Genomic DNA, 230,686 nt, shown 5'->3' on the forward strand with positions numbered 1-230,686 from the left:
GTGCAATCAAACTTAATCCTGCCTAAGACTATTGTAAGGCAAAAAGAGAAGTGAAAAAAGTAGTGGAGTCAGTATCCTATTTTCATTATAGGCTGAGATAAGCTTTCATGATTCGTTGACAACTGAATAAAGCAGACAGATACGTTTGTGAGATAGCGAGCCACGGGGACTGTACGCCACGACCTTTTCAAAAGAAAGCGAGCGACCCACGCAGTGATCCGAGAGCGACTGTTGGAAAAGTCGTTTTGCCACGACCTATCCTCACAGAATAATGATACGTCCGCATGGTGCGGTTCTGCCCACAAGAATGGGAATAGTTGAGATACTAACGGAGCTTTCCAAAGCCGTCTGCCTGCTTGTAAAAAATGACACACAGTAAAGGGGGTGCATAGATTATGAACAATACTGATGTGCCTATCTGGGAAAAATATACGCTGACGATTGAAGAAGCGTCCAAATACTTCCGCATTGGCGAAAAGAAATTGCGTAAATTAGCCGAAGAAAATATTGACGCTGGCTGGGTTATCGTGAACGGTAACCGTATTCAGATTAAGCGAAAACAATTTGAAAAAATCATAGATACATTGGACGAAATCTAATGTCATTGAGCCGTAGATATGGTATAATAAATATAGCGTATCACGGCTCATTCCATGACGGAAAGGAGCTTTACACTATGTCTAATGTAAAACGAAAAGACGGTAAAAATCGCAATTTGCGTAATGGAGAGAGCCAGCGAAAAGACGGAAGATACGTTTATAAATATACCGATATATACGGAAAGCCACAATTTGTCTATTCTTGGAAACTTGTACCGACAGACAAGACACCTGCTGGAAAGCGTGATGATATATCGTTGAGGGAAAAAGAAGCACAGATAAAAAAAGACCTTAACGACGGTATCGACACAGTCGGCGGTAAAATGACAGTCTGCCAGCTCTACGACAAGAAGAACAGCCAAAGAAAGAACATCAAAAGGGCTACTGAAAAAGGACGACAGTATCTTATGAACGCTCTGAAAAACGACCCGTTGGGTATGAGGGCGATTGATACTGTGAAGCAATCGGACGCTAAAGAATGGGCTATCAGAATGAGTGAAAAAGGATATGCCTATAAAACGATTGATAACTATAAGCGTTCCTTGAAAGCGTCATTTTACATGGCGATACAAGACGACTGTATCAGAAAGAACCCGTTTGAATTTAAGCTAAGTGATGTTCTGGAAGATGATACGGAGCAGAAAGTTATCCTTACACCAGAGCAGGAAGAACGCCTGCTTGCCTTTATGGAAAAGGACAAGATTTACAGCAAGTATTATGATGAGGTTGTGCTTCTGCTGGAAACGGGACTTCGTATTTCTGAATTTTGCGGACTGACGACGCATATTGATATGCAGAACAGAATACTCAATATAGACCACCAGCTATTGAAAGATAGCGAAATAGGCTACTATATTGAAACACCAAAGACCAAAAACGGAAAACGGGAACTTCCATTGACAGAACGGGCTTATCAAGCAATCCAAAGAATACTAAAGAGCAGAGGAAAAGCACAACCGCTGATTGTAGGTGGTTACAGCAATTTCCTATTCTTAAACCGTGAGGGCTTGCCTAAAGTTGCAGGAAACTATGAGGGTATGGTGCGAGGATTGATTAAGAAATATAACAAGTATCACACGGATAAGTTACCGAACATCACACCACATTCATTCAGGCATACTTATTGTACGAATATGGCAAATAGAGGAATGAACCCAAACACCCTGCAATATCTCATGGGACACGCTAACATAACCATGACACTTGGCTATTACGCACACGGTACATTTCAATCTGCAAAAGCGGAACTGGAAAGACTGGCTTGTTAATATCGGAGCTTATATTTACTACTCATTTACTACTTTTGGTTGCATTTTCATGCTGGTAAATGCCAGCTTATGCAAGGTATCTTCCAAAAAGAAAATACCGATAAAGCCCTAAAATACGGGATATATCGGCATTTACCAACTTATGAAAAGATAATCAGAAATTTAGTAAGTTTTTAATGAGAAAAAAACAGAAAATTTTGAAGAAAAGCTGGTATTGGTGAAAGAAAAATTGGTCAAATATAAATTGAATTCCAGTGTCAGTTACCGTTTCCCTGATATTATAAATATTTATGAACAGGCGTATTTGACAACAGCGGCCATCAGACTGGGGACCAGAATCGACCGTGAAAAATATTTTTATCCCTATAGCAAATACAGAATTATTCATATAATGGACATTCTCGCAGAAAAGATCGATTTAAAACTTCTGTGCAATCCGGAAATCCTGCATCTGCACGAGAATGATAAAGATGGTATCCTGATGCAGAGTTTTTATGTATATATGAAAGAAAACATGAGTTTATCAAAAGCGGCGGAAATTCTAAATATACATAAAAGCACATTGGGTTACCGTCTGTTGAAAGTGGAGAGAATGGTGACGTTAAATCTGAATGACTCGGATGTACGGCAGTCAATTTTATTATCCTGTGAAATCCTGCAATATCTGAATACCTATAAATAATTAATTTCAAAAGAGCTTCATCCGGTGAGGGTGGAGCTCTTTCGTGTTCGCAAGCGGAAAAATCCGCTGAATTTTCATGTTTTCAGATGGATTACTTTTTAACAGCAGATTGATAAAATGTGCGTATATAAAAAACGGGAGGTAATTCATTATGGGACGTATGGAAAACAAAATCGCAGTGGTTACAGGAGCTACATCAGGAATCGGGGAAGCAGTTGCGCTTATGTATGCAAAGGAAGGGGCAGATATTGTAGCTGTCGGCCGTAATGAGAAAAAAGGACAGGAGGTTGTTGATAAGATCACAGCAATGGGGCGTGAAGCCATTTTTGTAAGGTGTGACCTGAGGAAAAAGGAAGATATCTGTGCGCTGAAAAAGGCCGCCATGGATAAGTTTCAGAGGGTAGATGTGTTGTTCAATGCAGCAGGTGTCTTAGTACATAAACCCTTTTTGGAGCAGAACGATGAAGATTTTAATCTGATCATGGAAACGAATTACAGAGCCTATGTGTGGATGATGCAGGCATTTATTCCTGAAATGGAAAAGGCAGGGAAGGGGTCTGTCATCAATGTGGCCTCAATTTCTTCCATATGGCCGGAACTGAATTCCTATTTTTACGGGGCAATGAAAGCAGCAGTGACAAATATTTCCAGAAATGTGGCAAAAGAGTATGCCAGAAAAGGTATCCGCATAAACTGCATTCTTCCGGGTCCGATCAACACAAATATGACGCCGGCTGATGTGAAAAACAACAAAGAGGTACAGCAGGAGATGATCAACACCGTATGTATGCTGGGACGTTTGGGAGTACCGGACGATATCGCGTACGCAGCCGTATATCTGGGGTCAGATGAGTCCTCCTTCGTGACTGCCACAGAGATGGTAGTGGACGGAGGTGTATGCATCAGCAACTAGTTTCAGGCATAAATCAAGAGCTTGGGAAAGGGAGAAAAAATGAGGAAGAAAAAAGGCTCCTATGGAAAAATCGTGGTTATTATTTTGTTTACAGCTTTAGTCCTGGGAAATTATTTCCAGTACCAGCTTTCACCTCTGGGACCGGTGCTTATGGAGGATATGGGACTTTCCTCCAGCCAATTTTCCAGTGTGTTTTCATCCCCGATGATTCCCGCAATTTTTCTGGGAATCATAGCAGGGATGCTTTCTGATAAATATGGTGTGAAGCGGGTAGCCGCCATAGGCCTGGCTGTGACCGCTTTGGGACTGTGTCTCAGGCCTTTTGCTGCAGGATATGCTTCCATGATGGGCACTATGATCTTGGGAGGTATCGGGGTTACATTTTTAAATGTCAATATGTCAAAAATCATCGGCGGCTGGTATCCTCCGGAAAAGGTGGGATCTATGGTGGGAATCGCCATGGTGGGCAGTACCCTGGGAATGACAGTGGGCACAGCCACTACGGCCATGATGCCTTCCTATACTTTTGCGTTTGCAGTTTCGGGAATTGCTGCTGTTGTGGTTTTTGTATTATGGATACTGTTTATGAAAGACGGTGAGAGCGGACAAAAGTCTCAGGAGTCACCCCTGGAAAGTCTGAAAGTAGTATTAAAAAGCAGGAATATCTGGCTGGTGGGACTTTGTCTAATGTGTGTGCTGGGATGTAACGTAGCTGTCAGCGCGTTTCTTCCCACAGCACTCCAAAGCAGGGGAATCAGTGCAGGAACATCCGGTATTATGGCGTCTGTCCTGACTGTGGGCAGTTTACTGGGAAGCCTTTTGGGACCTGCAGTCTGCGGCAGGATGCCGTCCATGAAAGGATTCCTCATTGGGCTGGGCGTGATTGCCGGAGTGTGTGCCGCTTTCGGTTGGATGGGGGCGCCGCCTCTTATTGTGGTATCTTTACTTTTGGCAGGCTTTTGTATTGGAACTTTGATACCGTTATACATGTCCTTTCCCATGCTGCTTCCGGAAATCGGGCCGCAATATGCAGGAAGTGCCGGCGGCGCGATCACAACCCTGGAGCTTTTAGGAGCGGTAATTATTCCTACATATATCATCACACCCATTGCGGGAGAAAATTTTTCCCTGATGTTCCTGCTTGCTGGTGGATGTATGATTCTGATGAGCATACTGGTGATTTTCCTGCCTGAACTTCAGAAAAATAAAAGTTCGGTCAATTCTTAAAAGAGAGAGAGGATGAAGATGAAAGAAAATCGTTTGGCGGAGCCATATGGGGAGCATGTTGTCCAATATTCTCCCGAATATTCTTTATGTGCCGGCTGTACATCCTGCGAAATCATATGCAGTCTGGTCCATGACGGTCTGGTAAGTCCTAGTTACAGCCGTATATCCCTGATCCGCGGAGGCACCAGGAATATGGTGTGCCATATTGCATCCTGTCAGCACTGTACAGACCATCCCTGCTATGATGCCTGTCCAAAAAAAGATGAGGCTATGTGCTTAGATGATAAGGGTATAGCCTATATAAGGGAGGAAAATTGTATTGGATGCGGAAAATGTATAAAAGCATGTCGTTTTGATCCTCCCAGGATTCATATGGCAAAGAACAGCAGCCGTAAGAAATGGAAGGCGAAAAAGTGTGACTTATGCCGTACCAGGCCGGAGGGACCTGCCTGTGTTCAGTATTGTCCGGTACGCTGCCTTGGTGTGAGTAAAGATACAGGCAGTGAAATCAGAAATCCAAAATAGGAGGAGAAGGAAAATGCCGAATTATACAGCAGATGATATCTTAAATAATCCTCTGAATATACACAGACTGGGAGGCTATGTGGGGAAAATCCTGCGCATCAACCTGACGGAGCAGAAGACGGAGATTATATCTACCTACGAATATGTTCCAAAGTATTTAGGGGGAAGAGCACTGTGTAATAAGATATTCTGGGATGAGGTGAAGCCGGGAACAAAAGCTTTTGACCCGGAAAATAAGCTGATCTACATGACAGGGGCAACTACAGGAACCGGTATCCCCACAGGGGGAAGGACAGAGATGACAGGGATAGCGGCCAACAACTATCCGGAACAATATTCTTTCAGCGGTATCGGGGGATGGTTTGGAGCTGAATTGAAATTCGCGGGATATGACGGATTTATCCTTGAGGGCAAGGCTCAGGAGCCGGTGTATATTGCCATAGATGACGATAAAGTGGAATTTCTTTCCGCAAGAAACCTGTGGGGGAAAAAAGTCCATGATTCCCAGAAATGGCTGGAGACAACCCACGGCAAAGAATTTAAGAGTATGGTGATAGGTCCTGCCGGTGAGAATCTGGTCCGCAACGCCTCCATTACCACAAGCAATGATAATGTCATGGCTAAAAGCGGTTTCGGTGCTGTGTGGGGATCCAAGAATCTGAAGGCTGTAACCTGTCATGGAACAGGGGTAGTAGCTGTTGCCAATGTGGAAAAGGTACTAAAACTGCGGATGCGTATGGGCAGTCCCTATATGCGTCCGTCACCGGTACTTCAAAAGGAGTCACAGGGACTGCCGGGTAATGAAGCGCCGGGAAAGTGGGTGAGAGGAAATGTTGCCTGTTCCCATGGATGTAACCAGCATTGTAACTGTCTGATGATGAACACGGATTCATTTTTCAGCGATGAAAAGATCAACCATATTGAAAAGTGTGTGAGTATTTTTGCCTATGGTTTTGAGACAGATGTGCCGAATACACCGGGAGCCAACTGGATGACAAAGGAAAATCATGTACTGCCCTGCAAGCTGCTGAGCCAGGAATTTCCGGAACCAGACCCTACAGATCCCTATTTTAAGGAAATCAATGAACCTATACTGCCGGATATACTGGGGTTCTGGAAACCCGATTTTGAAAAAGGAAATATGATAAATGAGTTGTGCAATGAATATGGAGTGGATAAATGGGATGTGATTGTATGGCTGCTTCCCTGGCTGTCTATGGGGAGCAGGGAAGGTGTCTTTGATGAGATTGATTTTGGAATGCCCATTGATGTGGAATCCAGGGAGTTTGTGGCATATCTAATGGATATGATCGTATACAGAAAGGGTTACTACGGAAATCTTTTGGCAGAGGGAATGGCCCGGGCGATCCGCAGGCTTGGCAAGGAGAAGTTTGGGGATACCATCTATCACGGCAGACGATCACAGATGCTCCCCGGCAATCCCCGGGTGGATCTGCCTATCAGTATGGAGACAGCATGGGGGCATAGTTTTCACTGGCAGGGCCGGGGATTTGAGGCCAGTATCACCAAAGAAACCTGGCTGGCAACCACCATTGAGCTGATGACATCCTCCAGGGATATGCAGACCATAGAGCATCATCATGATAAATATGAGAATCTGCTGGAAATCCGAAAAGACCCATACCACAGCCAGGCTCTTGTGGACAGCATCATCATGAATGAAAATAAGGGGGAGATCAAGGATGGAGTTACCTGCTGTGACTGGCAGAGTCCGGACTTGTGGTGGAACTCCATGGAAGCTGAGATGTATGAAGCGGCAACGGGATATCCCATGACAGAGGAAGAACTGAGGGATTCTGCAGTGCGTTCAAAGCTGCTGTTCCGTGCGATCCTGATTCGTAATTTTGGCCGTGACCGGGAAATGGAAGTAAATGCCGTATGGCCGGGAATCTGTATACCGGACTCCTGGGGGGAAACAGCAGACTGGGATGATTTCAACCATTTAGTAGACATGTATTACGATACCAGAGGATGGGATAGGAAGACTGCATGGCCATACAGAGATATCTGGGAGAAATATGGGCTGAAATACATTGCAGACGAGATGGAGATACTGGGAAAACTTCCGGTAAGGTAATTAACCTGCCATGAGTATTCCCTATAAAGAGAGAATCCGTGTAATGTTTGACGGGTTCTCTTTTGCATATTCTGATTATCACTTGCAAGATACCCTTATAATATCCCGGCAACTATATAGAGAAATACCTCACATGTCTTTTAATGAGAGACATTTCCCGCCAAAACATCTAAAATTACAGCGGTTTATACAAAAATGTCTTCCATAAAAAGACAAATGTACACTCGCACATCATGCATATAAAAATCTATACAGAAAAATTTGCAGGAAAAACAAAGCCAACTTGCAAATGATGAATATAAATATACATTCATCCTGAATAAAATATCATTTCTATACTTATATACAAATCAAAGCCAGATAAAACCGGTCTGCATAACCATAACAGCCCAGACCGGTCTGCGTATTTACTGCGTTCACCGCACGAAAAGGCAGTGCCGGCAGGCATCCGGCCCACGTCAAAGTGACTGTAACGGTTACGCATAATCATACAATAAATGCAGGATAAGAAATTAAAACTTGTAATTTTTCTCTATCTATAGTAAAATGGTTAGCACAGAGTTCTTTGTGTTTACCACGTCAAAGTGATGTCAAAATGACAGGACACAGGGAGCGCTGCGTGAATCAAAGGAGGGATTTTCTATGAAGAGAAAAGTAATTGCGGCTTTGCTCTGCACATCTATGGCAATCACCCTGATGGCAGGATGCGGAAGCAACAAGAAGACTGGCGCAGACAATGCCAGTGACACAACAAAAACAGAAACTGCCGGTGATGAAGGAAATGCGGATGCGGATGCAGAGACGGAAACCGGAACAACCGAGAAAAAAGCAAGCGGCGAGATGCTGACAAAATTTGCTGATGTTCCGGAAGATGTGGACAAGGAGCAGACACTGAGATATGCGCAGGGCGCCGACCCACGTGGTCTTGACCCGGCTATGATCGATGACGGTGAGTCCTCCAAACCAATCTGCCAGATGTATGAAGGCCTTCTGAAATACGGCGACAGCGATACAGAGGTAGAACCCTGCCTGGCTGAGTCATGGGAGATCAGTGAGGACGGCCTTACCTATACCTTCAAGTTAAGAGAAGGCGTAAAATTCCACGACGGAACAGATTTCAACGCGGAAGCAGTAAAATATAATGTTGACAGACAGACAGTCAATAAAACAGAGGACATGCTCTACGCTGACTTCGTATACGGTGATGTTGCAGAGTGCAACGTAGTGGATGAATATACCGTAGAGTTCAAACTCACCAAAAAATCCACACCGTTCTTAAACAACCTGGCTATGTCTCTGGGTGCACCGATGGTAAGCCCAACCGCATGTGACGCGGCAAACGGAAACTTAAATGAAGCTCCGTGCGGAACAGGCCCTTACAAATTCGTAAGATGGGATAAGAACGAAGCAGTTGTTATGGAAAGAAACGAAGACTACTGGGGTGACAAGGGAGTTGCAAAAGAGATCATCTTCTCAACCATTCCCGATAACTCCGCACGTGTAGTTGCCCTGACAAACGGGGAAGTAGATATCATCGACGGTATCGACGCTACTGTAGTTGACCAGATCACATCTGCAGGCTGTCTGTTATACCAGGCAGAAGGTATGAATATCAACTATATGGCATATAACACACAGAAAGTGACAGACCCTGATGTGAGAAAAGCATTATCTGAGGCAGTAAATATTCCGGAACTGGTTGATAGCCTTTACAAGGGATACGCTTCCCAGGCTACCAGCATTCTTCCCACCTTTATGCCGGGCTACAGCGCAGATGTAAAACAGACAGCATACAACCCGGATGACGCTAAGAAGATTCTGGAAGAAAAGGGCATCACGGAACTGAAGATGATGGCTTATACAAACCCGAGACCTTACAATACTGCAACAGGCCAGACATTGGCAGAGGCTCTGCAGGGATACTTTGACAAGGTAGGCGTAAAAGTTTCCATTGATTCCTATGACTGGACAACATACAAAGAGAAGCTGGGCGCAGGCGATTATGACATGTGCCTGTACGGCTGGATCGGTGACAATGGTGACCCGGATAACTTTATGTATCTGTTAGCTCATGAGGACCCGGAGATGAACGTTGCCCTGTACCGCAATGAGGAGTACAATACCATGCTTTCCGAAGCAGCCTCCATGGAAAACGGTGACGACAGAAATGCAGCATATGCCAAGATGGAACAGAAGATCGCAGACGAGAATATCTGGCTGCCGATTTCCCATCAGCAGAACCTGTCAGGCTATGTATCTAATGTACAGAACTTCATCGCACATCCGACAGGAAATGTTTTCTTGAGCAAGACATATAAGAACTAATCAGGTAAAACGGGATTGCATAAGGGCAGAGAAATCTGCCCTTATATGCGGTCTAAAAGCTTGTTTTACCGGGGAACAGTTCATCTCTGAAAGGGCTCTGCAGGATAAACCCCTTGAGAAATGAATTGTTCCGGAGGAATTCAGCAAAACAGCGGCGGGCGGAGACAAATTACCGAGCGCAGATTGAAACAAAAGAAAAAGAGAGGTCAAGACATGTTTAAGTACATAATTAAACGGCTTTTACAGCTCATACCCGTTCTCTTCGGTGTATCCCTGATTGTGTTCTTTCTTATGCGTGTATGCGCACCGGACCCGGCGCCTATCGTTCTGGGTCAGCACGCAACCAGGGAGAGCATGGAGGAATGGCGTGAAGCCAATGGGCTGAATGAACCTGTGGTCACACAGTATGTTGATTTTATCAAAGGAGCAGTCACCGGTGATCTGGGAACTTCCTATTATACAAAAGCACCTGTGACAAAAGAGATTGCCAGCCGTTTTCCGGCAACAGTGGAGCTGGCTATTATAGCGATCATCCTGGCAGCTATTTTCGGTATTATTATCGGCGTGGTGTCTTCTGTGAAGAAGAACTCCATATTTGATAACGGAGGTATGCTGCTGTCCCTGGTCGGTGTATCGGTGCCTATTTTCTGGCTCGGAATCATGCTGATCATCCTGTTTTCCGGCATCCTTCACTGGCTGCCTTCCAGCGGACGTATTGACCCGTCTCTGCGCCCGGACACAGTGACAGGTTTTATGATCATTGACAGTATCATCCAGGGAGATACGGTAGCTTTGAAGGACGCTGTCGTACATATGGTACTTCCGGCAGTGACCCTGAGTCTGTATTCCATGGCCATCATTGCCCGTATGACACGTTCCAGTATGCTGGAGACCCTGAACCAGGATTATATCCGTACAGCCAGGGCAAAAGGTATCAGCGAAGGCAAGGTGACAAGAAAACATGCGCTGAGAAATGCAATGCTTCCCGTCACCACCGTTATCGGTCTGCAGCTCGGCTCTCTTTTAGGAGGTGCTGTGCTGACAGAATCTGTGTACGCATGGCCGGGTATCGGCAACTACACAGTACAGTGTATTATGAAATCGGATTTCCCGGTGGTGCAGGGCGTGGTTCTGCTCATTGCAGTGATATTCGTGCTGATGAATCTTATTGTGGATGTGATCTATGCGTTTCTGGATCCGCGTATTAAGTTTGAGAAGAAGGAGGTGTAACCGTCATGCGGAAAAAACAACAGGTACAGACAACAGGGGAGGCACTGGAAAAACCGGAATCCCAAATCCGCGTGATGTGGGACACCCTGAAAAAGAACAAAGCAGCAGTGGCAGGCCTTGTAGTGATTCTGTTTTTCCTATTTTTAGCTGTTATGGGAGACTGGCTGGCTCCCTATGACCCGGAATACTCTGATATGGGGCACACATTTGTGGCACCCTGCAGGGATTACTATTTCGGAACAGACCAGCTTGGACGTGATATCTTTTCACGTGTGCTTTCGGGTACGAAGATTTCTCTTTTTGTAGGTGTGGCTGCTGTGGCTTATTCCCTGCTGATCGGGACCGTGCTTGGCTCAGTGGCAGGCTATTTCGGAGGGAAGGTGGACTCCTTTATCATGAGATGTATGGACATCATGCTCTCAATTCCATCCATTCTTCTGGCCATCACCTTGATGGCAGCCCTTGGCAAAGGACTTGACAAGGCCATCATTGCCATCGGTACGGTATCCATTCCGGAGTACGCACGTATTGTGCGAAGCTCCATTTTGTCTGTCAAGGAAAATGATTATGTGGCGGCAGCCAAGGTTGTGGGAAACTCTGACAGGAGGATCATTTTCCACCACATCCTTCCTAACGTGGTCAGCTCCATTGTGGTAAGGGCAACCCTGGGTATCTCCACTGCCATTCTGGATACGGCAGCTCTTGGATTTTTAGGTATGGGCGTGCAGCCTCCCATGGCAGAGTGGGGAGATATGCTGGGGCGTGCGAGAACTTATATATTCTCCGCTCCCTACACACTGATTTTCCCGGGTCTTGCCATTACCCTGGCAGTGCTGGCATTCAACCTGTTTGGTGACGGCCTGCGGGACGCGCTGGACCCGAAAGAACGAGTATAAGGAGGACCGTATCATGTTGTTGGAAGTAAAAGATCTGGAGACAGAATTTAAAGTAAAAAGAGGTACGGTCAAGGCGGTAAACGGTGTCAGCTTTGAAGTGGACAAGGGAGAGATCCTGGCAGTTGTGGGAGAGTCCGGTTCCGGAAAAAGTGTTACCTCCCTCTCCGTTATGGGCCTGATCCGTGATCCGGGCCGTGTGGCAGGGGGAGAGATCCTGTTTAACGGTGAGAACCTGTTAAAGAAGAGCACAAAGGAGATGCAGGCTGTCCGCGGGGACAAGATCTCCATGATCTTCCAGGAGCCAATGACCTCCTTAAACCCGGTGTACAGAGTAAAAGACCAGATCATGGAGACAATTCTGACCCACACCACCATGAACAAAAAGGAGGCTCTTAAAAGAGCCATTGAAATGCTGGATCTGGTAGGGATTCCTGCGCCGGAACAGCGCGTGAACGACTATCCCCATCAGATGTCAGGAGGTATGCGCCAGCGTGTCATGATCGCCATGGCACTGGCCTGTGACCCGGAGCTGCTGATCGCGGATGAGCCTACAACAGCCCTTGACGTGACCATCCAGGCACAGATCCTGGATCTGATCAACCGGCTGAGGGAAAAGCTGGGTATGGCAGTGCTGCTGATCACCCATGATCTGGGTGTTGTGGCTGAGACTGCAGACAAAGTAGTGGTTATGTACTGCGGCCGTGTAGTGGAGCAGGCAACTGTGGAGCAGCTTTTCACGAAACCTCTGCACCCCTATACACAGGGGCTTCTGGATTCCATCCCGAAAATGGATGAGGACAGAGAGCGGCTTTATATGATCAAAGGTATCGTACCGGATCCCATCCATCTGCCAAAGGGATGTTCCTTTGCAGACCGCTGTGACAAATGCATGGAAAAGTGTAGAGAGCATATGCCGAAGCTGTCCGTCACAGAGGATGGAAGAAAAGTAAGATGCTTCCTGGTAAGCGACGAAGTGGAGGGTGAGTAAGATGAGTGAAGAGAAGAAAGAAGTCCTTTTGGAGGTAAAACACCTGAAAAAGTATTTCGATGTGGAGACAAATTTCTTCGGAAAACCCACCGCTGTTTTAAAAGCTGTGGACGATGTATCATTTAAAATATATAAAGGTGAGGCCCTGGGCCTGGTAGGAGAGTCCGGCTGCGGCAAATCCACCATCGGCAAAATGCTGGTGGATCTGTACAAACCAACCGCCGGTGAGATCCTGTACGACGGAAAGGATATCTCCAAGCTCTCCACAAAGGAGAGGCGGAAATACTGTAAGGATATTCAGCTCATTTTCCAGGACCCCTATGCATCCTTAAATCCCCGTATGACAGTGGGGGATATTATCGGAGAGCCGATCCGCATCAACAAACTGATGCCGGATGACCAGGTGGAGGACAGGGTTACATATCTCATGAACTGTGTAGGCCTTGCAAACCACCAGAGAAACCGTTATCCCCATGAGTTCTCAGGCGGACAGAGGCAGAGGGTGGGCATTGCCCGTGCGCTGGCTGTACAGCCCAAGCTGATCGTCTGTGATGAGCCGGTATCCGCGCTGGACGTATCCATTCAGGCACAGGTACTGAACCTGCTGGATGACTTAAAGGAGGAGTTCGGCCTTACCTATCTGTTCATCGCCCACGGACTGAATGTGGTGAAACACATCAGCGACCGGGTTGGCGTTATGTACCTGGGCAAGCTGATGGAGGTGGCAGATAAGCGTGAGATCTATGATAACCCGCTGAACCCTTACACACAGGCACTGCTGTCAGCCATCCCCTCCACGGATATTACAAAGAAAAAAGAGAGGATCATCCTGACAGGAGATGTTCCCACACCCATAAATCCTCCGGCAGGCTGCCGCTTCTGTTCCCGCTGCTTTAAGAAGACAGAAGGGTGCGATACGGTGATCCCGGAATTAAAGGATAATGGAAACGGACATATGGTCGCCTGTCATCTCTATGACAAATAATAAAATCCTTCCTATAAATACAGAGACAGCCCCGGCGGATTCGCTGCCGGGGCTGTCTCTGTATTTTATAAGAAGGATTTTGTCAATCAGGCTTTTTTACCCTTTTTGGAAACTGCGGTCATTACGCCAAGTGCTGCTGCAGAGAGGAGCATGATCATGGTGTAGTCCTCGTTTCCTGTCTTCGGGGATTTTTTGGCAGCAGTGGTTGTCTTCTTTGTTTTGGCTGCTGTTGTTTTGGCCGGAGTTTTTTCTGCTTTTGCAACCTGTACCACAATACCGATTGGAGAAAGGCTTGTGAAGGTGGCTGTCACGGTTCCGTTGCCCACACTGTCCGGCTTAATATATTCAATTTCTCCGGTCAGGTTTCCGTCCGCATCTGTGAGATAATGAACCACGGTCACGGTATCACCTGGTTTTACACCGTCAACTTTAAAGGTCAGAGTAACTTTGCCGCTGTATTCTTCGCCGGCTGCAGTTGCAACGCCTACTTCATATAAGCCGACCAGCTTTCCGGGAGCTTTGCTTGTGTCGATCTGTTTCGATAACTCTTTTACCACATCTTCATCCACTTTGTTGTAATCCAGGGCGATGGTGACAAGAGAAGTGCCGTTTTCCCCCACAGCAGATACTTTGTCAGTTGCAGCCTTTTTGAGGAACTCTTCTTCCTCCGGTGTCAGGCCGTCATCATCAGGGTCTTCTTTTGATACATCCCCTCCGCTGGCAACAGGCGCGGCGTAAGCGGTCATGGCGGTTGCCATGGTCAGCACTGCTGCAGTCACTACAGCCAATAACTTTTTCATCTTCATCTTTTTAAATCTCCTTTCAAAGTAGAAATATTATATAAAGCCGTGCTGCTTTATATTCCCCCTGACGGCTGTGTCTCAGTAATCCTCGCTGGAAGTGAGCACTGCCTGTACAATAAAACGCCTGTCATTTTGTCCTCCGTTTTCGCATGTAGACAGGGTAATGATCTTATCCGCAGAAGTTACCTGTACATCTTTTCGCAGATGCTGTTTCGGCATGGTACCGCTCTTTATATTGTCCAGATAGGACTGGAATAAAGCGGTATCCCCGTTCATGCTGGGTTCCCCCAGAATATGGCTGTCATCAATCTGTCCGCAGTTAAAGACAGTATATGTAAGCAGTTTATAATCTTTTGTATAGATAAGAATCGTGGGATGCGTATAAAAATAAGCCTGATCTTCATACTGATGGAGAGAGCCGAACATGGACTGATCTCGCTGGTTATGTCCATAGAGAATGGTGTTGGAATCACTCATGTCCAGGCTGTTGATGCTCTCAATGAAAATGGCGCCGGGCTGTACCTGATTACCTGCCGGGTCGTGGTTGAGATAGTAGGTATCGTCTGACGGATGGCATAGGAGCGGATAGTCTATGACGGTATCGGGAATGGTGATCCAGGCAAAGATATCTTCATTCTGTTCTCTCAGCCCTTCAAAATCTATGGGGAAGGATTTCCTTTTCTTTTCTTTTTCAAGAGCTGCCTGCCTTGCGGCTTCCTCCTCCGCAGCTTTTTTAGCCCGCTGTGCTTCTTCCTCTTCCTGCCGTTTCATTTCCTCTTCTGCTTTTTTGTCCTCTTCCTCCTGCTGCTTTCGTGCCAGTTCCTGCAGCCGTTCATATTCCTTCTGCGCTTTTGCGTCCTGAACCTTTGTGTTCACAAAAGCACAGGTGCTGATCACAAATATAGCTGCGATCACCAGAAATAAAATACGGAACCATTTGCTGTTTCTGTTCATGCTTTCTGTGCCCCCATATATTTGTTGGTATTGCACTTATAAATATCATTATACCATGATATGAAAATAAGTAAAGGAAGAAATGGTTAAAATGACGAATAATCTTTCTTGTTTTCGCTTTTTTTGATATAATATATCTAAATGTTGTGGGAGGAAGACTATGAGCGAACTTTGCGAAAAAGGAAGAAAGGTTTACATCTGTCTGGTGGCGGGCGTGTTTCCGCTGTTCTTTACAGATTATTATTATAATATACAGAAGTCAAAAAGCTGTTTTTTTATTGCGGTTACCATTGCCGCGGCCGTTTTTTGGTGTGTGACAGCGTTTATGGGGCAAAGAGGAAACCGGAAGGCGGAGACGGCGGATATCTGCTTCTTGTCTCTGGGGGCAGCGGTGCTGGTATCCTCGGTCCTGTCTCCTTACGGGATGGCATCCTTTACGGGAAGCGGAGGGAGATGGGCGGGAGCCCTGCTGTATGTGTGTATGTGCCTGTGTTATCTGCTGGTATCAAGGAACTGCTGCGACCTATCCTTCTTTTCCCTTATATTCTATACCATCGGGGCAGTGACCGCAGCGGTAGGGATTCTGCACTTTGCGGGCGTGGATTTCTGGGGGTTTCTGGAACACGTTCCTGAGGGGCTTACAGGAGCCTATCTTTCCACCATTGGGTACAGCAACATTTTTTCCGGGTTCTGCGCACTGCTGGCGGTTTCCGCTATGGCGGGATTCTGCCTGGGCGGGGAGCGGGAGGTTCTGGCTGTCTGTTTTATAGGATTTCTGGGATTGTTCGCAGGAAACAGTGACGGGGGCTTTCTGGGAGTTTTCGCCGGATTCCTTTTCCTGCCCGCAGCCTTTTACAAAAGTAAGATATATCTGTACAGGATCACACAGACAGGGGCTGCCTTTTCTGCGGCCTGCTTTGCAGCCTGGCTTCTGGGGAAAAAGGCAGTCTGCAGCTATACGGCACTGCCCGGATACCTGGCATCCTGGCAGACAGCGGCAGCGGGACTGGTGTTATCTGCCTGTCTGTACGCGGCAGTGAGATGGGGCCTGAAAGAGGATTGGTGGAAACAGGCGGCAGCCGGAGTGCACCGTTATTATATGCTTTGCCTGGGCGGGGTGGCGGCGATAGGGGTACTTGCTTTCGGGCTGGTGAACGCAGGGGTGCTGCGGGGACCGGGTTTTCTTCGGGTCACGGACTTTTGGGGCAGTAATCGGGGATATATCTGGAAACGGACCTGGGAGCTTTTTTTGGAGGCGCCGCCTGTGCGGAAGCTGTTCGGATACGGACCTGATACACTGAAACTTCTCATGATGCAGACAAGCAGCGGAGAGATGGTAGAAAAGACGGGGCAGATTTACGACAGTGCTCACAATGATCTCCTGCATCTGCTCCTTACCACCGGAATCTTCGGGGCAGCCGCCTGGGCGGGGTGTTTTGCCGGTGTATGCCGCGCGGTGTGGAAAAACAGAAGAGAGGAGATATATCCCTGGCTGATTCCCTTTCTCTGTATGTTTCTCCAGGGGTTCATCGGAATCCTTCAGCCGGTGACCACACCTTTTTATTTTCTGCTGGCAGGCCTCTGCATGGGCCTGTCCCGGAAAGATGTCTGAATATTCAGGTTGCCGGGCATGCCGTGAACCGTAATATATTTGGAAGTTTATGCAACTTTAATAAATAGATTTGTTGACACACCTACTGGAAAGACATATAATTTTTACATTAGACTGACCGGTCAGTCGGTCGGCCGATCAAAAATACAGGAGGACTTCAAATGTTATCGCGTTTTAGTGTGAAAAAGCCCTATACCGTCATTGTGGCGGTGGTGCTGGTGATTCTTTTGGGCGTGGTGTCTGTGACGAAGATGAACACGGATCTGCTGCCCAGCATGAATCTGCCCTATGCAATTGTAATGACCACCTATGTGGGAGCCAGCCCCGAATCGGTGGAGGAGACTGTTACAAAGCCTATTGAACAGAGTATGGCAACAGTCAGCAATATCAAGAATGTAAGCTCTGTTTCCAGGGAAAATGTATCCATGGTGATCCTGGAGTTTGAGGAGACCACCAATATGGATTCCGTGTCACTGGAGATGCGGGAGAATCTGGATCAGATCAAAGGATACTGGGATGACTCGGTGAGCAATCCTATTATTATGAAGCTGAACCCGGATATGCTTCCGGTCCTGGTGGCAGCCGTGGATGTGGATGGCCTTACGGCTGCGGAGCTTACCGATTACATAGAAGATAATGTACAGCCCAATATCGAGAGCATAGATGGGGTTGCCAGGGTTTCCCAAAGCGGCGGCGTCACCGAGAGTGTTGAGGTGCGGATCAACCAGGAGAAGCTGGATGCCATGAACCGTAAGGTTCAGGATGCCATAAACGGCAAGTTCGCCGAGGAGGAGCAGAAGCTCAATGATGCCCAGGCAGAGCTGGATTCCGGAAAAAGTGAGCTGGAAAGCGGTCAGAGTGAACTGGAAAACGGCCAGAATGAAGCGGCCTCCCAGATTGGGGAGGGAAGCGGACAGCTCTCCCAGGCCCAGAGTGAACTGACAAAAAGTGCGGCTGAGGTGGATATGCAGCTTCAGAACCTGGAGAGCAAACAGACAGAGCTTGACAGTCAGTCCAAGCTGCTGCAGGCCACAGAGGAAGGCCTGAACCTGACTGTGGAAAAGCTGACAGAGGCAAAGAATAAACTCCTGGAGGCCCAGGAGGGGAGCCAGAAGCTGGAGGAAGGGATTGCGGCGATTCAGGGGCAGATAGAAGAGCTGGAAGAACAGCTGAGTGCTCTGACACCTGAAAAACCTGACAGTATGACAGATGAGGAATGGCAGCAGGCCATTGCCCAGCTCACAGCAGCCAAAGAGGAGATGGAGAACAAAAAGGCGGAGATGGAGCAGCAGCTTGCCGCTCTGAATGAGCAGCTTTCCAAGCTTGACCCTGTTGAGGTAGTGGATAAAGGGCTGGATGCCGCCAACAAAGGACTGCAGGAAATCGCAGGGGCAAAAGCCCAGCTTGCAGAGGGCCAGGCCCAGTTAAGCGCAGGGATACAAAAGCTGCAGGAGGCAAAGGCCCAGATCGAGGCAGGACAGTCCCAGATGAGCGCAGCTCAGATCCAGCTTGAGACCCAGAAGATCATGGCCTCCATTCAGCTCAGTTCCGCTTCTTCCAAGATCGCCATGGGAACGGCCCAGTTGGAGGCAGCCCAGTCCCAGCTTGACTCAGGCAGGGAACAGTTAGATGAGGCGAAGGAACAGGCGCAGGACAAAGCGGACTTAAATACGATCCTGACATCTGATATGGTTAAGGGTATCCTCACGGCAGAGAACTTTGCCATGCCTGCAGGCTACGTGACGGAGGACAACAAGGAGTATCTGGTCAGAGTAGGAGATAAGGTGCAGGATGTGGACAGTCTGGGGGATCTGGTCCTTCTGGATCTGAAGCTGGACGGACTTGCATCCATCCGTCTGTCTGATGTGGCTGATATCAGCGTTACCGATAACTCCGCAGACGTGTATGCCAAGATCAACGGCAACCCCGGCGTGATGCTCTCCATAGAGAAGCAGACCGGATATTCCACGGGGGATGTGGCAGATAAGATTCTGGAGCGTATGGATGAACTGGAAAAGGAAAACAACGGTCTGCATTTTACAACGCTGATGAATCAGGGTATTTATATTGATATGGTTGTTAATTCCGTTCTGCAGAATATGCTGTACGGCGGTATTCTGGCAATCCTGGTGCTGTTTTTATTCCTGCGGGATATTAAGCCTACTTTTGTCATTGCCTGCTCCATCCCCATCAGTGTGGTAGCAGCTCTGGTGCTCATGTATTTCTCAGGAGTTACGCTTAATATTATTTCCCTCTCAGGACTTGCCCTTGGTGTCGGTATGCTGGTGGATAACTCCATTGTTGTTATAGAAAATATATACCGCATGCGAAGCCTGGGAATACCTGCCAGAAAAGCTGCTGTGGAGGGCGCGAAGCAGGTGGCGGGAGCCATCGTCTCCTCAACTTTGACAACGGTGTGCGTATTTGCGCCTATTGTATTTACAGAGGGAATTACCCGTCAGCTCTTTGTGGATATGGGTCTGACCATCTTCTATTCCCTGGTGGCCAGCCTTGTCGTGGCGCTGACACTGGTGCCCATGATGTCCGCCGGACTTTTAAAGCGGGCGGAGGCAAAGCCGTCAAAGTTTCTGGATAAGGTACAGAACTTTTACGGTCGTATGATCCATAAGACACTGACGCACAAAGCCTGGGTGCTTTTGGGAGCCCTGGTTTTGTTTCTGGGAAGCATGTACCTGTCCGTGCGCAAGGGTACAGAATTTTTCCCGTCCATGGAGAGCACACAGGCAAGCATGACTGTGACCACGGATAAGGGAACGCCGCTGAAGGAGACTGCGGCGAAAGCAGATGAGGTCATTGAAAAAATTTCCGATATAGATGATATTGAGACCATCGGAGCCATGGCCGGAGGCTCCGCCATGTCTATGGGCGGAAGTTCCACCAATGAAGTTACCATGTACCTGGTGCTGAAGGAAGATAAGAAGCTGGACAACGGACAGCTTGAGAAAGAAATACTGAAAAGAACCAAGGATGTAGAGGGCTGTGAGGTGGTGGTTTCCACTTCCAATATGGATATGAGCGCCCTCGGCGGCAGCGGCATACAGATAGAGATCAAGGGAAAAGACCTGGAACAGCTCCAGGAGATTGCCACAGACCTGGCCGGCAAGATTGAAAAAGTGGAGGGCACCCAGAATGTCAGTGACGGCATGGAGGAGACAGACGCCCAGTACAAGGTGGTTGTGGATAAATCAAAAGCCATGCGGCACGGCCTGACTGTGGCGCAGGTGTTCCAGGAGATAAACAAGAAGATTGCTGAGGCCACAAGTGCCACCACTATCTCCACAGCAACCAAGGATTACGACGTATATGTCAGAAGCGAGAAGGATGAATCCCTCACAAGGGAACAGATCGCGGACATAACCATCCAGACTACCAATGCGGAAGGGGAGACAGAGGAGATAAAAGTGGGGGATATCGCCGACTTTGAGGATTCCGTAAGCCCCCAGGCGATCAACAGGGACGGACAGTCACGCTATATGTCCGTGACAGCGGAGATCGCGTCCGGTTATAACATCGGGCTTGTAAGCCAGGATGTACAGAAGATCCTTGACAAATACACCATACCGGAGGGGTACACAGTTGAAATGAAAGGTGAGGACGAGAGCATCAATGAGGCCATGGGGCAGCTCCTTCAGATGCTGGCGCTGGCGCTTGTGTTCATGTACCTGATCATGGTGGCACAGTTCCAGTCCCTGCTCTCCCCGTTCATTATCATGTTCACCATTCCACTGGCATTTACAGGCGGTTTCCTGGGCCTTCTTGTCAGCAACAAGCCGGTCAGCATTGTGGCAATGGTTGGATTTGTCATGCTGTCGGGCATCATTGTAAACAATGGTATCGTGCTTGTGGATTACATCAATCAGCTCCGCAAGGACGGCATGGAAAAGAGGGCGGCGATCGAGGAAGCCGGCCGTGCCCGTCTGCGTCCCATTGTAATGACAGCGCTCACCACCATCCTCGGCCTTGTCACTATGGCTATGGGCATGGGTATGGGTGCGGATATGGTGCAGCCCATGGCAATCGTCACAATCGGAGGTTTGATCTACGGTACACTGCTGACCCTGTTTGTGGTGCCGTGTATCTATGATATACTGAACCGCCGTCATTATAAAAAGGATGAGGAGAGATTAGTGGATGAAGGAGAAGCTCAGTGAGAAGGAACTGGCTCTTTTTCAGGCGGTCATTGACCTGATAGAGGAAGATGCGGACATTCACTCCATTAAAGTATCTGATATTACCAACCGGGCCGGGATCGGAAAAGGCACGGCGTATGAATACTTTTCCAGTAAGGAGGAGATGGTGGCAAAAGCCATCATCTGGTCCGGGGAGAAAATGTTTCAGAAAATTATGGAGATACTCCGAACGACCGGAAGCCTGAAGGGACAGATTATGGCAGTGCTGGATTTCATCGAGACAGAGATGAGTGAGAGCAGATGCAGCACACAGCTTATGCGTCTGCAGGGGCAGGAGTGCAGAATGAAGGAGAATCTGTACAGGGAATTTACAAAATTCGGCGGCCCTCAGTGCCAGGTGGAGAGTGTGCTCCGCATTCTCATGGAACAGGGAAAGCAGGAAGGGACCATCCCTGTAAAGATGCCGGAAACATTTGTGACCATGGTATTGATGGCCGGATTTATGAGTTATTTTGTATACCTGCTTGAGGGACTGGAGACAGAGGAGGTTCCGAGAGAGCAGACGAAAGAATTTTTACAGAGAAATATTCTGCTGGCTTTCAGCAGCAGCGAAGAACAGAAATAAGAGAGAGGGAATCCGGCGGTAAGCGGGATTCCCTCTCTCTTGGTATGAAATATTTTATTTTCTATATACAAATGCGGGCAGGCCGTCTGTACCTGTGGGTACCTCAACCGTTCCCTGAATGAGGGGAAGGGCATAAATGATGAAATCATCGCTTACGTCTGAACCATCCCCTGTGATCCATGCAAGGGGAACGGTTTTTTCCTTGTTGCAGATTTCATTTACATCCTCAAGTCCCAAGGTGATAGCGTAAGGCAGGTTGCATGTCCTTTTGTATGCCACCATTTTCCCTGTATATCCTTTGAGTGCAGCGCGGACGCCGAATTCACCGGCCATGACGGCCTCTTTTTGGTCTGCCTGGGACATCATGGAGGAGGAACAGCGCTGGCTTACATTCAGCTCTACGGAGCGAGCCTTGACACCCAGGCGGTTTCTCACCAGGTTCTCCAGGTATTTGCCGCATCCGGCCAGCATTTTATGGCCAAAGGTGTCGGTGCCTACATGGTTGTCGTATTCACAGATAAAGGTTCCCTTGTCATCATGGATGCCCTCAGAAACGCATACAATGACATTGGGCGTCTTTTCAAAGCATTCTTCCACTTTTTTGAGGAAGGCTTCCTGGTCAAAGGCTGTCTCCGGCAGGTAGATGAGCAGTGGATTGTCCCCTTTATATTTTCTTGCCAGGGCGGAAGCGGCTGTGAGCCAGCCGGCGTGGCGTCCCATGATCTCTATGATGGTCACTGATTTTTTCTCATAAACATTGGCGTCAATGACGATTTCCCGCACAGTGGAGGCCACATATCTGGCAGCGCTTCCAAACCCGGGGGTGTGGTCTGTGAGGACCAGGTCATTGTCCACAGTCTTCGGCTCTCCGATAAAACGGATCTCGCTGCCTGCGGAGGCGGCATAGCGGGAGAGCTTGCTCACAGTATCCATGGAGTCATTGCCTCCGATGTAGAAGACATAGCCTATCTGCAGCTCCTCAAACTTGGCAAACAGCTCAGGATAGACCGGGTCGGACAAATCTTCCGGCAGTTTATAACGGCAGGATCCCAGGTAAGCACCGGGGGTGGTTTTCAGCCCTTCCAGTGTGCCGCCGGGAAGTGCGTCCTCAAAGTCCAGGATATGGCCCTCCAAAAACCCCTCAATTCCGTTTACCATTCCATAGACACGTCCGATAAATTCTTTCTGGCGAAGTCCCTCCGATACCACACCGTACAGGCTGCTGTTAATGGCAGCAGTAGGGCCGCCGGACTGGCCGACGATCATATTTTTCATTTCCATAATTCTGTATTCTCTGTATAACTGCAGTATTTGTCACTGTCCAGCAGGTCTGAACAGTCATCAATATTCCGGCAATTATACCCTCCTTTCCTTACGAATCAGAAATTTTGCTACAAATATATCATACCACAGATATCCGGGGGTGAAAACAGAAATTTGCAGGCGTTGTCTAAATTTTTTCTTGCTATTTTGATAAAGCTGTGGTAAAGTATGGCATGTATGGAAGACAGATAAAGGTGAAGATTTCCATGCAAATATTTCCGGCAATTTAATTGCCTTATTGATTGAGTTAGAAGCTCAAATTTTATAAGTTGGTTACTTTATAACTAGTGCGTATACAAAACGTCAAACTTGTGAAACGGTCAATAAGAGTATTAAAAGTATAAATATTTGCTATATAGACTCTAAACCATATCTGTTTTTGTGAAAAAGAATAACAGCCATGTTCACCCGGGTAGGGGCTTATTTGAGACCCGGTGCAGACGGGGGGACGGTGGAGTTCTATAATAATGATGAACAGAAGCAAGCAAAGGACAATGTATACGGTCCTGCTTGCTTTTTTTGTGTATATACATACAGCACACCCGTGTGCAGGCAGGAATCGGAAAAGGAGGTCGAACATGTCAGAATTAAAGCAGGAACGGGCGCCTATCTATGAGGCGTTGGAACGTTTCAGAAAAATGCGGGTCGTGCCCTTTGATGTTCCGGGACATAAGCACGGAAAAGGAAACCCGGAACTTGTGGAGCTTCTGGGAGAAAAATGTGTGGGGATCGATGTTAATTCCATGAAGCCTCTTGATAATCTCTGCCATCCTGTCTCTGTGATCCGTGAGGCGGAGGAGCTGGCGGCGGAGGCTTTCGGCGCGGCCCACGCGTTTCTCATGGTGGGAGGTACCACCTCCTCTGTGCAGAGCATGGTTCTGTCCTGCTGCAAGCGGGGAGATAAGATCATCATGCCCAGAAATGTACACAGAAGCGCCATCAATGCTCTGGTCCTCTGCGGCGCGCAGCCGATATACGTGAATCCCGATGTGGACTGCAGGCTGGGAATCTCTCTGGGGATGCGCCTGGAGCAGGTGGAGGCGGCGATTCGGAACAATCCGGATGCAGTGGCAGTGTTTGTAAATAACCCCACGTATTACGGTGTCTGTTCCGACCTGCGTTCCATCGTAAAGCTGGCACATGAGCACGGTATGCTTGTGCTGGCAGATGAAGCCCACGGGACACACTTTTACTTCGGGGAGGGGCTTCCCGTGTCCGCCATGGCTGCCGGGGCTGATATTGCAGCAGTGAGTATGCACAAGTCAGGGGGGAGCCTGACGCAGAGCTCTTTTCTTTTGACAGGGCCGGGAGTCAGTGTGGGGCATGTACGGCAGATCATCAATCTGACCCAGACCACAAGCGGCTCCTACCTGCTGCTCTCAAGCCTGGACATTTCCAGGAGAAATCTGGCTCTTCGCGGGCGCCGGGAGTTTGAAAAGGTTATCGGTCTGGCGGAATACGCCCGGGAGGAGATCAACAATATCGGCGGCTATTATGCTTTTTCCGAAGAACTGGTAAACGGAAACAGTATCTTTGCCTTTGACCGCACCAAGCTCTCTGTGCATACGCTGGAGATTGGGCTGGCCGGGATTGAGGTCTATGACATTCTGCGGGATGAATATGACATCCAGATTGAGTTTGGCGACATCGGCAATATTCTGGCTTACCTGTCTATCGGGGACCGCAGACAGGAGGTGGAACGTTTGGTGAGCGCTCTTGCAGAGGTAAAGCGGCGGTATAAAAAGGACCGCGCAGGCATGCTGACCCAGGAGTATATAGACCCCAAAGTAGTGGCAACACCCCAGGAGGCCTTCTATGCGCCGAAAGAATCTCTGCCTTTGGAAGAGACGGCCGGAAGGATATGCAGTGAGTTTGTCATGTGTTACCCGCCGGGAATCCCGATCCTGGCCCCCGGGGAAGAGATCACAGAGGATATTTTAGACTATATCGTCTATGCAAAGGAAAAAGGTTGTTCCATGACAGGGCCTGAGGATGCGGGCATCCGGCGTCTCAATGTGCTGAAAGGAGGGGCTGTATGATGGAAATGTGGTTTTCGGATGTACATACACCCAATGTAAAATTATCCATCCGGGTGGATGAACAGCTCTTTTCCGCCAACAGTGAGCTTCAGCGTCTGGACGTGTTAAGCTCCAGGGAATTCGGGAAGATACTGGTGGTGGACGGGGATCTGGCTCTGACGGAAAAGGATGAATTCATATACCATGAAATGATAAGCCATGTACCCATGGCGGTCCATCCCGATGTGAAGCAGATCCTTGTCATCGGCGGCGGTGACGGCGGTGTTGTCCGGGAGCTGGTCAAATATGAGGATGTAGAGCAGATTGACGTGGTGGAGGCAGACCCGCTTCTGGTGGAAGTCTGCAGAAGGTATTTTCCGCAGATGGCCTGCAGTTTAAATGACAGGAGAGTGAATATCTATCATGAGGACGGACTGAAATTCATCCGCAGCCGTTCAGATGCCTATGATCTGATCATTATTGACTCCCCCAATCCTTTCGGGGCGGCAGAGGGGCTGTTCACAAAAGAGTTTTACGGGAACTGTTTTAACGCGCTTCATGAGGATGGGATCATGATCAACCAGCATGAGAGCCCCTTTTACGATGAGGAGGCTTTCTGGTGTCTCAGAATGCACAAGCGGATCGTGGAGTCCTTTCCGGTGAGCAGGGTTTACCAGGCCCATATTCCCTCCTACCCCTCGGGACACTGGCTGTTTGGTTTTGCTTCAAAGAAATATCATCCGGTGGACGACCTGGATGGGGTCAGATGGAAGCTTCTGGGGATACACACCAGATATTATCTGCCCAGGCTTCATGCGGGAGTCTTTGCCCTGCCGGCTTATGTGGAGGAGATGCTGAAAGATGTTGAGTAAAAATATTGTGAATTTTATCGGATGCGGCGGGGAATATGAGGAGTCGCGTATTGTCATATTCGGAGCGCCTTTTGACTCCACCACATCCTTCAGGCCGGGAACCCGGTTTGGAAGCCAGGCCATCCGGAATGAATCCTATGGCCTTGAGACATACAGTCCTTATCAGAAAAAAGACCTGACAGATTTTAAAATATTTGACAGCGGGGATCTGGAGCTTCCCATCGGGGATACCGCCCGGGTGCTTTACCAGATTGAGGACCGGGCAGGGGAGATTTTGAGAGACGGCAAGCTGCCCTTTATGATCGGCGGGGAACATTTGGTGACCCTGGGAAGTGTGCGGGCAGCAGCAAAGAAGTATCCTGACCTCTGTATCGTGCATTTTGACGCTCATGCGGATCTGCGGCAGGATTATCTGGGGGTAGAGCTCTCCCATGCCTGTGTGCTGAGGCGCTGCTGGGAATTGGTGGGGGATGACCGCATTTTTCAGTTCGGCATTCGTTCCGGTGACCGGGAAGAATTTCTGTGGGCAGAAAAAGGGCATGTAAACATGCATCCCTTTGATCTGAAGGGAATCTCCCAGGCAGTTGACAGAATTTCGGGAAAGCCGGTGTATTTTACGCTGGACCTGGATGTGCTGGACCCCTCCGTATTTCCGGGAACGGGTACTCCGGAGGCAGGAGGCGTAACCTTTTTGGAACTTCTGCAGGCAGTGCTTTTGGTGTGCGGAAAATGCCGGGTTATAGCATGTGACGTGAATGAGCTGTGTCCGCCTTTTGACCAGAGCGGTGTATCCACAGCTACGGCAGGAAAAATCGTGAGAGAGATGCTGCTTGCTCTGTAAATGCGCAGACATGATTGAACAGCTATCTCACGTTTACAAAAAAATAAATGACAGGAGGAAAAGAATATGGGAAAAGTAATGGTGATCGGCTGCGGCGGTGTGGCAGGCGTTGCGATCCGCAAATGCTGTGCAAACAGCCGGGTATTCGACGAGGTCTGTATTGCAAGCAGGACGCTGTCAAAATGCGATGCCCTGAAGGCGGAACTGGAGGGAAAGACAAAGACTAGGATCACAACCGCGCAGGTGGATGCAGGCAATGTGGCGGAGCTGACAGCTCTGATCGAGAGGGAAAAACCGCAGGTGGTTTTGAATCTGGCGCTTCCCTATCAGGACCTGACGATCATGGAGGCCTGTCTGGCCACCGGGACTCACTATGTGGATACTGCCAATTATGAACCGGAAGATACGGCGAAATTTGAATACAAATGGCAGTGGGCCTACCGGGAAAAGTTTGAGAAGGCCGGCATCACTGCGCTGCTGGGAAGCGGATTTGACCCGGGGGTCACGGGAGTATTCTCCGCTTATGCGCTGAAACATTATTTTGATGAGATCAACTATATTGATATTCTGGACTGTAACGGCGGGGACCATGGGTATCCTTTTGCCACCAATTTCAATCCGGAGATCAACATCCGCGAGGTTTCCGCCAAAGGCTCCTATTGGGAGGACGGGCACTGGGTGGAGACAGAACCCATGGAGATCAAGCGGGTATATAATTTCGCGGAAGTGGGGGAAAAGGATATGTATCTGCTCCACCATGAGGAACTGGAATCTCTTGCGCTGAATATTCCGGGGATCAAAAGGATACGTTTCTTCATGACTTTCGGGGAGAGTTATCTTACACATCTGAAATGTCTGGAAAATGTGGGAATGACATCCATTGAACCCATACTGTATGAGGGAAAGGAGATCGTGCCGCTGCAGTTTTTAAAAGCTGTGCTTCCTGACCCGGCTGCCCTGGGGCCCAGGACAAAGGGCAAGACTAATATCGGCTGTATATTTACAGGCAAAAAGAATGGAAAGGAACAGCATCTGTATATTTATAATGTGTGTGACCATCAGGAGTGTTATAAGGAGACCGGTTCCCAGGCAGTGTCCTACACCACCGGAGTGCCGGCCATGATCGGTGCCATGATGCTTATGACCGGTACCTGGAACAAGCCAGGTGTGCACAATATCGAGGAGTTTGATCCGGACCCGTTTATGGAGGCACTGAAGGAGTGGGGGCTGCCGTATCAGATAAATGAGACCCCCTGCCTGGTGGAGTAGGCCTATGAGACGGGAGGAACTGCCCACGCCGTGCTATTTGGTCTCCTTACCGGATCTGGAGAAAAACCTGCGCCTTTTAAAAGGAATCATGGACCGGACCGGGTGCAGGATACTGCTGGCACAGAAGGCGTTTTCCATGTACAGCCTCTATCCGCTGATCGGCAGTTATTTGAGCGGTACGGCTGCCAGCGGACTTTTCGAGGCAAGACTGGGGGCGAAGGAGATGGGAAAGGAAAACCACATCTATTCCCCAGCCTATAAGGAGGAGGAGTTTGAGGAGATCCTTTCTTACTGCGGGCATATTGTATTCAATTCTTTTGCGCAGATAGAAAAATACGGGAAACGGGTGCTGGACGCGGGAAAAAGTATGGGGATACGGATCAATCCCCAGTGTTCCACGCAGGAGGGACATGCCGTCTATGACCCCTGTGCACCCGGTTCCCGACTGGGTGTGACGAGGGAACGGTTTCGGCCGGAGCTTCTGGAAGGTGTGGAGGGAATACATTTCCACACACTCTGCGAGCAGGACGCAGATGATTTGAAAACAACACTGGATGCTGTGGAGGAGAAGTTCGGTGAGTATCTGTACCGGATGAAATGGGTAAATTTCGGCGGCGGACACCATATTACCAGACCGGGTTACAACATCGGGCTTTTGGAGGAATGTATCCGGCACATTCGGGAAAAATACCGGGTCACCATCTATCTGGAACCCGGTGAGGCGGTGGCATTAAACGCGGGGGTGCTTCTTACAAAGGTGTTGGATACCTTTTCCCAGGACGGCGGCATCGCCATTTTAGATGCCTCTGCTGCCTGCCATATGCCCGATGTACTGGAGATGCCCTACAGACCGCCTCTGGCCGGAAGCAGGGAGGCTGGGGAATACCCATACACGTATCGTCTGGCCGGGCCGACGTGTCTGGCCGGCGATGTGATAGGAACCTATTCCTTTGACCATCCCCTGTCAGTGGGGGAACGCCTGGAATTCGGCGATATGGCCATCTATACCATGGTGAAGAACAATACCTTTAACGGTATGTGTCTGCCCGCAATTGCTGTGGAGCGGGAACATGGGGAGTGCGAGGTGGTGAAGGCGTTTGGGTATGAGGATTTTAAGATGCGGTTGTAAATAATAGAGTAAATTATGATATAAAAGCCCTTTGCTGTGTGCTGAGAATGCATATGGCAAAGGGCTTTTTTGTTGTCAGGTTGTCATTCATATAAAAGTTTTGCTTTGATGGATTGATTGTGATTTCCAAAACCTGCACCGAAAATAGTAAATCCTCCGGGATTTCGGGTGTCCTCCGGATTAGAAAAACGCAGGGTGATGGGATGGCTGTAATCAATATGCAGGTCATCAATGGTGGTATCTGAGATTTTAGTACTTCCATCGATGAAGGTTCCGTTTTTATTGACAATGAGCATTTTGAGCAGCCCGTATTGATTGTTGCCGTCCGGATACCAGGAGGGATTAAAACGGCCGCGTTTTGAGCCATAATCTCCAGGACTTACCCAGTAACCAAGTGGGACATCATTGACTGAAAAATAAATATCTGAGGGATAGACATCCTGAAAGCCCGGTGCCTCAGACGAAATTTCAAAAGACAGCTGCAGTTCAACCAGACGTTCCCCCGCTTTTAAATCATTGGGAATATTGTATTCGATATATCCTGAGGAGAACCATAAAACAGAAGCCTCAAATCTCTGAGCAAAATAAAAATATCTGGGATCATCAAATTCACCAATCAGGCCGTTTACAGTGGCCAGACCGCAAGTTGGCTTTACCTGACAGGCAGTATAATGACCAATACGGATGTCCTGATGATAACAGTTCTCCTGGGTGATGGATGGCTGCAATTCAACAATCAGATTATTATGTTTGGGTTTGCAGATTTTCATGGAACCTCTTGTACCGGATACAGAATGGATTTCAATTAAATCTGCTTCCAGCAATTTGTTGATATGGGTTGAGATTGCACTGTTGGTAAGACTAAGCATCTGAGCAATTTCATTCAGATTTTTTCCTTCGTTTTCTGAAATGATATTCAGGATTTTCAGCCTGACTTCTGATGACAATGCTTTAAAGACAGGCAGAGCCTGTTCTGGGTTTTTAAAATACAGCATAAGGATTTCCTTTCATAGATACGCTTTCTATTACCAGATTATAACATTTAAAAAAAAACATGGCAACGTACAAAAAGACTAAATATTTGTTTGAAAATATATTTAATAATAAGAAATATATTTAATATAAATGTTAAATACATTAAAAAATGTTGAATAATGACTAATAAAAGCGTTGACATGTCAATAAAATAGTGATACTATACAATTAATCAATCAAAACATTAAATATTAAATTAAAAAGTTAAATTAAGGGAGGAAAGTCCATGAGCAGACTGGTCATCAATGGTTATCATCGGAAAAACCGCATTAATAAAAATATATACGGGCATTTTACAGAACATCTGGGGCGCTGCATTTATGAAGGGATTTATGTCGGTGAGAACTCCGGTATACCAAATGAAAAAGGAATGAGAAAAGACGTAGTGTCAGCTCTCAGAGAAATACGCGTTCCTGTTTTGCGCTGGCCGGGAGGGAATTTTGCAGACGAATATCACTGGATGGACGGAATTGGCACACGCAGTGAAAGGCGTAGGACCATAAATACACATTGGGGAGGTGATGTGGAAGATAATAGTTTTGGAACACACGAGTTTTTTGAGCTCTGCAGACAGATTGGCTGTGAACCCTATATAAACGTGAATTTGGGAAGCGGAAGAGTGGAAGAGATGCAGAAATGGATTGAATATATGACATTTGCAGGAGATTCTTCCCTTACTCATCTCAGAAAAAAAAATGGGCAGGAGAAGCCCTGGAAACTGAAATACCTGGGAATAGGAAATGAAAACTGGCTTTGCGGAGGAAACATGACTGCAGGTTATTATGCGGATGTTTATAATCAGTTTCAAACTTACGTCAGAAGCTATGGTGAGGAATCTGTTTACAAAATTGCCTGCGGACCGCTGGATGATGATTACGAATGGACAGATGTCCTGATGAAAAAGGCAGCGAATAATCTGGATGCGATTTCTCTGCATTACTATACATATCCGGGTGTAAACATAGAAGGACAGAAGGGAGAGTCCATAAAATTCGGTGAGAGTGAATGGTATCACACAATCTCACAGTCTTTGAAAATGGAAAATCTGATTCGTATACATACAGGAATTATGCGCAGGTATGACCCGAAGGGAAGAGTCGATTTCATCATAGACGAGTGGGGAAACTGGTATAATCCGGAACCCGGCACGAATCCGGGACATCTGTTTCAGCAGAATACAGTCCGTGATGCGGTGACTGCAGCTGCGAACCTTAATATTTTTAATCAATACAGTGACAGAATCTCCATGGCTAATATAGCACAAGCTGTTAATGTTCTGCAGTCTGTTCTTATCACGGAGAAAGATAAAGTTGTTAAAACACCTACTTATTATGTATATGATATGTTCAAATATCATCAAAACGCTATACTTTTGGGTAGCTATCTGGAAACAGAGGAGATTGGTCCGGAAGCTGACAGAATAGTGAATATGAATCATTCCGTATCTATCGGGGATGATGGGAAGTTAAATATTACAATTGTGAATTTTTCTGCAGATGCTTCTTATGATATAGAATGTGAAATTTTAGGTGGTAAGGCAGACGAGGCAGAAGCGTTTATTCTTCACGGGGCGATGAATGCGCACAATACTGTGCAGGCGTCTGACTGTGTGAAAAAAGTACAATTTTATGACTATAAAATGACGGAACGGGGAATAGATTTCGAAATTCCACCGAGAAGTGTTTTATTGATAAGGCTGTAGAAGGAGGGCAGCGGGAAGAAAACAGTAAATTCTAAGTATACGCTAAAGGAGGTATTTATTTATGAAGAGAAAAACAATTGCTTATGCCATTGGGGTAGTTTTGGCGTTTGGTCTGCTTGCAGGATGTGGGAATAACAGCAGCCAGAGTACAGAAAATGAAAAAAAGAGTGACACAAATACAGAGGAGGAGACCGCAGGAAATAAAGCCGCGACAGATTTTGAAATATGGCTGACCACGGAACTTCACTGTGATTTTTACGATGAAATGCAGGCACTATGGAATGAAGAAAATCCGGATAAACAGATAAAACTGACATATTCTGTACTGCCGTATGAGGATATGCACAATAAACTTCTCATTGCCCTGCAGGCAGGGACAGGTGCTCCTGATATGGCTGATATCGAACTCGGAAAATTTGCCAATTTTCTAAAGGGTGAACCGCAGCTGGTATCTTTAAATGATGCCATTGCACAGTATAAAGATAATGTGGTGCAGTCCAGGCTTGATATTTATACCAAAGATGACAACTGTTACGGTTTGGATTTTCATGTAGGTGCATCTATGACATACTACAATGCGGAAATTCTTGAGGAAGCCGGTGTGGATTATACACAGATTAAGACATGGGATGATTTCCATGAAGCCGGCAGGACAGTGCTTGAGAAAACAGGGAAACCTATGTGTACAGTAGATACCGGAAATGATCCGTTTTTTCTCATGCCATTTCTTGCTCAGCAGGGCGGCGGGCTTTTAAAAGAAGACGGTACCAATAATGTAAATTCTCCTGAGATGATAAAGACACTTACGTTCCTTCAGGAAATGCTGGATGACGGAACTGCTGTTGTCTCTCCGGGCGGCAGCCATCAATGTGAGGAGTATTGGGGCTTTATGAATGAGGGGGGCGCAGCTTCGGCTATGATGCCTATGTGGTATATGGGGCGTTTTACAGATTATATGCCTGATTTGAGCGGGAAAATTATAATCGCGCCTAATCCAGTATGGGAAGAGGGACAGGACCGGTCGGTTGGCCTTGGCGGTACCGGAACGGCAGTCACTGTACAATGTGAAAATCAGGAGCTCGCAGCAGAATTTCTTGCCTTTGCAAAACTTTCTGAGGAAGGAGCTGTAAGAGAATATACAATTTTAGGATTTGATCCCATGCGCAGTGATGTCTGGGATATGGATGAAGTGAAAAAAGCTGATACAAAATACACAAAGTATTTTAAGAATAATCCTTTTGAAGCATTACTGGAAGTAAAAGACGAAATTCCGGCCATAACAGTAGGGGAGAACTTCCCTGATGTAGTGAGTGCCATGAATACAAAAGTGATGTACAGGGCATTTGAAGAGAAAGAGGATCCGGCAGTTGTCTGCAGTGAAGAGGCTGCTTCATTAAAGTAAAAGGTTAACCGGAATAAACGGAATATATTCTGTCAAGGGTATATTCCGTGCCGGATTTCTGATAAAGGAAAAGGGGTTAATATGGTGAAAAGAATCAAACAGTTTGGTTATTCAAAAAAAGCAGCGCCATACTTGTTTATTCTGCCTTTTATGTTGTCTTTTCTGATATTTTTTCTGTACCCTGTTATTTCCATTGTACAGATGAGTTTCCAGTCGGTACTGCCTGGAATGGTGGAATATATCGGTATGGAGAATTATAAAAATCTGTTAAACCCAACATTTTTTAAGGCAGTAAAAAACAGTCTGGCGTATACACTGATTACACTTGCAATTTTAATACCTGTGCCAATGATTTTGGCTTGTATGATTAACAGCAGAAAAATGGTGGGAAAGACATTTTTTAAGTCTGCATTATTTGTGCCCACATTGACATCTGTTGTAGTGGCGGGCATTATTTTTCGGCTTCTGTTTGCCGAATCTGACGGCGCGCTGATGAATCAGATTATTGGTGTCTTCGGGAAAAGTCCGGTAAAATGGTTAAGAAATGGTACCACTGGTTTTATGGTTCTGATCTTTCTGGCATTCTGGAGATGGGTAGGGATAAATCTGCTGTATTTTCTTTCCGGTCTTCAGAGCATTCCGGAAGAAATTTATGAGTCTGCAGATCTGGATGGTGTAAATACATGGCAGAAGTTTAGATATATCACGGTGCCTATGTTGAGGCCAATAACAACGTATGTCCTGACCATTTCTATCTACGGCGGTCTTGCTATGTTCACAGAGAGTTATATGCTGTGGGCAGGGAACAGTTCACCGAATGATATGGGACTTACAATTGTGGGATATCTGTACAGAGCAGGATGGGAACAGAATAATATGGGATTCGGATCTTCCATTGGTGTATTTCTGCTGATCGTGACTTTGGCATTTAATGCAGTGCAGATGTATATTTCAAATAAAAAGGAGAGGGCATAAATGACTAAAAAGAAGATAAACGCAGGTATTATGCTGATTTTTTTGATTCTTTCCGTGATTGTGTTATTTCCCATACTTTGCCTGGTAATTGGAGCACTAAAGCCTTCATCAGAGATTATACGTTCCGGGTTGAATGCCAGGATAGATTTGGATATTATGGGCTTTTTTAATTTTAAGAGCCTGTTTACATCCGGAACAGAGTACTTTATCTGGTTTAAAAATAGTTTTCTGCTGACAATTGTGCAGACACTGTTGTCCTTATTTGTAAGTGCATCTGTGGCCTATGGATTTGCTATGTATGAATTTAAAATGAAAAAATTGTGGTTTTCCTGTATGCTTTTGATAATGATGATACCAATGGAGATTATTATGCTGCCTCTTTATAAAGAGATGATTACTTTTCAGCTCATTGATAGATTTACCGGTGTTCTTCTTCCTTTTATTGCAGCACCTATCCCCATTTTCTTTTTTTACCAGTTCTTAAAAGGTATATCAACAGCCTTTTTGGATGCGGCTCGGGTAGATGGCTGTACAGAGATTGGTATTTTTGTGAAGATCATTCTTCCGCTGATGGCTCCGGCATTTGCTTCCATGGGAATATACCAGGGTATGATCAGCTGGAATAATTTTCTGTGGCCTTTGATCGTATTGAAGAGTAACAGCAAAATGACTCTGCCTATCGGACTTTCAACATTGATGACTCCTTATGGAAATAATTATGATATTCTGCTTGCAGGGTCAGTTATGGCAATCATTCCCGTGTTGATACTTTTCCTGGCTTTTCAGAAATATTTTATAGCGGGTATGACTGCCGGAGGCGTTAAGGGATAACAGCAGGTGCTCAGTATTGGTAAATTTGCGTAAGAAAAGCTTGCCAGAAGGGGGAAATGTGTTATAATAATAACAAATCGTTCTTTCCTTATGAACAGGCCATTCGTCTGAGCAGGGATGGGAAAAGCGAGAATTTTCAATTAGTGGAGGTTATATTTATGTTAGTATCAGCAGCTGAAATGCTTAAAAAAGCAAAAGCAGGACACTATGCAGTAGGACAGTTCAATATCAATAACCTGGAGTGGACAAAAGCAGCTCTGTTAACAGCAGAAGAGTGCAAATCCCCGATCATCCTGGGTGTATCCGAGGGAGCCGGAAAATACATGACCGGTTTCAAGACCGTTGCGGAAATGACAAAGGCTATGATTGAAGAGCTGAACATCACTGTTCCGGTGGCTCTGCATTTGGATCACGGTACTTATGAAGGATGCTACAAATGTATCAAAGCCGGATTCTCATCCATCATGTTTGATGGTTCTCATTACCCCATCGAAGAGAACGTTGAGAAGACAAAAGAGTTAGCAGGTGTCTGCAAAGGCCTCGGCTTATCTCTGGAAGCTGAAGTTGGTTCCATCGGCGGCGAGGAAGACGGCGTTGTGGGAATGGGCGAGTGCGCAGACCCGAAGGAATGCAAGATGATCGCTGATCTGGGTGTGGACATGCTGGCAGCAGGTATTGGAAATATCCATGGAAAATACCCGGAAAACTGGGCTGGCCTTCGTTTTGACGTTCTGGATGACATCCAGAAACTGACAGGCGAGATGCCGTTAGTTCTGCACGGCGGTACAGGTATCCCGGCTGATATGATCAAAAAAGCCATCGACCTTGGCGTATCCAAGATCAACGTAAACACAGAGTGCCAGCTTACTTTCGCTGCTGCTACACGTGAGTACATCGAAGCAGGAAAAGATAACCAGGGCAAAGGCTATGACCCGCGTAAATTATTAAAACCGGGCTTTGACGCTATCTGTGCTACTATCAAAGAGAAAATGGAACTGTTTGGTTCTGTAGGAAAAGCTTTCGAGTAATTCCGCTGTAAAACATATGTATTTAAGGCTGTTTCGGGATGACCGGAGCAGCCTTTTTCTCTTCCCGCTCTTTCCGGCTGTTCATAGTTCGGACAGCACTCTCATATACTGCTATGAATATCTTTTTGGGCAGGTCCTGCATGTCAAACTTTCTGCACACGCTTCACGAATTTGTCTGGAGTCCGGGGATGCTGTTTTTCTTTCTGGCAACAGGCATACGATTTACCATAAAATCAAGATTTTTCCAGATCACCCATGCAAAGGAATGGTTTAGCACCACACTGGGTTCCCTGCTGAAAAAAGAAGAGGTGAGAAAAACAAAAGAGGAGCATTCCATCTCCCAGTTCCAGTCTTTCTGCACTGCGCTGGCGGCAACTTTGGGAACCGGAAATATCACGGGGGTGGCAACTGCGCTCATGGCCGGCGGACCCGGCGCTATATTTTGGATGTGGGTTTCCGCATTCTTTGGAATGATGACCAATTACGCGGAGAACTATCTGGGAATCCGTTACCGCTACAGGGATGAAAACGGCGGCTGGGTGGGGGGAGCCATGGTTTATATGGACAAAGGGCTTCACTGCAGATGGATGGCCGTTATTTTTTCACTCTGCTGCCTGGGCGCTTCTTTTGGCATGGGAAACATGGTACAGGGGAATTCCATGGCAAAAGGCCTGGAGGAGGCCTTTCATATACCGGCCTTTTTCACAGGTGTTGTGACTATGCTGGCAACCGCTTATGTGCTGAACGGAGGATTGAAGCGCGTGGCAGCACTCACAGAGAAACTGGTCCCGGTTATGGCGGCTGCTTACCTTTTGGGGGCGCTGGTGGTTTTGTGGGCCCATAAGGAGATGATACCGGATGCATTCGGTATCATATTCCGGGAGGCGTTCCGTGTGAAGGCAGCAGTGGGTGGTGCAGCGGGATACGGAATCAGCAGGGCGCTGCAGATGGGCGTTGCCCGCGGTATCTTTTCCAATGAGGCAGGTCTTGGTTCCTCGGTGATCGCCCATGCGCAGTCCGATGTCAAAGACCCGGAAACCCAGGGAATGTGGGGAATCGCGGAAATTTTCATAGACACGATTTTAGTCTGCACGGTCACAGCTCTTGTTATTTTGGTCAGCGGCGTCTATCAGCCGGAAATCTGTCTGCAGAACCTGGCCGCAGGCATTGAGAATATTGACGGCACCACACTTACGGGAATGGCATTTTCCACGGCCATACCTTTCGGAAAACAGTTTCTGGCCGCTGCCACCGTACTGTTTGCCTTTGCCACCATTGTGGGATGGTCCTGCTTCGGAGAACGGACCGCTGCTTATCTCTGTAAGGAAAAGGGCGCCGCAGCGTACCGGTTCTGTTATATTCTGCTGACCCTGCCGGGCTGCATGCTTTCCCCGGGTGTTATATGGGAACTGTCCGATACATTGAACGGTATGATGGCAATTCCGAATCTGCTGGCGCTGTTCTTTTTGGGACGGGAAGTGAAATACATAGCCGATAAAAAGAAAAAAGGTAAGAGAATATAGCCATAAACTTTCTTGCTGCTGCCAGGAGAAGATGATATACTAAAACAAAATCTATGGAGATACCGCATATGGCTGTATCAGAAAAAGAAACGGGTTGGTGAATTATGGCAAAAATAAGAGAGCTGGATATGGAGAATGTGGAGACGCTCTGTGACGTGGGAAAAGCTTTATCTTCCCCTGTGCGTGTGGAAATCCTGAAGCTTCTCTATTCTGACAATATGATCATAGGAGAGATCGCAAAGGCGCTGGACATTCCCCAGTCCAGTGCTGCCTTTCATCTGAAGCTTTTAGAGAAGGCGGATTTGATCCGTATGGAGGAACAGCCGGGCAGCAGGGGAACCATGAAGGTGTGCAGCAGAAAATTTGATTTTGTAAATATGTGTCTGCTCAGGCGGAACCTGGACGTCAATGAGATCGTCAGTGTGGAAATGCCCATCGGCAGTTATACGGGCTGCAAGGTCCATCCCACCTGCGGCCTGTACTCCCCGGAAGGCGTCATCGGTATGGAGGATACCGAGTACAGCTTTTATGATCCGGAGAAAATAAGAGCCGGACTTTTCTGGACATCTGCCGGCTATGTGGAATACAAATTCGCAAACGCAGTGCCAAAGAACCGTCATGCCAAGAGCCTGAGCCTGTCCATGGAAATCTGTTCCGAGGCTCCGGGATACAGGGAGGACTGGAAATCAGATATCACGGTATGGATAAACGGTGTGGACTGCGGAACCTGGACATGCCCAGGCGATTTCGGAAGCAGAAGAGGCAGACTGAATCCCGCCGTATGGCCGGACGGCTCTACCCAGTACGGAATGCTCATGACCTGGGAGATACTTGGAGACGGCTGTTTTATCAATGGAAACAAGGCAGCGGAAGCCACACTGGAGGACCTCTTCCTCATGGAGAAGCCATACATTGATGTACGGATAGGAAATAAGGAGGACGCCAGGTATATAGGCGGATTTAATCTGTTTGGAAAGTCTTTTGGAAACTATGAGCAGGATATTGTAATGAGTGTGGAGTATTAAATCAAATCTGTTGTACAGGCTGTCGGTGCCATATGGAGCAGAATCTTCCCGATCTGTGCAGCGCCAAGCGTATTGGCCGGCACGGAGGAAACAGTACCTCCTGCCTTATGAGCGATTGCCTGCTTACTGTTTGGGAAGAGCAGTGACTCAAAAGGAAAATCCGAATATGTAAAATTAAATATGGCAATTGCAAACCTGATGTGATATAATCAAAACAGAATTCCTCTGCTTATGCGGAGGTTGTTTATGAATCAAAACAGAAAACTGGCACAACTGATGTTCAAAGACAATTTTATGTTTGGTGCAGTTATGGTAAATGAAGAAATCTGCCGTGATTTTCTGGAGATGGCTGTGGGTTTTCCTATTGAAAAGGTAGAAATCAGCAGAGAGAAAAGCATGATTTATCATCCGGAATACCGGGGGATACGACTTGACATCATAGCCAAAGATGAGAACCGAACACATTACAATGTAGAAATGCAGGTGGCAAAAAAGTCTTTTTTGGAGAAAAGGGCCAGATACTATCACAGCCAGATGGACATGGAGCTGCTGCTTACAGGGGAGGATTATGAACGGCTTCCCGCAGCTTATGTGATCTTTATCTGTGATTTTGACCCCTTTGGCCTGAAGAAATACCGCTATACGCTTCAGAATGTCTGTGCAGAGACAAAGAGAACCGTTTCGGACGGGAGAGTTACCATATTTTTAAGCACCTGTGGGGAAAATGAGAAAGAAGTACCTGAAAATCTAGTTAAGTTTCTGAAATTTGTTAAGGCTGATCTGCCTGAGAGCACTCAGGATTACCGGGATGATTTTATAAAAAAAATCCAGGAGTCTATGATAAAAATCAAGAGCAGCCGGGAAATGGAGGAGAAATTCATGCTGCTGGAAGAGTTATTGAGAGATGAGCGCGCGGAAGGTAAAACGGAAGGCAAGTCTGAGTCAGTCCTGTTCTTACTGCAGGATCTGGGGCCTGTTTCCGATGAACTCAGAGATAAAATCCTGGGGGAGAGGAATCGGGACGTCCTTTTAAAGTATTTGAAGCTGGCGGCACATGTCGGCTCCGTTGCCGAATTTATGGATAAAATGGATAAAATTTGATCCGCTGCTTCTGAGACCTGATAACATAACCGAAATTCTGAGAGCGGATGCTGCTTAATCTGACAGCGGCATCCCTGTCTTACAAATCTATACCAGATCTGGTATATGAAAAATCCTATTGTAAATTATATTTTTAAATTATAAGCAGAGGAATTCTGTCTTTGGACCTTTTGGCTTACTGCGGGAGCCTGCAGTTTTGACATCACATGCCAAATAATTATGAGAACAAGAAGCACACCCACTCAGTTATGACAGAAATACTGAAAACAAACAGTAAAAAGATACTTAATAGAACAGTAATACTGTTGTATATAAATAGAAATACTGTTATAAATGGTCAAAAACACAAAAATTAGCAAAATAAAACTTGACATACTGACGGAATGACGGTATTATAGATGCATAAAGAACAATAAAACTGTTTTAAATGAGGCTCTTACAAAGAAATAACCAACAGTAATATTGTTTTTATGACCGGTCACAAAAGGATAAGAAACCAAATTTCAAGGAGGAAGAGAAAGTATGAAACGTAAAGCAATCGCATCGATCCTGGCACTTACATTAACTGCAGCAGCAGTCCTTTCCGGCTGTGGAAGCGAAAATTCAGAAAAAAGCGAGGGGGGGGGTAAAATCCTCTCAGGAAGAAGGAACCGAAGAGCAGGGTGAAGAGGCCTCAGCGGATGTAAACGACGATGGAACAGTCAACAATCCGGAAGCAGTTGCTGTAGACAAAAATAAATTGGTATTCTGGTCTCTGTTCAGCGGCGGCGACGGGGAATTCATGGATAAGATGATAAGCGAATACAATGAGGGTGGCCCGGAAAAGCAGGTACAGTCCATTATGCTGGTATGGGCAGATTACTATACAAAGCTGCAGACAGCAGTGGCAGCAGGCAAAGGCCCTGATATTGGTGTTTCCCATGCATCATCCCTTCCGGAACTGGTAGAACAGGGTGTGGTTGCCCCTCTGGACGATTATCTGGATGAACTGGGCGTGGACCTGAGCACCATGTATTCCGAGACATCCCTGGAATCTGTAACCTTTGACGGCTCTATTTACGCGGTTCCGCTGGATACCCATGCAGAGATCATGTATTTCAACAAAGATATCCTGGACCAGGCAGGCGTCGCGCTGAATGACAAGGGCCAGCTTGCTATTGCCAGTGAAGACGATTTCTACGCAGTTTGTGATAAGATCAAAGCGGTTATCCCGGAGGGAGGCTCAGTTATCTCTCTGACAAATAATGGTGATGACCCATATCGTGTATGGTGGGCGACTTACTTCCAGATGGGAGGAACCCCTCTTGTGAATGAAGACGGCAGTGAAGTCACCATGGATAAAGACATTGCGGTAAAGGCGGCGGAATTTGTAAAGAGCCTCTATGACAAGGGCTATGTGGCAGAAGGAATTGATGACCACCAGCAGTTTTTCCAGAGCGGAAAAGCCGGCATCTATATTGGTGGTACATGGGGAACCGGAGCCCTGGAGAAAACAGAAAACCTGAATTTCGGTGCCATGCCTTATCCGCAGATGTTTGACAAGAATGCATGCTGGGCAGACTCCCATACACTGATTCTTCCGACTAAGAAAGACAGAAGCGAGGAGGACAGCAAGGCAGCAGTGGAATTTATGGTAAGTGCTTCCGAAAAAGGCGGCCTTACATGGGCAGGCTCAGGTCAGATCCCTGCCAGCAATGCAGTCAGGGAAAGCCAGGAATATCTGGATATGCCCTACAGAAGCAGCTACATGGAAGCTCTGGAGACAGCAGTTCTTCCCTCAAAGGTTTCTACATTTAATGCTATGAAGTCAGGTATGATTGACAGTCTGAATACTCTGTGGTCAGGTGATACTGACGCAGAAGAGGCAGTCGGTATGCTTTACGACGAACTTGATACGAATCTTCCGTAAATAAGCAGGGCAGAGAAGGGGGAGCATAAGGCTCTCCTTTCCCTTGCAGACAGCAAAACTATCGTGAGCGGGAAGCTGTAAGGAGGAAATCAAGTGAGTAAAAAAAGAAAGCGAAAAAACCTGCTGGCAGGACTGGGATTCATACTGCCCTTTTTTATCCTGTATACAGTATTTACCATTTGGCCGGTGATTCAGGGTGTCTATGTCAGCCTTCATAAATGGTCTCTGATGGGAAAAGTAAAGTTCGTGGGACTTGACAATTACATAAAATTCCTGGGGGATAAAAAGTTTCTGGACGCCCTATGGCACACTACGTATTTCGTACTGATCACCACACCCCTTCTGGTGATTATGGCACTGATTCTAGCCTTGTTTGCCAACCGGCCGAACAAATTAAAGAAGGGCCTGCGTATCTGTTATTATCTTCCCAGTGTACTGTCTGTGTCTGTTGCGGCATTTATAGCAAAATATATGTTCACGCCGTACCGGGGATTTATCAACGGATTTCTGCATTTTATTAAGGTCCTTCCCCCGGACAGGGAGCTGCAGTGGCTCAACGAGAGCGGTCTTGCCTGGTCAGCCATCACAGCCATGACGATCTGGTGGACGGTTGGATTTTCCATGCTTCTGTATCTGTCTGCGCTTCAGGATATATCGCCCCAGATATATGAGGCCGCATCCATAGACGGCGCAACCAAGAGACAGCAGCTTTTCTCCATCGTACTGCCGCTTTTGAAGCCGACTACTTATCTGGTGGTTCTTCTGCAGGTCATTGCTTGTTTCAAAGTATTTGGACAGATTTATATGATCACAGTAGGCGGGCCGGCAGGATCTACAAGGCCGCTGATCCAGTACGTATATGAGACAGCCTTCAAGAAAAACAACATGGGGTATGCGGCAGCCATGTCCTATGTACTGTTTCTGATACTTGTAGTATTGACTATTGTGCAGAAGACGATTGAGAGAAAGGGGGCAGAGGCTGATGAATTCTAAGGCAAAGAAAAAACCGGGCAGTATTGTATTATCCATCATATCCGTGATCCTGGCGGCGATCTTTATGACGCCGATTCTGTGGTCTCTGGCAGTTTCCTTCCAGAAAGAGGGAAAGCAGATCAATAGTATACTGGACTGGTTCACACCACCGTATACATTCCAGAATTACCCGGATCTTATTCTGGGTTCGGATGTTACAAAATGGCTGTTCAACAGTGTATTTATCGCTGTGTTGACTACAGTTCTGACCGTGATCCTTTCTGCCATGGCTGCGTATGCTCTGGCAAAGATCAAATTTAAGGGGAGCAATGCGCTATATTTCTATTTTCTTCTGGGATTGATGGTGCCGGGGGAAGCAACCATTGTACCTCTTTTTATCACGGCAAACGGCCTGAATCTCATTGATTCCTACGCAGGCCTTGTATTGCCCACAATTGCGGGTTCCATGAATCTGATCATAATGGTGACCTTTTTTAAAGGACTGCCAAACGAGCTTCTGGAGGCAGTGCAGATTGACGGGGGAGGAGAGCTGACCGCATTCTTCAAAGTGGTGCTGCCCTTGTCAAAGGCGGTTATCTCAACTGTGTGTATTTTCGCCTTTATCGGAAGCTGGAACAATTATCTCTGGCCCCTGCTCTGTTCCATGAGCAGCAGTAAGTTCACCCTTCCCATAGGTATTCCGACCTTTGCGGGAACTTATACGGTGGACTATGTAAAACCAATGACAGCAAATATGATAGCAGCGGTGCCTGTTATTCTTATTTATATCCTGTTTGAGCGTCAGATCGTGGAAGGCATCACCATGTCCGGCGTCAAGGGATGACAGGAAAAGTAATTGACATTTACCTATAAGGAGGACAAACAGAAATGAAATGCTACAAAAAAGACTATCCGAGACCCCAGTTTGTGCGTGACAACTGGATGAATTTAAACGGGACATGGGATTTTGGATTCGATGACGAAAACCGCGGAGAAAAAGAGGCATGGTATGAGAAGTTTAAAGGAGAGAGACAGATTCAGGTTCCCTTTACCTACGAGACCAACTTGAGCGGTATCGGCGAGGAGGAGATCCATGAAAATGTCTGGTACAGACGCAGCTTTGCGGTAAATGGCGAAATGCTTTGCGGCAAAAGGCTTCTCCTGCATTTTGAAGGCAGTGATTTCCTGACAAAAGTGTGGGTAAACGGCAGTTTTGCGGGCAGTCACAGAGGCGGATATTCCCGCTTTTCCTTTGACGTGACAGACCTTGTGCGTGACGGGGAAAATGAGCTTGTAGTGAAGGTGGAGGATTCCACTGACATCCGCCAGCCAAGAGGAAAACAGCGCTGGATTAAAGAAAATTTTGCCTGCTGGTATGTGCAGACAACAGGCATCTGGAAAACCGTATGGATGGAATACGTGCCGGAGATCAGACTGGACCACGTAAAGATAACACCTGTACTCACAGACAATGCGGTGGAGCTGGAGTATGAAATAGCCGCCGCCGCGGAATGCTTTGGCGATGAGCTTTCGGTGGAAGCGGTAGTCAGTTTTGACGGAATGTTTGTGGCAAAAGGAACGGTTTTCATGGCTGCTTTCCACACAAAAACCGTGCTGGAAGTCTCCGGTTCAGGGGAGAATGCCTTTGTCTGGGGCGTAAGAACCTGGTCACCGGAGGAGCCTGATCTGTATGACATTACTTTCCGCGTTCGGTACAAAGGAGAGGTTTGTGATGAGGTGGGTTCTTATTTCGGCATGCGGGAAATCCGCATTGATGGACCCAACATTCTGCTGAACGGCAAACCACTGTATCAGAGACTCATTCTTGACCAGGGATACTGGAAGGATTCCCATCTGACCCCGCCAAGTGAGGAGGCGCTGATCGAAGATATCGACAAGATCCATGCGCTTGGTTACAACGGCCTGCGCAAACATCAGAAGATCGAGGATGAGCGTTTCCTGTACTGGTGTGATGTTAAAGGCATGTTGGTGTGGAGTGAGGCTGCCGCTGCCTATGGATTTTCAGATTATGCCGTGGAGCTGTTCACAAAGGAATGGATCGACATTGTGCGTCAGAATTACAACCATCCGTCCATCATCACCTGGACTCCGTTTAACGAATCCTGGGGAATCCAGAGGGTGGAAGTGGATAGAAAACAACAGCATTTTACAGAGGCAGTTTACCATCTCACAAAGAGCATGGACGGATACCGCCCGGTGGTAGTCAATGACGGTTGGGAGCATACAGTTTCCGATATCATTACGCTTCATGATTATGAAGAATGCGGCGATATTTTCTATGACCGGTATGCGGGACATAAAGAAGAGATTCTGAGTACAGAGATGTATCACAGCAGCAGCAAATCCGCAATGGCAAACGGATACGAATACAAAGGCCAGCCGGTCCTGATCAGTGAATACGGCGGAATTGCCTTCAACAATGACGACAGCGGCTGGGGATACGGCAATAAAGTGAACAGCAGGGAGGAGTTCATCCGGCGTTTTGATGAGATCACGACTGCTGTGAAGAAGATACCTTATATCTGCGGCTTCTGCTACACACAGGTGACAGATGTACAGCAGGAGATCAACGGTCTTATGGATATGGAAAGAAACTTCAAGATAGAACCGGAAATTATCAGGGAAATCAATGAAAGACATGTAGGATACTGGAGATCTTATATGTAAAAAAGAGCAGCTCTGCGGAAAATAAAACCGCGGAGCTGCTTTTTGCCTTATCCGGCAGGTAATTCTTTTACGGGCAGATTTTTCCGGTATTCCGGTACGGAATAGATCACAAGCAGGTCATTTTCCATAATGACTGTGTCCCCGTTCGGAACAACCGTTTCCTCCCCGCGCAGAATCATAATGACCAGTTCGCCGGGATAGGGAGAGAAGTCGGAAATCTTAATACCGATCCAGGGACTTTTTGCGGTTATCCGCATTTCCGTCAGCTCCAGATCTTCTTGTTCCTGATATCCGCGGGCGCTTAATACAGCCGTATCCCCGGGGAGAAAAATGGTTTCTCCGCTTGGGATCATGGTCTTGTCCCCTCGCAGAAGCATGAGAAAAAGAGTGTCCGGGGGAAGGGGAATGTCCTTCACAGCCGTATGGCTCCAGGAGTGTGTCTCTGTTATGCGGATGCGGATAAACTGCAGGTCAACTTCCTCAGAGTAATCACTGAAGGTCTTCATGACATCCGCCTCTGTGTCACTCATATTCAGTTTCTTCGCTGCCTGGGAGAGAAAACTTCCCTGGAATAAGATGGAGAGCAGTACAATACAAAATACAATATGATAGACATCAAAGCCGGTATAAGCCTCATCCACAGTGGCCATAATGGCAAAAACAATGGACGCTGCACCTCTGAGCCCTGCAAAGGAGACAAGGGCCTGCTGATTGAGACGGCATTTGAATGGCGTCAGTATGGCCAGGACCGCCAGAGGCCGTGCCGCCAGGGTCAAAAACAGGGCGATTGCCAGTGCCGGAAGGAAAATATGGGGAAGCTTTGAGGGCGTTGCCAGCAGACCAAGGAGAAAGAAGATGAGCATCTGCATAAGTCCTGTGATACCGTCGAAGAAGTTTACCAGTGATTTTTTGTTCCTGATCTTGGTATTGCCGAGAATGATTCCTACCATATAGGCACTTAAGTATCCGTTGCCGCCCGCCATGGAAGGCAGTGCATAGGAGAGCAGCGCTGCCGCGATGACAAAAGCCATATCAAATCCCGCAATATCAAAACGGATATGCCGCAGGATAAAACGGGCTGCAAAAGCAATGAGGCATCCAAAGAGAATACCGAAGAAGAGCTGCGCAAATATCATATAAAAGACAGAGCCTGCGCTTGCCGTACCGCTCATGGCAGAGAGAACCACTGCTGTCAGCATATAGGAACAGGGGTCATTGCTGCCGCTTTCCAGTTCCAGCATGGAGGCTGTGCCGTATTTGAGGCCCATATTTTTAGAACGGAGTATGGAGAAGACAGAGGCCGCGTCCGTGGAGCTGATGACAGAGCCTATGAGCATGCTGTCCAGAAAGCTGAATTTCAGAACAAAATAACAGAAGAAACCTGTGAGGGCGGCGGTGATCACAACTCCCAGAGTGGAGAGGAACACAGATTTGACGGCAACAGGTCTGGCCTCATTCCAGTTGGTGCCGAAACCGCCGTAGAACATAATGAAGATCAGTGCTGTGGAGCAGATATTTTCCGCCAGCGGATAATTGTCGAAAGAGATTTTTACGATACCGTCTGTTCCGAAAGCCATACCGAGAAGGATAAAGGCCAGCAGCATGGGTACACCGATCTTATCGGAAATCCGGTGCAGTACAATACAGAGCAGAATTACAGATGAAATTAATAATAAGTTCCATGTCATTTTTTTACCTCCTGGTGAGTGTCCGCAGTGGAAGCAGAGTTTTCAGAGTGGGCAGGCGTCAGGGAAGTGAAACCTGAGGTTATTGTAACATGAAAACAGGTTTTTGTAAAAAAGAGACACATGACCTTTTTTATTTCCTGTGATTTGTTATAATAAATCTATGAACCACGTAAATTACAGGAAAGGGATGAATATATGATAAATTATTCAGAGGTAGAGGGAAAACATTATCACACACAGGTTGGCAGAGGGGATGTGGGGCGTTATGTCATCATGCCGGGTGACCCAAAGCGCTGTGAAAAGATCGCGAAATATTTTGACCATCCCAGGCTGATCGCGGACAGCAGGGAGTATGTGACCTACACGGGTACCCTGGAGGGGGAAATGGTCAGTGTGACATCCACCGGCATCGGCGGCCCTTCTGCGTCCATCGCCATGGAGGAACTGGTCATGTCAGGCGCTGATACATTTATCCGGATAGGAACCTGCGGAGGCATGGATCTGGATGTAAAAAGCGGCGATATCGTCATTGCCAACGGAGCCATCCGCATGGAGGGGACCAGCAAGGAATACGCGCCCATTGAGTTCCCGGCAGTACCGGATTTTGGTGTGACCAATGCCCTTGTAAATGCAGCAGAAACGCTGAAGAAGCCTTACCATGTGGGAGTGGTGCAGTGTAAGGATTCCTTTTTCGGACAGCATTCCCCGGAGACGAAACCGGTGGGCTATGAACTGCTGAACAAATGGGATGCATGGCTGAAACTGGGCTGTAAAGCATCGGAGATGGAATCCGCAGCTATTTTCATTGTAGCCAGTTATCTGAAAGTCCGGGCAGGCAGCGTTTTTCTGGTGGTGGCTAACCAGGAGCGGGCGAAAAAGGATCTGCCGAATCCTGTCGTACACGATACGGAGGGCGCCATACAGGTGGCAGTGGAAGCAGTCCGGGAACTGATCCGAAAGGAAAAAAAGTGATCCGGAGCGGAAAATATGGCATAACAGAAAAGAGGTAGCAGATGGAAAGTAAAGAAAGATTCAGAAGAGTGTTTGTGATCGTTATAGATTCCCTGGGGGTGGGCGGTGCCGTGGATGCGGAGCAGTTTGGTGATGCAGGGGCAGATACTCTTGGGCACATTGCCTCGCATGTGAAGGGATTTTCTATTCCCAATATGCAGAAGCTGGGAATTGCCAATCTTCACCCGCTGGAGGGAATAGAACCTGTAAAACATCCTCTGGCATATTACACAAAACTCAATGAGACCAGCAGGGGAAAGGACACCATGACAGGCCACTGGGAGATGATGGGCCTGAAGACAGAAAAGCCTTTTATCACGTTCACTGAGACAGGATTTCCACCTGAACTGATCGCGGAGCTGGAAAGACGAACCGGGCATAAGGTGATCGGCAATAAGAGCGCCAGCGGCACAGAGATTCTGGATGAACTTGGTGAGGAGGAAATTGCCACCGGACATATGATCGTCTACACCTCCGCGGATTCTGTACTGCAGATCTGCGGCAATGAGGAGACTTTCGGCCTGGAGGAGCTGTACCGGTGCTGTGAGATCGCAAGGGAGCTTACCATGAAAGATGAGTGGAAGGTGGGAAGAGTCATTGCGAGGCCTTATGTGGGCAGAAAGAAGGGAGAGTTCAGACGGACCAGCAACCGCCATGACTACGCGGTCAAACCCTTTGGGAAAACCGTGCTGAATGCCCTGAAGGATGCGGGGCTGGATGTGATCTCCATTGGCAAGATCAATGATATCTTCGCCGGAGAAGGAATCACAAAAGCTCTGAAATCAAAGAGCTCTGTCCACGGCATGGAACAGACCATCCGGGAAGCAGAGGAGGATGATTTTCACGGGCTGTGTTTTGTGAATCTGGTAGATTTTGATGCCCTTTGGGGGCACAGAAGGGATCCGGAAGGATATGCCGGGGAGCTGGAACGTTTTGATGAAAAGCTGGGAGTTTTTCTGGACGCCATGAGGGAAGACGATATGCTCATCATCACGGCGGACCATGGAAATGACCCTACTTACCAGGGGACAGACCACACAAGAGAACAGGTGCCGTTTTTGCTGTATTCGCCGTCCATTCAGGAAGGAAAAGCGCTGCCCCAGGCGGATTCCTTTGCGGCAGTCGGCGCCTGTGTGGCGGAGAATTTCGGTATACCCATGCCAGAAGGAACGATTCGGATATCCCGGAATTATATGGAGGAATGCAGATGAATGCCATTGAGGAACTGAAAAAATATGACCTGCACTGCCACCTGGACGGCTCCCTATCGGAGGCAGTCATAAGAAAACTGGCATCCGGTGCCGGGGTGGACATTCCTGCAGGGGAAAAGCTTATGGATCTTCTTCAGGTACAGCCGGACTGCAAAAGCCTAAAGGAATATCTGGAAAAGTTCGACCTGCCCCTGTCCTGTCTGGCGGACCGGGATAGTTTCCGCATGGCTGTGTCCCAGCTTTTAGGAGATGGGGCAAAGGAGAATGTGGTATACATGGAGATTCGTTTTGCGCCGCTTCTGTCCGTGCGGGAGGGACTTACATGCAGGGAGATCATTGAAGGAGCTCTTGATGGTCTGCGGGAAGGCCGAAAAAAGTATGGTGTAGGCGGAAATCTGATCCTCTGCGGTATGCGTCATATGCCGGCGGAAAAAAATGTGGAGCTGGTAGAAACAGCCAGAGAGTATCTGGGCCGGGGCGTGGCTGCCGTTGATCTGGCCGGGGATGAAGCTGCATTTCCGGTAAAGACCCAGGCGGAAATGTTCCGGAAAGCAAAGAGACTGGGTATGCCCTTTACAATCCATGCAGGCGAGTGCGGCAGCGCGCAGAGCGTGTGGGACGCCATTGAACTGGGAGCTGACAGGATAGGCCATGGAATCGCGGTCAGGAAGGATAAGAATCTGAAGGCACTGTGTGCACAGCGGAGGATTCCTCTTGAAATGTGTCCCACCAGCAATCTGCAGACGAAAGCTGTGGACAGCCTGAAGGATTACCCGATCCTGGAGTTTATGGAAGCCGGGATTCCCGTTACGGTGAACACGGATAACAGGACCGTGAGCGGAACAACGATAACGAAGGAGCTGGAACTTTTAAAAGAGTATTTTCATATTACCTACAGCGATATGGAGCAATTGATGAAAAATGCGGCAGAGGCAGCCTTTGACTAAGTATATTTGACAAAACTAACACCGTTCGTATATAATATAGATTATACGAACGGTGTTAGTTTTTTGCCGCAATGGAAAATACCGCACGCGGCATATCAATTTTGTCCGGAAAAAGGAGACCGTCATGGGAAGAAGAGGATTGAATGCGGAAGTGATCATGGAGGCAGCCATAGAACTGGTGGAAGAGAAGGGATACCGGAATTTTTCCATGCGTGAGCTGGCAGCTCGTCTGGGCGTGCAGCCGGCCTCTCTCTATAATCATGTAAATGGCATTGAGGAGGTCAACACGGCAGTTGGCATGCACGGTATAACAGAATTGGAAAAAGCCCTGGAACAGGCATATACATATTCTGATTTTACAGAGGCGCTGGGTATCATGGCGGATGCTTACCGTAAATTCGCCATGGAAAGCCCGGAACTCTACCAGGCCATCATAGAGATGCGCACCTCCGAAAATGAGGAGCTGAAACATGCCATCCAGCGGATCATCCATCCTTTCCTGGTGCTCATCGGCAGGGAGGTAAAAGACCACGAAAAGACAGTGAACCTTCAGCGAACCATACGGAGTGCCCTTCACGGCTTTGTCTCTTTGGAACAGGAAGGGTATCTTACCTATGAAAATCCGGACAGCAGTACCAGTTTTCGGTATATGGTGGAAAGTCTGGCGGTACTTGTAATGAGAGAGGGGGAGAAAGAAAGATTATGACAGCATCGGAAATCACAGCGGAGGAGCGGGAACGAAAACAATATGAGAAGATGACGCAGACGCCGGTATCCAACCTGATCGTGCGTCTGGGCATTCCTACTATTATAAGTATGCTGATCACCAATATCTATAACACGGCAGATACATATTTTGTCAGCCGTTTAGGAACCAGCGCCAGCGGGGCGGTGGGAGTGGTGTTCAGCCTGATGGCCATTCTGCAGGCTTTTGGGTTTATGTTCGGACACGGGGCAGGCAGTATCATATCCAGAAAGCTTGGAAAAAGAGACCGGGAGAGCGCAAGCAGATTTGCATCCACCAGCTTTTTTCTGTCTATTCTGACGGGAACACTGATCGGCGCGGTGGGGATTACGTTTTTAACTCCGTTTATGCGGGCACTGGGAAGTACCCCGACAATCCTGCCGTTTGCCAAACAGTATGGACTTTTTATTCTGCTGGCAGGTCCTTTTATGACGGGGAGCTGTGTGCTGAACAATATTCTGCGATACGAGGGCATGGCTGCTTATGCCATGATAGGACTGACAACAGGCGGCATTCTGAATATGATAGGTGACCCGATCCTTATGTTCGGCCTGAATATGGGGGTATTGGGCGCCGGGCTTGCCACAGCCCTATCCCAGATGATCAGCTTTTTTATCCTTCTCTATATGTTTGTGGCGAAGAAGACCCAGAGCAGATTGTCCATACGGCTTATGACAAGGGATATCCACGAGGTGGGGCTGATCGTTGCGACAGGATTTCCAAGTCTGATCCGGCAGGGGCTGGGCAGTGTGTCCACCATGCTCCTCAATCATCAGGCAGCAGTGTATGGAGACGCGGCAGTGGCGGCTATGAGTATTGTGAACAGGATCTGCATGCTGGTATTCTCAGTAGGGCTGGGTCTGGGTCAGGGATTTCAGCCGGTGGCGGCATTTAATTACGGCGCCGGGAAATATTCCCGTGTAAAGAAGGGGTTCTGGTTTACGGCAGGCTCAGGGGAGGTCATGCTTGGAAGCTTTGCGATTATCTGCCTTTTCGTATCCTCCGGCATCATCGGGGTGTTCCGGGATGACCCGCAGGTAATCGCCATCGGTGTCTTTGCCCTTCGATGTCAGTGCATTGCTTTCTTCTTCCAGCCTCTTTCTGTCTGTACCAACATGATGCTGCAGAGTGTGGGCGAGAGTAAAAAAGCATCCCTTCTCTCTGCGCTCAGGAGCGGGATCTGCTTTATTCCCCTCATTCTCATACTGCCGGCAGTGATGGGGCTGAGAGGAGTCCAGATCGCGCAGGCAGTGGCGGATGTCCTGACCTTTGCTATCTCTCTTCCTCTGGTAGCGTCATTTCTGAAAAAACTGCCTGTGGATGAAGGTATGCCTGCTGTGCGGTTGGAAGAGTCAGATGTGAGTGCCTGACAGGAATACAATCCATAGTAAAAGCCCGCTTTTTCAGACTGAAAATCTGAAAAACGGGCTTTTGTATTTGCTCTTATTCCTGGATTCCAGGTATTTTAGGCAGTCTTGCAAAACTCTTTTCCAGCTCCGCATCCGTAGGAATATAATCTTTCATTGTTCCGTCCATATAGGACTGATACGCATACATATCGAAATATCCGGTTCCTGTCAGGCCGAAGAGAATCGTTTTGGCTTCCCCGGATTCTTTGCATTTCAGAGCCTCCTGTACGGCACCATAGATGGCATGTGCGGACTCAGGTGCAGGCAGGATGGTCTCCTGTTTCGCAAACATGGTGGCTGCCTCAAATACTTTTGTCTGTTCTACGGAAATGGCCTCCATATAGCCGTCATGATACAGCTTGGAGAGGATAGGGGACATGCCGTGGTAACGCAGACCGCCTGCATGGTTTGCGGAGGGGATGAAGTCACAGCCCAGAGTGTACATTCTGGCAAGCGGCGTCACCTTTCCGGTATCACAGAAATCGTAGGCGTATTTTCCGCGGGTAAGGGACGGACAGGAAGCCGGTTCCACTGCCACGATGCGCGGGTCAGCCTTTCCTGTGAGTTTATCCTGCATAAATGGTGAGATCAGGCCGCCCAGATTGGAGCCGCCGCCTGCGCATCCCACCACAACGTCCGGGTACTCATCCAGCAGTTCCATGGCTGTCTTGGACTCCAGGCCGATGATGGACTGGTGGAGCAGCACTTGGTTCAGCACAGAACCCAGCACGTATTTATAGCCGTCCGTGGAAACCGCTTTTTCCACAGCTTCGGAGATGGCACAGCCCAGGCTGCCTGAAGTGCCGGGATTTTCAGCCAGGATTTTACGGCCGATCTCTGTGGTCTCGCTGGGGCTTGGAACGATCTCCGCATCAAAGGTGTGGATCACGGACTTGCGGAATGGTTTCTGCTCGTAGGAGCATTTTACCATATAGACGATCAGAGGCAGATGGTAGAAGGAGCACGCTTCTGCCAGGGCGGTTCCCCACTGACCGGCGCCTGTCTCTGTTGTCAGGCCCTTTAATCCCTGTTCTTTTGCGTAATATGCCTGAGCTACAGCGGAGTTTAACTTGTGGCTTCCGGAGGTGTTATTGCCCTCGAATTTATAATAAATCTTAGCTGGTGTGTCCAGATATTTCTCCAGGTTGTAGGCTCGGATGAGAGGGGAGGGGCGGTACATTTTATAAAAGTCCTGGACCTCTTCCGGGATGTCAATGTAACGTGTCGTATTGTCCAGTTCCTGATGTGCCAGTTTTTCACAGAATACGGGATAGAGTTCCTCCTCGGTGATCGGTCTGCCTGTGCCCGGGTTTAAAAGAGGGTCGGGAAGGTCCTTCATGTCTGCCCTCAGGTTATACCACTGCTTAGGCATCTGCTCCTCGGTTAAATATACTCTGTGCGGAATTTTTTTCATAATTGTTTTCTCCTTTCTTATGGCGCGAATCCCGGAGATGAAGTTTGGGGTACAGCGGCAATAAAAAAAGCCCCTGTCTCTGCAATTTCTGCAGGGACAGAAGCTTGTTATACAGTCTTCTGCGGTACCACCCGGCTTGATGAATCAATCATCCACTCTGTTCATGTACTTTCATACACGGTTCCTTGATAACGGGTGAACATCCCGTCGGGCATTACTCAGAAAATTCCTTTCTTCCCGACCTCATAAGTCCATTCAACATCCGTTTTATTATCTTAATCCCACCACTTTAAGACTCTCTGCCGGCAGCATGACCTGCCGTTATCAATAAAACCTGGATATCTACTACTCTTATTCTACGGTTTCGCTGTTACATGATTTATTTTATGTTTATCACTATAGTTGGTGAAAGCGGATTTGTCAATAGGCAAAATCGAAAAATATCTCTTTTCGCCGGATGGGATGTCTGATAGAATAGACAGATACGAAAGGAAACTTTATTCGGAAAGAGGGATGGAAAATGAATTACAGACTGGATATACAGTATGACGGAACGCGCTATGAGGGCTGGCAGAGGCAGAAGACAACGGGCAATACCATTCAGGGGAAAATCGAAGAAGTCCTGTCCAGGATGCTGGATGCACCTGTTCAGATCGACGGCGCGGGAAGAACAGATGCAGGCGTACACGCAAAAGGCCAGGTGGCTAATGTGCATATGGATACAGAGAAAAACTGTGAGGAGATCTGCGCATACCTGAACCGCTATCTTCCGGAGGATATTGAAATTTATAAAGTTACCCAGGTGCAGGAGCGCTTCCACAGCCGCCTTCTGGCAAAGAAAAAAGTCTATCAGTACAGAATAGCAACAGGCCATCACAAAAATGTATTTGAGAGAAAATACCAGTGCCCCCTGCATGAGGAATTTGATGTGGATGCCATAAAAGCAGCGGCAGAGCTGCTGACAGGCACCCATGATTTTAAAAGCTTCTGCTCCAATAAGAAAATGAAAAAGTCCACAGTACGGACTATATACAGTATACGAGTGGAATCTTTGCCGAATGAACTGAGGATCACATACACCGGAGACGGATTTCTCTACAACATGGTGCGGATCCTTACAGGTACCCTGATCGAGGCAGGAAGAGGAACCAGAAAGCCGGAGGAAATGAAAGGGATTTTGTCAGCCTGTGACAGAGGTGCGGCCGGATTTACAGCGCCCGCCCAGGGGCTGACGCTTCTTGAGGTAGAGTATTGATGGTCACAAGGCGGCTTCTGGTATATTTTGGAAAAGGGAAAGTAAGGAAAACAAAGAGATTTTAGATTGCAAAAGACGAGTAAGGCATGTAAAATAAAATGTATGGCAATATTGTTTCGTCCCCGGTTTTATACGGGGTAACAGAGGGGGCCGGTTATGTATGGAAAAGTATTGAGGATAATCTACAGAATAGAGAATAACAGCATCATCTCCTCCGTCCGGAAGGGGTTTACGCTTCTGATTCCCGCCCTGCTGGTGGGGGCTTTTGCCCTGCTTTTCAGAAGTTTTCCGGTGCCTGCGTTTCAGACGTTTATTGAGAAATGGGCAGGGGGTGTCCTGCATCAGATACTGAGTTTTCTCTTTGATGCCACCGTTGGTTTTATGTCCATTTACCTTGTGATGAGTATCAGTTATTATTATGCAGCGACCATGAAAGACAGGGACCAGTTCCTTCAGGTCATGGCAATGGTGGTCTCTGCCATCTGCTTTGCCGTGTCCTTTGGCGCTGCCAGCGGCTCCATGGAATTAAGCGATCTGGGGCCGGTTGGAGTTTTTACGGCCATGTTTGCCGCCATTGCGGCGACCAGGATCTTTTATTTTTTCTGTGAAAAGCTGTCCCCGGCATTCCGGTTTCGTTCTGCCGGGTCAGATGTGGATTACCGCAATTCCCTTTCCGCTATTTATCCGCTTTTGTTCTGCACACTCCTTTTTGTGGCGCTGAACCTGCTGATCAAAACAGTGTTTAAGGCGGATAATCTGAATGACCTGATCACAAATTTTATTGTAAATCTGTTTCACAATGTAAATGACGGTCTGGGGGCGGGTGTACTTTATGTGCTGGTGCTGGACCTGCTGTGGGCCTTTGGGATTCACGGTGGCAATGCCCTGGAACAGGTATCCCAGACATATCTGGTGCCAAATGATACGGTCTCAGGAGCTGTCATATCAAAATCTTTTTTGGACAATTTCGCGCTGATGGGCGGATGTGGTACTTCCATCTGCCTTGTGATAGCGCTGCTGTTGTTTGCCGGAAGCAGGGATAACCGGCAGCTTGCCCGTTCCGCAGCCCCGGCAGTCTTTTTTAACATCAATGAAATTCTCGTGTACGGACTCCCGATCGTATTGAATCCGATCATGGTCATTCCGTTTATATTGACACCCCTGTGTTCCCTGCTGATCGCTTACGGGGCTGCAGTGAGCGGTTTCCTGCCTCTTTTGGGAGAGACTGTGACCTGGACCACACCGGTATTCTTCAGCGGATATCTGTCCTCCGGTTCCTGGCGGGGTGCGGCGGTGCAGGCGGTGATCGTGTTTGTCGGAACAGCCATCTATACGCCTTTTGTAAAAGTCTCCGAACAGGTGCGGAAGCTTCAGGCAGAAATGCTGCAGCAAGAGTTAACGGAGTATCTGAAGGAGCATCAGGAAGCCGGTGCGGCTGTAAGCCTTCTGGAACGCCGGGACAGTATGGGAATCCTGGCAAGAAATATGGCATCCCAGCTCCGCATTGATGTGGAGGAGAAGAATCTGACCATGGGATACCAGCCCCAGTATGACTGCCGAAACAGGATGGCAGGGGCAGAAGCGCTTCTGCGCTGGCGCTATATGGATGAGGCGGTTTACCCTCCTCTGGCTGTGGCGCTTGCACAGGAGGACGGTTTTTTTGACCGGCTGACGGAGTGTGTCATAGAGACTTCCATGAAGGCGTGCAGCAGACTTCTGAATCTTGGCGAACCTGTCACCATTTCAGCCAATATAACGGCAGAACAGCTTAACTCACCGCGGTTTGTGGAGAAGGTCATACGAATGGCAGAGACATACGGCGTGGCGGGACATTACTGTCTGGAGATCACAGAGGAATCTGCTGTGGACAAAATGGAGGAGATTCCCTATCACATCAGCAGGCTGAAGGCAGCAGGTATCCTGGCTGCTGTGGATGACTTCAGCATGGGCCGGACCAGCCTGAAATACCTGCAGCACAACAGTTTTTATGCCATCAAGCTGGACGGCGGTCTGGTCAGAGGCATAGTGGAGAACAAAAGAAATCAGGAAATCGTATCTTCCATCATCTCTCTCGGCAGGAACCTGGATTTTGTGGTGATGGCCGAATATGTGGAGACAGAGGAGATCCGCAGCCTTTTGGAAAGCATGGGGTGCTGTCTGTACCAGGGATATCTGTACAGCCCGGCAGTTCCTCTTGTCAGGCTGGAAGAACTGCTGCTGGAAAAGAAAGGATAAACAGTAATATGACAACAGAAGAAAAGCAGAAGAAAATGGAGACAGAAATTCAGCACGATATAGAAAAAATGTACCCAAAGAATCCGGAACATCTATACTGCCGGATGGGTCTGGAGTTTCATTCCTGCAGTGCGGCCGAGCGTTCCCTGACTCTGCGCTATCCGGTGCAGGAATGGGAGCTGAACCACATGTCCACCATGCACGGAGGGCTCATAGCTGCGGCTGTGGATACCACCAGCGGTGCGCTTACACGTAATTTGACCGGATGTGCAGTGACACCCACCATCAATCTGAATATCAATTATCTGCTTCCCGGAACCAGGGAAGACGCACTTCTGGTGACGGCAAAAGCAGACAGGATCGGAAAACATCTGGCCAATATACATACAGAATGCCGCTCTGAGAAGACAGGAAAACTTCTGGCATCAGCCATGGTAAATTTTATGCTCCAGAGAGACTGATAAAAAGCCATCACGGATATCCGTAAGAGGAGATTCGGGGTGGCTTTTTTGCGGAAAAAATAAGGATTTACAAAGAAATACAAAAAAATTTGTGATACCTCAAAAATTTTTAGAAAAACACTTGCTATTACTTCACGGTGATGATAAACTAGAGTTAATGAATATGGGAAATGCAGAATACTTATCAAGTATGGAATGCGCAAGGAGGTAAAACTATGTTAATGATTGGGAACGGAAGACTTGTGACAAGAGATGACCAGGCGCCTTTTTTTGAACACGGGGCAGTAGTTCTGGACGGCAATGTGGTGAAAAAGGCAGGGGAAGAAGCTGAGCTTAAAAAGGAATTTCCCGATGCTGAATATGTGGATGCAAAGGGCGGTGTGATCATGCCGGCATTTATCAATGCTCATGAGCATATTTACAGCGCGTTTGCCAGGGGCCTGTCCATTGACGGTTATGATCCCCACGGTTTTCTGGATATCCTGGACGGCATGTGGTGGACCATTGACCGCCATCTGACCTTGGAGGGGACAAAATACAGTGCTTATGCCACATATCTGGACAGTATTAAAAATGGTGTGACCACCGTATTTGACCATCATGCCAGTTTCTGTCGGATACCTGACAGTCTGTTTACCATCAGTGAGGCGGCAAAAGACCTGGGAATCCGCACCTGCCTCTGTTATGAGATCTCAGACAGGGACGGGATGGAAAAGGCCCGTGAATCCGTACTGGAAAATGAGAGGTTTGCACGCTATGCTCTGGCAGATGACAGCGATATGATCGCAGGCATGATGGGTATGCACGCATCCTTCACCATCTCCAATGAGACCATGGAGATGGCAGCAGCTCATAAGCCGGACGGGGTCGGTTATCACATCCATGTGGCAGAGGGAATCGAGGACCTGCATCACTGCCTGAAACACTACGGAAAGAGAATCGTGGACCGTCTGATGGACTGCGGCATTCTGGGAGAGAAGACACTTCTCGGGCACTGCATTTATATCAATGAGCATGAGATGGATCTCTTAAAAGAGACGGACACCATGGTCGTACATAACCCGGAATCCAACATGGGAAATGCCTGCGGATGCCCGCCAACCATGAAGATCGTGGAGAAGGGAATCCTGACCGGCCTTGGCACAGACGGCTATACCCATGATATGCTGGAGTCCTACAAGGTGGCAAATGTCCTTCACAAACATCACCTCTGCGACCCCAACGCAGCATGGGGAGAGGTTCCCAAAATGCTCTTTGAAGGCAATGCGCAAATCGCGGGACGCTATTTTAAGAAAGACCTTGGCGTGCTGAAAGAGGGCGCAGCAGCAGATGTGATCGTTATGGATTACGATCCGCTCACCCCTATGCACGCAGGAAATATCAACAGCCATGTACTGTTCGGCATGAGCGGAAGACAGGTAAATACCACAGTCTGCAACGGAAAGATCCTTATGAAAGACAGGGAAGTCTTAGTGGCGGATGAAGCGGAAGTAATGGCAAAATGCAGGGAAGAAGCGAAGAAATTAGCAGATTCTATTAATGGAAGATAAGGGATTTATGGGAGGTTTTTATTATGGGCGATAAGATGACATGTATGCCGTTTTCCCAGATCATGAACTGGGTTCTGGAAGAGAAAAAGGCGGGTAAAACAGTATTCGGAACACATAAAAAGTACGTGGCAGGAGAGGAAAAAGCGGAAATCTTCGGCAGGAATCTGGAGACTCCCATCGGTCCGGCAGCCGGCCCCCACACGCAGCTTGCGCAGAATATCATTGCAGCGTATTATACGGGAAGCCGTTTCTTTGAGCTGAAGACTGTGCAGATCATGGACGGGGCAGAGCTTTCCGCCTGTGTGAACAAACCCTGTATTCTGGCTGAGGATGAAGGCTATAACTGCGAATGGTCCACAGAGCTCACCGTACCGGATGCCATGAGCGAGTATATTAAGGCCTGGTTTGCCCTGCATGTAATGGCAAAAGAGTTCGGCCTGGGTGCCCAGGACGGGTTCCAGTTCAACATCAGTGTGGGCTATGACCTGGCAGGCATCAAATCCGAAAAGATCAACCATTTCATTGATACCATGATGCATGCAGGACAGGATGCCACATTTGCCGAGTGCAGGAACTGGCTGCTGGAAAACATAGAAAAATTTGAACATTACACGAAAGAGGACGTGGAGTCCATACCGGAGGATATCTGCAATTCCGCCACCATTTCCACCCTTCACGGATGTCCGCCTCATGAGATCGAGAGCATAGCCAACTATCTGCTCACGGAAAAACATATCAATACCTTTGTAAAATGTAATCCAACCCTTCTGGGATACGAATTTGCCAGAAAGACTATGGATGAGATGGGATATGACTATATGATGTTCGGGGACTTCCACTTTAAGGATGACCTGCAGTACGCGGATGCTGTGCCCATGTTCACAAGGCTTATGAAGCTGTCCGAAGATCTGGGACTGTCCTTTGGCGTGAAGATAACCAACACCTTCCCGGTGGATGTGACAAGAGAGGAGCTGCCAAGCGAGGAGATGTATATGTCCGGCAAGGCACTGTTCCCCCTGTCTATTTCCCTGGCTGCAAAGCTTGCGAAGGAATTTGACGGACGTCTGCGGATCGCTTATTCCGGCGGTGCGGATTACTACAATATATCCAGGATCGTAGGAGCCGGCATCTGGCCTGTGACAGTGGCTACCACCCTCTTAAAACCGGGCGGATACAACCGCAGTGCGCAGATGGCAAAACTGCTGGCAGAAGAAGGCCTGAAGCCGTTTGCGGGAATTGATGTGGAGGCAGTCACAAAGCTTGCCGAGGATGCAAAACGTGATGTGCACCATGTAAAACCCATTAAGCCCCTTCCAAACCGCAAGGTAAAAGACAGTGTTCCCCTTATGGACTGCTTTATGGCACCCTGCGAGGCGGGATGTCCCATCCATCAGGATGTGAGCAATTATATGGAACTGGCTTCTGCAGGTAAGTATGAGGAGGCTCTGGAGGTGATCCTCGACAAGAATCCGCTTCCTTTCATCACAGGAACTATCTGTGCCCACAACTGCATGAGCAAATGTACCAGGAACTTCTATGAGGAGCCGGTTCATATCAGAAATGTGAAGCTGGAGGCAGCCGAAAAAGCATACGATGCAGTGATGGAGAAGCTGGCTGTGCCCGAGAAGACAGACGGCAGAAAAGCGGCAGTCATCGGCGGCGGCCCCTCCGGTATGGCGGCAGCGTATTTCCTGGCAAGAGGTGGCGCGGATGTGACCATATTTGAAAAAGAAAAGGCTCTGGGCGGCGTGGTTGCACACGTGATTCCTGATTTCAGGATCACAAAAGAGGCCATAGAAAAAGACGCTGCCATCATCCGCAAAATGGGTGTGAAGGTGGAGCTTGGAAAAGAGATAACTTCTGTCAAAGAGTTGAAAGACCAGGGCTTTGACGCTGTATTTTTTGCGGCAGGAGCAGGAAAACCCGGAGTATTAAAACTGGAGAACAAAACACCGGTGGATGCCGCTGAATTCCTGAAAGAATTCAAGGCAAAAGACGGCAATGTGGACCTTGGAAAGCATGTGGTGGTCATCGGCGGAGGCAACACAGCCATGGACACAGCCAGAGCCGCAAAGCGCACCAAAGGCGTGGAGCATGTATATCTGGTATACAGAAGAACAAGACGCTATATGCCTGCAGACGCGGAGGAACTGACACTTGTGCAGGAGGAAGGCATTGAATTTCGTGAACTGCTGTCCCCTGTATCCGTGGAGGATGGAAAACTGCTGTGCAGGAAGATGAAGCTTGGCGCTATGGACGCTTCCGGAAGGGCCTCTGTGGAGGAGACCGGTGAGACGGAAACAGTACCTGCGGATACCGTCATAGCAGCCGTAGGAGAGCGTGTGGACACGGAGCTCTATCAGGCAAACGGACTTCCTCTTGACAACAGGGGAAAGGTTGTGGCTGACAGCAGGACACTGGAAGCCTCAAGCGGTGTCTACGTGATTGGCGACGGACTTGGCGGTCCTGCAACCGTAGTGGAGGGAATCCGGGATGCCCAGAAGGCAGCAGCGGCATTCCTTCAAAAAGCAGTTGTCTCTGAGCTTAAAAAGGACGGCTGTGAGGAATCCTGTTACAGCAAAAAGGGTATACTGGACAGTGAGAGGGAACCGGCAGAAGAAAGCGGCAGATGCCTGAACTGCGCGGCAGTCTGCGAAAACTGTACAGATGTATGTCCAAACAGGGCCAATGTGGCGGTGAAAGTGCCGGGAATGGCTATGCGCCAGATTGTCCATGTGGATTACATGTGTAACGAGTGCGGCAACTGTAAGACATTCTGTCCGTACGCAAGCGCTCCGTATAAGGATAAATTTACCCTGTTTGCCAATGAAGCGGATATGGAAGACAGTGAGAATAATGGTTTTACAGTTCTGGACAGGGAAGAGAAACGTGTAAAAGTACGCCTCTTCGGCGGACCGGTGGAAATTCTTCTGGATGATGAGAATCCCGCGGTTCCGGCTGGGCTTAGAAAAATCATGGATGCAGTCATAACCGATTACGGGTACATGATTCCGTAATACGGAAAATAAAGGTCCGGTTTCAGGCCGGTGCTGCGGTTTAGGCCGGGCACCGGCCTGAAAACACCTCGCGGGACAGTGACGTGTGAACAGTATCCCAACACTTGCCTTTCTAAATTTTTTAATAGAAAGCCTTTGAAAAATGCCATTTTTATGGTAGTATATTTCTTAGACAAAAAATTACCATAAATGATAGATGATGGAGGAACTGTAAGTGGAAAAGGAAACAGCAAAAGAAACCGTTTCTAAAAACTTTATTGAACAGATTATTGACAAGGATCTGGAGGAAGGAAAATACGAGGAGATCTGTACCCGTTTCCCGCCGGAACCCAACGGTTATCTGCATATCGGCCATGCAAAATCAATCCTGCTCAACTACGGCCTGGCACAGAAATACCATGGAAAGTTCAACATGCGTTTTGACGATACCAACCCCACAAAAGAAAAGGTGGAGTTTGTGGAATCCATCAAGGCGGATATCAAATGGCTGGGCGCAGACTGGGAGGACCGTCTGTATTTTGCCTCCGATTATTTTGAACAGATGTATGAGGCAGCGGTAAAGCTGATCAAAAAAGGAAAAGCGTTTGTCTGTGATCTGACTGCAGAGCAGATCCGTGAATACCGCGGAACCCTCACAGAGCCGGGAAAGGAAAGCCCATACAGAGACAGAAGTGTGGAGGAGAACCTGGACCTGTTTGAGCGAATGAAAAACGGGGAGTTTGAGGACGGAAGCAAAGTGCTCCGGGCTAAGATTGATATGGCTTCCCCGAACATCAATATGAGAGACCCGGTCATCTACCGTGTGGCCCACATGACACATCACAATACAGGCGACAAATGGTGCATTTATCCCATGTATGACTTTGCTCATCCCATTGAGGATGCCATTGAGGGCGTGACACATTCCATCTGTACCCTGGAATTTGAGGACCACCGCCCCCTGTATGACTGGGTGGTAAGGGAGCTTGAATATCCCCATCCGCCGAAACAGATTGAATTTGCAAAGCTGTACCTGACCAATGTGGTGACTGGCAAGCGTTATATTAAAAAACTGGTTGAGGACGGCATTGTGGACGGATGGGATGATCCCCGTCTGGTGTCCATTGCGGCGTTGAGAAGACGCGGATTTACCCCGGAATCCATCAAAATGTTTGTGGATCTCTGCGGAGTGTCAAAGGCAAACAGCTCTGTGGATTACGCGATGCTGGAGTACTGCATCCGCGAGGATTTGAAAATGAAAAAGCCCCGTATGATGGCAGTGTTGGACCCGCTGAAGCTGGTCATTGACAATTATCCGGAAGACCAGATCGAGTATCTGGACGTTGCCAACAACATGGAAAATCCTGAGCTTGGCAGCAGAAAAGTGCCTTTCGGAAGAGAACTGTATATTGAGCGTGAGGACTTCATGGAAGTGCCGCCGAAGAAATACAAACGTCTCTATCCGGACAATGAAGTGCGCCTGATGAACGCTTATTTTGTAAAATGCACCGGTTTTGAAAAAGACGAGAACGGCAATATCACAGTGGTACACTGTACCTATGACCCTGAGTCTAAGGGCGGAAATTCCCCGGACGGAAGAAAAGTTAAGGGAACCATTCACTGGGTAGCGCAGAAAACTGCAGTGAATGTGGAGTGCCGTCTCTATGAGAACATTGTGGATGAGGAGAAAGGTGTGTACAACAAAGAGGACGGAAGCCTGAATCTGAACCCCAATTCCCTGGTTGTGCTGAAAGACTGCTATGTGGAACCGGCACTTGCCCAGGCGGAGGCATATGACAGCTTCCAGTTTGTGAGAAACGGTTTCTTCTGCGCAGACTGCCACGATTCCAAACCGGGAGAACCGGTATTTAACAGGATCGTGTCTTTGAAGAGCTCCTTTAAATTATAGAAATTATGTCCGTCATATTTTCTATGGGCCATGAGTGTGAGAGAAAAGAATGAACGATTTGATCATTTCACTGGATACAAAGGCTGATGCGCCTTTGTACGAACAGATATGTGAATATTTTAAACAGGAAATCCAGGAAGGACGGCTGGCCGCAGGTGTGCGGCTGCCGTCCTCCCGTGCACTTGCGGGAAATTTGGCAGTGAGCAGGAGTACAGTGGATCTGGCCTATGACCAGCTTGTGTCGGAAGGATATATTGAAGCGGTTCCGTGCAAGGGGTACTATGTATGCGACATTGAAGGGCTTTATTACGGCACTGGCAGAAGACAGGAGCAGACGGACGCGGGAAGCGGTGCATCACAGGAAGGTGCGTTAGAAGGCAGACTGCACGAAACGAAAAGGCAGGCGGACCGGGAATCTTTTAAAGACAGGGATGGGTTTGTATATGATTTTGCTCTGAACGGAATCGCCCCCGGCAGCTTTCCTCACAATGCCTGGCGCAGATTGTCACGGCAGGTACTGACAGATGCGCAGGATTCACTCTTTGCGCTGGGCGATCCCTGCGGGGAACTGTCCCTTCGGGAAGCCATCGCAGAGTATCTTTACCGGGCGAGAGGTGTCCACTGCGAACCGGAGCAGATCCTTGTGGGGGCGGGGAACGATTATCTGCTGATGCTTCTGTGCACGATCCTTGGACGTGACAGAAGGATCGCCATGGAAAATCCTACATACAGAAGTGCCTGGCATGATTTTGGGCATATGGGATTTGAACGGTGTGTCGTAAATCAGGATGAACAGGGAATTGATGTGAAAGATCTGGAGCAAACCGGGGCGGACATGGTATATGTCATGCCCTCCCATCAGTTCCCCATGGGCACGGTCATGCCCCTGAAACGCCGCCTCTCTCTGCTCAAATGGGCAGGGAGGGGGGAGCGCTATATCATAGAGGATGACTATGACAGTGAGTTCCGTTATAAGGGAAAACCCATACCTGCTTTACAGGGATTTGACAAGGAGGAGCGTGTCATTTATCTTGGAACCTTCTCAAAATCCATAGCTCCCTCCATCCGAATCAGTTATATGGTACTTCCAAAAAAGCTTATGAGGCGGTATCTGAGCGGAGAAAATCCTTTCTCTGTCACCGTATCCAGGGCGGACCAGAAAATACTGGAGCGTTTTCTCAGAGAAGGCCATTATGAGCGGCATTTGAACAGAATGCGCAGCCTTTACAAAGGAAAACATGACCTGCTTCTGCGCTGGCTGAAGGACAGCATGGGAAATGTGTGCACGTATTTCGGCGAACACGCTGGCGTACATCTTCTGGTACAGTTAAAAAACGGCTTGTCTGAACAGGAGGCCGTGGAAAAAGCGGCCCGTTTGGGTGTCAGGGTCTACGGCCTGTCTGAATTTCTGGTCAGCGGGCAGACGCCGCCCATGCAGTCCACTGTCCTTCTGGGGTATGCCACCATGCCGGAGGAAGACCTGGAGGAGGGGATAAAAAGGCTTACAGCCGCCTGGAGCGGCACGGAAATTTGAATAGGGCAGTCATTCGGCGGGCAGCAGCCGGATGGCTGCCCTATTTTTGCCGGTGAACTTAACAGATAAATAATTCGTATATCTGTGTCCATGCAGATACATAAAGCTTCTTGTCTGACATTGCATAATAATGTCAGTTATGGTAAGATTATGATATTGACCAACATGAACAGGGTTGTTTTCGCCGAATCTGAGATGATTTCTTTTAGGAGAAAAATATGAAAAAAGACAAAGGGCTTTACGAGTTGATTTATGAGTATTATGAATCCCGTATTCTGTTCGGATATTATAAATACGGAGATTCCCTATCATCGGTTTCCGTGATTTGTTCTACATTTCAGGTGGGGCGGAATACAGTCCGGGCGGCGCTTGCCAAGCTGGAGGAAAAAGGTTATATCGTAACCGAGGAGCGCAGGGCCGCAGAGGTGGTATACAGAGGAACGAGTGAGGAGTTTGAAAAAAATGCCGCGGATTATTTTGTGCCCCGCAGGGATGGAATCCGGGATATTGCCCGGGCGGGAAAGATTTTATTTCTGCCTCTTTGGGAGGCCGGTCTGCGCAGACTGGACAGGAAAGCGGCAGAGGAGGAAAACAGCAGACATAACGCTGTCGTGTCCGGCGCCATACCCATACCGGTAAAGCTCTGTATTGATACCCTTCGTGTTTTTGACAATGCCCTCATGCTGAATCTTTACTGGCAGTGTCTGCGCTATGTGAATTTTCTTTACCCGCAGAACCGGTCAAATCCCAGAAACTGTGCGGAGGAAATATTAGCGGAACAAACAGCAGGCAGTCAGGATTCCCAATCCGGGTACCGGTATGTCAATGCTGAAGAAGAAGTACTGGATTTTATTGAACGTGCGCGTGAAAAGTATCATCTGGAAAATATCGGTCAGATTCCGTTTCATTGGGATATCTACCGCCAGCGCCCTCAGGTGAGGTATACGCTGGCTTCTGTTATTATCCGTGAGATTTTTTCCGGGCGTTATTCCATGGGCAGTTATCTGCCTTCACAGCCTAAGATGGCAGAACTGTATCATGTGTCACTGAGCACAGTGCGCCGCACATTGGTTTTGCTGGAATCCCTGGGAGTGACAAAGTCACATATGGGGATTGGCACAGAGGTATGCCTTGGAAATACGGATTTTAACTGGAATGCAGCGGAGATCCGGGAAAGTCTGCGTCTGCATGGCGAGAGCCTTCAGATCCTGGCCCTGACGGTCAGGGGTATCTTGCTGTTTACCCTGGAGTCATCGCCGCAGCAAAGAGGTGAAGAATTTCTGCGGGAACTGGGTAAGGTCAGGGGGACAAAGAGCAGCATTCTCTGTATGGATGTGTTACTGAGCTTTATCATCCGGGAGTGCCCGTCACCCATGATCCGGGAATGTTGCAGAAAATTAAGGGAACTGATCACATGGGGATATATTCTGTCTGCAGTGATGATGAAATCAGGTCAGCTTCCCCCAAGTCCTGAGGCAGTGCTGGAACTGTCGGAAAAATATCTGCGCGCCGGCCGTCTGTATGACTTTGCAGATGCGTGGCAGATTTTTATAGAAAGCAGAATGGAATTTTTCAACGCACATTTTGGAATTCCGGCCTGCCATAATTTGAGGTGAGGGTATGAAGAAATATAAGAAACGGTCTGTTGCGATCCTGATCAGTGTCATCCTTCTGCTTGCGTTTACTGTTGTCTTTATGCTCTCCTTTCTGGACCGTATCAATGCCAAGATGAACCAGGGATCCAATGAGACGCTGATGAATTCCACACGTATGATCCAAAGCAGTATCAACAGTGAATTGGACAATGATGAACAGCAGGTCATATCCAATGCCAATCTGTTTGCTTTAAGCGGTGGGGATGCGGCGTCTTTTGAGACACTTGCCAACTACGCGGAGTCTTCGGATTTCTACCGGTTTTATTATGTGGGGCTGGATGGAACCGGTATTGACAGCAGCGCGGAACCGGTGGATACTGCGTCTTTTACCTTTGAGGAAACAGCGCTGTCCCGGGGAAAATCCGGGTATTCGGATGCCTACGTGGGGAGCAGCGGACGACCTCAGATCACCTTCCAGGCCCCTGTCTGTGCGGGTGGCAGACAGGTGGGAGCTCTTTACGCTGACAAGACACTTTCCAAATACAATGACCCTGCCCTTTTTACTTTCAGCGGGGGATCCGGGTACGCTTATGTGGTGGATGGCGACAGCGGTTCCTGGGTGATTGAAAGCACAGGTTCAAAGACAGATGACATCTACGGTTTTCTGGCGCAGCACAACAACGGGGAAAAGATGCTGAGTACCCTGCAGGACCTTATGAGGAAGAAAGAGGCGGGAACCATCAGCCTGGAATTTCATGGGGAGAGCGGCATTTTATGCTTTCTGCCCATGAGGGATTCTTATAACTGGTATCTTATTTCCATCCTGCCCAAACGCGTTCTGCAGCAGGAGTCATCTGAAATCATCAAGATGGTGGCCGTCACATTTACAGAGCTGGCAGTGGCGCTGATCCTGATCACAGGACTGCTGCTCAGCCGCGAATCCATGAAGGGGCGTGAACAGGGAAGGATTTACCGGGAACGGCTTTTCCAGAACATTTCTTCCAACATAGATTTTGCTTTCCTTGTCTACAACCCTGCGGACAGAAGCGTGGAAATGGTTTCCGACAATGTCAGGATGCTGTTTGATGTGGAACCGGGGCAGGTCATGTCCAGGCCGGAAATCCTCTTTGACCACTGTGGGATGCCGGGGGATGACAGGGACCGCATTTCCTTCTTTAACGGCAGTCTGGTGAAGAAGATGCGAAAGGAGTATAAGACAGGCACAGACAATGAACTGCAGCGCTGGACAGAGGTGCATCTTCTTCCCGCGGATAACGGGCAGTACCTGGCTGTCCTGCATGATACCACAGGCGAGCACCATATGCGGGATGACCTTGCGGATGCCCTGCGGCAGGCACAGGAGAACAACCGGGCCAGAAACGCCTTCTTTTCCTCCATGTCACATGATATCCGTACGCCAATGAACGGCATCATCGGCATGACAGCCATTGCGCGGGCCAATCTGAATAACCCGGATAAGGTTAAAGACAGCCTGGAAAAAATATCCACGGCATCTGATCATCTGCTTGCCCTCATCAATGAGGTGCTGGATATGTCGCGTATCGAGAGCGGTAAATTCAGCCTGAAAAAGGAGCCTGTGAACCTGCCGGAGCTGATCTCCAATGTTCTGCTCCTCATTAAGCCGGAAATGACAAAAAAAGGCCACACCATGCATGTAAAATCGTCTGTCCTGGACTATGATACAGTGATCGGGGATGCTTTGCATATTCAGAAGATCCTTCTGAACCTCTTATCAAACGCTGTGAAATACACGCCGCAGGGCGGAGAGATCACGATCCGGCTCCAGGAAAAAAAGCGGGATGACCGGATGATCGATATTGTATTCCAGGTGGAAGACAACGGCATCGGAATGGAACCTGACTTTGTAAAACGTATCTTCAATCCTTTTGAGCGGGCAGAGGATAACCGTCTGAGCAAGGTGACAGGCACCGGCCTGGGAATGGCCATCACAAAAAACATTGTGGATGTGATGAGCGGTACGATCCATGTGGAAAGTACGCTCGGTGCAGGGTCAAAGTTTACGGTGGTTCTGCCCATGGTGCTTATGGAACCTGACAAACAGGAGACCGGCGTGCTGGCGGGACATACGGTGCTTGTGGTGGATGACAGCCCGGATACCTGCGAGGGCATTCAGCTCATGCTTGAGGAAGCCGGGGTGCATGTGGATTGGGCACTGAGCGGCGGGGAGGCTGTAAAAGCCGCCAACAGGGCCCGCCGGATGGGCCGGGATTACTTTGCGGTGATTTTGGACTGGAAGATGCCGGAGATGGACGGGGTGGAGACTGCCCGCCGTATCCGGGCGGATCTCGGCAGTGATATCCCGATCATTCTGTTGTCTGCCTACAATTGGGAGGAAGTGGAGCAGGAAGCCCTGGAAGCGGGAATCAATGGATTTTTGACAAAGCCTGTTTTCCGCTCTGAACTGGTGCAGAAGCTGCGTTATTATATCATGGGGTCTTCCGCAAAAGTACAGGAGATCATGGACAGTGAAAACCGCGGACGGTTTGAAGGCCTGCATGTTCTGATGGCTGAGGATAATGAACTGAACCGGGAAATTGTGGAGGAACTGCTGCGGGACAGCGGTATTTTGGTGGACAGCGTGGAGGACGGTCTGCAGGCTGTCAGGAAAGTGGAGCAGACCGGGCCGGGATATTATGATATGATCTTTATGGATATCCATATGCCTGTGATGGACGGCTTTACAGCCACGGGAGAGATCCGGGCGCTCCAGAAGAACAGTGCGGAACATATTCCCATTATAGCCATGACTGCCGATGCCTTTGAGGAGGATGTTTTAAAATGTAAAAATGCCGGAATGGATGCCCATATATCCAAACCGATCGATATAGCAAGGCTTTTTGAAGTCATCCGGATATATGCGGATAAGGAAAGCGGGGATGGAAAAAATGAAGAGAAGATATAGAAGGTTAACGGCAGCGGCACTTGCATGTATGCTTTTATGCAGCGGCTGTTCCGGAGAGAAGGAAGAGCCGGAAGTATACATTGATAAAAATGAGCCGGATGTTGTGATCACCCTCTTTACCCAGGGGGAAAACATATCAGAGATTATAAATAAGTGCTGTTCTGATGTGATCAATCCAAAAACAAAGGGCAATATTATCCTGTACAGTGATTTCGCGGATTTCTATGCAGAGGAAGGGCTTTCTTACCGGGAACTTCTGCTGAAGCGCATGGAAAGCGGACAGGCGGATGACCTGTATATCATACCGGCGGAGGATGTGCTGGAGTTTGACCAGAAAGGTTTTATCTATGATTTATCCGGTCTTGACTGTATCAGCAGCCTTTCTGAGGATGCCCTCCGGCAGAGTACATATAAGGGGAAGGTGTTTTCTGTCCCTCTGTCCTATACCGGTTTTGGCCTGATCTGGAATGTGGATATGCTCCATCAGTATCAGCTGGAGATTCCGGAGACACTGGACGAGTTCTGGAATGTCTGTGATGTATTAAAGCAGAACGGCATCCTTCCCTACGGGGCCAATAAGGATTTTGGACTGAGTGTTCCTGCCATGTGTGCGGGACTGGGGCCGCTGTATCAGAATCCTGAGAGTGAGGCGCTTACTGCCGCTCTTGCAAAGGGGGAAACGCCTGTCAGTACCTATATGCGGGACGGCTTTGCTTTTCTGCAGACCATGATCGACAGGGAATATCTGGATGTGGAACGCTCCTTGGAGACACTGCCGGGCAGTGACGAGGAGGCCGCCTTTTTCGCTGAGGGAAAATGCGCGTTTATCAGTTCTCTCTGCCGCGCGGCAGCGTTTGCCAGGGACTACCCGTTTGCAGCCGAGATGACCGCGCTGCCGGTGCTGAAGGAAGGCCCCGTCTGTGTTGTGGGTGCGGACCAGAGGCTGGCTGTCAATCCCAATACAGAGCATCTTGGCGAGGCACTTGCAATCCTGGAAAACCTGTGTACCACAGATACGCTCAATGCATTTGCAGGGGAGCTGGGGAAGGTATCCTCAGCACGCGGAAATGAGGCCACCACGCTGCCCCAGGCTGAGAAGTTTGTATCCTGTCTGGCATCCGGAGGCCAGATTCCCAATCAGGATTTCACGCTCCCGTTTAATACCTGGAATACCATCAAGGAACTCTGCGTAGAGCTCTGTGAGGGGGCGGACGTAGAGATCGTGTGCAGGGAGTATGATGAGAGACAGAAAGAGGAAATTGCGCTGTACGGCGATAAAGATATATGAGATTGACTTGACAATCAATTTACAATGAAGTAAACTTGAGAAGACAACAGGGGAGCTGGAGAGAAGTCCGGCTGAGAGTAAAACCGTAATCGTTTTTCACCCTTAACCTGATCCGGGTAATGCCGGCGTAGGGAGCATAAGAGAGGCACCATAGACCGGTGCGCATTTGTTCTGAAAAACAGCTCCTGTTCGGGTAAAACCTGTCGGGGGCTTTTTCTTTTGCACAGATTCCCCGGCAGAAAACGATGATAAATTTCTAAGGAGGAAAAGAAAATGAACGCAAGCGTAGCAATCCAGACACTGCCGGAGGCAGCAAATGACGAGGAACTGATCCGTATAGTCGATGAGGTCATTGACTATATTAAGAGTACGGGGCTGAACTATTATGTAGGGCCTTTTGAGACAGCCATTGAGGGTGACTATGATGAACTTATGGATATTGTAAAAGAATGCCAGCACATCGCTGTCCGTGCAGGCGCACCTTCTGTTGCGGCCTATATCAAAGTGTCCTATAAGCCAGAAGGAGATGTGCTGACCATTGAGAAAAAAGTTACAAAGCACCACCAGTAAGCTGTGGGCATCTGCAGCCCTGGCCGCCATTCTGGTCATCTGGCAGGCTGTCTCCATGGCAGGCCTGGTCCCGGGATATATGCTGCCCTCGCCGGTACAGGTGGTGAGGGCGTTTATCAGTGAATTTCCCCTGCTCATGGAGAATTCCAGGGTGACGCTTTTGGAGGCGGCTGCAGGGCTTTTCTGCGGTGTGGTTTTCGGGTTTGTCATGGCAGTTCTTATGGACCGCTTTGACAAGCTTTACAAGGCGTTTTATCCGCTGATCGTTATTACACAGACCGTGCCTACCGTAGCCATCGCGCCTCTTTTGGTGCTGTGGTTCGGATATGAGATGCTGCCAAAGGTCATTCTGATCGTGATCGTGACCTTTTTCCCTATCACCATTGGGCTTTTGGAAGGATTCCGCTCCGCAGACAAGGATATGATGAACCTTTTACGAAGCATGGGGGCCGGCAGGCTTCAGATCTTCCGATATATCAAGATGCCGGGGGCCATGGGCCGGTTTTATGCAAGCCTGCGCATATCTGCCTCCTACTCCGTGGTGGGAGCGGTTATCTCTGAGTGGCTGGGCGGTTTTTCCGGCCTCGGTGTGTATATGACACGTGTGAAAAAGGCGTTTGCCTTTGACAAAATGTTTGCAGTTATTTTTCTCATATCCATTATCAGCCTTCTTCTCATGAAGCTGGTGGATATTCTGCAGAAAAAAAGCATGCCCTGGGAACGGGCAAAATAAGACAGAACAGAGAGGACAATGGAGGATGAAAAAGAAGATTCTGGCGGCTGTCCTGACAGCCTGTATGCTCACATCTGTGGCGGCGTGCGGCAGCAGCGAAGACAGCGGGAAGAAGGACAGCGGTTCCGAAGATTTGGAGAAGATCACTTTCGTGCTGGACTGGACCCCCAATACAAACCATACAGGTCTTTACGTGGCGAAAGAGAAGGGATATTTTGAGAAGGAGGGACTGGATGTAGAGATCGTACAGCCACCGGAGGACGGCGCGGACGCTCTTGTGGCATCGGGAAAAGCCCAGTTTGGTGTCTCTTTCCAGGACAGCATGGCACCGGGTGTGGCAGGTGACAACGCACTGCCAAATACAGCGGTAGCAGCCCTGATCCAGCACAATACATCCGGCATTATCTCCAGAAAAGGGGAGGGGATGGAGCGCCCCAAAGGTCTGGAAGGAAAGAAATACGCCACCTGGGATGCCCCCATTGAGAAAGCCATGATGCAGAATGTGGTGGAAAAAGACGGCGGGGATTTCTCTAAAGTGGAACTGATCCCAAGTACGGTCACAGACGAGGTCTCCGCGCTGAAATCAAAATCCGTGGATGCCATCTGGATTTTCTATGCGTGGGCAGGAGTTGCCACAGAGGTAGCAGATCTGGAGACGGATTACTTTGCCTTTAAGGATATCAATCCTGTATTTGATTACTATACACCGGTTGTGATAGCAAACAATGATTTTCTGGAAGAGAAGCCAGATACGGCAAAGGCTTTTCTCCGGGCTTTGAAGCAGGGTTATGAGGATGCCATTGCAGACCCGGACGAAGCAGCATCTATTCTTCTGGAAGCTTCCCCGGAGCTGGATGAGGAACTGGTAAAAGCCAGTCAGGAGTATTTAAAGGACCAGTATAAAGCGGATGTAAAGCAGTGGGGATATATTGACCCTGCCAGATGGAATGCCTTTTACGGCTGGCTGAATGAAAACGGTTTGTCAGAGGCAGAGCTTCCGGAAAATGCCGGATTTTCCAATGACTATCTGCCGGAATAAAGGCAGTTTTCGGAGGAGGAGATATGGCGGAATTAAAGGTTTCAAATGTGAGCAAATCCTTTGACGGAGTGAAGATCCTGGAGGATATCAGCATAGAACTCCATGACCAGGAGCTGGTCAGCCTTTTAGGTGTCAGCGGCGGCGGCAAGACAACACTTTTCAATGTGATATCCGGTCTGGAAAAGCCGGAGACCGGGCATGTATATCTGGATGGCCGGGAGATCACAGGTTGTCCCGGAAATGTCAGCTATATGCTGCAGAAGGACATGCTTCTCCCGTACCGCACCATAGAGGACAATGTGGCTCTTCCCCTTCTCATAAAAGGGGAGAAGAAAAAGGCTGCTAGGGAAAAAGTACAGCCTTATTTTCAGGAATTCGGACTGGAAGGGACCCAGAAAAAGTATCCGGCCCAGCTCTCAGGGGGGATGCGCCAGAGGGCTGCCCTTTTAAGGACGTACCTGTTTTCACGGAAACTGGCCCTTTTGGATGAGCCCTTTTCAGCTCTTGATACATTGACCAAGAGTGCCATGCACAGGTGGTATCTGCAGGTGATGGAGCAGATCCATCTGTCCACGATCTTTATCACTCATGACATGGATGAGGCTATTTTATTGTCGGACAGGATTTATCTGCTCACAGGAAAACCGGGACGGATCACAGAGGAGATATGCATACAGGAACCGCGCCCAAGGCGCAGTGATTTCAATCTGACAGATGAATTTCTGAGTTATAAAAGGCAGATACTGGAGAAGCTGAATGGCAGCCAGGAGTCATAAAGGATATAAAAAAAGACCCGGGATACGGCTTGTACAGCCGCCCCGGGTTCTGTATATTATTCTGTTTTGTCTGAAGATTCAGCGGTGGTGTTCTCCATGGCTTTTTTTGCGTTTTCCATTCTTGCCTTCAGGTCCTCAGATACCTGTTCCACACTTTTTTCCACGGCTTCCTTCACGTTTTCGGCTGTTTCCGCAGCGCATTCCTTGGCAGTTCCGGCAGCGTCTTCTAAATCTTCCTTAACATCCTTGGCCGCCTCTTTGACATCCTCTTTGATATCATCCAGATCCATGTCGTCATCCTCGAAGATGTCCTCATCATCCAGATCATCCAGAATATCATCTGTGTGTTCTTTTACTTTATTTACCGTTTCCTCAACCGTTTTTTCCACTTTTTCTTTGAGCTTGCTTGCCACATTTTTGGCAGATGCAGCCGTTTCTTTTACATTGTCCTGAAAGTCGGCGAAATCTTCTTCCAGATCAGGATCTTCTTCTTTTTGTTTTTTCAAATAATAAAAAGCTGCACCGGCAGCCGCACCGATTACACTGAACCCCAATAATTTTTTTCCAAAGCTACCCATATTAATCCCTTTCCTTTCAAATGACTATTTTTAGTATTACCATTATAATACTTTTTAACAGAATATTGGAAGACCTAATTCATAAATTTTACATGAAATTTGCTAAAAAGTGTTGTTTTACATGAATTTTTCAATGATTTCCGCCACACCGCCCTGGTTGTTGTCACGCCGGGTAATATAATCCGCGTGTTTTTTTGCCTCCGGGGTGCCGTTTTTCATGCACACGGCAAAGCCTGCGGCATCCAGCATGGACAGGTCGTTTTCCGCGTCCCCTGCGCCTATGGTCTGCTCTATGGGCACATGCAGATACCGGCAGAGCCAGCGGATGGCAGCGCCTTTTGAAACACCCTCCATCACATGTTCCAGATAATATTCACTGGAGAAGAAGATGGAAACCTTTCCTTTGGCCCACGGAAGCATAGCGTCACGGTATGCCTCATGCTTTTTTCTGTCGTCCAGACAGGAGGTCAGCACCTTCACAGGCTCCTCCTTCAGATGCTCCAGAAGGTCCGGGTCCACCCGTACCTCCATCTGGGAAGACCAGTGGTACTGAGCCGCTTCCGGCCGGTCCTCAGGGGTGACCACATAATCCCCCTCATAGGTCTGGCAGTAGAGGTCAAAGCGGGCGGCCTGGTCAAAAATGTATTTTACATAGGACAGAGGCATGGTGTTCTGATAGAGAATCTCCCCGCTGCAGCAGTCGTAAATCATGCCTCCGTTGTAGAGAATGGCATAGCATCCTTCCCGGTTCAGTCCAAGTCTGTCCACAAACTTTTTGGCGGAAAAATAGGAGCGGCCCGTGCAGAGCACCACAGCATTTCCGTTCTGAAGAGTACGCTTTACAGCAATGGAATTTTCTTCCGGAATCTGTTTTTCGTCGTTGAGCAGTGTGCCGTCCAGATCAGTAAAAAGTATTTTCATAGAGCACTCCTTTATTCTTTATTGAGGGGTTACCTGGTGTTTATTATATCCCATATTTTCTGTTTTTCCAAGGGAACATAAGTTCCTGCGCGGGACGGGAAATATCCGGCTGAATATTCCAACGGGATTCTGGTAAAATAATATCAGATTTTGTAAAACACAGATGAAAAATTTGGCAAAAAATTATATTGCATGGAAGAGTGAGAGACGCTATACTTAAAAAAGCATGAATAGGAGGCAGGGAGCATAAATGAGAAAAATAATATTAGCCAGTGCTTCTCCCAGACGCAGGGAACTGCTGGAGCAGATTGGGGCTGTCTTTGAAGTCTGCCCGAGCAATGCGGAGGAAATTATGACGTCCAGTGTTCCCCGGGAAGTAGTACAGGAACTGTCCCGCTGTAAGGGAAGTGAAGTTTTTGAGAGGACATCCGGGGATGTGCTGGTGATCGGAGCAGACACTGTGGTGGCATTTCAGGATTCCATTCTGGGAAAACCGGCGGACGCAGCCATGGCCCGGGATATGCTTTTACGTCTCCAGGGCAATACCCATCAGGTATACACAGGCGTGACCCTTCTGTTACGGCAGCGCGGCACGGTAACGCAGAAGAGCTTTTATGAGAAGACAGAGGTCGTCTTTTATCCCATGACCGGGGAGGAGATTGACGCCTATGTGAGGACCGGGGAGCCTATGGACAAGGCGGGCGCCTATGGGATTCAGGGAAAATCCGCAGTCTTTGTGGAGAAGATAGATGGTGATTACAGCAATGTGGTCGGACTTCCCCTGGCAAGGCTCTATCAGGAATTAAAACAGATGGGAATAGACATAAAGGAGTGGCATTCATGATTCGGGCATGTATATTTGATTTGGACGGAACGATCGCGGACACAGTGGAATCCATCGGTGTTGTGGGAAACAGGCTTCTTCGCCATTATGGGCTTCCCGAACAGCCGATTCAGGAGTATAATTATTATGCAGGGGACGGAGCCGATGAACTGGTAAAACGGATCTTAAAAGCTTCCAAAGGCACTGACAAGGTGGATTATGAGGAGGCGAGAGTGCTTTACAGGAAATGGTTCGAGGAGGACCCCTTTTACCATGTAAAGCCCTTTGAGGGTATTCCGGAACTGCTTCGGGGACTGAAGGAGGAGGGAATACGGATCGCTGTATTTTCCAATAAGCCTCATCACGCAGCAGTGGATGTTGTGAAGAAGATTTTCGGAGAGGGGCTGTTCGATGAAGTGCAGGGCCAGACCGCCCAAGTGCCGAGAAAGCCTTCGCCTGTGGGGGCGCTGGCCATTGCAGACAGGCTTGGCGTCACTCCGGAGGAATGTCTGTATCTGGGGGATACCAACACGGATATGGATACCGGAAAGGCAGCGGGTATGTTTACCGTAGGCGTTACATGGGGATTTCGCCCGAGAAGAGAGCTTGAGGAGCATGAGGCGAAAAAAATAGTGGACAGACCGGACGAGGTACTGGCATTTGCAAAGGAGAGAAACCATGCTGAAACTCATTGCCAGTGATTTGGACGGGACGCTTCTGCAGGGAACAAGGGAAATCTCCCGGGAAGCGGTTGCGATGATCAAAAAATTATCCGAAATGGGCATTTTATTTGCGGCAGCCAGCGGCAGGCAGTACCCCAATCTGCGAAGACTGTTTGAGCCTGTGAAGGATGATATTGCATATATTTGTGAAAATGGCGCACTTGTGGTCTATCAGGGCAGAGTCCTACATAAAGATGTGTTTGACAGGACATTAGGAGATGAGATACTGGAAAGCATACTGGAGAAGGAAAGCGCGGAGGCACTGGTCTCCGGTGAGAGTACATGCTACATCCAGCCAAAGAAGCCCTCTTTTTATGACCATATTGCCAATTTTGTGAAAAATGATGTGACTCTGATGGATGATATTTTTCGTATAGAGGAGCCATACCTGAAGATATCGGTGTATGAGGAGGCGGGCGTGGAGAATATCTACCCCTACTGGAAAGAAAAATTCGGGGAGCGGGCCACAGTTGTCACCTCCGGATTCGCCTGGCTGGATATGATGCCGAAAGGCGCGGATAAAGGAAACGCCATGCAGATTCTGCAGCAGAGCCTGCAGATAAAGCCGGAGGAGTGCGCAGCCTTTGGCGACAACTATAACGACCTGGAGATGCTGTCAAAGGTAAAGTACAGTTATGCGGCAGGCGACGCGAAGGATGCAGTGAAAAAGGCGTGCAGAGCAGAAACAAAACGGGTGGAAACCGTTTTAAATAAAATAATTATTAAAGGAGGATATGCAGAATGAACGAATTCAGCGATGAATGCTTACTCACATTTTTACAGAATCAGGGGCAGCTTTTTGCCGAGCCGGTGGCGGAGACTGTGGAGGAGGCGGAAGCCTTCCTGGAGGACTGCATGGCAGTTGTAGTGGACTCTATTGAGGAAGTCCGGGATTATTTTGAGGAAAACGGGATGGATGTGGATGGAATGTCACTGGACGAGATCGAGGAGGCAAGTGAGGTTTTTGTGCTTCCGAACGGTCAGTATTTGATCGTGGAAGGCTGATAGAATCGGGGCAGAAAATTGAGGACTGCGTGCCGGCGAAAGTGTTTAAATGAATGCCGGTTGAAGTGGCATAGAAATGTAATGCAGATGGGTGTGGCCGAAAAAAGGTATGATGGGATATTGTGTCTTTTTTCGGCCTCTTCTGCTGCAAAAGAAAAAATCCTATTCAACTGGCTGGTAAAATATAAGAAAGACCACCTTCTTTTCCTACACGATTTTTCCGTGCCATTTGAGAAAGTGCAAAAAATCCAGAAAGTCCCGACATTTCCAGTGAGCCTGGCTTGGCTTATGAAAGATTACCTGCTATTCTGTTCCAATATCTTAGAATTATAGGTATTTCTGGAGATTCTGATCAGATTCTCTTCCTGCTTTACCTATATTTCAATCCGGGATTTTAAAATTATAGGTATTTCTTAAGTTTCTGACCAATTTTTCTTCCTGCTTTACCTATATTTCAATCCGGGATTTTAAAATTATAGGTATTTCTTAAGTTTCTGACCAATTTTTCTTCCTGCTTTACCTATATTTCAATCCGAGATTTTAAAATTATAGGTATTTCTTAAGTTCCTGACCAATTTTTCTTCCTGCTTTACCTATATTTCAATCCGAGATTTTAAAATTATAGGTATTTCTTAAGTTCCTGACCAATTTTTCTTCCTGCTTTACCTATATTTCAATCCAAGATTTTAAAATTATAGGTATTTCTTAAGTTTCTGACCAATTTTTCTCCCTGCTTTACCTATATTTCAGTCCAAGATTTTAAAATTATAGGTATCTCTTAAGTTCCTGGCTAAATTTTCTTTCTGCTTTACCTATTATTTCAATTTAACATCTTAAAATTATAGGCATTCCTTAATGTTCCGTAACAGTAAAGACAAGCTGAACCGTTACTTTTGCTGCTATGAAACCGAAAGGCTGTAACGCCGGCATACCTTGTTCTTTTCGAAAAAATGTATTACAATAAGGAAAAAGTGCAGAAAAGAGGAATGAATATGGAAATAGATAAACTGGTGCAGTGTCAGAGAAAATTTTTCGATAAGGGATGTACCCTGACTTTGGCTTTCAGACTCCGGGCACTTGAACGGCTGGAGAAGAGTATAAAGAAGCATGAAGGGGAAATCCGGCATGCGCTGTATCAGGATCTGCATAAGTCTTCTTTTGAGTCTTATATGACAGAGGTGGGGATGGTTTTAAGTGAGCTGTCTTTTGTGAAGAGACACCTGAGATCGTGGATGAAGGATAAGACTGTCCACACACCACTGGCACAGTTTCCGGCAAGGAGTTTTGTGACGCATGAGCCTTATGGTGTGGTACTGGTCATGGCACCGTGGAATTATCCTTTTATGCTCTGTCTGGATCCTCTGATCGGGGCCATTGCTGCCGGGAACTGCTGCATTTTGAAACCTTCTGCTTACTCGGGGCATGTATCGGCTGTGATCGCGAAGATGATCCGCCAGGCATTTCCGCCGGAGTTTGTGTGTGTGGTGGAAGGCGGACGGGCGGAGAACCAGGAGCTTTTGGAGCAGCGGTTTGATTATATTTTTTTCACCGGAGGCGTGACAGTGGGCAGGCTGGTGATGGAAAAGGCGGCCCGTTATCTGACACCGGTGACCTTGGAACTGGGCGGCAAAAGCCCCTGTATTGTGGACAGGACAGCTAATCTGAAGATGGCGGCGAAAAGACTGGTCTTCGGTAAATATTTGAACAGCGGACAGACCTGTGTGGCACCGGATTATCTGCTCGTGCAGGAAGGGGCCAAAGAAGAATTTCTGGTATATGTCAGACATTATATCAGGGAGATGTTCGGTGAGGCGCCTTTGAAAAACCCGGATTATCCCCGTATGATCAATGAGAAACATTACCATAGGGTCATGGGGCTTCTGAGAGATGAAAAGGCTGAGATCGGCGGTTATGGGGATGAAAAACGACTGCAGATCGCGCCTACGGTACTGACAGGCATCACGGAAAAATCGCCGGTCATGCAGGAAGAGATCTTCGGTCCTGTGCTTCCTGTGCTGACGTTTAAAGAGATACAGGAAGCGCTTCAGTTTGTAAAAGAGAGGGAAAAACCATTGGCCCTCTACCTTTTTACCAGAGATAAGAAGACCGAACGGAAGGTTCTTGGGAATCTCTCCTTTGGCGGAGGCTGTATCAATGACACCATCATTCATCTGGCTACTCCGCATATGGGCTTCGGCGGTGTGGGCGGCAGCGGCATGGGAAGCTATCACGGAAGAGAAAGCTTTGATACTTTCAGCCATAAAAAAAGTGTGGTGAAGAAGTCAGACCGTATCGATCTGCCCATCCGTTATCAGCCTTACACGGAGGGGAAAGAGTGGCTGCTCCGCAGATTTTTATAAGATTTCATACAGCGGCAGCAGTCCGCAGTAATTTCAGAAAGGGGAAACATAAGATGTCAAAAAGACCATCAGACAATGAATATTTCTGGAACAGGAGGTCCAGAGTTTACGACGACCAGGTATGGAAGGTCTATAAAAAAGCATATAAAAAGACAGTGAAACGTACACTGCCGTATCTGAACGAGGAGGCAAAGGTCCTGGATTTCGGATGCGGCACGGGCAACACCACCATTCCCATCTCGCAGAAGGTGAAGGAGATCGTGGCGATTGATACCTCAGAGGAGATGATGGAAAAAGCAGTGCAGAAGGCAGCACAGGAAGAGTGCCGGAACATTACCTTTTGTCATACGGACCTGATGAATTTCAGCGGTGAACCGGAAAGCTTTGATGTGGTCACCGCGTTCAATGTGCTGTTATACCTCTCAGACAGGGATGAAGTCCTGGAAAAAATATGGTCTCTTCTCAAGCCGGGCGGTGTGTTTATCTCTGCCACAGACTGCCTGGGCAGGAATTTTTCAAAGGATTCCGTGAAAAAGTTTTTGAAAAGCAAGCTACATCTGATGCCCTATGTGGCTTTTGACACACCAATCGGTCTTATGAGAAAAATACAGAAAAAGGGATTTCTTGTGCTGGAAATCGTAAACCTGCACAGAAATCCGCCGAATATATTTATTGTGGCACAGAAAATAGACAACAGGGATTAAAGAATCTGAATTTATAATTTGTTTATAATCTTAATAAAAATTTGTTAGCACTCAATTAGATTGAGTGCTAATTTTCTCTTGACTTTTCTTCCCCCTGGTATTAATATTATTTTTAGTAGCAGAAAACCGGAGTAAGGTTTTTTGCAATAAAAAATAAAATCACACAGAAAAGGCAAAGGAGATGCATATCATGGCTAACAAGCGTGGTACCTTATCAATTAATAGCGACAATATTTTTCCGATTATCAAGAAATGGTTGTATTCTGACCATGACATTTTTTTCCGTGAGATGATTTCCAACGGATGTGATGCCATCACCAAACTGAAAAAACTGGAGGTTATGGGTGAGTATACATTCCCGGAAGGACATAAGAACAAGATTGAAGTGATCGTGAATCCGGAAGAGAAGACACTGAAGTTCATTGATACCGGTCTTGGTATGACTGCTGACGAGGTGGAAGAATACATCACTCAGATCGCATTTTCCGGTGCAACAGAGTTCCTGGAGAAATATAAGGACAAGACAAACGAAGACCAGATCATCGGACATTTCGGTCTGGGATTCTACTCCGCTTTCATGGTAGCGGACGAGGTTCATATCGATACACTTTCCTACAAGGAAGATGCCGTACCGGTACACTGGGAATGTGACGGCGGCACGGAATATGAGATCGGTGAGGGAAACCGTACCAAAGTCGGTACAGAGATCACCCTGTTCCTCAATGAGGACGCTCTGGAGTTTGCCAATGAATACCGTGCAAGGGAAATCATTGAAAAATACTGTTCCTTCATGCCTGTTGAAATTTTCCTGTCAAAAGCCAACGCAGAGCAGGAATATGAGACCATCGACGAGGCTGATTTAAGAGATGACGACGTGGTGGTTGAGCATATCCACGAGGAGGCCAAGACAGAGGAGAAGGAAAACGAGAACGGCGAGAAAGAGATCGTTGAGGTATCTCCTGCCCGGGATAAAGTTAAGATCAATAAGCGCCCGGTATCTCTCAGTGATACCCATCCGCTTTGGACAAAACATCCCAATGAGTGCACCGATGAGGAGTATAAGGACTTCTACAGGAAAGTATTCATGGATTACAAGGAGCCGCTGTTCTGGATCCACCTGAATATGGATTACCCCTTCAATCTGAAAGGTATCCTGTACTTCCCGAAAATCAATATGGAGTACGAATCCATTGAGGGAACCATCAAACTGTACAACAATCAGGTATTCATTGCGGATAATATCAAAGAAGTCATTCCTGAGTTTCTGATGCTGTTAAAGGGTGTCATCGACTGCCCGGATCTGCCTCTGAACGTATCCAGAAGTGCGCTGCAGAATGACGGATTTGTAAAGAAAATCTCTGATTATATCAGCAAGAAGGTGGCTGATAAACTGTCCGGCATGTGCAAGACAGACAGAGAAAACTATGAAAAATACTGGGATGATATCAGCCCGTTCATCAAATTCGGCTGCTTAAAAGACACCAAGTTCTCTGAGAGAATGATGGACTACATCCTGTACAAGAATATTGACGGCAAATATCTGACTCTGGAAGACTGCATCAAAGAGAATGAAAAACCGGAAGATGCAAAAGAGGCAGAAGAGACCACGGTTGAGGAGACAAAAGAAGAAGGCGCTGAGGGAGACAAGAAAGACGAAGAGGAAAAAGAGCCTGAGAAGACCAATGTTTACTATGTGACCGACGAGGTACAGCAGAGCCAGTACATTAATATGTTCAGGGAACAGGGTCAGGATGCTGTTATCATGAAGCACAATATTGACTCTCCGTTTATCTCCCATGTAGAGCAGCTTAAGGAGAATGTAAGATTCCTGCGCATTGATGCGGATATAAATGAATCCGTAAAAGAGGAGGACGCGGCAGCACTTGAGGAGGAGACAAAGACACTCTCCGAGCTGTTCAAGAAAGTGCTGAATAAAGAGAACCTGACAGTCAAGGTGGAGAAACTGAAAAATGAGAACGTTTCTTCCATGATGACCGTTTCAGAGGAAAGCCGCCGTATGCAGGAAATGATGAAGATGTATAACATGTACGGCATGGACCCGTCCATGTTCGGCGGACAGGAGACACTGATACTGAATGCCAACAACAAGCTGGTACAGTATGTTCTGGAGAACGGGGACACAGACAATACAAAAGTCATCTGTGAGCAGCTCTATGACTTGGCTGTGCTGAGCCACAGACAGCTCACTCCGGAAGAGATGACAAAATTTGTGGCACGCAGCAATGAGATCATGATGATGCTTGCCAAATAAAAGAATCGCAGCAATTTAACAGACAGTGCAGACGGAAGAGAGAGTATTCTTTTCCGTCTGTATTTTTTTGCACTGGAAAAGGGCCGCAAACGGCCGCGCTTCGGCGCGAGAGTCCGGCAAGCCGGACTCTTTGTTCCATTGGAAGAGGGCCGCAGATGACTGCACTTTTATGCGGGAATCAGGAATTCTCGGCAGGCAGCCTCGAGATACCTGAAAGGATGCAAAGAAAACTTGGCAAAAGGTATTGACAAGAAAACTTGGCATGATATACTGAGAGTGACAAGAAAACTTGGCAGAGAGAGGAAGGTATCATAATGGAGAAAGAAGAAGTTCTGGAGAGAGTACAGAAGAGCAGAAAAGGGTCTATGGATGAGTGGGAGCTGCAGGTCTCCCAGAAAGGGTTTACTTTGGCACTCATGGTCATTCTTCTGGTATCACTGGCGCTGATGATCACAAAGATCGTGGCAGGACAGCCATGGAGTGACGTGTACTGCATCTTTTTTGCGGGTATGGGGATCTCCCGTCTGTATAATGGGGTGAAGCTGCATAAAAAAGGAGAGTTGTTTTTAGGTATTCTTTCCCTGCTCACCGGGGCGGCACTGTTTATCGGCTATATCAGTGAAATTATATAGAAAACAGGTGTGCGGATGGAAGAAAATCTGATTTTAAGAAACCGTTTAAAGGAAGCCAGGACAGAGAAAAAGCTGTCCCAGAACCAACTGGCAGAGATGGTGGGGGTATCCAGAAACACCATTAGCTCCATTGAGACGGGACAGTTTAACCCAACAGCAAAGCTGGCGCTGATATTATGTATTGCACTTGATAAGAAATTCGAGGATTTGTTTTATTTTTGATAAAGGAGAAAAACCATGCCCCATATATTACTGCTTGAGGATGATGAGACCATTGCCTTCGGAATCCGGTGCGCAATGGAGAAGGAGGGAAGCACCACGGTCTGGTGCAGGACATTAAAGGAGGCAGAAGCCCGTCTGGACGGAAGAGTGGAGTTAGTGCTTCTGGACCTGAACCTGCCGGATGGCAGCGGATTTGCTTTCTGCAGTCAGGTTAAGGCCTTTGATGAAACCCTTCCTGTGATCTTCCTGACTGTGCGCGATGACGAGAAGGATATTGTGAAAGGGCTGGATATGGGAGCGGATGACTATATTGTGAAGCCGTTTCTGCTGTCTGTTCTCTTATCCAGAGTTCGGGCTGTCTTAAGAAGGAGCACCAGGGCAGCGGAGAAGGGAAAACTTACCTGTGGTGACATTTCCATGGATACGGAGAAGATGAAAGCTTATCTGGGGACAGAGGAAGTGGTTCTCACAGCCGGTGAGCTGCGCCTGCTGCGTGTGCTTATGGAAAATAAAAACCAGGCGATAACCAGGAACCGTCTGCTGGAACTTCTGTGGGATGCGGATGGAAATTTTGTCAATGACAATACCCTTACGGTCACCATGAAACGCCTTCGGGAGAAAATGAATAACCCAAAACAGATTCAGACCCTTCGGGGGATTGGCTATCGGATGGAGGAGACAGGGGAGAATGGATAGAAGAGAAAAAAAGAGAACCGTACCGGCAGTGCTGGCCGCGGCAGTCTGCCTGGGACTGCTTCTTGGAACGGTCTTCGCGGCGGTTTCCTCCGGTATGCAGAGAAAGACTGTGGAACAGATTATGTCCTGCACTATAAAGGAGGAGCCGGAGCTTGCCGGCAAAGTGACGGCTATATTAAAGGAAAGCAGTACCGCCTCCGTATCCCGGGAGGGCAGGGAGTGGCTGGACAGATACGGATACACGGCTGCTTATTACAGAAGAGGTCTGCTTTCGGTGTATCTGGGGATTTCCTGTCTGTGCTTTCTGGGGATCTTCGCAGTCTGGTTATGCTGGTATAAAAGGTCGGAGAAGGGGAAAGGGCAGCGTATTGAGGAGCTCACCGCATATCTGGAGGATGTAAACCAGGGCCGTGAGACCGTGTTGTCCCGCAGGGAAGATGAATTTTCCATACTGGAGGATGAGATATATAAGACTGTCCGGGAACTTCGCAGGACCAAGGAAGAGGCCTGTCAGGAGCGGCAGAACCTGGCGGATAATCTGGCGGATATTGCCCACCAGTTAAAGACACCCATTACCTCCATGTCCCTGATGGTACAGCTTCTGCAGCAGGAAGGGGAGATACAGGGGCAAAGGTGTATCTGGACCGGCTGGAGGATCAGATTTTTCGGATGGAGTATCTGGTTGCCAGCCTTCTCACCCTGTCCAGACTGGATGCGGGAACACTGGAACTGGAGCAGGAAAACCTGGATGCTGCGTCCGTCATCATTGAAGCCTGTGAGCCGCTGGAGCCGCAGATCAGAGCGCGGGAACAGACGCTCAGCATTCCACAGCAGATACAGGCCTGTTTTAAGGGGGACAGACACTGGACAGCCGAAGCTCTGTCCAATCTGATTAAGAACTGCAGTGAGCACGCAGAAGAGGGCGGGAGCATCACAATAAAATACCACCAGAACCCCCTCTATACGGAGATTCTGGTGGCAGATAACGGTCCGGGATTTGATGAGGAGGATATCCCCCATCTTTTCCAGCGGTTCTACCGGGGGAAAAACGCCGGCAGGGACAGCATCGGCATTGGCCTTGCGCTGTCAAAATCCCTGATCGAGCGCCAGAACGGGACTTTGCGGGCGGACAACGGGCAGGACGGAGGTGCCTGTTTTACTGTGCGGTTCTATACGGATTCCCGTTAGAACGTCTCATCCTTCAGCGCGTCGATGATATTTTCCTTCAGTAATTTTCTGCTGCCCAGAGCGTATGTGCCCAGCATGACAGCCAGCAGCAGGACCGTGTAAGCAAGAATCTTTAAAAACGGCGCGTGCGCCAGATAGATGCTGACAGGAAGCCCGGATACGTTCAGGAAGAAGGCTACAAAGAGCACCTGCACGGGAAGGCTTACAAGAATCGGTGTCAGACCGAAAAGCAAAGCCTCCAGTGACAGGATACGGGACAGGGCCCGCGGGGAAAGCCCTACGGAGCGCAGGGTGGAAAGCTCCCTTCTGCGGCTTTTTAAGGTCCCGGATACCGTTGCCCACACATTGGACAGGCCAATGACAGCCATCAGGCCGGAAATGAAGAAGATAACAGCACTGTACATCTTATTGGCATCCCGGTCAAGTTTCTCTTCCTCCAGAATGTCGGAGATATAATAGTCACCGGAACCATAATACTTGTCACTGAACGCTTCCATATTCTTACGGATTCCCTCAATATGCTTTCTGCTGTCAGCGTAGAAAAGGCCAATGGCGTGATAGGAACCAAGCCGCCGTTTTTCCCTGCAGTTTTCAGCCAGGGCATCCATGGAGCTCATGGGCACAAACTGGATCAGGGTATATCCCGGAAATTCTACGCCGGGAAGGGGCGTTTTGTCTGTAATATGTCCGGCTTTTATACGGAAAGTGGATTCGCCCTCCTCCTCATCCAGGATCTTATCGGATAAGGTCAGGGTATCTCCCTCCTGAAGTTTCAGAAAATCTATGTCCTTTGTGTGGGAGGGCTTTCCGTTTATCTTGTCAGCAGTCCGGTTGTACACAATAGCACGTGGGTCCGCAGTGTCAAAATAAGGTGCCGGGTCAATGCCAAGCAGAGAGCAGTATGCACGGAAAGACGCATCATCCAGTCCCATAATGTAACTTTGGATCCGGTACTGCCCGCCTCTTTTGATGGGATAATATTTTCCTGCATCTGTTACAGCTTCCATGCCTCCTGCGCGCTTCAGTTCCTCGGACTCCATGTCTGCGGTCATCCACAGGGCGGATTTTAAGGAAGAATAAAAGACAGCGTCTTTTACATGGGGAAGCTTTTTTAAGTCATAGAGTATCTCCTGTTCCGGAGCCTGCCCGTTATCCAGGTAATATTCAATATGGGCTTTTGAAGCCTCATCCTTTTGGACGGCTGCGTCCGTTTGGGCGCTCCTTAAGGCATTCAGATGCCAGAAGCAGGCCAGCAGAAGAAAAGACAGAGTCAGGGAAATCGTGGCTGTCCGGTAGGATCTCTTCCGGGCGGAAAGTGCACTGGATGCCATCTCCCCCTCAATACCGAAGAACCGGGACAGAAGATGCCTGGAACGTGTCTTTTTTATATTTCCCATACCACCCTGCCGTATGGCTTCTATAGGCGTGAGGCGTGCGATCCGTTTGGCGGGTATTCCGGCTGAAAACCAGACCGTCAGGAAGGTGAGGAGCACAGCGGGCAGTATGCTCAAAAGCCCGTAGGAGAAAATCACCTTCATCCCCTCCTGGCGTGCGGAGTTGTTAATGGAGTTAATATACCGGATCAGCCGGCTGTCCAGAAACCATCCGGTAGCAAGGCCGGCCGGCAGAGGCAGAAGCATGAGGAGCAGGCCCTCCCAGATGACGGACCGCCGAATCTGACGGGGCGAGGCGCCGATGCTTGCCAGAACGCCCAACTGGGTGATCCGGGAATTGGCGGACAGGGAAAAGGCGTTGTGTATGATGAGGATAAAAAGGCCCACAACCAGTGCTGCCAGAAACAGATACATCAGGGGATAGGCCAGCATCTGCATGGCACTGTCAAAGCTAAGCTGTCCTTTGGGAAACACAAAGTGCTGTGACAGATAGTCGGCATTGTATTTCAGGTTATAATTTCCGTATTCATCTGTTTCCCATCCGATCAGTTCCGCTATCTTGGGAAGGTCCCTGTAGGTGTCGTGTATGGAATGAAAGCGCAGATAGACCGTGACGGACTCCTCCGGTTTTATCTCTTCCTCCTCCATATAACCCATAGCATAATACATAGGGACCGTGGACGCTGTTGTGACATCCAGTATGCCCACGATCGTAAAGGTGCGTTCCCCTTTTTGGGAAAAACTCTCCCCGCTGCGAAGCGGTTCTGTGGCTTCCAGAACCGTACCGTCCTTTACCCGATCCCCGATGGGAAGCGTTATTCTATCCCCGACTTTGAGCTGGGGATTGTTCTCAAAATACTGTTTTGAGATGACAATCTCATCGGACGCTCTGGGAATGCGGCCTTCGGTCAGCTCATTTTTATCAGACATATGCTCCCAGTATGGGGCATTGGCGCAGCGGAAGGACAGATATTCTCTTCTGGGGTCCTTGATCTTCGCCGTGATAAATTCGCCTTTTATCAACAGGGATTCCACCGTGGAGTAATCCCTGATCAGAGGCAGATCCCGGCCGAAAGTCTCCCCGAACAGTTCCCCGTGCCAGTCACCGGATTTGTACACGGTGAGGGTGATGGTGTCCTTCCACATGGTCTCCAAAAAGCCGCAGAGGGAGGCCAGGAAGGTGCTGGTCAGATAAAGGGCAATCATAATGGCACAGCTTGTGCGCTTGTTCTGACGGATAAAATCCAGGGTATATTCTCTCAGAATCTTCATGATGGGTTCACCTGGTCTTTGATTACCCTGCCGTCCTCCATGGTCAGGATTCGGTCAGCCTCCAGTGCCAGCTTTTCATCGTGTGTGATCAGAAGAACGGTCTGTCCGAACCTGCGGTGTGACAGCTTCAGAAGATCCATGGTCTCCCGGGAATTTTTCCGGTCTAAGTTGCCGGTGGGTTCATCTGCCAGCAAAATGGCAGGGCGGCAGATCAGGCTTCTGGCAATGGCAGCCCGCTGCTGCTGTCCCCCGGAGAGTTCCCCGGGAAGGTGTTCCAGCCGGTCGGTAAGACCCAGAGTCGTGACGATCTGGTCAAATCTTTCCCGGTCAGGCCTGCGTCCGTCCAGAAGAACAGGCAGAAGTATATTTTTCCGGATGGTGAGAGTGGGAATCAGATTATAAAACTGATAGATCAGACCGACTTTCCGGCGCCTGAAGGCGGCGAGTGCCTCCTCATTCAGGGTGGAAATGTCTGTGTCCTCAATACGGATCTCGCCTTTTGTAGGGCGGTCCACGCCTCCCAGAAGATGCAGAAGCGTGGATTTTCCGGAACCGGAAGCGCCTACAATGGCTACGAATTCTCCGCTTTCCACGGAGAGAGTGACATGATCCAGGGCAGTGACCGCGTTTGGCCCTGCGCCGTAAATTTTCGTAAGATTTTTACAAGACAGTATTTCCATAGTTGTGTATCCTCCTTATGGAAACACAGTATAGCAGGGGAAAATGACATTACAGTGACAATTTGTCATCAAGTCCGTTTTTAAACAGCGTCATCATCTCCCTGGTGAGACTGATTTCATATGCGTCATCAGGTATCTGGGAACGCTCGTGCCATTCTGCCAGGGCCAGCTCCTCCTCGTCCAGCCGGATGGTGTCGTCACCGTCTAGATCACAGAAGAAGCCGAAGAGCAGAGTATCACTGAAAGACCATGGCTGGCTTTTGTAAAAGCGGATATTTTTGACCTTTAAACCTACCTCCTCCATGACTTCTCGTCTCACCGTGTCTTCTATAGGCTCTCCGATCTCCGCAAATCCGGCAATAAGGGCATAGTTGGTAAATTCACGTCCCGCGTATTTGGAGAGCAGCAGCTTATCCCCGTTTCTCACGGCAACAATGACCGCGGGGGAGAGCTTTGGATACTCCATAGTTTGGCAGTGGGGGCAGTACATCATACGTTCTTTTTTATCCGGCTTCATCTTACGGCCGCAGGATCCGCAGAAGCGGCGCCCTTTATACCATTTGTAGAGCTGGTGTCCGGTAATACCTGCAAAGATAAGATGACGGGGGCTTAAGGTGCGCAGGCTGTCGGTCCTTTCAAAGGCATAGTCCGGCATCTCCTCAAAGGGGAGCCGGGATATAAGGTAATATGCAGTCTCATCTATGGTGAAAAGATATGTCCACATGTCTCTGACAGCCGGATATACGGCTTCCGCCTCTGCATAAGTGGGGAATGCAATTTCTCCGTCTGTGACATTCATGAATATCCGATCTTTATCGTAACAGAGTAGCACACTGTCCTTTTGAGGATGGTGGGGCAGATATTCGTTGTGGTAAATATGCGGTGCAATATCCTGTATCATAATTCTTCTCCTGTCACTCTTTTATCATATATAAAAACGCCGAATCCCATTCCGGCCATGTGTCCTTCCATTAACCAGGAGCGGTAAGCTCTCTGGAGTCCTGTGTTACCAGGAAGCTTGTCAGCCGGTTTTTCGTAGTCCTCATAAAAGATTCTCCACAGATCCCCGTTGTTATACTCCTCTCTGAAAATGTCATAATCCTGCATAAATCCCAGAATATTGGAAGTTTTCGGAAGGAACAGCCTATGTTCCGGAAAGAGCATCCAGGATTCGCACAGGAACACAATGGGCCTGTCCTTGAAGGAATCACGGAAGAAGTCTGCGGCCATGGCGTAGGACTTCATGTATTCTTCCCTTTTTAAGGGGCCGCAGGACGGGATGTGCACGTTGATGACAAGGTCACCGGGATGCAGGGATACGCCGTCTTTTTCGTAGGTTTCCCGAAAGGGCACCAGCTCATACTGGAAACGCCCAAGCGCAAAACGTCTGACCTCAAACCACCAGATCTGCCACTGCGCTACGCTGGTGCCCCATATGCCGAACATTTTTCTGCATTCCAGAAGCTTCCAGTGCAGGTCCATCATGGAGGCACGGAAGATTTCCGGCGCAATGCCGCGTTCTTCGTAGATTTTCCTGGTTTTGCGTGACAGGATAATATAGAAGAGCATGTGGAGGGTATATGTGTGGATGCCGCAGCGCGGGGAGACATCCTTTAATTCCTCCAGGATTTTTTCGTAGTCCATATGGATGTTTTCACTGTATGTCCGGTCAGCAGCAGTGAGTATATGGAGAACTTCCCGATTTTTAAAAACCTGATCCAGGGACTGCGCAAGAGAGGCGGCAGCTTCCCGGGGGTAATCCATCTCGCGGGCAAACAGGGTCAAATTTTCCATCCATTCCTGTTTGAAGTCATTTTTTTCATAATTTTGCATACTTTTCCTTCTTTCACATAAACTATTATCAATATAAAATCAGACAAGCAGCACAGGAATCTGCTGCTGCCTGAAAAATTTGGTCACCATTTCATCCCACACCCGGTCCAGGGACTTGTCCATGGTAAAGGTTCTCAGGGATGTACCTGTTGTGCAGGTCACATGACTGCCGTCGTACTGCAGGTTCAGATACAGGCCGAAGACATCTGCCGGTGTCTGGGAAAGTCCGCTTCCCACAAGCAGTTTTTCCACATTCTGCCGGGAGAGCTGAAATACAATTTTAAAGTGCAGCGGGGTATGTTTTCCTTTCATGATGGAGAAGCAGAAGGGTTTTATTTCCTTCCACGTTGAGAAGGTGCGCTCTGTCCGGGCGAGCATTTCCGCCTGTTCTGAATCAAAGAACTCCTTGTGGAGGGAACCGTCAATATGGTAAGTGACAAAGGTGGTCACATTGGCCTCACACAGCCAGAAGGCATCGAAGTCGGTTCCGATAAGCAGACGGGACATAAAGTCTTTTACATCCTGTACCTGTAAAGCTATCATGATATTATTTCCTCTTCCTGTCATTAGTCTAATGAATAGTATATACGAAAAACGGGAAAAATCAAAGTACTTTCATGAAAAAAGCCCTTTTCAACAGCATGGTTTTGTGTTATCATAAAACATAGTATTAAAAACTACATATAAGAGGTTGCAAGATGAGATATAAAATAGTAATAGACAGCTGCGGAGAATTAATAGAACGTTGGAAAGAAGACCCGGCCATTGAACGGGCATCCCTGACCCTTACTGTCGACGAAGAAGATATTGTGGATGATGAGAGCTTTGATCAGGCATATTTCTTAAAAAGAGTGGCAGAATCACCGAACTGTCCCAAATCCTCATGTCCCTCCCCGGAGAGATATATGGAAGCCTATGACTGTGAGGCAGACCATGTGTATGCAGTGACGCTTTCCTCAGAACTGAGCGGCTCCTATAACAGTGCCGTACTCGGCAGAAATCTGCTTTTGGAGAGCAGTCCTGAGAAAAAGATCCATGTATTCAATTCCCGCTCAGCTTCTGTGGGCGAGACCCTGATCGCTCTGAAGATTGAAGAGTGTGAGAGTAAAAATATGGAATTTGAGGATATTGTCCGGGAGGTAGAGGCTTATATTGAGAGCCAGAACACCTATTTTGTGCTGGAGAGCCTTGAAACTCTGCGAAAGAACGGACGATTAAGTAATCTGAAGGCATTTGTGGCCACGGCCCTGAAGATCAAGCCTGTCATGGGAGCGACCCCGGAGGGCACGATCATACAGCTTGACCAGGCCAGAGGCATTAACAAGGCCCTTATGAAAATGGTGGATTATATTGTGGAGCGCTCAGAGAACAGTGCGGACAGAATACTGGGCATCTCACACTGCAACTGCCGGGAGCGGGCGGAGATCGTGAAGGACGCCATTGTAAAACGGATTCCGGTAAAGGATGTAGTTCTTTTAGATACCGCAGGCGTCAGCAGTATGTATGCCAATGACGGCGGAATCATTGTGGTGATTTAACCCCAAGGGGATAGGCGGAAACGGAAGGAGATGAGCCGTTTCCGCCTTTCTATTTGCTCTTTTTGCCGCAGCACCTGCGGACAGCGGAAAAAAACACCCGGTCAAAGAAAAATACATTTTGACCGGGCTGTCTTTTTATAGTAGGATAAGTATATATCATATTCAGCGGAGCTGAATATGTATGAGAAAAATGTGACAGAAGAAGGTAAACGTATTATGGGAGGACAACTGAAGAAATTATTCGCCCCTGTGGATATGACAGAGGGCAGACCGTGGGAGAAGATCGTGGCTTTTACTGTGCCGCTTGTTATCGGCAATATCGCGCAGCAGCTCTACAACACGGTGGACAGTATTATTGTGGGACGGTATGTGGGAGACAATGCCCTGGCAGCGGTGGGCAGTGCCGGACCGATCTTAAACCTGCTGCTTGTTTTATTTATCGGTATTTCCGTGGGAAGCAGTGTTATGGTTTCCCAGTATTTCGGGGCAAAGGAGAGGGAGGAACTCTCCGGCACCATAGGAAGCTGTATCACCCTGACCGCCATTGCCTCAGTCATTATCATGGCGCTGGCACCCTTTGTGATCATGCCTATGCTGGAGCTTCTGCATACGCCGGATACGATCATTGACTGGTGTAATTCCTATCTGAGAATTTTGTTTATCGGCATTGCAGGTGTGGCTTACTACAATATTCTGAGCGGAATCCTCAGGGGTCTGGGAGATTCCGTATCGGCCCTTATATATCTGCTTGTGGCGACGGTGCTGAATATTATCCTGGATCTGTGGTTTGTAGCCGGCCTGGGCCTGGGCGTGCCGGGGGTTGCCCTTGCCACAGCCATTGCGCAGGCAGTATCGGCAGTCCTCTGCATGTGGAAACTGACCCGCATGAAGGATGTCTTTGATTTCAGACTCCACTATCTGAAGATGAAAAAGAACCATGCCGTGAATATTATCCGTCTGGGACTTCCCTCCGGGCTTACCCAGGCTATTTTCTCCATGGCCATGGTCATTGTGCAGTCCCTTACCAACAGCTTCGGGGAAATGCTCATAGCAGCCAATGTGATCGTTATGCGTGTGGACGGCTTTGCCATGATGCCGAACTTTTCCTTCGGCACCACCATGACCACTTATGCGGGTCAGAATGTGGGGGCAAACAGCTACGACCGGGTGGAACAGGGAGCCAGACAGGGCACCATGATCGCGGCAGGCACATCCGCTGTGATCACGGTCCTCATCCTGCTGTTCGGCAGGAATCTGATGGGTATCTTTACCGGCACCTCTGAGCTTGTGGATCTGAGTATGCGCATGATGTGCATACTGGCAGTGGGATACATAGCCATGGCTGTGACCCAGAGTCTTTCCGGAGTCATGAGGGGAGCAGGTGATACCATGACGCCTATGTGGATCTCCATCATTACCACAGTCCTGATTCGTGTGCCTCTGGCTTACGGGATATCCTGGGCCACCAGAACACCGGAACTTCCAAACGGCCGCAGTGAGTGTATCTTTATCTCTCTCTTGGTATCCTGGGTACTGGGTGCCATTGTCACCTGGTTTTTCTACAGGAGAGGAAAGTGGAAAACAAAAGCGCTTGCAGCAGCAGAAAAGTAGGAATATAAAAGCCGGTTATGCCGGCTTTTATGAAATAAAAAAGTGAAGAGGAGAATGATTATGGAATTTACGAAGGAAAAATCAAAAATCGCCTATTACAATGAAGAGGGGAAAATGCTGGCAGAAGTCACATTTCCCGCTGTAAACAAAAACACGGTGAATATCAACCATACCTTTGTAGATGAATCTCTGCGCGGACAGGGGATTGCGGGAAAGCTTATGCAGGCAGCGGCACAGTATCTGGATGAGAGCGGAAAAAAAGTGCTTCCCACATGTTCTTATGCTGTGGGCTGGTTTGCAAAACATCCGGAATATAGTCATCTTCTGCTTGACGGCAGTGAAGAATAAGAAGTCTGAAAAGGGGAAAGCAGCAAAATGATAAAACAGAATCTTCATGAAAACTGGGAAATGCATACCGCGGGGTGGGACGACTGGCAGCCGGCACAGGTACCCGGAACCGTATACACGGATCTTTTGAGAAACGGCAATATGGAGGATCCATTTTGGAAGGACAATGAGAATAAAGCTCTGGCACTGATGGAAAACGACTATGAATATGAGACCATATTCGCCTGTGGGACGGACCTTCTCTCCTGTGACAGCGTTTTGCTGCGCTTTGAGGGGCTGGATACCATTGCGGACATCTATGTGAATCATGAATATATAGGCAGAACAGACAATATGCACCGGACCTGGGAATTTTCCGTGCGGCATCTTCTCCATGAAAAGAGAAACTCCCTGCGGATACTTTTCCACTCACCGCTTGCGTACATCAGGGAAAAATTCGCGGAGGCGCCCACAAGAGGGTCTGAGGACGCCATGGACGGTTTTGTGCACATTCGGAAAGCGCACTGTATGTTCGGCTGGGACTGGGGTGCTCACTTGCCGGATGCAGGTATCTTCCGCCCGGTATCCCTTCTGGGGATACAGAAAGCCTGCCTTGACAGTGTGTATCTGCGCCAGGAGCACCGGGCAGGATATGTCAGACTGAAGCCTCAGGTGCATGTAAGAATCGTGAAGGACCGGGTGGCAGGAGACCCCGTGGAACTCCACGGACAGGATTCCTGCTGTTCCTACCGGATCACCATAGAGGACCCCGATAAGTCAAAACGTGTCTTTGACGGCTCCCCGGAGGAGATCGTTATTGAAGATCCCAGACTCTGGTGGCCCAACGGCCTTGGGGAACAGCCCTTGTATACCGTCAAGACAGAGCTTATGTGCGGGGATACGGCAGTGGATGAAAAGATACAGCGCATCGGTCTTCGCACCATGACCATGCATGTGGAGAAGGACGCATATGGGGAGAGCTTTGCCCATGAGGTTAACGGGGTACAGGTATTTGCCATGGGCGCTGACTATATCCCCGAGGACCACCTGCTGGGCAGGACTACCCCGGCAAAGACCAGAAAACTGCTTAAGGACTGCAGGGCAGCCAATTTCAACGCCGTTCGTGTGTGGGGCGGCGGGTATTATCCCGAGGACTGGTTCTACGATATCTGCGATGAACTGGGTCTTATGGTATGGCAGGACTTTATGTTCGCCTGTGCGGTCTATGATCTGACGCCTGCCTTTGAGGAGAATATGAGAAAAGAGCTGGCTGACAACATAAAACGTATCCGCCATCACGCTTCCTTAGGTCTGTGGTGCGGCAACAATGAGATGGAGATGTTTGTAAAGGAGGGCAACTGGGTATCAAAGCACTCTGAGGTGAGGGATTATCTGCTCATGTATGAGAGAGTGATCCCGGAGGTGCTGAGGGAGTATGACCCTGTGACCTTTTACTGGCCGGCAAGCCCTTCCTCAGGCGGTTCCTTTGACGAACCAAATGACCCGAACAGAGGTGATGTGCATTACTGGGATGTGTGGCACGGAAACAAGCCTTTCTCGGATTACAGAAATTATTTCTTCCGCTATGCGTCAGAATTCGGATTCCAGTCTTTCCCCTGTCTGAGCACGGTCAAGACATTTACGGATGATCCGGATGACTTTAATATTTTTTCCTATGTGATGGAAAAGCACCAGAGAAATGCAGGTGCCAACGGAAAGATCATGAATTACATGCAGCAGACATTCCGCTATCCCTCCTCTTTTGAAACCGTGCTCTATGCTTCACAGCTTCTCCAGGCGGAGGCCATCCGCTACGGCGTGGAACATTTCAGGAGAAACAGGGGAAGATGCATGGGAGCCATCTACTGGCAGCTAAATGACTGCTGGCCTGTGGCTTCCTGGTCCTCCATTGACTACACCGGACGGTGGAAGGCGCTGCATTATTACGCAAAACGTTTCTTCGCGCCCATTATGGTGTCCTGCCAGGAGGAGGGCTGGCTGACACAGAAGCCGGATATGAACCGGGAGCATTTTGAGTTTGAAAAGTCCATCCGTTTGAATGTGACCAATGAGACCAGAAAAGAACAGCAGGTCCTGGTCAGATGGGCGGTGCGGAACCAGAAGGCAGAGATTTTTTCCTCCCATGAGGAACTTGTCTGCGTTCCGGCTATGTCCAGTGTCTGGCTGGATAAAGTGGAATTCCCGCATATCCAGATTTTTGACAGGTATGTAAGTTATGAGATCCTGCAGAACGGGGAAATCCTGTCCGAGGGGACCGTCATCTTTTCTCTTCCCAAGTATTTTGCCTATGCAGACCCCGGGCTTTCCTGCAGAGTGGAAGGGGATGAGATCGTCGTTCGGGCACAGGCTTATGCAAAGAGCGTGGAGATACAAAATAAAGCGGAAGACCTGCTTCTGTCAGATAATTACTTTGACATGAACGCAGGGGAGAAGCGTGTCAGGATCCTGAGCGGAGAACCAAAAGGCCTGCGCTTGAGAAGTGTATATGATATTCGGTAAATGGAGGACAAAGGATGGAGCTCTGGGATATATGCGACAGCAAAGGGATTCCAACAGGGAGAGTCATGGAAAAGGGAAAAGACCTGGGTGATGGTGAATATCACGTGGCGGTGGAGGCCTGGATCATGAACACAAAGGGAGAATTTCTGATCCAGAAGAGAAGCAGCAGATGTGTCCACTATCCCAATGTCTGGTCCCTGACTGCCGGCAGGATACAGGCCGGCGAGGACGCCAAAGAAGGGTGTATCAGAGAAGTGCAGGAGGAGATAGGGCTTGCCCTGGAGAGGGAAGAACTGATTCATCTGGCACATATTAACCGGGAAGACGGAAGTCATATGATCTGGGAGGTTTTCCTTGTCCGCCGGGATATCCCTGTCTCAAAGCTTATCCTGGACCCGGAGGAAGTGGCAGAAGTCAGGTGGGTGACCGGGGAGGAGCTGGAGCGCATGATACGGACAGAGGAGATTTTTACCTACCCGGAGATTCTGGACTTCCTTCACCTGATCACCGAAAAGTACCTGTAAGAAACGAAGAGAGGACAGGAATCATGTGGAACAAAAGATTTTTAGACCAGATGATAGAATTTATTTTTGTGGAACAGGAGCCAAAGCCGGCGGATATTATCTTTGTCCCCGGCAGCGGATTTCCCCAGATCGCGGAGAAGGCGGCCAGTCTATACAGAGAAGGATTTTCTGAGCTTGTGCTGCCGTCTGGAAAATACAGTATACTGCGCGGCAGATTCGGAGGTGTTCAGGCAAAGGAAGAGGAATACAGGGGAACGTACAGGACAGAGTGGGAATTTTTAAAGGCTGTCCTTGTAAAGCATGGTGTGAAGGAATGCCACATATGGAGGGAGGAAAAGGCTACCTACACATATGAGAACGCCATCCGTTCCAGGGAGGTGACAGACGCGGCAGGACTGCAGGTGAAGCGGGGAATCATCTGCTGTAAACCGGCACATGCCAGGCGGGCGCTTCTGTATTACCAGCTTCTGTATCCGGAAGCGGAACTTCTGGTCTGCCCTGCAGATGATTGTGAGATCACCAGGGATAATTGGTATCTGAGTGAAAAAGGCTGTGATACCGTTCTCGGTGAGATCGCCCGCTGTGGGGAGCAGTTCCATGAGATCATGAAAGATATGAGAGAAAACCAAAAGAAGCCGGACGCGTAATGCGTAACGGCTTCTTTTGGTTTAAAACGTGCCGGAAAGTTCATTCCGGCACGCTTTGGAGGATTTTATTTCTTTTCTTCTATCTCTTCTATAACATCCTGTTTGTCAGGAGTTATTTCTTCCGGTACGGTATAATCGTCAGGATTTCCCTGCTCTTCCTCCTCCTGAGGCTCATACTTTGCAAAGACCTTGCGGAATATGTAGGAGTTGCAGAAGGCGATAAAGGAAAGTCCGATCAGGAACCAGAACAGGCTTCCGTAAACCAGTGTGGTGGAGTTGAACATGGTGATGAACACGATTCCCACCGGAATACAGACAACCAAAACCGTATGGGGCAGGTTCAGAATACTGATCAGCAGCGCGTTCTTGAGCGTGTTTTTTACGTTGTTCTCAAATCTTGCCACATAGGGGAAAACGTAGGTCATCAGCAGCAGGTAGAAAGTTATCACAACGCCTACCAGGATGCGGAATATGTTCTTCATATTGTCAGGCAGAAACTGTGTTGCCTTGTAATCTGCGAAGATCAGCAGGCCAAGTACCGCCAGAAGCAGCCAGATAATCGTGGATATTTTGAAGTTCTCCTTGAAAGCCTTTAAGAAGCCTTTGAAGATATAAGATTCTTCCCCCCTTACCATTTTCAGGGTAACAGAGTACAGCGCAGTGACAGATGCTCCTATGGTTACAATAGGAATGCAGCATATCAGGCACATAAAATTTAAGATCATCAGGTCACATACGCGGGACAGAAACCGCATAACCGGGCTGTCCATGTTAAAAAAACCGCTCATAATTCTTTGTTGTCCTTTCCATTTGTTGTTCTTATGGCAGATGTCCGGGATTTCCTCCCGCTGCCGGTCATTCTTCTTCGGGCTGTTCCTGTATCTCAGGCAGGAAAATGTGTACAGCCTCGATTCTGTTTTTTTCTACCTTGTCCACAACCAGGCGCACATGGTCCGGGGTTGTGATACTTTCCCCGGGCTCCGGGAAGCGGTCAAGCTGTTCGATGATATACCCGCCGATGGAATCATAGTCCTCAGATTCGATCTGCACGGGAAGCACTTCATTTAAATCATCCAGTCTCGCGGCTCCAAGTGCCACGTATTCCCTTCCGGGAATGATCTCCGTTAAGTCATCCTCCTCGGTGTCATCGTATTCATCGTGGATATCCCCCACAATCTCCTCCAACAGGTCCTCCAGGGTGATGATTCCGGCAGTGGCGCCGTACTCGTCCAGAACGACAGCGAAAGAAACGCTCTCTTCCTTCATTTCCACCAGCAGTTCAGAGGTCTTCTTGTACTCAAAAGTAAAGTAAGGCTCCCGCATGATCTCTTTTAAAGAGAAATTATCCCTGGACCCCATAAGCAGCAGGTCTTTGACATTGACGATGCCTACCACATTGTCTGTGGTATCTTCGTAGACCGGGAACCGTGTATGCTTTTCCTCCCGGAACATGGAGATCAGGTCATCATAGGAACTTCCGATATCCGCAAAAGCCACATCAATGCGGGGAACCATAACATCCTTGGCCTGGGAATCCCCAAAGTCAAACACATTATATATCATCTGGCGTTCCTCGCTCTCAATGACGCCCTCCTCGTGGCTGACATTGACGATGGTACGCAGCTCGTGCTCTGTGATCCGGTTGCCCTTTCCGCTTTGATCCACGCGCAGCAGAGACAGCACGCCGTCGGAAAGCTTATTTACAATATAGATGACCGGTGTGAGAAGCACCATCAGTCCGTGGATGGGGCCGGCGTAGGAAAGTGCAAGCCGTTCCGCGTTGAGGGTTGCCATGGTCTTCGGCGTGATCTCACCGAAGATCAGGATCAGCAGTGTTAGTACACCGGTGCATATACCCACTGCGGCATTGCCGAACATGCGGATAGCCATGGATGTGGCAAGGGAAGAAGCCCCGATATTGACCAGGTTGTTGCCGATCAGAATCGTGCTGAGCATCTTTCCAGAATTGCCTGTTACCTTCAGAAGGGTTTTTGCCTTCTTATTTCCCTGTTCGGCCAGGGTCTGGATACGAATTTTGTTTGCGGTTGTCATAGAAGTTTCTGCGGATGAAAAGAATGCCGAGAGGCATATAAGTACAATCAAGACGAGAAACTGTATGGCGTCACTGGAATCCAATTAAATTTCAACTCCTTTGTAATATAAAATTATATTAAGAAATGATACATGATTTTGGGAAGGATTGCAAGTATCGCAGAAAAAATAAAAAAATTGAATTTTAGGGGTGTCGAAACAAACAGAAATATGCTATAATGTCTCCGATAGAGGCATGATGATTATGCCTAAAGAAAGAGTACCGAAATTGTCTAATTTGCACAATGTGCAGAAATACAATTTTTACATATAAAAGATACATAGCAGACTACGACGAGATAGATTGATAAAAGGGGCAGATTATGAAGAAAAATTACAGCGGAAATAACAGCAGATCATATAAGAACAGAATCCTGAAGACAACTCTCGGCATTACACTGGCAGCCATGCTGGTGGTACAGGGAGCGGGCACCGGCATGCACATGGGATTATCCCAGGTGGCAGCAGCGGAGCAGACGGACAATGCGGCAAAGCTAAAAACTGTCTATGTAAGCGGCAGCGGTAAGAAGAGCGGGGACGGCACCTCCAAGGATACGGCGGTTTCCAGCTTTGAGAAAGCCAAATCCCTGGCAGCCGACAGCGCGACCATCCTGGTATGCGGAACCATCACCATTTCCGGTGAGACAAAGCTCACCATGCCCTCCGGGATCACAGTCAAGCGTGCGGACGGTTTCAGCGGACCGATCATAAAGGTGGAGGGAAGCGGTAAGCTTACCTTGTCTTACGGTTGGCTGAGCGCCTCCGATGTGGATACCAAGAGCGCCAATCTGGGCGCCGATGCCTTTGTAGTGGGTGAAAAGGCAAAAGAGGAGAACAAAGAAAATCAGGAACAAAAAAAAGAGGATAACACCTCAGAGGATAACAGCGCAGATAAAGATGCGGTAAAAGAGGATACAAAAGAAGAGTCTAAAGAAGAGGCAAAAGAGGAACAAAAGGAAGAACCCAAGGAAGAACCCAAGGAGGAGGCACCGGTTAAAAAGCAGGAAGCACCTGCGGTGACGGTACCGGACAGCATGACCATGAAGGAGCCGGCCACACTGGAGTCCATGTTCATGGGAGACGGTTTCAACGGTGACGGTACCTTCCGTTTCGCGGAGCCTGAGAAAGTGCCGGATACCTATGAGAGCACCCATCAGATCATCTTTACGCCCAATGACACGGAGACATATGACTATTCCGGAGTCCCGGGCTGGAGCGCGGAGGGGCAGCAGGTGGTTCGAAGTGTGACCGTATATGTGGAGTCTCTGAAAGCGCCGGAGTCTTCTGCGGAAGAAAAAGAGGAGCCGAAGAAGGAAGAGGCCGAAACAGAGGAACCCAAGCAGGATACGGACAGCGGCAAGACTGACCAGGCTGAGAAGCCTGCAGATGACAAGGATACGGATGCCGATAAGAAAGACACAGACAAGACGGAAAAGCCCGTAGAAGATAAAAAGGATGCAAAGGACAAGAAAGAGGACGCATCCAAGAAGGAAGAGACCAAAAAAGAAGAGTCAGCCAAAAAGGATGACGCATCCCAAAAAGAAGAATCCTCCAAAAAGGAAAACACAGATAAAAAAGAGAATATATCATCGAAAAAGGAGTCTTCCGAAAAGGCAGAAAAAGAACCGGTGGGCAGCCTTTGGGACAAGGCCACAGATGTGAAAGTATCCGGTGATTTTATTCCCTCTTATGTAGAAGTCAGGGTATCCCTGAATACAGATGTGGACAGTCTGCCGGCAGCGGATATTGAGCAGATTCTCCAGGCATATGAGATTGAACTCTGGGATCTGAAAGCAGATAAAGAGTACAAGATTCCGGATGGCAAAAAGGTGACGGTATCCATTCCGGTGCCAAAGGACGCAGATCTCTACAAAAAGCTGGTGATCGGACATTATATGGAAGAGACCGGCAGTTATGAATATTTCACACTGGGAAGCAATATGAATGTTTCAGGCGGATACCTGGTATTTGAAACCGGCTCCCTGAGTCCTTTCAATGTAGGCGGCAGCCAGCTTGTGGGAATCGGAACACAGAGCCCCAACCATAAGCCTACAGTACCGTCAGCCGGCACAACAGGGAACGGCGGCAGTTCTTCCATCAACAAGAACGGCGGAAACAATGGTTCCTCCACAGTGAAAAAGCCAACCAACACCTCCATTAAGAAAAACAACGGAGCAGTGGTGGTAAACCCCAGAACAGGCGATGAGTCACCGATTCTTACCTATGTGCTGGTGGCAGCTGCGGCAGTCATTGTTGTGGTGGTCCTTTTAGTCTTGGGTAAAAGAAAAAAGAAATGATTACATAGTAATACATCAGAATGCCCTCCCATATATATACATATGGGAGGGTTTCTTTATGGAGCAGACAGTTGCAAAACAATCAAAACCTCTACTGATGATGAAGGCGCTGCTGGCAGCTTACCTGGCAACCGGCCTTATGCTGCTTCTTCTGGCGCTTCTTCTGTACAAGATGGGACTGGGAGAAAACCAGGTGAACCTGGGTATCCTGATTATTTACATAGTGTCCTGTTTTCTGGGAGGCTTCTATCTTGGAAAAAAAGTAGGAAACCAGAGATACCTGTGGGGAATGGCGCTGGGGATTGGCTATGCAGTGCTTCTGACCGCAGTCACATTTTTGACGGAGCATCAGATATCCGCTGATTTTAAGGAGATGGCAGTCACCTATTTTCTCTGTTTTCTGGGAGGCGCCCTGGGCGGTATGTTGTCGTGAGAGTTCCGCTTGCAGGAACCGGGATAGGTTCACTTGAATTACGAAAGAAATACTTGCCTTGCCGGTTATAGATATGCTATAATAGCCACAAGCGTGCAGACGCATAGAATTACATTTAAGCACAGGGAGGAATATGTCATGGAACATATCAAAACATTAAATACAAAAAACTTACAGAATACAGTAAAAAAAGGCGGTTGCGGTGAGTGCCAGACATCCTGCCAGTCAGCCTGTAAAACATCCTGCACAGTAGGAAATCAGAGCTGCGAGAATAAATAACAGGAACTGCGCTTCACGAACTTCCTGTTATCAAGAATAATTTGCTGTCATAGGAAGACATCAGAAGCAGCGGTATAAAAGCCGCTGCTTATTCATTGTACGGCATACTAAGAGAAGAAAGGTTAACTGTTCAGCTGACTGAATAGTTACAGGAAAGGAAAAATACTGTGATTCATCGTTATAAAAATAATGGATACAACATTGTACTCGATGTAAACAGCGGTTCCGTGCATGTGGTGGATGAGATTGTCTACGACATGGTCGGTCTGCTGGATGAGGGAAAAAGTGAGGAGGAGATACTCACTGCCCTGAAAGACAGGTATCAGGAGGAAGATATTAAAACTGCTCTTGAGGAATGCGCGGTGCTCAAAAAAGAGCAGATGCTGTTTACAGAGGATGTGTACGAAAAAGCAATCGACAGTTTTAAGGACAGGCCCACAGTGGTGAAGGCTCTCTGCCTGCATATTGCCCACGACTGCAACCTGGCCTGCCGTTACTGTTTTGCGGAGGAAGGGGAGTATCATGGACGCAGGGCCATGATGTCCTATGAAGTGGGAAAACAGGCGCTGGATTTTCTGATCGCCAATTCCGGCAACAGGAAGAACCTGGAGGTGGATTTCTTCGGCGGGGAGCCGCTTATGAACTGGAAGGTGGTCAAAGACCTTGTGGCCTACGGCCGTTCCCAGGAAAAAATCCACAACAAGCATTTTCGCTTTACACTCACAACAAACGGCGTCCTGCTCAATGATGAGATTATGGAATTTGCCAACAAAGAGATGGACAACGTAGTGCTCAGTATTGACGGCCGCAGGGAAGTCCATGATTTTATGCGTCCCTTCCGAAAAGGAGCGGGCAGCTATGACCTGGTGGTACCGAAATTCCAGAAATTTGCCGACAGCAGAGGGCAGAAGAAATATTATGCCAGAGGTACCTTTACCCGTCATAACCTGGATTTTTCCAAAGATGTGCTCCATCTGGCGGACCTGGGATTTGAACAGATTTCCGTGGAGCCTGTGGTGGCGGATGAAAAAGAAGAATATGCGCTTCAGTGGGAGGATGTCCCGAAAATCTGTGAGGAGTATGACAAGCTGGCAAAAGAGATCATCAAGAGGGAAAAAGAGGGAAGAGGCTTTAACTTTTTCCACTTTATGATAGACCTGACGGGAGGTCCCTGTGTGTATAAGCGGCTTTCCGGCTGCGGTTCCGGAACCGAATATCTGGCTGTGACACCATGGGGTGACCTGTATCCCTGCCATCAGTTTGTCGGTGAGGAAAAATTCCTCATGGGCAATGTGTGGGACGGTGTACAGAAGCCGGAGATCCGCGATGCGTTCAAAGAGTGTAATGTATATGCAAAGGAAAAATGCCGGGAGTGCTTCGCCAGATTTTACTGCAGCGGCGGATGTGCGGCAAATTCCTATAATTTCCACGGCTCCATCAATGATGTCTATGACCTTGGCTGTGAACTGCAGCGCAAGCGAGTGGAATGTGCCATTATGATAAAAGCTGCTTTGGCGGAACAATAGCATACATCATGACACACATAAAGACTAAAAGTAAAGAAGGGAAAGAACAATGAAGAAAAGCAGAGGTATTCTCGTACTTGTGCTGACGGTTCTGATTACCGGTTTCCTGGTATTCACCTCCGCAGTCGGACTGGGTCCCACCGGAACAGGTGCCGCAAAACACATTAAGACCGGCCTTGATCTGGCAGGCGGTGTCAGCATTACATACGAGGCGTCAAAGAAGAACCCCACAGACGATGAGATGGCGGACACTATCTACAAATTACAAAAACGAGTGGAGCAGTACAGCTCCGAGGCCCAGGTTTACAAAGAGGGTACAAACAGGATCAACGTAGAAATCCCGGGTGTTACGGATGCCAACCAGATTCTGGAAGAGCTGGGAAAACCGGGATCCCTGTATTTTATTGCACACAAGGGTTCTGACGGTTCTGAGAACTACACCTTTAACGGCACAGAGTATGTTCTGAACAAGACTATTGAGGAACTGCAGGAGGATGGTTCCATTGTCCTGACAGGTACAGAGGTTAAGACAGCAAAGGCTGCTATCATTGAAAACGATTTAAAGAACAAAGAAAATGTGGTGGATCTGACTCTGACAGAGGAGGGAACCACAAAATTCGCGGAGGCGACAAAAGCTGCCTTTGAGGACAGCCATGACAGCATTGGTATCTACTATGACGGCAAATTCGTCAGTGTACCCAATGTAAACGCGGAGATCAAAGACGGCAATGCCCAGATTTCCGGTATGAAGGATTCTGCTGAGGCTGAGAACCTGGCTTCCACCATCCGTATCGGTGGTCTGAAGCTGGAGCTGAGCGAGCTTCGTTCCAACGTGGTTGCCGCACAGTTAGGTGAGGAAGCCATTGCCAGCAGTGTGAAGGCTGCAGGAATCGGACTTGCACTTGTTATCCTGTTCATGATCTTCGTATACAGGATTCCCGGTCTTGTATCCGGCATTGCGCTGATTATCTATACATGTCTGGATCTCATATGCCTGAACGCATTTGACCTGACACTGACTCTGCCGGGTATTGCAGGTATTATCCTGTCCATCGGTATGGCGGTGGATGCAAACGTCATCATATACGCCCGTATCCAGGAGGAGATCGCCCTTGGAAGAAACGTGCGGACTGCCATCCAGAACGGATTTCAGAAAGCGTTCTCTGCGATCTTTGACGGCAATATCACTACGCTGATCGCGGCGTTTGTGCTGAACTGGCTTGGCTCCGGTACAGTAAAAGGTTTTGCACAGACACTGGCACTTGGTATTGTTCTGTCCATGTTCACCGCGCTGGTAGTTTCCCGCTTCATTGCCTATGCCATGTTCGCTGTGGGAATCCGCGACGAAAAGTTCTACGGCAGAAAAAAAGAGAGACAGCCGGTCCGCTTTTTACAGAAGAGAAAAATCTTCTTTGCGGTCTCCATCATTCTGGTTCTCTGCGCGCCCATTGCCATGGGTGTGTTCAAAACCAGCACAGGGGATGCGCTGAAATACAGCCTGGAGTTCAAAGGCGGTACATCCACCAATGTGACATTTCATGACAATATGGACATCAAAGAGATTGACGCAAAGGTAGTTCCCATTGTGGAAGAGGTTACCGGTGACAACAATGTGCAGGCCACAAAGGTGGTGGGCACCAACCAGGTTATCATCAAGACCATCACACTGGATGTTAAGACAAGAGAAGCTCTTAATAAGGCCCTGGTGGACGAGTTTGATGTGGAAGAAGATCTGATCGCAACCGAGAGCATTTCCTCCACTGTCAGCAATGAGATGCGTGCGGACGCGGTGAAGGCAGTGGTGATCGCCACGATCCTGATGTTGCTGTACATTTGGCTGCGTTTCAAGGATATCCGGTTCGCCAGCAGTGCAGTTGTAGCTCTGCTTCACGATGTGCTGGTAGTTCTGGCCTTCTATGCAGTGGCCAGAGTGTCTGTGGGCAATACCTTTATCGCATGTATGCTGACCATTGTAGGTTACTCCATCAATGCCACGATCGTTATCTTTGACCGTATCCGTGAGAACATGGCAGTGTCCAGAAAGAAAGCGGATCTGGAAGAGCTGGTCAACAACAGTATCACACAGACTCTGACAAGAAGTATCTATACTTCACTGACAACCTTTATCATGGTGTTCCTGCTGTTCGTGCTGGGCGTTTCCTCTGTAAGAGAGTTTGCCCTGCCGCTGATGGTTGGTATTGTGTGCGGCGGATATTCCTCCGTGTGCATCACAGGCGCTCTGTGGTATGTCATGAAGACAAAAATCAAAAAGAAAATGGCTTAAAATGGGGAAGGGGTGCTGCAGCAGCAGCGCTCCTTTCTTTTAAAATAGAAGAAGACGGAGAGTACAGCAGATGGAAAAATGGGTGATTTCCGCCAAGAAAGCGGATTTTTATGAAATAAGCAGGAAGTTCGGCGTGGACCCGGTCATAGCAAGACTGATACGGAACAGGGAACAGATAACAGATGAGGAGATCGACAGATATCTGCATGGAAAGCTTACGGGCCTTCACTCCTGGAAGCTGTTAAAGGGAATGGACACAGCTCTTGACATTCTGATACATAAGATCAGGGAAGGAAAAAAGATCAGGATCATCGGGGATTACGATATTGACGGCATCTGTTCCACCTATATTCTGCTCATTGGCCTTCGCCGCGCAGGGGCCTGTGTGGATGTGGATATTCCGGACAGGATGAAAGACGGATACGGCATCAGCAAAGAACTGATCGACCTGGCTTTGGCGGCAAATACAGACACCATTGTGACCTGCGACAACGGCATCAGCGCCCTGGAGCAGATCGCTTACGCCAAAAGCCTCGGCATGACCGTGGTGGTGACAGACCATCATGAGATTCCCTATGAGGAACAGGAGGACGGCAGTGTGCGGACCTTTCTCCCCGACGCGGATGCCATTGTAAATCCAAAACAGCAGGACTGCCCTTATCCTTACAAGGGGATCTGCGGGGCCATGGTAGCCTACAAGGTCATCTGCGGCCTTTATGAGCGGATGGAAATTCCTGCTTCAGAGACGGAGGAACTCATTGAATTTGCAGCTATCGCCACCGTGGGGGATGTGATGGACCTGCAGGATGAGAACAGGATCATGGTAAAAGAAGGACTGAAAAGAATCATGCACACGCAGAATCTGGGATTAAAAGCTCTGATTCATGTCAATAATCTGGATGACAGGCCTCTTACCGCTTACCATATCGGCTTTGTTATCGGTCCCTGTATGAATGCCAGCGGGCGCCTGAGCACAGCCAAAAGAGCGCTGAACCTGCTTCTGTGCCGTGACCGGGAGGAAGCGGCAGCTCTGGCGGCGGATTTGAAAGCACTCAACGACAGCAGAAAGGATATGACAGCAAAAGGTGTGGAGGAAGCGGCAGAGATGGTGGAGAACACATCTCTTCATGAGGACAGGGTACTTGTCATCTACCTTCCCAAGTGTCATGAGAGTCTGGCAGGCATTATCGCCGGCCGTATCCGGGAGCGGTACAGCAAACCGGTATTTGTCCTTACAAAAGCGGAGGAGGGGGTCAAGGGCTCCGGCCGCTCCATAGAGACCTACCACATGTTCAGGGAACTTACAAAATGCAGGGAGCTGCTGTCAAAGTTCGGCGGACATCCCATGGCAGCGGGGCTTTCCCTTCCTGAGGAAAATGTGGAGCCTTTCCGGCAGATGCTCAATGAAAATTGTACTCTTACAGAGGAGGACATGGCACAGAAGGTGCTGATCGACGTGCCCATGCCCATTTCCTACGTGAACATGCCTCTGATACGCCAGCTTTCCCTGCTGGAGCCGTTCGGCAAGGGAAACACCAAGCCTCTGTTTGCACAGAAAAACGTCCGTATTGAGAACTGCCGCGTCTTCGGAAAGAACAGGAATGTGGTGAAGATGAAGCTCTTTGACGAGAACGGATGTGAGGCACAGGGCGTGTGGTTCGGTGAAGGGGATGCCTTTGTGGAGCGGATAAAAGAGAAGCCCAGATGGTCTGTTGCATACTATCCATCCATAAATGCCTATAATGGCAGGGAAAGTATTGAAATTATCGTTCAAAATTACATTTGATTATGTTAAAAAAAGATGATATACTAAAGACTACACCCAAAATCTGAGTATAGTTGACATATAGTGAGATAATTTGATGAAACTAAAGGCAGGAGAGAGTTATGAAGAAGATTGAGGAATATGTGCGCAGTATCCCGGATTTTCCTGAGCCGGGAATCATTTTCAGAGATGTGACCAGCATATTGCAGGATGCAGATGGATTTGCACTGGCGGTGGATTCCATGCAGGCCCTTTTGGACGGCGTGGAGGTGGATGTGATTGCCGGCGCGGAGTCCAGGGGCTTTATATTCGGGGCACCTATTGCCTACAATTTACATAAGCCCTTTGTACTGATACGAAAGAAGGGGAAACTGCCCTGCGAGACCATTGAGAGCAGTTATGAGCTGGAATACGGAAGTGCGACCATAGAGATGCATAAGGATTCCATCACACCGGGACAGAACGTGGTGCTGGTGGATGATCTGATCGCCACAGGCGGTACCATTGAAGCGACAGCCAGAATGGTGGAGGAGCTTGGAGGGAAAGTGGTGAAGATCATAACCCTCATGGAACTGGCCGGACTCAATGGCAGAGAGCGTTTAAAAGATTACGATGTGGCTTCCGTTATATGTTATGAAGGTAAATAGAAATCAGGTGATGGCAGATGGAGAAAAGTAAAGAGGCAACACTTCTGGATGATGAATTAGCGAAAATTAAAAAGGCAGATGCAAGTGTGAAGACAATGGAAGATTTTACAAGCCCTTCTGTTTTGTATGAAGAGCTTATTTCCAGTGTGCAGAAGTACCATCCCTCCACCGATATATCTATGATTGAGAAGGCTTACCGGATTGCAAGAGATGCCCATGAAGGGCAGGTGCGCAAGTCCGGCGAGCCTTATATCATTCATCCCCTCTGTGTGGGGATCATCCTGGCGGATCTGGAGCTTGATAAGGAGACGATCGTGGCCGGCCTGCTCCATGATGTGGTGGAAGATACGGTCATGACCACGGAGGAGATCACCCAGGAGTTCGGCGCAGAGGTGGCCCTTTTGGTGGACGGCGTCACCAAGCTGGGCCAGTTGAACTACTCCGCCGACAAGGTGGAGGTCCAGGCAGAGAACTTAAGAAAAATGTTCCTTGCCATGGCGAAAGATATCCGAGTCATCCTGATAAAGCTGGCCGATAGGCTGCACAATATGAGGACACTGAAATACATGCCTCCCCACAAGCAGAAGGAGAAGGCAAGGGAGACCATGGACATCTATGCTCCCATAGCCCAGAGACTCGGTATTTCCAAGGTGAAGATCGAGCTGGACGATCTGTCCTTAAAATATCTGGAGCCGGAAGTCTACTACGACCTGGTGGAAAAGATCAACCTGCGCAGAAGTGAGCGGGAAGCCTTTGTAAGCGAAATCGTGAACGGCGTCCGGGACCAGATCGAGAATGCAGGCATTCACGCCCAGATCGACGGGCGTGTAAAGCATTTTTTCAGTATATATAAGAAGATGGTCAACCAGGATAAGACCCTGGACCAGATCTATGATTTATTTGCGGTCCGCATCATTGTGGATACAGTGAAGGACTGCTACGCATCTCTGGGAATCATCCATGAGATGTACAAGCCCATTCCGGGCCGGTTTAAGGACTACATTGCTATGCCAAAGCCCAATATGTACCAGTCACTGCACACCACATTGATCGGACCAAACGGACAGCCTTTTGAGATCCAGATCCGTACCTTTGAGATGCACCGCACCGCAGAATACGGTATTGCGGCCCACTGGAAATACAAGGAGGCATCAAACAGCAGCAAGGCAAATGTGACCCAGCAGGAAGAGGAGAAGATGAGCTGGCTGCGCCAGATCCTGGAGTGGCAGCGGGATATGTCCGACAACAAGGAATTTTTAAGCCTCTTAAAAAGCGATCTGGACCTGTTTTCCGAGAGTGTGTACTGCTTTACTCCGGCAGGAGATGTGAAGACACTGCCGAACGGCTCCACTCCCATTGACTTTGCCTATAATGTACATAGTGCGGTGGGCAACAAGATGGTGGGTGCCAGAGTGAACGGAAAGCTGGTTCCCATTGACTATGTGATCAAGAACGGAGACCGGATCGAGATCATCACCTCTCAGAACTCCAAAGGACCAAGCCGCGACTGGCTCAAGGTGGTGAAGAGCACCCAGGCCAAGAACAAGATCAACCAGTGGTTCAAACAGGAGTTAAAAGAGGACAACATTTTAAAGGGCAAGGATATGCTCACCCAATATGCCAAGCTAAAAGGCATCGGACTGGGAAATCTGACAAAGCCCAAATACCTGGAATCCGTTATGAAAAAATACGGTTTCCGTGACTGGGATTCCGTACTGGCGGCTGTAGGACACGGCGGTCTGAAGGAAGGCCAGGTCATCAACAAGCTCCTGGAGATTTACACGAAGGACCACAAGAGCGAACTGACAGACGAGAAGGTGCTGGAAGCCGCGGAGGAGAGTAAAGATAAACTGCACATCCGCAAAAGCAAGAGCGGCATTGTGGTGAAGGGGATCCATGATGTCTCCGTCCGGTTTTCCAGATGCTGCAACCCTATTCCCGGCGACGAGATCGTAGGCTATGTGACAAGGGGACGCGGCGTTACCATCCACCGCACAGACTGTATCAATATCATCAATATGTCCCTGGAGGACAGGGAGCGCCTGATCGATGCTGAATGGCAGGCAGAGAGCGTAGGCGACGGGGAGCAGTACACGGCGGAGATCAATGTGTATGCCAATAACCGCACCGGTCTTCTGGTTGACATTTCCAAGATCTTTACAGAGAGGAAAATTGATATCACGTCCATGAATACCAGAACCAGCAAGCAGGGACGTGCCACCATTAACATTGCCTTTGACATTAAGAGCAAGGAAGAACTGGGCAGCCTGGTGGAAAAAATCAGACAGGTAGAGAGCGTCCTGGATATCGGGCGTACTACCGGCTAAGGAGTCGAGATATGAAGAATCTGAACCTGAGAGGAATTGTGGTTGGTCCGGTCATGACCAACTGCTATTTCCTGAAAAATACACAGAGCGGGGAGATCCTTGTGGTTGACCCCGCAGCTGAGGCGGAGCGTATCTGCCGTACGATTGACCGGATCGGGGGAAAACCGGCAGGGATACTCCTGACCCACGGACACTATGACCATATTATGGCAGTAAGTGAGCTGCAGAAAAAGTGGCAGGTGCCTGTCTATGCGGCGAGAGCGGAGGAAGAAATGCTCACAGACCCCCGGTTAAATCTGTCCGCATCCTGGGAGGGCACCAATTGCACTGTGAAGGCGGACTGCTTTCTGGAGGATGGGGATGTTTTTGAACTTGCGGGTTTTCAGATAAAAATGTACCTGACTCCCGGACACACGGAGGGGTCCTGCTGTTATTATATCGAAGACGAAGGTGTGCTCATGAGCGGGGACACCATTTTCTGTGAAAACTGCGGCAGATGTGATCTGCCCGGCGGCAATTTTGCGAAGATGCAGGAGAGTTTGAATAAGATTATCAACCATTTACCTGAGGATGTGAAGATTTACCCCGGACACGGGGAGGAGACCAGCATCCATCATGAGCGATCATATAATCCCTATCTATAAAATACGAAAGAAAGAGGCAACTGTTCAGGAAAGAGGAACCTATATGATTGGCATTTCATTTAATAAAAGAGATTTTGAATATGATGCCTATACCCTGGTCAAGGCCTTCTATCCCCAGGAGGAAGTGGAGAACTTCTATACAGAAGAGGGGCAGGAGGACAAAGCCTGGGACCTGCTGGTGAGAATCACCTACGGGGAGGAGGAGACGCACCTCTCCCTGGAGAGGGATGGAGAAATTATATTCGGAGAAGCGGCCCGCTTTGAAAAAGGGCAGGACAGAAAAGAGAGAAAGAACATACTGAAACAGATTTTATACAGAGGTCTTGTACAGGAGACGGGAATCACCCTTCCCTGGGGCAACCTGACGGGTATCCGTCCCACCAAGATCGCCATGGGGCTGATCGAGTCGGGGATGAGCAATGCGGAGACTGCGGACTATATGCGCCGCACGTATTTCACCAGTAATGCCAAGACCGCGCTGGCAGTTACCATAGCCAACCGGGAACGGGACCTGTTAAAAGATATTGACTACCGGAACGGGTACAGCCTCTATGTGGGAATTCCCTTCTGTCCGAGTATCTGCCTGTACTGTTCTTTCAGCTCATCTCCTTTAGCGAGATGGAGAGATAAAGTGGATGAATATCTGGATGCGCTCTGCAGGGAACTGACTTACATTGGAGAGACGATGAAGGTGCGCACCCTTGACACCATATATATCGGCGGCGGGACTCCCACCACCCTGGAACCGGAACAACTGGAGCGGCTGCTTGGCCATATTGAGGCATGTTTTCCGGTGGAACAGGTGAAGGAATATACCGTGGAGGCAGGAAGGCCGGACAGTATCACCAGAGAGAAGCTTATGGCGATCAAAAGGCATCCGGTCACAAGGATTTCCGTGAATCCCCAGACCATGAACCAGAAGACACTGGATCTCATAGGACGGAAGCACACGGTGGAGGACACGCGACACGCCTTCGCTCTGGCGAGGGAATGCGGATTTGATAATATCAATATGGATTTGATCGTAGGCCTGCCCGGAGAATGTGCAGAGGATGTAAGGCACACACTGGAGGAGGTAAAGGCCCTGGACCCGGACAGCCTGACCGTACATTCACTGGCAGTCAAGAGGGCCACCAGGCTTCATCTGTTCAGGGAGCAGTACGAAGAGATGACCTTTGAAAACAACCAGGAGATCATGGATATGTGTATGGATTATGCCCGGGAAAGCGGCATGGGTCCCTACTATCTGTACAGACAGAAGAATATGTCAGGCAACCTGGAGAATGTGGGATATGCAAAACCGGGAAAAGCCGGCATCTACAATATTCTGATCATGGAAGAGAAGCAGTCCATTCTGGCGGCAGGGGCGGGAGCCTCCACCAAGTTTGTGTTCCAAAACGGGGAGCGCATAGAACGGGCTGAGAATGTAAAAGACGTGACAAATTATATCACCAGAATTGATGAAATGATGGACAGAAAACGGATTGGGCTGGAAACGTATCTGAATATAAAGAGCGGGGATGGCGGAAATGGCAAATACACAGAAGCATCTGATTAGTTTCAATCTGGAAAAAGAAATCGAGCATGGCATTCAGGTGAGTAACCTGGCTTTCCGTGTGGGAAAGCAGATGGGCCTTTCCGAGGAAACCTGTCATGAACTGGCAGTGGCCGGAGTGCTTCACGATATCGGGAAGCTGCGGCTTTACAACTACATTGCCGGGGAGGAGAATCCCATGGTAGTGGAGGAGATGAAATATGTCAGGCGCCATCCGGAGCTGGGATATGAGAGTCTGAAGGACAGGGGCTATTCCCGGTTTGTTCTGGACAGCATTTACTATCATCATGAGAATTATGACGGAAGCGGATACCCGGAAAATCTGGCGGGGGAAAAGATACCCATGGGAGCCAGAATCCTGAGAATCTGTGACGTATACGCAGCGCTCACCTCAAAACGGACGTACCGTGATGCCTTTTCCAGCGAGACGGCCATGAAGATGGTGATTGATGAAGTTAAGAATTTTGACATGCAGGTCTTTCTTGCATTTCAGAGAGCAATACATGAAAATGAATGAGAAGAGGAGAGAACATTATGCAGTTAAAGAAAAAACCAGTTACAGGAATGAAAGATATTCTGCCGAGAGAAATGGAAATCCGTGATTATGTGATCGGACTGATCAAGGAGACCTACAAAGAGTTTGGATTCACATCCATGGAAACACCATGTGTGGAGCACATTGAAAACCTGACCAGCAAACAGGGCGGCGACAATGAGAAACTGATCTTCCGTATTCTGAAAAGAGGAGAGAAACTGAGAATCGACGAGGCAAAAGAGGAGAATGACTTGGTTGACAGCGGTCTGCGCTATGACCTGACAGTTCCGCTCAGCCGTTTTTATTCCAACAACGCCAATGAGCTTCCGTCCCCCTTCAAAGCTCTGCAGATGGGAAATGTATTCCGTGCGGACAGGCCCCAGAGAGGACGTTTCCGTCAGTTTATGCAGTGTGATATTGACATTTTGGGTGATCCCACCAATCTGGCTGAGATCGATGTTATCCTGGCAACTTCCACACTGGTGGGCAGGCTGGAATTCGAGAGCTTTGCCATCCGTATCAATGACCGCCGTTTCTTAAAAGCCATGGCTGCCTACAGCGGATTCCCGGAGGAGTCTTATGACCAGGTGTTCATCATTCTGGATAAAATGGATAAGATCGGCAAGGAAGGCGTTGCAGCAGAGCTGGAAGAGGCCGGATTCCCAAAAGAGGGCATTGAAAAATACATCGCTCTGTTCGACGCTATCGGAGAGGGCATTGACGGTGTAAACTACTGCAAAGAAAAACTGGAAGGCTTCCTGGACCCGGATGTGGCTGACAATATGTCCACGATCATTGAGAGTGTGACAGAGGCAAAGACTGCCAACTTTAGGATTGTCTTTGACCCCACACTGGTGCGCGGTATGTCTTACTATACAGGACCCATCTTTGAGATCTGCATCGACGGTTTCGCAGGCAGCGTGGGCGGCGGCGGACGCTACGATGAGATGATCGGCAAATTTACGGGAACCCCCACACCGGCAACCGGATTTTCTATTGGATTTGAGCGTATTGTAATGCTGCTCATGGAGAGAGGATTCCAGGTACCGGGCAGCATGGATAAGAAAGCATACCTGCTGGATAAGAAGCTGAGTTCCGAAAAACTGGTGGAGATAGTGAAAAAGGCCGGGGAAGAGAGAAAATCCGGCAAAAATGTGAATATTGTATACATGAAGAAGAACAAAAAATTCCAGAAAGAACAACTTATGGCAGAGGGATACGAAACCATCGAAGAAGTATACAACGACTGACAGGTTTTGGGTACCGGGCTTACATTGTAATAACATAAATGAGGAATTAAGGAGAACTGACACAATGGCAGAATCAATGAACGGGTTAAAAAGAACCCATAGATGTACGGAAGTGACAAAAGCAGAGATCGGAAGCACAGTAACCCTTATGGGCTGGGTGCAGAAGAGCCGCAACAAAGGCGGAATCGTCTTCGTGGATTTGCGTGACCGTTCCGGTATCATGCAGATCATCTTTGAAAACGGCGATATTGATGAGGAAGGCTTTGAAAAAGCAGGAAGACTGAGAAGCGAATTTGTGATCGCTGTGACAGGACGCGTGGAGGCGCGATCCGGCGCTGTGAATGAAAATCTGAAGACAGGCGAGATAGAAGTGCGGGCAGGTGCCCTGCGTATCCTGTCCGAGTCTGAGACACCTCCGTTCCCCATTGAGGAGAACAGCAAGACAAGAGAGGAAGTGCGCTTAAAATACCGTTATCTTGATCTTAGAAGACCGGACCTGCAGAGAAACCTGATCATGCGGTCCCGGGTAGCTGTGCTGGTACGCCAGTTCCTGGCAAATGAAGGTTTTCTGGAGATTGAGACGCCAATCCTGAATAAGAGCACTCCGGAGGGGGCAAGGGATTACCTGGTTCCCAGCCGTGTGCATCCGGGCAGCTTTTATGCACTGCCTCAGTCTCCCCAGATTTTTAAACAGCTTCTGATGTGCTCCGGGTATGACAGGTATTTCCAGATTGCCAAGTGCTTCCGCGATGAGGACCTTCGCGCTGACCGCCAGCCGGAATTTACACAGATTGATATGGAGCTCTCCTTTGTGGATGTGGATGATGTCATTGATGTCAATGAGCGTATGCTGGCATTCCTCTTTAAAGAGGTTCTGGGCGTGGAAGTGCAGCTTCCCATTCAGAGAATGACCTGGACAGAGGCTATGAACCGCTTTGGCTCCGACAAACCGGACCTGCGTTTCGGCATGGAGCTTACGGATGTGTCTGAGGTGGTAAAAGGCTGTGAATTTGCTGTGTTCAAGAATGCCCTTGAGGCAGGCGGCAGTGTCCGCGGCATCAATGCCAAGGGACAGGGCAGCATGCCGAGAAAGAAGATCGACAAGCTGGTGGAATTTGCCAAAGGATACGGCGCCAAAGGTTTGGCTTATATTGCCATCCAGGAGGACGGCAGTGTAAAATCCTCCTTCGCCAAATTCATGAAAGAGGAGGAGATGAAGGCCCTCATAGAAGCCATGCAGGGTGAGGCAGGCGACCTGCTTCTCTTTGCCGCTGACAAGACGAAGCTTGTATGGGATGTATTGGGTGCCCTGCGTCTTGAACTGGCGCGTCAGATGGAGTTGTTTGATAAAGAGGAATACCGTTTTGTGTGGATCACAGAGTTCCCTCTTCTGGAGTGGTCAGAGGAAGAGAACCGTTTTACAGCCATGCATCATCCGTTCACCATGCCTTTTGAGGAGGATATTCCGCTTCTGGATACGGATCCGGGTGCAGTGCGTGCAAAAGCCTATGATATTGTACTCAACGGCAATGAGATTGGCGGAGGCAGCGTGCGTATCCATCAGAACGATGTGCAGGAAAAAATGTTTGAAGCGCTGGGATTTGAAAAAGAGCAGGCTTATAAACAGTTCGGTTTCCTTTTAGATGCCTTCAAATACGGAGTTCCGCCGCACGCAGGACTGGCTTACGGCCTTGACCGTATGGTCATGCTCATGGCTAAGGAGGAATCCATCCGTGAAGTTATCGCATTCCCGAAGGTGAAGGATGCCTCCTGCCTGATGTCCGAGGCACCGAACACGGTAGATGAAAAACAGCTTGATGAACTGGGGATCGCGCTGAAAGTTCAGGAGGATGAGCAGTAATGGAGCCAGGTGCTGTCTCCTTTCTGATTGTATGTCCGCTGGTGTTTTTAGCCAGTTTTGTAGATGCCATAGCAGGCGGGGGAGGATTGATCTCCCTGCCTGCTTATCTTTTGGCAGGAGTTCCCATTCATAATGCCATTGCCACCAATAAGCTGTCCTCAGCCTCCGGTACGGTCATCTCCACGGCCCGCTACTGTAAAAACGGATATGCGGACATACCGCTGGCGGTACCGTCTGTTCTGGCAGCGCTTTTGGGCTCCTTTATGGGAGCAAATCTGGCGCTGACTGCCAGTGACAGGGTGCTGAAGCTCATGCTGATCGTGGTGCTCCCTGTAGTGGCATTTTATGTGCTGAAAAATAAAAGCATGGAGCCAAAACAGAAGAGGCAGCTTGCAAAAGGACAGAAATATGCCATTGTTATCACTGACTCTTTGGTCATAGGGACATATGACGGCTTCTACGGGCCGGGGACAGGCACTTTTCTGCTGCTTGTCTACACGGGTCTTGCGGGCATGGATATCCGCACAGCCTCAGGCAATACGAAGCTTGTCAATCTGGCTTCCAATCTGGCAGCCCTTGCTGCCTTTTTCTCCAGCGGCAAGATCGTGATCTCTCTGGGACTTGCGGCAGCCGTGTTCAGCATCGCAGGGCACTACATCGGTTCCGGTATGGTGATAAAAAACGGGACGAAGATTGTTCGCCCCATTGTGGTCACGGTTCTTATTTTGCTGCTTATAAAAATTATATCTGGATTTTTTGTATAAAAAAATGCCCGGCTTTGGATTTGCTAAAGTCCGGGCATTTATCGTGTTCTGTTTTTCGTCTGCACAAGTGCGTCTATTCCACATCCTCTGACACATCTGCCAGGGCGCTGTCCACGCCTCCGAGAATGGCCTGTGCCACATTTTCATCCATCTGCATCTTCCAGCTTGTTCCGTCATTGACCAGAGTAATGTCCACGTCCCGTGTGGTGGAGGCATTGTTCTTCTCTATACTTTCCAGAAGAAGCTGTCTTTCCTTCTCACGGCGCCCCTCGGCTCCTCCTGCCATGGCCTGGGAAGTCTGCAGCCATCCGGAAAGCTGTTCCTGGTAAGAAGCCACAATACTTTTGAAATCACTGCTGGTGATCTGAACTTTCACCTGGGCATTGCGCTCATCCTTTTTTGCGTCCAGGATCTTAAAATCAAAACAGGCACGGATCTGTTCCGCCATGGCATGCGCAATGGAGCTGCTGTATGTGTCATCCGTATCCAGAAGGCTGTCCAGGGACAGATAGATGTTAAGCTGTTCCGTGTCAAAATCTTTGATGGTGCCAAAGTGTATTTTGACTACTTCCTCAGGGGGCAGAAGATTGGAATCAGCCATGTAGGAGAGAAAACCGCCGGTGATCTGATTGTCCAGGTTCTCGTCATAAACAACATGCCACGTCTCTTCTTTTTGCCTGAGGGTCAGGTCAAAGGTGGTATCCACCAGTTTATAATCGTTCTTTTTCAGCGTCTCTCCGAGCAGCAGGTAAGAATCCTTCAGTGAAAATTCCACCTGACTGGGATTGGCGTCGCAGGTAATCCGTTTTTTCAGCGCAGCGGCAGTGTAATCTTCTGCCAGTGCATGGGCATCCAGGTTGGTGATGGTGACAGTGGCGCCCGCCTTTTTATTTTTGAGTTTGACATTGTCTATGGTGTAAGAGAAATCTTTAAAATACCGTTAAAAGATTTTGACAATGTCAGGGTCCACATTTTCCTCCCCGTTGTCTGTGTCAGGGAAAAGCTCATGGACGGAGAGATATTTTTCAATGGTCTTTTTATCCGGGCTTTTCAGCTGGTCAAGTTCCGCGGAAACTGCCTCCTTGACCGCGCGCTCCTCCTTGCTCTCGCATCCTGCAAGCAGCAGGGCAGAAGTCAGGAAAACCGCGGCATACAGCCATTTCTTATGTCGAATCTTCATGTGTCATCTCCTGTTTGCGGAAGTTACCGTATTCGTTTAGTTTACCAGAAATGACGAAAAAGTCAACTTTTTAAGAAAAGTGCCTGTATTTTCTATTTGAGAAGTTCCGGTTCCAGTTTTTTGATATGGGTTTCCAGGGTGTTGTGGTCCACAAGGGCGGGAACAACGCCCTGCCTGGATACACAGAAGCCTGCAGCATACGTGGCGATCCGGATGGACTTTTCCAGAGAATACCCCTCGATCAGGAAAGAGGCCAGAGCTGAGATAAAAGCATCCGCACCGCCGGTGGTATCAATGGAAATGAAATCCGCAGCCGGAAAATACTTTGCGTTATCCTCGGTTTTCAGATAACAGCCTTCATGTCCAAGCGTAATGATCACTGTCTTGATTCCTTTCTGGTAAAAGTATTCGGCCTGTTCCTCCACTGTATTGTACTTGGGACACAGGGCGGCCGCTTCCTTACGGTTGGGGATAAAGATATCTGTATTCTGCAGAAGCTGTTCCGGTATGGATTTCAGGGCAGCGGGCTTTACAATATTTTTTGCCCCGTATTTCCTGGCAGTTTTCGCTGCCTCCAGAACGGTCTGAATGGGAATCTCAGTGGAGAGCAGGCAGAAGCCGGCATTTTCAAAGAGATGCTGCCGTTTCTGTATGTCTGCCGGGCTCAGATTGCCGTTTGCTCCGGACATGATCGTGATGGTTCCCTCGCCGTCCCGTTCAATATAGATATATGCCTTCCCGGTCTGCGCCTTCATATCCCTGTGCACACCCTGGGTTGCCACCTGTTCTTTCTCCAGGATATCGAAAATAAAGGTGGAATCCGTGTCATTGCCGATCTCCCCTATGAGAGAAACTTCCCGTCCAAGCTTGGCAGCGCCAACAGACTGGTTGGCTCCTTTGCCTCCCAGTGTGGTGGTGGAACTCAAGATCGTGGTGGTCTTTCCCGCCTGGGGAAGCCAGTCAACATTGAAGGTGATATCCGTGTTGATACTGCCAACCACTACGATCTTCTTCCCGCGGAAGAAGGAAGGAATGTCAAGGCTGTCCTCGTTGTCGAAATCGCACTGTGAGACAAAAGTATATTCCGGTTCTGCCGTCTCTTTTTTCTCACATTTCTGGATCAGATTCCTGCACACATAGTAACCGAACTCCCGGTAAGGGATTTTGATACTGGATATATGAGGGAAAGAGATTGCTTCCCGCACATCATCCTTTAAGCTCACCAGGGACAGGTCCGAGGGCACGTAATAGTGCAGTTTATCCATCTGCTCGTACAGGATCAGGGAGGAGGCAAAATGCGAGCTGACTATGCCTGAAAAACCATGGCTCAGTATCCTGGAGCAGCAGGCCGGGTCAGAGATGTAAAGCTTCATCTTTTTATGATAGGGGATCTGATTGTCAAAGAGACATTTCTTGAATCCCTCAAACACCATGCCGGAACGCCTGCTTTTTTCCTTCACGAGACAAGCGATCTTGCTGTGTTTATACTCCAGCAGTTTCTGCGTCAGGACGTATCCCATTTTTTCAAAATCTATATTGTAGGCAGGCAGGGTATAAGGAGCGTTGATATAGCTGACAGATATATTCTGTTCGGCAAAGTAATGCTCATGCTGGGGACTGTTCTCATCCACCGGCTCCCAGATCACACCGTCCACATTGTTTTTGCACAGAGATGTAATGTGCTTTAACTCTGTATCCGCGCTGTTCAGACTGTCCAGGAGCAGTACATTATATCCCTGTTCCTGGGCGGCCTGCAGGATGCCGTTCAGCATCAGGTTGGTCTGTGAGGCAGTGCGCAGCAGAACGCCCAGCAGAAAGCGCTTCGCATTGGATATATTTTTTACCATGCCGTAAGGTGTGTAGTTGTATTCTTTTACAATTTTCAGTACCCGGCTGCGGGTCTCAGGATTGATATTCTGGTCTTTGTTGTTAACGATTTTGGAAACCGTTGAAATAGAGACACCGGCCAGGCTGGCGATTTCTTTGATTGTCATATGAGATCCCTCTTTTACCATTATTTTCTCTAATTATGAAGGATAGAGAGGGATTTGTCAATGGAAAATGCATCACATATATGTGCAATATGCATAAGAAAACTTTTTCTTAAATAGTTTTATTTCACAAAAAATAGAAAAACTATTGACAGTGCACAGAGAGGGCTGTACAATACATGCATAGGTAAACAATTTAAGAAATGGTTTTCTTAATAAATTTGATGGAGGTAATAGCTTGGATAAACGGATTCTGATTATCGGAAGTTTGAATATGGACATCGTTATAGAAATGAAACGTATGCCGTTGATAGGGGAGACCGTTCTTGGAAAAAACCTTACATATGTACCCGGAGGAAAAGGAGCGAATCAAGCATATGCAGCAGGTAAACTTGGCGGAAAAGTAACCATGCTCGGATGCGTCGGAGATGACAGCCTGGGACAGAAACTAAAAGACAATCTTGCGAATAGCGGAACGGATGCATCATATATCAGAAATATAGAGGGCAAGCCAACGGGTACGGCAATTATCTATGTAAATGACGATGGTGATAACAGCATAGTGGTTATCTCCGGTGCAAATGAAGCCTGTGATGTTGAGTATTTAAAACAAAATGAAGCTTTATTTGCAGAATGTGACTATGTCATGTTTCAGATGGAAATTCCCTATGAAACCATTTTTTATGGTATCAGAAGGGCAAAAGAGCTGGGAAAGACCGTGGTCTTAAATCCGGCACCGGCACCGGATGGCCTGCCGGAAGATATTTGGGGGAAAATTGATTACCTGACCCCCAATGAGACAGAATTGTTAAAACTGACAGGACAGCAGGAAATGACCATGGACAACATCAGAAACGGTGCACATGCTCTGCTTGAAAAAGGTGTGAAAAATATCCTGGTTACCCTGGGAGACAAAGGTGTATTATTTGTCAATGACAGGAAAGAAAAATTATTTCCGGCCAGAAAAGTGACCGCTGTGGATACAACAGCGGCGGGGGACTGCTTTAATGGCGCATTTGTCACCGGTCTGGCAGAGGAAATGAGCTTTGATGAGGCAATCGTATTCGCAAATATGGCGTCCTCTCTGGCAGTTACCAGAAAGGGGGCACAGAGTTCCATTCCGGGCAGGGAAGAACTGGAGGAACTCAGTAAAAGGAAGAGTAACGCGGGTCTCTGATTTTGCGGGAAGCAAAATTAAAATAGAGAAAATATAATGTATTCTAAGGAGGAAAGTTATGAAAAACATGAAGAAATTTTTAGCGTTATGTTTGACGGGGGCAATGGCAGTATCCATGGCAGCGTGCGGTTCGTCGGGGGATGACAAAGCAGCCGGAGAGGATGATAAACAGACAGAGAGCACAGCAAAGACCGATGATGACAAGGACGCCAAGGACAGCAAAGACAAAGAAAAGCTGGTGATATCCTGTTATCTGGCAGATGACAACCAGGTTGCAGTACGTGAGAAATACATTGATGAACCTTTAAAAGAAGCATTTCCTGACGTGGATATCGAGATAAAAATGTACAGCGACAGGCAGAGCCTTCAGGTAGAGGTTGCCGGCGGCGGCGGACCGGATATCCTGGATTTGGACGGTCCTACCGATGTTGCGGAATTTGCAAAGGCTGACAGAGTGCTTGATTTAGGCAAATATGCAGATCAATACGGCTGGAAGGATATGTTTTATGACTGGGCTTACAACAGCTGTTTCTATAATGAAAAGCTGTATTCACTTCCTACTTCTTTTGAAGGTATGGTAATGTACTATAACATGGATGTTATGAAAGAGAATGGCTGGGAAGTACCGAAGACACAGGACGAACTGGTAGAGCTGATGAAGAAAATACAGGAAAAAGGTATTATTCCCATCGCCTTTGGCAACTCCAACTATCAGGGTGCTGTAGACTGGCTGTATTCAACATTCACAAGCTGTTACGGTGGTCCGAAAGCTGTGAAAGCTGCTATGGAAGGAACCGGAAAATATACAGACGAACCGATCAAAGAATCTATCCAGACTATGGTTGACTGGTGGCAGGAAGGATGGCTCGGTGATAAAGCATCTCAGTCTATCACAAATGAAGATATGGTCGCTTTCTTTGCAGAAGGACGCGCAGCTATGATGATTGACGGAACATGGGCTTCTAACCAGCTTATAGCTACATATCCGGATTGTAACTGGGATTCCGAAATGATGCCTCAGAAAGAAGACATTGGCGAGATTCTTCCATTTGCTACAGGCGGTGGTTATTCCATCAATGCAAACTCCAAAAACCCGGATCTGGCTGCAGAAGTGTTGAATTATCTGTTTACCTCCCTTGACAGACATTATCAGTCCATCAATGAGGCAGGATATCAGCCATACCCGCTGAAAGAGTTTGATATTGCCAAACTGGAAGGAATGGATGAGAAACTGTTAGATCAGTATAAACTACTTATGGATGCACAGAAAAACAACCAGATTGGTTATTGTTCCTGGACGTTCTACCCATCTGAGATGAGGGTTTATATGAATGAGAATACGGATGCATTATTCCTTGGTTCACTTACCGTGGATGATTATCTGGCCCAGGCGCAGACGTATATAGATACCGCAATTGCTGACAATACGATTCCGGTATTACCGTAATAGCAGTGGAACAGTAACCATAAAAGTGATTAAGTAACTTGGAAATACCGTGCAGCCAATCTTCATGTAAGGAGGTACGCACTGCATGGAGGTGTTGGCTGTACGGTATTTTTTATGAAAGAAGACTTTACAGGTGGTGGAGAGATGAATACAGTTAAAAAAAGACATATGGTACCATACCTATTTATACTTCCCGCATTTATTATCCATGCATGCATTGTTACAGGACCAGCTTTAAGTACACTGGTGATGTCTTTGTTTGACTGGAATGGAATGGGAAACGCAAAATTCATAGGATTTAAAAACTTTTCGGAAATTTTTAAAGATCCGTTAGTAAAACTATCCGTAGTACATAACATTCAGTGGCTGCTTATTTTCATTACAGTTCCCTTGATCCTGGGATTTATCGTTGCAATCATAGTGAGTCAGCTCCGCAGATCCCAGATGTTTTTCAGAACGATTTACTTTATTCCTTATGTTATATCCGCTGCAGTGGCAGGTAAAATCTGGACTGCTTATATGAATCCATATTATGGATTTAATCAGGTGTTTGCCAAAGCCGGCTGGACAGAGCTGTCAAAGGTACTTTGGCTTGGAAATCCTAAAATTGCATTGTTTGCTGTGGCATTTGTGGACAACTGGCATTGGTGGGGATTCATAATGGTTCTCTTCTTAGGCGCATTACAGCAGGTAGACCCTACTTTATATGAGGCAGCCAGAGTTGACGGAGCAAACCGTTTCCAGGAATTGATTCATGTTTCGATTCCGGGAATCAAACAGACAATAGCATTTGTATTGATTATGACAATAATGTGGTCATTCTTGACCTTTGATTACGTATATATTATGACAAACGGCGGACCTGCTAATGCCACAGAAATCATGTCCACCTATATTTACAAAAACGCCTTTGTGAAATACAGGGCAGGTTATGCCAATGCTCTTTGTGTAATACAGAGTGGTATATGTGTGATTTTGTACTTCCTTCAGAAATACATCAGTAAAAAAGGAGGGATGGAAGATGAATAGTGGAGTGAAAATCGGGGCAAAATATAAGATTTCATCTTTTATCAAATATGTATTTTTAATTATCATGGCATTGTTTGCAGCAGTTCCGCTATTTCAGGTTTTCATAAATGCATTCCGTACAGACCGGGAATGTAAATCAATGCCGCTGGGTCTGCCGAAAGAATGGGTTTTTAACAACTTTCAGGAGACGTGGCAGATAGGCGGATATGCCACTGCTTATTTCAACAGTCTGCTCACAGCCTTTGTAGTAATTGTTGTGGTGCTTGTTGTGGTTGGTCTGGGAGCGTATTCGATCAGTAAACTGGAGTTTAAGATGAGAGGCTTTTTTACAGCATACTTTTTCGTGGCAATCTCTCTTCCTGGATTTTTGTATATTGTCCCGGATTACTTTGTTATGAATAAACTGGGCCTGGTAGATACCAGATGGAGTTTGATGATCGTGTATACTGCAATGCAGATTCCGTTTAATATGCTGCTGCTGAGGACCTTTCTTGCCGGTATTCCCCGTGAACTGGAGGAGGCAGCCAAGATTGACGGATGTAATGAGTTGAACAGCTTTTTGAGAGTGACACTGCCCATTGCTAAGCCCATGTTTCTCACAATTGCGATTTTAGTTTTTGTTAATGTGTGGAATGAATTTTTGTGGTCTAACACATTTATCACATCAGAAGAGCTGAAACTTGTAGCAACACGTTTTGTTAAATTTACGGGAGAATATGGTTCCAATATGGCACGAATTTATACAGCCAGCGTTATAACCATTGCACCGGTTATTATTCTGTATCTGTTCTTCAGCCGTAAATTTATAGAAGGTATGACCAGCGGAAGTGTAAAAGGTTAATATTAACAGACTGCTCGATGGGAGGTTGAGTATGAAAACAGAGTTTATTGAAGGTATTTATGCAGGATGGCTTGCCAAGATTATCGGTATCCGCCTGGGTGCCCCGGTAGAGGGATGGACCTATGAAAAGATTAAAAACATCTACGGTGAATTAGACCATTATCCTGTAGATTACCACGAATTTGCTGCGGATGATGACAGCAACGGCCCGCTGTTTTTCCTGAGGGCACTGGAAGACGGACATCATGATTACGAACTGCAGGCACAGGATGTGGCAGAGGCCCTTCTGAATTATGCGCCGTTTGAACACGGATTTTTCTGGTGGGGCGGTTATGGGATATCTACTGAGCATACAGCGTATCTGAATCTGAGAAACGGGATTCCGGCTCCGCGAAGCGGAAGTATCGAACAAAACGGAAGTACAACGGCAGAACAGATAGGCGGACAGATTTTCATTGATACCTGGGGACTTGTGACACCGGGAAATCCGGATCTGGCAGCAAAATATGCGAAAGAGGCCGCCAGTGTGACACATGACGGAAATGGTATTTACGGCGGTATTTTTGTTGCTGTATGTATAAGCTATGCTTTTGTGGAGAAGGACATCAGGAAAATCATTGAAAAAGGTCTCTCTTATATTCCGAGAGAATGCGAGTATGCAAAAGTAGTGCGGGCAGTCATGGTATACTATGATGAAAACCCCGGCGACTGGAGGGCCTGCTTCCGGTACATATTTGACAATTACGGCTATGATAAATATCCCGGAAACTGCCATATCATCCCCAATATCGCAGTGATGATTCTGGCACTGTTATACGGGGAAGGTGACTTTACAGACACACTGAATATCTGCAATATGTGCGGCTGGGATACAGACTGCAACGTTGGCAACGTAGCGACGATCATGGGCGTGAGAAACGGACTGGACGGTATTAACTACGAAAAATGGAGAAAACCGATCAATGATTTCCTGGCCTGCTCAAGTGTTATGGGTTCCATGAATATTATGGATATCCCATATGGTGCCTCTTATATAGCGAAACTGGCATATGCTGTGGCGGGAGAAAAGATGCCGGAACCCTGGAATACGATTACGCAGAAGAGAATTGACAGCTGCCACTTTGAATATCCGGGATCTACCCACGCAATGCGTGTCCGGGTGGATGGACTGGATAAACGGGCAAGAAAAGACAGGGAATGTACGGTGATCAATACGGATGAATCTGCATATACAGGATCACGTTCCCTGAAATTTGTGGCAAAACACGTTGAGCCGGGAGAAAACGTATTTGTTTATAAAAAGACACACTACAGACCTGCAGATTTTCATGACAGCAGATACGATCCGTGTTTCTCTCCGCTTGTATATCCGGGACAGATCATCCATGGAAGTGCAATGATCCCCGAATATGGTGAGGATGCACTGGTGAGTCTCTACGCAAGAGACAGCAGGGCAGATAAAATCTATGAGGGAAACAGAGAAAATCTCTGCAGAGGCCAGTGGAAAGAACTGGAGTTTACCATTCCAAGCCTGGAAGGCGCCCTGATCGATGAGATTGGCTTATGTTTCCATGTGCAGGGTACCCATACACAGGTGTTTGATTTTGTGGGGCTTATAGATGACCTGTACGCGGATGGAAAAGCTGACTATTCCATTGATTTTGCCAATGAAACGGAAGAGCAGTGGACCGTTCTGCATAAAGAGATCAGCCAGTTTACAAAATTAAAAGGCCTGATGTATCTGAATGACGGGGAAATGCATTTGTCCTGTTCAGATTTTGCAGAAGCATATACCGGCAGACATGACTGGGGAGATTACAGGGCAAAATTCTTCTTTACACCGCTGACAGGAAAGCATCATATGGTAAATGTGAGAGTGCAGGGAGCCATTCGTTCTTATGCGGTGGGACTTCTTCCTGACGGCAAAGCGGCAATCCTGAAAAATGATAACGGATACCGTATTCTGGCAGAAACTCCATTTGACTGGGGCTGCGGGAAAGAATACTGCATCGATGTTCAGGTCATCGGCAACAAGATAAGCGCAGAAATAGAGGGCTGCTGTCTGGAGGCTGTAGACGAAGAGAAACCTTATCTTTTTGGAGCAGTAGGTGTATCCATGCAGAACGGAACACATGATAAATATAGAAAAATTGTAATATCAGATTGTTAACAGGGGGCAGATCAGGCAGAACATTTTGTTCTGCCTGATTTTTAAAGAAGATAACGGTTCTGTTGGCGAAATAGTTACAAAAGGAGAAGGCGTATGGATGTATATGGTTTAGGTACATTGGCTATGGATGTTTTGATGAAGGTTGATAATCTTCCTTCAGAGGATGGATTCTGTATTGTGAAAAGTAATGACAGACAGCCCGGAGGAAGCGGCACAAACGTGATCGTACAGCTTGCGAGGCTCTCAGCAAAATGTGGCTATATGGGGGCTGTGGGAGATGATGCTCTGGGAAAAGATGTTCTGAAAAGTCTCCGGGATGAGAACGTAGATACCAAGAGTATGATCGTAAAACCGGGAAAGATAACCCTGCATACAGATATTGTCATTGATGATGAGGGCAGAAAATTTATTATGCTCAATATGGGGGATGCCTTTGAAAGCCTGACAAGTGATGAACTGGATTATTCGGCCGTCTCATCAGCTAAGGTTTTCTACACAGATTTACTGCCCAAAGAGCCTGCCATTACAGGACTTAAAAAAGCAAGGAAAGCCGGGGTGAAGACCGTCTTTAACATGCAGGTAGGCCTTGGCACCATGCAGGGACTGCATGTATCAAAAGAGGAGATATTATCAGCACTTAAGTTCACTGATATTTTTGCACCGTGCCGCGGCGGCCTGTACGAGCTGACAGGAACGACGGATTTAGATGCGTGCGTGAGATACCTCCGTGATTACTGTAAGGGTACTTTACTGTTCACCCTCGGAAAAGAAGGATCTGTTGCATATGATGAGCAGGACAGGAAGTATACGGTCAAGAGCTGTGATCTGGAAGTTGTGGATTCCACCGGGGCCGGGGATTCGTATATGGGTTCGTTTATCTATCAGTATTGTCTGAATGGCATGTCCATAGAGGAATCCATGAAATTTGCCACCATGTGCGCAGGGCATACGTGTACCGGAATAGGGGCCCGTTTTTCACCGGATCTTAAAACCGCTGAAACGTTTGTCTGGAAATGAGGTGCTGTGGATGAGGGAAAAATTTGACCAGGTAAAGGGAGGCTTCATCGGGATCGCTTACGGAGATGCTTTCGGAATGCCGGCAGAAATGTGGAGCCGGGAATTGATACAGAAAAAGCTCGGGTATATCAAAACCTTTCTTCCCGGACATCCGGATAACAGGATATCCGCCGGATTTGCAAAAGGTGAGGTGACGGATGACACGATCAACAGTATTTTGGTCACAGAGATGCTCAGTGAGAACGGGGGCAGGGTCGACGCGCAGGTTTTTATTAAAAAATTGAGGTATTGGATGAAACACTCGGATAAAAGTTCGGCAGTTGTAGGCCCCAGTACCGCTAAGGCTCTGGAACTGATTGAGGCCGGAACGCCGATGGAGGAAGCGGGAAGTACAGGGACCACCAACGGCGCAGCCATGAAAATCGTACCAATAGGTCTTCTTGCCGGGTATAACTGCAAAGAAGAGGTGGATTCCTGCCACTTGCTCCACCAGGTCATTGAATTGTGCAGACCCACACATTTTACTTCCTGCGCCATAAGCGCAGCATGTGCCATCGCAGCAGGAGCAGCGGCGGCTGTCCACGGAGAAAAAGATTTATCAAAAATTTATGAATATATGACGGAAATGGCAGAAAAGGGCAGTGCATATGGAAATTCCATTGGTTCACCGTCTGTAGCCTGCCGCATGAAAATGGCAAGACATTTTACGGAGCAGGAACCTCAAAAAGCACTTAAAGATATTTATGACTATGTGGGGACGGGAATTTCATCTGCCGAGAGTATACCGGCAGCGGCAGCTTTATTTTACTTGTCTGAAGGAGACCCTGCAGTGTGTGCCGAATACGCGGCCAATATAGGCGGTGATACAGATACCATTGCTGCTATGGCGTGTGGTATCTGCGGTGCCTATAAGGGAGCAGAAAGCTTTAAGACGGAGGATATTGAACTTTTAGAAAGAACGAATGCAATTTCGTTTACAGAACTGACTGAAAAACTGCTGGGAAATACTCCCTGCTGACAGGATACGGAAAGGGCACCTACATATACGTTGTAGATGCCCTTTCAGCGTAAAGAGAAATGATTACTCCTCGTCTTTATGGTTTCTCACATAATAAGCAAGCATAGAAATAAATTCTCCCGTAGTAGGCTTTCGCTGCAGCTCATACCCTGCGATATGATTCAGCAGCGCTCGGTTTCCTTCGTTCCAGCATGTGGTGATGACCGTACGAAGTGACCGTTCGATTCTTGTGCTGGTGGAATGGAAATGTTTCGCCACATCCGGATACAATTCTTTTGTTATGTAGAGCAGATATTCTTCATTTCTGACTGACAGTTCAACTGCGTAGATAAGGAAAGAATAGCCCCGATATATGGAGCAGATACCAAGACGGTGAACAAGACTTTCCACGTTCATAAAATACCCCCTTCGTTATATATTATTTTATTAATAATAAGAATAACTTAAAAAGTCATAAAAATATCTGATTAGATAAAAATAGACATAATCCGTTAAATAAAGCAATAATTCGACGAATTACGACAAAAAGACGACTGTTATATTATATACGAAATCAGAACACAAAAGATTACATAAAGATTTCAAAAGGTTATAAAAAGTTAAAAGACAGAATCTTTAAAATCTGTTATACTTTGTGTAAAGTTGTTTTCTTCAAAGTGCCTTCTTAAACAAATAGTATGTGAATTTTAAATTTAAAAACAGGGGGAAATATATGAATAAAAGAAATAAGATTTTAATCGGAGCAGGCATTGTGCTGCTGGCAGGCGTGATCGGTACGGGAATTTATATGCAGCAGCGAGGAAAAGGTGAGGACAAGAGCACAGAGCTGGCTTATGTGACCAGTGTCTCCTCCATGGATCCATCTTCCCAGGTTCAGAGACTGGCCGGTGTTGTGGAACCACAGAAGACATGGGAGATTCAGAAAAATGCAGAGCGGGAAGTAAAAGAGATCCTGGTGGAAGTGGGAAGCGAAGTGGAGGTGGGAACCGCCCTTTTTGTCTATGACACGGAGACACTGGAAGCAGATCTGCAGCAGGCCCAGCTGGATCTGGAGCGGGCAGACACCGATATGGAGAACCTGCGCAGTCAGATCGCACAGTTGGAAAAAGAAAAGAAATCCGCCTCAGAGGATGACCAGTTTTCCTACACGACCCAGATCCAGACAGCACAGATGGACCTGAAGAAAAGCGAATATGAACGGAAAAGCAAAGAAGTAGAAATATCACAGATACATGAAAAGATTGCCAATTCTTCTGTCACCAGTGAGATGCAGGGAGTTGTAAAAAGCATTAATGAGGGCAATGAGACAGATCCTTACAGCGGCAGTTCACAGGCATTTATGACTATTCTTGCAACCGGTGTTTACAGGGTAAAAGGAAAAGTAAATGAACAGAATATCGGCGCTGTTCAGGAAGGTGCAAAGGCAATCATCCGTTCCAGAGTTGATGAAAGCAAGACATGGACAGGTACGTTCACAGCGGTGGATACGGAAAACAGAGAGGGAAACAACAATAATATGATGTACGGAGGCGGCAGCGACAGCGGTGAAATGATGTCTTCCTCCTATCCTTTTTATATTAACCTGGACACCTCTGACGGCCTGATGCTGGGTCAGCATGTGTATATTGAAAATGACACGGGAATGGAAGAAAAAGAGGGTATATGGCTGGACGAAGGCTTTATCATGGACGCGGACAAGCAGCCCTGTGTATGGGTGGAAAACAAGGATGGAAAGCTTGAAAAACGTGATGTGACCCTCGGTGAACACGATGAAAATCTCTTCCAGTATCAGATAAAAAGCGGCCTGAAGGTAAGTGATTACATTGCTTTTCCGCAGGAGTTCTTAAAAGAGGGAATGAAGACAACACATGAAGAGATTCCCATGAGTGATCCGGAATCAATGCCTGCGGACGGTGAAATGCCGGAAGGTATGGATGGCCTGCCTGCAGACGGAGCAGATACACTTCCTGTTGAAGGGGAAGAAGGTGCTGCCGAAATGGAAGGCAATGCTTCGGAAGGTGAAGCCGGCAGTGCGGAAATGGAAGGAAATGCCCCGGAAGGTGAAGCCGGTGCGGAAGGCGCAGACGGGGCAGCAGTCCCAAGTCCGGAAGGTGAGGCGCAGTAGAGGGGAGGATGCAAATGAAGGCGAGAAATAAAAAAATCATCATTGCCGTCATCTGTGTCGGAGCTGCAGCGTTGGCCGGCACAGGAATCTGGTATGGTGTGAAGAAGATGGACCAGACGAAAGTAGATGTCTATCCCGTAGCTGATCTGAAGCAGCAGATCTGGGGTATGAGCACCAGTATAGACGGAACCATAACCTCCAGTGTGACACAGGAGGTTCATCTGATGGAAAAGCAGATGGTGGACCAGATTTATGTACAGGAAGGACAGGAAGTGGTTGAAGGAACGCCGCTTCTCTCGTATGACATGACACTGGTCAACATTGACCTGGAGATGGAAAAAATCAATAAAGAGCAGCTTCTGGTCAAGAAAAAGGGCCTAGAAAAAGAACTGGAAAAACTGAAAAATGCCGATATCATTCCTGATAGCCAGAAATCAGAGGATGACGATGAAGAAGGTTCCACCGGAAACATCATGGGAGCAGGCAGCAAAGCAGGCATCCTGCCTCTGGGAATGAAAGATGCAGGCTCAGGTATGGGCGGACGATGGGATGCAGCATTCAGTAAAATGGCAGTTTCCCAAAATACAAGAGCTGCCGCCGAATCCGGTGACCCGGATAACGCAGGTAATCCGGACAACCCGGATAACCCAGATAACCCGGACAACCCAGACAACCCGGACAACCCAGATAATCCAGACAACCCGGACAACCCAGATAACCCGGATAACCCAGATAACCCGGACAACCCGGATAATCCAGACAACCCGGACAACCCAGATAACCCGGACAACCCGGATAATCCAGATAACCCGGAGAATCCAGATAACCCGGATAAACCGGATGATCCAGATAATCCGGACAACCCGGACAACCCGGACAACCCGGATAAACCGGAGAAACCGGTACCGTCCATGGTTTATGATAAACTTTACGGAGACATTACCCTTGAGACTATACCGGGCCAGAAAATAGAAAACGCCATTCCTTACAAGGGAACGGGCACAAAGGAAGACCCATACTACTATCTCTGCAAAAAAGATGTGAAGATCCAGGGTGCCTTTCTAAACCAAATCGCAGGATACGGAAATGCAGACACCAAAGAAAAAGAACCGGTATACTGTGTCCTGGAAGTCAGAGACAAGGGCGAACAAGACGGATTTCTCATCGCGGCCCTGTACCTTGACGGAAGTAAAATAACAGAGAAAGTGGAACCGCAGAAATGGTACCTCACCCACCTTGGAACGTATACGGAGGAGGAACCGAAAACACCGGATGAAGAGATGCCGGACGGTGATCCGGATGGGGAAGAGTTCCCGGATGACTGGGATTTTATGGAAGAGGTTCCCCAGGATGATATCATAAACGGCTATACAAAAGATGAACTGGACAAAGCGATCACAGAGAAGAAAAAAGAGATAAAAACCGCAGAACTGGACATTCGCGGCAGCAACCTGAAAATTCAGAATGTTGAGAAAAAGCTGGAGAACCAGACCGTAGAATCCATTCTGAACGGCGTTGTGAAGAAGGTTGGAGATCCAAGCAAAGGGGAAGTGGACGGCGAGGCATTTCTTGTTGTGGAAAGCGCAGAGGGCAGCTATGTGAAAGGTCTGGCAGATGAGTATCAGCTTCAGCAGCTTCAGCCGGGTTCTGTCCTGACAGGATTTACATACGAATCAGGACTTCCCGTGGAGGCGGAAGTAAAAGAGATATCCAATTTTCCGTCCTCCAACAATATGTACGGTTACGGCAGAGAGGTATCTTATTACCCCTTTACTGCCTATATCAAAAACAGCGACGGCCTTAAAAATATGGAGGGTGTCAGCCTGGAACTTCCCGCAGAGTCGGAGAATCCCGCAGGTCTTTACATCAGCAAGCAATTTGTGCGGAATAAAGACGGCAAGGATTTTGTCTACGTGGAGAACAAGGATCATCAGCTTGAAAAGCGGACGGTGCAGGTGGGAAAAAATTTCTACGGCAGTATGCTGGAAATTAAAAGCGGTCTCACAGAGGAGGACAACATTGCTTTCCCATATGGCAAGAAGGTAAAAGAAGGCGTCAAAGTAAGACATGCAACCATAGAAGAACTATATGGCATGTACTAGAGGAGGGAGGATAAAACATGGTAGAAAATATTAGATTGTCCTTCCAGGGACTCTGGGCACACAAGATGCGTTCTTTTCTCACAATGCTGGGCATAATCATCGGAATCGCATCCCTGATTTCCATTGTCTCTACGATCAAGGGAACCAGTGAGCAGATAAAAAAGAACCTGATCGGTGAGGGCGACAATGTTGTTGACATCACCTTAAACGAGGGCAGCAACATATATCAAATGGAGTATCAGGGGATTCCCCAGGGAGTGCCGGTTGCCACAGAGGAGCAGAAACAGCAGATCCTGGATCTGGACAATGTGGAGAATGCGTCACTCTACAGGCTGCGCCAGTATGCAGACAGCGTTTACTATCAGAATCAAAGCATGGAAGGCGGCAAAGTGCTGGGAGTGGATAAAGATTATCTGGACACCTGCGGATATCAGATCGTCCGGGGGCGCGGATTTTCCAAAAAGGATTTTGACAATTTCCGTAAAGTGATCCTGCTGGATGAAACTGCCTCCAACAACTTCTTTGAAAAGGGAAAGGAGATTGGCAAAACCGTCGAGATAAAAGGAGAGCCTTTTACGGTTGTGGGAATCATTAAAAAATCAGATGAGTACGAACCGGTCATTAACAGTATGGAGGATTACTATACATATTACAGCGATGACAGCGGCATGATCCTTATGCCGGATTCCACCTGGCCCATTGTCTATCAGTATGACGAGCCGCAGCAGGCGGTCATTCGGGCTGCCAGTCCGGAGGCCATGAGCAAAGCAGGCAAGAAGACAGCGGAAATACTCAACGCGTCCATAACATCCACCTCCGATTCCATCAAATACAAGGCAGAGGATATTATGGAGAAGGCAAAGGGCCTTCAGCAGATCAGTGAGAACACGAACCGGCAGCTTATCTGGATCGCCAGCATCTCACTTCTGGTAGGCGGTATCGGCGTTATGAATATTATGCTGGTGTCTGTCACGGAACGAACCGGTGAGATTGGCCTGAAAAAAGCCATAGGCGCCAACAAGCGCAGAATCCTGGGCCAGTTTTTGACCGAAGCGGCAGTGCTTACCAGTGTAGGCGGTGTCCTGGGTGTGGCGGCAGGCTTTATACTGTCAAAGGTTATCTCGAAGATTTCCCAGACGCCTATGGTAATCAGCATTCCCGCTGCAGCGGCGGCAGTAGTATTTTCTATGATCATCGGTCTGGTATTCGGACTGCTGCCATCTATAAAGGCAGCGAATCTAAGTCCGATCGAAGCTCTGCGGAGAATGTAAAAAGAATGTATAAAATAAAAAAACAGCAGCTTTCCTGTATCCAGGGAGCTGCCGTTTTTTTCTCAGAAACCGTAAGATTCACCGATTAGGATCACTGTGATCCTGTCTTTTACACGTGAGCGTCTTGTGATCACCGTCTGACAGCAGATGCAGTCAGGACTCTGGCAGTCTTGGCAGACGCCTGTTTTGGAGCAGGGGGTATTGGCCCCGACGCGGATACTGTTGGGGGGAGCTGCTATGTTGCGGACCCTGCGGATACCGTCCTCCTCTGTGACAGACACTTTGTTCATGCCGGCCACCACCAGTACATGCTGCGGACCTGTGATCAGACAGGCAACACGGTTTCCCATGCCGTCCACATTGATCAGTTCCCCGTCCAGGGTAATGGCATTGGTGCCGGTGAGAAAATAATCTGCAGTGACGATCCTGCCATAGAGGGCCCTGGATTCCTCAGGGGTTTTGGCTTCCTTTCGGTCAAGCAGTATGTAGTCACCCTGCTTTAAGGTGTCCATAATTCCTGTCTCCACCAGTGTTTCCGAGCCGCCCCAGGTCACTGTGGCATGGGCAGGGATCAGGCTTTGAATGAGCTTTCTTGCTTCTTCGGCATTTTCACAGTAATATCCCTTCATGTTCCTTTTTTCCAGATTTGACAGGATAGTTTTGGCTGTGTTTGCATAAGATTCTGTTTGAAATGACATGATTTTCCTCCTTATCAGTATTTTTTCTGAAATCTATTATAGCATGCAGTGATTTTTTCGTCAAAATTTTCCCGGGGGAGACATTGTATTTAACTCCGGTCTATGATATTATTAAAAATAGTAACCCAAAATGGGGAAAAGGAGTCAAAGAAGCAATGGAAAAAAAGAAGATTGCAGTTGTGACGGACAGTAACAGCGGCATTACCCAGCAGTGTGCCGGGGAGCTGGGGATTACGGTTCTTCCAATGCCTTTTTATATTAATGAACAGCTTTTCCTGGAGGGAATCACACTCACCCAGGAGGATTTTTATGAACGCCTGGCCCAGGATGCGGATATTTCCACATCTCAGCCATCCCCTGCCGATGTGCTGGAGACCTGGGAGCGGCTGCTTGCAGACCACGATGAGATTGTGCATATTCCCATGTCAAGCGGTCTCAGCAACTCCTGTCAGACAGCATTTGTACTGGCCAGAGAATATAAGGGGCGTGTACAGGTGGTGGACAACCAGAGAATTTCCGTCACGCAGAGACAATCTGTACTGGATGCAGTTGAGCTGGCAAAAGCCGGTAAAAACGCGGTGGAGATCAAAGAGATCCTGGAAGCCGAAAAAGGGGAATCCAGTATCTATATCACTCTGGAGACACTGAAATATCTGAAAAAAGGCGGCAGGATCACACCTGCGGCGGCTGCGCTCGGCACTGTGCTGAATCTGAAACCGGTCCTGCAGATTCAGGGAGAGAAACTGGATGCCTTTTCAAAAGCCAGAGGAAAGAAACAGGCAAAGCGTGTGATGGTCAAAGCCATGGAGGAGGACCTGAAGAACCGTTTTAAAGATAACAGGAAAAAGGGCCTCATGTGCCTGGAGGCGGCTTACACCGGCAATGAGGAGGAGGCACTGGAGTGGAAGGCAGAGCTTGAGAAGCATTTCGATATGGAAGTGCATATGGACCCTCTGTCCCTGAGTGTTGCCTGTCACATTGGACAGGGTGCCCTTGCGGTGGCAGTTTCTAAAAAAGTAGAAGTGGAGTAGTGAACAGTTATGAAGAAAATCATCGAATGCATGGAAGCAGTCATCAAAGACGCATTCACAGCTTCCGGATATGACGAAAAATTTGCCCGGGTGAATGTATCCAACCGCCCGGATCTGTGCGAGTATCAGTGCAACGGAGCGATGGCGGCAGCCAAGACATACAAAAAAGCACCTATCATGATTGCAAACGATGTGGTTGAAAAAATAAAAGAGAGTGATATGTTCAGCCAGGCAGACGCTGTGAATCCGGGATTTATCAATCTGAAGCTGAATCCTGAATTTCTGGCATCCTATCTGAACGATATGCAGGCAGATGCTGATCTCTCCGTTGAGAAAGCAGAGTCACCAAAGACGATTATCATCGACTACGGCGGACCAAATGTGGCAAAACCGCTTCATGTGGGACATCTCCGTTCCGCCATTATCGGTGAGAGCTTAAAACGAATGGGGCGTTTCCTTGGGCACAAAGTAATAGGCGATGTGCATCTGGGCGACTGGGGCCTGCAGATGGGTCTGATCATCACAGAGCTTAAAAAACGTTCTCCGGAACTGGTATATTTTGATGCATCCTATGAAGGGGAGTATCCGGCGGAAGCGCCGTTTACCGTCAGCGAGCTGGAGGAGATATACCCCACAGCCAGCGGAAAATCAAAGGAAGATGAGGACTACAGAAATGAAGCGCTGGAGGCTACTCTGGAACTTCAGCAGGGCAGAAGAGGATACCGCGCACTCTGGAGACACATCATGGAAGTGTCTGTAGCGGACCTGAAAAAGAACTATGAGAAGCTGCATGTGGATTTTGACCTCTGGAAGGGTGAAGCGGATGCAGATCCCTATATTCCGGATATGGTGGCATATTTAAAGGACAATGGGTATGCATATCTGGACCAGGGCGCTCTTGTTGTGGATGTAAAAGAGGAAAGTGATGCCAAGGAGATTCCTCCCTGTATGATCCTCAAATCCGACGGAGCTTCCCTTTACAATACCACAGACCTGGCTACCATTGTACAGCGTATGGAGGATTACCATCCGGATGAGATGATCTATGTGGTGGACAAGCGCCAGGAACTGCATTTTATCCAGGTGTTCCGCTGTGCCAAGAAGGCAAAACTCACGGAGGAGAACACCGGACTTGCATTTGTCGGCTTCGGAACCATGAACGGTAAGGACGGTAAGCCCTTTAAGACAAGAGAAGGCGGAGTTATGCGTCTGGAACGCCTCATCAATGAGATCAATGAGGAAATGTACAAGAAAATCGTTGAGAACCGCAGTGTAAAAGGCGATGATGCGAAAAAGACCGCTGAGATGGTGGGACTTTCCGCAATCAAATACGGGGATCTGTCCAATCAGGCTTCCAAAGATTACGTGTTTGACGTAGAGCGTTTCACATCCTTTGAGGGCAATACAGGGCCTTATATCCTGTATACAATTGTGCGTATCAAATCCATTCTGGAGCGCTACCGCGAAGAGGGCGGTAATCCGGAAATGGGCACACTACTGCAGGCGGCAAATGCCAGCGAGAAGGCATTGATGCTGGAACTCTCCAGATTCAATTCCGTGATCGCCCCTGCCTTTGAGGAAAAAGCTCCGCATAAGATCTGTTCTTATATCTATGATCTGGCAAATGCGTTCAACAGTTTTTATCATGAAACTAAGATTCTCAGTGAGGAGAACGAAGCACAGAAGACTTCCTGGATTCGTCTGCTGGTTCTGGCAAGAGATGTACTGGAGACATGCATCGATCTGCTGGGATTTGAAGCACCTGAGAGAATGTGATCTAATATAAAAAGACGGGTTGCCGTATGCGGCAGTCCGTCTGAAAATATCTGAAATTTCGGCATTTCTGCCTGACATTCCATTTTCATTTTACAATATATAAGAATTACATAAAGAGGTGATGCTGTTCGTGTATGGAGAAAAGCGTCTTCTTGGAGAACGCTACCGTCTGGATAAAATTCTGGGAAAAGGCGGACAGGGGAAGGTGTATCTGGCCTTTGACATAAAGCTGGAAAAATACTGGGCTGTCAAAAGGATTCCCGCTGGCAGCAGCAGAGAAGCTGAGATCATGCGGTACCTGGAACATCCGGCGCTGCCCAGAATCGTTGATACACTAAGGACAGATGGATACTGTTATCTTGTCATGGACTATCTGGAAGGATTCACTTTGGAGGAGATAAAGAAAAGCGGAAAAAAGATACCCTGGAGCAAACGGATCCGATGGGCCATACAGCTCTGTAGTCTGCTGGAATACCTCCATGGTCCGGCAAAAGGGATTATCTACCAGGATATGAAACCTTCCAATCTGCTGGTACACATTTCAGGGGATATACGGATTCTTGATTTCGGCATTGCGTCCCTGGCCAATAAGAGCGGCAGCGGGTACGGAACACCCGGTTTTGCCGCACCGGAACAGTTTTCCGGTAGTGCAGAGGAACGAACGGACATCTATGGATTGGGAGCTGTCCTGCGTTACATGGAACAGACGGATGAACACAGATCCAAGATATATAAAAAGTGGAGACACATTGCAGACAAATGTATGGAAACCTCTCCGGGAAAACGCTACAGGAACATCCGTGCGGTCAAGAGAGAACTGCAGAATCTGGAAGAGTGGATGCACACCAGGCAGCGTGTTTACGCAGGTTCCGTTTTTCTGGCAGTGGGTTTTCTGCTCCTTTTAGGCGCGCAGGTCAGGCGGCAGGAGCTGCTGCTTGATGCGGGAAGGCTGCTGGGCTTTCGCAAAGACATCGGTCTTGCGGATACAGCGGATTACAGGGAGGCACGCCGGTATTTCCTGAAAGAACAGGAAGGGACAGAAAAAGGAGAGCTGTACCGAAAAATCCTGGATGCCATAGAAGAGGCGCCGTCAAAAAGAAACTGGGAAGAAGCCGGAGCTGCCATAGAAACATTGGAAAAAAGCGCAGGCACCTCCTGGGAGAAGGCGGGCGAACAGATATTTCTGGCAAATATTGTACAGGCATATGAAAGCGAGCTGGGATTCTCCAATCAGGAAAGCGCGGAAAAGGCACAGGGTCTTCTTTTGCAGGCGGAAAAGAATGTAAAGGAAAACAGCCGGGAGACATATGCACCGGTATACCGTGTAGAAATTTACTATCAGCTCGCCGTGATTTACGGAAAACTGGATAATCCGGTAAAAAGCATCCGGTATTATGAACTGCTTCTGGAAGAAAAAATCCCTGTAAACCTGGAACAGGAAGCACGTCTGTCAATTGCAGCCATGTACCGACAGATGCAGGAGTATATGGAAGCGGAAAAATGCTATGAACGTTATCTGAGCGATTTTCCCCAGGATGCAGAAGCCTACTGCGCCTATGCCCTTATGGAAGCAGCAGAACGGGAAAACCAGAAAAAGGCAGAGAGTCTGCTTTCTCTCATGGAAAAAAGAGGAGCAAAAAAGGATGGGTTTAACAGCGAAAAAATCAAAAATAAAATCAAGGCTTTGGAAACGGAGGAAACAGAATGAATCGTAAAAGGATGTTCTTTATAGTGACAGTGATATTTTTATGTTTAGGCAGTGCGGTTCCGGTATTTGCTTCAGCCGAGGAAGATTTTGGAAATACGGACAAGACTCTGCCGGAAATGACACAGATCGTAGAACTGCAGAAGGGAGAAGCGCTTTTTTTGCCCGGCAATGGCATGGTACAGATAGCAGATGAGCGCATTGCCTGCGCGGGAAGAAACGGAAATATAGAGGCCCTTGAAGAAGGGGAAACAGAAGTGGTGGTTCGGTATAAGATCAGGGTGAAAAAGACTGATTCAAAAGAAAATACAGATGAAATGAAATCTGATAAAAACGGAAAGGATACTGCGGATTTAGAGAAAACACAGACAGGTGATACATACACAGATAAAGATGCAGAAGAAATTCAAGGAGGTATAGCAGATGAGAAGCAGAACACAGAAGACGGTATAAAAGATATGGAGGAAACCGAAAATAGTAACGGACATGAGGAGGCAGGGAGAATTGAAACCGCCCGGCAGCCTTCAGAGGAGGCAGAAAAAAACGAATCTGCCCGACAGCCTTCAAAAGAGAAAGAGGACGATACTCCTACGGCTATGACAGAAATCGAAATCCCCGACCGCGTGTATCCTGTTATCGCCCTTGTGAATCTGAAAAATCTTTCATCCAGCAACACGCAGGTATCGCCATGTATCACAGTACAGGATGAGAATCTGGACAAGGACAGTGTAAAAATCCGTCTTACCGGGAAACGTACAGGTGAGAGAACGATTTCCTTCCGGAAAGAGGAGAACCGGAATTGTCTGACCCTGACCCTGGACCCGGTGACAGATGATGATGAGTATGTGCTTATCTGCGAGGCATGTGACCTGTACGGCAACCGGACAGAACAGCACTTTCTCTTTTCCGTCAATCAATCAGGTACAAGCTTTGTATACGACAGGGAGGAGATTGCCCACAGCGGCGGCTTTACACCGGAAATAACCCTGGACAATGTGGACGCCGTCCGGATTGTTTCCTGTTCGGTGAACGGGGAACCGGTCCTCTATGAGTGGAAGGAAGGAAAACTAAGAATCCCAAGTAAATACCTGAAAAACGGTAAAAACAGAATAACCCTGTCTGTTAAGGATACAGCAGGAAACATAAGTGATATGGAACCCTGGGATTTTACCATGCCTGCCAATGAAAATGCCGAAACGGACACAGAGCCCGTACCGGAGGCTGTAAAAATGCAGAAAGAAAATCCGGCCGGAATTATTTTTTTACTGATTGGCAGTGTTCTTGTTTTCTGGGAGAGGAAAATGTGTTACAATGGCAACATAAATTAATCTATAAATATTGGGGGAGACCAAATGGAAAAACTGGAACAAAAGTATCTGGAACGCCTTTCCGAACTATATCCGACAATCGCCAAGGCGTCCACGGAGATCATCAACCTGCAGTCAATTCTCAACCTTCCCAAGGGAACAGAACATTTCCTGACAGATATCCACGGGGAATATGAGGCATTTTCCCATGTGCTGAAAAATGGTTCCGGTTCTGTGAGACGAAAGATCAACGAAGTATTCGGCCATACACTCAATGAGCAGGACAAGCGTTTTCTGGCAACACTGATCTATTATCCGAAGGAAAAGATGGAGCTGATCAAAAAGACGGAGGAAAACATGGAGGACTGGTACAAGATCACCTTATACCGTCTGATCGAGGTGTGTAAACGTGTTGCCTCCAAATACACCCGATCCAAAGTTCGTAAAGCCCTGCCGCCTGATTTTGCATATGTTATCGAGGAGCTTATCACCGAGAAACCGGAGCTCAATGACAAAGAGGCTTACTATGAGCAGATTATTGAGACCATTATAGCCATAGGCAGGGCGGAAGTGTTTATCATCGCTCTTTCGGAGCTGATCCAGCGTCTGGTTGTGGACCATCTGCATATTCTGGGAGATATTTATGACAGGGGGCCGGGGCCGCACCATATCATGGAGAAGCTGGAGGAATATCACTCTCTGGATATCCAGTGGGGCAACCATGACATTGTCTGGATGGGTGCGGCAGCAGGCCAGCGTTCCTGTATTGCCAATGTGATCCGTATCTGTGCCCGCTATGCGAATCTGGACCTTCTGGAAGACGGATATGGCATTAATCTTCTGCCATTGGCTACATTTGCCCTGACGTATTATCAGGATGACCCCTGTGAGTGCTTTAAAATAAAAGGGGGAAATACCCTCAATCCGGCAGAGACTGTGCTGAACATGAAGATGCACAAGGCCATTTCCGTTATCCAGTTCAAACTGGAAGGGCAGCTTTTGATCAGGAGAAAAGAATTTCATATGGCAGACCGGGCGCTTCTGGATGATATTAACTATGAGGAGGGGACCATCCGTTTATACGGAAAAGAATACAACCTTCTGGATCATGTCTTCCCGACCGTGGACCCGGAAAATCCCTATGAGCTTTCAAAAGAGGAGGAGGAGGTTATGGAACGCCTCGTCTCCGCCTTTGCCAACTGTGAGAAGCTCCAGCGCCATATGCAGCTTCTTTTGAAGAAGGGAAGTTTGTACAAGGTATATAACAACAACCTGCTTTATCACGGCTGTGTCCCTCTGAATGAGGACGGCAGCTTTAAAGAGGTTGAAGTGTACGGCAGGACTTATAAAGGAAGAGAGCTCTATGACGTGCTGGAAGCCTATGTGCGGAAAGCTTTCTTTGCTCTGGACAAGGAAGAAAAACAGCGCGGCAGGGATATTCTGTGGTTTATCTGGAGCAGTCCCTCGTCTCCGCTGTTCGGCAAGGATAAGATGGCTACCTTTGAGCGGTATTTCCTTGCCGAGAAGGAAACCCATGTGGAGAATAAGAATCCTTACTACAGACTTTTAGAGGATGAAAGCGTAGTGGATAATATTTTCCGGGAGTTCGGAATCGAAGGGGACTGCTGCCATATTATAAACGGTCATGTCCCGGTACACCATACCTCAGGGGAAAGTCCCATCAAATGCGGCGGCAAAGTGCTGGTCATTGACGGTGGATTTTCAAAAGCATATCAGAAGGAGACTGGGATTGCGGGATATACGTTGATTTATAATTCCTGGGGAATGATCCTGGCAGCCCATGAACCATTTACCTCTGCAGAGGATGCCATCACAAGGGAGAGCGATATTCTCTCTGACAGTATTTTAGTAAAACGCACCTCTCTTAGGAAAACAGTGGGGGATACGGATAACGGACATCACCTGCAGGAGAGCATTGATGAGCTGAGACAACTTCTGAAGGCCTACAGAAACGGCCAGATTATTGAGAAGGAATAAAAGGAGAGCAGAAACATGATACATGAAAATATTCCGATTCAAATGTCAGGGTCTTCCAAAGAGACACATTTGACAACTTATATTTTGGATGCGTATGAGGAGCTGCCGGAAGACTTAACGCGGCCTCTGATACTGATCTGTCCCGGAGGCGCATACCGTTTTACGGCTGACAGAGAGGCGGAGATGGTGGCTCTGCAGTTTAACAGCATGGGATATCACGCGGCAGTTCTGCGCTATTCCTGTGCTCCCAGTGTATTTCCCGCAGCCCTGACCGAGGTGGCCCGCTCTGTGCAGATGATACATGAAAAGGCGGAGGCGTGGCATGTGGATACGGAAAATATCTTTGTTATGGGATTTTCAGCGGGAGGCCATCTGGCAGCCAGCTACGGTGTTTTCTGGAACAGGGATTTTCTTTCTGAGGCTGTGGGATGCAGCAGGGAGATTTTAAAAGTAAAAGGTCTGATTCTCTGCTATCCGGTGATCACATCCAGGGAGGATTACGGGCATCTGGAAAGCATCCATAATCTGCTGGGCAGTGATTATGAAGAGAAGAAAGCGGAGATGGCACTGGAAACCCAGGTAGATGTCCATGTGCCCCAGGCTTTTCTCTGGCATACCTTTGAGGACCAGAGCGTGCCGTTTCAGAACTCCCTGTTATTTGTGGAGGCAATGGGAAAAGCGGGCGTTCCGGCTGAATACCATCTTTATCCCAAGGGCAGTCATGGCCTCTCCCTGGCAAATGAGACACTGATGCGTGCAGACGGCACCGGTGTACAGAAAGAGTGCCAGAGCTGGATGCCGCTGCTTAACATCTGGCTTAAGAATGCCTGCAAAAGAAAATAAGTAGTATAAACCTTGTAAAAACAGGAAAAAATCTTAAAAACAGCTTGCAACATACACCTCAGCTATGCTATAATACCAACGTTGCAAAATAACCACGTCTATGAATACCAAAGGACGGTGCCTGCGGACAAGCGTCCGACAGTGTCCCTGCGGAGAGGAAATAGACGGAAGAAAACAACCAAAAAGGAGAAAAAACATGAGCGTTATTTCAATGAAACAGTTACTGGAAGCAGGTGTTCATTTCGGACATCAGACCAGAAGATGGAACCCTAAAATGGCTCCCTACATCTACACAGAGAGAAACGGCATCTACATCATCGACCTGCAGAAATCTGTAGGAATGGTTGACGATGCTTACAAAGCAGTTGCAGACATCGCAGCTGACGGCGGCACAATCCTGTTCGTAGGAACTAAAAAACAGGCTCAGGATGCTATCAAAGTGGAAGCAGAGCGCTGCGGAATGTTCTATGTAAACGAAAGATGGTTAGGCGGAATGCTGACAAACTTCAAGACCATCCAGAGCAGAATCGCAAGACTGAAAGAAATCGAAGCTATGGAAGCTGACGGAACTTTCGACGTACTGCCGAAAAAAGAAGTTATCGAGCTGAAAAAAGAGCAGGCCAAATTAGAGAAGAACCTGGGCGGTATCAAAGAAATGAAGAAACTCCCGGATGCCATCTTCATTGTAGACCCGAAAAAAGAAAGAATCTGCGTTCAGGAAGCACATACATTAGGTATTCCGTTAATCGGTATCTGTGATACAAACTGTGATCCGGAAGAACTGGATTATGTTATCCCGGGCAATGATGATGCCATCAGAGCCGTAAAATTAATCGTTTCCAAAATGGCAGATGCTGTCATTGAAGCTAACCAGGGTGTTGCTGAAGACAGCGAAATCTTCGAGGAAGCAACAGAAGAGGAAGCAACAGAGGAATAATTCAAAGCGCCTTGGCTGTACTGCCAAGGCGGTTCTTTAGAAAAAACCAATAGAATTCAGGAGGAATATCACGATGGCTATTACAGCAGGAATGGTAAAAGAATTAAGAGAGATGACCGGCGCCGGCATGATGGACTGTAAGAAAGCTCTTGCAGCAACAGAAGGCGATATGGATAAAGCAGTTGAATTCCTGAGAGAAAAAGGACTTGCTACTGCACAGAAAAAAGCAAGCCGTGTTGCAGCAGAAGGTCTGTGCAAAACTCTGGTATCTGCTGACGAGAAGAAAGCAGTTGTTGTAGAGGTTAACGCAGAGACAGACTTCGTTGCTAAAAACGAAAAATTCCAGGGCTATGTTGCACAGGTTGCAGAGCAGGCTATGGATACAGAAGCAGCCGATGTGGAAGCTTTCTTAGCTGAAGCATGGAAATTCGATACAACAAAAACCGTTCAGGAAGCTCTGGCAGGCCAGATTGCTGTTATCGGTGAGAACATGAACATCAGAAGATTTACAAAGGTATCCGAAGAAAACGGATTTGTTGCATCCTACACACACATGGGTGGCAAAATCGGTGTTCTGGTTGATGTTGAGACAGATGTCATCAACGATGCTGTAAAAGAAATGGCTAAAAACATTGCCATGCAGGCAGCAGCTCTGAAACCTGTATACACAAACAGAAGTGAAGTGTCTCAGGAATACATTGAGCATGAGAAAGAAATCCTGACAGCAGCAGCTAAGAACGAGAAACCGGACGCTAACGACAAGATCATCAGCGGTATGGTTATGGGCCGTATCAACAAAGAGCTGAAAGAAATCTGCCTGTTAGACCAGGTTTATGTAAAAGCAGAAGACGGAAAACAGACCGTTGCCAAATACGTTGAAGAAGTTGCAAAAGCTAACAACGCTAAGATTACAGTAAAAGGCTTCGTTCGTTTCGAGACCGGAGAAGGTATTGAGAAGAAGGAAGAGAATTTTGCTGAGGAAGTTGCTAAGCAGATGGGCAACTAAGCGAATTTTTCAATTAAATTAAGGTTAAAATTATAGAGGCTTCGAAAGCCTTATAAACACAAGCATTTTCCAGTGGTTATAAGGTTTTCGGGGTCTTTTTCTTGTGAAAGTCTGCTATGGCAACAACCTCATAATCAGGAAAGCTTGCTACGAAACTTTCTTCTCACTACCTACAACACCGGGAACCTCTGATTTGACGGACTTTTGCAAAAGAAAAATGCCGCAGTTTGCAACGTTTCCAATAGTTGCACAGACAAAAAACGGAGGATTTTATTCCACCGTTTCCTTGCTGTTGGCTTCCTGTATTCCCTTTGCAGTTGTCGTCATAATTGTTAAGTCCCGGCTGTTCATATCGGCAAGCAGACTGTCGAGCTGCCGCCGCCCGGTAGAGTTGTCCGTTTCCTCGTTCGGGAAAAAGAACTGGTCTACCGACACATCTAAAAAGGTGACAAGCTCATAAAAGATTTGTAGGCTTGGGTGCTGCCGGCTGTTCTCAATGGACGCGATATAGCGCGGCGTAATATTCAGCCTGTCTGCTAACTGGTTACGCGAGATACCCTTTGCCTTTCTTGCTTCTTTTATGGCTTGCCCGAAAGCCTTAAAATTATACTTCACTTTGTCCTGCTTCATATTTTTCACCCTACTACATTTTGCCGTTCACCTTTCTGCTTTGGATATGATTACACATAGCATAGCTTTAATAGTAATAGAGCATGATATGTATGGTTTTTATGAACTACCAACCGGAGGAATTGACAAAAATCTTTTTACAACGTATAATAACAATGATATATAACTTAGTTATCAAAAGGAGGACGTTATGCCACCAAAAGTTAAGATACCCAGAGAAGCTATTATTGAAAAAGCATTTGAGTTGACAAAAGTATATGGTTTTGAAAAAGTAACCGCACGTTTGCTTGCCAGTGAATTAAAATGCTCTACTCAACCAGTGTTTTATGCTTTTCATAATATGGAAGAACTAAAGGAAGAAGTTTACAAAAAAACGCAAAAACTATTTGAAGAAACTATGCTACAACAGCCTTTTGATACAGAAACTCCCTATTTTTTAAGCATGGGATTAAAGTATGTGGAGCTGGCTCAAAATGAAAAAAATCTGTTCCATCTTCTATGTATGTCAGATAGCGGAACAAGACTTGAAAGCCTTTATGATTTGGCTAAGCACGTTCCTATTCCGATTGAACCGGAAGTGTTTGTGAAAACATGGATATTTACGCATGGTATAGCAACGATTGTTTCTACGAACACAACGAACATTGCGCCCGAAGAAATAAGGCAGTTACTTATTGAAGCATGTACCAGTTTCAAATTATATCACAATGAAAACAAGGGAGGTTCGGCAAATGAAACATAAGAATATGAACTATAATAACCGCTATAAATATAAACTGAATATGCTTGAACTGGGGCTTACTATGATGAAACTCATCGGCGTATTATTTGTAACCAGTATTTTATTTTGGGCGGCAGGGTGGCATTGGCTTTCTTCAATAACTTTGTTTTTGGCAGGAGCCGTAATTGCTGTTTTGTTAATCTTGTTAGCCATTGAAGCACATCAGGACAAGGTGTTGAATGATATTGCTATGCGGGAAAATAATGAATTGGAGAAAAAATATGAAATCGATTAAAAATTATGTGTATACAGAACGTGCGCATTTTATGTGTCCTAATATGCACTTTGGGATTATGGCAAAAATAGAAAGCAATTATGATGAAGGGCAGCTAAAACAAAGCATAGACACTCTTCAAAAAGCGCACCCGTTTCTGCAAAGTTTAATTGCAGAGGAAACGGACACTGGCAGATTTTATTATCAAATACAAGATTATTTGAATATTCCTGTAATGGTAAAAGAAGAAGCCGCTTTGTGGCAACAAGATTATGAGGAAATATCTGTCCGTGGGTGGAATGTCATGAATGAATGTCTGCTAAAAGTAGTGGTTTATCCAAAGGAAAATGAATTTCAAATACTTTTTATCGCCCACCATCTTTTGTGTGACGGTAGAGGGCTTCTACAACTGGCAGAAGAATTTGCAGAGCATTATGCTAACGGAGTAATACCGCAATTTGCCCCGGAACGCTTAATTCAATGCTTAAACGATCTTCCCTCAAACAGCGATTTACCTCTTATCAGTAAATTGATAATAGGCGACGCAAACAGAAGATGGAAAAAAGAGGGGCAGCAAGTTATGTATGAGGAATATAGCGCATTTGAAAGAGCCTATATTCAAAAACACAAAATGAAACGGGAAATTTTCACCATTTGTAATCAGGAGTTAGAAGAAATATTGACTTTATGCAAACAACATAGTGTTACTGTAAACGACTGGCTGATTGCAAAGATGATGTTGGAAGAGAATACAAATAAGGTGGTTATCGCAGCCGATATTCGTAATCAGGCAAAATGTTACAGACAGGGAGCAATGGGGAATTATTCGACTGCTTTTAGTATTTCCGTGAAAAAGAACGGGGAAAATGTTATTATCCTTGCAAAGCGCGTAGCGTCACAAGTCATAAACATATGTCATCACCCACGGAAAGAAATGCTTGTGCTTGCCTGTTATATACATATGCAGCCGGAGCTGATTGACGCTGTTACAATATCTACATTGGGAGATTTCGGAAGTAAAGCAGGAACATTTATAGGAAGAAATATGTTTGGATATGGTTCTCAAAATGGTTATAGCATTACCAACTTAGGGAAAATCGAAAGTAATATAATTGCAGAAGCTGTTTTTATACCACCCGCTTCACCTGCCAACAAAAAAACTTGGGGTGTTCTAACGGTGAATAGCCATATGAAAATATGCGTGTCAAATTTAATTGCAGAAAGGTAATATTCTAAAGCAGGAAATAAAATGGGTACGTTGTCCTGCTTGTGGCAATAAAACAAGGTTACAGATACGGGAAGATACAGAACTAAAAAACTTTCCTCTTTATTGCCCGAAATGCAGACAAGAAAGTTTGATTGACGTAAAGGATTTACAGGTAACAGTGATTAAGCGTGAAGTTGATTAGCAAAGCGACAAATTAGAATGGTTAAATCCCTTGGAAATGTTGAATTTACAGCGTTTCAAGGGTTTTTTTGCGGTTTTAGTGAGCGTATAATACATTTTCGGTAAAATAGAGTTTATAAGATCTTCTATAATACAATAAAATTATAGAAAAGCTCCTTAATTATAGTCGGACAAAAGAAACCGGTACATGAATTGCAAATGATGGAAAGAAACCGGAACATAATTCTTTAATTTTGGGAAAAATATGATATTCAGACGGATAAAGGCATTCAAGATGCACTTGAATAGGTAATAGAAAAAGGACAGCAAAAGATCCGAATTCTATGCAGTGCTGAAAATTACGCCTTATCAAAAGCTAAACCCCGGAGAACCATATTCTTCCTAAGCGATAAACACGGCTGAAAGTGTTATATTTAGCAATCTTAGGGACCGGGAAAAAGGATTACAACAATCCAGAACCGGGTCCAGGCGCAAAAGGGCTTGTACTATATGTCCCTTAGCAGTCTGCGGATATCTTCCCTTGCTTCTCGAAACTGTACATCTTCCGGCGAAATCTGCAGAATAAACTGAATTTTCCCCAGCAGATGCCGCAGATAACGGACCGTATCCGACTCCCCCTCAGTCATCCATTCTTTCTTGTTACAACGCCGTAAATGCTCCATTACCCCGTATTTTTTACAGTAATATACCTCTGCCCGTACCTCTCTTTTATACGCACGCCCAACATCTGCCTTCTCGTTCACAACGATTCCCGTCACGGTCTGTCTGGTATGTTTTCCAAGCAGCTTAGTTTTCTTTTCATTCAGCTCTAATCCCATGGTTAAAAGGTAGTTTTTGACCTTATTTTTCAGTTCGACCTCATCGAATACACCGGAAAATGTCATATCGTCACTGTAACGTGTATAATGAATCCCTCTTTCCTCGCACCACGTTCCCATATAGTTGTCAAACGACTTCATGACCAGATTGGAAACTGTCGGAGAAGTAGGTGCGCCCTGCGGAAGATAATCTTCATAACAGCAAAGTTCTGCCAGTATCCGTCTTACTGCAGGCGGAAAGTAGATGGCCGGAAAGGCTGATTGGTAAACCAGAGGAAATGTTATGTTTTCAAAGAAGTTTTCTATATCCAATTTCATGACCTGTTCCTGTCCTACATGGGAAAGTGCATTGTCCAGCACTGTGGTTTTCTTTTTGTAGGCAGTGGCATAGACGGAAACGGAAAGTCCGTCCAGAACATGATGAAGCAGATTTTTCTGTATGGTATTCAGTAACGCGTCCGGTACCAGCAGACGGCGCACACCGCCGTTTCGCTTTGGGATCTGGGCAGTATGGTAGTGTTTCTTTATATGATTACTGACAGCATAGAGACATGCAAGTTCTTTTTCCTCTCGTACAGGTGCTCCCTGTAGAAGCCGGAAGGACAGCAGCATGTCTTTAATCTGTTCTTTTGTACAATATTTCCATAAATCATTGTCATAGTTTGATAAAGTAGTTGTCATATGATTCTTTTTCACCTCGTAGACAGGGACAATACAAGAAGGTGATTCTGTAAGATGCGCAGACGTACACAGGCGTAAGCCGCCTGCACACGGCAGTGTGCTGAAGTACCTCGGAGCATCTGGAAGTCTTTTGGTCTCTTTTTCTATACCGGACGGCGACTCGCCATCCGGCTGGATACGCTGTCCTATTTCAGACAGATCCAGATATGCTATTGTCCCTGTATCACTATCATATCATCTGTGTAGTAAACTTACAATTTATTTTTACTGAAAGGGAACTTTCATGGAAGTGTGATTCTGTTAAGGAGAACCCGCAATGTTTAAGCGGGTTCTCTATTGCAGTTAAATTCCAAGAATTCCGTCCATAAATGCGATAATTCCCTCCTCGACATCATTCTTGATCTCACTGTAGTTATGTATTTCATGACGATATCCGGAATATACGCGGGTTTTCACGTCATGTCCGGTATCACAAAGCCAGTTCGAGACCTCATAGATACCTTTTCCGTATTCGCCAACAGGGTCCTGGTCACCGCCGATATTATAAAACGGTAGGTCCTTTGGAACTCTCTCGGCCCACTGTGTTCCTTCAATTGCCAGCATCATCTGGGTAAAGTCATAGAGTGACCGGTTGCTGGTTGGTTTGGTAAAGGCATCAAAAGGATCTTCCGCGTGGTCACGCTGTACATAAGGGTCTGAACAGATCCATTCATTTCCGATGGTAACATCATCACACCGTTCGCACATCCATCCCATCAAGGCACCTGTAAATTCCGGATTGGAATCCATTCCCAGTCCGTCGTCAATGGCTTTTTTGAGAAGCTCTGTGGCTTTATCCGCTCCCCGGAAGACTCCCGTTGTACCGCAGATCGTGACACCTGCCAGGTCTTCTCCATATTTTGCCGCATAATCTCTGGCTATAAAGGATCCCATGCTGTGACCGAAAATAAAATACGGCAGATTCGGATATTTTTCACAGACCAGTTTTTTCAGGCTGTGTTCATCCTCCATCATGGTGTGGAATCCCGCATCGCCCCAATCACCCCATACACCGCTGACCATGGCTGTTTTTCCGTGCCCCACATGGTCATCGGCCGCTACAATATAACCGGCGTCCATGAATTTTACGATCATATGCAGATACCTTCTGGAATGCTCACCGAATCCGTGGATAATCTGTACGATTCCTTTCGGCCTGGCAGCCGGAACGTATATCCATCCCTGCACCTGGTCACGTTTGTTGTAAGACAGAAAATTTACTTCATGCAGCATAAAAACACCTCCATTGTGATAAAATTTGTAACTACTTTTATTGTAAGGGGCAGAGAGGAGCGTGTCAAACGGAAATGAAATTATATGAGAATATTGCAGCCTGAACAGCCAGGGAGAGTATGATTTGGAACAGAGCTCCATTTTTTAGAGCCTCGTGAAACCTGGAATACTGGTTATTATAATTACTCCAGTATGAAATGATTGAAATAGTAATAACGGAATTTTTATTATGACAGACATATGTCACATTTAAAATGTTATAATATTTATAATCTAAATCTTAATATAGATTCAAAGTTTCAAAAGAATAACCGTTCGCATCTATAGTCATAAGTTTGGGTGGAATTATATCTGATATACTAAAGTATTTTAGTAATTATTTCTTGTTTCAAAATCATGAAAAGTTCGAGGTAGTTCTATTCCAATATAGACTTTGGAGCGGTAAGAAAATTAACGTAAGGAGAGGCTATTTATGTTTGATATCGAAAAGGATTACAATTTAAAGATTGATGAATTACGAAAGCTGCTGAAATCGTCCAGGCGTTTTGATCAGGCAATTGAATTAGCATTGGAAATTCATGCAGTGACGCACACAGGTAAGGTTTCATTAAGTGACAGTCCTACATTTTGTGATGATTTATTGGAGGGATTGGAGAATGAGGATTACAGCATAATGCCGACTGAGAAAGACGAAACAATAGCCTGGCATTTATGGCATATAGCGAGAATAGAAGATTTGGTGGGAAATCTTCTTATAGCAGAACAGCCCCAAATTTTCAATGAAGAATGGATGGAAAAAATGTGTGTGTCCGTAAGAGATACCGGTAACGTAATGACGGACATGCAGATCATTGATTTTAGTGAACAGGTAAATAAACAGGAGCTGATAAAGTACAGAAACGCGGTAGGCTGTCAGACCCGCAAAATATTAAAATCCTTGTCACCACTTGATTTGAAACGGAAACCCGGAGAAGAATATTTAGCGCGGCTGGTCAGTGAAGGTGGTTTGCTGGAAGTAAAAGGGTCCATATGGCTTAAAAATTTTTGGGGCCGGCACACTTTTGCAGGGCTTATTTTGCTGCCGATAACTCGTCATCATATGATGCATCTGTCCGATAGTGTGGTCATTAAAGAGTTTTTGTTAAATAATCGGTAAAATAGGTTAGATGAACGGAGCTGCCTATGGGAGATAGTCAAGGCTTCCATGGGCGGGCTTTTTCTGCCCATCCTTTTTCCTTCCAGTATTTTACATCCGCTTCATTCCATCCTCTCCGCTGTAACAATCGCATAATATTAAAAAATGCTCTGGTTTTTATGGAAGGAGATACGTGCCCTATATTCTCATTAATTTTATCAGCTATTACAGTGATTTTTTTATCTATACGTTTTTTCAGATCAGGATTCACGGCATCCCATGAAACTGCGGCAACGCCTACGCCATATTTATAAGTTCTGGCAACACCCCAGAAGAATGTGCTGTCAGCCATATCTTTATTTGTACTTTTCATGCCTCCGCCAGCGGCTGTGGATATGCAGACAGCCTGTTTGCGGAACATTTTTTCTTCTGGTCGATGCACCATCCACCGGTATCCATAATGGTCTAAAAAAGCTTTCATTGCTCCTGTTGTATGATAAACGTATACAGGACTTGCCAGAATGATTACGTCGGCACGGTCGATAGCTTCTGTGATAGGCTTTAAGTCCTTAAAGTGAGGACATAGTGTTTCTGATTTTTCAAAACAATTTGTACATCCGATACAAAAAGAATGAAAATCCTTTGGCAGAAAAAATTCTGTGACTTCGCCATTTAATTTTTCTGTTAGCATTTTAGCGATATGATAGGTTGAACCTTTATGGCTTTGACCATGTATAACAGCTATTTTCATTTTCTGTTTCCTTTCCTGTTTTCAGGTAAATTATAGCATAATAATGGTTTGAGAGGTACTTTTTATTTTATGTTTTGGGAAAGATACTTAGTATTATAAAGAGATTGTTTTTGCAGCCGGGTATAGGGACGATTAAGGGAGGGCTTTTGGTATATCTAAGCCAATGGAGGGCGCGCAACAGATTATGGTGATTTATTTTATTTTTATGATTGAAGTGACTAATATATTATGACTTGATGAAATGAAAAGAGGTTTTTATTTGGAAAAATATAGGATATAATGTAATAAAATAAATCATAGTCAGGTCAGGGAGGATATATGTTCGAGTTCATAAAAATATTAACATTGCGTGCAACATATGAATGTCAGGAAGAAGGAAGGCTGCCTTCATATTTGGGATCTACAATAAGAGGAATTTTAGGCCATTGCATCCGGGATTTTTGCTGTGATTTTCCTGATAAAAGATGTTTTCAGTGTGAGAAAAAGGATAATTGTCTCTATGTGCAATGTTTTAGCAATACGGGTGGAGAAGCAGGTGCAGTGAATCCATATGTGTTATATGTACATGGAGAAGGCAGAGAAAGATGGAAGAAAGGAGATTTATGTGTATTTGACCTTACTCTGCTTGGCAGTGGAACAGAAAGAGCAGGCATATATTTGGATGCACTGCAGGCAGCAGAGAAAAGGGGATGGGGGGCGGCAAGGCTGTCCTTTCGTTTGATGCAGGTTATCGACTCAGATTCGGGCAATGTGATCTATGCAGGGGGAAAATGCTGGTTTCGCAATCTTTCTCCAAAGCCGCTTCAGACGACAGGACGAAATGCCTCTTATGCAAGCCTTTTTTTTGATACACCGCTTAGAATCGTATCAGGGGATAAACTATTTGATAAACTTCCCTTTGATACGTTTATACAGTTTCTTATCCGCAGAATATCGCTGTTGACAAAGGCTTACACCGATTTTCAATTGGAATGGAAAGAGGAGGAACTTCTGAACCAGGCCAGGAAAATCAAGACTTTAGATGAGTATTGGAGAGAAGTTCCGTTCATCAGGTATTCTATGAATCAGAAAGATGGAAAGTTAAAACTTTCATCCAGGACTGGCTGGATTTTATATGAAGGGGATCTATCTAGTTTTGTGCCAATTTTGGAAGCGGGTAAGTATCTGCGGGTAGGAAAAGGTGCTACCATTGGATTTGGACATTATGATATTTCTTATGATAAATAATGGGGAAATAAAAGGCTGGAAACAGTTGGATTGAGAGGGATTGTGATAAAAATCGGCCTTGAATTTTTTGTAGAAAATGCAGATGATATAATATTTGTTCAGAAGATGATTACTAAGCTTATTTTATAAAGTGCGAATGTGGAGTGAACATAGTTTGCCGGGGAGATTCGCACTTGAAAAAATGGTTAAAAATTGATGATGGAGTGATTTTTTTAAGATATATTTGTAGGAAAGGTTGCATTATTAATCAAAAAGGGTTAAAATTTGGTAGAAAGAAACAATATTTATTGGGAATATTGTGCATGTTTGCTGTCACTTCCTTCGCGGAAGTGTGGATTGAAATACTTCAAGAGCTATGGAATTTACGACTCTACTCCGTCACTTCCTTCGCGGAAGTGTGGATTGAAATCATGCAGCAATGTATGAAGAGGTCATAGGTGCTCTCGTCACTTCCTTCGCGGAAGTGTGGATTGAAATCGCGCTAATAAGTGAATACGCCCAGATCCGGCGCGTCACTTCCTTCGCGGAAGTGTGGATTGAAATACCTTTTGTGTATTTACCATTTATTATCCCCCTTTCGTCACTTCCTTCGCGGAAGTGTGGATTGAAATTCTTCTTTTATCACATATAATGAATGATCAAGTGTCACTTCCTTCGCGGAAGTGTGGATTGAAATGCTGACAATGTAGCGGATTATACAGTGACCAGTAGTCACTTCCTTCGCGGAAGTGTGGATTGAAATTTCCAGTATCTGCGATGCGCTTTCTTTGTCTATCGTCACTTCCTTCGCGGAAGTGTGGATTGAAATTCACGGAAATCGACATCTGTGTCATTCCCATCTGTCACTTCCTTCGCGGAAGTGTGGATTGAAATCGCTTATCAGACCGCCTGGCACTTCCATTCCCGTGTCACTTCCTTCGCGGAAGTGTGGATTGAAATTTTTCCCTGCATAGGCACCTTGGCTATGACATAGTCACTTCCTTCGCGGAAGTGTGGATTGAAATAACTGTGCGTAAAGCTCAGGAGACACCTTGACCGTCACTTCCTTCGCGGAAGTGTGGATTGAAATAAGCTCCTGTTTCCGTTTTGCGTACCTTTTGACTGTCACTTCCTTCGCGGAAGTGTGGATTGAAATATCAGATTATTTTCCATATAATCGTTGTCATAGAGTCACTTCCTTCGCGGAAGTGTGGATTGAAATAGAGATGAATGCAGACGAATGCAGAATCTAAAAAGTCACTTCCTTCGCGGAAGTGTGGATTGAAATTATATACTTTTTTCCATAATGGATACCTCTCCCTGGTCACTTCCTTCGCGGAAGTGTGGATTGAAATAATGTTTTGCTCATCAAATTTCCTCCTCTTCTTGTCACTTCCTTCGCGGAAGTGTGGATTGAAATTGTGTAGTCATCACATAAAACATAACCAAGAGCGTCACTTCCTTCGCGGAAGTGTGGATTGAAATAACCAGAAATTTGAAAATATGGTCTTATACGCGAGTCACTTCCTTCGCGGAAGTGTGGATTGAAATCCTAAATGGAGTGGCAGCGGAATTTTCGGGAAAGGTCACTTCCTTCGCGGAAGTGTGGATTGAAATATCATATTACAGTGCCTTCTTGCCGATGTCGGTGGTCACTTCCTTCGCGGAAGTGTGGCTTGAAATTATCAATGGAAGCAGGGAAAAGCTACAACAAAGGGTCACTTCCTTCGCGGAAGTGTGGATTGAAATTCCTACATTCAATTCAAGCTGATGCTTGTTCAAGTCACTTCCTTCGCGGAAGTGTGGATTGAAATTTTTGCTTCCTGCTGCCGCTCCTCCTTTCCTTGCGTCACTTCCTTCGCGGAAGTGTGGATTGAAATCCCAATGACATGCCGGTCCGTGATTATCCGCCCGGTCATTTCCTTCGCGAAAGTGTGGATTGAAATCATGCTCACCCATTACTATTTGATGGAGCATTCCCGTCACTTCCTTCGCAGAAGTGTGGATTGAAATTTGACGTTTACATCCAAAAATTCCGCTTTTGTTGGTCACTTCCTTCGCGGAAGTGTGGATTGAAATTCCAAAAGAATGTTACTCTCACAAAGTTTTTCAAGTCACTTCCTTCGCGGAAGTGTGGATTGAAATAGTCCGCCGCCTAGTCTTTATGTATACAAACCTGTCACTTCCTTCGCGGAAGTGTGGATTGAAATACCCCGCACGCCGTCACCCCAACACTCCCCCCGCTGTCACTTCCTTCGCGGAAGTGTGGATTGAAATATATGGAGGCGCCATGGGCAAATCAATGGGAAAGTCACTTCCTTCGCGTAAGTGTGGATTGAAATAGTCACATATAGATGTCAATGAGACAGAGGAACGTCACTTCCTTCGCGGAAGTGTGGATTGAAATGAGAGAATCCCCTGACCTTTGCAAGCTCATCATCTGTCACTTCCTTCGCGGAAGTGTGGATTGAAATTTTTCTTACATCTTCCCAGTTACATAACCGTTTCGTCACTTCCTTCGCGGAAGTGTCAATTGATATCAGACAAACGTCTTTCCATATAACAGTGAGAACATATCCCATATTTTCAAAGTATATCTGGATGTAGATATCCCTGTGGAAGTGAGAAAATTCGGATTTCTTGAACAGGTGCCAGAATACAATCTGGCTCCGGGATACTTGGGGATATAAAGACGGTTTTTTCAGGTCTGACACAAATCTTGGTACTGAAAAAAGCGAGGAGGAGGATAGAAGAGAAAAATTGGAGTTTCTAATGGAAACCGTAACCATTTTGTTCAACGGAGGGAAGAAAATTTATGTTTCGGACTATGCAGGGGGAGAAAATGTTGTAAAAGAATTGACAATAGATGCATGCCTCTTTGATATCGGACGGCCGTTTTGGGGACGACCGCGGGACAGAAAACCTGGACATTTGTCTCCAGTTCGGTCCGCCCGGGGAGGGGAAGATAAAGCCGGTCAGCCTGGCTGATAAAGAGGTGTTTACAGAGAACCTGTATGGCTTCTTATGAGAGATGGCAGGTAAGGGGGATGCCATCACATGACCCCTTTCCTGCACTGCACCGGCGTTACGCCTGTATAGACTTTGAACATTTTGGAAAACTGGCGGTAATCGTCATAGCCAACCGCTATGGCGATGGAACTTACGGAATCGTCTGTTGTGAGAAGAAGCTTTTTTGCCTGCTGCATGCGCAGCATGGTCAGATAATGTTTCATACTTGCGCCTGTTTCTTTTTTAAAACACTGGCTCAAATAAGAAGGGCTTACATTAAAGTCTCTGGCAATATCGCTTACAGACAGGGGCTCTGCATAGTGCTCTTCCATATAACGGAGCACCTGGCGGACGACACGGTTGCTGATATTGTGTGTCTTTACCTGCTGTTTTGCCAGAGTATGGATGCAGTCCAGGACACGGGTACAGCTTTCCTCTATGGTGCCTAACTGCGTGGTCAGAACAAGCCAGGGGCTGTCTATAGTCTCCATCAGCAGTTTGACGGACAGTTCACTTTTTAGAGATTTCAGAATGGATTCACTTACCAGGTAATACAGCTTATAGCTCATACTGGGCTTTACGATCTTGAGATACAGACGCCGGATCAACTCCGGAAGCTCCTTGCTGCTGATATCAAAGCTGAGATAATGTTCAATGGCATCAATAGTGTTCTGAATCTCATCTCTGCTAAACCAGCGCTGATGAGATTTGATATAATCATTGGAAATTGCCACTGCTTCCCGGCAGAAAAAGCGGTATGCGCAGGTCCGTTTAAAATCCTGATGTCCGCGGCTGATATCTTCCGGTCCCAGTAAAAGGTCACTGATAAAACAGTGGGAGGAAATCTGTCCGGCAGCTTTGGAAAATTCCAGGGCAAAATGGTCTGCCTGCTGCCTTCTTGTACGGATGCAGGAAGGATGGGAAGCATTTACAAGGATATAGGCAAAGGAAATATCGGAAAACACGATTTCCCCTCCCTGGTTTTCTTCCAGTATCATACTGAAATCCTCCAGGCGCAGAGCGTGCAGAAAATAATGGATGGATTTGTTTACCGGATAGTCAACCAACACGGTTTTGTCAAGCTCCCACATAAAAAGATAAAAATCCGAAGTGTTTATGTGGAGACGGTACTGCCTCTTGTATTTTTCAAATTCTTCCCGGGTGACACCGTACAGCATCGTCTTCATGGCTTCTCTGCGCTGCAGGTTTTCAAAGGCATCCGGAAAGCGGAGCTGCCAGCTCTGTGCCGGATACTGCAGCGGTATGGTGTGTTTCCATCCGGCTGCCTCGCGGAAAAAATCGTGCAGGGAATCATCCTGCTGCGTGGTTTCTGCAAAAAAGCAATTTCCGTTCGGATGCGGTTCAAACAGCAGAAAACGGCGCGCAGAGCAGGATTCATAGAGCACAGCCAGGCAGTCCTGTATGCGGGATGCCGGCCTCTGGACCATCAGGATCACTGCATCCGGGGAGAAAGATATGGCATCTTCCGCAGACGGAAGACGGTCGGTGAACAGAACCTGGTGACCGCACTGGCTTTGTGCCTTCATAAAGCCTGCTTTAAATTCTCTACTGCCGTAAACTAATATTTTCATATGCCTGTTTTTCCATCTCCTTTTTTCATTTGGTTTTCAGCATAACTAAACGGCCGGAACTCCGGGAAATCTTCCCGGTTCCGGCCTGTTTATGCTGCCTGTTATTTTATGAGACGTCCGCGTACATAACATTTATGTTTGGAAAGAATATTCTCAGCTTCAGATTCTGCCTTTTCCGGGTCGGCTGCATACAGGGAATACAGTTCCTCGATGGCACGAAGACCGAAGCCTTCACAGTTATAGTCAAAAAGTACGGCGCCGTCGGGTGCTGTGATCTCGCCTGAGAGGTGGGTAGGAATGTGCAGCACGTCACGTTCTTTTGCTGTAAACTTCTCCATGCCGTCAATGCGGACCTCCACAGATCCCTCCTGCACAATAAACAGACTGTAGAAAGGATTCTGGGCACTCCAGCTCAACTGGAAACCAGGCTCCATGCAGAGCTGCCAGATCTCCTTGTGTCCTTTTGTCTCCCAGCGGGCTACCTTCTGCCTCAGCTCGCAGCCCTCGAATCTGTAGATACACAGGCCGCTGTTGTACGGGCGGATCTGGTAAATCTGTTCCTTTGGAACCTCCTCTGTGACAGGGGTATAGGTATAGTAGAGGCTGTCTGTGCTCTGTCCGTCCTTTGCCATGTCGAATTCAGTTTTATTATATTCTTTAAAACGCAGATTGGCAATACAGTCTTCCCCCATCTGGGTTTCCTGGAACAGCTCCCTCCATATGGTTCCCGCATCGATCCAGGTAAATTTATGCGGGGTATAGGCTGAGATATGTACGATATCACCTTTGGTGCACACTGCTTTTTTGCCGCAGATTTCCGTCAGCACAGAGCCGCCGTCCACCAGAAAGGTTTCCACACCGCGGGTATGTTCGTGGTAGCACATTTCATGGTTGGGGTCCACGTAAACAGTGTCCAGCAGTTCATTGTGCTGGTATGGCCCATAAGGTTCAATCAGATATTTGGAGTAGGTTTTCTTCCCTCCGTAGTATTCATCAAAGTCCATAAGCCAGGTCTTTTCCGGATCAATGTGGATGTCGTGCAGGGTATACTTTGTCATAATGTGTCCTCCTAATTTTTTCTTTTTGTCGGTTACGGTCATGCGGATGATACTGTCCGCTGATAAATTGTGGTTATATTATAACAGAGATTCTTTTCTTTCCGGTGTCTTTATTTTGGTAAAATGTGTGCTTTTTATCGTAAGATGCCTCCATGTGGTAAAAAGGGATATAAAGCTTAAAAACCATGTGTTCTTAGTATATCAGAATGGAAGATGAGAAGATGTTTTTGGTATAAAGTGTGGTTTTTTTCGACGAAGCGGTCTTCAGTCCTTTTTCTCATAGGTGGTCAGCGTTTTCCCGAATATCTGATAGTAAGGCTTTTCCTCCCTGTGCTTCAGGATGAAATATCAGATTCAGTCATCCGGCAGAATACACACGACAGACAGGCCCGGTCCCTCCACAATATTCCATCGGCAGATGAAAATGCGTTCACAAAGCAGGACAATCAGCATTCCCACAATACACTGCAGAAGAAAGTCGGTTTCGTAGGTAAAAAGGTTATTTATCCCGTTGATACCCAGGTCGATAAATCCACTGAGCAGAAACATACGCCAGTCCGTCCGGTCATGTTTCCAAAAGGATTTCAGGAAAAAATAGATTCCGCCGGGAATTCTTTGGGCGTTTGGATTGCCTGACACAGAGGGGGTGTGGTATATTTAAAATAGATGTTTAACAATATTTGGCAATCGTAACGCGGAGGAATACCATGGGAGATATAAGTGACTTCCGGAAAGATGTGGAAGTGGTAGTACAGGCTCTGGAGAGACAGAAGAGAGATGACCCTTGGGAGGAAGGAGAAAAGCTGTACCGGAAATACAGGGAGACGAAAAAGAATGCCGTGCGTCTGGCCGTGGCTCTTCGCGGCTTCTTTCTGAAAGGCGGCGTTTCAAAGGAGCAGAGAGATGATTTTGGACGCTGTATACAAGATTGGATCGTGCCCGCAGTGCAGGAGCTGATCGAGGAGGATGCGGTGGAAAAAATGGCGTATCTGGAAAGCCTGGGCTGGTTTCGGGAGGAGCAGTTGGAAATCTTCATCCGGACAGCACGAGAGCGTCAGAAGACCACCTCTCTTGTGTGGCTGATGCATTTGAAAGATAAGAAGTACGGATATACGGAAAAGAGCTTTCTTATATAATTATAATGACAATAAAAAACATCCGGCTGTAGATATTCCGGGAACCCCGGAGATATCATTACCGGAAAAATACAAATATGTCATAGGGTAAAGAAAATGAGATCAAATGAAGAAAAAGCAGCTCTGGGAGTGGAAATCCTGAAAAACTGCAGAAATGAGCTTTACAGTTATTTCCCATATCTGGACGGCGCCTTTGCCAGCGTCTCATATGAGGCAGGCAAAGGGGTAAAGGGAATCGGTACGGAGGGAAATGTATTTTATTTTGACCCTGTATTTCTGCTGGCAGGCTACGGGAATAATCCGGAGGTAATCCGCAGGGGATATCTGCACATGATGCTGCACTGTTTGTACCTGCATCTGTTTTCCAACAAGGAGCAGAGGCAGGATATCTGGAATCTGGCCTGTGATATTTCCGTGGAACAAGTGATTGAGAGGGAGGCGCTGCCGGGGCTTCGCCTGCCGGACCATCCGGTCAGAAAGAGATGTTTGGAAAAACTGGGAGGGCGCAGCCTTTCCGCGGAGAGAATCTGCCGGATGCTGGTGCAGGGCGTATTTTCGGACAGTCTGGAGGAGATGCAGACTGCCTTTTGTTTTGATGACCACAGTCTCTGGACGGCGCAGCAGGATGCAGAGAGGACAGCCAGGACAAAAAGCAAGTGGGAGAAGATTCTGGCCTACACAGGACAAAACAGGCATCAGAAGAAACAAAAAACAGGAACCCGGGAAGGTGACGGTGAGGAGGAGACAGTGACCGTCGGGAAAAGCCGTTATGATTACAGGAAATTCCTGAAAAAATTTGCTGTCCCCAGGGAAGAAGTGGAGCTTGATACCGAGAGTTTTGATTATATTATGTATCATTTCGGGATGGAGCATTACGGAGATATGCCGCTTATAGAACCCTTGGAATACAAAGAGGTAAATCGTCTGGAGGAGCTGGTGATCGCAGTGGATACATCTGGGTCATGTTCCAGGGAGACGGTGCAGCAGTTTCTGGCAGAGACCTACAGTATACTCAGTGAGCGGGAGAATTTCTTCAAAAAGATGAAAGTGCACCTTGTTCAGTGTGACTGCAGGATACAGGAAGCGGTGGTCATCCATTCGGAGGAGGAGTGGAAAGCATACAGCAGGGAGATAAAAATTCAGGGACGGGGCGGGACGGATTTTCGGCCTGTATTTCAGTATGTGGCAGAGCAGAAGGAGAAGAGAGTGATCAGGCAGTTAAAAGCACTGGTTTATTTTACAGACGGCGATGGGATTTATCCGAAGTGCAGGCCCGCGTATGAGACAGCATTCGTCTTTTTGGAGGAAGGTGCCGGTATGGGCAGAGTGCCGCCATGGGCCATGAGGCTGGTGGTTTCTCATGAAAAGAAGAGAGCCGGGGATTCCCGGATATGAATTTATACCCTACAAGGAGGAAGAAATGAACATCAAAGAGGCAAAGACGGAGATCAGCAGTACACTGAAGGCCTATCATGAGAAGGACGAACAGGGCAATTATGTATTTCCTATGGTCAGGCAGAGGCCCATACTGCTCATGGGGCCGCCGGGCATCGGCAAGACCGCTGTCATGGAGCAGGTGGCAGAGGAGTGCGGTGTGGGTCTGGTCTCTTATACCATTACACATCATACGAGGCAGAGTGCTGTGGGGCTGCCGAGTATCAAAAACAGAATATACCAGGGCCGGTCTGTGAGTGTAACAGAGTATACCCTCAGTGAGATCATAGCTTCTGTCTATGAGTGCATGGAGCGCACGGGAAAAAAAGAGGGGATTCTGTTTATTGATGAAATCAACTGCGTATCCGAAACCCTGGCACCCACCATGCTGCAGTTCCTGCAGAACAAGACATTTGGAAGTCATAAAGTGCCGGAAGGCTGGCTGATCGCGGCAGCGGGAAATCCTCCGGAATACAATAAATCGGTCCGAGAATTTGACATTGTCACGCTTGACCGGGTCAGGAAGATTGATATTGAAGTGGACTGTGATGTCTGGATGGAATATGCCTGGTCACAGCAGATACACGGGGCTGTGCTTTCATATCTGAATATCAGGAAAGAAAATTTTTATCTTGTGGAAAATACGGTGGACGGTAAATTTTTTGTGACTGCAAGAGGATGGGAGGATCTATCTGAAATATTGAAAAGCTATGAGAGATTTCAGATACCTGTCACGGAGAAACTGGTGATCCAGTATCTGCAGAAAGAGGAAATCGCCAGGGACTTTGCCGTGTATTACCGGTTGTACCAAAAATACGGGACTGATTATGCCATTCCGGAAATAGCGGCAGGTACTTTGTCAAAGGAGGACTATGATAAGCGGAGGGATATGGCCCGCCAGGCTGCCTTTGAGGAGAGATTTACAGTGGCCGGCCTTCTGCTTGCCTATTTGGATCAGTCCTTTGCTACATATATCAGGGCAGACGGGAATGTCTGTGCTCTCTACGAGGCGCTGGATGATTTTAAGAAGATTTTGCATGACAGTGCAGATATGCAGGTGCTTCAGACTTTTGCGGAGAACAGAAGAAAAGAACTGGAACAGCGGATACTGGAGGAGAAGATTACCGGAAAAGAGGCAGCAGTACAGGCGTGGGCAGTGGGACGGCTGGAGTCCTTTACTGTATATCTGAAGGAGAGACATATTGCGGATAAAGAAGAGGGTATGGCCTGTGTACGGGAGCTTTTCGGGCAGGAAGTGAAAAAGAGGCAGAAAATCGTAAAACAGGCGGGAGAAAATCTGGAACATGCATTTCAGTTTCTGGCGGATGCTTTTGGTGAGGAGCAGGAGATGGTGCTCTTTGTAACCGGACTATCCAAAAGCGAAAGAGCCATGGAATTTATAAACAGCAATGGAAGTGATGCGTATTTTCAATATAGTGAAGCTCTGCTTTATCGGAAAAAGGAGGAGGAGTTAAGAAAAATCTGTCTGGAAGAGATATAAACATTTTATTTCCTGTTTTTGTTTACATATGGAAGACTATGGTATATAATCAGATACAACAGATGATGTTTACTGCATTTCTGATTTCAAAAAATGAATATTGAAGTCTTTGTGGCAGGGTGTAAGTCCCTACCGATGGTATAGTCCATGACCCGCTTTTGGCGGCTGAGCTGGTGACTCCTTAATAGAAGAGGGGAATTCCAGCACCGACGGTATAGTCCGGATGAGAAAAGACATTTTCTGTGAAACTACGCCCGGAGCATATTTTTTGTTCCGGGCTCATTTTTTTGAAGGAGGATACAAACTATGAACCAGACAAACGAAACAACCAATGCAGCTTTTGACAAGGGTATGAGGGCCGGGACCGGCGCTAAAATGCGGGTGAAAAAGATTGCTTTCATCGGCCTTATGGGGGCAGTGAGCGCTGTTCTTATGCTTCTCAGGTTTCCGCTTCCTTTTATGCCGCCATTTATGTCCTTTGATCTGTCGGGGCTGATGGAGATGCTGGGGGGATTTATGTTCGGCCCCGGGGCAGCACTTATGATCATTGTGGTCAAAATACTGCTGCAGCTTGTCATGCAGGGCAGCTTTTCTCTGGGAACCGGTGAGTTACAGAATTTTATTTTAAGCTGCTGCTATGTTATGCCTGCGCTGCTGATCTATCACAGACATAAGACGAAGAAGACCGCATTGGCTGGTATGGGCGTCAGCACAGTGCTGGTTGGAGTTGTGGCGATCTTTACGAACCTGTATCTGATCATTCCGTTTTATGTGCGGTTGTTTGGCATGACCATGGATGAGATCATTTCCATGTGCAGTGCAGTAAACCCGGCCATGAAAAATGCTTTTTCCATGGCAGTCTTAGGAATCCTGCCGTTCAATTTGATAAAGTACGGAGTGACGTCAGTCCTGACATTTCTGTTATATAAAAGGTTAAGCAGAGTGATCAAAAGTGTTGTAGAAAAATAAAGGGGGATAAAAAAATGAAATTTACACTGGACAAGTCCATCAGTTATGAGGAGGCCGTAGGGCGCATGTTTGAAATGCTTGGGAACAGCAAGATCATGGCACTGGCCTCAAGTCTTAACGACTATGTCATGGTAAGGAATGTAAGCTGCCTTTTTTACGATGACAAGATTTATTTTAAAACGGACAAAAATTTCAGAAAGACAAAACAGCTTCTGGAAAACCCCAGGGTAGCCATGTGCTGGAGCGGTGTTCAGGTAGAGGGGACTGCGCGAAATAAAGGCCTGGTGGTGGAGGAACCGGGAAGAAGATTTGAGGAGGGATACAAAAAATATCTGTGGGAGAGCTATAACAAATACAGTCATGAGGATACAGAAATCCTCATAGAAGTGTCGCCGGGATATGTGGAAATCTGGGATACCAGTGAGGATGGATACGCGTACCAGCTTTTTATTGATTTTGATAAAAAGTCTGTGGAGGTAAAACCGTACGATAAGAAGTAGGCAACGATTCAGCTAAAGGAATCGTTACAGAAATAGTTCTATGGGTATCACAAAGTGCTGCGCTTTGTGATACCCATAAGTAGTTTTATCTAAAATAGACCTGGAGGCGTAACCGGAAAAACTTACAGCAGACTATGGGCGGACAGCAGTGCCGTCCGGCAGGCGTGAGAAAAGCCAGCCGAAATCCATATCCGTATATGGGTATTTTGCGGCTTCCTTTTCATCAAAATCAATTCCGATTCCCGGGCGGTCACTGATATAGGCATATCCGTTTCTGACTTCCGGGCATCCCGGAAAAATCGCCTTTTCCGCTTCGCAGAATCCGCTGAACTCCTGAATGCCAAAGTTGGTACAGGACAGATCCAGATGCATCTGCGCAGCCATTCCCACAGGCGACAGGTCATTGGGGCCGTGAAAGGCGGTGCGTACACCAAAGGCTTCGCAGAAATGCGCCAGCTTTCTGGCAGGGGTAAGCCCTCCGATATCGCTTACATGAACGCGTATAAAATCAATCCACTGATTCTGTACGATAGTTTTCCACTCAGCGGGGCTGGTGAAAAGTTCTCCCATTGCCAGTGGTACAGAGGTCTGTTCCCTGATTATTTTAAAGTAACCGGCCTGTTCCGGCGGAAGGGCATCTTCAAGGAAGAACAGTTTATAAGGCTCCAATTCTTTGGCAAAGTTCAGGGTATCTGCCGGGGAAAGCCGTTCGTGCACATCATGCATGATTTCCAGGTCCCATCCGAAATCCCTTCGGATCTGCTCAAACATCTTTACCACACTCTGCATATAGGTTTTCGGATGATAGTAAGCGCCTGCAGGTGCGTTTTCTGGACGGATCATGGTCTGCATACTGCCCCCTGCGTTTCCGCCGTACAGGCCCAGGTGGCAGCGGATGTAGCGGTAGCCCTGTTCCATGTATTCGTTTATTTTATCCTCAACCTGATCCATGGTGGTTCCGTCCGCGTGGCGGTATACCGCGATTCCCTCCCGGCATTTGCCTCCGAACAGGCTGTAGAGGGGCATGCCCGCCAGCTTGCCCTTTATGTCCCAGAGTGCTTCATCCACGCCGGACAGCGCATTGTTGAGCACCGGGCCGCCGCGCCAGTAGGAGCTGCCCATCATGGACTGCCAGATATCTTCAATATTGTGGACAGACTTTCCCACCAGCATGGGTTTCAAATATTCCTCCACGGCAGTGACAACTGCTTTGCATCGCCAGGTAAAAGTGGCGCAGCCGATACCGTATAATTCAGGCTCTGAAGTTTCCACCTTCACGACTACGAGATTGACCTTTTGCGGTGCGGTGATAAAGGTTCTGATATTTCGGATTGTGATGTCTTTCATAATTACCTCCATATTTTTGCTTACTCTGCCGGATGAAAAAAAGGACTCTATGGCAGTTTCTAAAATCCGGCAGATGCGCTTTGTTATTTATTGCTGAAAGCATAACATTTTTCTGCAGGAGATTGTTGATATTATTTGGTATAAAATCACCATTTTTTAGTCAGGTGTATTCAAGATTTAGAATAAAGGGTATAATGTATTATCGGTAAAGTGAAAAACGAAAGCAAAATAGAGGTGAAAAGATGCAGATTCGGGTAAATGATTATGAGGAGCATGAACATTTCCGGGCTATCTGTGAGGACTGTTATAATGTCTCAAGAACCTGCGGCTATGACAGGCTCAGAATGTCCCATATACATAATACATGTGAAATCCTTTTGGTGGAGACAGGAGAAGCGGATTATCATATTTCAGGGAAAAAATATCATGTGGCGCCTTATGATATTCTGGTCATAGGCGCCATGGAATACCACAGGAGCGTGATTACGAATCCTCCTTATCAGAGATATGGGCTGACAGTAAAACTAGCTTATCTAAAAGGTATGATTCCGGATAAAGATATGCAGAAAATATTTTCCACACCGTCACCGGAATCATTCGTCCGGAATTATAAACGTGTCGATCCAAAGACATTTGAAAAACTTGTGTGCCTGCTCCAGGATCTGGCGGAGGAAGAACGGGGGACAAAGGAGTTCCGCACACAGATGCAGAGGGGAATCCTGACCCAGACAGCCGTTCTTCTATTCAGAACCTTCCGGATGGAGAGGAACCCGGAAGCATCGACAGCCGCGGATAAGGCTATGCGGGAAATAAAAGAGTATATTGATACTCATTTTCAGGAGCGGCTCACGCTTAAGACACTGAGCAGCCGCTTTTATCTTCATCCGACTACGATCAGCAAAGAATTCAGACGCTGCTGCGGGCATAACCTGAATAAATACATCAACACGGTCCGCATCTGCCGGGCAGCCTCCCTGCTGGAAACAGGTACAGACAGCGTGGCGGAGATTGCTGTAAAATGCGGGTATGAAAGCGAAAATACGTTCCTGAGACAGTTCCGGTCTATTATGGAGATGTCGCCTCTTCAGTACAGGAAATCAGTGAGTGTGTGGATGGGGAAAATGAGAGAGGAAAGAGAGAAGTCTGGTAAATTATGGTAATTCCTCCGCAGCGATTGCGTTATTCTCCTCAAAAGCTATAATAGTGGAAGAAAACCATACCCACAGGAGGCCTGCCAATGCAGAAAGAAATCACCTTTACCATGAAGACAGAATTGATCGAAGAATTTTCTTATCACTTATACAGCCAGGAAAAGACAGCGGCAACCATCAGAAAATATTCCACGGATTTAAAGACGTTTTTGGGATACCTGGGAACGGACAGACAGGTCCACAGAATCCGTCTTCTGGAATATAAAGAGTGGCTGAGACAGCAGTACGCAGTAAGCAGCGCCAATTCTATGCTGGCAGCAGTCAACTCCTTTTTGGATTACCTGTGTTTTCCTGAGCTGAAAGTAAAAAGTTATAAAGTGCAGAAGCGCATGTTTCTGGATTCAGAAAAAGAAATGACAAAGACGGAATACCGGAAACTGGTAGAGACAGCAAGAAAGAAGGAGAAGAGCCAGCTTGCCCTGATACTGGAGGCCATCTGTGCCACAGGGGTCAGGGTCAGCGAGCTGAAATATCTGACAGTGAAAAATCTTCAGGACGGCCGTCTGGAAGTCTGTAACAAGGGAAAGACAAGGATTGTCCTGATTCCGGAGAGCCTGCGGAAGAAACTTTTGTGCTACGCCGGAAAACAGGGTATCAAGTCAGGTCCTGTCTTCATTACCAGAAGCGGAAAGCCAAAGGACAGGAGCAACATATGGACAGAGATGAAAGTATTAGCGGAACAGGCAGGGATCAAGCCAAAGAAAGTATTCCCACACAATCTGCGCCATCTCTTTGCGCGCTCTTTTTATAAGGCCACAAATAACCTTGCCGCATTAGCGGATGTTCTGGGACACAGCAGTCTTGAAGTGACGAGGATTTATACCGCGGATACACTGAAGAAATTTCAGGGAATGATAGAACAGTTGGATTTGATCGTTCCATAAGGGAAAAGCATTAACACAACATAATAAGAATTATGTAGTTGAGATAAATGTTAATGCATCTGGTTTATAGAAATTTTAATACATATGGTAAAAAATGTCAACAAAATATACTCGGTTTGTCTTTTTTAGACAGCGGAGTATAGAAATTATCTGTAATTACCAAGTCTTAAACATATCAAAAAGGAGCCTGCAGGCAGATAAAAGCAGGCTTAAAAGAAAAGACGGCATATTCTGCTGCACCTCTCATAAGATTCCTTTAGAAGATAATCTTTTTTTACCACATAATTCTTATTATGTAGTAAGTAAGCAGCCGCAGGAAGGACAGAAAACCGGAGGGAGCAGGGTATGATTGAAACAGGTCGGAGTAAATTCCTCAAAAAGAGTAAAGAAACCAAAAGCAGAATGCCGAACCATGTAGAAGAGATGGGGCTTGGCAGAAAGCTGACAGATAAACTGAAAAACCACAGGATTGAGTATGTTACGGACATCCTGTCATGTACGGAAAATGAACTGCGGGAAACTGCAGTGCTGAATGACAGAGAAATGTCTCTGCTGCGGGAAAAGATGAGAGAATTCCAGCTTGATTTTTGGGATGAGTTGTTTTAGGAGGGGCAGATTCTGCGCCCCCAGTCGCACATAGACTCCAACACAGGAAGAAGCGTTTTGCCGAATTCCGTCAGTGCGTACTCTGTTTTTGGAGGCACAACCGGGTAAACCGTACGGCTGATTAGGCCGTCGCTTTCCAGTTCCCTGAGCTGCTGTGTCAGCATCTTGGTTGTAGCTTTTGGGATAAGCCGGTGCAGTTCGCTGAACCTGAGCACCTGATTCCTCAGATGCCAGAGGATGACTGCCTTATATTTTCCGCCAATCAGATGAATGGTTGCCTCCACAGGGCAGGTGTAAGTGTCGCTGCATACTTTCATTTTGATGTTCCTTTCTTTTTCGTATTTTCCACAGCAGAGATCATGCGTGGGGGGATGGTTACTTTTTGGGTACTATATACCAAAAAAGTGCGTTCTTGCTAAAAATAAAATCAGTGGTAAGATTATAGCATAGACAATAAAAAATCGAAAGAGAAAGGAAGAAATTATATGGAATTTTCAGAACTGGCAAAAAAGAGATACTCTGTACGCTCCTATAATGGAAAGAAGGTGGAGCAGGAAAAATTAGAAAAGATATTAGAGGCTGCCCATGCGGCACCCACAGCAGCCAATCTGCAGCCTGTCCGGCTGCTGGTGATACAGGAGGAAGAAGGTCTTGAAAAATTGTCAAAGGCTGCAAATGTTTACCATGCACCGCTTGTCATTGTGGTCTGTGCAGACCACGACAAAGCATGGGTTCGTCCTTTTGATCAGAAACAGACCTGTGATATTGACGCTTCCATCCTGACAGACCACATGATGCTGCAGGCAGCGGATTTAGGGCTTGGAAGTGTCTGGATCTGTTATTTTAAGCCGGATGTCCTGCGAAAAGAATTTGGTATCCCTGAGAATCTGGAACCTGTTAATATACTTGCAGTGGGTTATAGTGACGAGACGCCCCAGCCCTCTGACAGGCATGGAAAAACACGTATACCGATTAAAAATCTGGCCTCATTGGAACATTTTTAAGAACAGGGGAGGATTTATCATATGACGGAAGGCTGTGTTTTTAATGAGAAAGTACATGCGTTTTTGATCGGTTCGTTTTATAGGGAGATGAAAGCGGCCAAAGGCCCGGCAGGGGTGGAATGTTTTATAAAAGCTGTCCAGAAAACAGCGGAACAGCGGGGACACCGTATGGCTCTCAGGGCTATGCGGGATAAAATGCCTCTGGATTATAATACATACATGGCATATGGGGAGATATATGCCACCATTCCGGGCAAAACGGAGATGGCCGGGGAGTATCCTGACGCGGAGACACGGGTTTACAGCTGTGCATGGCATGATACCTTTTGGGAGATGGATCTTGCGGAATGCGGCCTTGTATACTGTAAAGAGATAGACAGGGGGATTGTCAGAGGCTTTAATCCTGAGCTGTTGTTTGAACAGAAAAGTGTGCTCCACAATGCACCGTGCTGCCGCCTTGTGTTTAAAAATGCCGCTCTTGACAACAGCGTGCCGGTCTCCGGAGATGCGAAGAAGGACTGGGACTACCACTGTGGTCATTATTACAAAACATTTGGGGAATATGTGCGTACAGTTTTTACAGATGGGGAAGAGATCATAAAAAATGTGGATGAAAAATTTGCGGAGAGATATGGAGAGAACTATCTGGATGTTCTGCATGGATATCTGGAAACAGATTTTAACCTCATCGAGCGGTAACGCTTAAAACATCTGTCCGAACTACAGAACAAGAACAGCAGTGATTTTATATGAACATAGGGCTGCAAAAAAATACGGGTATGTGGAGCACTACACTCCATATACCCGTATAAATATTTATAAAAAGAATGGCACTCAAGCATCATAGACCGCCCAGTTCTGTTCTCCATCCTCCCGGATATGGATTTCCGGAAAACTCTGTATATACTGTTTGAACTGGGAGAAACCGTAATCCCGCACTTTGAAATCTCCGAATCGGTTGCGGATCTTATTGCTGAGGGTACCCAGAGGGACACCCTGGCGGCCCGCATTTTTAACAAGCTGGACCGCGTATTCCTCCAGCATCTCTTTTTTGCTCTTGTCTTCATAGAGGGTGACTGATACCTGAGTTCCTTCCTGCTGCAGCTTTAATTTGGGAAAGGATTCCAGGAATTTGGAAAGAAGGCTGTATCCGTAGCGTCTCACATCAAAATCGGGATATAATTTCACCAGGCGGCTGCCTACCTCACCAAGACCTGTTATCTTGTCGTTGTTCTGATTCTCTGTTATGATCTTGACAACAGCTTCCTCAATCTGTGTTTTGGAGACTACATCCGCATTGATCTGTTTTGCACCTTTTTCCATTGCGTGGATTGTGGGTTTTTCCTCTTTTTCTATGGCGTTATCCTCAAGGAGAAGTTCCAGTACCGTAAAAATATCACAGGCTTTTCTAAAAGAGGATGGTGTCTTATCCTCACCCATACCGATGACATTTTTACCGCTTTCCCTCAGGCGGCTTGCCAGTTTTGTAAAATCGCTGTCGCTGGAAACCAGGCAGAAGCCCTCCAATTCGCTGGTGTACAGCATGTCCATGGCATCAATGATCATGGCGGAGTCTGTGGCATTTTTTCCGTGGGTATAGCTGAACTGCTGAATCGGTGTGATGGAATTTTCCAGCAGGACTTCCTTCCAGCTTGAATTATAAGTGCTTGTCCAGTCACCGTAGATTCTCTTGTATGTTACATTTCCGTATTTGGAGAGTTCATCCAGAATTGGCTTGATGTATTTGGCTGAGACGTTATCTGCGTCAATCAGCAGTGCGTATTTATCTTCCATATTTCCCTAACCTCTTATTCCGATGTTTTTTCACACATCATATCAAAAAGTATACCATACAAAATCGGATTTTGGTACAGGAAAAAAGCGCGTAAAATGACAGAATGCAACGATACATTATGGTTCATGCGCTGCTGTCCCACGTAATATTTTCAGACCGAAAGCAAGAAAATCTCCGGGCAGCCAGCATGATACGGAAAAATGCTCCCTGTCTGCGCATCGAGAAAGCGTATTGCTGGGCAGGGAGAAGCCCGGGTGTTTTTATTTGTGAAATTTTACGGGATTGACAGTGCGGAGGGAGGAAGGTATAATCGGTTTATCTGGAGAGCATTTCATTTAATCTGCGGCAGGTCTGCCGAAAAATCCAGAAAGTATAAAATTGTATATTGTCGGACGAAAGAGAAAAACGGCAGAAACTGCAGTATGATGCAAAGTAAAAGTTGATATAAACTGCGTTTTGGTTTATATTGTTGGTATAGGATGCAGGTATCCTGTGGTCTGGTGGTCTGCCTTTTACTTTTTGTCCGGGGAGGAGGTCTATGAAAGGAATTGTACTGACAGCCATGGATGACGAGATCTATGAGGTACTGTCAGATAACGAAATCTTTGCAGATTTATTTAATGGTGCCTTGTTTGGGGGGAATCAGATTATCAGGCCGGATATGCTGGAGCAGGAAAACGAAAAGAAAGTTATGCGTGTAGGAAAGGAAGGCGGAAGGCGGGTAATACTCAGAAGAATCCGGGATGTGCAGAAACTGTCCGGGCTTCGGGAGCGCTGTCTGGCAGTTGTATTGGCCGCAGAAGGGCAGAGGAATGTACATTATGCCATGCCGGTCCGCTGTATGCTCTATGATGCAATGGATTATACAAGGCAGGTAGAGCGTATGGTAAAAAAGAGAAGAGAGGAGGGAAAGCTGGAAAAGGGAGCAGAGTATCTATCCGGAATGAAGAGGGAAGACAGGCTGCTGCCGGTGATCACGATTGTATTTTATTATGGGGAGGAACAGAGCTGGGATGGGCCGCTGTGTCTTCATGATATGCTGGATATTCCGCCGGAGCTGGAACCGTGGGCAGCGTGTATCCAGGATTACCGGGTCAACCTGGTATGCAGCGGTACGGTGGAGAGCAGTCATTTCAGGACCGGACTTCGGGAGGTCTTTGAACTGCTTCCGCTTCTGAAGGATAAAGAAGGGATGAAAGAATTTCTGAAGACCAGAAGGGAGGAGTTCATGCATCTGGATGCCAAAAGGGGCTGGCTGGTATCAAAGTTTCTGAATGTTCCTGCTTTGAAAGATTTAAAAGAAAATGAGAAGGGAGAGGTGAATATGTGTACTGCAATTGAGGAAATGCTGGTGGAAAGAGAAGAACAGGGTATTGAACAGGGAGAAATGCGGGTGAATCAGTTAATTGAAGTATTATTGCGGCAGCCGGGTCAAAAGGAGATTTATGAAGAAATCAGGAGAGCTGTAACAGACCGGGAATATCAGAAGAAGCTTTTTGATGAATTCGGAATATAAAGGCTTCGTCATGGGCCGAATGGTCATCACGGTAAATGTGCAGACCTGTCTGAACTGTTGCAGACATATAATTGGGCATATAGCCGGGATATTTAGTGACTGACAAACTATAATGCTTTTTCTTCCGGATTATGGTATGATGATACAAATGAGAATTTGGCAAAAAAACAGGAGTTATAGTATGAGGATATCAGTATAGTATTCAACAATGATCGTGAGGACCTTTAGGAGTCTTTTGGGTTTTACAGAGATGTACTTGGCTTCAGCAAAGGCCATCTTGGCGGGATGCTGTAAACAGGCCCTTAATTTCCAGTCTGTCGAAAGGAATCAGGGTTTCTGTATTTAATAATGGGGGTGAGAGGCAGCTATGAATATAAAATATCGCAGATTAGATATATCGGAATGTTTAAAAATAAGAGAAATAGATGCTTCTCAATATATTGGCCAGGCATGGCGCGAAGTTGATGGTAAAAGACAGCTTGTAAAAATAGACTATTACGAACCGGACCTTCCCAATGGGTTTGATGCTCACTTAAGTAAATTAATAGAAACGGTCAATTCCGGAGGGGTGGTGCTGGGGGCATTCCATGATATGCGTCTTGTGGGATATTGTAGTGCAAACAGTCTTGTTTTCGGTGAAAAATATAAATATGTCCTGCTTGATCAACTTTATATATCAAAGAATTTTCGAAATAAGGGTATCGGGAAAAGGTTATTTTTTATGGCGGCTGATAAGTCTAAAGAAAATGGGGCAGAAAAGTTTTATATATGTGCCGGTTCATCAGAAGAAACAATAGCTTTTTATTATGCTATTGGGTGTAAAGAAGCTATGGAAATAAATGAAGAATTATTCCAAAGCGATACGCGGGATATGCAATTGGAATATGATTTTAGAAAGCTATAGGAAACTGGAGCCTGTTTGAATGATAGTAATATGATTTGAATGATCCATTAAGTGAGGTGAAGGAATATGTTGGGATTAAGACCATATAAAAAATGTGATGCAGAGTATATTGTTAAATGGATAAAAGATGAAGTGGCTTTTAGGAAGTGGTGTGCAGACAGATTAAAAACATATCCTATTACCGCAGAAGATTTGAATGATTATTATGAGCAATATGCATTTTCCGATTCCTTTTTTGAGATGACTGCTTTTGATGAGACAGGTATAACAGGACATTTGATTATGCGGTATACGGATGGCGATAAAAAAGAACTTCGCTTCGGATTTGTAATTGTAGATGACAGTAAAAGGGGAAAAGGATACGGAAAAGAAATGCTGAAAGCAGCCTTGCAGTACGCCTTTGATATTTTAAAAGCAGAAAAGGTAACACTTGGAGTATTTGAGAATAATGAACCGGCTTATTATTGTTACAAAGCGGCTGGATTTCAGGATGTATTTCTTTTAAAACCTGAGATTTATCATATTCTTGACGAGGATTGGAATTGTCTGGAGTTAGAGTTTATTCGCCGGACATAATTTGTAGACAGCAGATTTCAATCTGTCGAGTGAAATACTTGGATTAGATTATAAAGATTTTACAGGATAAAGGCTGTATATTCATCTGAATTTCAGCCTGCAGAGGTGCATATGATAAACGCATATTTTAATTGGAGTAGTGGAAAAGATTCAGCAATGGCTCTGTATTATGCAGAGAAATATGGAAAATATGATATTCGGTCATTGTTTACCATCATCAAAAAGGAAGAATCCAAAATAGCAATGCATGAGATAAGCATTGATTTACTGAGAAGGCAGGTGGATGCCATTGGGATCCCGTTGTCGGTATTGGAGTATGATTTGGCAGCTCCGGAGGAAGAATTTCGATTTGCTATGAACAGGCAGATGGAGCGATTCAAAGATCAAAATATTGCAGCAGCTCTGTTTGGCGACCTGTATTTGGAGGAATTGAGAAAGCGCAGAGAGGATAACTGCAGATTACAAGGTATTCGGGCAGAGTTTCCGCTATGGGGAATGGACACGAGAGAACTGCTTTATGAATTTATAAAGCAGGGATTTAAAAGCATTGTCACATGTGTTGACGGCTCGGTGTTAGATGAAACTTTTGTCGGGAGGATCATTGATGAAAGTTTTATACATGATCTGCCGCCCAATGCAGATATCTGTGGTGAAAACGGGGAGTATCATTCTTTTGTATTTGACGGACCAATATTCAGTAAACCTGTTGACTTTGAAATAGGCCGAAAGTATTACAGGGATTATCCGAAGGATGATGATATCTCTAAACAAAATAGGTACTGGTATCTTGAATTAAAGTGAACGGTCATCCAGTGCCCTGTAGGTATAACCGCCGGCAGACCCGCATAAAAAATCCGCAAATGCCCATACTAAAAGGAAAAAAGAAAGAAGGGCATGAAACGTGGAGACACATACCAAGAGGCTTTTAGAGGAATGCAACTCAGGATGCAAGATGGGAATCAACAGTATGAAGCAGATCAGCGATTATATCAAAGATGAGAAGCTGAAGGATCTGGTAAATGAATATATCCGCAAACATCAGGATTTGGAGAAAGAAACCTCCAGGCTGCTGGAACAATCAGGCGAGGAGGAAAAAGAGCCGGGTCCTGTGGCTACCGCATTTTCCTGGGTTACGACGGAGATGAAGCTTATGATAAAGGATGACAGCGGACAAATAGCAAAGATTTTAACGGATGGCAGCAACATGGGAATCCAGAGCATCAGCAAGGCTGTCAACCAATACAGCCATGCGTCCACAGACAGCGTGGCACTGGCAAAGCGACTTGTCAAATCAGAAGAGAATTTTATGAGAGATTTAAAACCTTTTCTTTAAAGGATTGGGGCTGCCGGACGGAGAAATCCGTGAGGGGCCCTTTTTTGTATCGTATTTCCATGCAGCAGGTATTCGCTTCATCGCAAAGCGATTTTTAACGGGCCAATACCCGTAGGGATTCAGTTGGCTGAAAGCTGTGATATTTATGAAAACAGGAGTTTGGAGGTTTTTGTATGCTGAAAATGAAAGCCGGAAAATATTTGGCAGTGGCTCTGAAAACAGCCATAGGAAGCTGTATTGCCATACTTGCGGCAGAGCAGTTTCACCTGGAATTTGCCAGTTCCGCAGGGATCATTGCCCTGCTGACTTTGATCAATACGAGATGGGACACACTCAGGCTGTCTGGGGTGCGGCTTGTCTCTTTCTTTGCCACCGTGCTTCTGGCCTGGATGATCTTCAGCCATATGAGCCGGGAATGGACCACATATGGTGTGTTTGTATTTTTACTGGTGGGGATCAGTCTTTTTGTGGGGTGGCAGAATACCATGTCTGTCAATGCAGTCATAGGGACACATTTCTGGACCACCCATGATTTCGGGGCAGCTACTATCTGGAATGAATTCTGTCTTGTCTTTATCGGCATTACGGTTGCTGTCCTGCTGAACCTGTTCCAGCGCAACCAGAGCAGAAGAAAGCAGATTATGCTGGATATGCGGTATGTGGAGGCCAGACTGCAGGATATCCTTAAGATGTTGGCAGACTACCTTATGCAGAGAGAAAATGAGGCGGATGTATGGGAGGAGATCGCCCATCTGGAAGAACATCTGTCCCATTCCATGGAACGGGCCTATGAGTACGACAGAAATACGTTTCTTCCGCACACGGAATATTACAACCACTACATTGAAATGCGGACCCGGCAGTGCAGTATGCTGCAGAGTCTTCACTTGGAAATACAGAAGATTCGTACCATGCCAAGCCAGGCGGAGACCATCGCAGAGTATATTACCTACATGAAGAATTATGTGGAGGAGAAAAATATACCGAAAAAGCAGATAGAGCGGCTCCGCCAGGTGGAGGATGCTTTTCACAGGGCACCTCTTCCCGTGACGAGAGAGGAGTTTGAGGGAAGGGCAGTCTTATATCATATTATGATGGATTTAGAGGAATTTCTCCTCTACAAAAAACGATTTATCGAATCCCTCAGTGAAAAGCAGAAACGGATTTACTGGGAAACGGAAAAAAAGGAATGAATTGGGGTCTTGCGCTGGAGTTAGGTCCACCATTTATGATAGAATAGGGATATGCATAAATATACGCAGAAAGGATGGACAAATATGAAAAAAATCATACCTGTGACCATATGTTTCCTGATCGCTTCCCTGTCCCTGTCCTCCTGCGGTAAGGAAAAAGCAGAAGATACAGCAAGGCAGCAGGCAGAAGGGGATACCGGAAAGGTTCTCGTTGCCTTTTTCTCATACGGCGGAAACACTAGAAAATTGGCAGAAAATGCTGCCCGGTACACGGGTGGTGATCTGTTCCGGATAGAAACGGAAAAATCCTATGCGGAAGACTATGATACATGTCTGGAAGAGACAGCCCGGGAGATGGAACAGAATGCCCGTCCGGCACTCACCACCCATGTGGAAAATATGGAAGAGTACGACGTGGTGCTGCTCGGTTTCCCAATCTGGTGGGGAAGTATGCCCATGGCCGTAAATACATTTCTGGAGGAATATGATTTTGAAGGAAAAATCATTGCGCCCTTCTGTACCCACGGAGGCAGCGGGCTTGGCAGCAGTGTAACGGATATAGAAAAATTATGTCCGGATGCGGAGACAGCAGATGGACTGGCAGTCTATGGCTCAAGAGCTGACCAGGCAGGGGAGCAGGTGGCAGAATGGCTGGAAAAGCTGGGCCTGTACGGGGAGAATCAGGACAGGGAAGAAGAAATACAGGAATAGGGGGATATCATCTTATGAAATCAAACAGAGAAGCTGTGTGGGAGGTGCTCGCACAGATCAATCAGGTAATATTGGGAAAAGAGACGTTGACGGCAGAGGTTCTGGCAGCGATGCTGGCGGGAGGCCACGTCCTTTTGGAGGACCTGCCGGGATCGGGGAAGACGACTTTAGCGCTGGCGCTGTCCAGGCTTCTGGGATTGGACTGGAAACGTGTACAGTTTACGCCGGATGTGCTGCCGTCGGATCTGACGGGGTTTTCCATATACAGAAAGGACCTGCAGAGATTTGTCTATCAGCCGGGCGCTGTGTTCTGTAATCTGCTCCTTGCAGATGAGATCAACCGCACATCGCCGAAGACGCAGTCTGCCCTTTTGGAAGTCATGGAGGAGGAGCAGGTGACCGTGGAGGGAGTGACCAGAAAGGTGCCCGCTCCATTTTTTGTTATAGCCACTCAGAATCCTGCCGGAACTGCCGGCACACAGATGCTGCCGCCGGCGCAGATGGACCGGTTTATGATATGCACCAGCATGGGGTATCCTGATTTTGCCAGTGAGGTGGAGATGGCAAAGGGAACGGGGATTGAGAGAAGGACAGACCATCTGAAATCCATGCTGAATGCCCAGGTGCTCCAGAATATCAGACAGGAAGTGGAGCAGGTATTTGTCCATGATTCTGTCTACCACTATATCGTGAAACTCATTACCGCGACCAGGCGGAATCCTCATTTTGAAGCCGGTGCCAGCCCGAGGGGGACGATTTCTCTTGTTCGCATGGCAAAAGTCACTGCCTGGATCGCGGGAAATGATTTTGTTTCCCCTGCGGATGTGTCCGCCCAGTTTATTCCTGTGACCGACCACAGAGTCAGGCTGAGCACCAGGGCGCGTATGGATGGTGTGGAAAAAGAAAGCGTGCTGGCTGAGATACTGGAACGTGAGGAGAGGCCGTTTTTTAAGGGGAGATGACAGATGAGGAAATTCCTGATAACATTGATACTTGTTTTGTTTTTTTATCTGGCAGGTCTTTACCGTTCTTCTTCGGTGATGATTTTCATCTCAGCTTTTCTTGTGTTTCTGACAATTCTGGGGATTTTATCCAAATATTTGGCCCGCAGGCTTGAGATCAGTGTGGAGCCGGAGAGAAATAAGGTGTCTAAGGGCAGCACTCTGACAGTGGCTCTGACTGCAGCTAACCGCTCCCGGGTGCCTGTCATGCGGTTTGAGGTCCGTCTTAAAATATGGAACCGGGGAACATCCAAAGCTGAAGTGAAAAAGATACAGGGATATGTTCCGGGAAGGGGGACTGCAAGGATAGAGGCGGAAATTTCTCCAAAGCACTGTGGAGTATTGGAAATCTGCACAGAAAAAGCGAAAGTATGGGAGCCGCTGTGCCTTTTCTTCGGACAGAGAAAGACACAGGCTTCCTGTAAAGCGGTGGTATTTCCGAAGGGGTATGAGATGCAGTTTTTCATGGATAGCCTGCCTTTTGGCATGGAGGCGGAAGCAGGGAAAAACAGGCCCGGAGTGCAGCCGCCTGAAATCTATCAGATACAGGCTTACCGCCCCGGAGACGGACTTCGGGATATTCACTGGAAGCTGACTGCCAGAAGCGGGGAGCTGCTCAGCAAGCAGTATTGCACAGAGGTTCAGGCGCCGGTCTTTGTATTCTGGGATACCAGGGTGGAGAAGCCCTTAAGTCCCGGGCAGATGGATGCGTTCTGGGAACTCTGCTATGCGGTGAGCGCAGGCCTTTTGAAGGAAAAAATCAGCCATCAGGTGGGATGCTGGGACAGAATGACCGGGCAGATACAGGTGTATCCCACAGCGTGCTGTGAAGATATTATGGACAATGTATGTGAAATGATCCGCAGGGATGCACTGACTGTGGAGAATGGATATACAGAGGAAGTATATTTAAGGGAAATGTATCGGAGGCAGGAGGAGGGAGAGATTGTTCTTTGTATGGACACATCCCTCAGACTGCAATTGTATCATAAACTGCTGATTCAGTTTTCAGAGGATGATTATGCGGAAGAAATCAAAAAAGAAAGATTTTTACTTAGCTGATAAAGGAAAAGCAGCGGGAAGAACCGGCGGACCGGTCAGCGGCCTGCTTTTTTTCGTCTGCTATTTTTGCGGTGTTTGCGGATATCTAAGGCTGTGTTCATTGATCTTCAGGCTGAATTACAGTTGGGAGCCGGTGGCTCTTGTCCTGGCTGCAGCCTGTGTGGGATGCTGGTTTCTGCAGGATATCGTGAAATGGAAGCCTGTCTTTGTAATGGGGGTGGGCATCGCAGCGGCCGGAGGCATGTTTCTGGCAAAGCAGGGCATGTATCTTACGAATATGAAAATGCTGTATGCGGCCGGAATGTGGAATATGAAGGCGATTCCTGTCATCAAAGTGACCGGACTTCTGTGTATCTGTATGATTCTGGGGACACTTTTTGTTTACCTGACAGCGAATCTGGCCAGGCAGGGATGGATTTTTTATTTTATTACCTTCCCGCTTGTGTTTGCCGCAATGATGGAGCAGGCGGATTTAGATATATGGACACTCTGCCTTCTGGCTGTTTTTCATCTGGGAAACCGGATGGCAGCCGTTGCGGGGAAAACGGGCCGGAAGTCAGGGCAGCCCAGACGAAGCATCTATAAAAATGCGGGAAGGGCAGTTCCGGTACTCGTTGTCCTTCTTCTTCTGGCTATGGGCATTGCAGGCAAAGGGCTGTCAAAACATATGGAAAACCTGTACCAGGTCCCCCTGAAGGCAGGTGACAGAGCCTGGCGGATGGCAGCAGGCCTGTGGCTCCCGGAATCCGTCAAAGGCCAGGTGAACAGGGGCGGTCTCTATCCAAGCGGCAGGGAACAGATGGAAGTGATCCTCCGGGAAAAACCGGAAGAGGATCTGTATCTTAAAAGCTTTGTGGGGGATATTTATGAAAACGGTGCCTGGAAGGCAGCGGACCAGAACGCGTTTTATGAGGGGCTGGACGGGCAGTGCGCGGCCAGGGAGGGAGCAGATGCCAGAACATATTTTGAAAACAGGCAGTTTTATATGATCCGCTACATTCTTTCCGGTCTTGGAGGGACAGACGGTGATGTGAATGTGCCCGGAGAAAAGAACGTGGAGCTGCGGTCTCTGGCGCCGGAGAACAGGACAGTGTCGGTACCTTATATTTACGGAAAAGAGTATGGAGACGATAAGGTACACAGGGGAACCATGTATACAGAACAGGATTTTAAAACCGTGCTTGCCATGGCAGACGCAGACACCAGACTTCGGTTTGAGGAGGAGGAGCGCGCCTACAAAACTTTCGTGGAACAGTCCTGTCTCGTGGTTCCCTGGGAGGAGGTACCGCAGTTTATGAATATCTGCAGGTCCAATGAGAATTCCGGGACAGAGGAGGTCACCGGATTTATCCGGGCCTGGCTGCAGTCAAAGGCAGCGTATTCTCTGAATCCGGGTGTGTCACCTATCGGAAGAGACCCGGCGGAATATTTTATATGTGAACAGGGAAAAGGATACTGTCAGCATTTTGCAACCGCGGCGGCGCTTATGTACAGAATTTATGGGATTCCATCCCGTTATGCCGTTGGATTCCGGGTGACACCGGATTTGTTTGAGGAGCAGGAGGACGGCAGATATAAGGCGGTTCTCACAGATGAGCAGGCGCATGCCTGGGCGGAGATCTATTTTGACGGTGAAGGGTGGCTTCCTGTGGAGACAACTCCTGCAGCCGGGACACAGTCTGCTGGGATGGATGGGGAAAACGGAGACTATATGCCGGATACAGAGGCAGCAGCCGGAGCTTCCGGGGCGGAAAATGGGACTGGCAGGGAGGACAAGTCAAATCAGGGAAACCAGGATGTTCCGGATCAGGCAGAATACGGGGAGGAACCGGGGAAGGAAGAATCTGCCGACGAGACAGAAAACCGTAAGAAAGATGGGGATGACGGACAGAAGGAGCAGCCGGGAGGCAGTACAAATGAGAACCGTAAACATAATGTGCCGGAGCGTATTCGCATCTTTTTTATCAGGATGGCACCTGTATTTGCCGTTGCGGCAGGGATTATTTTTGTATGGCTTATGATTTCTCTGCGGCGGTATATCATTCTGCGCAGACAGGAAAAATACGGAGCCGGTCAGATCATGGTAAGAATGCTGGAGGTTCTTGGAATGACAGGAGAGATAAAGGACTGTGATCCCATTGATCCCATGGGAGCGGATTTTCCGGAAAGACTGTCTGGTATGGTTCCCGCCATTACAAAAATGGAAGCCGGGCAGATACAGCGGGCTGCCCTGCAGGAAAGCTTTGGAAATGAGGCGCTTTCCGGAATGCAGGGAAGAGAGGCACGCCGTGTTTATAAGAAAGCGTGTTCCTACGTCTATGGAGGACTGCCGTGGTATAAAAAAATTTATTTCCGGTATGGAAAGGTTTATAGATAAAGGAATCCGCAGAACAAATTGATGATGTCGTGTAAATATGTCATATGTTAAATATAGTTGACATATCTTTGGGAAAGGAATATAATGAAAGTATCAAAGGAGGTGTGCCGTGAAGAACATGAAGTTAAAAATTGCCAGAATGGAAAAGAATCTCTCACAGATTCAGCTGGCAAAGATGACGGGCGTTACCAGGCAGACCATTGGTATGATCGAGGCCGGCGATTTCAATCCGTCGTTGAAACTGTGTATTGCTATATGCAGAGCACTGGACAAGACATTGGATCAGTTGTTCTGGGAGGAGGATGACCTATGAACAAAAAATTTTATGATGAAAGACAACAGCAGGATGCAGACCGGAATGGAAGGAAAGCGTTTGAAGGTACCTTTTTTGTGCTTGCTGCGGTAATCATTGCGCAGATGATCCTGGCGCAGGGCGATGTGCGGCAGGTACTGGGAGAGACCATAGCGATTCTGGCCGGCGGAGGCATCTATTTGGGGCTGACAGTAAAAGACGGGAATCTGAACAGGCATACGCCGAGAGTGATGGAAAATCTTATCATCAGTCTTAGCTGCGGTGTGTTTTTTGCACTGTTGTTTATAGTGACAATGTATCTGAAGACAGCGGGCAGAACGTCTTTGCAGGTGCTTGGTATATGGGGTGCAGGCTGTATGGTTCTGTTCTTTGTTCTGGGGATGGCAGTGCTGACAATTCTGGCAAAGAGTGCCGAAAGACGGCAGAAGAAAATGGAAGAGAAGTATGACGAATAGTAAAAAGGATAAAAAAGAGGCTGCGCATGGGAATGCGCGGCCTCTTTTATGCAATCAGGAATTATGCTGCACAAACATTAACTGCTTTCAGTTTTCTGCTGTCTTTCGGATCCTGCTCTGTATCGAATGTTACTCTCTGTCCTTCGTCAAGGCTTTTGAAACCATTGGAAACAATAGCGGAAAAATGTACGAATACATCCTCTCCTGTATTGGAATCAGTAATAAATCCGTATCCCTTCTGAGCGTTAAACCATTTCACTGTACCGTTATTCATAATCAGTACCTCCATATATAATATTTGGTCGTAATAAAATAGAAAAAAGCCAACACAACAATGAATTAAATGGAATCATTGTCTGATCGGCTCTAAATTCAAATTAATCACTTTCTGTATCATATCATGGAGAATGGGGAATGTCAAGAAAAACTTTTGAGATGTGAAAAATAAGAAAAACACCGGATGCAGTATGCAACAGAAGAGACTTAAACGGACACATATTTAAAAGGATATGCAGGAAGGCGCAGTGTGTTGCGTTAGACAGGGAATGAAGTTATAATGATAGCAGATGGATTTTTCGGGTAAACGGCGGAAAAATAAGAAATGAAAATATAAAATGAGAAACGGAGGAAGAAATATGCTGGAAATCGGCAGTAAGGCACCGGAATTTTGTTTGTTAAATCAGGATGGGGAAGAAACAGCTCTGAGTGATTTCAGGGGAAAGAAAGTGGTGCTGTATTTTTACAGTAAGGATAATACGGCCGGGTGTACGAAGCAGGCCTGTAACTTTGGAGAGCTATATCCGCAGTTTATGGAAAAAGGTGCAGTGGTGCTGGGAGTTAGTAAGGATACGGTGGCTTCCCACAAGAAATTTGCGGAGAAATATCACCTGCCTTTTACTTTGCTCTCGGATACGGAGCTGAATGTGATCCGGGCATATGATGTCTGGAAAGAAAAAAATATGTATGGGAAAAAGGTCATGGGGGTGGTGCGGACCACGTACCTGATCGATGAAAACGGAGTGATAGAAAAGGCATTCGGTAAGGTTAAGGCAGCGGATAACCCGGCGCAGATGCTGGGAGAAATCTGAGAGGGATCATGAGAAGGGAAAGGGCTGTTTTAGGGGTGTTTTCGTGTATGCATTTTCTCGTGGACGCAGCCTGCGCCTTTGCCATGTACGGGGTGTTTCGGGGGAGGGATGCCTGGTACTGGCATATATTTTTGTATAATTTCTGTGCGTTTGCGCTGCAGATGCCGCTGGGGGTTGTGCTGGACGGGATATGCAGAGGGAAGAGTGCGGTTGAAAAGTACAGATGCTCTGCGGGGATTGCAGTTTTGGGAGCTGTGCTTACGCTGGCCGGCGGATTTACCCATGTGATAGTTCTGGGAATCGGAAATGCGCTGTTCCACGTGGGAGGCGGCGCAGGCACGATCTGGTCCAGTGAAGAGGAGCGCAGTGTGTGTACACGACTGGGTGTTTTTGTGGCACCCGGAGCACTGGGGTTATTTTTAGGAAATGTGTGGAGTCAGTCTGCTGTCAGGGGATGGATCGCTTTAGCGGGAGCGTTGGCACTGCTGTGTTTTGGGGGGATGCTCCTGTGGCTGGGACGAGGAGAAGGTTTTGGAAGCTGTTTTGGCAGATTTGGAGAGAACAGGTCTGCATCAAAAGGCGGAATGGTGGTTGTCTGTTGTTTCCTGGTGGTGGTGCTGAGGTCCTATGTGGGGATGGCAGTTGTTTTTCCGTGGAAGAATACTGTTTTCCTAGGCGTTGTGTGTACCGCGGCTGTGGCGGGAGGAAAAGCGGCGGGAGGATTTCTGTCTGACCGGATTGGAATATACAGGGCAGTGACGGTTTCTCTTGTTTTTGCAGCTTTGATGTATGGATTGGGAAGTTTTTGGGGAGCCGGTATACTGGCGCTTTTATTTTTTAATATGACCATGCCGCTGACGTTATTTCTTATGTGGAAGGAGATGCGGGAACAGCCGGGACTGGCATTTGGTGTGCTGACGTTTGCTTTGTTTTTGGGTTTTTTGCCTGTCTATTTCCAGAATGTACTGCCCATGGATTACCGGCTGACCGGGAGCTTGGGAAGTTTACTTTCCCTTGTGATGCTTATGGGGGTGATAAGGCGGAAAGGAGCGGCGGATGGTTCTGTATCTGATTAAAATGTTTGGTGTTTCGCTGGGACTTACCCTTATGATAGAGGAAGCTGCTGCGTGGATTTATGGGATAAGGCGTGGAAAAGATTTTCTGCTGGTCTGCCTGGTGAACATACTGACCAATCCGGCGGCTGTGTTTCTTGCCTGGGTTTGGAGAATGTATATGCCGGATGGGGGGAAGTTTCTGTTTTATCTTGTGGCAGAGACAGCAGTAGTCGTAACGGAAGGAAAGATTTATAAGGCATATCTGCTGGAGGGGAGACATCCTGTATGGTTTTCACTGGCGGCTAACGGATGTTCCTTTCTTCTGGGGCTTATGATCGGCTAACGGAGGGGTGTGTATGAAAAAGGGAGTGGGGCTGTTTTTGCTGTTGATCTGTTTTGGTATTCAGGTTATGGAGGTTTCTGCAGATGTTATATTTGAACCGCAGGATATTTTTTACAAGCATCATGCAAATGAATGTGAATACGTGAACCATTTTTTTATAGTCAATGGCTATGAAGGAAAAACAGAACTTTATAAAAGTCCTCTGTCTGATAAAGTGAAAGCAGTTATGAAAAATAACGAAGAACACTATATTTCATACGTTTATACAGACATTAAGGGGAACGAGTGGGGATTGGTTGAGGATGTAGAGGACACAGAGGGATGGGTTCCCATGGTTTATATGTTTTCTCATTATGGAAGAGATTCTTTTCTGGAGGAATATAAATCACAGATTAAAAAAGAGGAAGGCATTGTTGCGGTTGACAGCAATGAGAAGATGTATTATTGGACGTATCCCGGTTCAGGTGATCCTTATAATGTGAAAACAGAAGGACATCCTCTTAATTACGACCGCGTTTTTATAGATGAGGAGGGGCTTAAATGGGCGTATGTAAATTACTATTATATGGGATGGCATTCATTTTGGATTTGCGTGGATGACCCGTCTAATCTGAATCTTCCTGTCCGGGAGGTTGACGATGAGATGCCGGAACCACCGGAATCCATTGACCGTGTCTATGGAGATGTTACGGTTTTTGTCTGGTTTGCGGCCGGACTTGCTGCAGTGCTTGTGATTGTGACCGGGTGTCTTATTTGGGGAATATATGGGAAAAGAGGAAAGGTATGAAAAAAAGATTACATATATTTTTGTTGGTATTACTGTGCATTGTTTTTCAGACTGCAGCAGTACATGCAGATCTGATTTTTGAGCCCGAAGACAGTTTTTATGAAAAACACGCAGATGCATGTGAATATGTGAACCGTTCATACATTGTCAACGGTTATGATGGGGAAACGGATGTCTATGAAAGTCCGGAATCCGCAGAAAAAGTGATGACTGTTAAAAACAGGGAGAAATACTATATTTCGTTTGTCTATACAGACAGGAATCATGTGAAATGGGGATTTATAGAAGATGGTCAGGAAAACAGCGGCTGGGTGCCCATGGACTATATGTATCCTGTGTATAACAGCCAGTCATTTTATGAAGAGTATAAGGATAAGATCACACCGGATGAAGGCATTATACCAAATGTGACAAAAGGAGATGTCATATATGGATGGACATATCCCGGGTCTGAGACAAAATATAAGATAGAAGTTATGGAGGATACGTTTGATTACGGTTCTACATTTACGGATGAGGAAGGGCATCAGTGGGGAAATGTAGGGTATTATATGGGAAACAGGGATTTCTGGGTGTGCGTTGATGAGCCCCAAAATCCCAATCTGCCGGTCAGGGAAATTAATGAGGAGGTGAAGGAAGCGCCTGAGAAAATTGACGGTGTTCCGGGGACTTCCGCAGAGGTAGATAACGGTACGGATAAGAATATAAGAAATGAAAAGGCAGATAAACAAACTGCAGAAAATGAAAATGCGGCCGGGACCGGTACAGAAAATATATGGACAGCGGCTTTGCTGGTTGTCCTGACAGCGGCGGTTACAGGGATTATCATCAAGAAGTTTTTCGGGAAAAAGAAGTGACGGCGGATTATGAAAACTCAAGGTCGAAGGAATCATTCGATATAATTGTCACTGTTAGTTACAATGTGATAAATGTATTATTTTGTAAATACAAGGACATTTCCAGCGAAATAATCATAGATACTTTGCGAGGAGAAAATATATGGATAAAATCGGATTTGCATTGTCTTTTATTCTGTTTGAAATAGGATGTATATGTCTTTTTATTACTGCGCTTTTTGATAAAACGATTCCGGTCATTGGGAAAATGGCAAGTCAATTATCAGAAACTCAAAGCTATAGCGATACTATGTATTTGACAAATTACATGGGAATTTACATATATTGTGCAGTAATAATGATAATTGGTGTGTACTTATGTGTGTTTTTTTACAGAAAGAAAAATCGAAATTGAAAAGCTTCTCATAACCATAAGCTTTATATAAAATCCAATTAAGGAGACTGTCATAAAAAACGGCAGTCTCTTTTTGTTATACACATACAAAAGCATACCGTTCAGGAAGAGATGTATACCGTTTAGGAATTATGCACTCAGCAGAGGTATGCAATATGCTAAAGTTAGTGCATGGAATAAATGAAAAAATACCGCAGCCTTGTTTAGCAAACACTAAAAAATTTGGAGGTAACACACATGAACAGAAAATCAATCGCACAGGAATATTATATTTTAGCCACAAATGAAAATGGATATATGCCGGTAATGCATCAAGACGAATCTATCGCCGGAATCGTGGCGGCGGGTATTATGGACTTAAAACTTAACGGCGTAATTACAATGGAAAATAAAAAAATCACAGTAATCAAAGACATTCCGAATGAACTCAGTCATATAGAACCTCTCTATACATATTTGAAGCAGAAATCACGCACGATGAATCAGTTAATGAATTATTATATGCTGTCAATTGGCAGCAGTATGAAGAAACTAACAGCAGAGCTGGGGGAGTCTTTGCTCCATGATGAAATGGCGACGAAAGGGAAAGGTGGTTTATTCGGCCATAAAACCATATATATTCCGGAAAAAAACCATAAGGAGGAAATGATCAGTATCTTAAAATCAGCGGCAGCTAAGGAGGAAAATTCTCCTCATGATATGGCGCTCATTTATTTATTGATGGAAACAAAGAATCTGTATCGATATTTTACAAATGAGGAATTCTATGAATTAAAATCTAAACGGAAAAAAATGAAGAAAAATCCTCAATATAAACAATTAGATGATATGTTAAATTATGCGGGGGATTTGATGTTTCTTGTTTTTATAGTGGTTGTTATATTTTTTGTTGTCTTTTAGGTTATGCAATCTTGTATTCTGGTTTGCTGACATTTGATTTATTGTTAAGGAGGGACGTAAATTAACACTTAGATAGATAAACTCCAGTGATAATAGGCTTTCGACGTAAGACTGACAGAAAATTGGAATTGGAACATATAGAAAAGTAAAGTGGAAGGTTTATGACGTTTGTGCTATTATTATATTACAAATGTATGGGAGGAATATCTTGAAAAGTAAAAAAGTGAGAAAAAAGAAGGTTGTGTTAAATTCAGCTTTGGCCGTTATTATTGGCGGGGTATTAATGGGATGCTCTGCGAATTCAGAATCCCCTGAGAAGCTGACAAAAGAAAAAGAAGTCAAAAAAGAAACTACGAAGCTGGAAGACTTGGAATTGTCAGACCGGCAATTAATTTTTAAAACAGATGTGGAAGCACTGACAGAATTAAATATTCCGGAATATGCTTTGAAGAAAACCGTCAAACAATATGAAGTTAATGAAGAAGTCGGAGGTAGAATTTTTACTGAAAGCGGAGGGATGACCAGTATATCATATGGAGAGATTGGAGATGAAACGGTCAGTATGGATAAGGAGCAGGCTATTGCGAAGGCAAATGCGTGGATCCATACAGCATTTAATGAGTTTGATGCAGAACTTCTGGAAAAGAAAGAGCCTGTTGTAGCAGAGATGCTTAAAACAGAATTGGGAGATGAGGTTGAGGAATCTGTTATCGGATATAGGATAGAATACCCAAACGAATATGATGGTATAAAAATACAGTATGAGGGTATTAGTGTAATGTTGGATGATTATGGTGTTATCTATGGTAATATAACATGGAATGAATACGAAAAAATAGATTCACCACACGATTACGGAGCAGCTCAAAAAGTTGATTTTAAACGATCGGAAGAATTAATAGCAGACGTAATAACGAAAGAAAATAAGGAATTAGGATTAGATGAAAATAGCGAGGATGCAAAAGTGGTTAGTAATGTAGAATTAATATTTGCAGAAATCGGTGAGGAATCTTATACACCTGTCTGGTACTATGAAATGGAGGATGGGAGAACATATTACGTAAATTGTATGGATGGTCAAGCCAACAGCCTATGATTTATATATCAACAGAAGTGGTCAATTTTGTATCCCCCTAATTCCGGAAGGGAGACCGAAAGCCCGTCCTTCCGGAATTGGGGACAAATGTTGCAGTCCCGGCTGAGGGTATGCAGAAGACAGCCTTTTTATCCGGTAATTCCAAACCAAATAAGCAGGGCTGTTCCAATGATACCCAGTACGATTCCAATGATGAAATATGTTTTTTCTTTGTGTTCATCATACTTATATACAAGTGCGGCAGCGCCTCCGAAGAATAGGAGAGAAAGACTTCCCTTCCACGCAGGATTACCCTTTACAATACACATAATCGTCAAAATCTGTGCAGCGGCTGCTACAAAATCAAGCGCATGGCTTCTTGAACGGGTTTCAATCTGTTTATCGCATTCATTCTTTACAGGGCGCTGTATCTTTGTTTTCATTTCTGTCGTTCTCCTTTTCCTGAATCTTTTGTAATGGTACTAAGCGTTATCTGTTTGACAGGCAAACATGGGAGAGGAGACAGGTTTGTCTGAAATACAAAAAACGGACTCCCAAGAGCCCATTTTCTGCTTACCAGTCTTTCATGACCTGAAAGATTTCCTCTTCATAGTCACCGGTGATATCTTCATTGTATCCGCCGTGTTTTACATTCGTCTCCACGCCCCAGCCGTCTTCCTGGTACTCCCAGATATGATAAGGGACACCTCTGTAGTCAAAGTCCAGGCTGCCGCAGCCGTCCACTTCATTATATTGGAATTCCAGGGATTTCTCTTTCAGAAGAGTTTGTATTTTTTCCAGACGCATATGTATTTCCTTCCTTTCCGGTTATCTTCAGATAATATTGTAACAAAGAGAAAGAAAAATAGCCAGCCCTCATGGTAAAAATACTGGCGGAAATTTTGTATGCCGGATGATATGCAGTAATAAACATCCAACCGATAGGAAAGTATGTATCCTGACAGAAGCCACGTATCCCGGAAGATTCGCGGCTTCTTTTTCCGACATATGGATATGTGGGGATAAGTCGGAAACACTTAGCTGAAATATAATATTTCCATATTCGGCAGTTTTCTGGCAAGCTCTTTGCGGAAAAACAATTCGCCCTCCTGTCTGGACGGTTGATTATAGCCGTATTTGCCGCGGCCTCTGACCTGCATTTTATCTTTGTCGTAAAGGTCAGGGGCATCCGGGAATGCCTCCTCATTGATCTTGCGGTGGACAAAGCTGTAGCTCATGAAAATGATTTCTATAAATGCTGTTTTCTTGATCTTTTCCGAAAGCTTTTCCGATAGGACCGTGATCAATCCGCTGTACATATCCTGCCATCCGGACAGGAAAATAACAGGGGCAATGAGGATTCCGCAGGGGTATCCTGCTTCACACATCTGGTTCAGGGCTTCGATGCGTTTGTTTAAAGGGGAGGTGCCGAGTTCAATCTGCCGGATGATTTTTTCCGGATTTACGCTCATGCGGAATATGACCCTGCCACTGTGATGCAGGGAGAGAAGAGGCGCTACATTTGCAAATTTGGTCGGAAAGGTCAGGCGGCCTTTTTCATTTTCGGCAAAGCGTTCTATGGTCCATTCCAGATTGTGTGTGATGGTATTTTCCAGGACCAGATCGCTGTTGCTGCCGATTTCAAAGGTCAGATCTTCTGAAGCGCGGTTTGCTGTTTTCATGATTTTATCAAGCATTTCTTCCCGGTTTACGAAGAGACGCAGATAAGAGCATTTGTTATAGTTGCAGACCAGATAACAGTACAGACAGGCGGCAATGCAGCCGGATGAGGTGTAAGGTACCAGAAAATCAGAGACTTTGGCATTGGGTACATGCCGGTGTGTTTTGCGGATGCCGATAATGAGATACTGCTTCATTTCCCGGAAATCAGAGTTTGGGCGCGTGCGCAGTTCATCTATTTTATTGTGGCTGTCAATGGGAATCCAAGTTTTGTCCTGATATTTCTGCTTCAGGTATTTTCCCAGTTCATAGCCCATGGCTGCTTCTTCATAGTAGATTTTGTCTGGAAACATAATACGGACCTCCAAGTTAGTATAAACTTAGGATGGCAGTTCCGGTGAAAAATATTCCCTGATCTCGCTTCGTATCTTCTGCGGTGTATCGCCGTACAATTTTTTAAAGGTGCGCATAAAAACTTTGTAGTTACTGATGCCGTTTTTTTCCATGAGTACAGTGATGCTGTCGTCCGTATTTTTTAAATCTTCATATAAATGCATGGTGCGGACAGAGTTCAGGTATTCCAGAAAGGTCTGTCCCGTATACCGTTTAAAGAGACGGCAAAAGTATTCCCGGCTCACTGCCAGACTTGCGGCTGCATCGTCCAGAGTCAGCGGTTTTTGAAAATGGTTCCGTACCCAGTCCATGACCTGTGTGACACGTTCCAGGTCCCGGTTGGCCCCCGTTTCCGGTGCGGAAGGGGAGAGCGTGCAGAAGTTCCTATACAGATGGTACAGAAATTCATAGAGTTTGGCAGCAAAAAAGAACTGATAACCATTATCCTGACGGGTATAGGCATCCAGCATATGCTCCAGGCTCTGTCTGAGGCCGGAAAAGACCTCCCCGTTATCCGCAGGAGCAATCATAGTCTGAAAATGCAGTTCGGTGCCGGAAGGCAGAAAATTATGCAGATGCTCAGCGGAAATCTGCAGCAGAATATAACAGACAGAGCCATTGGCACGGGTCATATGGAGTTCTTTGCTGTTGATGATCATCAGATTGCCCGGGGTGAGCAGATAGGAACCCGCCTGTACTACTGCGGTCAGTTCTCCCTCCATCATATACAGAACTTCCAGATAATCATGCCAGTGGGCCGGAATGGTCAGGTCTGTACACTGGGAGAGCATGAATTTTGCAGGCAGACCGTTGTTTTCACTGATTTTCTCATAATAGTATGACATGGGCTTTTCTCCTTCCGGTCATGTGGTCTTGTCATGGTGTGTAATTTGAATTTATCAATACTGACAGAGAACCTTCTGGGAACATTCTAGCAAACCAGGTGAAAAATATCAATATCAGCCTATAAATAGTTAAAAAGAACCGTAGAAATTTCCTGTTTTATTCGTCATAATATAAGACAGGATAGCAGCTGGGAGTTACGGAACAGCTGCGGTTAATAAAGACAAGCAGTCTGGGAGGAATACCATGCAGTTAAAAAAGAAAACATTTACAGGAACAACTTCAAATGAAGTGACAGCCAGAGAGACAGAAAACAGAAAAATTGCCCGTCAGGCAGCAGCAGAGGGGTTTGTACTTTTAAAAAATGAGGACCATATTCTGCCCATCAAAAATGGTGCAAAGCTTGGACTTTACGGTGCCGGTGCAGTAAAGACCATCAAAGGCGGCACAGGCTCCGGCGATGTCAATGAAAGAGAATGCATCAATATCTGCCAGGGATTGAAAAACGCGGGATACGAGATCACAAGTGACGCCTGGCTGGAGGCTTATGCATCTCTCTATGAGGAGACACGGCTTAAATGGCGGGATGAGATATTGGGAAAACTGCCGGTATATAACAACAATTTTTTTGAGGCATATTCTACAACCCCGTTTTTCATGCCCTGCGGAAATCCCGTTGATGTGGAAAAGGCTGCTCTGGATGGTGCAGATACAGCCATTTATGTACTGAGCCGTATAGCGGGAGAAAATGCGGACCGTCATGACACGGAAGGTGATTATTATATTTCCGCGGAGGAAAAAGCGCTGATCGGTCAGTTATCAAAGGCTTATGATTCCCTTGTTCTGGTGATCAATACAGGAGGTCTTGTAGACCTGGCGTTTGCAGAGGAGTTTGACAATATTAAAGCTGTGCTGCAGTTTGTGCAGGCAGGGCAGGAGGGCGGCAATGCCTTTGCGGACGTGATATCCGGCAAAGTGACACCAAGCGGCAAACTGGCGGATACCTGGGCCCTTGATTATAAAGACTATCCGAGCAGTGATACGTTTAGCTTTAAAAACGGGGATGTGAATACAGAAAAATACCAGGAAGGCATTTATGTGGGATATCGGTATTTTGATACCTTTGACGTGCCTGTGCGTTATCCGTTCGGTTATGGTCTGTCTTATACGGATTTCTCAGTCAACACAAAAGGGGTTGAGGCTGTGAATACAGAGAGCGGAAAACCGGAAATCGCGGTAACGGTGGAGGTGACCAACACAGGTGATACATACTGCGGCAAAGAAGTAGTGCAGATCTATGTCTCCTGCCCTCAGGGAAAACTGGCTAAAGAATACCGCCGTCTTGCCGGATTTGCCAAAACAGAGGAATTAAAGCCGCAGGAGTCCTGCAGTATGACCATTACATTCCCGGTATACCAGCTTGCCTCTTTCGATGAGGAGAAGGCAGCCTGGATTCTGGAGGGAGGCACTTATGGTATCTGGGTGGGCAGCTCCATTCAGGATGCAGAGCCTGCAGGAAGTCTGTGTCTGAACAAAGATGCCGTTCTGGTACAGTGTGAACATATCTGCCCGCTGAAAGAGGAGCTGAAGGAGCTGACACCGGACCATGGCAGGATGATGGAGAAAGAAGCTGCCTGGCTGGAAAAAACAGCAGGGCTTCCCTGTGTACATATGAGCGCAGAGAATATAGGAAAAGAAATCGTGGTTTACTCAGAACTGCCGGAACATTTTACCGGCAGGGCGGGTGAGATTGTGGAGTCCCTGTCCCGGGAGCAGCTTGTGCTGATGGCGACCGGAGACCCGGGAAAAGGCCAGGATGCTGTACTCGGTTCAGCAGGGATCACTGTGCCGGGAGCTGCGGCTGAGACCTCCTCCGCTGCGTCCGGGGAACCCTGGAATCTGCCGTCCATGGCTCTGGCAGACGGCCCTGCAGGGCTGCGCCTGAACCAGAAATATCAGGTGGTTGACGGAGAAATCGTACCTGAGAATTTCATGAACTCTATAGAAAAAGGATTTTTCGCAGAGTCGGTAAAAGAGGAAGGAACCTCCTATTATCAGTTCTGTACTGCGATTCCGGTGGGAACACTCTTAGCCCAGACTTGGAATGCCGAACTTGTAAAAGAAGTGGGAGAGATGATAGGAAAGGAGATGGAACTTTTCCAGGTGACTTTATGGCTTGCACCGGGCATGAATATTCACAGGAACCCTCTCTGCGGAAGAAACTTTGAGTATTATTCCGAGGACCCTCTGCTGTCAGGTATCATGGCTTCTGCCATGACTCTGGGTGTACAGAAGGTACCGGGATGCGGAACCACCATCAAACATTTTGCTTGCAATAATCAGGAGGATAACCGTATGGGTTCCGACTCCGTACTCTCCGAGCGCGCGCTGCGCGAAATCTATCTGAAAGGATTTGAGATCGCAGTGAAAAATTCCCAGCCCATGTCCATTATGACCTCTTATAATATGATCAATGGCGTGCATGCTGCCAACTGCTACGACATTTGCACCAGGGCAGCCAGAGATGAATGGGGATTTGCAGGCGCCATCATGACAGACTGGACGACGACCTTTGCGTCCCCCAGAGGCGAGTGTACAGCGGCAGGCTGTATGCGTGCGGGCAATGATATGGTAATGCCGGGCATTCCCCAGGATCATGAGAACATCCGTCAGGAGCTGTCAGAGGGAACGCTTAACATACAGGAGCTGAGACGCTGCATCTGTAATACCGTAAATCTGATTCTGCAGTCCAACCGTTATGAGGATGCAGTCAGCTATCTGGAGCAGTTTACAGGGCTGGATTCATATCTGAAGGTGGAAAAGTAAAAAAATAAAATAAATTTCATATTTTTGAAAGGATTCCTCCGGTCCAATCGTTTTATTAGTATAAAGAGGAGTTTCCGGGCGTTCTGCCGGGAAGAAACCGCTGAAAATAAAAGGATGAAGAATCGGAGGAATAAAAAGATGAAGTTTGATAAAAGAAAAGTTTTAGCTGCCGCGGCAGCAGGTGTGCTCCTGGTTGGGACAATGAGTACCGTTGTGATGGCAGGAGGAAAAGGGGATCACAGCCGTCTGTGGTGCCGGGATAGTGTGTGCAGGGAACATGGAGCAGACTGCTCATATACGGAAACCTGTGCAGGAACAGATTGTCAGAAGAGGGAAGACTGTGAACATGGAGCAGGTTGTCAGAACCCGGGCAACTGCGTCTATGGTACTTCCGGACAGAGCCGGGATACTGTCATAAACGGAACAGGCAGCCGTGACCGTACAGGTGTTGTAAATGAAGCGGACAGCCAGAATCGTGCAGACACTGGGAATAAAGCAGGCAATCAGAGTGGTAAAGGCACTGCAAATGAAGCGGACAGCCAGAAACGTACAGGTACTGCGAATGAAACTGACAGCCAAAACCAGTTCGTCACTGTGAACTATGAGGACAGTGTGAAACAGACATCTGTCGGGAATAATCCAGACAGTCAGGCAGATGCCGCAGACAGTCAAAACCAGACAGATTCTGCGTATCATGCAGACGGTCAAAACCAGGCTAATACTGTCATCACCGACAGCATAAATAGAACCGACTGTCAGAATCCGGAAATCTGCATGAATGGAACCGACTGCCGGAACCAGGGAGTCTGCATGAACAATGAAGACTGTCAAATCCAGGAGAAGTGTGAGTACGGCGCCAACTGCCAGATTCATGAAGCCTGCAGGAACAGCGCAGCCTGTCAGAATTCGGAAGAGTGTGAGTACGGCGCCAACTGCCAGATCCATGAAGCCTGCAGGAACAGCGCGGCCTGTCAGAATCCGGAAGATTCTGTGAACGGCACAGACACTTTCGGGGGCCATGGGAAACATCACGGTAGCAGTCATGGAAATCATCACGGAAAATAAGACAGCATCAAGGAAAAGAAGACAGATAGTATCATATAAAGCCGAAAGGATTTCATTCACATGATGACAAAATGGGACATCAATGTAATAGTGGAAGAATACGCAGATACCATAACCCGTATCTGCTATTCTTATGGAAAGAATTATGATGACACCCAGGACATTATGCAGAACGTCTTTTTGAAGCTGATGCGCGCCAATCCGGAATTTGACTCTAAGGAACATGAAAAAGCCTGGATCATCCGGGTGACGATTAATGAGTGCAAGGATTTCCTGAAGAATATTTTCCGCAGGCATACTTCCCTGGAGGAAGCACAGGAAATTCCCATAGAGGAGAAGGAGGATTTATCTTACATACGGGAGGCAGTCCTGAAACTGCCGGACAAATACAAATCCGTTATTTATCTCTTCTATTACGAGGGATACACAGCAGTGGAAATAGCGGGAATCCTGCATAAAAAAGAGAATACCGTTTATACCTGGATGAACCGTGCCAGACAGATGCTGAAGGATATGGTAGGAGGTGACGTGGAGTGAGCAGAAAAATCAGAGACGCATTTGATTCTGTAAAAGCAGATGAGCAGATGAAGGAAAAAACAAAGGAAACCCTGATCGCCCAACTGGATTCCTGTTCAAAACGCCGCTTTTACCAAAGACCGGTATTTTACCGGACACTGGCAGGGGCTTTGCTGCTGGTACTGGTGTTTGCGGGGAGTATGAGGGCTTATGAGATAAAAGCCGAGGCAGCATATATCACTATGGAAGGCCCGGTTGAGATCGGTCTGTCCGTAAACGGCAAAGAAACGGTGATTTCAGCGGAGGGTCTGAACGAAGACGGAGAGAGCATAATCTCCCAGGTGGATGTGACGGGAATGCATTACCAGGAAGCGCTGCAGGCCATTATGGAGACAGATTCCTATCAGGAGTGCCAGGGGGATAAGGCAAAGGTGAAGGTTTCCTGCCATGATGACGAGCAGGAGGCAGATATGCAGCAGAGCGCCAATGAGGCCTGCCACTCATACGGTCAGCAGTACCGTGAACATCACAGCCGGGAACATGACACGGAGACAGAAGGCCACAGAGAAAAACACAGCGGCCAGGGCAATGGAAAACACGATGAGAAATCCAGGGGTGACCAGTCGGAAGAGAGTCAGGAAAATCAGCAGAGCAGTCATTCTTCCGGCGACTCAGACTATGAAAATACAGAACACGGGCATAGAAACGGGCATCACGGAGAATAAACACAGCATGACAGGACATAAAAACATCACCACAAAAAACGGCATCAGCCATTACGGCTATGCCGTTTTTTCGTCCATTTCCTTCTGCCTTCTGGCATCGGCAGCAAGTTTCTCATGTTCACACCCCTGTAATTGTGGTAAAATAGAGAAAAACCAAAGGAATGGAGGCATAATTATATGCTTATAGAAAATGGCGGTCAGACATTACGGGACTTTACAGAAAAAAATTACAAAGAAACCGTTTCTGAAGTGACAAAAGGGGTGTGGTTCGTATCAGGCTTCGGGCACAGCAACGCTGTCTTTGTTGAGGGGGCTGCCGGCGTTATTTTAATTGACACTCTGGACACCCTGGAGCGCGGGCAAAGATTGTCAGAAATCATTGAAAAGAATACTGGCAAAAAAGTAAAAACCATTCTTTATACACACGGACATCCCGATCACCGGGGCGGCGCAGGGGCATTTCAGGAAAGCGCGGAGGAAATCATAGCCTTTGAACCTGTAACTGCTGTATTGGAAAAAACGGAACTTCTGCAGGATATTCAGAATCTGCGGGGAAAACGGCAGTTTGGATATTCTCTCACAGACGAGGAAGCCATCTCTCAGGGAATCGGACCGCGGGAGGGCGTGGTCTACGGGGAACACAGGGCTTTTGTCCCACCGACCAGGGTTTGTCAGCAGGAGCGCATTGTCAGAGAAATTGACGGGGTACAGGTCGAGATGGTTCGTCTTCCGGGTGAGGCGGAAGAACAGCTCATGATATGGTTCCCTGAAAAGGAAGTGCTGTGCTGCGGCGACAATTATTTTGGCTGTTTTCCCAATTTATACGCGATTCGCGGCGGACAGTACCGCAATCTCGCAACGTGGATCCACAGTCTTGATGTGCTCATGTCTTACCCTGCAGAATATCTTCTGCCGGGCCATACAGCGCTGATATCCGGCAATGAAAAAATCCGGGAAGTGCTGGGGAATTTTAAAAATTCTATTGACTATATTCTCACCAAAACATTAGAGGGAATGAATGCAGGCAAAAGCCCGGAAGAATTGGCTTCTGAAATCCGACTGCCCGGGGAATATGCAAATCTTCCGTATTTGGCGGAGCATTATGGATGTGTGGAGTGGACGGTACGAGAGATTTATTCGGCATATTTAGGATGGTTTGACGGAAATCCGACGAATCTCCATCCCCTTGCTCCGAAAGCGCATTCCGAAAAAATGCTGGATCTGATAGGCGGCAAAACGAAAACTTTTGAGGCGGCCAAAAAGGCACTAAAGGAAAAAGAGTACCAGTGGTGCCTGGAGCTCTGTGATCTGCTGCTGGCTGCGGAACCTGACAGCAAAGTGCTGCAGTTAAAAGCCGCAGCTCTGGAAAAAACGGCAGAATACGAAACAAGCGCAAATGGGCGCCATTATTATATGGAATGCGCAAAAGAACTGCTCCGTGCAAACGGAGATATCCAAGGATAAAAATTATATTTCCCCCTTTTAAATTTATTGAAAAACATTATTGACTCTCACGTTCCGTGATAGTGTAAGATGAAATTATCATAGAAAAGAAATATGATACAGAGCTGCAAAAAACACATGGACAGAAGGGAGTGGAATCATATTAAGACAGTAAAACAGGTTTCTGAGCTAACAGGGATCAGCGTAAGGACATTACAGTATTACGACGAGATAGGGCTTCTGGCACCAACGAAGCTGACGGATTCCGGCTACCGCTTATACGATGACGCTGCACTTGGAACCTTGCAGCAGATACTGTTTTTCAAGGAGCTGGATTTCTCTTTAAAAGAGATCAAAGCAATTATCGAAAATCCGGCCTTTGACAAAACAGAGGCGTATAAGCAGCAGAAACAACTATTGGAGACAAAGAGAAAACGGCTGGACAAAATGATTCGTCTGTTGGGAAAATTAGAAAAGGGGGAAACGTGTATGAGTTTTGAAGAATTTGATACAAAAGAATATTTTGACATGCTGTCCGAATTCCGGAAGGAGCATGAGGATGCTGTCATAAAAAGCTTTGGAAGCATGGAAGCATTTGATGACTGGGTGAGTAAGTGGAAAGGAAAAGAGTCCTTCCTGGTTGACGCTGCCAAGAAAAATTATGACAGCATGGAAGATTTTATATCTGCCATGAGAAAGAACCTGGAACATATGCCCGAATTGATGGAAAAAGGACAGAAACTCAAAGAGGACGGCGGACTGCAGCGGAACAAGGAGCTTACAGAGGCTCTGGTATCCGATCTGACAAGAGACCCGGGCTCGGAGGAAGTGCAGGCGACCATAAAGGAATGTGTGGAGATCACGGAAAAACTGTACGAAGGAATGGAAATGGGCAAAAACTTCTGGGAAAACATGATTGACGGCTATCTGCATGAAAAACTTTTGATTGATACTATGGATAAAAACTATGGCAAAGGGGCCTCTGAATTTATAGGAAGAGCCTACCAGTATTTTATTCAGAACAGAAAAGCATAGGGGACAGTATCAGGGGGAAGTCCGGTAAACCGGGCTTCCCCTTAAATGTTATTCCACATCAGGCACTTTCTGCGCGGACATGATATTCCGTTTGAATTCAATGTAAGTTGCGATAAAGTAAATTATATACACACCGCCGAACAGCAGCAGTGCAAGCCCGAAGTAAGACCAGGACGGTGCCTGCACACCGGAGTATTTGACGAAATTATGGCTGATAAAGCCCACAATGCCTCCGCTGAGCAGTACCGCTCCTGCAAAGGGGCAGATATAGTAAATGACAAGCTGCCGGAAAATTATCTGGTTCAGTTCCTTTGTCCGCATGCCCAGTTTGCCGAGAAGCTGATAGCGGTATTTGTATTTTCCGGAATCTGAGAGCTGCTGGACTGCCAGCACTGTGAGCGCCACACAGAGGAACACAAGCCCTACATAGATCAGCGGAAAGATCAGGGTGGAGAGCAGAAATTTCATTTCCCTTGCATCGTTTTCTTTCAGAAATACCAGCTTATCAGACACATAGATGGCATCTGATCCGGTTCCCCGGTCCAGGCTGTCCATATAGTTATCCAGCTCTTCATAGGAATCATTTTTCATATTGATGCCCCACATGGACAGCACCTGGTCGTAGAAATCATCCGGAAGGCTGCCTTTTATACTGGCTGCCATGAGGGAGTAGTAAGGCGTCATGGAGGCCGCCGTTTCATCCGGGACGACCAGTATATAATCAGCACCGTTGTGTCCGCTTTGCTCAAAGGTATCGGTATAGATTCCGGCACAGACATAGTCCTGCCCCTGAATGTGCAAAGGGGTTTCGGAGAACGGCAGCAGTGTTTTTTTTAGCCTCTTTTTTGTCTGTATCAGATACTGGTCCTGCTGAAGGCTGACCGGCTCCAGATGCAGCATCTGCCGCAGGCGGTTGTAATCGCTTAAACGCATATAGGTGTCGTATTTAAAACAGGAGTAATAGTAAGTGTCGTTCTCAGAAAGCGCTTCCGTAAGATAACGATTGCAGGAATTGGTATGATCCTGATAAATCTCATAGGCCAGAAAATCTGTGATTTTCGCGTACTTTTCCGTCAGCGCTTTCTCTTCGGCAAAATCATAATCGGTATGTTCGTTGTATATGCAAACATCAAAGGGATATTTTTCCTGCACCTGTGTGTTTTGAAACTGGTTCAGCGTCAGGGCATCCGATACCCCCACCAGGGCCACCATAAAAAGAATCGTGAGTGTGCCCAGCGTAAACTGCATGGTTTTTACTTTGGAGGCAAGCTGCCTGAGAAGGAATATATTGGCTCCGTTATATACGCCGGCTCTTCCTTTCCGGATGTAGCTGATAAGAAAAGCGGAGAGCCCCATGTACAGAAAATAGACGGAGACAATGAGTGCCGCGATCATGGGATATACATTCCATTGATTAAAATGCCCAAAGTACAGCATCCAGCCAAACAATAGAATCGTGAATAGGGAGACAAAAAACATCCACTGTTTTCCCGATTTATTTCCGTTTTTCAATTCCTCATTCTGGCGGTCTAGGTACATCATCTCACGGATATTCATTTTCTTAAAACGCCGGTTGCTCCGGAACATTGCCAGCACATAGGAGCCGAAGAAAATCCCTGCAGTCATAAAAAAAGTCGCTATGTTCCATTGGATATGGATCGTGTAGTCAGCCTGCACAATGGCATAGATCAGGGTTGTGATAACCTGCTGCAGAAAGAGGCCGGGAAGCAGGCCGATGAAGAAAGCAGCCAGGCCCAGAAGCAGCATTTCTTTTAAAAACAGCCTTGCGATCTGCTTTTTGTGAAATCCGAGAAGCAGATAGGTGGCAAATTCCCTGCTTCGTTTTTCCGCCATGAATTTCATCATATAGTGCACCAGCCATATCATGATGAGCACGATAAAGAAGGTGGCCAGACCCAGCATGGCGCCCATCATTCCCGCCTCGGCGCATAGCTTTTTTACATCCTCTGAGAAGATCATGGAGTCAAAGGAGAACATCAGGGCAGCAGTGAATACCATGGTCAGAAGATAGATGAGATAGTCTCGGAAGGAGCGTTTGGCATTGCGAAGAGCCAGCTTATTCAGCATCCCCATCACCTCCTGTCAGGGAGAGCACATCCAGGATCTCATCCAGGAATTCCTTCCTGCTTCTGGAGCCCTTCTGCAGTTCATGAAAGATTTTTCCGTCCTTTAAAAATAAGATGCGCTTGCAGTAACTGGCAGAAAAAGCGTCGTGGGTGACCATTAAAATGGTGGCATTCATCTGTTCGTTCATATGGGTAAAAGTCTCCAGGAGCATCCGGGCAGATTTGGAATCCAGAGCGCCTGTAGGCTCATCCGCGAAAACAATTTTCGGATGGTTGATCAGTGCCCTGGCACAGGCACAGCGCTGCTTTTGTCCGCCGGATACCTGGTAGGGGAATTTGTCGCAAAGGGGCAGGATATCCAGGCGCTCCATGATTTTTTTCGTCCGTTCCTGGATCTCCTTTTTGCTTTTCTTTGTCAGTGACATGGCAAGGGAAATATTCTCCTGAATGGTCAGCGTGTCGAGCAGGTTGAAGTCCTGGAAGACAAATCCCAGATTGTTTTTCCTGAAATCAGCCATTTTATCCTCGCTGAGCCTTGTGATGTCCTCGGGACCGTAATAGATATGGCCTGAGGTAACCATATCCACAGTTGCCAGCAGATTTAAAAGTGTTGTTTTGCCGCTTCCGCTGGCTCCCATGATACCGGTGAACTCGCCCTTGCTGACAGTAAAAGAGATGCGGTCCACAGCTTTTATGAGATTGTTTTTACTTCCGTAATATTTTTCCATATCCTCCACACGGATTAATTCTTCCATCTTGTTATCCTTCCTTTCCGGCTGTTGTACAGGGGAGTTTCCTGTTCTTGGTTCTATGATACCGGAAAGCGTCTGTGTTTCATATCAATGTAGTCTGCAGTAAACTTACAATTTTGAAAGATTGGCGTTACTGTTCACGGCCAATGTTCCGCGAGGTGTTTTCCCCAAGGGGATGCTGCGCGATGCGAAGCAAAATCCCGAGTTGGCCAGCGCCAAAATGCAATTTATTGCATTTTGTACCCTAAAGGGCAGAACTGTGCATCGCGAAGCGTGTTACTGGGCACGCAGTGAACAGTAACAGATTGGCTCAGGCTTCTGCATTTTGTCCGTCTCTGGAGAAATGACTGCTGCCGTCAGGAAAATGCAGCAGTATTTTTGTGTATTTTCCTTCCTCAGAACGGGCTTCTATGGAGATTCCCAGTTTTCTGCAGAGCTTTCGGCACAGATACAGTCCGATCCCTGTGGACTGCCGGTTATGTCTGCCGTTGGTTCCGGTAAATCCCTTGTCAAAAATGCGCCCGATCTCACTGTCCTGAATGCCGATACCGTTATCTGAAACGATAAGTGCAGTGCTGTTATTTTCCCTGAGAGTATCAATGGTTATGCGCAGGCTTTCCTCTTTTTTATACTTGACGGCATTGAGAAATATCTGGTTTAAAATAAATTCCAGCCATTTATCATCGCAGTATACCATTTCCTCACAGCCGTGAAGCTCTACCTGCGCTTGATTCTGTATCAAATAAGGGCGGATGCGCTGGATGGCAGTCAGAACCGCGTCTTTCAGCACGATCCGGTGTATGAAGTAGTCCTGATACACCGTGTCAGATCTGGCATAGAAAAGTGCTTTTTCTACATCATTTTCCAGCTCTGAGAGCTGGGCTTTGATCTTTCTCGTCTCTGCTGTTTTGTTGTTGTCACAGATGAGGTTCATGGAGGTGATGGGAAGTTTTACTTCGTGTATCCAGTTCTCTATAAAGTCTTTATACTCTGTGCGCTCGGATTCCAGATGATGGACTGTGTCGATGACGGATTTGTTGGAGCTTCTGAGGATCCTTTTATAGAGCCGGTCCTCCAGGCGGAAGGAATCCGGCATGACCTCTGATATGAGATAGGGCTTGTCCAGCGAGTCTGATATGTGGAACAGCTCTTTAAAGTACCGGCTTCTTCTGTACCAGTCAACGGTGAACCAGACAGCCAGAAGAAAGAGCCAGGCCAGATAAAAAAGCAGAAGCTGGTTCTTTTTCATACCGCAGGTGTACAGGTAGATAAAACTGCCTGTCATGCACAGTATCTGCATCAGTATGGTCAGTATTTTGTCTTTGATATATTCCGGAAAATTCATATGCGGTACCCCTGTCCTCTCCTTGTCTCAATCAGATTTTCCACGCCGATCCTGCGCAGCTTGCCGCGGATACGGGTGATGTTCACACTCAGTGTATTGTCATCAATGAATATCTGATTATCCCACAGATCGTCTATAATGTCTTCCCTGGGTACGATTTCACCGCACCTGGAAAAGAGATTCCAGCAGATGCGCAGCTCGTTTCTGGTAAGCTCCACTGTCTTATCCCCGCAGGCCAGGGTGCTGTTCAGAAGATTGAGCCGGCATCCGCGGCAGGTCAGGATACAGGCATCCGTGGCTGTGTTTTCCCTTCCCGAGCGTTTCAGCACCGCGGCTATTCTGGCAAGCAGAATGGGGGCCACGTAGGGTTTTGTGATGTAGTCATCGCCACCCATCATGATGCCGTTCAATTCATCCATGGAGGAGCCCCGGCTGGTCACAAAGATGACAGGCGTGTCTTTTGTTTTGCGGATCTCCCTGCACAGAGACAGACCGTCAACTCCCGGAAGCTGGATGTCCAGCAGGATCAGATCAGGGGAGAGCGCGTCCACCTGAGCGGGAATATGGGTAAAATCCTCTATGACATCTGTCTGATACAATGCGTTTTCCAGCATCAGCTTCAGTTCACTGCGGATATCCGTATCATCTTCAATAATTAATATATGGTACAAATTCAGGCCTCCTGCTGTTTTTCTTATATTATAGTATTCCCGGCGGCGGTTTGCAATGAAAAGGAAAATTCATTGCGTTAATTGACAAAAACGAGTATAATTTTAAATTAAGAGAAAAAATGGAAAAAGGAGAGCATTATCATGGACTTACTGCTGGTCAGACACGGGGAACCGGATTATTCTGACGTTGATAAGAGAGGTTATGCAGGGCACGGCCGTGATCTGGCAAAGCTGACAGAAAAGGGAGTGCAGCAGGCAGAACAGGCGGCTGGGGACAAAAGACTTCCGGGTGCGGATCTGATTCTCTCTTCCCCCTATACCAGAGCGCTTCAAACCGCGTCTGTCATATCCCGGGTTACCGGTATTCCCCTGACCGTGGAAACAGACCTGCACGAATGGATGCCTGATTTGACCTTTACATACACGGGGCCGGAGGAAATCCCGGCTATTCTTAAGGAGATGGAACGGTATGAAGGAGAGTGGTGCAGCGAATGTAAATACCACTGGGAAAGTCTTTCAAAGGTTGGAGAAAGGGCCTTTTTGGCAGTGAAAAAATACATGCACTGTAAAAAGATAATTGTGGTTTCCCATGAGACGGTCATACAGCGGTTTATAGAGAGGAAATCTGTAGCCAGCGGCTCTGTGATACAGATGGACTTTCAGCAGGAAAGCAGGTGGCTGGGATTTTACCGTTAAAGCGTGTAAAAGAAAACAACAGCCCCCAAATTGAGGAGAATATGGTTCACTATGAAGTGTAATGAAACACACGGATGCATGGACAGAAGAGGGATGGAGACAGTGAAATGACAGGAATACGCAGGACAGAAAACACGAACTTACATATCAAGGTAAATAAAACATTTTATTACAGCTTTTTTTCTATATACGCGGCACTGGTGCTGCAGAACGTTATCACGCTCAGCGTAAATCTGGCGGATAATATGATGCTGGGAGCTTACAGTGAAACATCACTGGCAGGCGTGGCAGCGGTCAATCAGATCCAGTTTGTATTTCAGCAGATTCTTATGGCACTGGGAGACGGGCTTGTGATCTTCTGCAGCCAGTATTGGGGGAAAAAGCAGACGGAACCCATGAAAAAGATTGCAGCCACAGCTATGCATGCAGGGCTTGTGGTGGCGTTCCTTTTGTTTGTGCTGGTCAGTCTGTTTCCCTTCCAGGCAGTGGGTGTTTTTACCACTGACAGACACATCATCGAGGAGGGTGTGCAGTATCTGAATATCATACGGTTCACGTATCTGTTTTTTGCGGTTACCCAGCTTTTGCTGGCAGCGCTGAGAAGTGTGGAGGTGGTAAAGATTGCGTTTGGCCTCTCCATTATGACATTTTTTATCAACTGCGGAATCAATTATGTCCTCATATACGGACACTTCGGTGCACCGGAAATGGGAACCGCAGGCGCAGCGGTGGGAACGCTGACAGCCAGAATCGCAGAGTGCGCTGTGCTGATCCTATACATAGCAAAAAAGGAAAAGAACCTGAATCTCAGATTAAAAGATTATCTGTCATTCGACAAAGTTCTGTGCAGGGACTACTTTAAGATCACAGCACCCATGGTGGTGGTACAGAGCCTCTGGGGTGTCAATACTGCTCTGCAGACAGTGATTCTGGGGCATATGACATCCGCGGCGATTGCCGCCAACAGCGCGGCGTCCACACTGTTTTTGATGGTGAAATCCACAGCAGTGGGAGCAGCCTCCACGGCATCGATCATCATAGGAAAGACCATCGGAACAGGAGACATAGCGCTGACGAAGGTGTACGCAAAGGTGATGCAGAGAATGTTCCTGGTGATTGGAATCTTATCGGGAATCCTTTTATTCTTTATCCGCATTCCAATTCTGAATCTTTATGATCTGTCGTCTGCAACTAAAGATATGGCCAACACATTCCTGATCATATTGAGTGTAGTCTGTGTGGGCATGTCCTACCAGATGCCCACCAACAACGGGATCATCCGGGGCGGCGGCAATGCTATGTTTGTAGTGAAAATGGACCTGATCAGTATCTGGGGCATTGTCATACCTCTGTCATTTTTTATGGCGTTTGTGATGAAAGCATCACCGGCAGTTGTGGTTTGCTGCCTGAACGCGGACCAGATATTCAAATGTGTACCGGCGTTTCTGGAATCCCATTATGGGAACTGGATACGGAAGCTGACAAGGGAGGAGAACACATGAAATTTCAACCAAACAGTACCTTTTTGTTTACCCTGGCAGGACTGGTGATCCTGTTCGTTATTGCCCAGTCCATATTTTTCCTGGTGCGGGCTTACAGGCGGGGAAAAAGCTTGGGAATCGAGACAGCGCAGATGAAAAAGACCATTCTGTCCACCGCAGTATTTACCTTGGCTCCGGCTGTGTCCATACTGCTGGGCGTCATCACACTGTCTAAGTTTTTGGGGCTGCCTCTGCCGTGGCTGAGGCTCAGTGTCATCGGAGCCATTACATATGAACTTCCGGCAGCCACGTCCACAGCCAATGCCCTGCATATCTCCCTGTCGGAGACCGTGACAGACCCGAAAGTCTATACAGCCATCTGCTGGGTCATGACACTCGGCATCTTTCCGGGGCTTATCTGGGTGCCCCTCTTTATCAAAAAGATTCAGGGAGGCCTGCTGAAGATCAAGAATAAGGACAGCAAATGGGGCGATATTTTTATGACAGCCATGTTTTTGGGCATGATATCCGCATTTCTGGGAATGGTGTTCTCTGATATCCGCAATGGACTGAAGGGCTGGATCCCAATCTTTGTCCTGCTGTTTTCCGCTCTTCTTATGGGTATCTGCGGGATTCTCATAAAAAAGTGCGGCTGGAAATGGCTGGAGAATTATGCGCTTCCTGTCAGTATGCTGGGAGCTATGATCTTTGCGGCGGTTATCACACCCATGATAGGAGGTTGACAGGATGAAGAAAAACGGCAGAACATATGAAGACATGACACACATTTACGGGCGCATCTGGATTCTCTGCGCGCTGGGCATGATTTTCGCCTATCCCATTGTCACCTGTATCTATTATCAGGCGTGGCCGGGCTGGAAACCGGTACTCAAAGGACTTCTGGGTGTGGCGCCTATTTTTTGGACGGTTGGCCTGATCGAGGTGGTGACCTTTGTTCCAATGCTGGGGACAGCCGGGTCTTATCTGGCCTTTGTCACCGGTAATCTGACCAACCTGAAAGTTCCGGCAGCCCTCACCGCCATGGAGAATGCAAAGGTAAAACCGGGAACAGAGAAGGGAGAGGTGATTTCCACCATAGCGGTTGCCACCTCCTCCATTGTCACCACCATAGTCATTGCCCTGGGCGTGGCGCTTCTTGTACCGCTGACCCCAATACTGAATAATCCGGCAGTAAAGCCTGCCTTTGACAATATACTTCCGTCCTTATTCGGCGGTCTGGCGGTGGTGTATGTGAGTAAAAACTGGAAGATTTCCGTGGCGCCGCTGCTTTTTATGGTCATACTGTTTCTTCTGGTACCGTCCCTTTCCGGGTCTGTGGGCGTGCTGGTACCTGTTGGGGCGCTGATCGCCATTGGCTCGGCAAGATTTTTATATAAGAATGGAAAGTTATAGGAGGGATTTGAAATGCTGCAGATGATATTGTGGATTCTATTGGCGGCAGTCATTGTATTTTTGGCTGTTATCTTAGTGCGGGCGGCGATGTTCAAGCCGAAGCCGGGGCCAAAGCCCTCCGGGGAGCAGGTCACAGTAGATGAAGAAAAGACGGTACAGGACATGGCAGAAATGATACGCTGCAAAACCGTATCGTATAATGACGAAAGTCTCATAGACAAGGCTGAATTTAAAAAATTCCAGGAACTGCTTCCGAAGATCTATCCTGAGATCCACAGCCGTCTGACCCGCCAGTTTATCGGGGTTAACGGCATGCTGTATCACTGGAAAGGAAAAGAGGAGGGGCGCCCGGTTGTCCTTATGTCCCATTATGATGTGGTGCCTGTGGAGGAATCACAGTGGGAGAAGCCGGCGTTTGCAGGCATTGTGGAGGATGGTGTGCTCTGGGGCAGGGGAACACTGGATACCAAAGGAACTCTCTGCGGAATCATGGAGGCTGCGGAGCAGCTTCTGAAAGAGGGATTTGTGCCGGAACATGACATTTACTTTGCCTTTTCCGGACAGGAAGAGATCAATGGGCCGAGCTGTCCGTCCATTGTGGACTGGTTTGAACAAAACGGCATTTCCCCGGCTATGGTAGTAGACGAGGGCGGCGCCGTGGTGGAAAATGTATTTCCCGGCGTTTCACGGGAATGTGCCCTCATCGGTATCGCTGAGAAGGGTCTTACAAACATTGAATTCCACGCAAAAAGTAACGGCGGCCATGCCTCCATGCCTCCGGTCCATACCATTGTGGGAGAGCTTGCCAAGGCTGTGACAGAGGTGGAAAACCATCCCTTCCCCCGCCAGCTCACCAAACCCGTGAGGGAAATGCTGGACATACTGGGGCGCCACTCCGGTTTTCTGTATAGAGTGATCTTTGCAAATCTCTGGTGCTTTGAGGGGCTGTTTGACAAGGTGTGCAAAAAGTCCGGCGGTGAGCTGAATGCCATGATGCGGACCACCTGTGCCATGACAAAAATGGAGGGCGGAAAAGCCTACAATGTGATTCCGCCCATGGCCTCTGTGGGTATGAACCTGAGGCTGATTGGCAGAGATACCGTGGAGTCTGCCAGGGATTATCTGTCCCGCACCATACAGAATCCGGATATAGAAGTGCGTGTGGTGGAGGGAAGAAATCCTTCCGCAGAGTCGGATACTTCCTGCAGGGAATGGGAACTTTTATCCCAGGCAGTATGCGACACCTGGACAGAGGCACTGGTTTCCCCGTATCTCATGATGGCATGCAGCGATTCCTGGCATTACTGCAGGATCACGGACAGGGTGTACAAATTCTCTGCGATGAAGCTGTCTAAAGAGGAGCGAGGTATGATTCATGGAAACAATGAAAGAGTTCCCGTGAAAACCCTGGCAAAGACCGTTGAGTTTTATATTCGCCTTATGAAGCGCTGTTAGAAGAACGGCGGAGTATGGGCACTATTGGTGAAAGAAAAAGCTGCCGTGAATGGATGGAATCTTCCATTTGCAGCAGCTTTTTTATCCCCGTTTTCGATCATGAACCGGGAAATAAATATCAATCTCAGCATTTTCATCTTCCGGTCCTGTAAACCGTTCTGTATAACATTCAAAATCATCCCGGGCGGCAAGCTCAAACCCGCTTTTGGGAAACCAGACACCCCAGATATAATGATAGGTTCTAAGCAGAGTATCCACAGTTCCTTTATGCGTGAACTTTGCGTATGTGCCCCCGCAGAGCTTTTTCTTTTTCATATGGTCCGGCACAGGATACGCATCCGGAATTTCAACCCCCACAAAGGCGGAAGTTTTGCTGTCTATGTGAAATCCGTCAGAAGAGCAGGTTTCCCCTGCCTCGTATACGCCAAACTGTCTGTTTGAGAGAAGCGAGGCGGGAATCTGTCGGTTAAACTGCTCCCACATGGCAATTGATTCATTGCCGCTGACCGTTGTATTGAACCGAAATCCCATAATATTTATGGCAGGCATGGAGACAAATTCCGGGGTTAATCCGGCATGGGTGACAATGGTCTCATCAGGGAGCCGCGCTGACTGGCGGTTTCCGATCAGAACATCAATTCCATGTTTTCTGTATTCGGAGGGTGTCATGGAATACCTGTCTTTAAACGCCCGGGTAAAGCTCTCTGCTGATTCAAAATAAAGAGAAAGTCCGATGTCAATAATCTTTTTATCGCTGTGGGTCAAGTCCCACGCAGCCTGCGTCAGGCGTCTGCTTCGTATGTAACTTCCGATGGTTTCCCCCATGACAGCGCTGAAATAGCGGTGGAAGTGATAATAAGAGTAGGAGACCGCTTCTGCGGCGTCACGTGCCGTAATCGTTTCATACAAATGATTCTCAATGAATACAATAGCCTGTCCGATGATTTGATGGTCGTTCACAGTCTCCTCCCTCCTTGTATGGTTCGGTCAAAGTATATTATAGAATACCGGCCCTGCTTTTTCCTGAGGCAGCAGTGCCGGTATTTCCCCGGCATCCAGCATGCCGACGGAAAATGTCTGCCATGTATTTACCTGCGGTGAGCCGAATGTCATCTCTATGGTCTTATCTGTCACATCAAATACCATGGAGCGCAGTGTTCCGAAAAATTCTTTATAGTAGTGGCAGCAGAGGCCTTCAGGATAGGGAGCGGACAACAGATGTTTCATGTCTTCCTTGGAAATACGCCTGTCCTGTTCAAAGAGTTTTTCTATATTGCGGTTACGGATCAGGGAATTTTCGATAACCATTTTTTCGTAGGGCTTGATTTCCTCAAACAGGGTGTGGTTTGTGGACGTGAGATATGTTTTTTCACTGCTGCTGTCCAGGATTTCATATGCCTTGTGGCCATCTATGCATTGTAATAATGCTATTCTATCATAGCTGTCAGCCAACATCAAATTGATATTAAAACCAATAGGGGCATCCATGGTCCACCGGATTGCTTCCTCCACGGTTCTGCAGTTTTCCAGAATACTGCGCACAACGATCCAGAGCTGGAATCCCGTTACCCCCGGCTTTTGTGCACCCTCAAAATTGCCGACGGGAAGTCCGTTCCCCGCCTGGCACACTGCGAGGCCATGCTCATTTATTCCGTCACCTCTGCCGAACAGATGCAGGGTGGAGCCGATATAGCAGTATTTTCCCTTGATATCAGTATAGGCAAAGCACATCTCCTCCATTTCATCGTGGAAGTCATAATTTCTGGCCATCATGGTGTGGCGGTTTTCTGTTTTGGATGGAAGGGCTGCCATCAGGCTGCATCCGCGTTCCAGATAGGTCATTGCGTAGAAGAGGATCTGTTCCGCATGAACGCCGACGGTGTCTGAAAAGCCCAGAATCTCCTCGTTGATACCGGGACAGTATTCATCCAGCAGAGCGGTGATCTGCGCAAATTTATCATGGGGATAGGTATCGGGCGGCAGCAAGGCCCTCTGCAGCAGAACCGGCGCAGATAATATCCAGTTCCCAATCTGTATTCCCACTTCATAGCTTGTGCCTGTAAAATTTTTCAGATATACGTTTGTTCTTTCCATATTTCACATCATTCCTTTCTGTTATAAAAAGATTATAATTTGAAAGAAAGAGAGAAACTTGATGTTTTTTGCTGTCCGGCAGATCAGTCTGTTTGGCGTGCGTGGTAACTTGGTACCCGAATAGGGCAACTGGGGCCCCATGCTATTGCGCATTTAAACAGAGTCTGTTAAGGTTTAGGCAGAAGGGAAAGGAGATGGCTGCGTGAAGATAACCGTGCACACGGACACAGATGAAAAAGAGACTCACATCCACGTAACATGCCCGGAAATGACACCGGAGATCGAAAGAATACTCTCCATGCTGCATATGCTGAACAAACAGCTTGCCGGGTATAAAGCAGGGGAGATGTATCTCATCGAGGCAGTGGATGTGCTGTATATTGATACCGCGGATAAAAAAACATTTCTCTATACAAAAAGTGAGGTGTATGAGACGGATCTGAAGCTTTATGAGCTGGAGGAACAACTGGAGGACGCTGATTTTTTCAGGGCAAACAAGTCCTGCATCATTAATTTCCGGCACATTGCTTCTCTGAAGTCAGAGCTGAACCGGCGTCTTCTTGTGACTATGACAAACGGGGAAAAACTGATTGTATCCAGACAATATGCAGAGTATATGAAAGAAAAACTGGGGGTTCGGTAGAGTATGGAAAGAGAGAAAACGATATTTGATTTTTTGGGAAATGTGTTTTGTATTTACGGGATCACTGCCACTATACTGATTCTGATCGCCTTTTTTTTCGGCGAAACGGCAAAGGAAATTTCCGGCATATTCAGGCTTGGAAGGCAGGGGATTCCTCTGGAGGTCATGGCGGAGTTTTTGCTGACTTCTTTTCTGGTGACCTGTATGCAGTACCTGTTCTTCTCGGAAAAGTTGTTCAAACGCTTGTCAGGGACCGGGCGGACCGTATGTATGCTGCTGTCCATTCTGACGATCACCTGTATGGCAATCTGGGGATTCGGCTGGTTTCCCGTAAATATGTGGGAACCGTGGGTATGTTTCATTGTCTGCTTTGCCATCAGTGTTGCTGTGAGCATAGGTGTTATGCGCCTGAAAATGAAGGCTGAGGACCGGAAACTGGAAGAGGGTCTGAACCGCATGAAGAAAAAATGGGAAGGGGAAGAGAAATAAAATGGATTGTGAAAACAGTATAAAAATAATGGAAATCACCCAAAGGTTCGGAGACAAAACAGTTCTGGAGGACATCAGCCTGACACTGAAAAAAGGTGAAATCTTCGGCCTGCTTGGCCCGTCCGGAGCCGGGAAAACAACACTGATCAAGATACTTACGGGACAGCTTGTACAGACAGGAGGAAGGGCGGAAGTATTGGGGACGGATACCAGAAAACTTACCAGCAGTATTTACACAAAGATGGGCATGGTGCTGGATAACACCGGACTGTATGAACGTCTGAGCTGCCGTGATAATCTGGCATTATTCGCGGAAATCTACAGGATACCAAAGGCAAAAATACGGGAAATCCTAAGCGCTGTGGGACTTTTGGAGGCAGAGAAGCGTCCGGTCAGCAAGCTTTCCAAGGGAATGCGGCAGCGCCTGGTCATGGCAAGAGCCCTGATGCACAGCCCGGAAATCCTTTTTCTGGATGAACCCGGCAGTGCGCTGGACCCCTCCACAGTAAGCGAGATCCATAACCTGATCCGTCAGGAGCAGGCAAAAGGAGCCACAGTCTTTCTCACCACCCACAATATGGAGGAGGCAGAAAAATTATGTGACCATGTTGCGCTCTTAAACCAGGGGAAAATCGTGGAATACGGAAAACCGGAGGAAATCTGCAGGAAATATAATGAGCAGAACCGGGTCAGGATTCTGCTGAAGGATGGCCGGGAGATCGATCTTCGAAACAGCAGGGAATCTGCCGGAAAGATTCAGGAGCTTTTTGCATCGGAACAGGTGGAGAGTATCCACTCTACAGAGCCAAATCTGGAAACGGTATTTCTGGAATTGACCGGAAGGAGGTTTGAGTAGCATGGATGGAAGAAAGATATATGCAGTATGGAAAAAACAGGTAAAAGATACCCTGAAAAATAAAGTGATACTGATTCAGTTTGTTATGTTCCCGCTGCTGACGGCTGTGATGCAGAATACCATAGATATGCAGGGAATGCAGGATAATTTCTTTGTGATTTTATTTGCCACCATGTATATCGGTATGGCTCCTCTCACCTCCATGGCGGCAATTATATCAGAGGAAAAAGAATGCAACACTTTGCGCGTACTGCTTATGTCTAATGTAAAGGCAGGGGAATATCTGCTCGGAACAGGCGGTTATGTGTTCATGATATGCACCATTGGCGCACTGTTTTTCGGGATCATGGGAAATTTCAGGGGAGAGGAACTGGCCGGTTTTGTGCTTGCCATGTGTGTGGGAATCGTGCTCTCCCTGCTTCTGGGAGCAGCGATCGGGGTGAGGAGCAGAGGGCAGATGGCTGCCACTTCCATAGCAGTTCCTGTCATGATGGTGCTCTCGTTTCTACCCATGCTGGCGGCCTTCAATGAGAAAATTGCAAAGGTGTCAAAGTACATCTTTTCCCAGCAGGTCAGCAAAATCATGGAGGGGATCGGAACCCATGGAGCAGGTACTGAGAGTATGGTGATCATAGGAATCAATTTCTTTGCTGTTGTTTTGTTTTTTACGTTTTGTTACAGGAGATATGGTTTGGAATAAGTGTTGTGATCACAGAAGAGACTCTCCGGGCAGGATGTGCACTTCACACAGCCGGAAGAGGGCTGCATGCAGTTCCGCGTCAGTAAAATGAGGAAGGCCGGGATGGGTTTTGTTTGAGGAGGAGAAGGTATGAAGCTGAATATGACCATAATTTCCGATTATCTGGACAGTCAGGACATAAAAAGAAAGCAGACGAACCGCCTCTTTTCTTTTTACCTGGAAAGCGTGGAGGTCTGCACAGGAGAAAGGTTCCGGGAATCCTGTCTTTACATTGCAGATGCAGAAGATCTTCCGGATGTTCCGGAGGCGGAAAACAGTATATCACTGATCTGTATAGGAAAACTGCCGGAAATTTACAGGCAGATACCCTGCGAATACCTCTGTGTGGAAGAGGGGACAGATATCACCGGACTGTTCCAGAAAGCAGCAGAAATCTTCCGGTGGTTTCAGGACATTGAGGTGAGGATTCTAAGATGTCTTGTGGACCATGCACCCATGAATGAGATAGGGAGGATTCTCTTTGAGGTATTGGAAAATCCCGTCTCTTTCGCGACCCCTGTATTCCGGATCATGATGTACGTGCCGGGAAAGAAAAACCATGATAAGAACTTTTCCCTGGCTGAGAATGCTTATCTTCCGGAAGATGAATACATGGTTGTTGTCTCTGACCCGGAGTACAAGGAGACGTTAAAGACAAAAATTCCCGGTATCTTTTCAGAGAAAATGTACGGGTTTCGGAAAATCTACTATAACATTTTTCACCGTCAGGAATATCTGGGAAGGCTTGTGGCAGATGAAGTTTACCGCCCCTGCAGGGAAAGTGATCTGTCATTTCTGATGCTCATATCCGATTATGTGAAGATGGCGTATCTGGACATCTGTCCCGTCAATCTGGGAGAGACAAAGGAGTTTGACCACATGGTGAAGGCGCTTACCGTTTCGGAACGGCCTTATCTGGACGTCTATGATTCCATACTCCGGTCTTACGGATGGGAAAAGTCAGATACATATCTCTATGTCTATCTGTCCAGTTTTTCAGAGAATAACCGGCATTCCAGGCTGGCGGAACACATGTTGTATCTGCACCGGATCCTGGACAGTAATTATACGTTTGTCCATGGAAATCATATTCATCTCATTCTGCGCTATCCATCCGGGAAAAATAAGAAAATATATGAAATACTGGAGAGCTTTGCCGGCCGTCATGACTTTTATATAGGATGCAGCGGCTGGTTTTCTGATTTTGAAAAAGTAGGCATGTATTACCATCAGGCAGTTATCGCTTTTGAAACAGGCAATCAGACGGACAGCACTGAAAGAGTGTATCTGTTTGAAAAATATATTCTGGAATATATGGTAAGGACAGCCTGCCTGAAACACAACAAAGAGTTTTATATTGCCCCGCCCCTGGCTGCACTGATGGATTACGACAAAAAGCATGGGACAGAGCTGCTGTATACCCTGAAAATATGTCTGGAGAACAGCGGCAGGGCAGTCATTGCCCAGGAAATCCTTCACGTGCACCGGACCACCTATCTGTACAGGATAAAAAGGATTGAGGAGATCACCGGCTGGCAGTTAAGCGATTATCGGACAAGACTGTATCTCATGCTTGTCTTTGAGATGATAGATACATGAGGGCCTGCCGGTTCCTACAAAATAGAGTAAAGAACCGGAAAAGCTTTCGGTGTTATGAGCATATTTTTTTACACTTGCCGGTGCTATGATGAAAGCATAAAAGAAGATCTTCTTTCAGGCCAAGAGATTAGAGCGTGTTTAAAAATGGAGAAAGGGAGGATTCACATGGTAAGTGTAATAGGAATCGTGGCAGCCATTGCTCTGCTGGTATTCCTGGCTTTTAAACAGTGGAATATGCTTCTTGTCAGCCTGATCTGTGCTGTTATTGTGGGGCTGACAAGCGGTATCGGACTGTGGGCGGTTTTCAGTGATTACTACATGCCCGGTCTGGTGGGATTTTTCGGTTCGTGGTTTTTGATCTTTACCATCGGTGCCGTGTATTCAGAGTTCATGTCACGTTCCGGTTCGGTCTCAGCCATTGCGTATAAGCTGGTGGATGTATTTGGAAAAGAAAAGATACTGCTGGTCATGTTCATTGTGTGCTGTCTGCTGAATCTGGGCGGGGTAAATCCTTATGTACAGATATTTATTGTATGGCCAATGGCAGTGGTTCTGTCAAAGGAATTTAATATAAACAGAGGAATCTGGCTCTCTGTATTTTATCTGGGATTGTTCACAGCACAGCTCTTTCCGGGAAATCCCAGTATGGTGAATACCGTGGTATCCCAGATGCTGCAGGTGTCTGCCGGGACGGTGCCGGTGATCTGTCTGGCAATGTTTGTCCTCTATGCAGCAGCGGGATATTTCATCATCAGAAGGACGGAAAAAAGATGGGAAGAAAAAGGACGCAGATACGTGGAGACGGAGTCTGACAGGCAGATGGTGAAGCCTGACAGGGAAAATCTGCCGGGTCTGGCAGCAGCGCTTGCTCCCATGGTACTGGTGATTCTTTTGTATACAGGACTGACATCGGGCTGGTTTTCTTTTATGGGAATCGGGAGACTGGAAGCGTCCAACAGTATACTGGCCTCCATGGGAATCGCGTGTATTGTATGTTATCTTCTGAACCTGAAGACGCTTCGGGGCAGTGAAAAGGATATTCTGTTCAAAGGAATGGCCGGAGGATTAAATCCCACCTTTGCCGCTGCTGTTATTGCGGGTTTCCTGGGTGTTATTACAGGTTCCCACGGTTATCAGCTATTCACCGAAGCGGTTCAGAATGTAGGAGGAAACCCGTATATGCAGTGCCTTATAGCGGGAAGTGTAACGGGATTTATAACCGGGGGCGGAGCTGTGACCGCGCAGACGGTCCTTGGAACTTTTGGGGCAGGATGGCTGGCGAATCCGTCAGTAAATACGGGGCTGCTGCGGCAGATAACCGTTGCGAATACAGCAGGCGGCATCACCTTATCTCCACATTCGGGCGGACTTCACGGGGTAATGGGATTTGCGGGAACGGATTTGAAGGAATCATATCCGGTGTGTATCACCTGCGTGATCCTTCCATCTATTGTGATCAATATTATTTTTTCTGCTATTGCAGTATTGATGTAACGGTTCAGACAGGTGTGCGCATTCACTGCGCTGACCGCATGAATGCGTGGCGGCAGTGAGTATCCGGCCCATGGCAAAGCGATTTTAAATGGCCGGATGCATGTAACTGTTCAGTTATCTGAAGGATTACGTTTTTGTAGAAGGAGGAATGGATTATGGCAGATAATATGGTACTGGACTGGATGAAATTCAGCAGCTCAGTAGGCGGCGAGGCAGACGAGAAGGAAAATTATCTGAAGGTTATCCGGGGAGAGGAACCGGACTGGGTGCCCCTGTATTTTGACGCCTGCGACTGGGTATTTACGGGTTTTATGCTGGACTATGTAAATAAAGAGAGAAAGTTTGATATTTTCAACGTGGAGTGGGAAATTAACGATGCGGGCAAGATGCCAAAACCGGACAGAAAGCTGTTGGAAGACGTGACAAAATGGAGGGAGTTTGTGAATTTCCCGGATACCTCCAAAATTGACTGGGAGCAGATGGCAGCAGAGGCTCTGCGCATGCATAACCCCAATAAGGCCATGGGATACCGGACAGACGGCTGCGGGGGTAACTTTTTCATTCCTCTGATGAACATGATGGGATTTGAGGAGGGTTTATGCGCGCTTCTGGAGGAACCGGAGGCGGTGGATGAGCTGTTTGATGCAGTCACTGTGCTGACCGAGGAGGCTATGCGGCATCTGATCCCCATCTATAAACCGGATGTGGTGATCATTGATGATGATATGGCTGCTGCCACGAATCTTTTTATTTCCACAGAAACCTTCCGGAACAGGTTCCGTCCTTTTTATCAGAGGCTTATTGATGTGGCAAAGGAATTTGGGCTGCCGGTTGAACTCCATATGTGCGGGTGCTGTGAAAAGATCATACCTGATTTTGTGGAAATGGGTGTCAATATCTGGCAGCCGGCCCAGGTCATGAATGATCTTAAGGGAATCAAGGCCAGATATGGAAACCGTCTTGTATTAAACGGCGGCTGGGATTCCCAGGGAAAGGCCGGAATGCCCGGAGCGTCCGAGGAGGTAGTGCGGCAGTCTGCGAGAACTGCCATAGATAACTTCGCAGCGGGCGGCGGCTATGTATTCTGGGATCTGAGCCCTGTAGGCAATTCGGATGATATGCTGAGAAAAATAGCCTGGGTGGAGGATGAGGCCAGAAAGTACGGCAGGCAGTATTACCGCAGGAAAGATCAGGAGTGAGCCTGTCTTTGTCATTGCCCCGTGGGGATACCGGAACCTGCGATTTTTAAAAACTCCTCCATGGCTCTTGTCACATACCGGGAGCGTTTGTGGTAGAAATAAATATTCCGCTGGGAGATGTCCGGCGGCAGCTTATAAAAAACAATTCTGGAGTCATCAGGCACATGCCGGATCAGGGTGTCTGTTACAAAGGCGATCCCCATGCCGTAACAGGCAAGATGATAGGCCGTGACCTGCTGGTCCAGCTTCAGAGGCACATGGGGCGCAAGACCTGCGCTTTTTAAAAGCAGGTCAGAGCGCTCACGTGTGTCATTTCCTGCTCTGAGAAGCAGGAAAGGGTCATGGGCAAAATGCTGCAGGATATCAGGGCAGACACAGCACTCTTCATAAGAACCGTTTTTTATGGAGGCAGCGTCCAGACAGCAGGTATCCGGTCCTTTTTCGCGGGCCAGTCCTGCGGGGACTGCAAGAAGAAGCTGTTCCTTGCAGAAAAAATGGCGGTCATAAATGGTATCTGAGAAAGGATAGTTGTCAATCACCAGGTCCAGACTGCCGGAAAAGAGTTGTTTTTCCAAATCGCCTGTGGTGGACTCCGTCATTTTCACCTCTATGGAGGGATATTTTCCCATAAAGCCGGAGAGCAGGGGCGGCAGGACGTAGGAGGCAAAGAGATTGCTTCCCCCTACAGAAAGATGTCCGGTCCTGAGGGCCTCAAAGTCATTCAGATAATTTTCAAATTCATTTTCCATATCCATGAGATGTTCCACGTAATGTATGTATTTTTCCCCGCACTCTGTAAGCATGATAGGGCTGGTGCTTCTGTCAAAAATGGGGGTTCCGAGACGGGCCTCAATCTTTTTTATGGTAGCGCTTAAGGACGGCTGGGAGATATAGAGGTTAGCGGCAGCTTTTGAAAAGCTCCTTGTTTTATAAACTTCATAAACGTATTTTTTTCCTTCAAACATGAAATCCACCTGCATTTCTGGTAAGCGTTCAGCCGGGTGAATACTTACCGCTTCTTTTTTTATCTTATCATGAATTTCCCTGTATATAAACAATTATTTATAATAAATATATACATATATGTATTAGCTTCTAATAGCAGGCGAACTTATAATATAGATAGCAAAAGACTGTGGTATACAGAACTGCTTTATGCGGCAGTATATTAACAGTAAAAAGAAGAGGCAGGCAGTGGCGAAAAACGCTGTAAAATACATGTAAGGCGGCAAGAACGGCCTGCAGGAAAAAGAGGTAAGGAAAAGATATGGATACAAAAGAAAAAATGGTAAAGACAAGACTGGAACATGATTCTATCGGCACAAAAGAAGTACCGGCGGAAGCCTACTACGGAGTACAGACCCTCCGCGCTGCAGAGAATTTTTACATAACAGGCATGAATATGCACCCGGAACTGATCAACAGCGTGGCGCAGATAAAAAAGGCGGCAGCCATCACGAATTTTGAGGTGGGACGGCTGGATAAAAAAAGAACGGACGCCATCGTGCGGGCCTGTGACGAGATCATATCCGGCAGGCTTCACGACCAGTTTATTGTGGACCCGATCCAGGGCGGTGCAGGGACATCCCTGAACATGAACGCCAACGAGGTGATCGCCAACAGGGCCGTCGAGATTTTAGGAGGCAGAAAGGGAGATTATTCTATTGTCAATCCCAATGACCATGTAAACTACGGGCAGTCCACCAATGATGTCTTTCCCTCCTGTGGAAGGCTCACAGCCCTGAAGCTTCTGAACCGGGCAAAGGAACAGTTAGAGCGACTGTATCAGGCGCTTATGGAAAAAGCGGAGGAGTTTGACGATGTGATCAAAATGGGCAGGACACAGCTTCAGGACGCGGTGCCCATCCGTCTCGGTCAGGAATTCAGGGCCTATGCAACGGCGATCCGCCGGGATATTACCAGATTTGAGCACGCAAAGGAGGAGATGAGTTCCTTAAATCTGGGCGGGACAGCCATCGGCACCGGCCTGAACGCAGATGTGCAGTATCTCCAGAAAGTAGTGAAGAATATCGCTCTGGTATCCGGCCTGGATCTGGTGCAGTCCTATGACCTGATCGATGCTACACAGAATCTGGATGGATATACTTCGGTATCCGGCGCTGTGAAGACCTGCGCAGTCAATCTCTCCAAAATGTCCAATGACCTGCGCCTCATATCATCCGGACCGAGAGCCGGCCTTGGGGAGATTAATCTTCCGGCCAGACAGAATGGCTCCTCCATCATGCCGGGAAAAGTCAATCCGGTCATCCCGGAGGTAGTGAATCAGGTTGCCTTTAACATCATCGGCAATGATATGACCATTGCTATGGCAACAGAGGCGGGACAGCTTGAACTGAATGCTTTTGAGCCGATCATCTTCTACAATCTTTTCCAGTCCATTGAGACCCTGACCTTTGCCGTGCATACGCTGGTGGACAACTGTATCAAAGGGATCACAGCCAACCGGGAGCACTGCAGGAATATGGTGGAGAACAGTGTGGGCATCATCACTGCTATCTGTCCTCATGTGGGATATGAAAAGGCAGCCGTTCTTGCAAAGGAGGCTATTTCAACGGGGGCTTCCGTGCGGAGTCTGATCCTGAGAGATAAACTGCTTGGGGAGGAGGAGTTAAATGTTATTTTAAACCCCTACTCCATGACGGAACCGGGAATTTCCGGTGAACAGTTACTGGATAACATTTGACAAAATGGACAAAAAGTGGTATGTTTTTCTTATGGATTTAGTGAAAATCACTATAGTCCGGGTATTGCAGACAACATGACAAGAATGGCGGCAGCAGCGCTGCTGTCAGAATCAAAAGACCGCGCAGCCAGCCGGTTTGCCTGCGTATGAGGAGAGGCAGATTTCACCGTATGCGGACAGAGCATGGATACTGACAAACGGCGAAAGGAGGAAGCATGAACACGGAACAGTTGAATCGAATGCGTTCGGGAAAAGGTTTTATAGCAGCCCTTGACCAGAGCGGCGGCAGTACGCCGAAAGCGCTGAGACTCTATGGTATTGCTGAGGACAGCTACCACGGGGAGGAAGAGATGTTTGACCTGGTCCACTCTATGCGTACAAGGATCATGACCAGCCCGGCATTTACTTCGGAGCATATTCTGGCAGCCATTCTCTTTGAAAAGACTATGGAGCGGGAAGTGGAAGGAAAACTGACGGCAGATTATCTGTGGGAAGAGAAACACATCCTTCCGATTCTGAAAGTGGACAAAGGACTTGCACCGGTGGAGAATGGTGTACAGTGCATGAAACCCATTCCGGGACTGGATGAACTGCTTGTGCGGGCAAAAGAGCGTCATATCTTCGGAACCAAGATGCGCTCCGTCATTAAAGAAGCCAATGAGGCAGGCATCCGTGCTGTTGTGGAACAACAGTTTGAACTGGGGATTCAGATCGCAGAAGCCGGACTGGTTCCCATTTTGGAACCGGAGATTGACATTTTCAGTACAGATAAAGCGGAGTCTGAAAGAATCATGAAAGGATATCTGCAGGAGCATCTGGCAAAACTGGATGACAGTATACAGATTATGTTCAAGCTTTCGATTCCGGATGCGGATGGTTTTTATTCTGACATTATGGAAGACACTCATGTGGTTCGTGTGGTGGCTCTTTCCGGGGGCTACAGCAGGGATGAGGCAGACCAAAAATTAGCCCGGAATCCGGGCCTGATCGCCAGCTTCTCCAGGGCACTGACCCAGGGGCTGAATGTTAATCAGACGGAGGAAGAGTTCAATAATTTGCTGAGGGAGTCCATAGACGCGATCTATAAGGCTTCTATTACCTGAGTGTAGTGATATAATGACAGTATTTCCTGCAATTGCAGGGTATATTCTATGATGAGGTGCTGCGTAGTTTGCAGCACCTTTTATAGTTTATAAAATATAAATGGAATTGTTGCTGCCTTTTTCTTTGTGTCTTATCTGAAATTCATAATATATTCCGGGAAATTCATTACAAATGGAAAACAGCGGAAAATTAAAAGTAAAAAAGTGTTGTTAGAAACAGCAGGGATACAGAATTGATATAAATTATTGGAATAATTACTGTAAAGTTTACCTGTTGATGGAATTCGTTTTCCATGCTACAATATTCTAAAATATATTAAAAAAGTTAGCAGGGAATAGCAGCGTAAGGAGCGAATATGACGAAAAAAAAAGCAGGGATCGTTGATATAGCAAAAGCCAGTGGAGTATCTGTTTCCACTGTTTCAAGGGTGTTGGGGGGGAGCACACATCCGGTCAGTGAAGATTTAAAGGAAAAAGTGATCGCTACAGCGAGAAAGATGGATTACGTGCCGAATCTGATGGGCAGACAATTGAAAAAGCAGGGAAGCAGTGATATTGCAGTTATTGTGCAGAATTTGGCAAACCCCTTTTATCCAGATGTTTTAAGGGGGATAGAAGATTATCTTTGGGATGATAATAAATATAGTGTGATGATTTATAATACTTATGGTAATACACAGAGAGAAAAGAAATATCTGGAAGATTTAAGACAGAGACAGATTAAAGGATTGATTATCTCTACGTCAGCATATATAGATGAAGATGATACTATTATTGATTCCCTGAAACATATGATGGATATGGGGGTGAGCGTTGTAGTCTATGATCAGGAAATCAGCGGTTTGGAAACCAGTGGAGTATTTTTTGATTCCAGACATGCAGCAAAACTGGCTTTAAATCATCTATGTGACCTGGGACATCAAAATATAGCTATTGTTAATTCACCTCTGATCAGGCCCAGCAGAATAAATTTATATCATGATTTTAAAAGTGAACTTGCAGCAAAAGGATTAGAATTGCCTGAAGAGTATGATATCAAGCCTTTGTCTGTAAAGGACAGAGAACCTCAGAGATATGAATTTGAAAATGGTAGATATCAGGCAAGGAAACTGATGGAACTTTCATCCCCGCCTACGGCTATTTTTGCAACAAATGATTTGACTGCCTATGGCGTTTTGCAGTATCTGTCCGAGATTGGAATAAAAGTGGGAGAAGAAGTTTCACTGATAGGTTACAACAACTTATTTTTTTCGTCGATTACCTGGCCTGGCCTTACTACTATAGAACAGCCGCTTGCACAAATGGGAGAAGAGGCCGTAAAAATATTGTTGGAGGATATGGAAAACAAGAATTCTGTAATAAAAAATTTATATCTGAGACCAAGTCTTGTGATCAGACAGTCAACAGGTCCAAAAAGATAAATGATAAATCACGAAGAGTTCTTGCATTTGAAATAGAAAGATGTTATAGTGGAAATGGAATACGTTTTCCCTTACCAGAAAATTAATAACACGCATTTATGATAATGCGTTTTGTTAAGGCTAAAAAGATGGAAAGGGGATATTATGGCGGCAACTATAATTAAAAATGCCAGAATTATACTGGAGGACAGTGTCATAGATGGCGGGGTGACAGTAGAAAATGGTGTGATTATAAGAATTTTTGAAGGAGATCCTGCCTTTTCTGCTGAAACCGTGATAGATGGCAGGGGGTTGTATCTTTCACCGGGATTCATAGATACTCACTGCCATGGAGCCGGTGGCTGCGATTATATGGATGGATCTGTTTCGGCGATGGAAACTGCAGCCAAGACACAGCTTAGATTCGGAGCGACAACGATTGTACCTACGGCACTCTCAGGTACGGAAGAAGAAATACTGAATTTCATAAAATATTTTAAAATATTAAAAGCAAATATGCAAAATGGTCCTCATCTGCCAGGCATACACCTGGAAGGACCTTATTTTAACCGGACTCAATGTGGGGCACAGAATCCTAAAATCATCAGAAATCCCATGCAGGAGGAATACACAAAAATTATAAAAGAGGCAGAGGGTGATATTTGTCTGTGGTCTGCAGCGCCTGAATTGGAAGGTGCAATGGAATTCGGCAGATATTGTTCCATGAAGGGAATCATCTGTTCGGCAGGGCATAGCGATGCGCTGTGGGAACAGATGGAGAAAGCCAGACTGAATGGTTTTGGACGGATTACTCATTTATACTCAGCATGTTCAACTATCAAACGAATAGACGGATACCGACATCTGGGTGTAGTGGAAAGTGCATTTCTTTTAAAAGATGTAATTGTCGAAATTATTGCCGATGGGCGTCATATTCCGCCGGAATTAATCCGCTTGGTTTACGAAATAAAAGGCGCAGATCATGTGGTATTGGTGACAGATTCTATGAGAGCGGCAGGAACAGATACTTATACATCTGTGTTAGGGAGCCTAACGGGAGGTTTGGAAGTGGTTATAGAGGATGGTGTGGCTAAAATGGCAGACAGAAAAGCCTTTGCCGGCAGTATTGCCACTTGTGACGTGTTAGTGCGGACGGCGCTTAAATGCGGAATTCCCCTATGTGATGCAGTAAAAATGGCAAGTCTTACACCTGCGCATTCCATAGGAATATCTTCTGTGACAGGATCTGTATCTGTAGGGAAATACGCTGATTTGATTATGTTTGATGATGATATTCAGGTTAAATGGTGCATGGTAAGCGGAAAAATAGTAAAATAACAGAAATTATAGTATAAAATGGGGATACAGTCTTTGACTGCATCCCCATTTAAAATTGATTTATTGTTTCAGTGGCTCCAGAATGCTTCTTTTTTGATTAGGTTTCCACTGTTGTCGAATTCCATTTCCTCGGGAGATCCAAGTATTTCGATGCAGGGATTGGAGGCTGCATCTTCCAGCATACTTTCAGATATATATATTTCACCGATTTCCAGTGTGTTAGGAATTCGTACCATGCGGATATTGTCTATATCCACTTCATTACAAGTCTTAATACATGCCGCGATAGCAAAATAATCGTTTTTTAACATCATAGGCAGGTGTATACCGGTAAATACAGTACTGGTTATTGCATTGATATAACTCTCCTCTAATCTGGCCTGCTGCAATACGCGGCTGGTACAGACATCTACGCATCCTATCCCTACCATTATTCCGCGAGTTTCCTCTGAAAGGTCCAGAACACATATTTTTTGTATCTGAACATCATTGGCAGCATAGGGGGTGATAAATCTTCCTGTAACATTGGGATCCTGACCGTCACCACTATAGTTTTTTCCGATTTCATCTATAGCCAGGACCGCAATATTATTGAAAAGAATGCTGCCCATTTTAGTGCGGGCGATTTCCAGAAGTTTTGGCTCTTCATCGGGTATTTTGTCGCCGGTCAATGCTTTGACCATAAAGGAGCGTCCATACGCATTCTCAATAACTGATAGTCCAAAGAGAATGTTGCATTGCTTTAAAATGACATTTCCAAATAAAGGTACCAGGTGTGCCATATTTTTGAAACCGGCCTGGTGGCAGATGCTGGCTCCGTACTGTTTGCCGAGACCAATAGTCATCATTTTCATCATGCCGCTTTCATAGCTTCCTCTGAAAGCTGTGTGTGGTTTGATCTTGCCTATCAGAATAATTCCATCTGCTTCATATGCGCGTTTGTCAATATGTACACTGTGACCTTCGTTTGTTTCCCCGACTTTTACGGTTTCCATACTGGAAACTATAGGACATCCCACATAATTTTCTACTATTTGGGCACTGGCAAGTATTTCTGCCTGCCCTTTGGCCGTGGCGCCCCCATGACTGCCCATAGCAGGGACGATAAATGGAAATGCCTTTTTCTCTTTCAGAACAGATACAACTGTTTTCACGATATCTTTATGATGACAGATGCCGCGGCTGCCTACTGCAATAGCAATACGCATACCTGATTGTATTGTATCGTCGATATCTTTCTGCTGCATTTCCCTGCGTACAGCCTGTTCAATATCTGTAATTTCCACAGCGTCAAATTTTTGACGGACGCGTATCATTCGTGGAATTTTTATATTACCAATAATATCATATAAATTTTCAGCCATAGCTAGTATCCTTTCTTTATACGGAGGAGAAAAAGAAAACGTTATCCATAAGAAAAGTATAAAGCAGAGCAACAAAAAAGGCAAGAATGAATTTTAGTATTTCTAAAACCGGATAACTATATTGGT

The 230,686-nt window shown here is 47.0% G+C and carries 202 protein-coding genes, 1 CRISPR repeat array and 2 riboswitches; of the genes, 159 read left to right on the plus strand and 43 right to left on the minus strand.

All coding sequences use genetic code 11. The annotated features are described in order from the left end of the window. Positions 1-395: 395 nt before the first annotated feature. The 12 genes from MUB35_RS10910 to MUB35_RS10965 all read left to right on the plus strand — a co-directional run bounded on the left by MUB35_RS10910 (position 396) and on the right by MUB35_RS10965 (position 13,736). Entirely contained in the window at positions 396-599 is a 204-nt protein-coding gene (locus MUB35_RS10910; protein WP_004613735.1) for an excisionase, read from the plus strand. 77 nt (positions 600-676) lie between these two features. Continuing rightward, positions 677-1,867, plus strand: coding sequence for a site-specific integrase (locus MUB35_RS10915; RefSeq protein WP_009271880.1), 1,191 nt, complete (start codon positions 677-679; stop codon positions 1,865-1,867). Between the two features lie 217 nt (positions 1,868-2,084). Continuing rightward, positions 2,085-2,549, plus strand: a complete 465-nt coding sequence (locus MUB35_RS30655; RefSeq protein ID WP_244806200.1) for a PucR family transcriptional regulator — start codon at positions 2,085-2,087, stop codon at positions 2,547-2,549. 151 nt (positions 2,550-2,700) lie between these two features. Beyond that, a complete protein-coding gene (locus MUB35_RS10925) occupies positions 2,701-3,462 on the plus strand; it encodes an SDR family NAD(P)-dependent oxidoreductase (RefSeq protein WP_244806201.1) in 762 nt (253 codons plus the stop codon). Between the two features lie 39 nt (positions 3,463-3,501). Next, positions 3,502-4,689: an MFS transporter gene (locus MUB35_RS10930; RefSeq protein ID WP_227210002.1), complete on the plus strand. Its 1,188-nt coding sequence runs from the start codon at positions 3,502-3,504 to the stop codon at positions 4,687-4,689. A 12-nt stretch (positions 4,690-4,701) separates the two neighbouring features. Continuing rightward, on the plus strand, positions 4,702-5,214 hold the full coding sequence (locus MUB35_RS10935) for a 4Fe-4S dicluster domain-containing protein (RefSeq protein WP_227210001.1): 513 nt from the start codon (positions 4,702-4,704) through the stop codon (positions 5,212-5,214). A gap of 13 nt (positions 5,215-5,227) precedes the next feature. Continuing rightward, complete coding sequence (locus tag MUB35_RS10940) at positions 5,228-7,312, plus strand: aldehyde ferredoxin oxidoreductase N-terminal domain-containing protein (RefSeq protein WP_244806202.1); 2,085 nt, start codon at positions 5,228-5,230, stop codon at positions 7,310-7,312. 642 nt (positions 7,313-7,954) lie between these two features. After that, positions 7,955-9,637, plus strand: coding sequence for an ABC transporter substrate-binding protein (locus tag MUB35_RS10945; RefSeq protein WP_033142761.1), 1,683 nt, complete (start codon positions 7,955-7,957; stop codon positions 9,635-9,637). A gap of 213 nt (positions 9,638-9,850) precedes the next feature. Next, on the plus strand, positions 9,851-10,867 hold the full coding sequence (locus tag MUB35_RS10950) for an ABC transporter permease (RefSeq protein ID WP_033142762.1): 1,017 nt from the start codon (positions 9,851-9,853) through the stop codon (positions 10,865-10,867). Between the two features lie 5 nt (positions 10,868-10,872). Further along, on the plus strand, positions 10,873-11,763 hold the full coding sequence (locus tag MUB35_RS10955) for an ABC transporter permease (protein ID WP_033142763.1): 891 nt from the start codon (positions 10,873-10,875) through the stop codon (positions 11,761-11,763). A gap of 13 nt (positions 11,764-11,776) precedes the next feature. Beyond that, on the plus strand, positions 11,777-12,751 hold the full coding sequence (locus MUB35_RS10960; RefSeq protein WP_033142764.1) for an ABC transporter ATP-binding protein: 975 nt from the start codon (positions 11,777-11,779) through the stop codon (positions 12,749-12,751). Between the two features lies 1 nt (position 12,752). Next, a complete protein-coding gene (locus tag MUB35_RS10965) occupies positions 12,753-13,736 on the plus strand; it encodes an ABC transporter ATP-binding protein (RefSeq protein WP_054352864.1) in 984 nt (327 codons plus the stop codon). Between the two features lie 86 nt (positions 13,737-13,822). On the opposite strand, the gene MUB35_RS10970 is transcribed toward MUB35_RS10965, so the two are convergent. Both MUB35_RS10970 and srtB read right to left on the minus strand, forming a co-directional pair. Then, the gene (locus MUB35_RS10970; RefSeq protein WP_033142766.1) at positions 13,823-14,542 is read right to left on the minus strand and encodes a hypothetical protein; all 720 of its coding nucleotides are present in this window, start codon (positions 14,540-14,542) and stop codon (positions 13,823-13,825) included. A 75-nt stretch (positions 14,543-14,617) separates the two neighbouring features. After that, a complete protein-coding gene (srtB, locus tag MUB35_RS10975) occupies positions 14,618-15,493 on the minus strand; it encodes a class B sortase (RefSeq protein WP_244806203.1) in 876 nt (291 codons plus the stop codon). Positions 15,494-15,653: 160 nt separating this feature from the next. Between srtB and MUB35_RS10980 the strand changes: the two genes are divergently transcribed. The 3 genes from MUB35_RS10980 (at position 15,654) to MUB35_RS10990 (ending at position 21,881) form a co-directional block, all read left to right on the plus strand. Continuing rightward, entirely contained in the window at positions 15,654-17,105 is a 1,452-nt protein-coding gene (locus MUB35_RS10980) for an O-antigen ligase family protein (protein ID WP_244806204.1), read from the plus strand. Positions 17,106-17,266: 161 nt separating this feature from the next. After that, complete coding sequence (locus MUB35_RS10985) at positions 17,267-21,277, plus strand: efflux RND transporter permease subunit (protein WP_118743532.1); 4,011 nt, start codon at positions 17,267-17,269, stop codon at positions 21,275-21,277. Then, positions 21,258-21,881 carry a TetR/AcrR family transcriptional regulator gene (locus tag MUB35_RS10990; protein WP_118743531.1) on the plus strand — a complete coding sequence of 208 codons (624 nt, stop codon included), beginning with the start codon at positions 21,258-21,260 and terminating at the stop codon, positions 21,879-21,881. The genes MUB35_RS10985 and MUB35_RS10990 overlap by 20 nt, the downstream gene beginning before the upstream one ends. 54 nt (positions 21,882-21,935) lie before the next feature. On the opposite strand, the gene MUB35_RS10995 is transcribed toward MUB35_RS10990, so the two are convergent. Further along, positions 21,936-23,162: a 6-phosphofructokinase gene (locus MUB35_RS10995; RefSeq protein ID WP_181014444.1), complete on the minus strand. Its 1,227-nt coding sequence runs from the start codon at positions 23,160-23,162 to the stop codon at positions 21,936-21,938. Between the two features lie 620 nt (positions 23,163-23,782). On the opposite strand from MUB35_RS10995, the gene MUB35_RS11000 reads away from it, so the two are divergent. From MUB35_RS11000 to nspC, 5 genes are all read left to right on the plus strand, one after another. Further along, positions 23,783-25,243 (plus strand): aminotransferase class I/II-fold pyridoxal phosphate-dependent enzyme, encoded by a 1,461-nt coding sequence (locus MUB35_RS11000; protein ID WP_033142770.1) that lies wholly within the window; start codon positions 23,783-23,785, stop codon positions 25,241-25,243. Continuing rightward, complete coding sequence (speE, locus tag MUB35_RS11005) at positions 25,243-26,094, plus strand: polyamine aminopropyltransferase (RefSeq protein ID WP_118743534.1); 852 nt, start codon at positions 25,243-25,245, stop codon at positions 26,092-26,094. Before MUB35_RS11000 ends, speE begins: the two co-directional genes overlap by 1 nt. Continuing rightward, positions 26,084-26,935, plus strand: a complete 852-nt coding sequence (gene speB, locus MUB35_RS11010) for an agmatinase (protein ID WP_118743530.1) — start codon at positions 26,084-26,086, stop codon at positions 26,933-26,935. Before speE ends, speB begins: the two co-directional genes overlap by 11 nt. A 66-nt stretch (positions 26,936-27,001) precedes the next feature. Further along, positions 27,002-28,204 (plus strand): saccharopine dehydrogenase family protein, encoded by a 1,203-nt coding sequence (locus tag MUB35_RS11015; RefSeq protein WP_033142772.1) that lies wholly within the window; start codon positions 27,002-27,004, stop codon positions 28,202-28,204. Positions 28,205-28,208: 4 nt separating this feature from the next. After that, the gene (nspC, locus tag MUB35_RS11020; protein ID WP_118743529.1) at positions 28,209-29,333 is read left to right on the plus strand and encodes a carboxynorspermidine decarboxylase; all 1,125 of its coding nucleotides are present in this window, start codon (positions 28,209-28,211) and stop codon (positions 29,331-29,333) included. Positions 29,334-29,416: 83 nt separating this feature from the next. Here nspC and MUB35_RS11025 read toward each other — a convergent pair whose 3' ends face one another. After that, a complete protein-coding gene (locus MUB35_RS11025) occupies positions 29,417-30,328 on the minus strand; it encodes an ArsR/SmtB family transcription factor (RefSeq protein ID WP_033142774.1) in 912 nt (303 codons plus the stop codon). A 266-nt stretch (positions 30,329-30,594) separates the two neighbouring features. On the opposite strand from MUB35_RS11025, the gene MUB35_RS11030 reads away from it, so the two are divergent. The 12 genes from MUB35_RS11030 (at position 30,595) to MUB35_RS11085 (ending at position 45,524) form a co-directional block, all read left to right on the plus strand. Beyond that, the gene (locus tag MUB35_RS11030) at positions 30,595-32,070 is read left to right on the plus strand and encodes an alpha-N-arabinofuranosidase (protein WP_118743528.1); all 1,476 of its coding nucleotides are present in this window, start codon (positions 30,595-30,597) and stop codon (positions 32,068-32,070) included. Between the two features lie 61 nt (positions 32,071-32,131). Continuing rightward, positions 32,132-33,472 carry an ABC transporter substrate-binding protein gene (locus MUB35_RS11035; RefSeq protein ID WP_118743527.1) on the plus strand — a complete coding sequence of 447 codons (1,341 nt, stop codon included), beginning with the start codon at positions 32,132-32,134 and terminating at the stop codon, positions 33,470-33,472. 81 nt (positions 33,473-33,553) lie between these two features. Further along, a complete protein-coding gene (locus tag MUB35_RS11040) occupies positions 33,554-34,447 on the plus strand; it encodes a carbohydrate ABC transporter permease (protein ID WP_054352872.1) in 894 nt (297 codons plus the stop codon). After that, on the plus strand, positions 34,448-35,278 hold the full coding sequence (locus MUB35_RS11045; protein WP_033142778.1) for a carbohydrate ABC transporter permease: 831 nt from the start codon (positions 34,448-34,450) through the stop codon (positions 35,276-35,278). It begins immediately after the preceding gene. 158 nt (positions 35,279-35,436) lie between these two features. Continuing rightward, positions 35,437-36,306, plus strand: a complete 870-nt coding sequence (gene fba, locus MUB35_RS11050) for a class II fructose-1,6-bisphosphate aldolase (protein ID WP_033142779.1) — start codon at positions 35,437-35,439, stop codon at positions 36,304-36,306. A gap of 140 nt (positions 36,307-36,446) precedes the next feature. Next, on the plus strand, positions 36,447-37,829 hold the full coding sequence (locus tag MUB35_RS11055; RefSeq protein ID WP_118743526.1) for an alanine/glycine:cation symporter family protein: 1,383 nt from the start codon (positions 36,447-36,449) through the stop codon (positions 37,827-37,829). A 104-nt stretch (positions 37,830-37,933) separates the two neighbouring features. Then, positions 37,934-38,854 (plus strand): ArsR/SmtB family transcription factor, encoded by a 921-nt coding sequence (locus tag MUB35_RS11060; protein ID WP_033142781.1) that lies wholly within the window; start codon positions 37,934-37,936, stop codon positions 38,852-38,854. Between the two features lie 246 nt (positions 38,855-39,100). Then, on the plus strand, positions 39,101-39,955 hold the full coding sequence (locus MUB35_RS11065) for an Rpn family recombination-promoting nuclease/putative transposase (protein WP_118743525.1): 855 nt from the start codon (positions 39,101-39,103) through the stop codon (positions 39,953-39,955). Positions 39,956-40,544: 589 nt separating this feature from the next. Then, positions 40,545-41,864: an ABC transporter substrate-binding protein gene (locus tag MUB35_RS11070; protein WP_225305341.1), complete on the plus strand. Its 1,320-nt coding sequence runs from the start codon at positions 40,545-40,547 to the stop codon at positions 41,862-41,864. Positions 41,865-41,957: 93 nt separating this feature from the next. Continuing rightward, entirely contained in the window at positions 41,958-42,857 is a 900-nt protein-coding gene (locus tag MUB35_RS11075; RefSeq protein ID WP_033139775.1) for a carbohydrate ABC transporter permease, read from the plus strand. Further along, positions 42,847-43,680 carry a carbohydrate ABC transporter permease gene (locus tag MUB35_RS11080; RefSeq protein ID WP_033139774.1) on the plus strand — a complete coding sequence of 278 codons (834 nt, stop codon included), beginning with the start codon at positions 42,847-42,849 and terminating at the stop codon, positions 43,678-43,680. Before MUB35_RS11075 ends, MUB35_RS11080 begins: the two co-directional genes overlap by 11 nt. 44 nt (positions 43,681-43,724) lie before the next feature. Continuing rightward, positions 43,725-45,524: a glycoside hydrolase family 2 protein gene (locus MUB35_RS11085; RefSeq protein ID WP_118743523.1), complete on the plus strand. Its 1,800-nt coding sequence runs from the start codon at positions 43,725-43,727 to the stop codon at positions 45,522-45,524. A gap of 47 nt (positions 45,525-45,571) precedes the next feature. Here the strand turns inward: MUB35_RS11085 and MUB35_RS11090 are convergent, their stop codons facing one another. After that, on the minus strand, positions 45,572-47,212 hold the full coding sequence (locus MUB35_RS11090) for a potassium/proton antiporter (protein WP_118743522.1): 1,641 nt from the start codon (positions 47,210-47,212) through the stop codon (positions 45,572-45,574). 195 nt (positions 47,213-47,407) lie between these two features. On the opposite strand from MUB35_RS11090, the gene udp reads away from it, so the two are divergent. The 5 genes from udp to MUB35_RS11115 all read left to right on the plus strand — a co-directional run bounded on the left by udp (position 47,408) and on the right by MUB35_RS11115 (position 52,496). Next, positions 47,408-48,184, plus strand: a complete 777-nt coding sequence (udp, locus tag MUB35_RS11095; RefSeq protein WP_118743521.1) for a uridine phosphorylase — start codon at positions 47,408-47,410, stop codon at positions 48,182-48,184. A gap of 41 nt (positions 48,185-48,225) precedes the next feature. Next, complete coding sequence (locus tag MUB35_RS11100; RefSeq protein WP_118743520.1) at positions 48,226-49,434, plus strand: phosphopentomutase; 1,209 nt, start codon at positions 48,226-48,228, stop codon at positions 49,432-49,434. Next, complete coding sequence (gene add / locus MUB35_RS11105; RefSeq protein WP_199688326.1) at positions 49,431-50,381, plus strand: adenosine deaminase; 951 nt, start codon at positions 49,431-49,433, stop codon at positions 50,379-50,381. The genes MUB35_RS11100 and add overlap by 4 nt, the downstream gene beginning before the upstream one ends. Positions 50,382-50,505: 124 nt before the next feature. After that, complete coding sequence (locus MUB35_RS11110) at positions 50,506-51,087, plus strand: TetR/AcrR family transcriptional regulator (protein WP_118743518.1); 582 nt, start codon at positions 50,506-50,508, stop codon at positions 51,085-51,087. Next, positions 51,084-52,496, plus strand: coding sequence for an MATE family efflux transporter (locus MUB35_RS11115; RefSeq protein WP_103731285.1), 1,413 nt, complete (start codon positions 51,084-51,086; stop codon positions 52,494-52,496). The genes MUB35_RS11110 and MUB35_RS11115 overlap by 4 nt, the downstream gene beginning before the upstream one ends. A gap of 73 nt (positions 52,497-52,569) precedes the next feature. Here MUB35_RS11115 and MUB35_RS11120 read toward each other — a convergent pair whose 3' ends face one another. Next, positions 52,570-53,949 carry a TrpB-like pyridoxal phosphate-dependent enzyme gene (locus MUB35_RS11120; protein WP_033139765.1) on the minus strand — a complete coding sequence of 460 codons (1,380 nt, stop codon included), beginning with the start codon at positions 53,947-53,949 and terminating at the stop codon, positions 52,570-52,572. Between the two features lie 520 nt (positions 53,950-54,469). On the opposite strand from MUB35_RS11120, the gene truA reads away from it, so the two are divergent. From truA to MUB35_RS11190, 14 genes are all read left to right on the plus strand, one after another. Continuing rightward, positions 54,470-55,204 (plus strand): tRNA pseudouridine(38-40) synthase TruA, encoded by a 735-nt coding sequence (gene truA / locus MUB35_RS11125; RefSeq protein WP_033139764.1) that lies wholly within the window; start codon positions 54,470-54,472, stop codon positions 55,202-55,204. A gap of 156 nt (positions 55,205-55,360) precedes the next feature. Continuing rightward, complete coding sequence (locus tag MUB35_RS11130) at positions 55,361-57,439, plus strand: PTS sugar transporter subunit IIC/EAL domain-containing protein (RefSeq protein WP_033139763.1); 2,079 nt, start codon at positions 55,361-55,363, stop codon at positions 57,437-57,439. Between the two features lie 8 nt (positions 57,440-57,447). Then, positions 57,448-57,900, plus strand: coding sequence for a PaaI family thioesterase (locus MUB35_RS11135; RefSeq protein ID WP_033139762.1), 453 nt, complete (start codon positions 57,448-57,450; stop codon positions 57,898-57,900). Between the two features lie 215 nt (positions 57,901-58,115). Further along, a complete protein-coding gene (ssnA, locus tag MUB35_RS11140) occupies positions 58,116-59,450 on the plus strand; it encodes a putative aminohydrolase SsnA (protein ID WP_033139761.1) in 1,335 nt (444 codons plus the stop codon). A gap of 23 nt (positions 59,451-59,473) precedes the next feature. Next, on the plus strand, positions 59,474-62,467 hold the full coding sequence (gene ygfK, locus MUB35_RS11145; RefSeq protein ID WP_118743517.1) for a putative selenate reductase subunit YgfK: 2,994 nt from the start codon (positions 59,474-59,476) through the stop codon (positions 62,465-62,467). A 214-nt stretch (positions 62,468-62,681) separates the two neighbouring features. Next, complete coding sequence (locus MUB35_RS11150; protein ID WP_033139759.1) at positions 62,682-64,355, plus strand: glutamine--tRNA ligase/YqeY domain fusion protein; 1,674 nt, start codon at positions 62,682-62,684, stop codon at positions 64,353-64,355. A 49-nt stretch (positions 64,356-64,404) separates the two neighbouring features. Beyond that, positions 64,405-65,889: a MocR-like pyridoxine biosynthesis transcription factor PdxR gene (gene pdxR, locus MUB35_RS11155; protein WP_033139758.1), complete on the plus strand. Its 1,485-nt coding sequence runs from the start codon at positions 64,405-64,407 to the stop codon at positions 65,887-65,889. A 218-nt stretch (positions 65,890-66,107) separates the two neighbouring features. Next, complete coding sequence (locus MUB35_RS11160; protein WP_103732304.1) at positions 66,108-67,505, plus strand: GntR family transcriptional regulator; 1,398 nt, start codon at positions 66,108-66,110, stop codon at positions 67,503-67,505. Between the two features lie 4 nt (positions 67,506-67,509). Beyond that, the gene (locus tag MUB35_RS11165; protein WP_244806205.1) at positions 67,510-70,428 is read left to right on the plus strand and encodes a hybrid sensor histidine kinase/response regulator; all 2,919 of its coding nucleotides are present in this window, start codon (positions 67,510-67,512) and stop codon (positions 70,426-70,428) included. Further along, positions 70,412-71,716 carry an ABC transporter substrate-binding protein gene (locus MUB35_RS11170; protein ID WP_244806206.1) on the plus strand — a complete coding sequence of 435 codons (1,305 nt, stop codon included), beginning with the start codon at positions 70,412-70,414 and terminating at the stop codon, positions 71,714-71,716. Before MUB35_RS11165 ends, MUB35_RS11170 begins: the two co-directional genes overlap by 17 nt. A gap of 38 nt (positions 71,717-71,754) precedes the next feature. Beyond that, positions 71,755-71,867, plus strand: a riboswitch (TPP riboswitch). Between the two features lie 122 nt (positions 71,868-71,989). Then, complete coding sequence (locus MUB35_RS11175; RefSeq protein WP_033139755.1) at positions 71,990-72,286, plus strand: thiamine-binding protein; 297 nt, start codon at positions 71,990-71,992, stop codon at positions 72,284-72,286. Beyond that, entirely contained in the window at positions 72,255-73,019 is a 765-nt protein-coding gene (locus MUB35_RS11180; RefSeq protein WP_054352884.1) for an ABC transporter permease, read from the plus strand. The genes MUB35_RS11175 and MUB35_RS11180 overlap by 32 nt, the downstream gene beginning before the upstream one ends. 25 nt (positions 73,020-73,044) lie before the next feature. Further along, the gene (locus tag MUB35_RS11185; RefSeq protein ID WP_244806207.1) at positions 73,045-74,058 is read left to right on the plus strand and encodes an ABC transporter substrate-binding protein; all 1,014 of its coding nucleotides are present in this window, start codon (positions 73,045-73,047) and stop codon (positions 74,056-74,058) included. Positions 74,059-74,081: 23 nt separating this feature from the next. Further along, on the plus strand, positions 74,082-74,834 hold the full coding sequence (locus MUB35_RS11190) for an ABC transporter ATP-binding protein (protein ID WP_244806208.1): 753 nt from the start codon (positions 74,082-74,084) through the stop codon (positions 74,832-74,834). A gap of 56 nt (positions 74,835-74,890) precedes the next feature. On the opposite strand, the gene MUB35_RS11195 is transcribed toward MUB35_RS11190, so the two are convergent. Both MUB35_RS11195 and MUB35_RS11200 read right to left on the minus strand, forming a co-directional pair. After that, the gene (locus MUB35_RS11195) at positions 74,891-75,412 is read right to left on the minus strand and encodes a hypothetical protein (RefSeq protein ID WP_033139751.1); all 522 of its coding nucleotides are present in this window, start codon (positions 75,410-75,412) and stop codon (positions 74,891-74,893) included. A gap of 117 nt (positions 75,413-75,529) precedes the next feature. Next, positions 75,530-76,333, minus strand: a complete 804-nt coding sequence (locus MUB35_RS11200; protein WP_187370672.1) for a Cof-type HAD-IIB family hydrolase — start codon at positions 76,331-76,333, stop codon at positions 75,530-75,532. A 250-nt stretch (positions 76,334-76,583) separates the two neighbouring features. Here MUB35_RS11200 and MUB35_RS11205 point away from each other — a divergent pair, with 250 nt between their 5' ends. The 12 genes from MUB35_RS11205 (at position 76,584) to MUB35_RS11260 (ending at position 86,957) form a co-directional block, all read left to right on the plus strand. Next, positions 76,584-77,177 (plus strand): Maf family protein, encoded by a 594-nt coding sequence (locus MUB35_RS11205; RefSeq protein WP_244806209.1) that lies wholly within the window; start codon positions 76,584-76,586, stop codon positions 77,175-77,177. Continuing rightward, positions 77,174-77,857: an HAD family hydrolase gene (locus MUB35_RS11210; RefSeq protein WP_033139748.1), complete on the plus strand. Its 684-nt coding sequence runs from the start codon at positions 77,174-77,176 to the stop codon at positions 77,855-77,857. Before MUB35_RS11205 ends, MUB35_RS11210 begins: the two co-directional genes overlap by 4 nt. Then, a complete protein-coding gene (locus MUB35_RS11215) occupies positions 77,835-78,623 on the plus strand; it encodes an HAD family hydrolase (RefSeq protein ID WP_148393456.1) in 789 nt (262 codons plus the stop codon). Before MUB35_RS11210 ends, MUB35_RS11215 begins: the two co-directional genes overlap by 23 nt. Beyond that, positions 78,620-78,883, plus strand: coding sequence for a hypothetical protein (locus MUB35_RS11220; protein ID WP_033139746.1), 264 nt, complete (start codon positions 78,620-78,622; stop codon positions 78,881-78,883). Before MUB35_RS11215 ends, MUB35_RS11220 begins: the two co-directional genes overlap by 4 nt. 992 nt (positions 78,884-79,875) lie before the next feature. Then, positions 79,876-81,243: an aldehyde dehydrogenase gene (locus tag MUB35_RS11225; RefSeq protein ID WP_103733167.1), complete on the plus strand. Its 1,368-nt coding sequence runs from the start codon at positions 79,876-79,878 to the stop codon at positions 81,241-81,243. 53 nt (positions 81,244-81,296) lie between these two features. After that, positions 81,297-81,947, plus strand: coding sequence for a class I SAM-dependent methyltransferase (locus MUB35_RS11230; protein WP_103733168.1), 651 nt, complete (start codon positions 81,297-81,299; stop codon positions 81,945-81,947). Positions 81,948-82,137: 190 nt separating this feature from the next. Further along, positions 82,138-84,219 carry a molecular chaperone HtpG gene (htpG, locus tag MUB35_RS11235; protein ID WP_033139742.1) on the plus strand — a complete coding sequence of 694 codons (2,082 nt, stop codon included), beginning with the start codon at positions 82,138-82,140 and terminating at the stop codon, positions 84,217-84,219. Positions 84,220-84,533: 314 nt separating this feature from the next. Next, entirely contained in the window at positions 84,534-84,851 is a 318-nt protein-coding gene (locus tag MUB35_RS11240; RefSeq protein ID WP_148393453.1) for a DUF6442 family protein, read from the plus strand. Between the two features lie 15 nt (positions 84,852-84,866). Next, a complete protein-coding gene (locus MUB35_RS11245; RefSeq protein WP_054353358.1) occupies positions 84,867-85,073 on the plus strand; it encodes a helix-turn-helix transcriptional regulator in 207 nt (68 codons plus the stop codon). 15 nt (positions 85,074-85,088) lie between these two features. Then, positions 85,089-85,769: a response regulator transcription factor gene (locus MUB35_RS11250; protein ID WP_033139739.1), complete on the plus strand. Its 681-nt coding sequence runs from the start codon at positions 85,089-85,091 to the stop codon at positions 85,767-85,769. After that, entirely contained in the window at positions 85,762-86,661 is a 900-nt protein-coding gene (locus MUB35_RS11255) for a histidine kinase dimerization/phospho-acceptor domain-containing protein (RefSeq protein WP_244806210.1), read from the plus strand. The genes MUB35_RS11250 and MUB35_RS11255 overlap by 8 nt, the downstream gene beginning before the upstream one ends. Beyond that, the gene (locus MUB35_RS11260; RefSeq protein ID WP_244806303.1) at positions 86,661-86,957 is read left to right on the plus strand and encodes a sensor histidine kinase; all 297 of its coding nucleotides are present in this window, start codon (positions 86,661-86,663) and stop codon (positions 86,955-86,957) included. Before MUB35_RS11255 ends, MUB35_RS11260 begins: the two co-directional genes overlap by 1 nt. On the opposite strand, the gene MUB35_RS11265 is transcribed toward MUB35_RS11260, so the two are convergent. The 5 genes from MUB35_RS11265 to MUB35_RS11285 are packed head-to-tail and all read right to left on the minus strand — an operon-like array spanning position 86,954 to position 92,679. Further along, positions 86,954-89,623: an ABC transporter permease gene (locus tag MUB35_RS11265; RefSeq protein WP_244806211.1), complete on the minus strand. Its 2,670-nt coding sequence runs from the start codon at positions 89,621-89,623 to the stop codon at positions 86,954-86,956. The two genes, MUB35_RS11260 and MUB35_RS11265, sit on opposite strands and share 4 nt — an antisense overlap. Further along, positions 89,620-90,303, minus strand: a complete 684-nt coding sequence (locus MUB35_RS11270) for an ABC transporter ATP-binding protein (RefSeq protein WP_033139736.1) — start codon at positions 90,301-90,303, stop codon at positions 89,620-89,622. The genes MUB35_RS11265 and MUB35_RS11270 overlap by 4 nt, the downstream gene beginning before the upstream one ends. Before the next feature lie 49 nt (positions 90,304-90,352). Beyond that, on the minus strand, positions 90,353-91,204 hold the full coding sequence (gene nudC, locus MUB35_RS11275; RefSeq protein WP_244806212.1) for an NAD(+) diphosphatase: 852 nt from the start codon (positions 91,202-91,204) through the stop codon (positions 90,353-90,355). Next, complete coding sequence (locus tag MUB35_RS11280) at positions 91,201-92,136, minus strand: acyltransferase domain-containing protein (protein WP_244806213.1); 936 nt, start codon at positions 92,134-92,136, stop codon at positions 91,201-91,203. The genes nudC and MUB35_RS11280 overlap by 4 nt, the downstream gene beginning before the upstream one ends. Positions 92,137-92,175: 39 nt before the next feature. Next, complete coding sequence (locus MUB35_RS11285) at positions 92,176-92,679, minus strand: DUF5721 family protein (protein WP_148393451.1); 504 nt, start codon at positions 92,677-92,679, stop codon at positions 92,176-92,178. Between the two features lie 155 nt (positions 92,680-92,834). On the opposite strand from MUB35_RS11285, the gene MUB35_RS11290 reads away from it, so the two are divergent. From MUB35_RS11290 to MUB35_RS11315, 6 genes are all read left to right on the plus strand, one after another. Beyond that, on the plus strand, positions 92,835-93,674 hold the full coding sequence (locus tag MUB35_RS11290) for a DegV family protein (RefSeq protein WP_033139732.1): 840 nt from the start codon (positions 92,835-92,837) through the stop codon (positions 93,672-93,674). A 177-nt stretch (positions 93,675-93,851) separates the two neighbouring features. Beyond that, positions 93,852-95,285: an MATE family efflux transporter gene (locus tag MUB35_RS11295; RefSeq protein ID WP_225305338.1), complete on the plus strand. Its 1,434-nt coding sequence runs from the start codon at positions 93,852-93,854 to the stop codon at positions 95,283-95,285. A 60-nt stretch (positions 95,286-95,345) separates the two neighbouring features. Continuing rightward, entirely contained in the window at positions 95,346-95,633 is a 288-nt protein-coding gene (locus MUB35_RS11300; protein WP_033139731.1) for a GNAT family N-acetyltransferase, read from the plus strand. Positions 95,634-95,660: 27 nt separating this feature from the next. Continuing rightward, entirely contained in the window at positions 95,661-98,132 is a 2,472-nt protein-coding gene (locus MUB35_RS11305) for a beta-mannosidase (RefSeq protein WP_244806214.1), read from the plus strand. 14 nt (positions 98,133-98,146) lie between these two features. Further along, positions 98,147-98,656 carry an NUDIX hydrolase gene (locus MUB35_RS11310; RefSeq protein WP_054353370.1) on the plus strand — a complete coding sequence of 170 codons (510 nt, stop codon included), beginning with the start codon at positions 98,147-98,149 and terminating at the stop codon, positions 98,654-98,656. A gap of 23 nt (positions 98,657-98,679) precedes the next feature. After that, positions 98,680-99,303 (plus strand): YdcF family protein, encoded by a 624-nt coding sequence (locus MUB35_RS11315; protein ID WP_244806215.1) that lies wholly within the window; start codon positions 98,680-98,682, stop codon positions 99,301-99,303. 65 nt (positions 99,304-99,368) lie between these two features. Here MUB35_RS11315 and MUB35_RS11320 read toward each other — a convergent pair whose 3' ends face one another. Both MUB35_RS11320 and MUB35_RS11325 read right to left on the minus strand, forming a co-directional pair. Continuing rightward, the gene (locus tag MUB35_RS11320; RefSeq protein WP_033139727.1) at positions 99,369-100,091 is read right to left on the minus strand and encodes a YesL family protein; all 723 of its coding nucleotides are present in this window, start codon (positions 100,089-100,091) and stop codon (positions 99,369-99,371) included. A gap of 67 nt (positions 100,092-100,158) precedes the next feature. Then, on the minus strand, positions 100,159-101,439 hold the full coding sequence (locus MUB35_RS11325; protein WP_033139726.1) for an HlyC/CorC family transporter: 1,281 nt from the start codon (positions 101,437-101,439) through the stop codon (positions 100,159-100,161). Positions 101,440-101,717: 278 nt separating this feature from the next. Here MUB35_RS11325 and MUB35_RS11330 point away from each other — a divergent pair, with 278 nt between their 5' ends. The 14 genes from MUB35_RS11330 to MUB35_RS11395 all read left to right on the plus strand — a co-directional run bounded on the left by MUB35_RS11330 (position 101,718) and on the right by MUB35_RS11395 (position 119,561). Continuing rightward, positions 101,718-103,691, plus strand: a complete 1,974-nt coding sequence (locus tag MUB35_RS11330; protein WP_244806216.1) for a hypothetical protein — start codon at positions 101,718-101,720, stop codon at positions 103,689-103,691. A gap of 58 nt (positions 103,692-103,749) precedes the next feature. Then, a complete protein-coding gene (locus tag MUB35_RS11335) occupies positions 103,750-104,124 on the plus strand; it encodes a TIGR04086 family membrane protein (RefSeq protein WP_033139724.1) in 375 nt (124 codons plus the stop codon). A 138-nt stretch (positions 104,125-104,262) separates the two neighbouring features. After that, entirely contained in the window at positions 104,263-104,403 is a 141-nt protein-coding gene (gene scfA / locus MUB35_RS11340; protein WP_015541285.1) for a six-cysteine ranthipeptide SCIFF, read from the plus strand. Between the two features lie 167 nt (positions 104,404-104,570). Then, on the plus strand, positions 104,571-105,929 hold the full coding sequence (gene scfB, locus MUB35_RS11345) for a thioether cross-link-forming SCIFF peptide maturase (RefSeq protein ID WP_033139723.1): 1,359 nt from the start codon (positions 104,571-104,573) through the stop codon (positions 105,927-105,929). A gap of 49 nt (positions 105,930-105,978) precedes the next feature. Beyond that, a complete protein-coding gene (secD, locus tag MUB35_RS11350; protein WP_244806217.1) occupies positions 105,979-108,213 on the plus strand; it encodes a protein translocase subunit SecD in 2,235 nt (744 codons plus the stop codon). Positions 108,214-108,283: 70 nt separating this feature from the next. Beyond that, the gene (recJ, locus tag MUB35_RS11355) at positions 108,284-109,999 is read left to right on the plus strand and encodes a single-stranded-DNA-specific exonuclease RecJ (RefSeq protein ID WP_244806218.1); all 1,716 of its coding nucleotides are present in this window, start codon (positions 108,284-108,286) and stop codon (positions 109,997-109,999) included. A 101-nt stretch (positions 110,000-110,100) separates the two neighbouring features. Further along, positions 110,101-110,625 (plus strand): adenine phosphoribosyltransferase, encoded by a 525-nt coding sequence (locus tag MUB35_RS11360; RefSeq protein ID WP_033139720.1) that lies wholly within the window; start codon positions 110,101-110,103, stop codon positions 110,623-110,625. Positions 110,626-110,642: 17 nt separating this feature from the next. Further along, the gene (locus tag MUB35_RS11365; protein WP_033139719.1) at positions 110,643-112,952 is read left to right on the plus strand and encodes a RelA/SpoT family protein; all 2,310 of its coding nucleotides are present in this window, start codon (positions 110,643-110,645) and stop codon (positions 112,950-112,952) included. Between the two features lie 11 nt (positions 112,953-112,963). Next, positions 112,964-113,596: an MBL fold metallo-hydrolase gene (locus MUB35_RS11370; protein WP_033139718.1), complete on the plus strand. Its 633-nt coding sequence runs from the start codon at positions 112,964-112,966 to the stop codon at positions 113,594-113,596. Positions 113,597-113,639: 43 nt separating this feature from the next. Next, on the plus strand, positions 113,640-115,154 hold the full coding sequence (gene hemZ / locus MUB35_RS11375) for a coproporphyrinogen dehydrogenase HemZ (protein ID WP_148393489.1): 1,515 nt from the start codon (positions 113,640-113,642) through the stop codon (positions 115,152-115,154). Then, the gene (locus tag MUB35_RS11380) at positions 115,126-115,668 is read left to right on the plus strand and encodes an HD-GYP domain-containing protein (protein ID WP_033139717.1); all 543 of its coding nucleotides are present in this window, start codon (positions 115,126-115,128) and stop codon (positions 115,666-115,668) included. Before hemZ ends, MUB35_RS11380 begins: the two co-directional genes overlap by 29 nt. Positions 115,669-115,685: 17 nt before the next feature. Beyond that, a complete protein-coding gene (gene hisS / locus MUB35_RS11385; RefSeq protein ID WP_033139716.1) occupies positions 115,686-116,936 on the plus strand; it encodes a histidine--tRNA ligase in 1,251 nt (416 codons plus the stop codon). Between the two features lie 64 nt (positions 116,937-117,000). Then, positions 117,001-118,797, plus strand: coding sequence for an aspartate--tRNA ligase (aspS, locus tag MUB35_RS11390; protein ID WP_033139715.1), 1,797 nt, complete (start codon positions 117,001-117,003; stop codon positions 118,795-118,797). Continuing rightward, positions 118,797-119,561 (plus strand): sulfite exporter TauE/SafE family protein, encoded by a 765-nt coding sequence (locus tag MUB35_RS11395; RefSeq protein WP_244806219.1) that lies wholly within the window; start codon positions 118,797-118,799, stop codon positions 119,559-119,561. The genes aspS and MUB35_RS11395 overlap by 1 nt, the downstream gene beginning before the upstream one ends. A gap of 73 nt (positions 119,562-119,634) precedes the next feature. Here the strand turns inward: MUB35_RS11395 and MUB35_RS11400 are convergent, their stop codons facing one another. The 3 genes from MUB35_RS11400 to MUB35_RS11410 all read right to left on the minus strand — a co-directional run bounded on the left by MUB35_RS11400 (position 119,635) and on the right by MUB35_RS11410 (position 122,735). Then, complete coding sequence (locus MUB35_RS11400) at positions 119,635-120,336, minus strand: hypothetical protein (protein ID WP_244806220.1); 702 nt, start codon at positions 120,334-120,336, stop codon at positions 119,635-119,637. 165 nt (positions 120,337-120,501) lie between these two features. Then, positions 120,502-120,741, minus strand: coding sequence for a hypothetical protein (locus tag MUB35_RS11405; protein WP_244806221.1), 240 nt, complete (start codon positions 120,739-120,741; stop codon positions 120,502-120,504). 92 nt (positions 120,742-120,833) lie between these two features. Then, positions 120,834-122,735: a PfkB family carbohydrate kinase gene (locus tag MUB35_RS11410; RefSeq protein WP_148393443.1), complete on the minus strand. Its 1,902-nt coding sequence runs from the start codon at positions 122,733-122,735 to the stop codon at positions 120,834-120,836. A gap of 235 nt (positions 122,736-122,970) precedes the next feature. On the opposite strand from MUB35_RS11410, the gene rbsK reads away from it, so the two are divergent. From rbsK to MUB35_RS11445, 7 genes are all read left to right on the plus strand, one after another. Next, on the plus strand, positions 122,971-123,909 hold the full coding sequence (gene rbsK, locus MUB35_RS11415) for a ribokinase (RefSeq protein WP_033139712.1): 939 nt from the start codon (positions 122,971-122,973) through the stop codon (positions 123,907-123,909). A 58-nt stretch (positions 123,910-123,967) separates the two neighbouring features. Beyond that, positions 123,968-125,356: an ABC transporter substrate-binding protein gene (locus MUB35_RS11420; RefSeq protein WP_033139711.1), complete on the plus strand. Its 1,389-nt coding sequence runs from the start codon at positions 123,968-123,970 to the stop codon at positions 125,354-125,356. A gap of 144 nt (positions 125,357-125,500) precedes the next feature. After that, entirely contained in the window at positions 125,501-126,385 is an 885-nt protein-coding gene (locus tag MUB35_RS11425; RefSeq protein WP_158587310.1) for a carbohydrate ABC transporter permease, read from the plus strand. Then, entirely contained in the window at positions 126,378-127,226 is an 849-nt protein-coding gene (locus MUB35_RS11430; RefSeq protein ID WP_052098977.1) for a carbohydrate ABC transporter permease, read from the plus strand. Before MUB35_RS11425 ends, MUB35_RS11430 begins: the two co-directional genes overlap by 8 nt. A gap of 31 nt (positions 127,227-127,257) precedes the next feature. Next, on the plus strand, positions 127,258-129,396 hold the full coding sequence (locus MUB35_RS11435) for an ADP-ribosylglycohydrolase family protein (protein ID WP_052098975.1): 2,139 nt from the start codon (positions 127,258-127,260) through the stop codon (positions 129,394-129,396). 93 nt (positions 129,397-129,489) lie between these two features. Continuing rightward, positions 129,490-130,413 (plus strand): carbohydrate kinase family protein, encoded by a 924-nt coding sequence (locus MUB35_RS11440; protein WP_033139710.1) that lies wholly within the window; start codon positions 129,490-129,492, stop codon positions 130,411-130,413. Positions 130,414-130,423: 10 nt separating this feature from the next. Next, a complete protein-coding gene (locus MUB35_RS11445) occupies positions 130,424-131,431 on the plus strand; it encodes an ADP-ribosylglycohydrolase family protein (protein ID WP_103732868.1) in 1,008 nt (335 codons plus the stop codon). A 63-nt stretch (positions 131,432-131,494) separates the two neighbouring features. On the opposite strand, the gene MUB35_RS11450 is transcribed toward MUB35_RS11445, so the two are convergent. Further along, positions 131,495-131,827 (minus strand): sporulation initiation factor Spo0A C-terminal domain-containing protein, encoded by a 333-nt coding sequence (locus MUB35_RS11450; protein WP_033139708.1) that lies wholly within the window; start codon positions 131,825-131,827, stop codon positions 131,495-131,497. A 316-nt stretch (positions 131,828-132,143) separates the two neighbouring features. Between MUB35_RS11450 and MUB35_RS11455 the strand changes: the two genes are divergently transcribed. Genes MUB35_RS11455 through MUB35_RS11465 form a run of 3 tightly spaced genes read left to right on the plus strand, consistent with a single transcriptional unit; the run spans position 132,144 to position 136,929 of the window. Further along, on the plus strand, positions 132,144-133,556 hold the full coding sequence (locus MUB35_RS11455; RefSeq protein WP_244806222.1) for an efflux RND transporter periplasmic adaptor subunit: 1,413 nt from the start codon (positions 132,144-132,146) through the stop codon (positions 133,554-133,556). A gap of 14 nt (positions 133,557-133,570) precedes the next feature. Further along, positions 133,571-135,658: an efflux RND transporter periplasmic adaptor subunit gene (locus MUB35_RS11460; protein ID WP_244806223.1), complete on the plus strand. Its 2,088-nt coding sequence runs from the start codon at positions 133,571-133,573 to the stop codon at positions 135,656-135,658. Between the two features lie 17 nt (positions 135,659-135,675). After that, positions 135,676-136,929: an ABC transporter permease gene (locus MUB35_RS11465; RefSeq protein ID WP_033139706.1), complete on the plus strand. Its 1,254-nt coding sequence runs from the start codon at positions 135,676-135,678 to the stop codon at positions 136,927-136,929. A gap of 62 nt (positions 136,930-136,991) precedes the next feature. Here the strand turns inward: MUB35_RS11465 and MUB35_RS11470 are convergent, their stop codons facing one another. After that, a complete protein-coding gene (locus tag MUB35_RS11470) occupies positions 136,992-137,627 on the minus strand; it encodes a lactate utilization protein (RefSeq protein WP_148393694.1) in 636 nt (211 codons plus the stop codon). A gap of 155 nt (positions 137,628-137,782) precedes the next feature. On the opposite strand from MUB35_RS11470, the gene MUB35_RS11475 reads away from it, so the two are divergent. The 8 genes from MUB35_RS11475 to tsf all read left to right on the plus strand — a co-directional run bounded on the left by MUB35_RS11475 (position 137,783) and on the right by tsf (position 148,230). After that, positions 137,783-138,658: a DegV family protein gene (locus MUB35_RS11475; RefSeq protein ID WP_033139704.1), complete on the plus strand. Its 876-nt coding sequence runs from the start codon at positions 137,783-137,785 to the stop codon at positions 138,656-138,658. A 9-nt stretch (positions 138,659-138,667) separates the two neighbouring features. Beyond that, positions 138,668-140,434 carry an arginine--tRNA ligase gene (gene argS, locus MUB35_RS11480; protein ID WP_244806224.1) on the plus strand — a complete coding sequence of 589 codons (1,767 nt, stop codon included), beginning with the start codon at positions 138,668-138,670 and terminating at the stop codon, positions 140,432-140,434. A gap of 130 nt (positions 140,435-140,564) precedes the next feature. Next, positions 140,565-142,142 (plus strand): protein kinase domain-containing protein, encoded by a 1,578-nt coding sequence (locus tag MUB35_RS11485; RefSeq protein WP_244806225.1) that lies wholly within the window; start codon positions 140,565-140,567, stop codon positions 142,140-142,142. Continuing rightward, positions 142,139-143,467: a hypothetical protein gene (locus MUB35_RS11490; protein WP_244806226.1), complete on the plus strand. Its 1,329-nt coding sequence runs from the start codon at positions 142,139-142,141 to the stop codon at positions 143,465-143,467. The genes MUB35_RS11485 and MUB35_RS11490 overlap by 4 nt, the downstream gene beginning before the upstream one ends. A gap of 24 nt (positions 143,468-143,491) precedes the next feature. After that, a complete protein-coding gene (locus MUB35_RS11495) occupies positions 143,492-145,444 on the plus strand; it encodes a fructose-bisphosphatase class III (RefSeq protein ID WP_033139701.1) in 1,953 nt (650 codons plus the stop codon). Positions 145,445-145,459: 15 nt separating this feature from the next. Then, positions 145,460-146,287 carry an alpha/beta hydrolase gene (locus tag MUB35_RS11500; protein WP_033139700.1) on the plus strand — a complete coding sequence of 276 codons (828 nt, stop codon included), beginning with the start codon at positions 145,460-145,462 and terminating at the stop codon, positions 146,285-146,287. Positions 146,288-146,483: 196 nt separating this feature from the next. Beyond that, on the plus strand, positions 146,484-147,224 hold the full coding sequence (gene rpsB, locus MUB35_RS11505; protein ID WP_244806227.1) for a 30S ribosomal protein S2: 741 nt from the start codon (positions 146,484-146,486) through the stop codon (positions 147,222-147,224). 73 nt (positions 147,225-147,297) lie between these two features. Further along, positions 147,298-148,230, plus strand: coding sequence for a translation elongation factor Ts (gene tsf, locus MUB35_RS11510; RefSeq protein WP_033139698.1), 933 nt, complete (start codon positions 147,298-147,300; stop codon positions 148,228-148,230). A gap of 270 nt (positions 148,231-148,500) precedes the next feature. Here tsf and MUB35_RS11515 read toward each other — a convergent pair whose 3' ends face one another. Then, on the minus strand, positions 148,501-148,860 hold the full coding sequence (locus MUB35_RS11515) for a helix-turn-helix transcriptional regulator (protein WP_244806228.1): 360 nt from the start codon (positions 148,858-148,860) through the stop codon (positions 148,501-148,503). Between the two features lie 190 nt (positions 148,861-149,050). Between MUB35_RS11515 and MUB35_RS11520 the strand changes: the two genes are divergently transcribed. From MUB35_RS11520 to MUB35_RS11535, 4 genes are read left to right on the plus strand one after another with little or no spacing between them, the layout of a single operon-like run. After that, positions 149,051-149,602 (plus strand): TetR/AcrR family transcriptional regulator, encoded by a 552-nt coding sequence (locus MUB35_RS11520; protein ID WP_103731912.1) that lies wholly within the window; start codon positions 149,051-149,053, stop codon positions 149,600-149,602. Then, positions 149,592-149,876 carry a hypothetical protein gene (locus MUB35_RS11525; RefSeq protein WP_244806229.1) on the plus strand — a complete coding sequence of 95 codons (285 nt, stop codon included), beginning with the start codon at positions 149,592-149,594 and terminating at the stop codon, positions 149,874-149,876. Before MUB35_RS11520 ends, MUB35_RS11525 begins: the two co-directional genes overlap by 11 nt. After that, the gene (locus tag MUB35_RS11530) at positions 149,863-151,083 is read left to right on the plus strand and encodes a hypothetical protein (RefSeq protein ID WP_244806230.1); all 1,221 of its coding nucleotides are present in this window, start codon (positions 149,863-149,865) and stop codon (positions 151,081-151,083) included. Before MUB35_RS11525 ends, MUB35_RS11530 begins: the two co-directional genes overlap by 14 nt. 16 nt (positions 151,084-151,099) lie before the next feature. Continuing rightward, positions 151,100-151,264 carry a cysteine-rich KTR domain-containing protein gene (locus MUB35_RS11535; protein WP_331477487.1) on the plus strand — a complete coding sequence of 55 codons (165 nt, stop codon included), beginning with the start codon at positions 151,100-151,102 and terminating at the stop codon, positions 151,262-151,264. 484 nt (positions 151,265-151,748) lie between these two features. Here the strand turns inward: MUB35_RS11535 and MUB35_RS11540 are convergent, their stop codons facing one another. Further along, a complete protein-coding gene (locus MUB35_RS11540) occupies positions 151,749-152,762 on the minus strand; it encodes a reverse transcriptase family protein (RefSeq protein WP_244806231.1) in 1,014 nt (337 codons plus the stop codon). Between the two features lie 342 nt (positions 152,763-153,104). Next, positions 153,105-154,034 carry an alpha/beta fold hydrolase gene (locus MUB35_RS11545; protein ID WP_244806232.1) on the minus strand — a complete coding sequence of 310 codons (930 nt, stop codon included), beginning with the start codon at positions 154,032-154,034 and terminating at the stop codon, positions 153,105-153,107. Between the two features lie 472 nt (positions 154,035-154,506). On the opposite strand from MUB35_RS11545, the gene MUB35_RS11550 reads away from it, so the two are divergent. Beyond that, positions 154,507-155,190 carry a DinB family protein gene (locus MUB35_RS11550; protein ID WP_244806233.1) on the plus strand — a complete coding sequence of 228 codons (684 nt, stop codon included), beginning with the start codon at positions 154,507-154,509 and terminating at the stop codon, positions 155,188-155,190. A gap of 37 nt (positions 155,191-155,227) precedes the next feature. Here MUB35_RS11550 and MUB35_RS11555 read toward each other — a convergent pair whose 3' ends face one another. Then, positions 155,228-155,920, minus strand: coding sequence for a flavodoxin family protein (locus MUB35_RS11555; protein ID WP_033139690.1), 693 nt, complete (start codon positions 155,918-155,920; stop codon positions 155,228-155,230). 657 nt (positions 155,921-156,577) lie between these two features. On the opposite strand from MUB35_RS11555, the gene cas6 reads away from it, so the two are divergent. Beyond that, positions 156,578-157,147: a CRISPR system precrRNA processing endoribonuclease RAMP protein Cas6 gene (gene cas6, locus MUB35_RS11560; RefSeq protein ID WP_242849953.1), complete on the plus strand. Its 570-nt coding sequence runs from the start codon at positions 156,578-156,580 to the stop codon at positions 157,145-157,147. A gap of 311 nt (positions 157,148-157,458) precedes the next feature. Continuing rightward, a CRISPR array of direct repeats spans positions 157,459-159,666; the repeat unit is 32 nt; unit sequence GTCACTTCCTTCGCGGAAGTGTGGATTGAAAT. Between the two features lie 513 nt (positions 159,667-160,179). On the opposite strand, the gene MUB35_RS11565 is transcribed toward cas6, so the two are convergent. The 3 genes from MUB35_RS11565 to MUB35_RS11575 form a co-directional block, all read right to left on the minus strand. Continuing rightward, complete coding sequence (locus tag MUB35_RS11565; RefSeq protein WP_244806234.1) at positions 160,180-161,727, minus strand: helix-turn-helix domain-containing protein; 1,548 nt, start codon at positions 161,725-161,727, stop codon at positions 160,180-160,182. Between the two features lie 101 nt (positions 161,728-161,828). Next, positions 161,829-162,785, minus strand: coding sequence for a hypothetical protein (locus MUB35_RS11570; protein WP_103731968.1), 957 nt, complete (start codon positions 162,783-162,785; stop codon positions 161,829-161,831). A gap of 354 nt (positions 162,786-163,139) precedes the next feature. After that, positions 163,140-163,334, minus strand: coding sequence for a hypothetical protein (locus MUB35_RS11575; protein ID WP_227210767.1), 195 nt, complete (start codon positions 163,332-163,334; stop codon positions 163,140-163,142). A gap of 158 nt (positions 163,335-163,492) precedes the next feature. Between MUB35_RS11575 and MUB35_RS11580 the strand changes: the two genes are divergently transcribed. The 5 genes from MUB35_RS11580 (at position 163,493) to MUB35_RS11600 (ending at position 168,325) form a co-directional block, all read left to right on the plus strand. Then, positions 163,493-163,921: a hypothetical protein gene (locus MUB35_RS11580; protein WP_227210768.1), complete on the plus strand. Its 429-nt coding sequence runs from the start codon at positions 163,493-163,495 to the stop codon at positions 163,919-163,921. Between the two features lie 96 nt (positions 163,922-164,017). Then, on the plus strand, positions 164,018-165,316 hold the full coding sequence (locus MUB35_RS11585) for a vWA domain-containing protein (RefSeq protein WP_227243536.1): 1,299 nt from the start codon (positions 164,018-164,020) through the stop codon (positions 165,314-165,316). Between the two features lie 25 nt (positions 165,317-165,341). After that, entirely contained in the window at positions 165,342-166,856 is a 1,515-nt protein-coding gene (locus MUB35_RS11590; RefSeq protein WP_244806305.1) for an ATP-binding protein, read from the plus strand. A gap of 101 nt (positions 166,857-166,957) precedes the next feature. After that, positions 166,958-167,095, plus strand: a riboswitch (FMN riboswitch). A 67-nt stretch (positions 167,096-167,162) separates the two neighbouring features. Then, positions 167,163-167,825: an ECF transporter S component gene (locus MUB35_RS11595; RefSeq protein ID WP_033139683.1), complete on the plus strand. Its 663-nt coding sequence runs from the start codon at positions 167,163-167,165 to the stop codon at positions 167,823-167,825. A gap of 14 nt (positions 167,826-167,839) precedes the next feature. Continuing rightward, positions 167,840-168,325 carry a pyridoxamine 5'-phosphate oxidase family protein gene (locus MUB35_RS11600; RefSeq protein WP_054353798.1) on the plus strand — a complete coding sequence of 162 codons (486 nt, stop codon included), beginning with the start codon at positions 167,840-167,842 and terminating at the stop codon, positions 168,323-168,325. A gap of 132 nt (positions 168,326-168,457) precedes the next feature. Here the strand turns inward: MUB35_RS11600 and MUB35_RS11605 are convergent, their stop codons facing one another. Further along, positions 168,458-169,672, minus strand: a complete 1,215-nt coding sequence (locus MUB35_RS11605) for an enolase C-terminal domain-like protein (protein ID WP_227243533.1) — start codon at positions 169,670-169,672, stop codon at positions 168,458-168,460. Between the two features lie 242 nt (positions 169,673-169,914). Here MUB35_RS11605 and MUB35_RS11610 point away from each other — a divergent pair, with 242 nt between their 5' ends. From MUB35_RS11610 to MUB35_RS11620, 3 genes are all read left to right on the plus strand, one after another. Continuing rightward, a complete protein-coding gene (locus MUB35_RS11610) occupies positions 169,915-170,832 on the plus strand; it encodes an AraC family transcriptional regulator (protein WP_227243531.1) in 918 nt (305 codons plus the stop codon). 77 nt (positions 170,833-170,909) lie between these two features. Continuing rightward, the gene (locus tag MUB35_RS11615; RefSeq protein ID WP_148393676.1) at positions 170,910-171,767 is read left to right on the plus strand and encodes a tyrosine-type recombinase/integrase; all 858 of its coding nucleotides are present in this window, start codon (positions 170,910-170,912) and stop codon (positions 171,765-171,767) included. A gap of 345 nt (positions 171,768-172,112) precedes the next feature. Next, entirely contained in the window at positions 172,113-172,373 is a 261-nt protein-coding gene (locus tag MUB35_RS11620; protein ID WP_033143765.1) for a hypothetical protein, read from the plus strand. Here the strand turns inward: MUB35_RS11620 and MUB35_RS11625 are convergent. Continuing rightward, a complete protein-coding gene (locus tag MUB35_RS11625) occupies positions 172,370-172,690 on the minus strand; it encodes a winged helix-turn-helix transcriptional regulator (RefSeq protein ID WP_244806235.1) in 321 nt (106 codons plus the stop codon). The genes MUB35_RS11620 and MUB35_RS11625 overlap by 4 nt on opposite strands. Positions 172,691-172,858: 168 nt before the next feature. Between MUB35_RS11625 and MUB35_RS11630 the strand changes: the two genes are divergently transcribed. Together MUB35_RS11630 and MUB35_RS11635 are read left to right on the plus strand one after the other, a co-directional pair. Further along, complete coding sequence (locus tag MUB35_RS11630) at positions 172,859-173,377, plus strand: nitroreductase family protein (RefSeq protein ID WP_054353801.1); 519 nt, start codon at positions 172,859-172,861, stop codon at positions 173,375-173,377. A gap of 21 nt (positions 173,378-173,398) precedes the next feature. Beyond that, positions 173,399-174,076 (plus strand): L-2-amino-thiazoline-4-carboxylic acid hydrolase, encoded by a 678-nt coding sequence (locus tag MUB35_RS11635; RefSeq protein ID WP_244806236.1) that lies wholly within the window; start codon positions 173,399-173,401, stop codon positions 174,074-174,076. Between the two features lie 135 nt (positions 174,077-174,211). Here the strand turns inward: MUB35_RS11635 and MUB35_RS11640 are convergent, their stop codons facing one another. Then, positions 174,212-175,171, minus strand: coding sequence for an NYN domain-containing protein (locus MUB35_RS11640; RefSeq protein WP_244806237.1), 960 nt, complete (start codon positions 175,169-175,171; stop codon positions 174,212-174,214). A 539-nt stretch (positions 175,172-175,710) separates the two neighbouring features. Between MUB35_RS11640 and MUB35_RS11645 the strand changes: the two genes are divergently transcribed. The 12 genes from MUB35_RS11645 (at position 175,711) to MUB35_RS11700 (ending at position 186,613) form a co-directional block, all read left to right on the plus strand. After that, on the plus strand, positions 175,711-176,688 hold the full coding sequence (locus MUB35_RS11645; RefSeq protein WP_244806238.1) for an Rpn family recombination-promoting nuclease/putative transposase: 978 nt from the start codon (positions 175,711-175,713) through the stop codon (positions 176,686-176,688). A gap of 367 nt (positions 176,689-177,055) precedes the next feature. Continuing rightward, a complete protein-coding gene (locus tag MUB35_RS11650; RefSeq protein ID WP_033140570.1) occupies positions 177,056-177,592 on the plus strand; it encodes a GNAT family N-acetyltransferase in 537 nt (178 codons plus the stop codon). Positions 177,593-177,658: 66 nt separating this feature from the next. Then, positions 177,659-178,168, plus strand: a complete 510-nt coding sequence (locus MUB35_RS11655; RefSeq protein ID WP_103733132.1) for a GNAT family N-acetyltransferase — start codon at positions 177,659-177,661, stop codon at positions 178,166-178,168. 111 nt (positions 178,169-178,279) lie between these two features. Beyond that, the gene (locus tag MUB35_RS11660) at positions 178,280-178,969 is read left to right on the plus strand and encodes a diphthine--ammonia ligase (protein WP_244806239.1); all 690 of its coding nucleotides are present in this window, start codon (positions 178,280-178,282) and stop codon (positions 178,967-178,969) included. A gap of 100 nt (positions 178,970-179,069) precedes the next feature. After that, positions 179,070-179,501 carry a hypothetical protein gene (locus MUB35_RS11665; protein ID WP_244806240.1) on the plus strand — a complete coding sequence of 144 codons (432 nt, stop codon included), beginning with the start codon at positions 179,070-179,072 and terminating at the stop codon, positions 179,499-179,501. 173 nt (positions 179,502-179,674) lie between these two features. Then, the gene (locus MUB35_RS11670; protein WP_033140566.1) at positions 179,675-180,694 is read left to right on the plus strand and encodes an aromatic acid exporter family protein; all 1,020 of its coding nucleotides are present in this window, start codon (positions 179,675-179,677) and stop codon (positions 180,692-180,694) included. Between the two features lie 84 nt (positions 180,695-180,778). Further along, a complete protein-coding gene (locus MUB35_RS11675) occupies positions 180,779-181,405 on the plus strand; it encodes a flavodoxin (protein WP_052099306.1) in 627 nt (208 codons plus the stop codon). Positions 181,406-181,419: 14 nt separating this feature from the next. Next, positions 181,420-182,367 carry an AAA family ATPase gene (locus MUB35_RS11680; RefSeq protein WP_033140565.1) on the plus strand — a complete coding sequence of 316 codons (948 nt, stop codon included), beginning with the start codon at positions 181,420-181,422 and terminating at the stop codon, positions 182,365-182,367. Between the two features lie 3 nt (positions 182,368-182,370). Then, positions 182,371-183,468 carry a DUF58 domain-containing protein gene (locus MUB35_RS11685; protein ID WP_244806241.1) on the plus strand — a complete coding sequence of 366 codons (1,098 nt, stop codon included), beginning with the start codon at positions 182,371-182,373 and terminating at the stop codon, positions 183,466-183,468. Next, positions 183,428-185,845, plus strand: a complete 2,418-nt coding sequence (locus MUB35_RS11690; protein WP_244806242.1) for a transglutaminase-like domain-containing protein — start codon at positions 183,428-183,430, stop codon at positions 185,843-185,845. The genes MUB35_RS11685 and MUB35_RS11690 overlap by 41 nt, the downstream gene beginning before the upstream one ends. Before the next feature lie 109 nt (positions 185,846-185,954). Beyond that, positions 185,955-186,158 carry a helix-turn-helix transcriptional regulator gene (locus tag MUB35_RS11695; RefSeq protein ID WP_033140560.1) on the plus strand — a complete coding sequence of 68 codons (204 nt, stop codon included), beginning with the start codon at positions 185,955-185,957 and terminating at the stop codon, positions 186,156-186,158. Then, positions 186,155-186,613 carry a DUF6773 family protein gene (locus MUB35_RS11700; protein ID WP_054353771.1) on the plus strand — a complete coding sequence of 153 codons (459 nt, stop codon included), beginning with the start codon at positions 186,155-186,157 and terminating at the stop codon, positions 186,611-186,613. The genes MUB35_RS11695 and MUB35_RS11700 overlap by 4 nt, the downstream gene beginning before the upstream one ends. A gap of 61 nt (positions 186,614-186,674) precedes the next feature. Here the strand turns inward: MUB35_RS11700 and MUB35_RS11705 are convergent, their stop codons facing one another. Continuing rightward, the gene (locus MUB35_RS11705; protein WP_018594431.1) at positions 186,675-186,887 is read right to left on the minus strand and encodes a cold-shock protein; all 213 of its coding nucleotides are present in this window, start codon (positions 186,885-186,887) and stop codon (positions 186,675-186,677) included. 361 nt (positions 186,888-187,248) lie between these two features. On the opposite strand from MUB35_RS11705, the gene bcp reads away from it, so the two are divergent. From bcp to MUB35_RS11745, 8 genes are all read left to right on the plus strand, one after another. Continuing rightward, positions 187,249-187,701, plus strand: coding sequence for a thioredoxin-dependent thiol peroxidase (gene bcp / locus MUB35_RS11710; RefSeq protein ID WP_227212064.1), 453 nt, complete (start codon positions 187,249-187,251; stop codon positions 187,699-187,701). Positions 187,702-187,709: 8 nt separating this feature from the next. Then, a complete protein-coding gene (locus tag MUB35_RS11715) occupies positions 187,710-188,777 on the plus strand; it encodes a hypothetical protein (RefSeq protein ID WP_244806243.1) in 1,068 nt (355 codons plus the stop codon). Beyond that, complete coding sequence (locus tag MUB35_RS11720; protein WP_033140556.1) at positions 188,758-189,099, plus strand: hypothetical protein; 342 nt, start codon at positions 188,758-188,760, stop codon at positions 189,097-189,099. The genes MUB35_RS11715 and MUB35_RS11720 overlap by 20 nt, the downstream gene beginning before the upstream one ends. A gap of 13 nt (positions 189,100-189,112) precedes the next feature. Continuing rightward, positions 189,113-189,886 carry a hypothetical protein gene (locus MUB35_RS11725; protein ID WP_244806244.1) on the plus strand — a complete coding sequence of 258 codons (774 nt, stop codon included), beginning with the start codon at positions 189,113-189,115 and terminating at the stop codon, positions 189,884-189,886. Then, on the plus strand, positions 189,883-190,743 hold the full coding sequence (locus MUB35_RS11730; RefSeq protein WP_103731977.1) for a hypothetical protein: 861 nt from the start codon (positions 189,883-189,885) through the stop codon (positions 190,741-190,743). Before MUB35_RS11725 ends, MUB35_RS11730 begins: the two co-directional genes overlap by 4 nt. A 142-nt stretch (positions 190,744-190,885) precedes the next feature. After that, complete coding sequence (locus MUB35_RS11735; RefSeq protein WP_103731978.1) at positions 190,886-191,137, plus strand: hypothetical protein; 252 nt, start codon at positions 190,886-190,888, stop codon at positions 191,135-191,137. A 237-nt stretch (positions 191,138-191,374) separates the two neighbouring features. Further along, a complete protein-coding gene (locus tag MUB35_RS11740; RefSeq protein WP_244806245.1) occupies positions 191,375-192,037 on the plus strand; it encodes a GPP34 family phosphoprotein in 663 nt (220 codons plus the stop codon). A 208-nt stretch (positions 192,038-192,245) separates the two neighbouring features. Further along, positions 192,246-193,133, plus strand: coding sequence for a hypothetical protein (locus tag MUB35_RS11745; RefSeq protein WP_244806246.1), 888 nt, complete (start codon positions 192,246-192,248; stop codon positions 193,131-193,133). 128 nt (positions 193,134-193,261) lie between these two features. On the opposite strand, the gene MUB35_RS11750 is transcribed toward MUB35_RS11745, so the two are convergent. The 4 genes from MUB35_RS11750 to MUB35_RS11765 form a co-directional block, all read right to left on the minus strand. Further along, positions 193,262-193,555, minus strand: coding sequence for a DUF6442 family protein (locus tag MUB35_RS11750; protein WP_054351065.1), 294 nt, complete (start codon positions 193,553-193,555; stop codon positions 193,262-193,264). Between the two features lie 130 nt (positions 193,556-193,685). Next, a complete protein-coding gene (locus tag MUB35_RS11755; protein ID WP_054351066.1) occupies positions 193,686-193,919 on the minus strand; it encodes a hypothetical protein in 234 nt (77 codons plus the stop codon). Between the two features lie 230 nt (positions 193,920-194,149). Further along, positions 194,150-195,145 (minus strand): SPL family radical SAM protein, encoded by a 996-nt coding sequence (locus MUB35_RS11760; RefSeq protein ID WP_033140548.1) that lies wholly within the window; start codon positions 195,143-195,145, stop codon positions 194,150-194,152. 27 nt (positions 195,146-195,172) lie between these two features. Then, positions 195,173-196,030: an AraC family transcriptional regulator gene (locus MUB35_RS11765; protein WP_103732937.1), complete on the minus strand. Its 858-nt coding sequence runs from the start codon at positions 196,028-196,030 to the stop codon at positions 195,173-195,175. A gap of 244 nt (positions 196,031-196,274) precedes the next feature. Here MUB35_RS11765 and MUB35_RS11770 point away from each other — a divergent pair, with 244 nt between their 5' ends. The 6 genes from MUB35_RS11770 to MUB35_RS11795 all read left to right on the plus strand — a co-directional run bounded on the left by MUB35_RS11770 (position 196,275) and on the right by MUB35_RS11795 (position 203,638). Beyond that, on the plus strand, positions 196,275-198,854 hold the full coding sequence (locus MUB35_RS11770) for a glycoside hydrolase family 3 protein (RefSeq protein WP_244806247.1): 2,580 nt from the start codon (positions 196,275-196,277) through the stop codon (positions 198,852-198,854). 138 nt (positions 198,855-198,992) lie between these two features. Continuing rightward, complete coding sequence (locus tag MUB35_RS11775) at positions 198,993-199,919, plus strand: hypothetical protein (RefSeq protein WP_244806248.1); 927 nt, start codon at positions 198,993-198,995, stop codon at positions 199,917-199,919. A 60-nt stretch (positions 199,920-199,979) separates the two neighbouring features. After that, positions 199,980-200,456, plus strand: a complete 477-nt coding sequence (locus tag MUB35_RS11780) for an RNA polymerase sigma factor (protein WP_054351069.1) — start codon at positions 199,980-199,982, stop codon at positions 200,454-200,456. Further along, the gene (locus tag MUB35_RS11785; RefSeq protein ID WP_033140543.1) at positions 200,453-201,160 is read left to right on the plus strand and encodes an anti-sigma-I factor RsgI family protein; all 708 of its coding nucleotides are present in this window, start codon (positions 200,453-200,455) and stop codon (positions 201,158-201,160) included. Before MUB35_RS11780 ends, MUB35_RS11785 begins: the two co-directional genes overlap by 4 nt. A 177-nt stretch (positions 201,161-201,337) precedes the next feature. Further along, positions 201,338-202,624, plus strand: coding sequence for an alkyl/aryl-sulfatase (locus MUB35_RS11790; RefSeq protein ID WP_118594107.1), 1,287 nt, complete (start codon positions 201,338-201,340; stop codon positions 202,622-202,624). Positions 202,625-202,717: 93 nt separating this feature from the next. Then, on the plus strand, positions 202,718-203,638 hold the full coding sequence (locus MUB35_RS11795) for a MerR family transcriptional regulator (protein WP_255785683.1): 921 nt from the start codon (positions 202,718-202,720) through the stop codon (positions 203,636-203,638). Positions 203,639-203,686: 48 nt separating this feature from the next. Here the strand turns inward: MUB35_RS11795 and MUB35_RS11800 are convergent, their stop codons facing one another. The 4 genes from MUB35_RS11800 to MUB35_RS11815 form a co-directional block, all read right to left on the minus strand. Beyond that, positions 203,687-205,726, minus strand: a complete 2,040-nt coding sequence (locus tag MUB35_RS11800; protein WP_244806249.1) for an ABC transporter permease — start codon at positions 205,724-205,726, stop codon at positions 203,687-203,689. Further along, positions 205,716-206,480 (minus strand): ABC transporter ATP-binding protein, encoded by a 765-nt coding sequence (locus tag MUB35_RS11805; protein ID WP_244806250.1) that lies wholly within the window; start codon positions 206,478-206,480, stop codon positions 205,716-205,718. The genes MUB35_RS11800 and MUB35_RS11805 overlap by 11 nt, the downstream gene beginning before the upstream one ends. Before the next feature lie 307 nt (positions 206,481-206,787). Next, complete coding sequence (locus MUB35_RS11810; RefSeq protein ID WP_033140539.1) at positions 206,788-207,822, minus strand: sensor histidine kinase; 1,035 nt, start codon at positions 207,820-207,822, stop codon at positions 206,788-206,790. Continuing rightward, complete coding sequence (locus MUB35_RS11815) at positions 207,819-208,493, minus strand: response regulator transcription factor (protein ID WP_103731701.1); 675 nt, start codon at positions 208,491-208,493, stop codon at positions 207,819-207,821. The genes MUB35_RS11810 and MUB35_RS11815 overlap by 4 nt, the downstream gene beginning before the upstream one ends. A gap of 141 nt (positions 208,494-208,634) precedes the next feature. On the opposite strand from MUB35_RS11815, the gene MUB35_RS11820 reads away from it, so the two are divergent. From MUB35_RS11820 to MUB35_RS11840, 5 genes are all read left to right on the plus strand, one after another. Next, positions 208,635-209,189 carry a histidine phosphatase family protein gene (locus MUB35_RS11820; RefSeq protein WP_052099300.1) on the plus strand — a complete coding sequence of 185 codons (555 nt, stop codon included), beginning with the start codon at positions 208,635-208,637 and terminating at the stop codon, positions 209,187-209,189. A 107-nt stretch (positions 209,190-209,296) separates the two neighbouring features. Further along, positions 209,297-210,691: an MATE family efflux transporter gene (locus MUB35_RS11825; protein WP_244806251.1), complete on the plus strand. Its 1,395-nt coding sequence runs from the start codon at positions 209,297-209,299 to the stop codon at positions 210,689-210,691. After that, the gene (locus MUB35_RS11830) at positions 210,688-211,413 is read left to right on the plus strand and encodes a DUF5058 family protein (RefSeq protein ID WP_033140537.1); all 726 of its coding nucleotides are present in this window, start codon (positions 210,688-210,690) and stop codon (positions 211,411-211,413) included. The genes MUB35_RS11825 and MUB35_RS11830 overlap by 4 nt, the downstream gene beginning before the upstream one ends. Positions 211,414-211,417: 4 nt before the next feature. Beyond that, a complete protein-coding gene (locus MUB35_RS11835; protein ID WP_103731703.1) occupies positions 211,418-212,083 on the plus strand; it encodes a hypothetical protein in 666 nt (221 codons plus the stop codon). A 12-nt stretch (positions 212,084-212,095) separates the two neighbouring features. Beyond that, positions 212,096-213,538 carry a M20 family peptidase gene (locus tag MUB35_RS11840; protein ID WP_103731704.1) on the plus strand — a complete coding sequence of 481 codons (1,443 nt, stop codon included), beginning with the start codon at positions 212,096-212,098 and terminating at the stop codon, positions 213,536-213,538. Between the two features lie 81 nt (positions 213,539-213,619). On the opposite strand, the gene MUB35_RS11845 is transcribed toward MUB35_RS11840, so the two are convergent. Continuing rightward, positions 213,620-214,498 carry an AraC family transcriptional regulator gene (locus MUB35_RS11845; protein WP_054351072.1) on the minus strand — a complete coding sequence of 293 codons (879 nt, stop codon included), beginning with the start codon at positions 214,496-214,498 and terminating at the stop codon, positions 213,620-213,622. A gap of 27 nt (positions 214,499-214,525) precedes the next feature. Beyond that, positions 214,526-215,632, minus strand: coding sequence for a C45 family autoproteolytic acyltransferase/hydolase (locus MUB35_RS11850; RefSeq protein WP_103731705.1), 1,107 nt, complete (start codon positions 215,630-215,632; stop codon positions 214,526-214,528). Between the two features lie 202 nt (positions 215,633-215,834). Here MUB35_RS11850 and MUB35_RS11855 point away from each other — a divergent pair, with 202 nt between their 5' ends. The 7 genes from MUB35_RS11855 (at position 215,835) to MUB35_RS11885 (ending at position 222,651) form a co-directional block, all read left to right on the plus strand. Then, positions 215,835-216,275: a LytTR family DNA-binding domain-containing protein gene (locus MUB35_RS11855; RefSeq protein ID WP_103731706.1), complete on the plus strand. Its 441-nt coding sequence runs from the start codon at positions 215,835-215,837 to the stop codon at positions 216,273-216,275. A gap of 3 nt (positions 216,276-216,278) precedes the next feature. Then, positions 216,279-216,764, plus strand: a complete 486-nt coding sequence (locus MUB35_RS11860) for a hypothetical protein (protein WP_148391611.1) — start codon at positions 216,279-216,281, stop codon at positions 216,762-216,764. A gap of 1 nt (position 216,765) precedes the next feature. Then, a complete protein-coding gene (locus MUB35_RS11865; RefSeq protein ID WP_103731708.1) occupies positions 216,766-217,620 on the plus strand; it encodes an ABC transporter ATP-binding protein in 855 nt (284 codons plus the stop codon). Between the two features lies 1 nt (position 217,621). Further along, entirely contained in the window at positions 217,622-218,320 is a 699-nt protein-coding gene (locus MUB35_RS11870) for an ABC transporter permease (protein ID WP_033140530.1), read from the plus strand. A gap of 129 nt (positions 218,321-218,449) precedes the next feature. Next, positions 218,450-219,958 (plus strand): helix-turn-helix domain-containing protein, encoded by a 1,509-nt coding sequence (locus MUB35_RS11875; RefSeq protein WP_244806252.1) that lies wholly within the window; start codon positions 218,450-218,452, stop codon positions 219,956-219,958. A 165-nt stretch (positions 219,959-220,123) separates the two neighbouring features. Beyond that, positions 220,124-221,452 (plus strand): GntP family permease, encoded by a 1,329-nt coding sequence (locus MUB35_RS11880; protein ID WP_244806253.1) that lies wholly within the window; start codon positions 220,124-220,126, stop codon positions 221,450-221,452. 155 nt (positions 221,453-221,607) lie between these two features. Further along, positions 221,608-222,651 carry a uroporphyrinogen decarboxylase family protein gene (locus tag MUB35_RS11885; RefSeq protein WP_103731710.1) on the plus strand — a complete coding sequence of 348 codons (1,044 nt, stop codon included), beginning with the start codon at positions 221,608-221,610 and terminating at the stop codon, positions 222,649-222,651. Between the two features lie 11 nt (positions 222,652-222,662). On the opposite strand, the gene MUB35_RS11890 is transcribed toward MUB35_RS11885, so the two are convergent. Continuing rightward, complete coding sequence (locus tag MUB35_RS11890; RefSeq protein WP_033140527.1) at positions 222,663-223,616, minus strand: LysR family transcriptional regulator; 954 nt, start codon at positions 223,614-223,616, stop codon at positions 222,663-222,665. Between the two features lie 302 nt (positions 223,617-223,918). Here MUB35_RS11890 and aspA point away from each other — a divergent pair, with 302 nt between their 5' ends. From aspA to nagA, 4 genes are all read left to right on the plus strand, one after another. Next, complete coding sequence (gene aspA / locus MUB35_RS11895) at positions 223,919-225,355, plus strand: aspartate ammonia-lyase (RefSeq protein ID WP_081960241.1); 1,437 nt, start codon at positions 223,919-223,921, stop codon at positions 225,353-225,355. A 215-nt stretch (positions 225,356-225,570) separates the two neighbouring features. Further along, positions 225,571-226,458, plus strand: a complete 888-nt coding sequence (locus MUB35_RS11900; protein ID WP_244806254.1) for a fructose bisphosphate aldolase — start codon at positions 225,571-225,573, stop codon at positions 226,456-226,458. A gap of 356 nt (positions 226,459-226,814) precedes the next feature. Beyond that, positions 226,815-227,879, plus strand: coding sequence for a LacI family DNA-binding transcriptional regulator (locus MUB35_RS11905; protein WP_227243480.1), 1,065 nt, complete (start codon positions 226,815-226,817; stop codon positions 227,877-227,879). A 144-nt stretch (positions 227,880-228,023) separates the two neighbouring features. Beyond that, positions 228,024-229,196: an N-acetylglucosamine-6-phosphate deacetylase gene (nagA, locus tag MUB35_RS11910; protein WP_244806255.1), complete on the plus strand. Its 1,173-nt coding sequence runs from the start codon at positions 228,024-228,026 to the stop codon at positions 229,194-229,196. A gap of 68 nt (positions 229,197-229,264) precedes the next feature. Here nagA and MUB35_RS11915 read toward each other — a convergent pair whose 3' ends face one another. Further along, a complete protein-coding gene (locus tag MUB35_RS11915) occupies positions 229,265-230,560 on the minus strand; it encodes a lactate racemase domain-containing protein (RefSeq protein ID WP_244806256.1) in 1,296 nt (431 codons plus the stop codon). Positions 230,561-230,686 lie beyond the last annotated feature (126 nt).

Origin of the sequence: Blautia sp. NSJ-175, assembly GCF_022867815.1 — a bacterium.
GTDB classification, from domain to species: domain Bacteria; phylum Bacillota; class Clostridia; order Lachnospirales; family Lachnospiraceae; genus Blautia; species Blautia celeris.

Bases quoted from the DNA above. Each gene is read 5' to 3' on its own strand.
- MUB35_RS10910 (WP_004613735.1), top strand. From the start codon at position 396: ATGAACAATACTGATGTGCCTATCTGGGAAAAATATACGCTGACGATT.
- MUB35_RS10915 (WP_009271880.1), top strand. From the start codon at position 677: ATGTCTAATGTAAAACGAAAAGACGGTAAAAATCGCAATTTGCGTAAT.
- MUB35_RS10925 (WP_244806201.1), top strand. From the start codon at position 2,701: ATGGGACGTATGGAAAACAAAATCGCAGTGGTTACAGGAGCTACATCA.
- MUB35_RS10930 (WP_227210002.1), top strand. From the start codon at position 3,502: ATGAGGAAGAAAAAAGGCTCCTATGGAAAAATCGTGGTTATTATTTTG.
- MUB35_RS10935 (WP_227210001.1), top strand. From the start codon at position 4,702: ATGAAGATGAAAGAAAATCGTTTGGCGGAGCCATATGGGGAGCATGTT.
- MUB35_RS10940 (WP_244806202.1), top strand. From the start codon at position 5,228: ATGCCGAATTATACAGCAGATGATATCTTAAATAATCCTCTGAATATA.
- MUB35_RS10945 (WP_033142761.1), top strand. From the start codon at position 7,955: ATGAAGAGAAAAGTAATTGCGGCTTTGCTCTGCACATCTATGGCAATC.
- MUB35_RS10950 (WP_033142762.1), top strand. From the start codon at position 9,851: ATGTTTAAGTACATAATTAAACGGCTTTTACAGCTCATACCCGTTCTC.
- MUB35_RS10955 (WP_033142763.1), top strand. From the start codon at position 10,873: ATGCGGAAAAAACAACAGGTACAGACAACAGGGGAGGCACTGGAAAAA.
- MUB35_RS10960 (WP_033142764.1), top strand. From the start codon at position 11,777: ATGTTGTTGGAAGTAAAAGATCTGGAGACAGAATTTAAAGTAAAAAGA.
- MUB35_RS10965 (WP_054352864.1), top strand. From the start codon at position 12,753: ATGAGTGAAGAGAAGAAAGAAGTCCTTTTGGAGGTAAAACACCTGAAA.
- MUB35_RS10970 (WP_033142766.1), bottom strand. From the start codon at position 14,542: ATGAAGATGAAAAAGTTATTGGCTGTAGTGACTGCAGCAGTGCTGACC.
- srtB (WP_244806203.1), bottom strand. From the start codon at position 15,493: ATGAACAGAAACAGCAAATGGTTCCGTATTTTATTTCTGGTGATCGCA.
- MUB35_RS10980 (WP_244806204.1), top strand. From the start codon at position 15,654: ATGAGCGAACTTTGCGAAAAAGGAAGAAAGGTTTACATCTGTCTGGTG.
- MUB35_RS10985 (WP_118743532.1), top strand. From the start codon at position 17,267: ATGTTATCGCGTTTTAGTGTGAAAAAGCCCTATACCGTCATTGTGGCG.
- MUB35_RS10990 (WP_118743531.1), top strand. From the start codon at position 21,258: ATGAAGGAGAAGCTCAGTGAGAAGGAACTGGCTCTTTTTCAGGCGGTC.
- MUB35_RS10995 (WP_181014444.1), bottom strand. From the start codon at position 23,162: ATGGAAATGAAAAATATGATCGTCGGCCAGTCCGGCGGCCCTACTGCT.
- MUB35_RS11000 (WP_033142770.1), top strand. From the start codon at position 23,783: ATGTCAGAATTAAAGCAGGAACGGGCGCCTATCTATGAGGCGTTGGAA.
- speE (WP_118743534.1), top strand. From the start codon at position 25,243: ATGGAAATGTGGTTTTCGGATGTACATACACCCAATGTAAAATTATCC.
- speB (WP_118743530.1), top strand. From the start codon at position 26,084: ATGTTGAGTAAAAATATTGTGAATTTTATCGGATGCGGCGGGGAATAT.
- MUB35_RS11015 (WP_033142772.1), top strand. From the start codon at position 27,002: ATGGGAAAAGTAATGGTGATCGGCTGCGGCGGTGTGGCAGGCGTTGCG.
- nspC (WP_118743529.1), top strand. From the start codon at position 28,209: ATGAGACGGGAGGAACTGCCCACGCCGTGCTATTTGGTCTCCTTACCG.
- MUB35_RS11025 (WP_033142774.1), bottom strand. From the start codon at position 30,328: ATGCTGTATTTTAAAAACCCAGAACAGGCTCTGCCTGTCTTTAAAGCA.
- MUB35_RS11030 (WP_118743528.1), top strand. From the start codon at position 30,595: ATGAGCAGACTGGTCATCAATGGTTATCATCGGAAAAACCGCATTAAT.
- MUB35_RS11035 (WP_118743527.1), top strand. From the start codon at position 32,132: ATGAAGAGAAAAACAATTGCTTATGCCATTGGGGTAGTTTTGGCGTTT.
- MUB35_RS11040 (WP_054352872.1), top strand. From the start codon at position 33,554: ATGGTGAAAAGAATCAAACAGTTTGGTTATTCAAAAAAAGCAGCGCCA.
- MUB35_RS11045 (WP_033142778.1), top strand. From the start codon at position 34,448: ATGACTAAAAAGAAGATAAACGCAGGTATTATGCTGATTTTTTTGATT.
- fba (WP_033142779.1), top strand. From the start codon at position 35,437: ATGTTAGTATCAGCAGCTGAAATGCTTAAAAAAGCAAAAGCAGGACAC.
- MUB35_RS11055 (WP_118743526.1), top strand. From the start codon at position 36,447: ATGTCAAACTTTCTGCACACGCTTCACGAATTTGTCTGGAGTCCGGGG.
- MUB35_RS11060 (WP_033142781.1), top strand. From the start codon at position 37,934: ATGGCAAAAATAAGAGAGCTGGATATGGAGAATGTGGAGACGCTCTGT.
- MUB35_RS11065 (WP_118743525.1), top strand. From the start codon at position 39,101: ATGAATCAAAACAGAAAACTGGCACAACTGATGTTCAAAGACAATTTT.
- MUB35_RS11080 (WP_033139774.1), top strand. From the start codon at position 42,847: ATGAATTCTAAGGCAAAGAAAAAACCGGGCAGTATTGTATTATCCATC.
- MUB35_RS11085 (WP_118743523.1), top strand. From the start codon at position 43,725: ATGAAATGCTACAAAAAAGACTATCCGAGACCCCAGTTTGTGCGTGAC.
- MUB35_RS11090 (WP_118743522.1), bottom strand. From the start codon at position 47,212: ATGACATGGAACTTATTATTAATTTCATCTGTAATTCTGCTCTGTATT.
- udp (WP_118743521.1), top strand. From the start codon at position 47,408: ATGATAAATTATTCAGAGGTAGAGGGAAAACATTATCACACACAGGTT.
- MUB35_RS11100 (WP_118743520.1), top strand. From the start codon at position 48,226: ATGGAAAGTAAAGAAAGATTCAGAAGAGTGTTTGTGATCGTTATAGAT.
- add (WP_199688326.1), top strand. From the start codon at position 49,431: ATGAATGCCATTGAGGAACTGAAAAAATATGACCTGCACTGCCACCTG.
- MUB35_RS11110 (WP_118743518.1), top strand. From the start codon at position 50,506: ATGGGAAGAAGAGGATTGAATGCGGAAGTGATCATGGAGGCAGCCATA.
- MUB35_RS11115 (WP_103731285.1), top strand. From the start codon at position 51,084: ATGACAGCATCGGAAATCACAGCGGAGGAGCGGGAACGAAAACAATAT.
- MUB35_RS11120 (WP_033139765.1), bottom strand. From the start codon at position 53,949: ATGAAAAAAATTCCGCACAGAGTATATTTAACCGAGGAGCAGATGCCT.
- truA (WP_033139764.1), top strand. From the start codon at position 54,470: ATGAATTACAGACTGGATATACAGTATGACGGAACGCGCTATGAGGGC.
- MUB35_RS11130 (WP_033139763.1), top strand. From the start codon at position 55,361: ATGTATGGAAAAGTATTGAGGATAATCTACAGAATAGAGAATAACAGC.
- MUB35_RS11135 (WP_033139762.1), top strand. From the start codon at position 57,448: ATGACAACAGAAGAAAAGCAGAAGAAAATGGAGACAGAAATTCAGCAC.
- ssnA (WP_033139761.1), top strand. From the start codon at position 58,116: ATGTTAATGATTGGGAACGGAAGACTTGTGACAAGAGATGACCAGGCG.
- ygfK (WP_118743517.1), top strand. From the start codon at position 59,474: ATGGGCGATAAGATGACATGTATGCCGTTTTCCCAGATCATGAACTGG.
- pdxR (WP_033139758.1), top strand. From the start codon at position 64,405: ATGAACGATTTGATCATTTCACTGGATACAAAGGCTGATGCGCCTTTG.
- MUB35_RS11160 (WP_103732304.1), top strand. From the start codon at position 66,108: ATGAAAAAAGACAAAGGGCTTTACGAGTTGATTTATGAGTATTATGAA.
- MUB35_RS11165 (WP_244806205.1), top strand. From the start codon at position 67,510: ATGAAGAAATATAAGAAACGGTCTGTTGCGATCCTGATCAGTGTCATC.
- MUB35_RS11170 (WP_244806206.1), top strand. From the start codon at position 70,412: ATGAAGAGAAGATATAGAAGGTTAACGGCAGCGGCACTTGCATGTATG.
- MUB35_RS11175 (WP_033139755.1), top strand. From the start codon at position 71,990: ATGAACGCAAGCGTAGCAATCCAGACACTGCCGGAGGCAGCAAATGAC.
- MUB35_RS11185 (WP_244806207.1), top strand. From the start codon at position 73,045: ATGAAAAAGAAGATTCTGGCGGCTGTCCTGACAGCCTGTATGCTCACA.
- MUB35_RS11190 (WP_244806208.1), top strand. From the start codon at position 74,082: ATGGCGGAATTAAAGGTTTCAAATGTGAGCAAATCCTTTGACGGAGTG.
- MUB35_RS11195 (WP_033139751.1), bottom strand. From the start codon at position 75,412: ATGGGTAGCTTTGGAAAAAAATTATTGGGGTTCAGTGTAATCGGTGCG.
- MUB35_RS11200 (WP_187370672.1), bottom strand. From the start codon at position 76,333: ATGAAAATACTTTTTACTGATCTGGACGGCACACTGCTCAACGACGAA.
- MUB35_RS11205 (WP_244806209.1), top strand. From the start codon at position 76,584: ATGAGAAAAATAATATTAGCCAGTGCTTCTCCCAGACGCAGGGAACTG.
- MUB35_RS11210 (WP_033139748.1), top strand. From the start codon at position 77,174: ATGATTCGGGCATGTATATTTGATTTGGACGGAACGATCGCGGACACA.
- MUB35_RS11215 (WP_148393456.1), top strand. From the start codon at position 77,835: ATGCTGAAACTCATTGCCAGTGATTTGGACGGGACGCTTCTGCAGGGA.
- MUB35_RS11220 (WP_033139746.1), top strand. From the start codon at position 78,620: ATGAACGAATTCAGCGATGAATGCTTACTCACATTTTTACAGAATCAG.
- MUB35_RS11225 (WP_103733167.1), top strand. From the start codon at position 79,876: ATGGAAATAGATAAACTGGTGCAGTGTCAGAGAAAATTTTTCGATAAG.
- MUB35_RS11230 (WP_103733168.1), top strand. From the start codon at position 81,297: ATGTCAAAAAGACCATCAGACAATGAATATTTCTGGAACAGGAGGTCC.
- htpG (WP_033139742.1), top strand. From the start codon at position 82,138: ATGGCTAACAAGCGTGGTACCTTATCAATTAATAGCGACAATATTTTT.
- MUB35_RS11240 (WP_148393453.1), top strand. From the start codon at position 84,534: ATGGAGAAAGAAGAAGTTCTGGAGAGAGTACAGAAGAGCAGAAAAGGG.
- MUB35_RS11245 (WP_054353358.1), top strand. From the start codon at position 84,867: ATGGAAGAAAATCTGATTTTAAGAAACCGTTTAAAGGAAGCCAGGACA.
- MUB35_RS11250 (WP_033139739.1), top strand. From the start codon at position 85,089: ATGCCCCATATATTACTGCTTGAGGATGATGAGACCATTGCCTTCGGA.
- MUB35_RS11255 (WP_244806210.1), top strand. From the start codon at position 85,762: ATGGATAGAAGAGAAAAAAAGAGAACCGTACCGGCAGTGCTGGCCGCG.
- MUB35_RS11265 (WP_244806211.1), bottom strand. From the start codon at position 89,623: ATGAAGATTCTGAGAGAATATACCCTGGATTTTATCCGTCAGAACAAG.
- MUB35_RS11270 (WP_033139736.1), bottom strand. From the start codon at position 90,303: ATGGAAATACTGTCTTGTAAAAATCTTACGAAAATTTACGGCGCAGGG.
- nudC (WP_244806212.1), bottom strand. From the start codon at position 91,204: ATGATACAGGATATTGCACCGCATATTTACCACAACGAATATCTGCCC.
- MUB35_RS11280 (WP_244806213.1), bottom strand. From the start codon at position 92,136: ATGCAAAATTATGAAAAAAATGACTTCAAACAGGAATGGATGGAAAAT.
- MUB35_RS11285 (WP_148393451.1), bottom strand. From the start codon at position 92,679: ATGATAGCTTTACAGGTACAGGATGTAAAAGACTTTATGTCCCGTCTG.
- MUB35_RS11290 (WP_033139732.1), top strand. From the start codon at position 92,835: ATGAGATATAAAATAGTAATAGACAGCTGCGGAGAATTAATAGAACGT.
- MUB35_RS11295 (WP_225305338.1), top strand. From the start codon at position 93,852: ATGTATGAGAAAAATGTGACAGAAGAAGGTAAACGTATTATGGGAGGA.
- MUB35_RS11300 (WP_033139731.1), top strand. From the start codon at position 95,346: ATGGAATTTACGAAGGAAAAATCAAAAATCGCCTATTACAATGAAGAG.
- MUB35_RS11305 (WP_244806214.1), top strand. From the start codon at position 95,661: ATGATAAAACAGAATCTTCATGAAAACTGGGAAATGCATACCGCGGGG.
- MUB35_RS11310 (WP_054353370.1), top strand. From the start codon at position 98,147: ATGGAGCTCTGGGATATATGCGACAGCAAAGGGATTCCAACAGGGAGA.
- MUB35_RS11315 (WP_244806215.1), top strand. From the start codon at position 98,680: ATGTGGAACAAAAGATTTTTAGACCAGATGATAGAATTTATTTTTGTG.
- MUB35_RS11320 (WP_033139727.1), bottom strand. From the start codon at position 100,091: ATGAGCGGTTTTTTTAACATGGACAGCCCGGTTATGCGGTTTCTGTCC.
- MUB35_RS11330 (WP_244806216.1), top strand. From the start codon at position 101,718: ATGAAGAAAAATTACAGCGGAAATAACAGCAGATCATATAAGAACAGA.
- MUB35_RS11335 (WP_033139724.1), top strand. From the start codon at position 103,750: ATGGAGCAGACAGTTGCAAAACAATCAAAACCTCTACTGATGATGAAG.
- scfA (WP_015541285.1), top strand. From the start codon at position 104,263: ATGGAACATATCAAAACATTAAATACAAAAAACTTACAGAATACAGTA.
- secD (WP_244806217.1), top strand. From the start codon at position 105,979: ATGAAGAAAAGCAGAGGTATTCTCGTACTTGTGCTGACGGTTCTGATT.
- recJ (WP_244806218.1), top strand. From the start codon at position 108,284: ATGGAAAAATGGGTGATTTCCGCCAAGAAAGCGGATTTTTATGAAATA.
- MUB35_RS11360 (WP_033139720.1), top strand. From the start codon at position 110,101: ATGAAGAAGATTGAGGAATATGTGCGCAGTATCCCGGATTTTCCTGAG.
- MUB35_RS11365 (WP_033139719.1), top strand. From the start codon at position 110,643: ATGGAGAAAAGTAAAGAGGCAACACTTCTGGATGATGAATTAGCGAAA.
- MUB35_RS11370 (WP_033139718.1), top strand. From the start codon at position 112,964: ATGAAGAATCTGAACCTGAGAGGAATTGTGGTTGGTCCGGTCATGACC.
- hemZ (WP_148393489.1), top strand. From the start codon at position 113,640: ATGATTGGCATTTCATTTAATAAAAGAGATTTTGAATATGATGCCTAT.
- MUB35_RS11380 (WP_033139717.1), top strand. From the start codon at position 115,126: ATGGCAAATACACAGAAGCATCTGATTAGTTTCAATCTGGAAAAAGAA.
- hisS (WP_033139716.1), top strand. From the start codon at position 115,686: ATGCAGTTAAAGAAAAAACCAGTTACAGGAATGAAAGATATTCTGCCG.
- aspS (WP_033139715.1), top strand. From the start codon at position 117,001: ATGGCAGAATCAATGAACGGGTTAAAAAGAACCCATAGATGTACGGAA.
- MUB35_RS11395 (WP_244806219.1), top strand. From the start codon at position 118,797: ATGGAGCCAGGTGCTGTCTCCTTTCTGATTGTATGTCCGCTGGTGTTT.
- MUB35_RS11405 (WP_244806221.1), bottom strand. From the start codon at position 120,741: ATGAAGATTCGACATAAGAAATGGCTGTATGCCGCGGTTTTCCTGACT.
- MUB35_RS11410 (WP_148393443.1), bottom strand. From the start codon at position 122,735: ATGACAATCAAAGAAATCGCCAGCCTGGCCGGTGTCTCTATTTCAACG.
- MUB35_RS11420 (WP_033139711.1), top strand. From the start codon at position 123,968: ATGAAAAACATGAAGAAATTTTTAGCGTTATGTTTGACGGGGGCAATG.
- MUB35_RS11425 (WP_158587310.1), top strand. From the start codon at position 125,501: ATGAATACAGTTAAAAAAAGACATATGGTACCATACCTATTTATACTT.
- MUB35_RS11430 (WP_052098977.1), top strand. From the start codon at position 126,378: ATGAATAGTGGAGTGAAAATCGGGGCAAAATATAAGATTTCATCTTTT.
- MUB35_RS11435 (WP_052098975.1), top strand. From the start codon at position 127,258: ATGAAAACAGAGTTTATTGAAGGTATTTATGCAGGATGGCTTGCCAAG.
- MUB35_RS11440 (WP_033139710.1), top strand. From the start codon at position 129,490: ATGGATGTATATGGTTTAGGTACATTGGCTATGGATGTTTTGATGAAG.
- MUB35_RS11445 (WP_103732868.1), top strand. From the start codon at position 130,424: ATGAGGGAAAAATTTGACCAGGTAAAGGGAGGCTTCATCGGGATCGCT.
- MUB35_RS11450 (WP_033139708.1), bottom strand. From the start codon at position 131,827: ATGAACGTGGAAAGTCTTGTTCACCGTCTTGGTATCTGCTCCATATAT.
- MUB35_RS11455 (WP_244806222.1), top strand. From the start codon at position 132,144: ATGAATAAAAGAAATAAGATTTTAATCGGAGCAGGCATTGTGCTGCTG.
- MUB35_RS11460 (WP_244806223.1), top strand. From the start codon at position 133,571: ATGAAGGCGAGAAATAAAAAAATCATCATTGCCGTCATCTGTGTCGGA.
- MUB35_RS11465 (WP_033139706.1), top strand. From the start codon at position 135,676: ATGGTAGAAAATATTAGATTGTCCTTCCAGGGACTCTGGGCACACAAG.
- MUB35_RS11470 (WP_148393694.1), bottom strand. From the start codon at position 137,627: ATGTCATTTCAAACAGAATCTTATGCAAACACAGCCAAAACTATCCTG.
- MUB35_RS11475 (WP_033139704.1), top strand. From the start codon at position 137,783: ATGGAAAAAAAGAAGATTGCAGTTGTGACGGACAGTAACAGCGGCATT.
- argS (WP_244806224.1), top strand. From the start codon at position 138,668: ATGAAGAAAATCATCGAATGCATGGAAGCAGTCATCAAAGACGCATTC.
- MUB35_RS11490 (WP_244806226.1), top strand. From the start codon at position 142,139: ATGAATCGTAAAAGGATGTTCTTTATAGTGACAGTGATATTTTTATGT.
- MUB35_RS11495 (WP_033139701.1), top strand. From the start codon at position 143,492: ATGGAAAAACTGGAACAAAAGTATCTGGAACGCCTTTCCGAACTATAT.
- MUB35_RS11500 (WP_033139700.1), top strand. From the start codon at position 145,460: ATGATACATGAAAATATTCCGATTCAAATGTCAGGGTCTTCCAAAGAG.
- rpsB (WP_244806227.1), top strand. From the start codon at position 146,484: ATGAGCGTTATTTCAATGAAACAGTTACTGGAAGCAGGTGTTCATTTC.
- tsf (WP_033139698.1), top strand. From the start codon at position 147,298: ATGGCTATTACAGCAGGAATGGTAAAAGAATTAAGAGAGATGACCGGC.
- MUB35_RS11515 (WP_244806228.1), bottom strand. From the start codon at position 148,860: ATGAAGCAGGACAAAGTGAAGTATAATTTTAAGGCTTTCGGGCAAGCC.
- MUB35_RS11520 (WP_103731912.1), top strand. From the start codon at position 149,051: ATGCCACCAAAAGTTAAGATACCCAGAGAAGCTATTATTGAAAAAGCA.
- MUB35_RS11525 (WP_244806229.1), top strand. From the start codon at position 149,592: ATGAAACATAAGAATATGAACTATAATAACCGCTATAAATATAAACTG.
- MUB35_RS11530 (WP_244806230.1), top strand. From the start codon at position 149,863: ATGAAATCGATTAAAAATTATGTGTATACAGAACGTGCGCATTTTATG.
- MUB35_RS11540 (WP_244806231.1), bottom strand. From the start codon at position 152,762: ATGACAACTACTTTATCAAACTATGACAATGATTTATGGAAATATTGT.
- MUB35_RS11545 (WP_244806232.1), bottom strand. From the start codon at position 154,034: ATGCTGCATGAAGTAAATTTTCTGTCTTACAACAAACGTGACCAGGTG.
- MUB35_RS11550 (WP_244806233.1), top strand. From the start codon at position 154,507: ATGTTTGATATCGAAAAGGATTACAATTTAAAGATTGATGAATTACGA.
- MUB35_RS11555 (WP_033139690.1), bottom strand. From the start codon at position 155,920: ATGAAAATAGCTGTTATACATGGTCAAAGCCATAAAGGTTCAACCTAT.
- MUB35_RS11565 (WP_244806234.1), bottom strand. From the start codon at position 161,727: ATGAAAATATTAGTTTACGGCAGTAGAGAATTTAAAGCAGGCTTTATG.
- MUB35_RS11570 (WP_103731968.1), bottom strand. From the start codon at position 162,785: ATGACAAAGTATACCCTGCACGACATCCACATTGATCCGGAAAAGACC.
- MUB35_RS11575 (WP_227210767.1), bottom strand. From the start codon at position 163,334: ATGTTTCTGCTCAGTGGATTTATCGACCTGGGTATCAACGGGATAAAT.
- MUB35_RS11580 (WP_227210768.1), top strand. From the start codon at position 163,493: ATGGGAGATATAAGTGACTTCCGGAAAGATGTGGAAGTGGTAGTACAG.
- MUB35_RS11585 (WP_227243536.1), top strand. From the start codon at position 164,018: ATGAGATCAAATGAAGAAAAAGCAGCTCTGGGAGTGGAAATCCTGAAA.
- MUB35_RS11590 (WP_244806305.1), top strand. From the start codon at position 165,342: ATGAACATCAAAGAGGCAAAGACGGAGATCAGCAGTACACTGAAGGCC.
- MUB35_RS11595 (WP_033139683.1), top strand. From the start codon at position 167,163: ATGAACCAGACAAACGAAACAACCAATGCAGCTTTTGACAAGGGTATG.
- MUB35_RS11600 (WP_054353798.1), top strand. From the start codon at position 167,840: ATGAAATTTACACTGGACAAGTCCATCAGTTATGAGGAGGCCGTAGGG.
- MUB35_RS11605 (WP_227243533.1), bottom strand. From the start codon at position 169,672: ATGAAAGACATCACAATCCGAAATATCAGAACCTTTATCACCGCACCG.
- MUB35_RS11610 (WP_227243531.1), top strand. From the start codon at position 169,915: ATGCAGATTCGGGTAAATGATTATGAGGAGCATGAACATTTCCGGGCT.
- MUB35_RS11615 (WP_148393676.1), top strand. From the start codon at position 170,910: ATGCAGAAAGAAATCACCTTTACCATGAAGACAGAATTGATCGAAGAA.
- MUB35_RS11620 (WP_033143765.1), top strand. From the start codon at position 172,113: ATGATTGAAACAGGTCGGAGTAAATTCCTCAAAAAGAGTAAAGAAACC.
- MUB35_RS11625 (WP_244806235.1), bottom strand. From the start codon at position 172,690: ATGAAAGTATGCAGCGACACTTACACCTGCCCTGTGGAGGCAACCATT.
- MUB35_RS11630 (WP_054353801.1), top strand. From the start codon at position 172,859: ATGGAATTTTCAGAACTGGCAAAAAAGAGATACTCTGTACGCTCCTAT.
- MUB35_RS11635 (WP_244806236.1), top strand. From the start codon at position 173,399: ATGACGGAAGGCTGTGTTTTTAATGAGAAAGTACATGCGTTTTTGATC.
- MUB35_RS11640 (WP_244806237.1), bottom strand. From the start codon at position 175,171: ATGGAAGATAAATACGCACTGCTGATTGACGCAGATAACGTCTCAGCC.
- MUB35_RS11645 (WP_244806238.1), top strand. From the start codon at position 175,711: ATGAAAGGAATTGTACTGACAGCCATGGATGACGAGATCTATGAGGTA.
- MUB35_RS11650 (WP_033140570.1), top strand. From the start codon at position 177,056: ATGAATATAAAATATCGCAGATTAGATATATCGGAATGTTTAAAAATA.
- MUB35_RS11655 (WP_103733132.1), top strand. From the start codon at position 177,659: ATGTTGGGATTAAGACCATATAAAAAATGTGATGCAGAGTATATTGTT.
- MUB35_RS11660 (WP_244806239.1), top strand. From the start codon at position 178,280: ATGATAAACGCATATTTTAATTGGAGTAGTGGAAAAGATTCAGCAATG.
- MUB35_RS11670 (WP_033140566.1), top strand. From the start codon at position 179,675: ATGCTGAAAATGAAAGCCGGAAAATATTTGGCAGTGGCTCTGAAAACA.
- MUB35_RS11675 (WP_052099306.1), top strand. From the start codon at position 180,779: ATGAAAAAAATCATACCTGTGACCATATGTTTCCTGATCGCTTCCCTG.
- MUB35_RS11680 (WP_033140565.1), top strand. From the start codon at position 181,420: ATGAAATCAAACAGAGAAGCTGTGTGGGAGGTGCTCGCACAGATCAAT.
- MUB35_RS11685 (WP_244806241.1), top strand. From the start codon at position 182,371: ATGAGGAAATTCCTGATAACATTGATACTTGTTTTGTTTTTTTATCTG.
- MUB35_RS11690 (WP_244806242.1), top strand. From the start codon at position 183,428: ATGCGGAAGAAATCAAAAAAGAAAGATTTTTACTTAGCTGATAAAGGA.
- MUB35_RS11700 (WP_054353771.1), top strand. From the start codon at position 186,155: ATGAACAAAAAATTTTATGATGAAAGACAACAGCAGGATGCAGACCGG.
- MUB35_RS11705 (WP_018594431.1), bottom strand. From the start codon at position 186,887: ATGAATAACGGTACAGTGAAATGGTTTAACGCTCAGAAGGGATACGGA.
- bcp (WP_227212064.1), top strand. From the start codon at position 187,249: ATGCTGGAAATCGGCAGTAAGGCACCGGAATTTTGTTTGTTAAATCAG.
- MUB35_RS11715 (WP_244806243.1), top strand. From the start codon at position 187,710: ATGAGAAGGGAAAGGGCTGTTTTAGGGGTGTTTTCGTGTATGCATTTT.
- MUB35_RS11720 (WP_033140556.1), top strand. From the start codon at position 188,758: ATGGTTCTGTATCTGATTAAAATGTTTGGTGTTTCGCTGGGACTTACC.
- MUB35_RS11725 (WP_244806244.1), top strand. From the start codon at position 189,113: ATGAAAAAGGGAGTGGGGCTGTTTTTGCTGTTGATCTGTTTTGGTATT.
- MUB35_RS11730 (WP_103731977.1), top strand. From the start codon at position 189,883: ATGAAAAAAAGATTACATATATTTTTGTTGGTATTACTGTGCATTGTT.
- MUB35_RS11735 (WP_103731978.1), top strand. From the start codon at position 190,886: ATGGATAAAATCGGATTTGCATTGTCTTTTATTCTGTTTGAAATAGGA.
- MUB35_RS11740 (WP_244806245.1), top strand. From the start codon at position 191,375: ATGAACAGAAAATCAATCGCACAGGAATATTATATTTTAGCCACAAAT.
- MUB35_RS11750 (WP_054351065.1), bottom strand. From the start codon at position 193,555: ATGAAAACAAAGATACAGCGCCCTGTAAAGAATGAATGCGATAAACAG.
- MUB35_RS11755 (WP_054351066.1), bottom strand. From the start codon at position 193,919: ATGCGTCTGGAAAAAATACAAACTCTTCTGAAAGAGAAATCCCTGGAA.
- MUB35_RS11760 (WP_033140548.1), bottom strand. From the start codon at position 195,145: ATGTTTCCAGACAAAATCTACTATGAAGAAGCAGCCATGGGCTATGAA.
- MUB35_RS11765 (WP_103732937.1), bottom strand. From the start codon at position 196,030: ATGTCATACTATTATGAGAAAATCAGTGAAAACAACGGTCTGCCTGCA.
- MUB35_RS11770 (WP_244806247.1), top strand. From the start codon at position 196,275: ATGCAGTTAAAAAAGAAAACATTTACAGGAACAACTTCAAATGAAGTG.
- MUB35_RS11775 (WP_244806248.1), top strand. From the start codon at position 198,993: ATGAAGTTTGATAAAAGAAAAGTTTTAGCTGCCGCGGCAGCAGGTGTG.
- MUB35_RS11780 (WP_054351069.1), top strand. From the start codon at position 199,980: ATGATGACAAAATGGGACATCAATGTAATAGTGGAAGAATACGCAGAT.
- MUB35_RS11790 (WP_118594107.1), top strand. From the start codon at position 201,338: ATGCTTATAGAAAATGGCGGTCAGACATTACGGGACTTTACAGAAAAA.
- MUB35_RS11795 (WP_255785683.1), top strand. From the start codon at position 202,718: ATGATACAGAGCTGCAAAAAACACATGGACAGAAGGGAGTGGAATCAT.
- MUB35_RS11800 (WP_244806249.1), bottom strand. From the start codon at position 205,726: ATGCTGAATAAGCTGGCTCTTCGCAATGCCAAACGCTCCTTCCGAGAC.
- MUB35_RS11805 (WP_244806250.1), bottom strand. From the start codon at position 206,480: ATGGAAGAATTAATCCGTGTGGAGGATATGGAAAAATATTACGGAAGT.
- MUB35_RS11810 (WP_033140539.1), bottom strand. From the start codon at position 207,822: ATGAATTTTCCGGAATATATCAAAGACAAAATACTGACCATACTGATG.
- MUB35_RS11820 (WP_052099300.1), top strand. From the start codon at position 208,635: ATGGACTTACTGCTGGTCAGACACGGGGAACCGGATTATTCTGACGTT.
- MUB35_RS11825 (WP_244806251.1), top strand. From the start codon at position 209,297: ATGACAGGAATACGCAGGACAGAAAACACGAACTTACATATCAAGGTA.
- MUB35_RS11830 (WP_033140537.1), top strand. From the start codon at position 210,688: ATGAAATTTCAACCAAACAGTACCTTTTTGTTTACCCTGGCAGGACTG.
- MUB35_RS11835 (WP_103731703.1), top strand. From the start codon at position 211,418: ATGAAGAAAAACGGCAGAACATATGAAGACATGACACACATTTACGGG.
- MUB35_RS11840 (WP_103731704.1), top strand. From the start codon at position 212,096: ATGCTGCAGATGATATTGTGGATTCTATTGGCGGCAGTCATTGTATTT.
- MUB35_RS11850 (WP_103731705.1), bottom strand. From the start codon at position 215,632: ATGGAAAGAACAAACGTATATCTGAAAAATTTTACAGGCACAAGCTAT.
- MUB35_RS11860 (WP_148391611.1), top strand. From the start codon at position 216,279: ATGGAAAGAGAGAAAACGATATTTGATTTTTTGGGAAATGTGTTTTGT.
- MUB35_RS11865 (WP_103731708.1), top strand. From the start codon at position 216,766: ATGGATTGTGAAAACAGTATAAAAATAATGGAAATCACCCAAAGGTTC.
- MUB35_RS11870 (WP_033140530.1), top strand. From the start codon at position 217,622: ATGGATGGAAGAAAGATATATGCAGTATGGAAAAAACAGGTAAAAGAT.
- MUB35_RS11875 (WP_244806252.1), top strand. From the start codon at position 218,450: ATGAAGCTGAATATGACCATAATTTCCGATTATCTGGACAGTCAGGAC.
- MUB35_RS11880 (WP_244806253.1), top strand. From the start codon at position 220,124: ATGGTAAGTGTAATAGGAATCGTGGCAGCCATTGCTCTGCTGGTATTC.
- MUB35_RS11885 (WP_103731710.1), top strand. From the start codon at position 221,608: ATGGCAGATAATATGGTACTGGACTGGATGAAATTCAGCAGCTCAGTA.
- MUB35_RS11890 (WP_033140527.1), bottom strand. From the start codon at position 223,616: ATGTTTGAAGGAAAAAAATACGTTTATGAAGTTTATAAAACAAGGAGC.
- aspA (WP_081960241.1), top strand. From the start codon at position 223,919: ATGGATACAAAAGAAAAAATGGTAAAGACAAGACTGGAACATGATTCT.
- MUB35_RS11900 (WP_244806254.1), top strand. From the start codon at position 225,571: ATGAACACGGAACAGTTGAATCGAATGCGTTCGGGAAAAGGTTTTATA.
- MUB35_RS11905 (WP_227243480.1), top strand. From the start codon at position 226,815: ATGACGAAAAAAAAAGCAGGGATCGTTGATATAGCAAAAGCCAGTGGA.
- nagA (WP_244806255.1), top strand. From the start codon at position 228,024: ATGGCGGCAACTATAATTAAAAATGCCAGAATTATACTGGAGGACAGT.
- MUB35_RS11915 (WP_244806256.1), bottom strand. From the start codon at position 230,560: ATGGCTGAAAATTTATATGATATTATTGGTAATATAAAAATTCCACGA.